This is a genomic window from Pseudomonas sp. RSB 5.4, from assembly GCF_037126175.1.
Classification (GTDB): Bacteria; Pseudomonadota; Gammaproteobacteria; order Pseudomonadales; family Pseudomonadaceae; genus Aquipseudomonas; species Aquipseudomonas fluorescens_H.
Genome location: NZ_CP146986.1, coordinates 173,015 through 403,700, shown reverse-complemented (window position 1 = coordinate 403,700; position 230,686 = coordinate 173,015). Strand labels below are relative to the sequence as shown.

General features: G+C 60.1%; 203 protein-coding genes, 5 tRNA genes, 2 pseudogenes and 1 riboswitch (2 of these 211 cut by a window edge). Of the genes and pseudogenes, 89 read left to right on the top strand and 121 right to left on the bottom strand.

Annotated elements, in window-relative coordinates:
• The 5 genes from V9L13_RS01815 to V9L13_RS01795 form a co-directional block, all read right to left on the bottom strand.
• Window positions 1-400: the 5' portion of a putative zinc-binding metallopeptidase gene (locus tag V9L13_RS01815; RefSeq protein ID WP_338801282.1), read on the bottom strand. It extends 767 nt beyond the left edge of the window; only the first 400 of its 1,167 coding nucleotides appear in the window; its start codon is at window positions 398-400; its stop codon lies off the left edge, out of view.
• Between the two features lie 252 nt (window positions 401-652).
• Window positions 653-3,010, bottom strand: coding sequence for an NAD-dependent DNA ligase LigA (ligA, locus tag V9L13_RS01810; RefSeq protein WP_338801281.1), 2,358 nt, complete (start codon window positions 3,008-3,010; stop codon window positions 653-655).
• Window positions 3,011-3,157: 147 nt separating this feature from the next.
• Window positions 3,158-4,021 carry a cell division protein ZipA gene (zipA, locus tag V9L13_RS01805; protein WP_103484605.1) on the bottom strand — a complete coding sequence of 288 codons (864 nt, stop codon included), beginning with the start codon at window positions 4,019-4,021 and terminating at the stop codon, window positions 3,158-3,160.
• 259 nt (window positions 4,022-4,280) lie between these two features.
• Window positions 4,281-7,769, bottom strand: a complete 3,489-nt coding sequence (gene smc, locus V9L13_RS01800; RefSeq protein WP_338801280.1) for a chromosome segregation protein SMC — start codon at window positions 7,767-7,769, stop codon at window positions 4,281-4,283.
• Window positions 7,770-7,771: 2 nt separating this feature from the next.
• Window positions 7,772-8,431, bottom strand: coding sequence for a GntR family transcriptional regulator (locus V9L13_RS01795; protein ID WP_338801279.1), 660 nt, complete (start codon window positions 8,429-8,431; stop codon window positions 7,772-7,774).
• Window positions 8,432-8,698: 267 nt separating this feature from the next.
• On the opposite strand from V9L13_RS01795, the gene xdhA reads away from it, so the two are divergent.
• From xdhA to guaD, 4 genes are all read left to right on the top strand, one after another.
• Window positions 8,699-10,153, top strand: a complete 1,455-nt coding sequence (xdhA, locus tag V9L13_RS01790; RefSeq protein WP_338801278.1) for a xanthine dehydrogenase small subunit — start codon at window positions 8,699-8,701, stop codon at window positions 10,151-10,153.
• On the top strand, window positions 10,146-12,545 hold the full coding sequence (xdhB, locus tag V9L13_RS01785; RefSeq protein ID WP_103484607.1) for a xanthine dehydrogenase molybdopterin binding subunit: 2,400 nt from the start codon (window positions 10,146-10,148) through the stop codon (window positions 12,543-12,545). Before xdhA ends, xdhB begins: the two co-directional genes overlap by 8 nt.
• 147 nt (window positions 12,546-12,692) lie before the next feature.
• Window positions 12,693-13,550 (top strand): xanthine dehydrogenase accessory protein XdhC, encoded by an 858-nt coding sequence (gene xdhC, locus V9L13_RS01780; RefSeq protein WP_338801277.1) that lies wholly within the window; start codon window positions 12,693-12,695, stop codon window positions 13,548-13,550.
• Between the two features lie 13 nt (window positions 13,551-13,563).
• Complete coding sequence (guaD, locus tag V9L13_RS01775) at window positions 13,564-14,868, top strand: guanine deaminase (RefSeq protein ID WP_338801276.1); 1,305 nt, start codon at window positions 13,564-13,566, stop codon at window positions 14,866-14,868.
• 183 nt (window positions 14,869-15,051) lie between these two features.
• On the opposite strand, the gene V9L13_RS01770 is transcribed toward guaD, so the two are convergent.
• Complete coding sequence (locus V9L13_RS01770; protein ID WP_007961054.1) at window positions 15,052-15,816, bottom strand: GntR family transcriptional regulator; 765 nt, start codon at window positions 15,814-15,816, stop codon at window positions 15,052-15,054.
• Between the two features lie 360 nt (window positions 15,817-16,176).
• On the opposite strand from V9L13_RS01770, the gene V9L13_RS01765 reads away from it, so the two are divergent.
• Window positions 16,177-17,373, top strand: coding sequence for a benzoate/H(+) symporter BenE family transporter (locus tag V9L13_RS01765; RefSeq protein WP_338801275.1), 1,197 nt, complete (start codon window positions 16,177-16,179; stop codon window positions 17,371-17,373).
• A gap of 37 nt (window positions 17,374-17,410) precedes the next feature.
• On the opposite strand, the gene V9L13_RS01760 is transcribed toward V9L13_RS01765, so the two are convergent.
• A complete protein-coding gene (locus V9L13_RS01760) occupies window positions 17,411-17,755 on the bottom strand; it encodes a YggL family protein (RefSeq protein WP_003223308.1) in 345 nt (114 codons plus the stop codon).
• 234 nt (window positions 17,756-17,989) lie between these two features.
• Here V9L13_RS01760 and dacB point away from each other — a divergent pair, with 234 nt between their 5' ends.
• Entirely contained in the window at window positions 17,990-19,450 is a 1,461-nt protein-coding gene (gene dacB / locus V9L13_RS01755) for a D-alanyl-D-alanine carboxypeptidase/D-alanyl-D-alanine-endopeptidase (RefSeq protein ID WP_338801274.1), read from the top strand.
• 125 nt (window positions 19,451-19,575) lie between these two features.
• Here dacB and V9L13_RS01750 read toward each other — a convergent pair whose 3' ends face one another.
• Entirely contained in the window at window positions 19,576-21,963 is a 2,388-nt protein-coding gene (locus tag V9L13_RS01750; RefSeq protein ID WP_338801273.1) for a diguanylate cyclase, read from the bottom strand.
• Between the two features lie 145 nt (window positions 21,964-22,108).
• Entirely contained in the window at window positions 22,109-24,379 is a 2,271-nt protein-coding gene (gene rlmKL, locus V9L13_RS01745) for a bifunctional 23S rRNA (guanine(2069)-N(7))-methyltransferase RlmK/23S rRNA (guanine(2445)-N(2))-methyltransferase RlmL (protein WP_338801272.1), read from the bottom strand.
• Between the two features lie 532 nt (window positions 24,380-24,911).
• Between rlmKL and V9L13_RS01740 the strand changes: the two genes are divergently transcribed.
• Window positions 24,912-25,127 (top strand): ribosome modulation factor, encoded by a 216-nt coding sequence (locus tag V9L13_RS01740; protein ID WP_003223300.1) that lies wholly within the window; start codon window positions 24,912-24,914, stop codon window positions 25,125-25,127.
• A 286-nt stretch (window positions 25,128-25,413) separates the two neighbouring features.
• Here V9L13_RS01740 and V9L13_RS01735 read toward each other — a convergent pair whose 3' ends face one another.
• From V9L13_RS01735 to ppsA, 9 genes are all read right to left on the bottom strand, one after another.
• On the bottom strand, window positions 25,414-26,433 hold the full coding sequence (locus V9L13_RS01735) for a quinone-dependent dihydroorotate dehydrogenase (RefSeq protein WP_262143113.1): 1,020 nt from the start codon (window positions 26,431-26,433) through the stop codon (window positions 25,414-25,416).
• 124 nt (window positions 26,434-26,557) lie between these two features.
• Entirely contained in the window at window positions 26,558-27,535 is a 978-nt protein-coding gene (locus V9L13_RS01730) for an OmpA family protein (protein WP_103484614.1), read from the bottom strand.
• A gap of 107 nt (window positions 27,536-27,642) precedes the next feature.
• Entirely contained in the window at window positions 27,643-28,233 is a 591-nt protein-coding gene (gene sigX, locus V9L13_RS01725) for an RNA polymerase sigma factor SigX (RefSeq protein ID WP_017337463.1), read from the bottom strand.
• Window positions 28,234-28,320: 87 nt separating this feature from the next.
• Window positions 28,321-29,145 (bottom strand): mechanosensitive ion channel domain-containing protein, encoded by an 825-nt coding sequence (locus tag V9L13_RS01720; protein ID WP_003223294.1) that lies wholly within the window; start codon window positions 29,143-29,145, stop codon window positions 28,321-28,323.
• A 2-nt stretch (window positions 29,146-29,147) separates the two neighbouring features.
• The gene (locus tag V9L13_RS01715; RefSeq protein WP_003223293.1) at window positions 29,148-29,396 is read right to left on the bottom strand and encodes a hypothetical protein; all 249 of its coding nucleotides are present in this window, start codon (window positions 29,394-29,396) and stop codon (window positions 29,148-29,150) included.
• A gap of 63 nt (window positions 29,397-29,459) precedes the next feature.
• Window positions 29,460-30,455: a zinc transporter ZntB gene (locus V9L13_RS01710; protein ID WP_003223291.1), complete on the bottom strand. Its 996-nt coding sequence runs from the start codon at window positions 30,453-30,455 to the stop codon at window positions 29,460-29,462.
• Between the two features lie 25 nt (window positions 30,456-30,480).
• Window positions 30,481-30,972 carry a ribonuclease E activity regulator RraA gene (rraA, locus tag V9L13_RS01705; protein ID WP_103484616.1) on the bottom strand — a complete coding sequence of 164 codons (492 nt, stop codon included), beginning with the start codon at window positions 30,970-30,972 and terminating at the stop codon, window positions 30,481-30,483.
• 225 nt (window positions 30,973-31,197) lie between these two features.
• Entirely contained in the window at window positions 31,198-32,187 is a 990-nt protein-coding gene (locus tag V9L13_RS01700; protein WP_338801271.1) for an alpha/beta fold hydrolase, read from the bottom strand.
• A gap of 187 nt (window positions 32,188-32,374) precedes the next feature.
• Window positions 32,375-34,750, bottom strand: a complete 2,376-nt coding sequence (gene ppsA, locus V9L13_RS01695) for a phosphoenolpyruvate synthase (RefSeq protein WP_338801270.1) — start codon at window positions 34,748-34,750, stop codon at window positions 32,375-32,377.
• Between the two features lie 173 nt (window positions 34,751-34,923).
• On the opposite strand from ppsA, the gene V9L13_RS01690 reads away from it, so the two are divergent.
• The gene (locus V9L13_RS01690) at window positions 34,924-35,742 is read left to right on the top strand and encodes a pyruvate, water dikinase regulatory protein (RefSeq protein WP_003223283.1); all 819 of its coding nucleotides are present in this window, start codon (window positions 34,924-34,926) and stop codon (window positions 35,740-35,742) included.
• A 114-nt stretch (window positions 35,743-35,856) separates the two neighbouring features.
• Here V9L13_RS01690 and V9L13_RS01685 read toward each other — a convergent pair whose 3' ends face one another.
• Window positions 35,857-37,266 (bottom strand): PLP-dependent aminotransferase family protein, encoded by a 1,410-nt coding sequence (locus tag V9L13_RS01685; protein ID WP_338801269.1) that lies wholly within the window; start codon window positions 37,264-37,266, stop codon window positions 35,857-35,859.
• A gap of 91 nt (window positions 37,267-37,357) precedes the next feature.
• Between V9L13_RS01685 and V9L13_RS01680 the strand changes: the two genes are divergently transcribed.
• The 4 genes from V9L13_RS01680 to V9L13_RS01665 all read left to right on the top strand — a co-directional run bounded on the left by V9L13_RS01680 (window position 37,358) and on the right by V9L13_RS01665 (window position 42,435).
• Window positions 37,358-38,278 carry an EamA family transporter gene (locus tag V9L13_RS01680; protein WP_338801268.1) on the top strand — a complete coding sequence of 307 codons (921 nt, stop codon included), beginning with the start codon at window positions 37,358-37,360 and terminating at the stop codon, window positions 38,276-38,278.
• Window positions 38,279-38,344: 66 nt separating this feature from the next.
• The gene (locus V9L13_RS01675; protein ID WP_338801267.1) at window positions 38,345-39,073 is read left to right on the top strand and encodes an alanyl-tRNA editing protein; all 729 of its coding nucleotides are present in this window, start codon (window positions 38,345-38,347) and stop codon (window positions 39,071-39,073) included.
• A 279-nt stretch (window positions 39,074-39,352) separates the two neighbouring features.
• The gene (locus V9L13_RS01670; RefSeq protein WP_338801266.1) at window positions 39,353-41,098 is read left to right on the top strand and encodes an ABC transporter permease subunit; all 1,746 of its coding nucleotides are present in this window, start codon (window positions 39,353-39,355) and stop codon (window positions 41,096-41,098) included.
• Window positions 41,099-41,112: 14 nt separating this feature from the next.
• Entirely contained in the window at window positions 41,113-42,435 is a 1,323-nt protein-coding gene (locus V9L13_RS01665; protein ID WP_103521152.1) for a nitrate/sulfonate/bicarbonate ABC transporter ATP-binding protein, read from the top strand.
• Between the two features lie 23 nt (window positions 42,436-42,458).
• Here V9L13_RS01665 and prpD read toward each other — a convergent pair whose 3' ends face one another.
• Window positions 42,459-43,943: a 2-methylcitrate dehydratase gene (gene prpD / locus V9L13_RS01660; RefSeq protein ID WP_338801265.1), complete on the bottom strand. Its 1,485-nt coding sequence runs from the start codon at window positions 43,941-43,943 to the stop codon at window positions 42,459-42,461.
• Between the two features lie 192 nt (window positions 43,944-44,135).
• Between prpD and V9L13_RS01655 the strand changes: the two are divergent.
• Window positions 44,136-44,225: pseudogene (locus V9L13_RS01655) on the top strand (DUF4381 domain-containing protein); the annotation flags it as partial.
• A gap of 17 nt (window positions 44,226-44,242) precedes the next feature.
• On the opposite strand, the gene prpF reads toward V9L13_RS01655, so the two are convergent.
• The 5 genes from prpF to V9L13_RS01630 form a co-directional block, all read right to left on the bottom strand.
• Window positions 44,243-45,433, bottom strand: a complete 1,191-nt coding sequence (prpF, locus tag V9L13_RS01650) for a 2-methylaconitate cis-trans isomerase PrpF (RefSeq protein ID WP_338801264.1) — start codon at window positions 45,431-45,433, stop codon at window positions 44,243-44,245.
• A 53-nt stretch (window positions 45,434-45,486) separates the two neighbouring features.
• Window positions 45,487-48,081, bottom strand: a complete 2,595-nt coding sequence (acnD, locus tag V9L13_RS01645) for a Fe/S-dependent 2-methylisocitrate dehydratase AcnD (protein WP_338801263.1) — start codon at window positions 48,079-48,081, stop codon at window positions 45,487-45,489.
• A gap of 206 nt (window positions 48,082-48,287) precedes the next feature.
• Window positions 48,288-49,415 (bottom strand): 2-methylcitrate synthase, encoded by a 1,128-nt coding sequence (prpC, locus tag V9L13_RS01640; protein ID WP_003223270.1) that lies wholly within the window; start codon window positions 49,413-49,415, stop codon window positions 48,288-48,290.
• 148 nt (window positions 49,416-49,563) lie between these two features.
• Entirely contained in the window at window positions 49,564-50,454 is an 891-nt protein-coding gene (gene prpB, locus V9L13_RS01635) for a methylisocitrate lyase (RefSeq protein ID WP_338801262.1), read from the bottom strand.
• The gene (locus tag V9L13_RS01630) at window positions 50,451-51,173 is read right to left on the bottom strand and encodes a GntR family transcriptional regulator (protein ID WP_174377155.1); all 723 of its coding nucleotides are present in this window, start codon (window positions 51,171-51,173) and stop codon (window positions 50,451-50,453) included. Before V9L13_RS01630 ends, prpB begins: the two co-directional genes overlap by 4 nt.
• A gap of 289 nt (window positions 51,174-51,462) precedes the next feature.
• Between V9L13_RS01630 and V9L13_RS01625 the strand changes: the two genes are divergently transcribed.
• The 4 genes from V9L13_RS01625 (at window position 51,463) to pabB (ending at window position 56,125) form a co-directional block, all read left to right on the top strand.
• Window positions 51,463-51,999, top strand: coding sequence for an ATP-dependent zinc protease (locus V9L13_RS01625; RefSeq protein ID WP_103484623.1), 537 nt, complete (start codon window positions 51,463-51,465; stop codon window positions 51,997-51,999).
• Window positions 52,000-52,004: 5 nt separating this feature from the next.
• Complete coding sequence (locus V9L13_RS01620) at window positions 52,005-53,540, top strand: inactive transglutaminase family protein (RefSeq protein WP_003223266.1); 1,536 nt, start codon at window positions 52,005-52,007, stop codon at window positions 53,538-53,540.
• Complete coding sequence (locus tag V9L13_RS01615; protein WP_338801261.1) at window positions 53,540-54,526, top strand: alpha-L-glutamate ligase-like protein; 987 nt, start codon at window positions 53,540-53,542, stop codon at window positions 54,524-54,526. Before V9L13_RS01620 ends, V9L13_RS01615 begins: the two co-directional genes overlap by 1 nt.
• A 255-nt stretch (window positions 54,527-54,781) precedes the next feature.
• Window positions 54,782-56,125, top strand: coding sequence for an aminodeoxychorismate synthase component I (pabB, locus tag V9L13_RS01610; RefSeq protein ID WP_338801260.1), 1,344 nt, complete (start codon window positions 54,782-54,784; stop codon window positions 56,123-56,125).
• A 108-nt stretch (window positions 56,126-56,233) separates the two neighbouring features.
• Here pabB and thrH read toward each other — a convergent pair whose 3' ends face one another.
• Window positions 56,234-56,851, bottom strand: coding sequence for a bifunctional phosphoserine phosphatase/homoserine phosphotransferase ThrH (gene thrH / locus V9L13_RS01605; RefSeq protein WP_338801259.1), 618 nt, complete (start codon window positions 56,849-56,851; stop codon window positions 56,234-56,236).
• Window positions 56,852-57,014: 163 nt separating this feature from the next.
• Between thrH and V9L13_RS01600 the strand changes: the two genes are divergently transcribed.
• The 3 genes from V9L13_RS01600 (at window position 57,015) to V9L13_RS01590 (ending at window position 60,651) form a co-directional block, all read left to right on the top strand.
• A complete protein-coding gene (locus tag V9L13_RS01600) occupies window positions 57,015-57,749 on the top strand; it encodes a phosphoadenylyl-sulfate reductase (RefSeq protein ID WP_338801258.1) in 735 nt (244 codons plus the stop codon).
• Window positions 57,750-58,330: 581 nt separating this feature from the next.
• Entirely contained in the window at window positions 58,331-59,869 is a 1,539-nt protein-coding gene (locus V9L13_RS01595; protein WP_338801257.1) for an NCS1 family nucleobase:cation symporter-1, read from the top strand.
• A 53-nt stretch (window positions 59,870-59,922) separates the two neighbouring features.
• On the top strand, window positions 59,923-60,651 hold the full coding sequence (locus V9L13_RS01590) for an aspartate/glutamate racemase family protein (protein ID WP_003223258.1): 729 nt from the start codon (window positions 59,923-59,925) through the stop codon (window positions 60,649-60,651).
• Between the two features lie 116 nt (window positions 60,652-60,767).
• Here the strand turns inward: V9L13_RS01590 and V9L13_RS01585 are convergent, their stop codons facing one another.
• Window positions 60,768-61,694 carry a LysR family transcriptional regulator gene (locus tag V9L13_RS01585; protein ID WP_338801255.1) on the bottom strand — a complete coding sequence of 309 codons (927 nt, stop codon included), beginning with the start codon at window positions 61,692-61,694 and terminating at the stop codon, window positions 60,768-60,770.
• A gap of 126 nt (window positions 61,695-61,820) precedes the next feature.
• On the opposite strand from V9L13_RS01585, the gene V9L13_RS01580 reads away from it, so the two are divergent.
• Window positions 61,821-62,567, top strand: a complete 747-nt coding sequence (locus tag V9L13_RS01580) for a 3-oxoacyl-ACP reductase family protein (RefSeq protein ID WP_338801254.1) — start codon at window positions 61,821-61,823, stop codon at window positions 62,565-62,567.
• A 78-nt stretch (window positions 62,568-62,645) separates the two neighbouring features.
• Here the strand turns inward: V9L13_RS01580 and V9L13_RS01575 are convergent, their stop codons facing one another.
• The 9 genes from V9L13_RS01575 to V9L13_RS01535 form a co-directional block, all read right to left on the bottom strand.
• Complete coding sequence (locus tag V9L13_RS01575; protein ID WP_338801253.1) at window positions 62,646-63,341, bottom strand: HAD-IA family hydrolase; 696 nt, start codon at window positions 63,339-63,341, stop codon at window positions 62,646-62,648.
• Between the two features lie 142 nt (window positions 63,342-63,483).
• On the bottom strand, window positions 63,484-63,813 hold the full coding sequence (locus V9L13_RS01570; protein ID WP_338801252.1) for a hypothetical protein: 330 nt from the start codon (window positions 63,811-63,813) through the stop codon (window positions 63,484-63,486).
• Window positions 63,803-63,970: a hypothetical protein gene (locus V9L13_RS01565; protein ID WP_003223252.1), complete on the bottom strand. Its 168-nt coding sequence runs from the start codon at window positions 63,968-63,970 to the stop codon at window positions 63,803-63,805. The genes V9L13_RS01570 and V9L13_RS01565 overlap by 11 nt, the downstream gene beginning before the upstream one ends.
• A gap of 122 nt (window positions 63,971-64,092) precedes the next feature.
• The gene (locus V9L13_RS01560; protein ID WP_103485841.1) at window positions 64,093-64,518 is read right to left on the bottom strand and encodes a YMGG-like glycine zipper-containing protein; all 426 of its coding nucleotides are present in this window, start codon (window positions 64,516-64,518) and stop codon (window positions 64,093-64,095) included.
• 135 nt (window positions 64,519-64,653) lie between these two features.
• Window positions 64,654-65,022 carry a hypothetical protein gene (locus V9L13_RS01555; protein ID WP_045122356.1) on the bottom strand — a complete coding sequence of 123 codons (369 nt, stop codon included), beginning with the start codon at window positions 65,020-65,022 and terminating at the stop codon, window positions 64,654-64,656.
• A gap of 324 nt (window positions 65,023-65,346) precedes the next feature.
• Window positions 65,347-65,535 carry a hypothetical protein gene (locus V9L13_RS01550; protein ID WP_103521257.1) on the bottom strand — a complete coding sequence of 63 codons (189 nt, stop codon included), beginning with the start codon at window positions 65,533-65,535 and terminating at the stop codon, window positions 65,347-65,349.
• Window positions 65,536-65,792: 257 nt separating this feature from the next.
• Window positions 65,793-66,113, bottom strand: a complete 321-nt coding sequence (locus tag V9L13_RS01545) for a YbjQ family protein (protein WP_338801250.1) — start codon at window positions 66,111-66,113, stop codon at window positions 65,793-65,795.
• Window positions 66,114-66,286: 173 nt separating this feature from the next.
• Complete coding sequence (locus V9L13_RS01540) at window positions 66,287-66,970, bottom strand: hypothetical protein (protein ID WP_338801249.1); 684 nt, start codon at window positions 66,968-66,970, stop codon at window positions 66,287-66,289.
• Window positions 66,971-67,256: 286 nt separating this feature from the next.
• Window positions 67,257-67,346: transfer RNA gene (locus V9L13_RS01535), tRNA-Ser, on the bottom strand.
• A 295-nt stretch (window positions 67,347-67,641) separates the two neighbouring features.
• On the opposite strand from V9L13_RS01535, the gene V9L13_RS01530 reads away from it, so the two are divergent.
• From V9L13_RS01530 to V9L13_RS01520, 3 genes are all read left to right on the top strand, one after another.
• Window positions 67,642-68,331 carry a crotonase/enoyl-CoA hydratase family protein gene (locus V9L13_RS01530; protein ID WP_338801248.1) on the top strand — a complete coding sequence of 230 codons (690 nt, stop codon included), beginning with the start codon at window positions 67,642-67,644 and terminating at the stop codon, window positions 68,329-68,331.
• 217 nt (window positions 68,332-68,548) lie between these two features.
• Complete coding sequence (locus tag V9L13_RS01525) at window positions 68,549-69,271, top strand: 1-acylglycerol-3-phosphate O-acyltransferase (RefSeq protein WP_003223239.1); 723 nt, start codon at window positions 68,549-68,551, stop codon at window positions 69,269-69,271.
• 134 nt (window positions 69,272-69,405) lie between these two features.
• Window positions 69,406-70,377: a magnesium and cobalt transport protein CorA gene (locus V9L13_RS01520; protein WP_003223238.1), complete on the top strand. Its 972-nt coding sequence runs from the start codon at window positions 69,406-69,408 to the stop codon at window positions 70,375-70,377.
• Between the two features lie 132 nt (window positions 70,378-70,509).
• Here the strand turns inward: V9L13_RS01520 and V9L13_RS01515 are convergent, their stop codons facing one another.
• The 3 genes from V9L13_RS01515 to V9L13_RS01505 all read right to left on the bottom strand — a co-directional run bounded on the left by V9L13_RS01515 (window position 70,510) and on the right by V9L13_RS01505 (window position 74,708).
• Window positions 70,510-71,238 (bottom strand): amidotransferase, encoded by a 729-nt coding sequence (locus V9L13_RS01515; protein ID WP_103485840.1) that lies wholly within the window; start codon window positions 71,236-71,238, stop codon window positions 70,510-70,512.
• A 95-nt stretch (window positions 71,239-71,333) separates the two neighbouring features.
• The gene (locus V9L13_RS01510; protein ID WP_338801247.1) at window positions 71,334-73,478 is read right to left on the bottom strand and encodes a 3-hydroxyacyl-CoA dehydrogenase NAD-binding domain-containing protein; all 2,145 of its coding nucleotides are present in this window, start codon (window positions 73,476-73,478) and stop codon (window positions 71,334-71,336) included.
• Between the two features lie 24 nt (window positions 73,479-73,502).
• Entirely contained in the window at window positions 73,503-74,708 is a 1,206-nt protein-coding gene (locus V9L13_RS01505) for an acetyl-CoA C-acetyltransferase (RefSeq protein WP_338801246.1), read from the bottom strand.
• A gap of 584 nt (window positions 74,709-75,292) precedes the next feature.
• On the opposite strand from V9L13_RS01505, the gene V9L13_RS01500 reads away from it, so the two are divergent.
• Entirely contained in the window at window positions 75,293-76,114 is an 822-nt protein-coding gene (locus V9L13_RS01500; RefSeq protein ID WP_003223229.1) for a cytochrome c, read from the top strand.
• 118 nt (window positions 76,115-76,232) lie between these two features.
• On the opposite strand, the gene V9L13_RS01495 is transcribed toward V9L13_RS01500, so the two are convergent.
• The 10 genes from V9L13_RS01495 to V9L13_RS01450 form a co-directional block, all read right to left on the bottom strand.
• On the bottom strand, window positions 76,233-77,036 hold the full coding sequence (locus V9L13_RS01495) for a transglutaminase family protein (RefSeq protein WP_045122354.1): 804 nt from the start codon (window positions 77,034-77,036) through the stop codon (window positions 76,233-76,235).
• Entirely contained in the window at window positions 77,033-77,983 is a 951-nt protein-coding gene (locus tag V9L13_RS01490; protein WP_007960702.1) for an alpha-E domain-containing protein, read from the bottom strand. Before V9L13_RS01490 ends, V9L13_RS01495 begins: the two co-directional genes overlap by 4 nt.
• A 12-nt stretch (window positions 77,984-77,995) precedes the next feature.
• On the bottom strand, window positions 77,996-79,405 hold the full coding sequence (locus tag V9L13_RS01485) for a circularly permuted type 2 ATP-grasp protein (protein ID WP_003223227.1): 1,410 nt from the start codon (window positions 79,403-79,405) through the stop codon (window positions 77,996-77,998).
• A 475-nt stretch (window positions 79,406-79,880) separates the two neighbouring features.
• Complete coding sequence (locus V9L13_RS01480) at window positions 79,881-80,228, bottom strand: ribonuclease E inhibitor RraB (RefSeq protein ID WP_003223226.1); 348 nt, start codon at window positions 80,226-80,228, stop codon at window positions 79,881-79,883.
• Between the two features lie 212 nt (window positions 80,229-80,440).
• The gene (locus V9L13_RS01475; protein ID WP_003223224.1) at window positions 80,441-80,674 is read right to left on the bottom strand and encodes a hypothetical protein; all 234 of its coding nucleotides are present in this window, start codon (window positions 80,672-80,674) and stop codon (window positions 80,441-80,443) included.
• A gap of 290 nt (window positions 80,675-80,964) precedes the next feature.
• Complete coding sequence (gene speE / locus V9L13_RS01470; protein WP_041068886.1) at window positions 80,965-81,840, bottom strand: polyamine aminopropyltransferase; 876 nt, start codon at window positions 81,838-81,840, stop codon at window positions 80,965-80,967.
• A gap of 254 nt (window positions 81,841-82,094) precedes the next feature.
• Complete coding sequence (locus tag V9L13_RS01465) at window positions 82,095-82,286, bottom strand: PLDc N-terminal domain-containing protein (protein WP_003223221.1); 192 nt, start codon at window positions 82,284-82,286, stop codon at window positions 82,095-82,097.
• A gap of 71 nt (window positions 82,287-82,357) precedes the next feature.
• Window positions 82,358-82,888, bottom strand: coding sequence for a hypothetical protein (locus tag V9L13_RS01460; protein ID WP_003223219.1), 531 nt, complete (start codon window positions 82,886-82,888; stop codon window positions 82,358-82,360).
• Window positions 82,889-83,084: 196 nt separating this feature from the next.
• Window positions 83,085-83,603 (bottom strand): ankyrin repeat domain-containing protein, encoded by a 519-nt coding sequence (locus V9L13_RS01455; protein ID WP_003223216.1) that lies wholly within the window; start codon window positions 83,601-83,603, stop codon window positions 83,085-83,087.
• Between the two features lie 96 nt (window positions 83,604-83,699).
• The gene (locus V9L13_RS01450) at window positions 83,700-85,538 is read right to left on the bottom strand and encodes a long-chain-acyl-CoA synthetase (RefSeq protein ID WP_338801245.1); all 1,839 of its coding nucleotides are present in this window, start codon (window positions 85,536-85,538) and stop codon (window positions 83,700-83,702) included.
• Window positions 85,539-85,915: 377 nt separating this feature from the next.
• Between V9L13_RS01450 and V9L13_RS01445 the strand changes: the two genes are divergently transcribed.
• Window positions 85,916-86,194 (top strand): DUF3509 domain-containing protein, encoded by a 279-nt coding sequence (locus V9L13_RS01445; protein ID WP_027613327.1) that lies wholly within the window; start codon window positions 85,916-85,918, stop codon window positions 86,192-86,194.
• A gap of 203 nt (window positions 86,195-86,397) precedes the next feature.
• Here the strand turns inward: V9L13_RS01445 and mtnC are convergent, their stop codons facing one another.
• From mtnC to aroC, 5 genes are all read right to left on the bottom strand, one after another.
• Window positions 86,398-87,081 carry an acireductone synthase gene (gene mtnC / locus V9L13_RS01440; RefSeq protein WP_338801244.1) on the bottom strand — a complete coding sequence of 228 codons (684 nt, stop codon included), beginning with the start codon at window positions 87,079-87,081 and terminating at the stop codon, window positions 86,398-86,400.
• A 4-nt stretch (window positions 87,082-87,085) separates the two neighbouring features.
• Window positions 87,086-87,631 (bottom strand): acireductone dioxygenase, encoded by a 546-nt coding sequence (locus V9L13_RS01435; protein WP_027613329.1) that lies wholly within the window; start codon window positions 87,629-87,631, stop codon window positions 87,086-87,088.
• A 92-nt stretch (window positions 87,632-87,723) separates the two neighbouring features.
• Window positions 87,724-88,350, bottom strand: a complete 627-nt coding sequence (locus V9L13_RS01430; RefSeq protein ID WP_095139982.1) for a methylthioribulose 1-phosphate dehydratase — start codon at window positions 88,348-88,350, stop codon at window positions 87,724-87,726.
• Window positions 88,347-89,492, bottom strand: a complete 1,146-nt coding sequence (locus V9L13_RS01425; RefSeq protein ID WP_338801243.1) for an MFS transporter — start codon at window positions 89,490-89,492, stop codon at window positions 88,347-88,349. Before V9L13_RS01425 ends, V9L13_RS01430 begins: the two co-directional genes overlap by 4 nt.
• 31 nt (window positions 89,493-89,523) lie before the next feature.
• Complete coding sequence (gene aroC, locus V9L13_RS01420) at window positions 89,524-90,615, bottom strand: chorismate synthase (RefSeq protein ID WP_003223202.1); 1,092 nt, start codon at window positions 90,613-90,615, stop codon at window positions 89,524-89,526.
• 130 nt (window positions 90,616-90,745) lie between these two features.
• Between aroC and V9L13_RS01415 the strand changes: the two genes are divergently transcribed.
• Window positions 90,746-91,699, top strand: a complete 954-nt coding sequence (locus tag V9L13_RS01415) for an alpha/beta fold hydrolase (protein ID WP_338801242.1) — start codon at window positions 90,746-90,748, stop codon at window positions 91,697-91,699.
• Window positions 91,700-91,798: 99 nt separating this feature from the next.
• Window positions 91,799-92,590 (top strand): hypothetical protein, encoded by a 792-nt coding sequence (locus V9L13_RS01410; RefSeq protein ID WP_003223198.1) that lies wholly within the window; start codon window positions 91,799-91,801, stop codon window positions 92,588-92,590.
• Window positions 92,591-92,750: 160 nt separating this feature from the next.
• Here V9L13_RS01410 and prmB read toward each other — a convergent pair whose 3' ends face one another.
• A complete protein-coding gene (prmB, locus tag V9L13_RS01405; protein WP_003223196.1) occupies window positions 92,751-93,659 on the bottom strand; it encodes a 50S ribosomal protein L3 N(5)-glutamine methyltransferase in 909 nt (302 codons plus the stop codon).
• A 238-nt stretch (window positions 93,660-93,897) separates the two neighbouring features.
• Here prmB and V9L13_RS01400 point away from each other — a divergent pair, with 238 nt between their 5' ends.
• From V9L13_RS01400 to V9L13_RS01365, 8 genes are all read left to right on the top strand, one after another.
• A complete protein-coding gene (locus V9L13_RS01400; protein WP_003223193.1) occupies window positions 93,898-94,488 on the top strand; it encodes a cysteine hydrolase family protein in 591 nt (196 codons plus the stop codon).
• A 130-nt stretch (window positions 94,489-94,618) separates the two neighbouring features.
• Window positions 94,619-94,939: a hypothetical protein gene (locus V9L13_RS01395; RefSeq protein WP_007914024.1), complete on the top strand. Its 321-nt coding sequence runs from the start codon at window positions 94,619-94,621 to the stop codon at window positions 94,937-94,939.
• A 74-nt stretch (window positions 94,940-95,013) separates the two neighbouring features.
• A complete protein-coding gene (locus tag V9L13_RS01390) occupies window positions 95,014-95,571 on the top strand; it encodes a Smr/MutS family protein (protein WP_027613336.1) in 558 nt (185 codons plus the stop codon).
• Window positions 95,572-95,648: 77 nt separating this feature from the next.
• A complete protein-coding gene (gene folE / locus V9L13_RS01385; RefSeq protein ID WP_003204506.1) occupies window positions 95,649-96,194 on the top strand; it encodes a GTP cyclohydrolase I FolE in 546 nt (181 codons plus the stop codon).
• Window positions 96,195-96,298: 104 nt separating this feature from the next.
• A complete protein-coding gene (locus V9L13_RS01380) occupies window positions 96,299-96,670 on the top strand; it encodes a glutathione S-transferase N-terminal domain-containing protein (RefSeq protein ID WP_003223187.1) in 372 nt (123 codons plus the stop codon).
• Window positions 96,671-96,951: 281 nt separating this feature from the next.
• Window positions 96,952-100,161: an efflux RND transporter permease subunit gene (locus V9L13_RS01375; protein ID WP_338801241.1), complete on the top strand. Its 3,210-nt coding sequence runs from the start codon at window positions 96,952-96,954 to the stop codon at window positions 100,159-100,161.
• 72 nt (window positions 100,162-100,233) lie between these two features.
• Window positions 100,234-101,352, top strand: coding sequence for an efflux RND transporter periplasmic adaptor subunit (locus tag V9L13_RS01370; RefSeq protein ID WP_338801240.1), 1,119 nt, complete (start codon window positions 100,234-100,236; stop codon window positions 101,350-101,352).
• Window positions 101,345-102,793 carry an efflux transporter outer membrane subunit gene (locus V9L13_RS01365; RefSeq protein WP_338801239.1) on the top strand — a complete coding sequence of 483 codons (1,449 nt, stop codon included), beginning with the start codon at window positions 101,345-101,347 and terminating at the stop codon, window positions 102,791-102,793. The genes V9L13_RS01370 and V9L13_RS01365 overlap by 8 nt, the downstream gene beginning before the upstream one ends.
• A 6-nt stretch (window positions 102,794-102,799) precedes the next feature.
• Here V9L13_RS01365 and V9L13_RS01360 read toward each other — a convergent pair whose 3' ends face one another.
• Window positions 102,800-103,966: a PLP-dependent aminotransferase family protein gene (locus tag V9L13_RS01360; protein ID WP_338801238.1), complete on the bottom strand. Its 1,167-nt coding sequence runs from the start codon at window positions 103,964-103,966 to the stop codon at window positions 102,800-102,802.
• A gap of 82 nt (window positions 103,967-104,048) precedes the next feature.
• Between V9L13_RS01360 and V9L13_RS01355 the strand changes: the two genes are divergently transcribed.
• The 3 genes from V9L13_RS01355 to V9L13_RS01345 all read left to right on the top strand — a co-directional run bounded on the left by V9L13_RS01355 (window position 104,049) and on the right by V9L13_RS01345 (window position 106,880).
• On the top strand, window positions 104,049-104,495 hold the full coding sequence (locus V9L13_RS01355) for a MarR family transcriptional regulator (RefSeq protein WP_338801237.1): 447 nt from the start codon (window positions 104,049-104,051) through the stop codon (window positions 104,493-104,495).
• Between the two features lie 318 nt (window positions 104,496-104,813).
• Window positions 104,814-106,163, top strand: coding sequence for an NCS2 family permease (locus V9L13_RS01350; RefSeq protein WP_201138326.1), 1,350 nt, complete (start codon window positions 104,814-104,816; stop codon window positions 106,161-106,163).
• Window positions 106,164-106,253: 90 nt separating this feature from the next.
• Window positions 106,254-106,880, top strand: a complete 627-nt coding sequence (locus V9L13_RS01345; RefSeq protein WP_003223174.1) for a LysE family translocator — start codon at window positions 106,254-106,256, stop codon at window positions 106,878-106,880.
• Window positions 106,881-107,073: 193 nt separating this feature from the next.
• Here V9L13_RS01345 and uraH read toward each other — a convergent pair whose 3' ends face one another.
• Complete coding sequence (uraH, locus tag V9L13_RS01340) at window positions 107,074-107,427, bottom strand: hydroxyisourate hydrolase (RefSeq protein WP_338801236.1); 354 nt, start codon at window positions 107,425-107,427, stop codon at window positions 107,074-107,076.
• Window positions 107,428-107,848: 421 nt separating this feature from the next.
• Here uraH and puuE point away from each other — a divergent pair, with 421 nt between their 5' ends.
• From puuE to V9L13_RS01295, 9 genes and pseudogenes are all read left to right on the top strand, one after another.
• Window positions 107,849-108,775, top strand: coding sequence for an allantoinase PuuE (gene puuE, locus V9L13_RS01335; protein WP_003223169.1), 927 nt, complete (start codon window positions 107,849-107,851; stop codon window positions 108,773-108,775).
• Window positions 108,772-109,287: a 2-oxo-4-hydroxy-4-carboxy-5-ureidoimidazoline decarboxylase gene (uraD, locus tag V9L13_RS01330; RefSeq protein ID WP_003223167.1), complete on the top strand. Its 516-nt coding sequence runs from the start codon at window positions 108,772-108,774 to the stop codon at window positions 109,285-109,287. The genes puuE and uraD overlap by 4 nt, the downstream gene beginning before the upstream one ends.
• 88 nt (window positions 109,288-109,375) lie before the next feature.
• Window positions 109,376-110,371 (top strand): allantoicase, encoded by a 996-nt coding sequence (gene alc, locus V9L13_RS01325; protein WP_003223166.1) that lies wholly within the window; start codon window positions 109,376-109,378, stop codon window positions 110,369-110,371.
• A 150-nt stretch (window positions 110,372-110,521) separates the two neighbouring features.
• On the top strand, window positions 110,522-111,025 hold the full coding sequence (locus V9L13_RS01320) for an ureidoglycolate lyase (RefSeq protein ID WP_103485993.1): 504 nt from the start codon (window positions 110,522-110,524) through the stop codon (window positions 111,023-111,025).
• 51 nt (window positions 111,026-111,076) lie between these two features.
• Window positions 111,077-112,393, top strand: a complete 1,317-nt coding sequence (locus V9L13_RS01315) for a urate hydroxylase PuuD (RefSeq protein WP_201138329.1) — start codon at window positions 111,077-111,079, stop codon at window positions 112,391-112,393.
• Between the two features lie 320 nt (window positions 112,394-112,713).
• Complete coding sequence (locus V9L13_RS01310) at window positions 112,714-114,066, top strand: nucleobase:cation symporter-2 family protein (protein ID WP_338801235.1); 1,353 nt, start codon at window positions 112,714-112,716, stop codon at window positions 114,064-114,066.
• Window positions 114,051-114,173: pseudogene (locus V9L13_RS01305) on the top strand (metal ABC transporter ATP-binding protein); the annotation flags it as partial. The gene V9L13_RS01310 and the pseudogene V9L13_RS01305, both read left to right, overlap by 16 nt.
• A gap of 52 nt (window positions 114,174-114,225) precedes the next feature.
• Window positions 114,226-115,011, top strand: coding sequence for an outer membrane protein OmpK (locus V9L13_RS01300; protein WP_201138331.1), 786 nt, complete (start codon window positions 114,226-114,228; stop codon window positions 115,009-115,011).
• A 373-nt stretch (window positions 115,012-115,384) separates the two neighbouring features.
• On the top strand, window positions 115,385-116,170 hold the full coding sequence (locus V9L13_RS01295; protein ID WP_003223156.1) for an outer membrane protein OmpK: 786 nt from the start codon (window positions 115,385-115,387) through the stop codon (window positions 116,168-116,170).
• A 123-nt stretch (window positions 116,171-116,293) separates the two neighbouring features.
• Here V9L13_RS01295 and V9L13_RS01290 read toward each other — a convergent pair whose 3' ends face one another.
• Window positions 116,294-117,466 (bottom strand): patatin-like phospholipase family protein, encoded by a 1,173-nt coding sequence (locus V9L13_RS01290; protein ID WP_338801234.1) that lies wholly within the window; start codon window positions 117,464-117,466, stop codon window positions 116,294-116,296.
• Window positions 117,467-117,501: 35 nt separating this feature from the next.
• Window positions 117,502-118,437 carry a lipid A biosynthesis lauroyl acyltransferase gene (locus tag V9L13_RS01285; protein ID WP_338801233.1) on the bottom strand — a complete coding sequence of 312 codons (936 nt, stop codon included), beginning with the start codon at window positions 118,435-118,437 and terminating at the stop codon, window positions 117,502-117,504.
• A 117-nt stretch (window positions 118,438-118,554) separates the two neighbouring features.
• Between V9L13_RS01285 and minC the strand changes: the two genes are divergently transcribed.
• The 8 genes from minC to V9L13_RS01245 all read left to right on the top strand — a co-directional run bounded on the left by minC (window position 118,555) and on the right by V9L13_RS01245 (window position 126,504).
• Window positions 118,555-119,292, top strand: a complete 738-nt coding sequence (gene minC, locus V9L13_RS01280; protein WP_045122352.1) for a septum site-determining protein MinC — start codon at window positions 118,555-118,557, stop codon at window positions 119,290-119,292.
• Between the two features lie 199 nt (window positions 119,293-119,491).
• Window positions 119,492-120,304: a septum site-determining protein MinD gene (gene minD / locus V9L13_RS01275; RefSeq protein ID WP_201239369.1), complete on the top strand. Its 813-nt coding sequence runs from the start codon at window positions 119,492-119,494 to the stop codon at window positions 120,302-120,304.
• A complete protein-coding gene (gene minE, locus V9L13_RS01270; protein ID WP_003223146.1) occupies window positions 120,304-120,558 on the top strand; it encodes a cell division topological specificity factor MinE in 255 nt (84 codons plus the stop codon). The genes minD and minE overlap by 1 nt, the downstream gene beginning before the upstream one ends.
• Before the next feature lie 91 nt (window positions 120,559-120,649).
• The gene (locus V9L13_RS01265; protein ID WP_003223144.1) at window positions 120,650-121,285 is read left to right on the top strand and encodes an RluA family pseudouridine synthase; all 636 of its coding nucleotides are present in this window, start codon (window positions 120,650-120,652) and stop codon (window positions 121,283-121,285) included.
• A gap of 49 nt (window positions 121,286-121,334) precedes the next feature.
• On the top strand, window positions 121,335-122,432 hold the full coding sequence (locus V9L13_RS01260) for a hypothetical protein (protein WP_338801232.1): 1,098 nt from the start codon (window positions 121,335-121,337) through the stop codon (window positions 122,430-122,432).
• Window positions 122,433-122,605: 173 nt separating this feature from the next.
• Complete coding sequence (locus V9L13_RS01255; RefSeq protein ID WP_338801231.1) at window positions 122,606-123,895, top strand: M18 family aminopeptidase; 1,290 nt, start codon at window positions 122,606-122,608, stop codon at window positions 123,893-123,895.
• Window positions 123,896-124,093: 198 nt separating this feature from the next.
• Complete coding sequence (locus V9L13_RS01250; RefSeq protein ID WP_016773747.1) at window positions 124,094-124,270, top strand: hypothetical protein; 177 nt, start codon at window positions 124,094-124,096, stop codon at window positions 124,268-124,270.
• A gap of 77 nt (window positions 124,271-124,347) precedes the next feature.
• On the top strand, window positions 124,348-126,504 hold the full coding sequence (locus V9L13_RS01245) for a mechanosensitive ion channel family protein (protein ID WP_338801230.1): 2,157 nt from the start codon (window positions 124,348-124,350) through the stop codon (window positions 126,502-126,504).
• A 47-nt stretch (window positions 126,505-126,551) separates the two neighbouring features.
• Here V9L13_RS01245 and V9L13_RS01240 read toward each other — a convergent pair whose 3' ends face one another.
• Window positions 126,552-126,782 (bottom strand): bacteriocin immunity protein, encoded by a 231-nt coding sequence (locus tag V9L13_RS01240; protein WP_338801229.1) that lies wholly within the window; start codon window positions 126,780-126,782, stop codon window positions 126,552-126,554.
• A 19-nt stretch (window positions 126,783-126,801) separates the two neighbouring features.
• Window positions 126,802-128,655 (bottom strand): S-type pyocin domain-containing protein, encoded by a 1,854-nt coding sequence (locus tag V9L13_RS01235; RefSeq protein ID WP_338801228.1) that lies wholly within the window; start codon window positions 128,653-128,655, stop codon window positions 126,802-126,804.
• Window positions 128,656-128,980: 325 nt separating this feature from the next.
• On the opposite strand from V9L13_RS01235, the gene V9L13_RS01230 reads away from it, so the two are divergent.
• Window positions 128,981-130,315, top strand: coding sequence for an amidohydrolase (locus tag V9L13_RS01230; protein ID WP_338801227.1), 1,335 nt, complete (start codon window positions 128,981-128,983; stop codon window positions 130,313-130,315).
• Window positions 130,316-130,935: 620 nt separating this feature from the next.
• On the opposite strand, the gene V9L13_RS01225 is transcribed toward V9L13_RS01230, so the two are convergent.
• The gene (locus tag V9L13_RS01225; protein ID WP_338801226.1) at window positions 130,936-131,649 is read right to left on the bottom strand and encodes a UTRA domain-containing protein; all 714 of its coding nucleotides are present in this window, start codon (window positions 131,647-131,649) and stop codon (window positions 130,936-130,938) included.
• A gap of 352 nt (window positions 131,650-132,001) precedes the next feature.
• Between V9L13_RS01225 and V9L13_RS01220 the strand changes: the two genes are divergently transcribed.
• The 6 genes from V9L13_RS01220 to V9L13_RS01195 all read left to right on the top strand — a co-directional run bounded on the left by V9L13_RS01220 (window position 132,002) and on the right by V9L13_RS01195 (window position 137,361).
• Entirely contained in the window at window positions 132,002-133,069 is a 1,068-nt protein-coding gene (locus tag V9L13_RS01220) for an ABC transporter substrate-binding protein (protein WP_003223128.1), read from the top strand.
• A 182-nt stretch (window positions 133,070-133,251) separates the two neighbouring features.
• Window positions 133,252-134,058: an alkaline phosphatase family protein gene (locus V9L13_RS01215; RefSeq protein ID WP_338801225.1), complete on the top strand. Its 807-nt coding sequence runs from the start codon at window positions 133,252-133,254 to the stop codon at window positions 134,056-134,058.
• A gap of 5 nt (window positions 134,059-134,063) precedes the next feature.
• On the top strand, window positions 134,064-134,900 hold the full coding sequence (locus V9L13_RS01210; protein WP_163005303.1) for an ABC transporter permease subunit: 837 nt from the start codon (window positions 134,064-134,066) through the stop codon (window positions 134,898-134,900).
• On the top strand, window positions 134,887-135,687 hold the full coding sequence (locus V9L13_RS01205) for an ABC transporter permease (protein ID WP_003223125.1): 801 nt from the start codon (window positions 134,887-134,889) through the stop codon (window positions 135,685-135,687). The genes V9L13_RS01210 and V9L13_RS01205 overlap by 14 nt, the downstream gene beginning before the upstream one ends.
• The gene (locus tag V9L13_RS01200; RefSeq protein WP_338801224.1) at window positions 135,684-136,673 is read left to right on the top strand and encodes an ABC transporter ATP-binding protein; all 990 of its coding nucleotides are present in this window, start codon (window positions 135,684-135,686) and stop codon (window positions 136,671-136,673) included. Before V9L13_RS01205 ends, V9L13_RS01200 begins: the two co-directional genes overlap by 4 nt.
• A gap of 34 nt (window positions 136,674-136,707) precedes the next feature.
• The gene (locus V9L13_RS01195; protein ID WP_338801223.1) at window positions 136,708-137,361 is read left to right on the top strand and encodes an HAD family hydrolase; all 654 of its coding nucleotides are present in this window, start codon (window positions 136,708-136,710) and stop codon (window positions 137,359-137,361) included.
• A gap of 119 nt (window positions 137,362-137,480) precedes the next feature.
• Here the strand turns inward: V9L13_RS01195 and V9L13_RS01190 are convergent, their stop codons facing one another.
• Complete coding sequence (locus tag V9L13_RS01190) at window positions 137,481-138,443, bottom strand: zinc-binding dehydrogenase (RefSeq protein ID WP_201138339.1); 963 nt, start codon at window positions 138,441-138,443, stop codon at window positions 137,481-137,483.
• Window positions 138,444-138,581: 138 nt separating this feature from the next.
• Between V9L13_RS01190 and V9L13_RS01185 the strand changes: the two genes are divergently transcribed.
• Together V9L13_RS01185 and V9L13_RS01180 are read left to right on the top strand one after the other, a co-directional pair.
• On the top strand, window positions 138,582-140,666 hold the full coding sequence (locus V9L13_RS01185; protein ID WP_226500389.1) for a carboxy terminal-processing peptidase: 2,085 nt from the start codon (window positions 138,582-138,584) through the stop codon (window positions 140,664-140,666).
• Window positions 140,667-140,799: 133 nt separating this feature from the next.
• On the top strand, window positions 140,800-142,590 hold the full coding sequence (locus tag V9L13_RS01180) for a bifunctional diguanylate cyclase/phosphodiesterase (protein WP_338801221.1): 1,791 nt from the start codon (window positions 140,800-140,802) through the stop codon (window positions 142,588-142,590).
• A 46-nt stretch (window positions 142,591-142,636) separates the two neighbouring features.
• Here the strand turns inward: V9L13_RS01180 and V9L13_RS01175 are convergent, their stop codons facing one another.
• The 7 genes from V9L13_RS01175 to V9L13_RS01145 all read right to left on the bottom strand — a co-directional run bounded on the left by V9L13_RS01175 (window position 142,637) and on the right by V9L13_RS01145 (window position 150,777).
• Window positions 142,637-143,053: a hypothetical protein gene (locus tag V9L13_RS01175; RefSeq protein WP_003223115.1), complete on the bottom strand. Its 417-nt coding sequence runs from the start codon at window positions 143,051-143,053 to the stop codon at window positions 142,637-142,639.
• Window positions 143,054-143,062: 9 nt separating this feature from the next.
• A complete protein-coding gene (locus V9L13_RS01170; RefSeq protein WP_338801220.1) occupies window positions 143,063-147,832 on the bottom strand; it encodes an RHS repeat-associated core domain-containing protein in 4,770 nt (1,589 codons plus the stop codon).
• 248 nt (window positions 147,833-148,080) lie between these two features.
• Window positions 148,081-148,479 (bottom strand): sel1 repeat family protein, encoded by a 399-nt coding sequence (locus V9L13_RS01165; RefSeq protein ID WP_103483772.1) that lies wholly within the window; start codon window positions 148,477-148,479, stop codon window positions 148,081-148,083.
• On the bottom strand, window positions 148,480-148,851 hold the full coding sequence (locus V9L13_RS01160; RefSeq protein ID WP_003223109.1) for a hypothetical protein: 372 nt from the start codon (window positions 148,849-148,851) through the stop codon (window positions 148,480-148,482).
• Window positions 148,848-149,189 (bottom strand): helix-turn-helix transcriptional regulator, encoded by a 342-nt coding sequence (locus V9L13_RS01155; protein WP_338801216.1) that lies wholly within the window; start codon window positions 149,187-149,189, stop codon window positions 148,848-148,850. Before V9L13_RS01155 ends, V9L13_RS01160 begins: the two co-directional genes overlap by 4 nt.
• 112 nt (window positions 149,190-149,301) lie before the next feature.
• Window positions 149,302-149,757, bottom strand: a complete 456-nt coding sequence (locus V9L13_RS01150; protein ID WP_003223105.1) for a YkvA family protein — start codon at window positions 149,755-149,757, stop codon at window positions 149,302-149,304.
• Between the two features lie 300 nt (window positions 149,758-150,057).
• Window positions 150,058-150,777: an FKBP-type peptidyl-prolyl cis-trans isomerase gene (locus V9L13_RS01145; RefSeq protein WP_003223103.1), complete on the bottom strand. Its 720-nt coding sequence runs from the start codon at window positions 150,775-150,777 to the stop codon at window positions 150,058-150,060.
• Window positions 150,778-151,047: 270 nt separating this feature from the next.
• Between V9L13_RS01145 and V9L13_RS01140 the strand changes: the two genes are divergently transcribed.
• The gene (locus V9L13_RS01140; RefSeq protein ID WP_338801215.1) at window positions 151,048-152,856 is read left to right on the top strand and encodes a di-heme-cytochrome C peroxidase; all 1,809 of its coding nucleotides are present in this window, start codon (window positions 151,048-151,050) and stop codon (window positions 152,854-152,856) included.
• A gap of 26 nt (window positions 152,857-152,882) precedes the next feature.
• On the top strand, window positions 152,883-154,019 hold the full coding sequence (locus tag V9L13_RS01135; protein ID WP_338802816.1) for a catalase family protein: 1,137 nt from the start codon (window positions 152,883-152,885) through the stop codon (window positions 154,017-154,019).
• 138 nt (window positions 154,020-154,157) lie between these two features.
• Here V9L13_RS01135 and V9L13_RS01130 read toward each other — a convergent pair.
• The 4 genes from V9L13_RS01130 to V9L13_RS01115 form a co-directional block, all read right to left on the bottom strand.
• Window positions 154,158-154,234, bottom strand: a tRNA-Asp gene (locus tag V9L13_RS01130).
• Window positions 154,235-154,253: 19 nt separating this feature from the next.
• Window positions 154,254-154,329 (bottom strand) — tRNA-Val (locus tag V9L13_RS01125).
• Window positions 154,330-154,527: 198 nt separating this feature from the next.
• Window positions 154,528-154,604, bottom strand: a tRNA-Asp gene (locus V9L13_RS01120).
• A gap of 19 nt (window positions 154,605-154,623) precedes the next feature.
• Window positions 154,624-154,699: transfer RNA gene (locus V9L13_RS01115), tRNA-Val, on the bottom strand.
• A 159-nt stretch (window positions 154,700-154,858) separates the two neighbouring features.
• Here V9L13_RS01115 and rdgC point away from each other — a divergent pair.
• From rdgC to sugE, 3 genes are all read left to right on the top strand, one after another.
• A complete protein-coding gene (gene rdgC / locus V9L13_RS01110) occupies window positions 154,859-155,779 on the top strand; it encodes a recombination-associated protein RdgC (protein ID WP_338801214.1) in 921 nt (306 codons plus the stop codon).
• 146 nt (window positions 155,780-155,925) lie between these two features.
• The gene (locus tag V9L13_RS01105; protein ID WP_103486107.1) at window positions 155,926-156,891 is read left to right on the top strand and encodes a bile acid:sodium symporter family protein; all 966 of its coding nucleotides are present in this window, start codon (window positions 155,926-155,928) and stop codon (window positions 156,889-156,891) included.
• Window positions 156,892-157,010: 119 nt separating this feature from the next.
• Complete coding sequence (gene sugE / locus V9L13_RS01100; RefSeq protein WP_003223093.1) at window positions 157,011-157,325, top strand: quaternary ammonium compound efflux SMR transporter SugE; 315 nt, start codon at window positions 157,011-157,013, stop codon at window positions 157,323-157,325.
• A 123-nt stretch (window positions 157,326-157,448) separates the two neighbouring features.
• Here sugE and V9L13_RS01095 read toward each other — a convergent pair whose 3' ends face one another.
• From V9L13_RS01095 to V9L13_RS01080, 4 genes are all read right to left on the bottom strand, one after another.
• Window positions 157,449-159,323, bottom strand: coding sequence for an MFS transporter (locus tag V9L13_RS01095; protein WP_338801213.1), 1,875 nt, complete (start codon window positions 159,321-159,323; stop codon window positions 157,449-157,451).
• Between the two features lie 97 nt (window positions 159,324-159,420).
• Window positions 159,421-160,572 carry a TDT family transporter gene (locus V9L13_RS01090; protein ID WP_338801212.1) on the bottom strand — a complete coding sequence of 384 codons (1,152 nt, stop codon included), beginning with the start codon at window positions 160,570-160,572 and terminating at the stop codon, window positions 159,421-159,423.
• Window positions 160,573-160,677: 105 nt separating this feature from the next.
• Window positions 160,678-160,989 carry a cupin domain-containing protein gene (locus tag V9L13_RS01085; protein ID WP_338801211.1) on the bottom strand — a complete coding sequence of 104 codons (312 nt, stop codon included), beginning with the start codon at window positions 160,987-160,989 and terminating at the stop codon, window positions 160,678-160,680.
• Window positions 160,990-161,041: 52 nt separating this feature from the next.
• The gene (locus V9L13_RS01080; protein WP_338801210.1) at window positions 161,042-162,229 is read right to left on the bottom strand and encodes an MFS transporter; all 1,188 of its coding nucleotides are present in this window, start codon (window positions 162,227-162,229) and stop codon (window positions 161,042-161,044) included.
• Between the two features lie 91 nt (window positions 162,230-162,320).
• Here V9L13_RS01080 and V9L13_RS01075 point away from each other — a divergent pair, with 91 nt between their 5' ends.
• Window positions 162,321-162,863, top strand: coding sequence for a TetR/AcrR family transcriptional regulator (locus tag V9L13_RS01075; protein WP_003223085.1), 543 nt, complete (start codon window positions 162,321-162,323; stop codon window positions 162,861-162,863).
• A 222-nt stretch (window positions 162,864-163,085) separates the two neighbouring features.
• Entirely contained in the window at window positions 163,086-166,556 is a 3,471-nt protein-coding gene (locus tag V9L13_RS01070; RefSeq protein ID WP_338801209.1) for a NahK/ErcS family hybrid sensor histidine kinase/response regulator, read from the top strand.
• Between the two features lie 142 nt (window positions 166,557-166,698).
• On the opposite strand, the gene rmuC is transcribed toward V9L13_RS01070, so the two are convergent.
• Both rmuC and V9L13_RS01060 read right to left on the bottom strand, forming a co-directional pair.
• Complete coding sequence (gene rmuC / locus V9L13_RS01065; protein WP_338802815.1) at window positions 166,699-168,063, bottom strand: DNA recombination protein RmuC; 1,365 nt, start codon at window positions 168,061-168,063, stop codon at window positions 166,699-166,701.
• 169 nt (window positions 168,064-168,232) lie between these two features.
• The gene (locus tag V9L13_RS01060; protein ID WP_080593230.1) at window positions 168,233-168,556 is read right to left on the bottom strand and encodes a hypothetical protein; all 324 of its coding nucleotides are present in this window, start codon (window positions 168,554-168,556) and stop codon (window positions 168,233-168,235) included.
• A 1,020-nt stretch (window positions 168,557-169,576) separates the two neighbouring features.
• On the opposite strand from V9L13_RS01060, the gene V9L13_RS01055 reads away from it, so the two are divergent.
• The 3 genes from V9L13_RS01055 (at window position 169,577) to V9L13_RS01045 (ending at window position 171,976) form a co-directional block, all read left to right on the top strand.
• Entirely contained in the window at window positions 169,577-169,801 is a 225-nt protein-coding gene (locus V9L13_RS01055) for a hypothetical protein (protein WP_003223079.1), read from the top strand.
• A gap of 274 nt (window positions 169,802-170,075) precedes the next feature.
• Window positions 170,076-170,558, top strand: a complete 483-nt coding sequence (locus V9L13_RS01050; RefSeq protein ID WP_338801208.1) for a hypothetical protein — start codon at window positions 170,076-170,078, stop codon at window positions 170,556-170,558.
• A gap of 146 nt (window positions 170,559-170,704) precedes the next feature.
• Window positions 170,705-171,976: an outer membrane protein transport protein gene (locus V9L13_RS01045; protein WP_338801207.1), complete on the top strand. Its 1,272-nt coding sequence runs from the start codon at window positions 170,705-170,707 to the stop codon at window positions 171,974-171,976.
• A gap of 202 nt (window positions 171,977-172,178) precedes the next feature.
• Here the strand turns inward: V9L13_RS01045 and V9L13_RS01040 are convergent, their stop codons facing one another.
• The 14 genes from V9L13_RS01040 to cobO form a co-directional block, all read right to left on the bottom strand.
• On the bottom strand, window positions 172,179-172,736 hold the full coding sequence (locus V9L13_RS01040; protein ID WP_338801206.1) for a glutathione peroxidase: 558 nt from the start codon (window positions 172,734-172,736) through the stop codon (window positions 172,179-172,181).
• Window positions 172,737-172,789: 53 nt separating this feature from the next.
• Window positions 172,790-172,915: a hypothetical protein gene (locus V9L13_RS01035; RefSeq protein WP_256616859.1), complete on the bottom strand. Its 126-nt coding sequence runs from the start codon at window positions 172,913-172,915 to the stop codon at window positions 172,790-172,792.
• Window positions 172,912-174,120, bottom strand: a complete 1,209-nt coding sequence (locus V9L13_RS01030; RefSeq protein ID WP_166495517.1) for an MFS transporter — start codon at window positions 174,118-174,120, stop codon at window positions 172,912-172,914. The genes V9L13_RS01035 and V9L13_RS01030 overlap by 4 nt, the downstream gene beginning before the upstream one ends.
• A gap of 53 nt (window positions 174,121-174,173) precedes the next feature.
• Window positions 174,174-174,578, bottom strand: a complete 405-nt coding sequence (locus V9L13_RS01025; RefSeq protein ID WP_007950413.1) for a MarR family transcriptional regulator — start codon at window positions 174,576-174,578, stop codon at window positions 174,174-174,176.
• A 174-nt stretch (window positions 174,579-174,752) separates the two neighbouring features.
• Entirely contained in the window at window positions 174,753-175,484 is a 732-nt protein-coding gene (locus V9L13_RS01020) for an adenosylcobinamide-GDP ribazoletransferase (RefSeq protein ID WP_338801205.1), read from the bottom strand.
• Window position 175,485: 1 nt separating this feature from the next.
• Window positions 175,486-176,061: an alpha-ribazole phosphatase family protein gene (gene cobC, locus V9L13_RS01015; protein ID WP_338801204.1), complete on the bottom strand. Its 576-nt coding sequence runs from the start codon at window positions 176,059-176,061 to the stop codon at window positions 175,486-175,488.
• Entirely contained in the window at window positions 176,058-177,113 is a 1,056-nt protein-coding gene (gene cobT / locus V9L13_RS01010; RefSeq protein WP_338801203.1) for a nicotinate-nucleotide--dimethylbenzimidazole phosphoribosyltransferase, read from the bottom strand. Before cobT ends, cobC begins: the two co-directional genes overlap by 4 nt.
• The gene (gene cobU / locus V9L13_RS01005; protein ID WP_338801202.1) at window positions 177,110-177,631 is read right to left on the bottom strand and encodes a bifunctional adenosylcobinamide kinase/adenosylcobinamide-phosphate guanylyltransferase; all 522 of its coding nucleotides are present in this window, start codon (window positions 177,629-177,631) and stop codon (window positions 177,110-177,112) included. The genes cobT and cobU overlap by 4 nt, the downstream gene beginning before the upstream one ends.
• A 228-nt stretch (window positions 177,632-177,859) precedes the next feature.
• On the bottom strand, window positions 177,860-179,311 hold the full coding sequence (locus V9L13_RS01000; RefSeq protein ID WP_338801201.1) for a cobyric acid synthase: 1,452 nt from the start codon (window positions 179,309-179,311) through the stop codon (window positions 177,860-177,862).
• Window positions 179,308-180,300, bottom strand: coding sequence for a threonine-phosphate decarboxylase CobD (gene cobD, locus V9L13_RS00995; RefSeq protein WP_338801200.1), 993 nt, complete (start codon window positions 180,298-180,300; stop codon window positions 179,308-179,310). Before cobD ends, V9L13_RS01000 begins: the two co-directional genes overlap by 4 nt.
• Complete coding sequence (gene cbiB / locus V9L13_RS00990) at window positions 180,293-181,201, bottom strand: adenosylcobinamide-phosphate synthase CbiB (RefSeq protein ID WP_338801199.1); 909 nt, start codon at window positions 181,199-181,201, stop codon at window positions 180,293-180,295. The genes cobD and cbiB overlap by 8 nt, the downstream gene beginning before the upstream one ends.
• Window positions 181,198-181,848 carry a 5,6-dimethylbenzimidazole synthase gene (gene bluB, locus V9L13_RS00985; protein ID WP_103521553.1) on the bottom strand — a complete coding sequence of 217 codons (651 nt, stop codon included), beginning with the start codon at window positions 181,846-181,848 and terminating at the stop codon, window positions 181,198-181,200. The genes cbiB and bluB overlap by 4 nt, the downstream gene beginning before the upstream one ends.
• 47 nt (window positions 181,849-181,895) lie before the next feature.
• The gene (locus V9L13_RS00980; protein ID WP_338801198.1) at window positions 181,896-183,245 is read right to left on the bottom strand and encodes a cobyrinate a,c-diamide synthase; all 1,350 of its coding nucleotides are present in this window, start codon (window positions 183,243-183,245) and stop codon (window positions 181,896-181,898) included.
• Window positions 183,242-183,853, bottom strand: coding sequence for a cob(I)yrinic acid a,c-diamide adenosyltransferase (gene cobO, locus V9L13_RS00975; RefSeq protein ID WP_003223053.1), 612 nt, complete (start codon window positions 183,851-183,853; stop codon window positions 183,242-183,244). The genes V9L13_RS00980 and cobO overlap by 4 nt, the downstream gene beginning before the upstream one ends.
• 80 nt (window positions 183,854-183,933) lie before the next feature.
• Window positions 183,934-184,164, bottom strand: a riboswitch (cobalamin riboswitch).
• 164 nt (window positions 184,165-184,328) lie between these two features.
• Between cobO and V9L13_RS00970 the strand changes: the two genes are divergently transcribed.
• Together V9L13_RS00970 and V9L13_RS00965 are read left to right on the top strand one after the other, a co-directional pair.
• On the top strand, window positions 184,329-184,913 hold the full coding sequence (locus V9L13_RS00970) for a hypothetical protein (RefSeq protein WP_103485439.1): 585 nt from the start codon (window positions 184,329-184,331) through the stop codon (window positions 184,911-184,913).
• A 66-nt stretch (window positions 184,914-184,979) separates the two neighbouring features.
• Window positions 184,980-186,293: a sorbosone dehydrogenase family protein gene (locus tag V9L13_RS00965; protein WP_103521556.1), complete on the top strand. Its 1,314-nt coding sequence runs from the start codon at window positions 184,980-184,982 to the stop codon at window positions 186,291-186,293.
• A 129-nt stretch (window positions 186,294-186,422) separates the two neighbouring features.
• Here V9L13_RS00965 and V9L13_RS00960 read toward each other — a convergent pair whose 3' ends face one another.
• The 5 genes from V9L13_RS00960 to V9L13_RS00940 all read right to left on the bottom strand — a co-directional run bounded on the left by V9L13_RS00960 (window position 186,423) and on the right by V9L13_RS00940 (window position 191,110).
• Window positions 186,423-186,959, bottom strand: a complete 537-nt coding sequence (locus tag V9L13_RS00960) for a C40 family peptidase (protein WP_338801197.1) — start codon at window positions 186,957-186,959, stop codon at window positions 186,423-186,425.
• Between the two features lie 220 nt (window positions 186,960-187,179).
• Window positions 187,180-187,797 carry an NlpC/P60 family protein gene (locus V9L13_RS00955; protein WP_003223044.1) on the bottom strand — a complete coding sequence of 206 codons (618 nt, stop codon included), beginning with the start codon at window positions 187,795-187,797 and terminating at the stop codon, window positions 187,180-187,182.
• Between the two features lie 225 nt (window positions 187,798-188,022).
• Window positions 188,023-188,727, bottom strand: a complete 705-nt coding sequence (gene hda, locus V9L13_RS00950) for a DnaA regulatory inactivator Hda (protein WP_003223042.1) — start codon at window positions 188,725-188,727, stop codon at window positions 188,023-188,025.
• Between the two features lie 219 nt (window positions 188,728-188,946).
• Window positions 188,947-190,020, bottom strand: a complete 1,074-nt coding sequence (locus V9L13_RS00945) for an AI-2E family transporter (protein WP_003223041.1) — start codon at window positions 190,018-190,020, stop codon at window positions 188,947-188,949.
• Between the two features lie 31 nt (window positions 190,021-190,051).
• On the bottom strand, window positions 190,052-191,110 hold the full coding sequence (locus V9L13_RS00940) for a DUF2066 domain-containing protein (RefSeq protein ID WP_338801196.1): 1,059 nt from the start codon (window positions 191,108-191,110) through the stop codon (window positions 190,052-190,054).
• Between the two features lie 374 nt (window positions 191,111-191,484).
• Here V9L13_RS00940 and purM point away from each other — a divergent pair, with 374 nt between their 5' ends.
• Genes purM through V9L13_RS00925 form a run of 3 tightly spaced genes read left to right on the top strand, consistent with a single transcriptional unit; the run spans window position 191,485 to window position 193,912 of the window.
• Window positions 191,485-192,543 carry a phosphoribosylformylglycinamidine cyclo-ligase gene (gene purM, locus V9L13_RS00935; protein ID WP_338801195.1) on the top strand — a complete coding sequence of 353 codons (1,059 nt, stop codon included), beginning with the start codon at window positions 191,485-191,487 and terminating at the stop codon, window positions 192,541-192,543.
• Window positions 192,543-193,190 (top strand): phosphoribosylglycinamide formyltransferase, encoded by a 648-nt coding sequence (gene purN / locus V9L13_RS00930; protein WP_338801194.1) that lies wholly within the window; start codon window positions 192,543-192,545, stop codon window positions 193,188-193,190. The genes purM and purN overlap by 1 nt, the downstream gene beginning before the upstream one ends.
• A gap of 8 nt (window positions 193,191-193,198) precedes the next feature.
• On the top strand, window positions 193,199-193,912 hold the full coding sequence (locus V9L13_RS00925) for a DUF3108 domain-containing protein (RefSeq protein ID WP_045122349.1): 714 nt from the start codon (window positions 193,199-193,201) through the stop codon (window positions 193,910-193,912).
• A 194-nt stretch (window positions 193,913-194,106) separates the two neighbouring features.
• Here V9L13_RS00925 and V9L13_RS00920 read toward each other — a convergent pair whose 3' ends face one another.
• A complete protein-coding gene (locus tag V9L13_RS00920; protein ID WP_338801193.1) occupies window positions 194,107-195,732 on the bottom strand; it encodes a methyl-accepting chemotaxis protein in 1,626 nt (541 codons plus the stop codon).
• A 138-nt stretch (window positions 195,733-195,870) separates the two neighbouring features.
• Window positions 195,871-196,893, bottom strand: a complete 1,023-nt coding sequence (locus tag V9L13_RS00915) for an amidohydrolase family protein (protein WP_338801192.1) — start codon at window positions 196,891-196,893, stop codon at window positions 195,871-195,873.
• Between the two features lie 152 nt (window positions 196,894-197,045).
• On the opposite strand from V9L13_RS00915, the gene V9L13_RS00910 reads away from it, so the two are divergent.
• Window positions 197,046-197,462, top strand: coding sequence for an OsmC family protein (locus tag V9L13_RS00910; protein WP_003223035.1), 417 nt, complete (start codon window positions 197,046-197,048; stop codon window positions 197,460-197,462).
• A gap of 61 nt (window positions 197,463-197,523) precedes the next feature.
• Window positions 197,524-198,387 (top strand): pirin family protein, encoded by an 864-nt coding sequence (locus V9L13_RS00905; RefSeq protein WP_201138362.1) that lies wholly within the window; start codon window positions 197,524-197,526, stop codon window positions 198,385-198,387.
• Between the two features lie 142 nt (window positions 198,388-198,529).
• Here V9L13_RS00905 and V9L13_RS00900 read toward each other — a convergent pair whose 3' ends face one another.
• From V9L13_RS00900 to V9L13_RS00885, 4 genes are all read right to left on the bottom strand, one after another.
• Window positions 198,530-199,258, bottom strand: a complete 729-nt coding sequence (locus tag V9L13_RS00900) for a dienelactone hydrolase family protein (protein WP_338801190.1) — start codon at window positions 199,256-199,258, stop codon at window positions 198,530-198,532.
• A 67-nt stretch (window positions 199,259-199,325) separates the two neighbouring features.
• The gene (htpG, locus tag V9L13_RS00895) at window positions 199,326-201,230 is read right to left on the bottom strand and encodes a molecular chaperone HtpG (protein ID WP_338801189.1); all 1,905 of its coding nucleotides are present in this window, start codon (window positions 201,228-201,230) and stop codon (window positions 199,326-199,328) included.
• Between the two features lie 81 nt (window positions 201,231-201,311).
• On the bottom strand, window positions 201,312-201,764 hold the full coding sequence (locus V9L13_RS00890; protein ID WP_338801188.1) for a PaaI family thioesterase: 453 nt from the start codon (window positions 201,762-201,764) through the stop codon (window positions 201,312-201,314).
• The gene (locus V9L13_RS00885; protein WP_103521563.1) at window positions 201,761-202,237 is read right to left on the bottom strand and encodes a PaaI family thioesterase; all 477 of its coding nucleotides are present in this window, start codon (window positions 202,235-202,237) and stop codon (window positions 201,761-201,763) included. The genes V9L13_RS00890 and V9L13_RS00885 overlap by 4 nt, the downstream gene beginning before the upstream one ends.
• A gap of 158 nt (window positions 202,238-202,395) precedes the next feature.
• On the opposite strand from V9L13_RS00885, the gene V9L13_RS00880 reads away from it, so the two are divergent.
• Entirely contained in the window at window positions 202,396-202,632 is a 237-nt protein-coding gene (locus tag V9L13_RS00880; RefSeq protein ID WP_003223025.1) for a hypothetical protein, read from the top strand.
• Between the two features lie 75 nt (window positions 202,633-202,707).
• On the opposite strand, the gene V9L13_RS00875 is transcribed toward V9L13_RS00880, so the two are convergent.
• Together V9L13_RS00875 and V9L13_RS00870 are read right to left on the bottom strand one after the other, a co-directional pair.
• Window positions 202,708-203,109, bottom strand: a complete 402-nt coding sequence (locus V9L13_RS00875; protein WP_338801186.1) for an MAPEG family protein — start codon at window positions 203,107-203,109, stop codon at window positions 202,708-202,710.
• The gene (locus V9L13_RS00870; RefSeq protein ID WP_003223022.1) at window positions 203,109-203,846 is read right to left on the bottom strand and encodes a DUF599 family protein; all 738 of its coding nucleotides are present in this window, start codon (window positions 203,844-203,846) and stop codon (window positions 203,109-203,111) included. The genes V9L13_RS00875 and V9L13_RS00870 overlap by 1 nt, the downstream gene beginning before the upstream one ends.
• 282 nt (window positions 203,847-204,128) lie before the next feature.
• Between V9L13_RS00870 and V9L13_RS00865 the strand changes: the two genes are divergently transcribed.
• Window positions 204,129-205,334, top strand: coding sequence for an ISL3 family transposase (locus V9L13_RS00865; RefSeq protein ID WP_338801184.1), 1,206 nt, complete (start codon window positions 204,129-204,131; stop codon window positions 205,332-205,334).
• Window positions 205,335-205,419: 85 nt separating this feature from the next.
• On the opposite strand, the gene brnQ is transcribed toward V9L13_RS00865, so the two are convergent.
• The 10 genes from brnQ to sdhC all read right to left on the bottom strand — a co-directional run bounded on the left by brnQ (window position 205,420) and on the right by sdhC (window position 218,554).
• Window positions 205,420-206,733: a branched-chain amino acid transport system II carrier protein gene (gene brnQ / locus V9L13_RS00860; protein ID WP_338801183.1), complete on the bottom strand. Its 1,314-nt coding sequence runs from the start codon at window positions 206,731-206,733 to the stop codon at window positions 205,420-205,422.
• Between the two features lie 455 nt (window positions 206,734-207,188).
• Window positions 207,189-208,070, bottom strand: coding sequence for a succinate--CoA ligase subunit alpha (gene sucD, locus V9L13_RS00855; RefSeq protein WP_003223019.1), 882 nt, complete (start codon window positions 208,068-208,070; stop codon window positions 207,189-207,191).
• Window positions 208,070-209,236, bottom strand: coding sequence for an ADP-forming succinate--CoA ligase subunit beta (gene sucC / locus V9L13_RS00850; RefSeq protein ID WP_003223015.1), 1,167 nt, complete (start codon window positions 209,234-209,236; stop codon window positions 208,070-208,072). Before sucC ends, sucD begins: the two co-directional genes overlap by 1 nt.
• Window positions 209,237-209,434: 198 nt before the next feature.
• On the bottom strand, window positions 209,435-210,871 hold the full coding sequence (gene lpdA / locus V9L13_RS00845; RefSeq protein ID WP_003223013.1) for a dihydrolipoyl dehydrogenase: 1,437 nt from the start codon (window positions 210,869-210,871) through the stop codon (window positions 209,435-209,437).
• Between the two features lie 97 nt (window positions 210,872-210,968).
• Window positions 210,969-212,192 carry a 2-oxoglutarate dehydrogenase complex dihydrolipoyllysine-residue succinyltransferase gene (odhB, locus tag V9L13_RS00840; RefSeq protein ID WP_003223011.1) on the bottom strand — a complete coding sequence of 408 codons (1,224 nt, stop codon included), beginning with the start codon at window positions 212,190-212,192 and terminating at the stop codon, window positions 210,969-210,971.
• Between the two features lie 42 nt (window positions 212,193-212,234).
• Window positions 212,235-215,066: a 2-oxoglutarate dehydrogenase E1 component gene (locus V9L13_RS00835; RefSeq protein ID WP_003223009.1), complete on the bottom strand. Its 2,832-nt coding sequence runs from the start codon at window positions 215,064-215,066 to the stop codon at window positions 212,235-212,237.
• 259 nt (window positions 215,067-215,325) lie between these two features.
• Window positions 215,326-216,030: a succinate dehydrogenase iron-sulfur subunit gene (locus V9L13_RS00830; protein WP_338801182.1), complete on the bottom strand. Its 705-nt coding sequence runs from the start codon at window positions 216,028-216,030 to the stop codon at window positions 215,326-215,328.
• A gap of 11 nt (window positions 216,031-216,041) precedes the next feature.
• Window positions 216,042-217,814: a succinate dehydrogenase flavoprotein subunit gene (gene sdhA / locus V9L13_RS00825; RefSeq protein WP_003223001.1), complete on the bottom strand. Its 1,773-nt coding sequence runs from the start codon at window positions 217,812-217,814 to the stop codon at window positions 216,042-216,044.
• A gap of 3 nt (window positions 217,815-217,817) precedes the next feature.
• Window positions 217,818-218,186 (bottom strand): succinate dehydrogenase, hydrophobic membrane anchor protein, encoded by a 369-nt coding sequence (gene sdhD, locus V9L13_RS00820; RefSeq protein ID WP_003222999.1) that lies wholly within the window; start codon window positions 218,184-218,186, stop codon window positions 217,818-217,820.
• Window positions 218,180-218,554, bottom strand: coding sequence for a succinate dehydrogenase, cytochrome b556 subunit (gene sdhC, locus V9L13_RS00815; RefSeq protein WP_016773673.1), 375 nt, complete (start codon window positions 218,552-218,554; stop codon window positions 218,180-218,182). Before sdhC ends, sdhD begins: the two co-directional genes overlap by 7 nt.
• A gap of 363 nt (window positions 218,555-218,917) precedes the next feature.
• On the opposite strand from sdhC, the gene gltA reads away from it, so the two are divergent.
• On the top strand, window positions 218,918-220,207 hold the full coding sequence (gene gltA, locus V9L13_RS00810) for a citrate synthase (protein WP_003222994.1): 1,290 nt from the start codon (window positions 218,918-218,920) through the stop codon (window positions 220,205-220,207).
• A 1,007-nt stretch (window positions 220,208-221,214) separates the two neighbouring features.
• Here gltA and V9L13_RS00805 read toward each other — a convergent pair.
• The 3 genes from V9L13_RS00805 to V9L13_RS00795 all read right to left on the bottom strand — a co-directional run bounded on the left by V9L13_RS00805 (window position 221,215) and on the right by V9L13_RS00795 (window position 224,344).
• The gene (locus tag V9L13_RS00805; protein ID WP_103486067.1) at window positions 221,215-222,873 is read right to left on the bottom strand and encodes a cation acetate symporter; all 1,659 of its coding nucleotides are present in this window, start codon (window positions 222,871-222,873) and stop codon (window positions 221,215-221,217) included.
• Window positions 222,870-223,181 (bottom strand): DUF485 domain-containing protein, encoded by a 312-nt coding sequence (locus V9L13_RS00800; RefSeq protein ID WP_003222991.1) that lies wholly within the window; start codon window positions 223,179-223,181, stop codon window positions 222,870-222,872. The genes V9L13_RS00805 and V9L13_RS00800 overlap by 4 nt, the downstream gene beginning before the upstream one ends.
• Before the next feature lie 311 nt (window positions 223,182-223,492).
• Window positions 223,493-224,344: a glycine betaine ABC transporter substrate-binding protein gene (locus V9L13_RS00795; RefSeq protein ID WP_003222989.1), complete on the bottom strand. Its 852-nt coding sequence runs from the start codon at window positions 224,342-224,344 to the stop codon at window positions 223,493-223,495.
• Between the two features lie 287 nt (window positions 224,345-224,631).
• Here V9L13_RS00795 and V9L13_RS00790 point away from each other — a divergent pair, with 287 nt between their 5' ends.
• Complete coding sequence (locus V9L13_RS00790) at window positions 224,632-226,227, top strand: beta (1-6) glucans synthase (protein WP_338801180.1); 1,596 nt, start codon at window positions 224,632-224,634, stop codon at window positions 226,225-226,227.
• 115 nt (window positions 226,228-226,342) lie between these two features.
• Here V9L13_RS00790 and V9L13_RS00785 read toward each other — a convergent pair whose 3' ends face one another.
• Window positions 226,343-226,711, bottom strand: a complete 369-nt coding sequence (locus tag V9L13_RS00785; protein WP_338801179.1) for a hypothetical protein — start codon at window positions 226,709-226,711, stop codon at window positions 226,343-226,345.
• 223 nt (window positions 226,712-226,934) lie between these two features.
• Here V9L13_RS00785 and V9L13_RS00780 point away from each other — a divergent pair, with 223 nt between their 5' ends.
• The 3 genes from V9L13_RS00780 to V9L13_RS00770 form a co-directional block, all read left to right on the top strand.
• The gene (locus V9L13_RS00780; protein WP_003222983.1) at window positions 226,935-228,233 is read left to right on the top strand and encodes a hypothetical protein; all 1,299 of its coding nucleotides are present in this window, start codon (window positions 226,935-226,937) and stop codon (window positions 228,231-228,233) included.
• Window positions 228,226-229,014: a VacJ family lipoprotein gene (locus tag V9L13_RS00775; RefSeq protein ID WP_003222981.1), complete on the top strand. Its 789-nt coding sequence runs from the start codon at window positions 228,226-228,228 to the stop codon at window positions 229,012-229,014. The genes V9L13_RS00780 and V9L13_RS00775 overlap by 8 nt, the downstream gene beginning before the upstream one ends.
• A 595-nt stretch (window positions 229,015-229,609) precedes the next feature.
• Window positions 229,610-230,686: the 5' portion of an MFS transporter gene (locus V9L13_RS00770; protein ID WP_338801176.1), read on the top strand. 189 nt of this gene lie beyond the right edge of the window; the window shows 1,077 of its 1,266 coding nt (coding positions 1-1,077); it begins with the start codon at window positions 229,610-229,612; the stop codon falls past the right edge of the window.

Below are 230,686 nucleotides of genomic sequence, written 5' to 3'. Positions count from 1 at the left end.
TGGCGATTTCGACCTTGCGCCAGCGTTCGGGGTTTTCCGGCACCGAGAGATCGGGGATGGTGCGATTGAGGCTGCAGGCGATGCACAGGCTGTCGCGGCCGTTATCCGGCAGCAGCCAGTTGCACGCGGCGGGCGTGTCGAGGTTGGCGCAGCGGCGGAACAGTCCGGCGCCGGGATCGGCATCGAGTGTCCAGCGACCGTCCTGCGGCCCCGGTTGCAGCGAGGTCAGGCGACTTTCTTCAGGCTGATAGCCCAGCATGGCGCTGCACGCCAGGCACTGACTGTTGCGAAAGAACAGCGACTGGCCGCAGCGGCACGGCCAGATTTTGCTGTTGCGTGAAGACTCGCCCATGAACGGCGCGACGATGCGAGAACTGAGCTGCTCGAAAAAGCGGTACATGGCGATCTCTCCCTGGGGCTTGCCAAGACTAGATCATCCTGAAGACAACAATGTTCCCGAATACAGCGCAGCTACTGAGTGACACTGCCGATGTGGCGAGGGAGCTTGCTCCCGCCGGGGTTGCGAAGCAGCCCCGAAACCACGCGACCTCATTTATCCTGAAACACCGAGGATGGTGGTTTTGCGACGACTTCGTCGCCGAGCGGGAGCAAGCTCCCTCGCCACAAAAACAAACTGCCGACCGAAAAGGTATCAGGCAGAAATACCGTGAGTTTTGAGGAACGCGATAAACGCCTCTTCATCCATCACCTTCACGCCCAGCTCATTGGCCTTGGTCAGCTTCGAGCCAGCCCCCGGCCCCGCCACCACGCAGTGGGTCTTGGCCGATACCGAGCCGGCAACCTTGGCGCCGAGGCTTTCCAGGTGTTCTTTGGCCACATCGCGGCTCATCAACTCGACCTTGCCAGTCAGCACCCAGGTCTCGCCGGACAGTGGCAGGCCTTCGACGACTTTCTTCTCGCTCAGCCAGTGCATACCGAAATCACGCAGCTGTTTTTCGGCAGACTCGGCGATTTGCCGGTGCTCAGGCACAGCAAAAAACTCGCGAACAGAATTGGCCTGCTTCTCCGGCAACGCCTGGCGCATGTCCAGCCAGTCGGCATCCATCACCGCTTGCAGCGAACCGAATTTGTCCGCCAGTTTCTGCGCACCGCCCGGCCCAACCGAAGGGATGTGCAGTTTGTCGAGCAAGCCGCCGAGCGTGGTGCTGGCGGCAAATTCGGCGCCGAGTTCACCCTGATCCTGAATCTGCAGGCCATGCCCCAACAACTCGGTGATCACCTGCTGGTTGTGCTCATCCTCAAAGAAGCTGTGAATCTCGTGCGCCACTTCCAGGCCGATGTCCGGCAGGTAGGTCAACACTTGCGGCAACGCCTGCTGCACGCGCTCCAGCGACCCCAGCGAGCGCGCCAGAACCTTGGCCGTCTCCTCGCCGACATCGGGAATGCCGAGGGCGTAAATGAATCGCGCCAGACCCGGTTGTTTACTGTCTTCGATGGCTGCCAGCAGCTTGTTGCTGGAGACTTCGGCGAAGCCTTCCAGATCGACAATGTCGTCGAACTTCAACGCATACAGATCGGCCGGCGAACTGACCAGACCTTCGTCGACCAGTTGCTCGACGCTCTTGTCGCCGAGGCCTTCGATGTCCATCGCCCGGCGCGAGACGAAGTGAATGATCGCCTGCTTCAGTTGCGCGCCACAGGCCAGACGGCCGACGCAGCGGTACACCGCACCTTCGCTGATGGTTTCCTTGCCTTTGCTGCGCTTGACCAGTTGCGTGCGCTCGACATGGGAGCCGCAGACCGGGCAGTTCTCCGGAATCGCTACAGGACGCGCATTCTCGGGGCGGCGTTCGGTGACCACTTGCACCACCTGCGGGATCACGTCACCGGCGCGGCGGATGATCACCGTGTCGCCGATCATCAGGCCCAGGCGCGCCACTTCGTCCATGTTGTGCAGGGTGGCGTTGGCCACGGTGACACCCGCGACCTTGACCGGTTTCAGCCGTGCCACCGGCGTGACGGCGCCGGTACGGCCGACCTGGAATTCCACGTCGAGCAGTTCGGTGAGTTCTTCCATGGCCGGGAATTTGTGCGCGATCGCCCAACGCGGTTCGCGGGCACGGAAGCCCAGCTCACGCTGATCGGCGATGCTGTTGACCTTGAACACCACACCGTCGATTTCGTAGGCCAGCGAGTTACGCCGTTCGCCGATGTCGCGGTAGTAATCCAGGCACTCGTCGATGCCTTTGGCCAGTTTCAGCTCGTGGCTGATCGGCATGCCCCACTTCTGCAATTGCTTGAGGTTGCCGATGTGAGTGTCGGAAATATCGTGGGAGACCTGACCGATGCCGTAGCAACAGAACTCCAGCGGGCGGTTGGCGGTGATCTTCGAATCCAGCTGACGCAGGCTGCCGGCAGCGGCGTTGCGCGGGTTGGCGAAGGTCTTGCCGCCGACTTCCAGTTGCGAGGCGTTGAGGCGCTCGAAACCGGCCTTGGACATGAACACTTCACCGCGCACTTCCAGGGTCGCCGGCCAGCCCTCGCCATGCAGCTTCAACGGGATGTTGCGCACGGTGCGCACGTTGACGCTGATGTCTTCACCGGTGGTGCCATCGCCCCGGGTGGCGCCACGCACCAGTACACCGTCCTGATACAGCAGGCTGACCGCCAGGCCATCGAGTTTCGGCTCGCAACTGTATTCCACCGCGGCGCCGCCACCGAACAGATCACCGGCCGGCAGATCCAGACCTTCGGTCACCCGGCGGTCGAACTCGCGCATGTCGGTTTCTTCGAAGGCGTTGCCGAGGCTGAGCATCGGCACTTCGTGACGCACCTGGGTGAACGCGGTCAGTGCCACACTGCCGACGCGCTGGGTCGGCGAGTCGCTGGTGATCAGTTCCGGATTGGCCGCTTCCAGTGCCTTGAGCTCGTGAAACAACCGGTCGTACTCGGCATCCGGAATGCTCGGCTCGTCGAGGACGTGGTAACGGTAGTTGTGCTGATCAAGTTCAGCGCGCAGCTCTAGGATGCGGTTTTTGGCGGCGGTCATGGGTGTTCTCTCATAAAGCAAAAGAGCAGCCGAGGCTGCTCCAGTTTTATCATTCAAAGATCGCAGCCTCGTTGCACTCGACAGCTCCTACAGGGATCGCGTTCCTCTGTAGAAGCTGCCGAAGGCTGTGATCTTTTGATCTTGGCCTTAGCGCTTCTGGGTCAGGGCGCGGCGTTCGAATTCGACGATGCGCTGACGGTAGTGCTCGATGGTCTGCGCGGTCAGTACGCTGCGCTGGTCATCTTTCAGCTCGCCGTTCAGTTCCTGGGACAGCTTGCGCGCTGCCGCGACCATCACGTCGAAAGCCTGCTTCGGATGACGCGGGCCTGGCAGGCCGAGGAAGAAGCTCACCGCCGGGGTGCTGAAATGGTCGATGTCGTCCAGATCGAAGATGCCCGGCTTGACCGCATTGGCCATGGAGAACAGCACTTCACCGTTGCCGGCCATGCTTTCGTGGCGGTGGAAAATATCCATCTCGCCAAAACGCAGACCGCTTTCGAGAATGTTCTGCAGCAGGGCCGGGCCTTTGAAGCCGGCGGCGTCGCGGCAGATCACGCTGATCACCAGCACTTCTTCGGCTTGCGGCTGATCCTTGTCGACCACCGCTGGCGACGGCTTGATGTCTTCGACGAAGTCATCATCACGGCTGCTGAAGCTCGGGCCGCCGTCCAGGTCCAGGTCGAGGTTCAGGTCGCCCTGGGCCGGACCGTTGCTGCCGCGCTTGCCACGTTTCGAACCGGATTCGCGAGGCTCGCGAGCTTCGCGGGCCGGCATGCTCACCGACGGCAGATCGTGTTCGTCCAGTTGCGGTTCTTTATGCGTATCCAGCACGCGGGCCGGGCCCAACAGCTCAGCGCTGGTGTCCTCGTCCGGCAGGTTGGACAGACTTCGGTCAAGACGGAATTTCAGTTTTCCCTTGCCGCCGCGCATACGGCGCCAGCCATCGAAAAGAATACCGGCTATCACAATGATGCCGATGACGATCAGCCACTCGCGCAGACCGATTTCCATGTAATCCCGTGCCTCTATAAAAAATGCTGAAAAATAAGGGGTTTACATTTTGCAAACCGCTTTAAAACGTGGCGCCAACTCTATGTTCTGACAGGCGTTTTGCCCACGTATACGAAAAATTGACATTAAACTAGCACGACCAAAGACAACTTTACACCGTCTGTCACATTGGCTTGCGCGAATATGTCGATTGGCCAGCAAGTCGAAGTCGGTAAAAAAGTCCTACAGAACATCAATACCCTTCCGACACCACGCTGACTCAGGCGTCCACCATCGCCATCGCCTCCTCGACATCCACTGCAACCAGTCGCGAACAACCCGGCTCGTGCATCGTCACGCCCATCAGTTGATCGGCCATTTCCATGGCGATCTTGTTGTGGGTGATATAGATGAACTGCACGGTCTGCGACATCTCTTTAACCAATCGTGCGTAGCGTCCAACGTTAGCGTCATCCAGTGGCGCGTCAACTTCATCGAGCATGCAGAACGGCGCCGGATTCAATTTGAAGATCGCAAAAACCAGTGCCAGCGCGGTCAGGGCTTTTTCCCCGCCGGAGAGCAAATGGATGGTGCTGTTCTTCTTCCCTGGCGGCTGCGCCATGATCGTTACCCCTGTATCGAGTAGATCTTCGCCCGTCAGTTCCAAATACGCGCGCCCGCCACCGAAAACTTTCGGGAAAAGTGCCTGTAAACCGCCATTGATCTGATCAAAGGTATCTTTGAAGCGATTACGGGTTTCCTTGTCGATCTTGCGGATGACGTTTTCCAGGGTCTCCAGTGCTTCCACCAGATCGGCGTCCTGCGCATCCAGATAACGTTTACGTTCGGACTGTTGCGTGTATTCGTCGATGGCCGCAAGGTTGATCGCGCCCAGGCGTTGAATCCGCGCATTGATCCGTTCGAGTTCTTCTTCGGCGGCGCGTTCACTGGCCTCGGGCGTCAACGTCGCGAGCACGCCATTGAGATCGTAGCCGTCTTCGAGCAATTGATCCTGCAGCGCCTTGCGCCGCACGGTCAGCGCTTGCCATTCCATGCGTTGCTGTTCGAGCTGGCCACGGATCATTTGCGATTGCTGCTCGGCCTGGGTCCGGCGCTTTTCCGCTTCGCGCAGTTCGCGGTCGGCGTCTTCCAGCGCGATCTGCGCGGTCTTCAGCTCTTCGTCGACGGTCATACGTTTGTCGAGCAGCTCTTCGAGTTTCAGGCGCAGCTCTTCCAGCGGTGCCTCGCCCTCCTCCAGATTCAGGCTCAACTGCTCACGCTTTTCGGTCAGGCGCTCGGCCTGCATTTCCAGACGTTCCAACGCCTGGCGCGTGGAATCATGCTGCGCGCGCAACGAACCGAGGCGCACCGCCAGTTGGTGGGCGTGATCCTTGTGTTGCCGGGCTTCCTGACGCACGCGGTCGAGGCGTTCGCGCAGGCTGTCGCGTTGAGCCAGCAGCAACTCGCGCTGCTCGGTGTCCAGCGCCATGGCGTCGAGCGCTTTCTGCAATTGCATGCGCGCTTCGCCGACTTGTTCGTGTTCCAGCTCGCGCTGCTCGCCGAGTTCGATCAGCTCTTCGTCAAGCCGCGTGCGGCGCAGCATCAGTTGTTCGGCCTTGGCTTTACCGGCGGACAACTGGGCTTTCAATTCACCTTGGGAACGCGCTTCGTCCTGCAGCAAACGACGCAAATGCTCACGGCCGTTTTCCTGCTGCCGCTGTTGCGCACGCAGGGTCTGCAAACGGGCTTCCATGGCTTCGACCGTGGCTTCGCGCTCTTCGCGCTCGGCCTGCAGCGTCTCGATTTCCTGACCACGGGCGAGCATGCCGCTTTCGGCTTCACTGGCGCGACGCACGCGCAGAAAGTGTCGACCGACCCAGTAACCGTCGCGACTGATCAGACTTTGCCCGGCACTCAACTGGCCGCGCAGGGCCAACGCCTGTTCGAGGCTGTCGACCGGTTTGACCTGGCCGAGCCACGGCGACAGATCGATCTGCGCCTCGACCTTGTCCAGCAAACTGCCCGCCACGCGCACACCATCGCTGGCGGGACTGAGCAGACGCAGATCACCTTGGGTGAACGCGGACAGATCGAAGCCGTTGAAATCATCCACCAGCACCGCTTGCAAGTCGGCGCCGAGCACGGTTTCCACCGCCAGCTCCCAACCCGCCTCGACCTTCAGCCCTTCGGCCAGACGCGGGCGCTCGGCGAGATTCTGTTCGCGCAGCCATTCGGCAGTGCCTGTGCCCGGATCGAGCGCGGCTTGCTGCAAGGCTTCCAGCGAGGCCAGTCGCCCGTTGAGGCGCTGCAAATCGCCCTGCGCCTGTTGCTGCGCGGTCAGTGCCTGCTGCAGTTCCTGACGCAGCTGTTCAAGCTTTTCGACCTGCGCTTCTTCGCTGGTCTGCAAATCTTCAAGGGTCGCTTCGGATTCAGCGAGTTGCTCATTGAGCGCCATGATCGCCGCGTCTTCCGGGTCGGCGGAAAGCAAATCGCGCTCTTCAGCCAGACGCTTTTGCCGATCGGCCAGACGCTCCATGCTGGTTTCCAGCTGCTGGATCCGCGACTGCTGCACCTCAGCCTGACGCCGTGGTTCGGCGGCGGTCAGGTTGAAGGTGTCCCACTGCTCTTGCCAGCCGTGCATGGTCAGCTCGGCTTCTTCCAGCGCAGCAGCAGCTTCTTCGGCGGCGGCGCTGGTGACTTCCTGCTCGGGAGTGAGCATGTCCAGCTCTTCGCCAAGGGTCAGCAGCAGCGTGCGGTCGTGACCCAGGTGCGATTCGGTTTCCAGACGCGCGCGCTCGGCTTCTTTCAAATCGTCCTGCAACTGGCGCAAGCGCTGCTGGCCGTGCTGGATGCTCTGCTCGACCCGGGCGATGTCGCCGCCGACCGAATAGAAGCGCCCCTGCACCAGATTGAAGCGCTCGGACAGTTCATGGTGCCCGTCGCGCAGGCGCTCGATGGCGGCATCGGCATTGCGCTGCTCGGCGACCAGCGCTTCAAAACTGACTTCCTGCGTGCCGATGATCGATTCGCGCTGACCGACCTGATCGTTCAGATCCTGCCAGCGCAGGGCCGACAGTTGCGCCTTGAGCTGACGCTCCTCGGCTTTGTATTCCTGATACTTCCTGGCGGATTCGGCCTGACGGTGCAAGCGTTCGAGCTGGCGTTCGAGTTCTTCGCGCAGGTCGGTCAGACGCGCAAGGTTTTCATGGGTGCGGCGGATGCGGTTTTCAGTCTCGCGTCGGCGCTCCTTGTACTTGGAGATGCCCGCCGCTTCTTCGATGAAGTTGCGCAAGTCTTCAGGCTTGGACTCGATCAGCTTGGAGATCATCCCCTGCTCGATGATCGAGTAGCTGCGCGGGCCCAGACCGGTGCCAAGGAAGATATCGGTAATGTCGCGACGACGGCATTTGGTGCCGTTGAGGTAATAAGTCGTCTGGCTGTCGCGGGTCACCTTACGACGGATGGAAATCTCCGCGTAAGCCGCGTATTCGCCCAACAGCGTGCCGGCGGAGTTGTCGAACACCAGCTCGATGCTCGCCTGGCTCACCGGTTTGCGACTGGTCGAGCCGTTGAAGATGACGTCGGTCATCGACTCGCCACGCAGGTTTTTCGCCGAACTTTCGCCCATCACCCAGCGTACGGCGTCGATGATGTTCGACTTGCCGCAACCGTTCGGCCCGACGACCGCCGCCATGTTACTGGGGAAGTTCACCGTGGTCGGGTCGACGAAGGACTTGAACCCCGCCAGTTTGATGCACTTTAGCCGCACGCTCAGGCTACCGTCAGGGCGGAAACCACCAGATCGCAGCTGCGCTGGGCGTAAGCCGTCAGCACGATGCGGATCAGCGGCAAATCACGGGCGAGCACAGCGGCCAGCAGGCGTTCGAACAGTTCGAGGAACTCGCTCATTTCGGCCTTGCGCTGTTCGAGGGCGAGGAAGTACGCACGGCTCATGGCCGGCTGCAGGTTCTCGACGGTCTCTTGCAGGTATGGGTTATTGGCAAACGGGTACGCGGCGCGCATCACGGCGAAGCTGTCGTCGACGAAGGTGCGGATGTCCTGACGCTCGTAGCTGGCGCCCAGGCGCTGCTGGATCTGCACGAACGGCGCCATGTCGGCCTGGGTCTGCCAGCCATTGGCAACCGCATTGCCGAGCAGGATGTACAGCTCGCTCATCAGCGTGCACAGGCTCTGCACCTTGTGCGCGGTGAGTTCGGTGACATGGGCGCCACGTCGCGGCAGGATCGCGATCAGGTGACGGCGTTCGAGGATCAGCAGGGCTTCGCGGACCGATCCGCGGCTGACATTGAGGGCCAGCGTGACCTTCTGTTCCTGAATGCGCTCTCCCGGCTTCATTTCGCCACGAATGATGCGTTCGGCGAGGTGGTGAGCGATTTGCTCGGCGAGGCTGTCCGGCGCCTTGAACGTCATGGTTGTCCTTCAAACTCTTCGATCTGCACAAGCGGCGCAGTGTAGCGCAAATGCAGGTGCATGGCGGAGTGCCCGCACGGCGCTTTTTGGCACGATTCAAGCAAAAAAGCAGTGGATCCGCTCAGGGTCAATACTCAATAGAGTGCGGGTTAATCGACAAAACCGCTTTTCCTGACCTTTAAGTCAGAAAACCATTGACCGAAAAGTCAGACCTGCTAAATTCGGTTGAAGTCGGTTAACAACAATAATGAGTCTGCGAGGCCTTCCGTGATCCAGTTTTTACTTAACCAGGAACTCCGTAGCGAGCACGCCCTGGACCCGAATCTGACCGTGCTCAATTACCTGCGCGAACACGTGGGCAAATCCGGCACCAAAGAAGGCTGCGCCAGCGGCGACTGTGGCGCCTGCACCGTGGTGGTCGGCGAGTTGCAAACGGATGACGCCGGCCGCGAATACATTCGCTATCGCAGCCTCAACTCGTGCCTGACCTTTGTTTCGTCGCTGCACGGCAAACAACTGATCAGCGTCGAAGACCTCAAACACCAGGGCGAATTGCACAGCGTGCAGAAAGCCATGGTCGAGTGCCACGGCTCGCAGTGCGGCTTCTGCACTCCCGGCTTCGTCATGTCGCTGTTTGCCCTGCAAAAGAACAGCGATGCACCGGATCAGGCCAAGGCGCACGAAGCGCTGGCCGGCAACCTCTGCCGCTGCACCGGCTACCGGCCGATCCTCGCCGCCGCCGAGCAATCCTGCTGTGGCAAGCAGCCGGACCAGTTCGATGCCCGCGAAGCCGAGACCATCGCCCGTCTCAAAGCCATCGCCCCGACCGATATCGGCGAACTCAACAGTGGCGACAAGCGTTGCCTGGTGCCGCTGACCGTCGCCGATTTGGCCGACCTCTACGACGCTTACCCACAAGCCCGGCTGCTGGCCGGCGGCACCGATCTGGCACTGGAAGTCACTCAGTTCCACCGCACCCTTCCGGTGATGATCTACGTCGGCAACGTCGCCGAAATGAAGCGCATCGAAACCTTCGAAGACCGTATCGAAATCGGCGCTGCCACCGCCCTCTCCGACTGCTACGAAGCACTCAATGCCGAGTATCCGGACTTCGGCGAACTGCTGCACCGTTTCGCCTCACTGCAGATCCGCAACCAGGGCACCCTCGGTGGCAACATCGGCAACGCCTCGCCGATCGGTGACTCGCCACCGCTACTGATCGCCCTCGGCGCGCAGGTGGTGCTATGTAAAGGCGAGACCCGGCGCACACTGAACCTGGAAGATTACTTCATCGACTACAAGGTCACTGCCCGTCAGGAAAGCGAATTCATCGAAGAAATCATCGTCCCGCGTGCCACCGCCGAACAGCGCTTCCGCGCCTACAAAGTCTCCAAGCGTCTGGACGATGACATCTCCGCCGTCTGCGCCGCGTTCAACCTGCGTGTGGAAAACGGCGTGATCACCGACGCGCGCATGGCATTCGGCGGCATGGCCGCGATCCCGAAACGCGCCGCCCATTGCGAAGCCGTGCTGCTCGGTCAGCCGTTCAACAACGCCGTGATCGAACGCGCCTGCGCCGCATTGGCCGAAGACTTCACGCCGCTCTCGGACTTCCGCGCCAGCAAGGAATACCGCCTGCTCAGCGCACAGAACCTGCTGCGCAAATACTTCATCGAACTGCAAACACCGCACATCGAGACTCGGGTGACCGCTTATGTCTAACCATCACGCCGTAGAGAAGACCCAAGCCGAATTGGCGGAACTGTTTGCCAAGGACCTGACCACCGGTGTCGGCCGCAGCGTCAAGCACGACAGCGCCGCCAAGCATGTGTCCGGTGAAGCGCAGTACATCGATGATCGCCTGGAATTTCCCAATCAGCTGCACGTGTACGCACGGCTGTCGGACCGCGCCCACGCGAAAATCATCAGCATCGACACCAAGCCCTGCTACGCCTTCGAAGGCGTACGCATTGCGATCACCCACGAAGACGTGCCGGGCCTGAAAGACATCGGCCCGCTGCTGCCGGGCGATCCGCTGCTGGCGATTGATGACGTGCAATTCGTCGGTCAGCCAGTGCTGGCCGTGGCCGCGAAAGACCTGGAAACCGCGCGCAAAGCGGCGATGGCGGCGATCATCGAGTACGAGGATCTCGAACCGGTGCTGGACGTGGTCGAAGCCTTGCGCAAACGCCACTTCGTGCTCGACAGCCACACCCATCAGCGTGGCGATTCGGCTTCGGCATTGGCCACCGCCGAACACCGTATTCAAGGCACGCTGCACATCGGCGGTCAGGAACACTTTTATCTGGAGACGCAGATCTCCTCGGTGATGCCCACCGAAGACGGCGGCATGATCGTCTACTGCTCGACGCAGAACCCCACCGAAGTGCAGAAACTGGTGGCCGAAGTGCTCGACGTGTCGATGAACAAGATCGTCGTCGACATGCGCCGCATGGGCGGTGGTTTCGGCGGCAAGGAAACCCAGGCCGCCAGCCCGGCGTGCCTGTGCGCGGTGGTCGCGCACCTCACCGGTCAGCCGACCAAGATGCGTCTGCCACGGGTCGAAGACATGCTGATGACCGGCAAGCGCCACCCGTTCTATGTCGAGTACGACGTCGGCTTCGACAGCAGCGGGCGCCTGCACGGCATCGCCATGGATCTGGCCGGCAACTGCGGCTGTTCGCCAGACCTGTCGGCGTCGATCGTTGACCGGGCGATGTTCCACTCGGACAACTCGTACTACCTCGGTGACGCGACCATCAACGGTCACCGCTGCAAGACCAACACCGCGTCGAACACCGCTTACCGTGGTTTCGGCGGCCCGCAGGGCATGGTTGCGATCGAAGAAGTGATGGATGCGATTGCCCGTCACCTCAACCTCGATCCGCTGGCGGTGCGCAAGGCCAACTACTACGGCAAGACCGAGCGCAACGTCACCCACTACTACCAGACCGTCGAGCACAACATGCTCGAAGAGATGACCGCCGAACTGGAAGAAAGCAGCCAGTACGCCGAGCGCCGCGAAGCGATCCGCCGCTATAACGCCAACAGCCCGATCCTGAAAAAGGGCCTGGCGCTGACCCCGGTGAAATTCGGTATTTCCTTCACCGCCAGCTTCCTCAACCAGGCCGGCGCGCTGATCCACGTCTACACCGATGGCAGCATCCACCTGAACCACGGCGGCACGGAAATGGGCCAGGGCCTGAACACCAAGGTCGCGCAGGTGGTGGCCGAAGTGTTCCAGGTGGAAATGGATCGGGTGCAGATCACCGCGACCAACACCGACAAAGTGCCGAATACCTCGCCGACTGCGGCTTCCAGCGGTGCCGACCTCAACGGCAAGGCTGCGCAGAACGCCGCCGAGATCATCAAGCAGCGTCTGGTGGAGTTCGCTGCGCGGCACTACAAGGTCAGCGAAGAAGATGTGGAATTCCACAACGGCCATGTCCGCGTGCGTGACCACATCATGACCTTCGAAGCGTTGATTCAGCTGGCGTATTTCAATCAGGTCTCGCTGTCGAGCACCGGCTTCTACAAGACCCCGAAAATCTACTACGACCGCAGCCAGGCCCGTGGTCGGCCGTTCTACTACTTCGCCTTCGGCGCGGCGTGCTGCGAAGTGATCGTCGACACCCTGACCGGCGAGTACAAGATGCTCCGTACCGACATCCTCCACGACGTCGGCGCCTCGCTGAACCCGGCGATCGACATCGGTCAGGTCGAGGGCGGTTTCGTCCAGGGCATGGGCTGGCTGACCATGGAAGAACTGGTCTGGAACAATAAGGGCAAGCTGATGACCAACGGCCCGGCCAGCTACAAGATCCCGGCCGTGGCCGACATGCCGCTGGACCTGCGGGTGAAGCTGGTCGAGAACCGCAAGAACCCGGAAGACACAGTGTTCCATTCCAAGGCTGTGGGTGAGCCGCCGTTCATGCTCGGCATTGCCGCGTGGTGTGCGATCAAGGATGCGGTGGCGAGCCTCGGTGACTACCGGCATCAGCCGAAGATTGACGCGCCGGCGACTCCGGAGCGGGTGTTGTGGGGCTGTGAGCAGATGCGTCAGCTCAAGACTGTGAAAGCGGTCGAAGCTGAAACCGAGCTGGCTCCGCTCTAGGACCGAGGTGCGGCCTTCGCGAGCAAGCTCGCTCCCACAGTAGATCTTCAGTGGGCACAGATTTTGTGGAAGACAGAGATCAAAAATGTGGGAGCGAGCTTGCTCGCGAATAGGCCCGAACAGACAACGATGTTGTAGGGGTGAACTATGTACAACTGGATCGACGCCCTCGCCGACCTGCAGAACCAGGGCGAACCCTGCGTTCTGGTGACGATCATCGAAGAACTCGGCTCGACCCCGCGCAACGCCGGTTCGAAAATGGTCGTCAGCGCCAGACAGACCTTCGACACCATCGGTGGCGGGCATCTGGAATACAAAGCCATGCAGATCGCCCGCGAGATGCTCGCCAGCGGCAAGCAGGACACCCATCTGGAGCGTTTCAGCCTTGGCGCCAGCCTCGGCCAGTGCTGCGGCGGCGCCACCGTGTTGCTGTTCGAACCGATGGGCCAGGTGCAAGCGCAAATCGCCGTGTTCGGCGCCGGGCATGTCGGCCGGGCGTTGGTGCCGTTGCTCGCCAGCCTGCCGTGCCGGGTACGCTGGATCGACTCGCGGGAAGAGGAATTCCCCGAACAGATCCCCCACGGCGTGCGTAAAATCGTCGCCGAAGAGCCTGTGGATGAAATCGATGACCTGCCCGTCGGCAGCTACTGCATCGTCATGACCCACGACCATCAGCTGGACCTGGAACTCACTGCCGCGATTCTCAAGCGCAACGACTTCGCCTACTTCGGCCTGATCGGTTCGAAGACCAAACGGGCCAAGTTCGAACATCGCCTGCGTGATCGCGGTTTCGACAGCAGCGTCGTGCAACGCATGCGCTGCCCGATGGGCATCGGCGAAGTCAAAGGCAAACTGCCTGTGGAAATCGCCATCTCCATCGCCGGCGAAATCATCGCCACCTATAACGCCAATTTCGGCCAGCACACCGCCAGCGCCGAACCGATTGCCAAACTGCTGCCCGTTTCCCGGCGCAGTCAGGCCGCCAAACTCAAAGCCTCAAACTGATTAGAGAACCCTCATGCCTCTGACTCGCAAAGCCTACCGCGCCGCCATCCTGCACAGCATCGCCGACCCCGCCGAAGTCGGGATCGAAGCCTCCTACGAATATTTCGAGGACGGCCTGCTGGTGGTCGATGGCGGCAAGATCAGCGCCCTCGGCCATGCCAGCGAACTGTTGCCGACCCTGCCGGCGGACATCGAGATCACCCACTATCAGGACGCGCTGATCACCCCGGGCTTCATCGACACCCACATCCACCTGCCGCAAACCGGCATGGTCGGCGCCTACGGCGAGCAACTGCTGGACTGGCTCAACACCTACACCTTCCCCTGCGAAAGCCAGTTCGGTAACAAAGCCCACGCCGATGAAGTCGCGGACATTTTCATCAAAGAACTGCTGCGCAACGGCACCACCACCGCACTAGTGTTCGGCAGCGTGCACCCGCAGTCGGTGAATTCGTTCTTCGAGGCCGCCGAGAAACTTGATCTGCGGATGATCGCCGGCAAGGTGATGATGGACCGCAACGCCCCGGACTACCTGACCGACACCGCCGAATCGAGCTACGTCGAGAGCAAGGCGCTGATCGAACGCTGGCACGGCAAGGGTCGCCTGCACTACGCGGTCACCCCGCGCTTTGCGCCGACCAGCACCCCGGAGCAACTGACCCTCGCCGGCCAGTTGCTGACCGAATACCCGGATCTGTACATGCAGACCCACATCAGCGAAAACCTCAAGGAAATCGAGTGGGTCAAGGAACTGTTCCCGGAGCGCAAGGGCTATCTGGACGTTTACGATCACTACCAACTGCTCGGCGAACGCTCGGTGTTCGCTCACGGCGTACACCTGTGCGACGACGAATGTGCGCGACTGGCGGAAACCGGCTCGGCGATCTCGTTCTGCCCGACCTCGAACTTCTTCCTCGGCAGCGGCCTGTTCAACCTGCCGATGGCCGAGAAGCACAAGCTAAACGTCGGCCTCGGCACTGACGTCGGCGGCGGCACCAGTTTCTCGCTGCTGCAAACGCTGAACGAAGCCTACAAAGTCATGCAGCTGCAGGGTGCGCGGCTGAGTCCGTTCAAGTCGCTGTACCTGGCGACCCTGGGCGGTGCGCGGGCACTGCGCCTGGAAGACAAGATCGGCAACCTGCAGCCGGGTTCTGATGCGGACTTCCTGGTGCTGGATTACAACGCCACCCCACTGCTCAGCTATCGCCTGAAACAGGCCAACAACATTGCCGAGACGTTGTTCGTGCTGATGACGCTGGGCGATGACCGCACGGTGCAGCAGACTTATGCGGCAGGGGCTTTGGTGCATCAGCGCTGAGTTTTCCCGAGGCATAAAAAATCCCCCGGTGGTATTAGCCCCGGGGGATTTTTGTTGCCTGTCAGACCGTATTCGCGAGCAAGCCCGCCCCCACAGGGGATCTCAGTCGATGCCAAATTTTATATTCACTGAAGATCCAATGTGGGAGCGGGCTTGCTCGCGAAGGCCGCGACTCGGTATCAGTCAGAGTTTCGCCGCAGGACGCCCAGGCTTCTTGGTCTGCAACAAATGCGAGAACACCGCATGCAAATCATCCGACGCACTTTCCTCATCGAGGTTGAGCTTGCTGTCGATGTGGTCCATGTGATGCATCATCAGGTCCACCGCCAGCTCACCGTTGCGCGCTTCGATGGCGTCGATCAACTGGGTGTGCTCGTCGTAGGAGCAATGCGAGCGGTTGCCGCTTTCGTACTGGGCAATGATCAGCGAGGTCTGCGAGACCAGGCTGCGCTGGAAGCTGATCAGTGGCGCGTTTTTCGCCGCTTCGGCCAGTTTCAGGTGGAATTCGCCCGACAGACGAATACCGGCGCCGCGATCGCCACGGGAAAAACTGTCGCGTTCGTCGTTGACCATCTGGCGCAATTCGGCGATCTGCTCGGCAGTGGCGTGCTGCACGGCCAGTTCGGTAATCGCGCGCTCCACCAGACGGCGGGCCATGAACACCTGACGCGCTTCTTCAACGCTCGGGCTGGCGACGACCGCGCCACGGTTCGGCCGCAACAGCACCACGCCTTCATGGGCCAGACGCGACAGCGCGCGGCGAATGATGGTGCGGCTGACCCCGAAGATTTCCCCCAGCGCTTCTTCGCTCAATTTTGTGCCGGGCGCCAGACGCTGTTCGAGGATGGCCTCGAAGATATGCGCGTAGACAATATCGTCCTGGGTTCCGCTGCGGCCGGCTTTGCCTGCTCGCGGTTGTTTCTTGAGGGGTTGCAACTGTTCGTTCATGGGCACTCGAGTCGGGAGAACTGCGGCGAATAGACCGTGACTGTAATACGGCACAGTAGGTCGCTGGCAAGTATCGCGTAAAAAACAGCGCGATTGTACACAATGGATGGTGGCAACACGACTGTATGGCTGTTTGTGTCCACGGCTGTATTGCAACGATCCGTTACGATTGAGTTTAGGCTTGATCGCAGAATCCGCTGCCAGAACAAAAATCCCCCTGTAGGAGCGGGGCTTGCTCGCGAAGGCGGCGTGTCAGGCGACATCTGCCTTGAATGACCCACCGCTTTCGCGAGCAAGCCCGCTCCCACTGGGTTCAGCGTTGCTACGGACATCTCCATCTGTATAAGGAACACCGCCGTCATGAACGACGCCACCTACACCCGCCTGCGCCCCCTCGCCGACACTTCGCCCTCGGCGATCGTCGCCGGTTTCATCGCGATGATGACCGGCTACACCAGTTCGCTGGTGCTGATGTTCCAGGCCGGGCAAGCGGCGGGTTTGAGCAGCGCGCAGATCTCTTCGTGGATCTGGGCGATCTCGATCGGCATGGCGTTGTGCTCGATTGGCCTGTCGTTGCGCTATCGCACACCGATCACCATTGCCTGGTCGACACCGGGTGCAGCCTTGTTGATCACCAGCCTGGGCGGCGTCACCTATGGCGAGGCCATCGGCGCCTACATCACCTGCGCGGTGCTGGTGACGATTTGCGGCCTGACCGGCAGCTTCGAACGCCTGGTGAAAAAGATCCCGGCGTCGCTGGCAGCGGCGCTGCTGGCGGGGATTCTGTTCAAGATCGGCAGCGAAATCTTCGTCGCCGCGCAGCACCGTACCGGGTTGGTGTTGGGGATGTTCTTCACCTATTTGGTGGTCAAACGCCTGTCGCCGCGTTACGCGGTACTGGCTGCGCTGCTGATCGGCACTGCGCTGTCAGGTTTCATGGGCCTGCTGGATTTCAGCGGTTTCCATCTGGAAGTGGCGACGCCGGTGTGGACCACTCCGCACTTCTCGCTGGCCGCGACCATCAGCATCGGCATTCCGTTGTTCGTGGTGGCGATGACCTCGCAGAACATGCCCGGCATCGCCGTGCTGCGCGCCGACGGCTACAACGTGCCGGCCTCGCCGCTGATCACCACCACCGGCATCGCCTCGCTGCTGCTGGCGCCATTCGGTTCCCACGGCATCAACCTTGCGGCAATCAGCGCGGCGATCTGCACCGGTCCGCACGCCCATGAAGATCGCAACAAGCGCTACACTGCCGCCGTCTGGTGCGGGATTTTTTACGGGATCGCCGGGGTGTTCGGCGCTACATTGGCGGCGCTGTTTGCCGCGCTGCCGAAAGAACTGGTGCTGTCGATTGCCGCGCTGGCACTGTTCGGCTCGATCATCAATGGCCTGAGCATCGCCATGACCGAGGTCAAGGAACGCGAGGCGGCGCTGATCACCTTCATGGTCACGGCATCGGGACTGACGCTGTTTTCCATCGGCTCGGCGTTCTGGGGGATTGTCGCGGGGGTACTGACCTTGCTGATCCTCAACTGGCGCAAAACCCAGGCATAAAAAAACGGCGACCCAAGGGTCGCCGTTTTTTTCAGTATCACTTGGCCGCGTTGATCGGCTTTTCCGGATACCAGACGTCCAGCAGCGGGCTGACGGTCATGCCGGTCAGTTCGCTACGGTTTTTCAGCCAGGCTTCAACGGCAGCGCGCTGCTCTTCGTTGACCGAGCCACGCTTCTGCAGGCAAACCAGACCGAAGTCATCGCCGCCAACATAACCCAGACCGTTGGCTTCCATGGCTTCTTTGATGAATGCTTCGAGGAAAGCGTCAATGGCTTCTTCGGACAAGTCTTCTTTGAAGTCCAGGTTCAGTTCGAAACCCAGCTCTTGGAATTCATCAACGCACAGTTTTTTGCGCAGACGCTGGGAACGGTTAGTCGCCATTGGAACAATCCTCTTAAGTAATAACGGCCGGCACTTTACCAGTTTAAGCGGTCAATTGCCCGACTCTCTGGGTACGGTGGCCGACCGCCTGTAAAAAAATAACGAAATGGCCGCCTCGGGCAAGGCACAAGCTGTTACACCTTGGGGCATAATGCCGACACTTTCATGACCACTGAGGGCTTTTTCATTCATGCCTTCGTTATTTTCCCCCTCTTCTGCAGGGTTCTATTTCATATGATCAAATCGTTGCGTCCTCTCTTTCTCGCCGGCCTTCTTCTGCCCCTGGCCCTGCCGGTTGCCGCTGCCACCATCAACACCGCCCTCACCCCCAACGTCGAAAAAGCCCTCAAGGCCAGCAAACTGCAGCCAACCGCGCTGTCGCTGGTGATGATTCCGCTCGACGGCCCGGGCAATCCGACCGTGTACAACGCCGACGTCTCGGTCAACCCGGCCTCGACCATGAAACTGGTGACCACCTACGCCTCGCTGGAAATGCTCGGCCCCAACCATCAGTGGAAAACCGAGTTCTACACCGACGGCGACCTGAGCGGCGGCGTCCTCAATGGCAACCTGTACCTCAAGGGTGGCGGCGATCCGAAGCTGAACATGGAAAAACTCTGGCTGCTGATGCGCGACCTGCGCGCCAACGGCGTGACCCAGGTCACCGGTGATCTGATCCTCGACCGCAGCTTCTTCATCCAGCCGCAACTGCCCGAATTCAACGACGACGGCAACGACGAGAACAAACCTTTCCTGGTCAAACCGGACTCGCTGCTGGTCAACCTCAAGGCCCTGCGCTTCGTTGCACGTAATGACAGTGGCCGGGTGCTGATCTCGGTGGAACCGCCGATTGCCAGCGTGCGCATCGAAAACACGGTCAAGGCGCTCAACTCCAAGCAGTGCACCGGTGGCGTGCGCTACAACCCGGTGACCCAGGCGGACGGCAGCGTCACTGTTACCGTCGCCGGTCAATTGGGGGAGGGTTGCAGCTCGCAGACCTATCTGTCGCTGCTCGACCACGCGACCTACACCGCCGGTGCCGTGCGCGCGATCTGGAAAGAATTGGGTGGCAGCATCCAGGGCAAGGATCGCCTCGCCGCGACCCCGAGCAGCGCCAAGCTGCTGGCCCGCGCGTACTCGCCGGATCTGGCGGAAATCATCCGCGACATCAACAAATACAGTAACAACACCATGGCTCAGCAGCTGTTCCTGAGCCTCGGTCAGAAGTACCGCAACGAAGCCGACGGTGATGACGCCAAGGCTGCGCAACGCGTGGTTCGCCAGTGGCTGGCGAAGAAAGGCATCACCGCGCCGCACCTGGTGATGGAGAACGGCTCCGGGCTGTCGCGCGCCGAACGCGTCAGCGCCCGCGAGATGGCCAACATGCTGCAAGCCGCCTGGCATAGCCCGTACGCCGCCGAGTACATCAGCTCGCTGCCGATTGCCGGCATGGACGGCACCATGCGCAAACGCCTGAAGACCACCGCGATGCGCGGCGAAGCCCACGTCAAGACCGGTACCCTGAACACCGTACGGGCAATTGCCGGCTTCAGCCGCGACGTCAACGGCAACACCTGGGCGGTGGTGGCGATCCTCAACGACAAGGCCCCGTTCGGCGCGTCGTCGGTGCTGGATCAGGTGCTGCTGGATCTGTACAAGCAGCCGCGCCTGCCGCAGACGGCTTCGGCGCTGTAAAAACACAGCCGCTCTAATGTGGGAGCGGGCTTGCTCGCGAAGGCGTCAGATCAGTCAGTATTTTTGCTGGCTGACACACCGCTTTCGCGAGCAAGCCCGCTCCCACAGGTAGATCGTGCCAAGGCTCAGCTCATCTGCTCCACCCGATCGCGCCCGCCCTGCTTCGCCGCATACACCCCCGAATCCGCCCGCAGCAGCAGCGCATCCGCGCCCTCCCCCGGGCGCCAGCTGGCGATGCCGAAACTGGCCGTCACCACCCCGACCACATCCACCGGCGCACTGCGCAGGCCTTGCCATAGCTCCATGGCGAGGATGTACGCGTGCTCGCCGTCGATGTCCGGGCACAACACCATGAACTCTTCACCACCCAGGCGGCAGAACACATCGGTTCGGCGCAAGCGATGAGCGATGCGTTCGCACACCGCCTGCAGCACCCGGTCGCCCACGGCATGGCCGTACTGGTCGTTGATGCGCTTGAAGTGGTCGATGTCGAGCATGATCACCGACAGCTCGCCGCCGCCACGTTCGACCCGGGCCATCTCAGTGGTCAGGCGTTCCTGGAAGTAGCGACGGTTGTGAATGCCGGTCAGTGAGTCGGTGACCGACAGCGCCCGCAGCTCCTCTTCGACCCGCTTCAGATCGGAAATGTCGGAGATGTAGCCGTGCCACAGCACGCCGCCGCCCGGCAGTTCTTCCGGCGTCGCCTCGCCGCGCACCCAGCGCAGGCCGCGCTCGGGCAACTGCACGCGGTACTCCTCGCGCCACGGGCTGAGATTGTCCGCCGAGGCGCGGATCGAGGTGCGCACGCGGGTGATGTCTTGCGGATGGATACGGGTGAAAATCGCCTCGGCATTGAGCAGCAGCACGTCCGGCTCCAGCTCGTAGATCTCGCGGATGCCGTCGCTGGCGTAGATCACGCTGAAGCGTCCGTCGAATTCCATCTTGAATTGATAGATGCCGCCGGGCACGTGGGCGCTGAGTTTTTTCAGCAGTACATCGCGCGCCGCCAGTGCTTCGTGGACACGCTTGCGCTCGGTGATGTCGATGCAGATCGCCAGATGACCGACCCACAGTCCTTGCTCATCGAGCACCGGGGTGGCAAGCATGTTCACCGGCAGATGGCTGCCGTCGCTGCGTACCAGCGTCCACTCGCGCGCCTCATGGCCGCCGACCTCGCCGCCCTCGACCAGCATCGCGTGGCAGGTCGGAATGCTCTTGCCGTAACGCGCACTCAACTCCGCCGAACGCGCGGCCAGCTCTCGCGGCAGATGCAGGTTTTCCAGCGTCATATGGCCGACCACGTCAGCGCTGCTGTAGCCGAGCATCTGTTCGGCGCCAGGGTTGAAGGTGTTGATCACCCCGCGCAGGTCGGTGGCAATGATCGCCACCTGCGTCGCGGCATTCAGCACGCCGCGCAACTGACCGTGGGTGCCGCGCAATTCCTGCTCGCGGGCGTGCAGTTCCTGTGTGCGCAGTTCGACCATGCGCAACGCGCGTTGACGCTGGCTCACCAACACATAGAGCAATGCGCTGAGCAACACACTCAGCAGCGCGCCCAGCACCACCAGACTGCTGATTGACGAATGGTTGGCCTGCAGAAAGGCTTCGCTGGGCTGTATGTCCACCTGATAGTCATGGTCGGCCATGCGCAACAACTGCGTGGCCGACAGATCACTGGCCCCCGCCTTGTTGGCCGACTCATACAGCACTTCATGCTGGTCGTCGGTGGACAGGTCAAGAATGCGTACGCTGAGGAAATCCTGGTTGTCTTCGGGCAACCCGTCGGCCAGCAACTGCTGCATGCTGATCACCGCCATTACATAGCCTTCCGGCGGACTTTTCGGTGCCCCTTCGCGAGTGACCGGCGCCACCAGCAATACGCCCCGGGCATACGCCGGATCAACGCCCACCAGATGCAACGGCTGGGACACCACCATGTGCCCGGTACGGTCGGCGCGCTCCAGTGTCGCCCGGCGCAGGGGTTGCGCCAGCAGGTCGTAACCCAGTGGCGTAGGCAAGTGGCTCTGACTCTGGGTGTAGATCACCGGCACATATTCGGGGCGATCACCGGCTGTCTGGAGCTGGTCGTCAGCGGTCAGTTCACGAAAGGTAAAGGTGCTGAAACCTTCGTTGCGCACCGCTTGCTCAACCGCCGGGCGCTGGGCACGGCTGACCCGCGGCGCATAGGAATAGGCCTGGGTGCGTAATAAAAGAGGTTTGGCATAGCCATCGAATTCGCTGCGTGAGACCGAATCGGAGTTGGCGAAGAAGCGGCGCAGGCCGTCGAGGCGCTGCTCCTGATCCTGGAAACGTTCTTCGATGCGGCTGTAACGCTCATTGGCCAGCAGCTGAAAGCGTTGATGCAGTTGATGATGAAACTGAGTGAGGGTGGCCCAGGCGAGCAGCCCCGTGAGAATCCCGCCGGCGAGCAATACCAGCAGCGCGACCAGCCAGGCCGAGACTTCTTCGCTGATAAAACCCAGTATCTTTGGGCGCACGGGGTGCAACGACATAGGGGCAACTCACGACGCCACTGTTCAGGGAAAAACCCATTGGCCATGAGTTGAGTTATAGCTATTAGCCATTAATTTGGCTAGCTCTGATCGGATCCAAGAGCCTTTTAAAATCAAGGCTCTGTGGATCCAACCAGGTCAAGTGTCAACGAGCCGTGATTTTCCAGGCGCGGTGAATCTTGGTGTTGCGGGCAAAATCCGGATCGATGGTCTGCGCGCTGATTTCCTCGACCGCGTAACGCTCGGCCAGGTTCTCCTCCAACTGGAACTTGCGGAAGTTGTTCGAGAAGTACAGCACGCCACCCGGAGCCAGGCGCGCCATAGCCAGATCGATCAACTGCACCTGATCACGCTGCACGTCGAAGATGCCTTCCATGCGCTTGGAGTTGGAGAAGGTCGGCGGATCGATGAAGATCAGGTCGTACTCTTCACGGCAGCTTTCCAGCCACGCCATCACGTCGCCCTGCTCCAGACGGTTCTTGTCGGAGAACCCGTTCAGCGACAGGTTACGTCGCGCCCAGTCCAGATAAGTCTTCGACAGGTCGACGCTGGTGGTGCTGCGCGCTCCGCCCTTGGCCGCGTGCACACTGGCGGTCGCGGTGTAGCAGAACAGATTGAGGAAGCGCTTGCCGGCAGCCTCTTTCTGAATGCGCATGCGCATCGGCCGGTGGTCGAGGAACAGACCGGTGTCGAGGTAGTCGGTGAGGTTCACCAGCAGCTTGACGCCGCCTTCGCTGACCTCGTTGAACTTGCCCTGCGCCGCCTGACGCTCGTACTGCTTGGTACCGCTCTGACGCTCACGGCGCTTGACCACCACGCGGCTCTTGTCGACGTTCAGCGCCTGCGGGATCGCCGCCAACGCGTCAAACATGCGCGCCGAGGCTTTTTCCGGATCAATCGACTTCGGCGCCGCGTATTCCTGCACGTGCACCCAGTCGTGATACAGGTCGATGGCCATGGCGTATTCCGGCATGTCGGCATCGTAGACGCGGTAGCAGTCGATGCCTTCGCGCTTGACCCACTTGCTCAGCGCCTTGAGGTTCTTTTGCAGGCGGTTGGCAAACATCTGCCCGCCTTCGCTCAGGCGCGGCTGCTCGATCACTGGCGCCGGGGCGGGCGTCGGTTTGATCGGGTTGCCGTTCTTGTTGAACTTGCGCTCTTGCGGCTCGTTCGGGGTCTGATCGTAAGCCGCTTGCTCACGCTCGGCCTGACGCTGTTCCGGGGTCCGCCGCTCGCCGGTGACGAACTGATCCGGCAGCACCTTGATCAGCAGCAGCTTGCACGGCAGCGCGCCATTCCAGAACGAATACTGCTTGTGGCTGCGAATGCCCATGCGCTTGCCCAGATCCGGCGCGCCAGTGAACACCGCCGCTTCCCAGTTCAGGCAGGCCTGACGCAGACGCTCGCCAAGGTTCTGGTAGAGGTAAAGCAGGCTGGCTTCGTCGCCCAGACGCTCGCCGTACGGCGGGTTGCAGATCACCAGACCTTTCTGGTTCTGGTCCGGACGCGGCTCGAAGGTCGCGACTTCGCCCTGATAGATCTTGATCCACTCGCTCAGACCGGCGCGCTCGACGTTGTTGCGGCCCGGTTGAATCAGGCGCGGGTCGGCTTCGTAACCACGAATCCACAGCGGTGGCTTGGCCAGACCGGCAGCGGCGCGCTCAACCGCTTCTTCATGGAGTTTTTTCCACAGCGCCGGGACATGGCCCAGCCATGCGGTGAAGCCCCACTGCTCACGGCGCAGGTTCGGCGCCATGTCGGCGGCGATCATCCCGGCTTCGACGAGGAACGTACCGACACCACACATCGGGTCAGCCAGCGCGCCACCTTCGGCCGCAATGCGCGGCCAGCCGGAACGGATAAGGATCGCTGCCGCGAGGTTTTCCTTCAGCGGCGCCGCGCCCTGCTGCAGGCGGTAACCGCGCTGGTGCAGGCTGTGGCCGGACAGGTCGAGGGACAGGATCGCTTCGCCGCGATCCAGGCGCAGGTGAATGCGCAGATCCGGGTTGAGCTTGTCGATGCTAGGGCGGTCGCCCTGCGGGGTACGCAGTTTGTCGACGATGGCGTCTTTGACTTTCAACGCGCCGAAGTGGGTGTTGTCGATACCCGAACCGTGACCGCTGAATTCAACGGCCAGGGTGCCGTCGGAGAGCATGTGATCCTGCCACTCGACGTCAAGCACGCCGTGGTACAGGTCTTCCGCGTCTTTCATCGGGAAGCGCTTGAGCACCAGCAGCACCCGGTTGGCCAGACGCGACCACAGGCACAGGCGATAAGCGGTTTCCATGGTCGCCATGCCACGCACGGCGGAGGTGTGCTCGCGGGCTTCTTCAAGGCCAAGCCCGACGGCTTCCTCGATGAGCAGGCCTTCAAGGCCTTTGGGGCAAGTGAGGAAGAGTTCGAAACGATCGGACATGGTATTTCCAGAGCCTTTGGCTAGTGAATCGGCAACGCATTGCCGATCCGGTTTTCAATCAGGCGCTTTTCTAAAAGAGCGCCCGCGTGGCACGAAGGTGTGCCGTTCCATCCCCGCTGCTCGGGTTAAAAGAGCTTAGATGCCGGGACAGAGAAAATAGTTGATGAAACAAAAAGTCTTAAAGCGACCCTTCGTCGCTTAGTAACCGAGCGTAAACGTGGGTCATTCTCACTAAAGGATTAACCCCCTCATCCAGCGCGGGGCCGATCATACCGGGGTTTGGTGAAAAATCGTTCATGAAACCACTCGTTACTTATGGCTGTAGCACTATTTTCGTTACGTCCTTATGACAAAACGATCATTCCCTCAATGTGACTCATTGGTTAGAACTGGACACAGGTTGACGTCGCAACGGCGTCAACACCTTGGCTCGCCACGCCGGCAGCGAGCCGCCCAACGGCAGAGTTTTTTCTGCCAGACCTCGGTTGAGGTCAACGCGACAAAAACAGTCAACAAGTGAGGGAAACACCCTATGAGAAGACTTAAGCGTGATCCGTTGGAAAGAGCATTTTTGCGCGGATATCAATATGGCGTTGGTGGCAAATCCCGCGAGCTTTGCCCATTTACTCTACCGTCGGTACGCCAAGCCTGGATCAACGGCTGGCGAGAAGGACGCGGCGACAACTGGGACGGTATGACCGGCACTGCGGGGATCCACAGACTCAACGAACTTCACGCCGTCGGCTAACACAGGGCACTTATTGCAATACGACAATCTGAATTTATAGCGACTTACCATGCACGTCCTTCCCGGACGGCGGGCTGCGGCCCAGGGGCTCCTTCGAGGAGCCCTTTTTTATGCCTGCCCCGGACGATACAGCTCCCTGTGGCGAGGGGATTCATCCCCGATGGGCTGCGAAGCGGCCCCGAATCCATCCACCCCAGTGTGCCAGGCGAACGGCGGAAGCAAATTTTACGACTGCTGCGCAGCCGATCGGGGATAAATCCCCTCGCCACAGAGCCCTCAGCAATCCTCAGCGCAGGGCGGCGATGGCGTCGACCGATTCGCGAATCAGCGCCGGGCCCTTATAGATGAAGCCCGAGTAAATCTGCACCAGACTCGCACCCGCGGTGATCTTCTCCGCCGCATGCTTGCCTTCAGTGATCCCGCCCGCCGCGATGATCGGCAAACGACCACCCAGCTCAGCCGCCAACACCTTCACGGTATGCGTGCTCTTGTCGCGCACCGGAGCGCCGGACAGACCGCCCGCCTCGTCACCATGCTCCATGCCTTCGACGCCAACGCGGCTCAGGGTGGTGTTGGTGGCGATCACCGCGTCCATCCCGGTTTCGATCAGTGCCTGGGCAACCTGCGCGGTTTCTTCGTCGGTCATGTCCGGGGCAATCTTGATCGCCAGCGGTACGTGCTTGCCGTGGCGCAGGGCCAGTTCGGCGCGGCGCGTGGCCAGATCCGCCAGCAACTGCTTGAGCGAATCACCGAACTGCAGGCTGCGCAGGCCCGGGGTGTTCGGCGAGCTGACGTTGACCGTGACATAGCTGGCGTGGGCATACACCTTGTCCAGGCAGATCAGGTAGTCATCCACTGCACGCTCGACCGGGGTATCGAAGTTCTTGCCGATGTTGATCCCCAGCACGCCCGTGTATTTGGCCGCGGCGACCCGCGCCAGCAGGTTATCCACACCCTGGTTGTTGAAGCCCATGCGGTTGATGATCGCCTCGGCTTCCGGCAGGCGGAAGATCCGTGGTTTCGGATTGCCCGGCTGCGGACGCGGGGTCACGGTGCCGATTTCGACGAAACCGAAACCCAGCTGCGAGAAGCCGTCGATGGCCGCGCCGTTCTTGTCCAGACCGGCCGCCAGCCCCACCGGGTTCGGGAAGTCCAGGCCCATGACCGTCACCGGCACATTCGCCGGCTTCTTGCACAGCAAGCCGTTGAGGCCCAAACGCCCACCCGCGCCGATCAGATCAAGCGACAGATCGTGGGAGGTTTCCGGAGAAAGTTTGAACAACAGCTGACGGGCCAGGGTGTACATGGGCGGCGATGACTCGGGCGGCGAAAAGAGGTGGCGATTATAGCCGGGCTTATGGCTTCAACACCAAATCGCAGACAAAGAAAAGCCCGGCCTAGGCCGGGCTTTTCTCAAAGCGGCGAGCTAATTACTTAGCTTGAGCTTCAACCTGCGCTTCTACGCGACGGTTTACAGCGCGGCCAGCTTCAGTGCTGTTGTCAGCAACTGGGCGGGTTTTGCCGTAGCCAACCGAGTTAACGCGGGACGATTCAACACCGTACTGCTGAGTCAGAACTTTCTTAACAGCGTCTGCACGACGCTGAGACAGTTTCTGGTTGTAAGCGTCAGGACCGACGGAGTCAGTGTGACCTTCAACAGTGGTGTGAGTCGCTGGGTACTGCTTCATGAAGTCAGCCAGGTTCTTGATGTCAGCGTAGCTGTTAGGCTTGACGACCGACTTGTCGAAGTCGAACTTGACGTCCAGCTCAACACGAACAACTTCAGCAACTGGAGCTTCAACTGGAGCTTCTGCAACTGGCTCTGGAGCTGGAACTGGAGCCGGAGCTGGCTTGCCGCCACCACCGAAGTTCACACCCAGGCCAACAACTGGAGCGTAGTTCCAGCGACCGTTGTCCAGTTTGTAGTCAGCGTCTACACCAGCACGGGCGTAGAAGTTTTCAGCGAAGTAGTACTTAACGCCAGCGCCAGCAGTCAGGTAGGTCGACTGGTCACGACCAGTGTGACCGTCGTCTGCAACGTTGGTCAGGCTGCCGTGCTTAACACCACCGGAAACGTAAGGACGCAGAGCGTCGCCAGCGTTGTTGAAGTGGTACTGAGCGTTCAGACCGAAGTTGTCACCGTGCAGTTTCTGGCTGCCGGTACCGTCGTTCGAACGGGTGTGGTTGTTCTTGTCGTAGGTCAGGTTCAACGACACGTCGTCGGTCAAGAAGTAACCGATAGAGGCGCCTGGGTTGAAGCCGTCTTCGACGTGATCAACACTGTCGTTGTACTGCTTCTTGTAGAACAGTTCGCCTTCAACTGCGCCTTGGCCTTGTGCCAATGCGCCGAACGAAGTAGCGGCAATCAAAGAACCAATGGCCAAGCCCAAGGTGTTTTTCAGTTTCATCCGTTAAATCCCCATCTGGTGATTGTGAAGCAGTCCCGCAAACCGGGGGACAACTCGGCGGCAAGTCTATCAGAACTTGCCTACACGTAAGAGATATTTGCGCTGAACTAAGTTTCAGCAATGCCTGCAAATTTCTCACGTAATTTGTCTAGAGCACGTTTGTACCGCATTTTTGTCGCACTCAAACCCATGTGCATGATGTCTGCGATTTCCTGAAATTCAAGCTCTGCGACAAATCGCAGCACCAGAATTTCACGGTCAATCGGGTTCACATACACCAGCCAGCGATCGAGTCCGCCCTTCTCCTCGGGTTTCGGCGCCTTTTCTTCCGACGCTTCTTCCAGGGGGTCCAGACTCAAGGCGTCCATCAAGCGACGCTTTCGCCGTTCTTTCCGATACTGCGTGATGCATTCGTTGTAAGTGATGCTGTACAGCCAGGTTTTGAACTTCGATTTCCCCTCGAAATTCTTCAGGCCGTACAGCACCTTCAGCATCACTTCCTGACAGACATCGTCTGCGTCGCGATCGTTCCCAAGATATCTCGCACAAACGTTAAATAATGTTCGCTGGTAACGCCGCATCAGCTCTTCATAGGCGCGCGTTACGTGAAACAGCTCGGTATGCGAGCGCGCGACCAACTCCTCATCAGAGAGCTCACGGGGGTCATAGCGCGTGGATAGCGATTGGGCTTTATTCAAAACAAGTCGTGCCGACAGTCAGGTCAATGTCCGCCGCTACCCTCTCAGGGCATTTTGCGGCGGCATACATTAGCAGGGTTTGCCGGGTTAGCGGCTACTCACATGCTGTTCCAGCAAGATCCGATTGGAGAGTGAGACTAGCTCACCGTCATCGGTCAGCAATGTGGTTTTAACCGTGCCGATCTCTTCGATCTGACCTTCGACCTCGCCAACACGCACTTGTTGCCCAACCTGATACAACTCACGCACATAGATTCCCGCAAGAATCTGACCGGCAATTTCCCGGCTTCCCAATCCCATCGCCAGCGCAACCGCCAGACCAACGGTAATCAATACAATGACAATCACATGGTTCAGCAGGTCGGTCTTGACTTCAAGCTGACTGATCGCGACCGAGATGCTGATGATGATCACCAGCCCCTGGGCAATTCGGCCCAAACCTGAAGCGTAGTCCAGCCCTACGCCTTCTGCCGCACCGCGCACCAGCCCATTGGCCAGTTGCGCAAGCAATACGCCCACCAGCAACACCAGCGCGGCGCCGAAAACTTTCGGCAAATACAACGCCAGCATGTCCAGCGTAGCTGAAACTCGCTCAAGTCCAAGGGACTCTGCCGCGGAAACCAGAAAAATCAGCAAAACGAACCAGTAGACGATCTTGCCGATCAAGGTCGAGATCGGCACCTGAAGCCCGGCACGCGACATCAACTTGGTCAGTCCGGTGCCGCCCATCAGGCGATCAAGGCCCAATTTGGCGAGCAATTTGGAGAGCAAGGTATCGAGCAGCTTGGCCACCACGAAACCCAACAGCAGCACCACCAGTGCGCCGAACAGGTTCGGAATGAAATTAGCGACTTTGGTCCACAACGCAGTCATTGCAGTGACGAGGCTCTGAGTCCAGAGATCAAGTTCCATATTCAATCAGCCTTATCAGCAGTGCGAGCGGTAGTTTTACGAAGACGGGAAACCGGCGAAACGTGGGCCGATCCATTATTCAGGGCGATCATCAGCGCGGGCAGCCAGCGGCCCAGCAGGCTGAACAGATCACCGGCGCCAACCTGGCGGTTGGCGGTTTTGAGCACGCGACCCAGGCACGCATCGTCGTCACGGCTGGACGGCGAGGCGTTGAGCATGTCGCGCAAAGACTGTTCAAACGGATCGTGCATACGCACCTCTCGTGATGTCTGTGAAAGACGCGGGCAAATTTGGTCGGGTCACATATTGCATATTCATACCCAGCGCAAACGGCGGAATAACCACCATTGACCAAAGGCCATCGCCAACACCGTCAGACAGGCGATCAGGAAGCCGTAAGGGCTGCTCGAGAACGGAATTCCGCCCACGTTTATGCCCAACAGACCGGTGAGAAAACTCATCGGCAAAAAAATGCAGGTGATGATACCGAAGCGATACATCGTGCGATTCATGCGCACGTTCAAACGCCGGTCTTCAGCCTCCAGCACAAGCCCCATGCGCTCTCGGGTCAATTCGAGCTCCTCGAGATAGCGGGTCAGGCTGTTGTTCAATTCGTTCCAGTAGTCGGCGTCATCGTCGACAAACCACGGCAGTTTTATCCGCGTCAGCTGTCCGAAAATATCCCGCTGCGGCGCGAGGAAACGCTTCAGTCCGGCAGCCCGGCGGCGGATGTGCAAAATCGAGCCATGCTCAGGGGTATACCGTTCGTCGGCATCCAGCCGCTCTTCCTCTTCATCGACCAATTCCGACAGGCACGTGACCAGATCCTGCACCTTGTGGGTGAGAAATTGCGCCAGATACAGGATCAGTTCGGAGGACGTTTTCGGACCTTTGCCCTCGCTCAACAGCGCCAACAACTCATCGGTGGCGCGCAGCGGGCGCAGACGCAGGGAGATGACCCGTTGCGCCGAGGCGAAAATCCGCACCGAAACCATGTCTTCCGGCTCGGCACCTGGATTCAGGTTGACCCCGCGCAGAAACAGCAGCAGTTCGGCATCGGGCAATGGCAACAGGCGCGGCCGAGTGTTCTCTTCCAGCAGCAGGTCGCAGGCGAATTCATTCAGGCCGCTGGATTTGCGCAGCCAGGTCTGGGTTTGCGGATGACTGCGATCCCAATGCAGCCACAGACTCTCATGGGCCTGTAGCTGCAGATCGTCGAGCTCGGTCCTGGCTATCGAACGCGCACCGCCTTTACCGTCCAGCACCAGGGCATGCACCAGCCCCCACTGCGCGTTTTCTTCCTCGAACATCCGCATCCCTTTGTTCTGCCGCTGTTTATTCAGGCATCTTCAGCGGGCTCGGCGAGATGATCACGCCGTTGTTGTCCGCATAAATGTAGTGGCCCGGGTGGAACGTCACGCCGGCGAAAGTCACCGGTACGTTAAGGTCGCCGATACCGCGTTTTTCGGTCTTCATTGGATGGCTGGCCAGCGCCTGGACACCGAGATCGGTCTGGGCGATGACGTCGACGTCACGAATGCAACCGTAGATCACCAGCCCTTCCCAACCGTTTTTCGCGGCTTTCTCGGCGATCATGTCGCCCAACAGCGCGCGACGCAGCGAACCGCCGCCATCGACCACCAGCACCTTGCCGTCACCCTTGAGTTCGGCTTGCTCTTTGACCAGCGAGTTATCTTCGAAACATTTGATGGTCACGATTTCGCCGCCGAAAGAATCACGGCCGCCGAAATTGCTGAACATCGGTTCCAGCACCTGCACCAGCTCCGGATAGGCGTCGCACAGGTCAGGCGTGAGGTAATGGTTCATCGAGAAACTCCTGTTAAAGGAAGACGATCTAGGATGCCGCATTCTTTTGAGACGAGCTCCGGCAGTCGCTGTTTACCCTGATTCATGCAATGTTCGCTGAATGAACCTGAACATACGCTGAAACGTAATAGCTAAACAGCCACCCTTTATGACCAGAACCGCACAATGCGTCATATCTTAGCCGCAAGCCGACCTGAGCGAAATGCCCTTTTCAGAGCCTTGGCCTCAACCCGCGGCCGCCAGATCCGGCTTGTCGCCGAGCAATGGTGTCTGCTGGTCCTGCAGCCAGCGCGCCACCAGCGGCCAGACTTCGGCCTGTGCAGCCTTGCTCACCAGCATCTCGACGTGACCGAAATTGTCACTGAAGCCCTGCTCACGCCCCAGATTGACGAATTTCTTGTGCTCGGAGCCGATCTGCTCGAACAGCTTGCGACAGGCCCACGCCGGATCCTGATGATCGCCCGCCGCCGTCACGGCCAGCACCGGCACCTGCACCTCGGCCAGGCCGGCCCACCAATCCTTGTCCTTGTCGCCAAAACGCCCAAACAAGCCGTACCAGCGCATGCTTTCCAGCGCCAGACCGATCGGCTCGTCCTCCGGGCCGCGCTTGAGGCGTGAGCCGGACAATTGCGCGAAACGCTTGAGAATGAAGCGCCCGCTCCACTCCACCGGTGGAATCTTCAGCGGCCAGTACGTGCGACTGACCTGCGTGCCGAAAAACGCCGCGGAAGCCACGGCTGGCTCGCCAAGGTATTCGCCACCCAGCGCCGCCGCCAGGGTAATGCCGCCCAGCGAATGGCCGATCCAGTGTGGCACCTGCCCGCTCTGCTCGCGCACGAACGCGGCAATCGCCGGCAGATCGTACCGGGCGTAGTCAGCCACGCGGTTGCGGCGGTAGTCCTGGTTGCGCTGCGACAGGCCATGGCCGCGCATCTCCGGAATCCATACATCAAAACCCAGACGCGTCAGGTACGCGCCCAGCCCCAGTCCTTTGGGGGAAAACCAGAAGCGCCGATTGGAAAAACTGCCGTGCAGCATAATCACCGGCACGCCGCGCGGTGTCGTGTCATCGGCCATGCCCAGACGGGTCACGGCGATTTCCACGGACCAGTCGGGACTGTTGCCGGGTTTCAATCGATACACATCTTCGCTCAGATCACCGCGACGTTCGGCGCTGATCAGGGCGACAGGAAACAGGTTGCTGCTGCTTTGCATAATGCTCTTGCACAAAAAAGGGCGGCATCTACATGAGCCCGCCCTACTTGAATCTCAAAGCCCCCGACCTTTGTGGGAGCGGGCTTGCTCGCGAAAGCGGTGTATCAGCCAACATTTGTGGCGGATCTTATTCCGTCTTCGCGAGCAAGCCCGCTCCCACAGGGGAGGATGGCCGTTCACATATGGATCAAGCCTGCGCCTGACCTTCCGCGAGGAAGAACCAGGTTTCCAGTACGGAATCCGGGTTCAGCGACACGCTTTCGATGCCCTGCTCCATCAGCCACTTGGCCAGATCCGGGTGGTCCGAAGGGCCCTGGCCGCAGATGCCGATGTACTTGCCGGCCTTGTTGCACGCGGCAATCGCGTTGGCCAACAGCTTCTTGACCGCCGGATTACGCTCGTCGAACAGGTGCGCGATGATCCCGGAGTCACGGTCCAGGCCCAGGGTCAGCTGGGTCAGGTCGTTGGAACCGATCGAGAAACCGTCGAAGAATTCGAGGAATTCTTCAGCGAGAATCGCGTTGGATGGCAGTTCGCACATCATGATCACGCGTAGGCCGTTGTCGCCACGGGCCAGGCCGTTTTCGGCGAGCAGATCGACCACCTGGCTGGCTTCGCCGAGGGTACGGACGAACGGCACCATGATTTCGACGTTGGTCAGGCCCATCTCGTTGCGTACGCGTTTCAGCGCGCGGCACTCGAGTTCGAAGCAGTCGCGGAACGATTCGCTGATGTAACGCGAAGCGCCACGGAAGCCGAGCATCGGGTTTTCTTCTTCCGGCTCGTAGAGCTTGCCGCCGATCAGGTTGGCGTATTCGTTGGACTTGAAGTCCGACAGACGCACGATGACCTTCTTTGGCCAGAACGCGGCAGCGAGGGTGCTGATGCCCTCAACCAATTTTTCGACGTAGAAGCCAACCGGATCGTCGTAACCGGCGATGCGCTTGTCGACGCTGTCCTTGATTTCCTGCGGCAGGCCGTCGTAGTTCAGCAGTGCTTTCGGGTGCACGCCGATCATGCGGTTGATGATGAATTCCAGACGGGCCAGGCCGACACCGGCGTTCGGCAGTTGCGCGAAGTCGAAGGCGCGGTCCGGGTTGCCGACGTTCATCATGATCTTGAACGGCAGCTCTGGCATGGCGTCCACGGAGTTCTTCTTGACGTCGAAGCCCAGCTCGCCTTCGAAGATGTAACCGGTGTCACCCTCAGCGCAGGACACGGTCACGCCTTGGCCATCCTTCAGCAGTTGGGTGGCGTTGCCGCAACCCACAACCGCCGGAATCCCCAGCTCACGGGCGATGATCGCCGCGTGACAGGTACGCCCGCCACGGTTGGTGACGATGGCGCTGGCGCGCTTCATCACCGGTTCCCAGTCTGGGTCGGTCATGTCGGAGACCAATACATCGCCGGCCTGGACTTTGTCCATTTCCGAGACGTCCTTGATGATCCGCACCTTACCGGCGCCGATGCGCTGGCCGATGGCACGACCTTCCACCAGCACGGTGCCGGTTTCTTTCAGCAGGTAACGTTCCATGACGTTGGCCTGGGTGCGGCTCTTCACGGTTTCCGGACGGGCCTGCACGATGTACAGCTTGCCGTCGTCACCGTCCTTGGCCCACTCGATGTCCATCGGGCAGCCGTAGTGCTTCTCGATGATCATCGCCTGCTTGGCCAGCTCGCTGACTTCAGCGTCGGTCAGGCAGAAACGCGCACGCTCAGCCTTGTCGACATCGACGGTCTTCACCGAACGACCGGCCTTGGCCTCGTCGCCGTAGATCATCTTGATCGCCTTGCTGCCGAGGTTGCGACGCAGGATCGCCGGACGACCGGCTTCCAGCGTGCCCTTGTGCACATAAAATTCGTCAGGGTTCACCGCGCCTTGAACAACGGTTTCGCCCAGGCCGTAGGCGCCGGTGATGAACACCACGTCACGGAAACCGGATTCGGTATCGAGGGTGAACATCACGCCGGCCGTACCGGTTTCCGAACGCACCATGCGCTGCACGCCGGCCGACAGGGCGACCAGTTTGTGGTCGAAGCCCTGGTGCACGCGGTAGGAAATCGCCCGGTCGTTGAACAGCGAAGCGAACACCTCTTTGGCGGCGCGGATAACGTTTTCCACGCCACGGATGTTCAGGAAGGTTTCCTGCTGACCGGCGAACGAGGCGTCCGGCAAGTCTTCGGCGGTGGCGGAAGAACGCACGGCCACGGCCACATCAGGGTTACCGGCCGACAACGCGGCGAACGCGGTGCGGATCTCGGCATTGAGTTTTTCAGGGAATTCGGCGTCCATGATCCATTGACGGATCTGCGCACCGGTCTTGGCCAGTGCATTGACGTCATCGACGTCCAGGGCGTCGAGAGCCTTGTGGATCTGATCGTTGAGGCCGCTCAGTTCGAGAAAGTCGCGATAGGCCTGCGCGGTGGTGGCAAAGCCGCCGGGGACCGACACACCGGCACCCGCCAGGTTGCTGATCATCTCGCCCAGGGATGCGTTCTTGCCCCCCACATGCTCAACATCGTGTTTGCCGAGCTTATCGAGGGAAACTACGTACTCTACCAAGGTGATCTCTCCACTAACTGTGTTGGAAAAGCTCAGAAACCGGCAGCTCGGGGGAGCGTTGGCCGGCTGTATGGCCTGGACCTGGAAAATAAGTGAGAATGCGGGCCATTGGCGGCCGGCAATCGCGCCTATCATATCCAAGATTGATGACTAGCTTAAGGCCCAAGGTGCAAATGAAACGATCTGCTTTCTTTATCTCCGATGGCACCGGCATCACTGCCGAAACCCTGGGTCAAAGCCTTCTGGCGCAGTTCGAAAACATTACCTTCAGCAAAGTCACGCGGCCGTATATCGACAACGCGGACAAAGCGCGGGCCATGGTACAACAAATCAACAAAGCCGCTGAAACCGACGGCATGCGCCCGATCATCTTCGACACCATCGTCAATCAGGACATCCGTGAGATTCTCGCAACCTCCAATGGTTTCATGATCGACATTTTCTCGACCTTCCTCGCCCCGCTCGAACAGGAACTGACCGAGCATTCTTCCTACACCGTCGGCAAGTCCCACTCGATCGGGCATAACTCCAATTACATGGAGCGCATCGAGGCGGTGAACTTCGCCCTCGACAACGACGACGGCGCGCGCACCCACTATTACGACAAGGCCGACCTGATACTAGTGGGCGTGTCGCGTTGTGGTAAGACGCCGACGTGTCTGTACATGGCGATGCAATTCGGCATTCGCGCGGCCAACTACCCGCTGACCGAAGACGACATGGAGCGCCTGACCCTGCCAACCGCCCTGCGCGCCCATCAGCACAAGCTGTTCGGCCTGACCATCGACCCGGATCGCCTCACCGCGATCCGCAACGAGCGCAAGCCCAACAGCCGTTATTCGAGCTACGCCCAGTGCGAATTCGAAGTGCGTGAAGTGGAAAACCTGTTCCGCCGCGAGAACATCCCGCACATCAACTCCACGCATTTTTCGGTGGAAGAGATTTCGGCGAAGATTCTGGTGGAGAAAGGCGTGGAGCGGCGGTTCAAATAGATTTGTGGTGTCTGTTCTGACGCCTTCGCGAGCAAGCTCGCGCCCACAGGTTGATCGAGTTCCTCCAGTTGGAATGCGATCGCATGTGGGAGCGAGCTTGCTCGCGAAGAACGATTACACGGTTTCCGTTAATGCCCGCGCCAGAGCCTCGAACCCGGACAGCAGCAACCGGTCCTCCCCCACCGCATTGCACACACTCGCTCGAATGAACTGTGGCACCGCCGCATGCCCGACCGCGAATGCTTCGGCGGTGGCCACCAGATAGTTGTTCTCCTTGAGCTCCGCCGCAATCTGCGACGCACGCCACAGCTCCGGCACCTCGATCCAGAAGTGCGGACTATGCGCATCCGCTTTGTAATTGAGCCCCGCCAACACCGGCGCGACCAGCGCCTTGCGTCGGCCGATTTCGCTGATCTGCTCATCCAGCAAACGCTCGGCCATGCCGTTGTCGATCCAGCGGCTCGCCAACTCCATCGCCAGCGGATTGGCCATCCAGCAGGTGCCGCGAATGGCCGCACTCAGGCGCCCGATCAGCGCTTGCGGTGCATGCAGATAACCGACCCGCAGACCGGCTGAAACCGCCTTGCTCAGACTGCCGATCAACACCGCACGCTCGGCGGCGAAATGGCTCAGCGGCAACGGTCGCTGGCGGGCCAGCACCGCATGTGCGTCGTCTTCGAAAATCAGCAGATTGTGTTGGCGACAGATGTCGGCAATCGCCTCGCGCCGTGGCACCGACATGACTGCCGCCGTCGGGTTCTGAATCGTCGGCGTGCAGTACAGCGCCGAGACACGGTGCTGCCGGCAGATGTCGTCCAGCGCTGCCGGCAGCAGCCCTTCGTCATCCATTGCGACACCGATGAGTTTGATCCCCAACTGGCGCGCGACGCTGATCAGGCCTGGATAGGTCAGATGCTCGGTAACCAGCGTATCGCCGGCCTTGAGCAGGCCCATCAAGGCGCACAGCAAGCCATGCTGGCCGCCATTGACGCACAACACCTGATCGGCGTGCGGCTGAAACGCGCCATGACTCAACCAGCGCGCCCCCGCCTGCCGATGCTGCAGCAAACCGCTTTCGACGGTGTAACCGGTCAACTGCTGCAAGCCGCGCGGATCACTGGCGAGGCTGTGCAGGGTCTGGCTCATGAACGCCGCTTCCTGCCCGGGGATCGGCTGATTGCGGCTCATGTCAAAACAGGCGCGCGGCTCATCGCTGACATTGCGAAAGCCCCTGTCCTGCGGCCGCTCCATCCCGCGCTCACGCACATAAGTGCCATCGCCGACGCGGGCCACCACCAGACCGACCCGCTCCAGTTCGCCATAGGCGCGACTGATGGTGCCGATGGTCACGCCCAGGCTATCGGCCAACAGCCGGTGCGGCGGCAATTTCGCTCCCGCCGCAATCACGCCTTCGGCGATAGCCTGCTGCACCGCATCTGCCAGGCGCTTGTACTTCACGCCGACCCCGTTGGCGAGGCCGTCGCGGAGGATTGACACCATGGCAATACTTACTTTGACAGTCATTGTCGCCCCGAATAGCGTGCTGAAAACAGGTTCAATCAGGGATAGCCCTTTTCAACAACCGGGTCAATTCCTTTGCTGCGGAGCACCAAGCATGTCGACTGCCATCAGCGCACCGCTGAACATCAGCAAACCCTGGCTCGCCGGATTGCTCACCAGCACCTTGTTTCTGATCGTCTGCCTGAGCTGGGGCACTACGTGGCTGGGGATCAAGATTGCCGTGGAAAGCGTGCCGCCACTGACCGCCGCCGGTCTGCGCTTTCTGATCGCCTTTCCGCTGTTCCTGAGCTTCGCCGTGTTGCGCAAGGAGCCGCTGCTGTTCCCACGGCAGAGCCGCTGGTTTTTCGTGTTCGTCACGCTGTCGTACTTCAGCGTGCCGTACTACCTGCTCAACTACGGCGAGATGCACGTTTCGTCCGGTCTGACAGCACTGCTGTTCAGTTGCATGCCGGTATTTATCCTGATTTTTTCCGCGCTGTTTCTGCGCGAGAAAATCCTCCCCACACAGATGCTCGGTATCGCCATCGGTTTCGCCAGTCTGTTCATGATCATTCGCAGCCAAGGCCTGCATCTGGATCAGGCGGAATGGCTCGGCGTGCTGGCGATTCTGTGCGCAGCGATCCTGCATGCGCTGTGTTACGTGGTGACCAAAAAGCACGGCAGCGCGATCAGCGTGATCACCTACAACACCCTGCCGATCGGCATCGCCGGGCTGATGTTATTTATTGTCGGCTTGAACGTGGAAGCACCGGTATTCAAGGACGTGACCGCGCGCTCATGGGGCGCTCTGCTGTACCTCGGACTGGTGGCGTCAGTGGGCGGCTTTATCGTCTATTTCATCCTGCTCAAACGCCTGAGCCCGGTGCTGCTGTCGTTCGTGTTCATCATCTTCCCGGTATTCGCCCTGCTCATCGGCGCCTGGTACGAAGGCACGCCGATCTCGCGGGACCTGATGCTGTACTCGGCAATCCTGCTCGCCGGTTTCGCGATCACCAAGCTACCGCTCAAACGCTGAAAGCCCACGACCCGACGTGAGCACAAGGGCTCACACACCACTCAACTTTGAACATCGGAGGTTCAAATGTCGGTACACACCATGGAAACCCTCAGCCTGTTTAACAGCGAACCCTACCGGCGCGCCTTTGGTGCCCGAGTCATCGCAGTGGTCGATCAGGCCGTCGTGCTGGAACACACCCTTTTCTACCCAACCGGTGGCGGGCAACCGGGTGACACCGGGCATTTCAGTCTGGTGGATGGCACGCGGATCGACGTCACCGGAACGGTGCGCGATCCCCTGCTGCCGTCGATCATCTGGCATCAGGTGCAGGAGTGCCCGCCGCAGCTGTGTACCGGCGCATTGGTCAACGCCAGCCTCGATTGGGAGCGGCGCTATCAGCACATGAAGATGCATACCTGCCTGCATCTGCTCGGTGCGCTGATCAATGCGCCAGTCACCGGGTGCAGCATCAGCGCCGACAAGGGCCGACTGGATTTCGATCTGCCGGAAATGACCCTCGACAAGGACAGCATCACCCGCGACCTCAACGCGCTGATCGAACAGGCCTGCACGGTCAATACCCTGTCGATGCCGGCCGCCGAGTACCCCGCCTTGCTGGAGAGGACCGGCAGCAAGACGGTCAAGCCGCCCGTCATTCAGGGTGACTTGCGCATGGTCGAGATCAGCGGCGTCGACATCCAGCCCTGTGGCGGCACCCATGTGCACAACACCCGGGAAATCGGCCGGGTGTATTGCGAAAAAATCGAGAAGAAAAGCCGCAACAATCGCCGGGTAATCCTGCGTTTCGCGTAGACGGACGGGCATTTACCGGATGAAAATTTCTTCACTTAAAACAGACACTGTCTTTACGTCTTTGTAACATCTGGAAATATACAATCCGCGCAAGCAGCGCATCCGGTTCCCAAACCGGATGCGCCAGCCCTCCTGGCCTGATGAATTCAGCGGGCCCGCAACATTCACCTCCCACTTGAACCTGAAGAACGAGCATCCGCTCATTCTCGGTGGGTCGTGCAGACAGAAGCTACGCTCAGACTGCCGCGCCCCCTTTGGACACCGCTGGAATCACTGCGTATGAAGAAAGTGTTCCGTCACTACATCCCGGCCACGACCCGGCGCTTGCTGCCCAATCGCTGGGACCTGATCGCCATGCCGCTGGTGATCGGCTTCTTGCTGTTTTTCTCGATCACCGCCCGGGAAACCTGGGCACCGATCGCCACCTTGCAGAGCGAGGTGATCTCTCTCGACCCGAGCAACCTGCCGGAATACGCCATGCGCACCACCCTGCGCATGCTCGCGGCGATGGTCGCGGCGCTGGTGTTCACCCTGCTTTACGGCACCCTGGCCGCGAAAAGCCGGCGCGCCGAAAAACTGCTGGTGCCGGTGCTGGACATCCTGCAATCGGTCCCAGTGCTGGGCTACATCTCCTTCACCGTGACCTTTTTTCTGCTGTTGTTTCCCGGCCGGGCACTCGGGGCGGAATTCGCCGCGATCTTTGCGATTTTCACCAGTCAGGCGTGGAACATGACGTTCAGCTTCTACCAGTCGCTGCGCATGCTGCCGCGGGATCTGGTGGAGGTGTCGACCAACCTGCAACTGTCCGGCTGGCAGAGTTTCTGGAAACTCGACGTGCCTTTCGCCATGCCAGGGCTGGTGTGGAACATGATGATGAGCATGTCCGGCGGCTGGTTCTTCGTGGTGGCATCGGAAGCAATCACGGTGGGAGACCAGACCATCACCCTGCCGGGTATCGGCTCGTATCTGGCCATGGCCATCGCGCAGAAAGACCTGCACGCGGTGGGTTACGTGATCCTGACGATGATCGTGGTGATCCTGATCTACGACCAGTTCCTGTTCCGCCCGCTGGTGGCCTGGGCCGACAAGTTCCGCATGGAAAACACCGCCTCGCAGACCGCCGCGCCCGAATCCTGGGTACTGAACCTGATCCAGCGCACCCGCTTGATCCAGCGCCTGCTGCGCCCGTTCAGCCGCGCCATCAGCCGGCTGGGCAACATGCGCTTGAACCTGCCGCGCGCGGCGCGCCACACCCTCAGCGCGGACAACCCGAGCAGATCGAAAATGATCGACTGGATCTGGGGCACATTGATCGCGCTGCTGACGGCTTATGCGCTTTATCACATCGTCCTGTATGTCGGCACAGAAGTGACGCTCGCCGAGGTCGGCCATGTATTGCTGCTGGGGTTCTTTACCTTGCTGCGAGTGGCCGGTCTGATTCTCATTGCTTCGCTGATCTGGGTGCCGCTGGGAGTGATGATCGGCCTGCGTCCGGCGCTGGCAGAAAAGATCCAGCCGCTGGCGCAGTTCCTCGCGGCGTTTCCGGCGAACCTGCTGTTCCCGGTATTCGTCATCGTGATCCTGCGCTACCAGTTGAACCCGGACATCTGGCTCAGCCCGCTGATCGTGCTCGGCACGCAGTGGTACATCCTGTTCAACGTGATCGCCGGGGCCAGCGCCTTCCCCAATGACTACAAGGAGGCCGCCGCCAACTTCCGCATTCGCGGCTGGTTGTGGTGGCGCAAGGTCATGCTGCCGGGCATTTTCCCGTACTACGTGACCGGCGCCATTACCGCCTCGGGCGGTGCGTGGAACGCCAGCATCGTCTCCGAATTCGTCTCCTGGGGGCAGGACAAAGTCGTTGCCCACGGTCTCGGGGCCTATATCGCCCAGACCACCGCCGCCGGAGACTTTCCGAAAATCACCCTCGGCGTGGTGGTCATGGCGATCTTTGTCGTGGCCTTCAATCGTCTGGTCTGGCGACCGATGTACGCCGTGGCCGAAAACAAACTGCGCCTGAACTGATGGGACTCGCTGCGATGAATACCTATACCGAACAAACCGCCGCCAGCCCCGAAATCTACTCGCTCAGCGATGTGAACCGGGTGTTTGGCAAGGGCAAGGAAGAACTGCAAGTGCTCAGCGGGGTCGATCTGACCCTGCGCGAAGGCGAGATCGTCGGCATGCTCGGCCGCTCCGGCTCCGGCAAATCCACCTTGCTGCGGATCATTGCCGGCCTGATCGAACCGTCATCGGGCGATGTCCTGTACAACGGCCAGCCGCTGCACGGCCCGGCCGAAGGTGTGGCGATGGTGTTCCAGACCTTTGCCCTGTTCCCGTGGCTGACGGTGCTGGAAAACGTCGAGGCCGGCCTGCAAGCCTTGCAGGTCGAACGCAAGGCTGCGCGTAAACGGGCGCTGGCGGCGATCGACCTGATCGGCCTCGACGGTTTCGAAAACGCCTACCCGCGCGAGTTGTCCGGCGGCATGCGCCAGCGCGTGGGCTTCGCGCGCGCGCTGGTGGTCAACCCGACCCTGTTGCTGATGGACGAACCCTTTTCGGCACTCGACGTACTGACCGCCGAAACCCTGCGCACGGATCTGCTGGACCTGTGGAGCGGCAAGCAACTGCCGATCAAATCGATCCTGATCGTCACCCACAACATCGAAGAAGCGGTGCTGATGTGCGACCGCATTCTGGTGTTGTCGTCCAACCCGGGGCGGGTGGTGGCGGAAATCAAAGTGCCGTTCGCCCATCCACGCAACCGCCTGGATCCGGCTTTCCGGCAGATGGTCGACGACATTTACGCGCAGATGACTGACCGGCGCAGCGCCGATGCCAGCGCCGGCAAACCCGAGCTGAAAATGAGCAGTCCGCTGCCTGAGGTCTCGACCAACCTGATGGCCGGTCTGATCGAAACCATCGCCGCCGAACCCTACAACGGCCACGCCGGCCTGCCCACCGTGGCTGAACGGCGTCTGCTGGAAGTCGATGACCTGTTCCCCGTGGCCGAGATGATCGAGCACCTCGGTTTCGCTGAACTCAAAGGCGCCGACATCACCCTGACCGACGCCGGCAAACTGTTCGCCGACTACGGCACCCAAGAACGCAAAACCCTGTTCGCCGAACACCTGATTCGCCACGTGCCGCTGGCCGCGCGCATCCGTCAGGTACTACTGGAGCGCAATGGTCACCGCGCGCCACGGGTGCGTTTCGAGCAGGAACTGCAGGACTCGCTGACCGAAGCGTTCGTCGAGAGAACCCTGGAAGTGGTGATCGCCTGGGGTCGTTACGCGGAGATTTTCTCCTACGACGACCACACCGAAACCTTCAGCCTGGAGGATGTCGAGGGCAGCCTGTAGCCCGCGACACCTCTGGCGTTGGCCTAGATCACGAACAGGTCGACGAAGCGATTGACCGGCGTGGCTTCGAGCGCTTGCTGATCCTTGCACAGGGTGAAGATCTCGTTGCTGCGCTGGCCGGTGAAACGCGTCGCCAGATTGGCCTTGAACTTGTCCTCCAGCAACGGGATGCCATCGGCGCGGCGGCGACGGTGGCCGATCGGGTATTCCACCACCACGTTCTCGGTGCTCGATCCGTCCTTGAAAAACACCTGCACCGCGTTGGCAATCGAGCGCTTGTCGGCCTCCAGATACTCGCGGGTGAAACGCGGGTCTTCGACGATGACCATCTTCTCGCGCAACACATCGATGATCGGGTGCGCAGCGTGGAAATCGTCCTCGTATTGTTCGGCCACCAGATTGCCGAATGCCAGCGGCACGGCGGTCATGTACTGGAGGCAGTGGTCGCGGTCGGCGGCGTTGGCCAACGGTCCGACCTTGGAAATGATGCGAATCGCCGACTCATGGGTGGTGATGACGATGCGGTCGATTTCATGCAAGCGGTTGCGCACCAACGGATGCAAGGTCACCGCTGCTTCGCAGGCCGTTTGCGCGTGGAACTCGGCGGGGAAGCTGATCTTGAACAGCACGTTTTCCATCACGTAACTGCCGTAGGGCCGCGAGAAATTGAAGGCGCGTTTGCCTTCGGGCTTGAGCGCCAGATCATTGTTGGTATGGCTGAACGATACGTCATAGAAGCCCCACTGCCTGGCCGTCAACACCCCGGGAATACCCATCTCGCCACGCAGGGCGATGTCGGCCAGACGCACGCCACGACTGGTCGCATCCCCCGCCGCCCATGACTTGCGCGACCCGGCGTTCGGCGCATGGCGATAGGTGCGCAGCGCCTGACCGTCGGCAAACGCATGGGACAACGCCGACAGCAGCTGCTCGCGATTGGCGCCCATCAGTTTGGCGGTGACGGCGGTCGAAGCGACTTTCACCAGCAGCACGTGGTCGAGGCCGACGCGGTTGAAGGAATTTTCCAGCGCGATCACGCCTTGAATTTCGTGGGCCATGATCATCGCTTCAAGTACATCGCGAATCGTCAGCGGCTTCTCACCATTGGCAACGCGCTTCTGCGACAGGTGATCGGCCACCGCGAGAATCCCGCCGAGGTTGTCCGACGGATGCCCCCACTCGGCGGCGAGCCAGGTGTCGTTGTAGTCGAGCCAGCGCACGATGCAGCCGATGTCCCACGCGGCTTTCACCGGGTCGAGACGATAGGAAGTGCCCGGCACCCGCGCCCCGAACGGCACCACGGTGCCTTCGACGAGTGGGCCAAGGTGTTTGGTGCACTCGGGGAACCGCAACGCCAGCAGGCCACAACCGAGGGTGTCCATCAGGCAGTTGCGGGCAGTGTCGAGGGCTTCGGCAGATTCGATGTTGAAGGTGAGGACGTAATCGGCGATGTCCTGCAGGACACGGTCGTAGTCTGGGCGGTTGTTCAGGTCGACGTTGGCGCTCATGTTCGATTCACTCTTGCAGTGGTTCGTTGATGGGACCTCGGTTCAAGCTGGCAATTTTTTATTATTGAAATGCAATCCCTGTAGGAGCTGCCGCAGGCTGCGATCTTTTGATCTTGATCTTGAAAAGCAAAATCAAAAGATCGCAGCCTGCGGCAGCTCCTACAGGGAGATGTCAGGTTGCAATGATCCACTGTGGGAGCGGGCTTGCTCGCGAAGGCGTCTTGTCAGTCGACATCTCTGTTGCCTGATACGCCGCTTTCGCGAGCAAGCCCGCTCCCACAGTTCTGTTCGGTGTTGGGTCAGAAGGCGTCGCCGGGGATGCGTACGTAGCCTTCCATGAGGACGCGTGCACTGCGGCTCATGATGGCTTTTTTCACCACCCACTCACCGTTTTCCAGGCTGGCCTCGGCGCCTACGCGCAGCGTCCCGGACGGATGGCCGAAGCGCACCGCGTTGCGTTCGACACCGCCCGCCGCGAGATTCACCAGAGTCCCGGAGATCGCTGCCGCCGTGCCGATTGCCACCGCCGCCGTGCCCATCATCGCGTGGTGCAATTTGCCCATCGACAATGCGCGCACCAGCAGATCCACATCACCGGCGGCAATCGCCTTGCCGCTGGACGCCACGTAATCCGCAGGCCTGGCGACGAACGCGACTTTCGGCGTGTGCTGTCGCTTGGCCGCTTCGTCCAGATTCGAAATAAGCCCCATGCGCAATGCACCGTAGGCGCGGATGGTTTCGAACATCTGCAGCGCTTTCGGATCGCCGTTGATCGCGCTCTGAAGCTCGGTGCCGGTGTAGCCGATGTCTGCGGCGTTGACGAAAATCGTCGGAATCCCGGCGTTGATCATGGTCGCCTTGAACGTGCCGACACCCGGCACTTCCAGCTCGTCGATCAGGTTACCGGTGGGGAACATCGAACCGCCGCCGCCCTCTTCTTCCGCTGCCGGATCCATGAACTCCAGTTGCACTTCGGCGGCCGGAAAGGTCACGCCGTCGAGCTCGAAATCACCGGTTTCCTGCACTTCGCCGTTGCTGATCGGCACGTGGGCGATGATGGTCTTGCCGATGTTGGCCTGCCATACGCGCACCACCGCCACACCGTTGTGCGGAATGCGGCCGGCATCCACCAGACCGTTGCTGATGGCGAACGAACCGACCGCCGCCGAGAGGTTGCCGCAATTGCCGCTCCAGTCCACGAACGGCTTGTCGATGGAGACCTGACCGAACAGGTAATCGACGTCGTGATCGGCCCTGCTGCTTTTCGACAGGATCACGGTTTTGCTGGTGCTCGAAGTGGCACCGCCCATGCCGTCGATCTGTTTGTCGTAGGGGTCGGGGCTGCCGATTACCCGCAGCAGCAAGGCATCGCGGGCCGGACCGGGAATCTGCGCGGCTTCGGGCAGATCCTTGAGGCTGAAGAACACGCCTTTGCTGGTGCCGCCGCGCATGTAGGTGGCGGGGATTTTGATTTGTGGTGCGTGAGCCATGATGCTCCTTACCGAAGGCATGGGCGTGAAACCCCATGCCTACATCAGTTGATTTAAACGGCAACCGCCGACTCTTCGAGGAAGTCCTGGGCGAAGCGCTGCAACACGCCGCCGGCCTCGTAGATCGACACTTCTTCAGCGGTATCCAGGCGGCAGGTCACCGGCACTTCAACGCGCTCGCCGTTCTTGCGGTGGATCACCAGCGTCAGGTCGGCGCGCGGGGTGCGGGCGCCGATCACGTCGTAGGTTTCGCTGCCGTCGATGGCCAGCGTGTGACGGTCGGTGCCCGGTTTGAACTCCAGCGGCAACACGCCCATGCCCACCAGATTGGTGCGGTGGATACGCTCGAAACCTTCGGCGACGATCGCTTCGACACCCGCCAGCCGCACGCCCTTCGCCGCCCAGTCGCGGGACGAACCCTGACCGTAATCGGCGCCGGCAATGATGATCAGCGGCTGCTTGCGTTCCATGTAGGTTTCGATGGCTTCCCACATGCGCATCACCTTGCCTTCCGGCTCGACCCGCGCCAGCGAACCCTGTTTGACCTTGCCGTTTTCCTGGACCATTTCGTTGAACAGTTTCGGGTTGGCGAAGGTGGCGCGCTGCGCGGTCAAGTGGTCGCCACGGTGCGTGGCATACGAGTTGAAGTCTTCTTCCGGCAGACCCATTTTCGCCAGATATTCACCGGCGGCGCTGTGGAGCATGATCGCGTTCGAGGGCGACAGGTGATCGGTGGTGATGTTGTCCGGGAGCACCGCCAGCGGGCGCATGCCCTTGAGCGGCCGCGCGCCGGCCAGCGCACCTTCCCAGTACGGCGGACGGCGGATGTAGGTACTCATCTCGCGCCAGTCGTACAGCGGCGTGACTTTCGGGCCAGTGTCTTCGTGGACGGCGAACATCGGGATGTAGACCTGACGGAACTGCTCCGGCTTCACCGACGACTTCACCACCGCATCGATTTCTTCATCGCTCGGCCAGATGTCCTTCAGGCGGATTTCCTTGCCGTCGACCACGCCCAGCACATCCTTTTCGATGTCGAAACGAATGGTCCCGGCAATGGCGTAAGCGACCACCAGCGGCGGCGACGCGAGGAATGCCTGCTTGGCGTAGGGGTGGATGCGGCCGTCGAAGTTGCGGTTGCCGGAAAGCACGGCAGTCGCATACAGATCGCGGTCGATGATCTCTTGCTGAATCACCGGATCGAGGGCGCCGGACATGCCGTTGCAGGTGGTGCAGGCAAACGCGACGACACCGAAACCAAGTTGCTCCAGCTCGGTGGTCAGCCCCGCTTCATCGAGGTACAGCGCCACGGTTTTCGAACCCGGTGCCAGCGAGGATTTGACCCACGGCTTGCGGGTCAGGCCGAGCTTGTTGGCGTTGCGCGCCAGCAGGCCGGCGGCGATCACGTTGCGCGGGTTGCTGGTGTTGGTGCAACTGGTGATGGCAGCGATGATCACCGCGCCGTCGGGCATTTGCCCCGGCACGTCATCCCACTGCCCGGAGATGCCTTTGGCCGCCAGATCCGCCACCGCCACACGAGCGTGCGGGTTGCTCGGGCCGGCCATGTTGCGCACCACCGACGACAGATCGAAACTCAGGCCACGCTCGTATTGCGCGCCTTTCAGGCTGTCAGCCCACAGGCCGTTGAGTCTGGCGTACTGCTCGACGAGCTGCACTTGCTGGTCTTCGCGACCGGTGAGTTTCAGGTAGTCGATGGTCTGCTGGTCGATGTAGAACATCGCTGCGGTGGCACCGTATTCCGGGGCCATGTTGGAGATGGTCGCGCGGTCACCGAGGGTTAGCGCCGAGGCGCCTTCGCCGAAGAACTCCAGCCAGGCGCCGACGACTTTCTGTTTGCGCAGATATTCGGTCAGCGCCAGTACCATGTCGGTGGCGGTGATGCCCGGTTGCAGCTTGCCGGTCAGTTCGACGCCGACGCTTTCCGGCAGGCGCATCCACGAGGCGCGGCCGAGCATCACGCTCTCGGCTTCGAGGCCGCCAACGCCGATGGCGATCACGCCCAACGCATCGACGTGCGGGGTGTGGCTGTCGGTGCCGACGCAGGTGTCGGGGAATGCCACGCCGTCGCGTACCTGAATCACCGGAGACATCTTCTCCAGGTTGATCTGGTGCATGATGCCGTTGCCTGGCGGGATCACGTCGACGTTCTTGAAGGCTTTTTTGGTCCAGTTGATGAAGTGGAAACGGTCTTCGTTACGGCGGTCTTCGATGGCGCGGTTCTTCTCAAAGGCCTGCTTGTCGAAACCGCCCGCTTCTACCGCCAGCGAGTGGTCGACGATCAGTTGCGTCGGCACCACCGGGTTGACCTGCGCCGGGTCACCGCCCTGCAGGGCGATTGCGTCGCGCAGGCCGGCGAGATCGACCAGCGCGGTCTGGCCGAGAATGTCGTGGCACACCACGCGCGCCGGGAACCACGGGAAGTCGAGGTCGCGCTTGCGCTCGATCAGCTGTTTCAGCGAATCGGTGAGCGTGGCCGGGTCGCAGCGACGCACAAGGTTTTCCGCCAGCACGCGTGAGGTGTACGGCAGGGTGTCGTAGCTGCCGGGCTGAATCGCCTCGACCGCCGCACGGACGTCGAAATAATCCAGGGAACTGCCGGGCAGGTTTTTGCGGAATTCTGTGTTCATCGGGTCAGGACTCGGGTCACGGTAGTTTCAAAGGGTGGGGCCGACACCGGCACTGAAGTGGACTCGGTCAACTGTGGGAGGGGGCTTGCTCCCGAAGGCGGAGTGTCATTCAACGGATTTGTCGACTGATACACCGCATTCGCGAGCAAGCCCGCTCCCACATTGGTTCCCGGTTTATCCAGTTACCCGGGTGGCAGGTCCACCATTCAGCGACGTTCGATTGGCACGAACTTGCGCTGCTCAACGCCGATGTACTCGGCGCTTGGACGGATGATGCGGTTGTTGGCGCGCTGTTCAAACACGTGCGCGGCCCAGCCGGTCAGGCGCGAGCAGACGAAGATCGGCGTGAACAGCTTGGTCGGGATGCCCATGAAGTGGTACGCCGAGGCATGGTAGAAGTCGGCATTCGGGAATAGTTTTTTCTGCTCCCACATGGTCTTGTCGATGGCTTCGGAAACCGGAAACAGCACCTTGTCACCGACTTCGTCAGCGAGCTTTTTCGACCAGCCCTTGATCACCTCGTTGCGCGGATCGCTGTCCTTATAGATCGCGTGGCCGAAGCCCATGATCTTGTCCTTGCGCTCGAGCATGCCGAGGGTGCCTTTGATCGCCTCTTCCGGCGAAGAGAAGCGCTCGATCATTTCCATCGCCGCTTCGTTGGCGCCGCCATGCAGCGGGCCACGCAGCGAGCCGATCGCTGCGGTGACGCAGGAATACAGATCCGACAGGGTCGATGCACAAACCCGTGCGGTGAAGGTCGAGGCGTTGAATTCGTGCTCGGCGTAAAGAATCAGCGACACGTTCATCACTTTGACGTGCAGTTCGCTCGGCTTCTTGTCGTGCAGCAGGTGCAGGAAGTGGCCGCCAATCGTAGGTTCGTCGCTGACGCAGTTGATGCGCTTGCCGTCGTGGCTGAAGCGATACCAGTAGCACATGATCGCCGGAAATGCGGCCAGCAGACGGTCAGTCTTGTCGCGCTGTTCGGAGAAGTCTTTCTCCGGCTCGAGGTTGCCGAGGAACGAGCAACCGGTGCGCATCACGTCCATCGGATGGGCGTCGGCGGGGATGCGTTCCAGGACTTCTTTCAGTGCTTGCGGCAGGTCGCGCAGCTTGCTCAGCTTTTGCTGGTAGGCGTCGAGTTGTGCCTGGGTCGGCAGCTCGCCGTACAGCAGCAGGTAAGCCACTTCTTCGAACTGCGCGTCTGCTGCCAGTTCACGCACGTCGTAGCCGCGATAGGTCAGCCCGGCACCGGCCTGGCCCACGGTGGACAGTGCGGTTTGCCCGGCAACCTGGCCCCGGAGCCCGGCGCCACTGAGTACTTTTGCTTCGGCCATTGCTGTCTCCAATCTTGAATTTGTTAGGGAATCTGCAATTACGGTGTTGTTGGCAAAAGATCGCAGCCTCGTTGCACTCGACAGCTCCTACAGGGGAATGCGGTTCATGTAGGAGCTGCCGAAGGCTGCGATCTTTTGATCTTCGCCTTTATTTTCTAGCGGCAAACAACGCATCGAGCTTCTGCTCGAAGGTGTGGTAGTCGATGCGATCGTAAAGCTCCATGCGCGTCTGCATGGTGTCGATGACATTCTGCTGGGTGCCGTCGCGACGGATCGCGGTGTAGACGTTTTCCGCGGCCTTGTTCATCGCGCGGAACGCCGACAGCGGGTACAGCACCAGCGACACGTCGGCGCCGGCCAGTTGCTCGGTGGTGTACAGCGGCGTCGAGCCGAACTCGGTGATGTTGGCGAGGATCGGCGCCTTCACCCGGTTGGCGAACAGCTTGTACATCTCAAGTTCAGTGATGGCTTCCGGGAAGATCATGTCGGCGCCGGCCTCGATGCACGCGGCGGCGCGATCCAGTGCCGATTCCAGACCTTCAACCGCCAGCGCGTCAGTCCGCGCCATGATCACGAAGCTGTCATCGGTGCGGGCATCGACCGCGGCTTTGATGCGGTCGACCATTTCCTGCTGGGTGACGATTTCCTTGTTCGGACGGTGGCCGCAGCGCTTGGCGCCGACCTGGTCTTCGATGTGAATCGCCGCGGCGCCGAACTTGATCATCGACTTCACAGTGCGCGCCACGTTGAATGCCGAGGCGCCGAAACCGGTGTCGACGTCCACCAGCAGCGGCAAGTCGCAGACGTCGGTGATGCGCCGCACGTCGGTCAGCACGTCATCCAGGCCGGTGATGCCCAGGTCCGGCACGCCGAGCGAGCCTGCGGCCACCCCGCCACCGGACAGGTAGATCGCCTTGAACCCGGCGCGCTTGGCCAGCAGCGCGTGGTTGGCGTTGATCGCGCCGACCACCTGCAATGGATGCTCGCTGGCGACCGCATCGCGGAAACGCTGGCCTGGAGTGTTCTGCTTGGAACTCATGACTCACCTCGTTCAGTGGCTGTCTTATTGTCGGCGCCGTCCTGGTAATGACGGGCGATGTTGCGTTTCGAGGCGCCGATGTGACGGCGCATCAACAATTCCGCGAGTTCGCCGTCACGGTCGGCGATGGCATCGAGAATCCGGTGGTGTTCGGCGAAGGCCTGACGCGGCCGGTTCGGCGTGGTGGAAAACTGGATGCGGTACATGCGCACCAGTTGGTACAGCTCGCCGCAGAGCATCTGGGTCAAGGTGCGATTGCCGCTGCCCTGGATGATTCGGTAGTGAAAGTCGAAATCGCCTTCCTGCTGGTAGTAGCCGACACCGGCCTGGAACGCGGCGTCGCGCTCGTGGGTTTCCAGCACCCGGCGCAATTCGTCGATGTCTTCGACGCTCATGCGCTCGGCCGCCAGCCGACAGGCCATGCCTTCAAGGGATTCGCGAATTTCGTAGAGCTCAAGCAATTCGGCGTGACTGAGCGACACCACCCGCGCGCCGACATGCGGTACGCGCACCAGCAGACGCTGGCCTTCGAGTCGGTGGATGGCTTCGCGTAGCGGTCCGCGACTGATGCCGTAGGTGCGCGCCAGCTCGGGCTCGGAGATCTTGCTGCCCGGGGCGATCTCGCCTTTGACGATGGCCGCCTGGATGCGCCGGAAGACGTTTTCCGAGAGCGTCTCGGAATCGTCGCCGCTGATGACCGGGGGATCGAGTTGATCCAGCATATTGTCGACACCTTTAAATCCAATGCGGCAAAAACTAGCCAATTCGCCCACATCAGTCAAAGGATAAATACGCATTGTCGACAATCGTCTAATAAACCTCCTTGACTACCCCAAGGGTTATAGACCGGTGCGGGCGCTGGCGCCATAAAACCACCGTGCTAGAATGCCGCCCGCATTTGCTGGCCTTTTGTACGGCTTGTCATAAAAAGCTGATAGGCACACGAAGGAGCTTGCGCAGTTTTGCCAGGAACCTGAACCGAAAACGGAACGCTGCGCACCAGGATTTATGAGACTCAAGCCCTTCCCCACATTTTTTGCGCTGTTTTGCCTGCCCGGCCTCGCCACGGCGGGGGAAAAAACCGTGTACGGCCTCAACGAATATGCAGCGCTTGATGGCATCAATCTGGAAGTCGCGGCCAAACTCGACACCGGCGCCAAGACCGCCTCGCTGAGTGCCCGCGACATCAAACGCTTCAAACGTAACGGCGAGTCCTGGGTGCGCTTCTACCTGGCGATCGACGCTGCGCATTCGCACCCGATCGAGCGGCCGCTGGCCCGGGTCAGCAAGATCAAGCGCCGCGCCGGCGACTACGACCCGGAAGAAGGCAAGCAATACACGGCCCGCCCGGTGATCGAACTGGATATCTGCATGGGCACGGCGCTGCGCAGCATCGAAGTGAACCTGACCGACCGTAGTGCGTTCCAATACCCGCTTTTGATCGGCTCCGAAGCGCTGAAACGCTTCGATGCGCTGGTCGACCCCAGTCTTAAATACGCTGCCGGCAAACCCGCCTGCACCATCGCCGCTCATACCGCCGAGTAATTTCCATGCGTTCTCTAACCTTCCACCTGAAAATCCTGATCACCATTCTGGTGCTCCTGGGCGTTTCGGTTACGGCCTATCAGATTTTCGTGCTCGGCATTCCGGTGACCGAAGACGCCACCGACGACCTGTGGAACATCGACGCCAAAGTCGAGTTCGTCGCCAGTACCAAGGACCCGGTGAAGGTGCAGATGTTCGTGCCACCGCTGAGCCGCGATTACGTCAGCCTCAACGAAAGCTTTATCTCCAATAATTACGGCGTGGCGGTCAACCGCGTCGACGGCAACCGCAAGGTCACCTGGTCGGCGCGCCGGGCCAAGGGCAACCAGACCCTTTATTACCGTCTGGTGCTGACCAAGCGCTACACCGCAGAAAAATCCAAGATCAAAGGCCCGACCTTCCGCGACAGCATCGCCATCGAAGGCCCGGAAAAAATCGCCGCCGAAGCCTTGCTCGCGCCGATTCGCCAACACTCGGCCGACGTCGAAACCTTCATTGGCGAGGCGATCAAACGCGTCAACAACGCCAACGATGACAACGTCAAACTGCTGCTGGCCGGCGACCCGTCGACCGCGCATAAAGCGAAAATCGTCGAGCTGCTGCTGTCCATCGCTCATGTGCCGGTGGAAAAAGTCCACACCATCCGCCTCGTCGCCGATCAACCGCAAACCCCGGAACTGTGGCTGCGCAGCTTCAACGGCAACGACTGGCTGTACTTCAACCCGGAAACCGGCGAGCAAGGCCTGCCGACCGACCGCCTGCTGTGGTGGACCGGTGATGAAAACCTGATCACCATCGAGGGCGCGAAGAAAGCCAACGTGACCTTCAGCCTGAACAACAGCGAGATGAACGCGATTCGTCTGGCCAAGCTGACCGACGAAAACACCGACGCCAACTTCCTCGAATACTCGCTGTATGGCCTGCCGCTGCAGACCCAGCAGACTTTCATGATCATGGTGATGATCCCGATCGGCGTGCTGGTGATCCTGATCCTGCGTAACCTGATCGGCCTGCAGACCCTCGGCACGTTCACCCCGGTGCTGATCGCCCTGGCCTTCCGCGAAACGCAATTGGGCTTCGGCATCCTGCTGTTTACCGTGATCACCGCGCTGGGCCTGTCATTACGCTCGTACCTGGAACACCTGAAGCTGCAAATGCTGCCGCGTCTGTCGGTGGTGTTGACCTTCGTGGTGGTGCTGATCGCAGCGATCAGTCTGTTCAGCCACAAGCTCGGTCTGGAGCGCGGTCTGTCGGTGGCGCTGTTCCCGATGGTGATTCTGACCATGACCATCGAACGCCTGTCGATCACCTGGGAAGAACGCGGCGCCAGCCATGCCATGAAAGTGGCGATTGGCACCCTGTTCGCCGCCTCGCTGGCGCACCTGATCATGACCGTGCCGGAGCTGGTGTACTTCGTGTTCACTTTCCCGGCGATCCTGCTGATTCTGGTGGGTTTCATGCTGGCGATGGGTCGCTATCGCGGTTATCGCCTGACCGAACTCGTGCGTTTCAAGGCTTTCCTGAAGAAGGCTGACGCCTGATGTTCGGTTTCTGGAAGACCTGGAAGGCGCTGGAAGCCCGAGGCATCATGGGCATCAATCGGCGTAACGCCGACTACGTGCTCAAGTACAACAAGCGCAGTCTGTACCCGATCGTCGATGACAAGATCATCACCAAGGAGCGCGCCATCGCTGCCGGCATTCACGTGCCGGAGCTGTACGGTGTGATCTCCACGGAAAAGGAAATCGACAAGCTCGACGCGATCATCGGCAGCCACAACGACTTCGTGATCAAGCCGGCCCAGGGCGCCGGCGGTGACGGCATCATCGTCATCGCCGACCGCTTCGAGGGCCGCTATCGCACGGTCTCGGGCAAGATCCTCGCCCACGAAGAACTTGAGCACCACATCTCGAGCATCCTCACCGGCCTGTATTCGCTGGGCGGTCACCGCGACCGCGCACTGATCGAATACCGGGTGACCCCGGACCAGATCTTCAAGAGCATCAGCTACGAAGGCGTGCCGGACATCCGCATCATCGTGCTGATGGGCTACCCGGTGATGGCCATGCTGCGCCTGCCGACCCGCCAGTCCGGCGGCAAGGCCAACCTGCACCAGGGCGCCATCGGTGTCGGTGTCGATCTGGCCACCGGCCTGACCCTGCGCGGTACCTGGCTGAACAACATCATCAACAAACATCCCGACACCACCAACGCGGTGGACGGCGTGCAACTGCCCTACTGGGACGGTTTCATGAAACTCGCCGCCGGCTGTTATGAGCTGTGCGGGCTGGGTTACATCGGCGTGGACATGGTACTGGACCAGGAAAAAGGCCCGCTGATTCTCGAGCTGAATGCACGACCGGGGCTGAATATCCAGATTGCCAACGATTGCGGGCTGACCCAGCGTACGCACGCGGTCGAGGCGCATCTGGAGGCGCTGAAGGCGCAAGGGGTGACCGAGTCGGTTGAAGAGCGAGTGGCGTTTACTCAGGAAATGTTTGGGCATATTCCGGCGGTCGAGGGCTGAAGCTGAAAAGCTGAAGAGCCCCTCACCCTAGCCCTCTCCCGGAGGGAGAGGGGACTGACCGTGTTGGATGCTCGAAGTACATCGACCTGCAAGTTCGAGTCGAACTCAGAACTTGAAAAGCATGAAGATCCGCCCCCTTTCCCCCTCGCCCCCTTGGGGGAGAGGGCTGGGGTGAGGGGGTAGCTTTTGATTTTGATCTGGCAGCCGAGAGGACTACAATCCCCACCCCGCCTCGATGGCCGATCTGCCCCGCCCATGTTGACCTGTTCCGTACACCCGCTGCCCTACCGCGCCAACCCCGCCGACTACTTCGCGGCTATCCGCCATGCGCCCGGCGCCGTGCTGCTCGACAGCGGCCGGCCGAGCGCCGACCGTGGCCGTTATGACCTGCTCAGCGCTTGGCCGCTGGAACAACTGGCGGTGTTGCCCGACGAAAGCGGCAGCCTGTTCCTGCAACGCCTGCGGGATAATCTGAGCCGTCTGGGCGAAGCGCAATTGCCTGCGGAATATCAACTGCCGTTCGCCGGCGGCCTGATCGGCTATCTGAGCTACGACTTCGGTCGGCATCTGGAACACCTGCCGAGCCAGGCTCGGGATGATCTGCAATTGCCCGACGCGCGGTTCGGTCTGTACGACTGGGCGCTGATCAGCGATCACCAGACCGCCACCAGCCAACTGGTGTTTCACCCGTCACTGGCCGCCAGCGAACGGCAACGGCTGATCGCGCTGTTCAGCCAGCCGACCTCAGCGACGCTGACGCCGTTCAAGCTGAACACGCCGATGACCGCCGACCTGTCGGCCGATGACTATCGCCAGGCGCTGGAACGCATTCATCACTACATTCAGGCCGGCGACTGCTATCAGGTCAACTTCGCCCAGCGTTTCCGTGCGCCGTGTCAAGGCGACCCGTGGCTGGCCTATTGCGCGTTGCGCGAGGCCTGCCCGACGCCGTTTTCCGGCTTCCAGAGCCTGCCAGACGGCGACGCGGTGTTGAGTTTGTCGCCGGAGCGTTTCGTCAAAGTCAGCCAACGACAAGTGGAAACCCGCCCGATCAAGGGCACCCGCCCGCGTGGCCTGACGCCCGCCGAAGACGCGGCCAACGCCGCCGAACTGCTGGCCAGCCCCAAGGATCGCGCGGAAAACCTGATGATCGTCGATCTGCTGCGCAACGACCTCGGCCGCACCTGCCGCATCGGCTCGGTGCGGGTGCCGGAGCTGTTCAGTCTGGAAAGCTATCCGAATGTGCATCACTTGGTCAGCAGCGTGACCGGTGAACTGGCCGAGGATCGCGACGCACTGGACCTGATCGCCGGCAGCTTCCCCGGTGGCTCGATCACTGGCGCACCGAAGATTCGCGCGATGCAGATCATCGATGAACTGGAACCGACCCGGCGCGGGTTGTATTGCGGCTCGTTACTTTATCTGGACGTGCGCGGCGAGATGGACAGCTCCATCGCGATTCGCAGTCTGTTGGTCAAGGATGGGCAGGTGTGCTGCTGGGGTGGCGGAGGGATTGTCGCCGATTCGGACTGGCAGGCGGAGTATCAGGAGTCGATTACCAAGGTCAAAGTTCTGCTCGACACCCTGCAAAACCTCTGAATGACACAACCCCCGTAGGAGCTGCCGCAGGCTGCGATCTTTTGATCTTGATCTAAAAAAACAGGATCAAAAGATCGCAGCCTTCGGCAGCTCCTACAGTGATGGGGTTTACAGGGACAGGTTGCGGTTCGAGGCCTTGAGGAACTCCTGCTTTAACTCGGTAAAGGTGTGTACGGCGGGAAACTGCGGGAACTCGCGAATCACGTTGTCCGGCGCATGGAACAGAATCCCCGCATCCGCCTCGCCCAGCATGCTCGTATCGTTATACGAATCGCCCGCCGCAATCACTCGGTAATACAGGCTCTTGAACGCCAGCACCGACTGACGCTTGGGATCTTTCTGACGCAATTGATAGCTGGTGACCCGGCCGCTGTCATCAGTGATCAGGCGATGGCAAAGCAAGGTCGGGAAGCCCAGCTGACGCATCAGCGGCTGGGAAAATTCGTAGAAAGTGTCCGAGAGAATCACCACCTGGAAGCGCTCGCGCAGCCAGTCAACGAATTCCACCGCGCCGTCCAGCGGCTTGAGGGTGGCGATCACTTCCTGAATGTCCGAGAGCTTCAGGCCATGCTCGTCGAGGATGCGCAGACGCTGCTTCATCAACACGTCGTAATCGGGAATGTCCCGGGTGGTGGCCTTGAGGGATTCGATTCCGGTTTTTTCGGCAAAGGCGATCCAGATTTCCGGTACCAGTACCCCTTCAAGATCCAGGCAAGCAATTTCCACAAGACACTCCCGTTTGTAGTGATTATTGAGTCGAGCGAGCCCGAACTCTAGCGACTCCCCCGCGACCACGCAACGCAGCAGGCACACTCTACCCCGCCGCTTTTTGTTAACATCGCCGCCATATAGAGCGCCCAGCGCCACCGACCTGTAGGAAGCCGCCCTGATGAGCCCAACGTTCGATGTCGTGGAACTCGCCACGACCTATGCCAACAAATCCGCCCAGGACATCCTGAAACTCGCCTTCGCCGAGTTCGGTGACGAGTTGTGGATATCTTTCAGTGGCGCCGAGGATGTGGTGCTGGTGGACATGGCCTGGAAGCTGAACAAGAACGTCAAGGTGTTCAGCCTCGACACCGGCCGCCTGCACCCGGAGACCTACCGTTTCATCGATCAGGTGCGTGAGCACTACAAGATCGATATCGAACTGGTGTCGCCGGACTACACAAAGCTGGAACCGTTCGTGAAGGAAAAAGGCCTGTTCAGTTTCTATAAAGATGGCCATGGCGAATGCTGCGGCATCCGCAAGATCGAACCGCTGCGGCGCAAACTGTCCGGCGTCAAAGCCTGGGCCACCGGCCAGCGCCGCGACCAGAGCCCGGGCACCCGCAGCGCGGTGGCGGTGATGGAAATCGACACCGCGTTCTCCACTGCCGAGCGCACCCTGTACAAGTTCAACCCGCTGGCACAGATGACCAGCGGAGAGATTTGGGGCTACATCCGCATGCTTGAGCTCCCGTACAACAGCCTGCATGAACGCGGCTTCATCAGCATCGGTTGCGAACCGTGCACTCGTCCGGTCCTGCCAAACCAGCATGAGCGCGAAGGCCGCTGGTGGTGGGAAGAGGCGACGCAGAAAGAATGCGGGCTGCATGCGGGGAATATCATCAGCAAGGCGTAAATCTCCGCCCCAATGATGCCCCCCTGTGGGAGCGGGCTTGCTCGCGAAAGCGGTCTGTCAGCCACCGGATTTGTTGACTGGTAAAACGCCTTCGCGAGCAAGCCCGCTCCCACATTTGCTTTGTGGTGCCATGAAAAAATGTGTACACACGAATGTCACCATCGGTGCCATTTATGTGTGCACTTTTTGTTTTCGCGCCCTGAAAAGTTACATCCCTGCTGAACGCCCCTCTGCTTTACCTCCTCCGCAAAATCCCCCGTAAAAAATAAATAGCTGTTCAATTGGTCAATTTATAACCGCTTACTTTCAAGCACTTAGCATTCATCGATAACTTTTCGAAATGAGCACGGCGCTCCATAGACCGCTAACTGGCACAGATCTGGCTTTAGTGCATACATGTTTTGTATACAAAACTGCAAAACATCAATCCACACTTTCGATCCGCAAGCCTGAAGCGCCCTATCCCGTACAGGCTGCAGATGCCCCGTAACCAGTGATGTCTGCTGGCCGCGACGAAGATTTGTCGAGCCTGAGCGCTCATGCACAGTCATCGCGGCCCCGCCCATCAGGAGCCTGCCGGAATGCGTACAAGTCTCTCCAACAACATCGCGCTGAATCTGCCCGCCTCTGCCCTCGACCAGCCATTGCCCCACGATGGTCTGACTGAACCGTTACAACTGAGCCCCCGTCTGCACAACCGCGATCTGGCTCCGACCAAGGCCGAAGGTCGGCGCTGGGGCAAGTACAGCATTTTTGCCCTGTGGACCAACGATGTGCACAACATCGCCAACTACTCGTTCGCCATCGGTCTGTACGCGCTGGGCCTGGGGGGCTGGCAGATTCTGCTGTCGCTGGGGATCGGCGCGGCGCTGGTGTACTTCTTCATGAACCTGTCCGGCTACATGGGGCAGAAAACCGGGGTGCCGTTTCCGGTGATCAGCCGGATCAGTTTCGGCATCCACGGCGCGCAGATTCCGGCATTGATCCGTGCGGTGATCGCCATCGCCTGGTTCGGGATTCAGACGTATCTGGCGTCGGTGGTGTTTCGTGTGCTGCTGACGGCGATTCACCCCGGTTTCGCCGATTACGACCACAACTCGATCCTCGGCCTGTCGTCGCTGGGCTGGGTGTGTTTCGTGGCGATCTGGTTCGTGCAGCTGGCGATTCTCGCCTACGGCATGGAAATGGTTCGCCGTTACGAGGCTTTTGCCGGCCCGGTGATTCTGCTGACCGTCGCCGCCCTCGCCGCGTGGATGTACACCCAGGCCAACGCCACGATTGCCTGGTCGATCCGCGAACCGCTGAGCGGTGGCGAGATGTGGCGCAACATCTTTGCCGGCGGCGCCTTGTGGCTGGCGATCTACGGCACGCTGATCCTCAATTTCTGCGACTTCGCCCGCTCCTCGCCGTGCCGCAAGACCATCAAGATCGGCAACTTCTGGGGCCTGCCGGTGAACATTCTGGTGTTCGCCACCATCACCGTCCTGCTCTGCGGTGCGCAATTTCAGATCAATGGGCGAATCATCGAAAGCCCGACCGAAATCATCGCTTCGATCCCCAGCACGTTTTTCCTGGTACTGGGTTGCCTGGCGTTCCTGATCGTCACCGTGGCGGTGAACATCATGGCCAACTTCGTCGCCCCGGCGTTCGTCCTCAGCAACCTGGCGCCGAAGTACCTGACCTTCCGCCGCGCCGGGCTGATCAGCGCGACCATCGCCGTGCTGATCCTGCCGTGGAACCTCTATAACAGCCCGCTGGTGATCGTGTATTTCCTCTCCGGCCTCGGCGCCCTGCTCGGCCCGTTGTACGGAGTGATCATGGTCGACTACTGGTTGATCCGCAAAGGCCGGATCAACGTCCCGCAGTTGTACAGCGAAGATCCCAACGGCGCTTATTACTACAGCCGTGGAGTGAATTTCCGTGCCGTGGCGGCGTTCATTCCGGCAGCGTTGATCGCCATCGTCCTGGCGCTGGTGCCGGGCTTCCACAGCATCTCGCCGTTCTCCTGGCTGGTGGGCGCCGGCATTGCCGCGATGCTCTACCTGATCATCGCCAAACGCCAACCGCACTACGCCGACGTCAACGGCGAATCGATCGCCGTCGACAACGTCAGCCATTAACTTCCTTGCGGCCCGGATTTGGGCCGCTGAACTGCCCGCAATAAGGACTTCCCATGCGTATTCTTGTGGTCAACGTCAACACCACCGAATCCATCACCCAGGCCATCGCCCGCTCGGCGCAAGCGGTCGCTGCCCCGGGTACGGAAATCGTCGGCCTGACGCCGTTCTTCGGCGCCGATTCGGTGGAAGGCAATTTCGAAAGTTACCTGGCGGCTATCGCCGTGATGGATCGGGTGATGTCCTACGATCAGCCGTTCGACGCGGTGATTCAGGCCGGTTACGGCGAGCACGGCCGCGAAGGTTTGCAGGAGCTACTCAACGTGCCGGTGGTGGACATCACCGACGCCGCCGCCAGCACCGCGATGTTTCTCGGCCACGCCTATTCGGTGGTGACCACACTGGATCGCACCGTGCCGCTGATCGAGGATCGGCTGAAGTTGTCGGGCCTGTGGGATCGCTGCGCGTCGGTGCGAGCCAGTGGCCTGGCGGTGCTGGAGCTGGAACATGAACCGCAGCGCGCACTGGAAGCCATCGTGCAGCAGGCGGAACTGGCGGTGACCCAGGACAAGGCTGAAGTGATTTGTCTGGGCTGCGGCGGCATGGCCGGGCTGGATGAACAGATTCGTCGCCGCACCGGGGTGCCGGTGGTGGATGGCGTGACGGCAGCGGTGACCATTGCTGAATCGCTGGTGCGGCTGAGGTTGTCGACGTCCAAGGTACGGACTTACGCGACACCACGGCCGAAGCAGATTATTGGCTGGGCGGAGCGGTTTGCCCGGTAGACCGCGTTATCGTTCTTCGCGAGCAGGCTCGCTCCCACATTGGATCTGTGGCGTTCACAAATCCAATGTGGGAGCGGGCTTGCTCGCGAATGGGTCAACTCGGTGCCACGTCTTGCTCAGAAAGCACTGAACCGCCGCGCCAACCCCTGCTGCGCAAACTGCTCAATCACAAAATCGACAAACGCCCGAGTCTTGCCCGGCAACAATTTATGCTCGGCGTAATAGATCGAAATGTTGCCGTCATCGATGTACCAGTCCGGCAGCACGCGCTGCAAGGTGCCCGCCTCAAGATAACCCACAGCAAACGGCATGCTCACCAGTGCGATCCCCAACCCCTGTGCTGCCGTGGCGCAGGCGGCTTCTGAGTCGCTCATGGTCATGCGCGTCTTGAGGGTCAAGGGCTGACAGAGCTGACTGCCGCCACTGATCAACTGCCAGGAGCGTACTCGACCGGTTTGCGGCGAACGAATCAGGATGCCATCGTGATGTTGCAGGTCATCCGGCTCAGCGATCGCCTCGTGCTGTTGCAGATAGTCCGCGGACGCCACCAACACGCGATGCGCGGGTGTCAATTTGCGTGCGACGACGCCTTGAGGCAACTCAAATCCCCCGCCAATCGCTGCATCGAAACCCTGCCCAATCAAATCGACCTGACGGTTATCAAAATGCCAGTCCGGGTTGATCGCCGGAAACCGACGTAAAAACTCTTGCAACAACGGCACGATGTACAAACGCCCGAATACCGTGCCCATGCTAACTTTCAACGTGCCTGCCGGCAGTCCTTCCACACTCGAAAGATTGGCCACCGCATTCTGGATCGTCGTCAGACTGCCACTGACCTGATTCAAAAACAGCTGACCGGCCTCAGTCAGCGTAAGGCTGCGTGTACTACGCTGGAACAGCCGTACACCGAGCCGTCCCTCGAGCTTCGCCACACTCTTGCCAACGGCGGCCGGGGTCAGGCTCAAGCGCCGGGCGGCTTCGGCAAAGCTGCCGACTTCGGCGCTGCGCACGAAGCATTCGATACTGCTGAAAGTTTCCATGATCGCCACTATAAACTTCTGGTTTACACAGACTATAGCAATCATGGTCTACACGGTTGTCGATGCGAGGCCGATACTCGGCTCCAACAACAAGGCACCCCGCCTTGAATTCTCTGGAGATCGAACATGACCACTCAACACCTCAGCGGCAAAGTCGCTCTGATTCAAGGCGGTTCCCGCGGTATCGGCGCCGCCATCGTCAAACGCCTGGCCGCTGAAGGCGCCGCCGTCGCTTTCACCTACGTCAGCTCCACCGCCAAGGCCGAAGAGTTGCAGAACAGCATCACCGCCACCGGCGGCAAAGCTTTGGCAATCAAGGCCGACAGCGCCGATGAAGCCGCTATCCGCAACGCCGTCAGCACCACCGTCGAAGCCTTTGGCCGCTTGGATATTCTGGTGAACAACGCCGGCGTCCTGGCCATCGCACCGCTGGAAGATTTCAAACTGGAAGACTTCGACCAGACCTTGGCGATCAACGTCCGCAGCGTGTTCATCGCGTCTCAGGAAGCCGCCAAACACATGGGCGAAGGCTCGCGCATCGTCAACATCGGCAGCACCAACGCCGACCGCATGCCCTTCGGCGGTGGCGGTGTGTATGCAATGAGCAAATCGGCCCTGGTCGGCCTGACCAAAGGCCTGGCCCGCGACCTCGGCCCGCGCGGCATCACCATCAACAACGTGCAACCCGGCCCGGTCGACACTGACATGAACCCGGCCCATGGCGAATTCGCCGAGAGCCTGATCCCGCTGATGGCGGTGGGCCGTTACGGCACCGCCGATGAAATCGCCGGTTTCGTCGCTTATCTGGTAGGCCCGGAAGCCGGTTACATCACCGGTGCCAGCCTGACCATCGACGGTGGTTTTGGCGCCTGATTGCGCTGAATCCCGGGTACAAAAAACGCCGCGCCTCTTTGCAGAGGGCGGCGTTTTTCATGCGTGCTTATTGGCTGATCAAGCCCAATCCAGCGCCGGCAAACCGCAGGCACTCGGAGTGAACGCCTTGAGCGTGCGCAGAATCCCGTCGGCATGCGCGTATTTTTCATCGGCCATGGCTGCATCCGGAATCGCAATGGCGGTCATCCCCGCGGCTTTCGCTGCGGTAACGCCGAACGGCGAATCCTCGAACACCAGACAATCTTCAGGTGCGACACCCAGACGGCGGGCAGCGGTGAGGAAGATGTCCGGCGCCGGTTTCGCCGCGCCGACTTCCGGGTCGTCCGCCGTGACGATGAAATCGAACAGGGCAAACCAGTCGCGGTGCGAGGTGGTTTTCTGGCCGAACGACTGCCGCGACGAACTGGTGCCCACGGCAATTGGAATGTTGTGCGCCTTGAGGTGGCGAATCAGCTCCTCCGCGCCCGGCATCGCCTGGGCCTTGGGGAAGCGCTCACGCATCAGTGGCTCGCGGATTACCAGAAACTCTTCGGCGCTGATCGGCAGATCCAGCGCCTGCACCACGTAGTTCGCCAGATCATTGGCCCCGCGACCGATGATGTTCTGTTTGATGCTCCAGTCGAAAGTCCGCCCGTAACGCTCGGCGATGAGCGAGGTGACCTCGGTGTAGATGCCTTCGGTGTCCAGCAGCAGACCGTCCATGTCGAAAATCACGGCCTTGATCGGGCCAAACGCCTTCATCGGTGCATTCATCATCGGATCCGTTATCAAAAACATCCCGGGCGGCGCAGCCGGTGCCGCGGCGCGGATCTGATTAATGGGTTCAGCAGCATAGCGAGGCCAGTGGACATTGAGCAACGGGCAATGTTTAGCCCGTGGAATGACTCTCTGATATTTAGCGAAACGCCCTACAGCTAACGCCTGCTTTCCCGACTTCTTTCCATTTTGATCCCCCGCAAAGTCCGCGCACCTCTTTCACGCGGAATTTTAAGACTTTGGCGGAGCAAGCAAATCGAACGCTGCGGTGAAATAACGGATGAAATTCAATATGAACTGTACGGCGTAGGGTGCGCCATTCACTTCCCATCAGAATCAGTAGGACTGTTTTATCGACCTTGACCTCGCGAGCAAACCGATCCGAATCAAAGGGCCTGAAGTACAGGCCCCGGATATTGAAATTCAGTGCGCTGCTGCGCTCGACTATCAAGACAAACTTATTGCTCATCCTCATCCTCTTCATACTCCATATCCGCCTCATCCGCATCATTCAGCGGCACCGTCGCATCATCCATCAGCGACCCCGGATCCTCGTTCCCAGGATCATTGATAAACGGCAGACCGCTCGGGCCTTTTTCTTCCTTGCCTTCTGTTTCGGGAGTCATGGCAAACCTCTGCAGCTCGTGGGTTGTATAACGTTCGAAAAGTCCTACAGCCAATCGTTCCAGAGTCCGGCCGCCAGACACGAAAAACCCGGCGCGAGGCCGGGTTTGTTTTCGGTATTCAATCAATGGTGGCGGTTTTTATGTTTGTACTTGTTGTGCTTGTGGCCACCGCCGGAATGCCCCTTCCCGCCGTCGCCACCCAGATTGTTACCCACCGCACCGCCGGCCGCGCCGCCCAATCCGGCACCAATGGCGGAGCCGGTGGAGCCGCCCAAGCTGTTGCCGACCACTGAGCCGCCGGCTGCGCCGAGGCCACCGCCGATGGCGGCTTCAGTGCGATTGTGTTTATTCGCTCCGACCGCGCCACCTGCCGCGCCGCCTACACCTGCGCCGACCGCCGCACCGGTGCTGCCGCCGAGCTGGCCACCGACCACATTCCCGAGCACACCGCCCAGTCCGCCACCGACGGCGGCGCTGCCATCGCCGGCGGCCATCGCGCCTTGAGCGACCAGTAATCCGAAAAACAGTGCAGACAATGACAAACGCATTTGAACCTCACAGTTCCCGAATCGGGACGGTATGCCCACAGGGGCTCGTGTCAAATTTGAGCGGTTTTCCGCGAAAACGTTCAGCCATGAAAAAGCCCGGCATCGAGCCGGGCTTTTTCTGACAAGCGCTCGATATCAGTGGCGCTTGTGACCTTTGGACAGGTTGGTGCCCACCGCACCACCTGCAGCGCCACCAAGGCCTGCGCCAATGGTCGCGCCATTTCTGCCGCCCAGGCTGTTGCCGATCACCGAACCACCGGCCGCGCCAACACCACCGCCGATAGCTGCTTTGGTCCGGCTGCCCTTGCCAGCGGCCATGGCACTGCCGGCCGCGCCTGCAACACCGGCACCAATCGCTGCGCCCGTGCTGCCGCCCATTTTCTGGCCGACCACATTACCCAGCGCGCCACCCAGTCCGCCGCCGAGTGCAGCAGTGCCTTCACCGGCGACCGCACCTTGAGCAACCAGAAGCCCCAGAACCAGAGCAGGCAATGTTAGACGCATGAAAAAACCTCAAAAATAGGGAGATCAAAAGGGGCCGAGATTGAATGCTGCCGACGCGCTGAAGTCCAGATAATTCAGCTGCCGCCGCGCACTTGGCGCCGATTGGACAGCGATTTCGCAAAAGGTTTTATCGCAGGCAAAAAAAAGCCCGCTGGGGAGACGGGCTGGAGACTTGCTTTCTAACGGATGGCTTCACCCTACGTCTGTGGAGGTGAAAAGTTTGTGAAAAAACTAAGAATTTGCCCCATCGCTTGTAGGATATTTCCCTACATAAACCTCGGGCATAAAAAACCCCGTTCATAGACGGGGTCGTTCTGTCATCTATCACTTTCTCGATCGTGCCGAGACCTTCGGAAGAAACTTGGCTTTCGGCCCCTTGGGCGCGGTGGACTTGATCTTGCCGGTCTGAACCGGATCCTCGCCAAAGCCCGCCTGATACTCCGTCTGGCCGCAGCGGACGCAGTTGTTGAATGAAAATTCGGCACCATCGTCTTCGATATACGGATCAGTCATAGCCTCTCCCCTTCGTAATAGATCGATACCGGCAAAGCCTTTTGCCTGAAAAAATATCGACCTCCAAGACTTTTGAGACTAGCTGGTCATTACTGGACTTGTGATTCAGATCGACTGATGCCCGACGAATGGCCTACATCGATTAAACTCGCCAGCGACCTCAGACACTCGTGGCTTACATCAACAAACCACGTGGCTGATCGACAGAAAAAAACCCATTCATCAACTGAATGGGCTCGCGGACTACGGCAACTGCATCAACGCAACTTGACCGCAGTGCCCGTCGCGAACACGACAACCATACCGCCCTTGCCCGCTGGCATACTGATCTCGAAATCCAGCCCAACCACCGCATCCGCTTGCAACGCCTGCGCCCGCTCCTTGATCTCGTAAATCGCCTGAACCCGCGCCTCTTTCAATGCACGCTCGAGCGTCTGAGAGCGCCCGCCAAAAAAGTCGCGCATGCCGGCAAACATGTCACGGATCACATTGACACCTTGCACCGACTCCGCGCTGACAATGTCCAGGTACGCGGTGATCTGTCGGCCTTCGATGGAATGTGTGGTGGAAATAATCATGGAAGCCGTCCTTTTAACTCGCAGAAAATCTGGCGATTTTAACTTCCACCATTCAAAAATGGTTCCGCTACGGGGCAGTTTCCAGATCTGCAACAACACTCGCCTTTTTGCAAAGCTCGCCAAGGTCTGCGCGAAATCTCGCCGAGCAGCGATCAGGCAGCTTTCTACACAGCTTATGGCGAGTGGAAGGACCTGTCCGACGAGGGTAGCGCGCCTTTGATGGCAACGATCGGGAGACGTAGTTCGGGTTGTGTAATGTCGTAGATCTGCAGTTCACATCCGTCCCCACGATCCACGAAGACAAACTCTGCCAGATAAACTTTCTGCTTCTCGGGAATAAAGGTACTGGTGACAGGCCCGCAGGTGTAATACGACGAGACCGTCGGATTGGCGGTCAGCTTTTTCTCATACTTGTTCTTCGACTGGTTGAATACATAGTCTTCGTTGTAAAGCGTCAGATAGCCTGGCGCCGGAGTTTGACTTTTGACCGTCGATGAACCGCTCACGAGTAGCGTCTGACCGGGATCGGCCTGCATTTCAAGCTGGGGGAACTGCTTGGAGACCGCGCTGCCGAGACGACTGAACCATGCGCCGACTTTATTGCGAAACGGTTTGACTACTGTCCCCAGATGATCGGGACGTTGATCCGGATCATTACCTCTGACCACTTCAAAATCCACCGGATTGACCGTATCACCCGCTGCCTGCATGACAACTTTGGCATGCTGATCATCGACGGTGACCTTCTTCTGCTCCAGCATGATGCCATCTGTCCAGAGTGTCGGCGCAGAGCTGCGAGAGTCAGAACCGCAGCCGCACAACATCAAAAATAGAACCATCGTGACAACTGTCTTCACTGCACTTCCCTGCGTTGGACTGCCAAAAAGCGTTCAGGCAAGCAGCTCATCCTGAAGGCGATAACAAAAAGCCACTATCGCGCAAATTCACAAACAAAGGAAACCGGTGAAGCGCGAATATTTCTCGCTTTATTGGAAACGCCAGAACCTTTTTGACGGAGACCGCTTTTTACACAGAAATGAAGCGCCCGCCCCCTATTGTTCCCATAGGGCTGATTTACAGACGCCAAAAACCACAAACCCCCGACTTTCTCTAGGAAAATCAGGGGTTTGTGTTTACTGAATGTGGCGGTGAAGGAGAGATTCGAACTCTCGATACAGTTTCCTGTATACACACTTTCCAGGCGTGCTCCTTAAGCCACTCGGACACTTCACCGTATCTCTTCAAACATGTTCTGTCTGTCGAGGCGCGCTAATGTAGTCGAAAGCTTTTCTGATGGCAAACTTTTTTTCAGAATTTTCATGCGGTTAAGACAAAAAGGCGTTTCGCCCCGCCCGGGGCGATGGCAAAACGGCCAATCTCTGGTGACGGCCACCCTTCTATATAGAAGCAGAACGGTGTGCTACGCCGGGCGCGGCCGGAAACGGTGACCGGCGAGTCAGTCACAGCGCTTTACCTGGCCTACGGCGGTGGGTAACGTCTGCCCATCTTTCTTACAAGGAATAGCGTCATGAGTGAGTTGATTGCCTACCACCTCGAAGACGGTATCGCGACCCTGACCTTGAACAACGGCAAGGTCAATGCCATTTCCCCGGACGTGATTGCGGCGTTCAACGCGGCGCTGGATCAGGCGGTGGCTGATCGTGCCATTGTGATCATTACCGGTCAGCCGGGGATTCTGTCCGGTGGCTATGACCTGAAGGTGATGACCGCCGGCCCGAAAGAAGCCGTGGCACTGGTCACCGCCGGTTCGACCCTGGCCCGCCGTCTGCTCTCTCACCCGTTCCCGGTGATTGTTGCCTGCCCGGGCCATGCCGTGGCCAAAGGCGCGTTTTTGCTGTTGTCTGCCGATTACCGCATTGGCGTTGATGGCCCGTTCAGCATCGGCCTGAACGAAGTGCAGATCGGCATGACCATGCACCACGCCGGCATCGAGCTGGCGCGTGATCGCCTGCGTCGTTCGGCGTTCCACCGCTCGGTGATCAACGGCGAGATGTTTGATCCCAAGAGCGCAGTGGATGCCGGCTTCCTCGACAAGGTGGTATCTGCCGAAGAGCTGCAAGGCGCTGCGCTGGCGGCGGCGCGTCAGTTGAAGAAAATCAACATGACCGCGCACAAGAACACCAAGCTCAAAGTGCGCAAGGCGTTGCTTGAAGCCCTCGACAACGCGATCATCCAGGATCAGGAGCACCTGGGCTGAGCCCACGCTTCCCGAGCCGAAGAAAAGCCCGACCGTCGTGTCGGGCTTTTTCTTGCCTGTTCGGTTGATCATCCGCCGACAGCTCTAGGACGCGTCTGACGATCAACTCGGAAACATGCGCTTAAACATCGCCTATCTCCGGACTCTATAGCAGCAATTGCCGAAAACAGTGCACATCCGTACACTGCGCCACCTTTTGTCCAGGCAGGCCCTGAAAATGCTGTTTTTGTTGCGTATGTTGTTGATGGGCTTGCACTTTGTCCTGGCCGGAGTGCTGGGAGTGATCCTCGGGCTGTGTCGGCCCTTCAACCCGGACAACAGCCGTCTCTGCGCCCGCCTCTACGCGCTTCCAGCCATGTGCATTCTGCGCTTGCGGGTAAAAGCCGACGTCGGCCCGCTGATGAACAAGCCCGACAGCTGCGTGATCGTTGCCAACCATCAGTCCAACTACGACCTGTTCGTGTTCGGCAACGTGGTACCGCGCCGGACCGTGTGCATCGGCAAGAAAAGCCTGAAATGGGTGCCGCTGTTCGGGCAATTGTTCTGGCTCGCGGGCAACGTGTTGATCGATCGTGGGAACGCGCACAAGGCGCGCAAGTCGATGCTTACCACGACCCACACCCTGCAACACGAGGACACCTCGATCTGGGTATTCCCGGAAGGCACGCGCAACCTTGGTGAAGAACTGCTGCCGTTCAAAAAAGGCGCGTTCCAGATGGCAATCGCCGCCGGAGTGCCGATCGTGCCGGTGTGCGTCAGCAGCTACATCAAGCACATGCGCCTGAACAGCTGGCGCAGCGGGAAAATCCTCATACGCTCGCTGCCGGCGATTCCTACAGCAGGACTGACCATGGATGACATGCCCATGCTTATGAGCCAGTGCCGCGAACAGATGCGCGAATGCATCGCCGCAATGGATCAGCAGCTGCAAGCTGCATGAAAAACAAACCCGCCTCGTGCGGGTTTTCTTTTGCCGGGTGAACTGTACAGATTTCGCTGACTCTCAAGCAGCACACGGCTAAGCTGACGCCGTTGAATTCCCCGCCATCTGCCAAGAAGAAGTGAATCACTACCATGGGTCGAGTTGTTGCTGCTGCGGTTTACAGCGAGGGTAAGAAAGTCTCCAACATTGCTCTCGATGAGGGAGCCGCGTGGGCCGCCAAGCCCGGCCATTTCGTCTGGATTGGCCTTGAGGAGCCGGACGCTCAGGAGTTGGCCAACCTGCAACGCCAGTTCAACCTGCACGAACTGGCAATCGAAGATGCGTTGGAAAAACACAGCCGGCCGAAACTGGAAACCTTTGGCGATGCGCTGTTCATCGTCACCTATTCGCCGATCCGTGAGAACGGCGTGCTGCAGTTCATCGAGACCCACATCTTCGCCGGCAAGGGTTACATCATCACCGCCCGCAACGGTCACTCGGCGTCCTACGCCCATGTCCGCCAACGCTGTGAGGCGCGTCCGTTGCTGCTGGAGCATGGGGAAGATTTCGTACTGTATGCGCTGCTTGATTTCGTGATCGAGAACTACCAGCCGGTGGGCGAAGCGATCCACGCCGAGATCGATGAGCTCGAGCGCAACGTGCTCTGTAGCGCGTTGAATGAGCGTGACATTCAGAAACTCCATGGCTTGCGCCGCGATGTCGTGCGTCTGCGCCGGTATGCGGCACCAATGGTCGAAATCGGTGAAGAACTGCAGAAGCTGAGCTTCCCGTTTATCGACAAGAACATGCGCCCGTACTTCCGCGATGTGCAGATACACGTCACGCGGCAGATGGAAGACTTGACCACATTGGCCGACATCGCCAGCCAGACCATCGAAATCGGGGTGCTGCTGGAAGCATCACGACAGAGCGTCGTACAGCGCAAGTTTGCCGCGTGGGCGGCGATTCTGGCGTTCCCGACGGCGGTGGCGGGGATTTACGGGATGAACTTCCAGAACATGCCGGAGCTGAGCTGGCACTACGGCTATTTCGCCGTGCTGGGGTTTATCACGGTGGGGTGTGTGAGTTTGTGGGCTAGTTTCAAGAAGTCGGGATGGTTGTAGTCCTGTGGCGAGGGAGCTTGCTCCCGCTGGGGTGCGAAGCGCGCCCATACAGACATCAAGTTGCCGTAAATTACGGCTGCTGCGCATCCGAGCGGGAGCAAGCTCCCTCGCCACATAGATAAATGTCAGGTCTTAAAGCGCTTCCGCCTCTGGCTTGTGCGCCACAAACCGCATCATCCACTCCGCTACCGTGGTGCCATGGTGCTCCTGCTCCAGGCTGGCCACACCTTTCGAGTAGATCTGCGAACCCAGCGCGTCCTGACGCAGGTCCAGCAGCGCTCGCGAATAGTCGTGAATGAATTCCGGGTGGCCCTGGAAGCACAGCACCTGATCGTTGATGTGGTACGCAGCAAACGGACAGAAATCGCTGGAGGCGATCACCGTGGCGTTTTCCGGCAGCGCCGTCACTTGATCCTGGTGACTGATCAGCAGCGTCAGCTCTTCACGCACCGGACTCATCCACGGCGCCTTGGCCGCCAGTTTGTAGTTGTGGGTGCCGACGCCCCAGCCCTGAGTGGCACGCTCGCTCTTGCCGCCCAGCAGCAGCGCCAGCAATTGATGGCCGAAACACACGCCGAGCAGCTTGTCGCCTCGCTCGTAACGGCTCAGCAAGTATTGCTTGAGGGTCTGGATCCACGGGTCGGTGCCGAACGAATCGGCCTTGCTGCCGGTAACCAGGTACGCATCGAAAGTCTGATCGTCGCTGGGGTATTCGCCCTGCATCACGTTGTATACGGTGAACTCGGCAGCAATCGGTTGCTGCGAGAACAGGCGCTGAAACATCTGCCCGTAACCCTGATATTGATCGACCAGTTCCGGACGCAGGATGTCGGTTTCCAGAATGCAGATGCGTAGCGACATAAAAAATACCTGACACGTGATGGGAATAATGAACACCCCAGAGCCTGCCTTGAAACACCCCGACAAGGCAAGCCCCGCAGCGTTCACCCGATCACTTAAAACAGCTCGCCTTTCGCGGCTTTTTCCAGCAACAGCGCCGGTGGCGCAAAGCGCTCGCCGTACTGCTCAGCCAAGTACTGCGCGCGTGCGACGAAGTCCTGCACCCCGTACTGATTGATGAACTGCAACGCGCCGCCGGTCCACGGCGCAAACCCGATGCCGAAGATCGAGCCGACGTTGGCATCCGCCGTGGAAGTCAGCACGCCCTCCTCCACACAGCGCACGGTTTCCAGGGCCTGCACGAACAGCAGCCGGTCACGCACATCCTTGGGTGAAATCTGCCCGTCGGCCTTCTCGAAGCGCGTTTTCAACTCCGGCCACAGATGCTTCTGATCACCCGCCGGGTAATCGTAGAATCCAGCGCCGGCGGCTTTGCCCGGACGCTTGTATTCGTTGAGCAGCAAGTCAATCACGGCGAAGGCCGGGTGTTCCATCAGCGGTTTCCCTTCCGTTTGCAGGTCTTTGGCCGTTTGTTGACGGATATGGCTCATCAGGCTGAGGGAAACTTCGTCGGAGATCGCCAGAGGCCCGACCGGCATCCCGGCCTTGCGCGCTTCGGTCTCGATCATCGGCGCGCTCACGCCCTCGCCGAGCATGGCGATGCCTTCATTGGTGAAGGTGCCGAACACCCGCGAGGTAAAAAAGCCACGACTGTCGTTGACCACGATCGGGGTTTTCTTGATCTGCAGAACGAAGTCGAAACCCCGAGCCAGGGTTTCAGCGCTGGTCTGCGCGCCTTTGATGATTTCCACCAGCGGCATTTTGTCCACCGGACTGAAGAAATGCAGGCCGATGAACTTGCTCTGATCGGGTACTGCGGTCGCCAGTCCAGTGATCGGCAAGGTTGAAGTGTTGGAGGCAATCACTGCATCAGAACCCACTATTTTTTGCGCTGCCGACGAGACCGTCGCCTTGAGTTCACGATCCTCGAACACCGCCTCGATGATCAGGTCGCAACCCGCCAGATCGGCATCGCTTTCGCTGGTCTGAATCCGCGCCAGCACCGCCTCGCGCTTTTCAGCCGTCATCTGCCCACGGGCGACTTTCTTGTCGAGCAGCGCCGCCGAATGGGCCTTGCCCTTCTCGGCCGCCGCCAGGTTGATGTCCTTGAGCACCACATCGATACCAGCCGAGGCGCTGACGAAAGCGATCCCGGCACCCATCATGCCCGCACCGAGCACGCCGACCTTGCGCGTGACGTAAGGCGCGAATCCTTGAGGACGCGAGCCACCGGCGTTGATCTCATTGAGCTGGAACCAGAAGGTGCCGATCAGGTTTTTCGAGATCTGCCCGGTGGTCAGCTCGGTGAAGTAACGGGTTTCGATCAGGTGTGCGGTGTCGAAATCGACCTGCGCGCCCTCCACCGCCGCGCAGAGGATTTTCTCCGGAGCAGGCAGCGTGCCCTGGGTTTTACTGCGCAGGATCGACGGCGCAATTGCCAGCATCTGTGCGACTTTCGGATTCGACGGTGTGCCGCCAGGAATCTGATAGCCCTTCACGTCCCAACGCTGCACCGCACTCGGATGGCTGACAATCCACGCACGGGCCTTGGCCAGCAATTCATCACGATCCGCCGCCAGCTCATCAATCAAACCGGCCTGCAACGCTTGTTGCGGGCGCACCTTCTTGCCTTCGAGCAGATACGGCAGTGCCTTTTCGATGCCTAGCATGCGCACCATGCGCACCACCCCGCCACCACCCGGCAACAGGCCCAGCGTCACTTCAGGCAGACCGAGTTGCACCGCCGCATCGTCCAGCGCCACCCGGTGATGGCAGGCCAGACAGATTTCCCAGCCACCGCCAAGCGCCGCGCCGTTGATCGCCGCAACCACCGGTTTGCCGAGGGTTTCCAGAGTGCGCAATTGCCCTTTGAGGCTCAGCACCATGTCATAGAAGGCTTTGGCTTCGGATTTGCCGACCTTGATCAGCTCATTGAGGTCGCCGCCGGCAAAGAAGGTTTTCTTCGCCGAGGTGATGATCACCCCGACGATGCTGTCTTTTTCCGCCACCAGCCGCGCAACGCAGGCGCCCATGGCCTCGCGGTACACGGCGTTCATGGTGTTGGCGCTCTGGCCCGGCATGTCGATGGTGAGGACGACAATGCCGTCCTGGCCTTTTTCGTAACGAATGGCTTCGCTCATAACAAGGTTCCTTGAATTCGGGGCTCAGAGGCGTTCGATGATGGTGGCAATGCCCATGCCGCCGCCGACACACAGCGTCGCCAGGCCGTAGCGCAGACGCCGGGCTTCCAGTTCATCGAGCAGGGTGCCGAGGATCGCGCAACCGGTGGCGCCCAGCGGATGGCCCATGGCGATCGAGCCGCCGTTGACGTTGACCTTGTCCGGGTCCACCGCCATGTCCTTGATGAACTTCAACACCACCGAAGCAAACGCCTCGTTGACCTCGAACAGGTCGATGTCCTCCACGCGCAATCCCGCCTTGGCCAAAGCCTTGCGCGTGGCCGGTGCCGGGCCGGTTAGCATGATCGTCGGGTCGGTGCTGGTGACGGCCGTGGCGACGATCCGGGCCCGCGGTTGCAGGCCCAGCGCGCGACCCTTGGCTTCGGAGCCGATCAACATCAGTGCCGCACCGTCGACGATCCCGGAGCTGTTGCCCGGCGTGTGCACGTGGTTGATCCGCTCGACGTGGCTGTAAACCCGCAGTGCAGTGGCATCAAAGCCCATCTGGCCGATCATTTCGAAACTCGGCTTGAGTTTGCCCAGGCCTTCCATCGTCGATTCGGCGCGAATGAATTCGTCGTGGTCGAGCAGGATGATGTCGTTCTGATCCTGCACCGGCACCAGCGACTTGTTGAACGAACCGTCAGCCCGCGCCCGCGCAGCTTTGTGTTGCGAGTGCAACGCGTAGGCATCGACGTCGTGGCGGCTGAAGCCTTCAAGGGTGGCGATCAGGTCGGCGCCGACGCCCTGCGGAGTAAAGTGGCTGTGCAGGTTGGTCTGCGGGTCCAGTGCCCAGGCGCCGCCATCGCTGCCCATCGGCACCCGCGACATCGACTCGACGCCACCGACCACCACCAGATCCTCGAAGCCCGAGCGCACTTTCATCGCGCCGAGGTTGACCGCTTCCAGACCCGAGGCGCAAAAACGGTTGATCTGCACGCCGGCCACGCTGACGTCCCAGTCGGCCACCTGCACCGCTGTCTTGGCGATGTCGGAGCCTTGATCACCGATCGGCGTGACGCAGCCGAGCACGACGTCATCGACCTGACTGGTGTCCAGCGCCGTGCGGCTTTGCAGCGCGGTCAACAACCCGGCGACCAAATTCACCGGTTTGACGCTGTGCAACGCGCCGTCGGCCTTGCCTTTGCCGCGGGGCGTGCGTAACGCATCGAAAATCAAAGCTTGGGTCATGACGTCCTCGAACCTGTGCGGTGAGTGAAATTCGTAGTGTCACTGTTGGCCCGAGCGCTCATGGATTCAATGACCACAGCGCTCAATGACGTTGACGCGCACGCTCAGACGGACGGTCATCCACCCTCAGGTGAACCGGTTCAGGTCAGCGAGTTGTCTAGCAAGCGGGCGGCGAAGAAGCTGGCAATACGCCTCATGCGTTTTTTATCGCAAACGGCAGCTAATACATATGAAATGGATCTAAGCCAAGCGTGACGCGGCCTCTAAGGTAGTACATGTACGTCAGGGTCGTCGGGTTTTGCCGGGGCCGACGTCCTTCAACAGGAAGTGCAGCGTTTGCCGTCATGGATATGCAGGCAAACACCAGGAAATAACAAAAAAGGCGGTCAAGCCATGTTCAAACAACCGAAAGTTCGTCAAGCAGGACTCATTCTTTTCGCCACGACGCTGTTGTTGATTTTGCCCAATCTGACCAAGGTGATTGGCTGACTCAAGCGGCAGGCGCCCGTTATCGCCAATGAAAATGTGACTGGCCCGCTACCCGGGCCAGCCTGGCTGTGCCAACCTTTGTGCACTTCCACGACATGGACGGCGAACATTTGAAAACGCTCATTGCGTTCTGGGCCTTGCTGCTGAGCATGCCCTTGTCTGCGGCGCAGCTCACGCTGGAGCTGGGCGCGAATAGTCGCACCTGGCAGACCGAGGAATTGCTCAAGCATCCGCAGGTGCAAACCCTCACCATCAAGAACGATGTGTCCTACAAGAAGGACATGACTTATCGCGTCGTGCCTGTGGCGGCGCTGCTCACAGGCATCAAACCCGACGATCACTTGCAAGCCGTGGCGCTGGACGGGTTTGCCGCAGAAATGAATGCTGCACCGCTGCTCAACAGCAAAGGGGCGCGGGCGTGGCTGGCGATTGAGGACCCGGCGCAGCCGTGGCCGCCGCTGTCGGAAGGCAAGCACAGCGCCGGGCCGTTCTATCTGGTGTGGACCGACCCGCAGGCCGGCAACATCAGCCCGGAGCAATGGCCGTTCGAAGTCGCGAGCATCAAGCGCATGGCGCCGGTGGCCGAGCGCTTCCCCGCGCTGCTGCCGGATCCCAAGCTGAAAGCGAATGACCCGGTGAATCAGGGTTTTGCCCTGTTTCAGAAAAACTGCCTGGCTTGTCATCGCCTGAACGGCGCGGGGGATGCGCAATTTGGGCCGGACCTGAACATTCCGTATAACCCCACAGAGTATTTCGGCGCCGATTTCCTCAAGCGCTACATTCGCGATCCACAGAGCTTGCGCCAGTGGCCTCAGGCGAAGATGCCAGGGTTTTCGGCAGAGGTGTTGCCGGAGAGGGATTTGCAGTTGTTGATCGGCTATTTGCAACACATGGCTGGGCGCAAGGTTAAGCCCTGACGACATTCCCCTGTAGGAGTGAGCCTGCTCGCGATAGCGGAGTGTCAGTCACTGATCCTTAAACTGACGACCGCTATCGCGAGCAGGCTCGCTCCTACAGGGTTTTGTGTGAAGCAAATTACTGTTGTTGCACGGAGATAACCGGCGTCGGCGAGACGAACACCTTCGCATGCATCTGCTCACTCCCGCCGCCCCGGCGCATGCCGCGTACCGGGCAGGCGTCCAGATAATCCAGGCCCACCGCCAGTTTCAAGTGCCGCTCAGGTCGGGCCAATTGGTTGGTCACATCAAAGCTGTACCAGGCGTCATCCAGCCACGCTTCGGCCCAGGCGTGACTGGCCAGGTGCTCGGCGTCCTCGCTGTACAGATAACCCGACACATAACGCGACGGAATCCCCAGGCTGCGTGCGCACGCCAGAAATGCATGGGTGTGATCCTGGCAAACCCCGGCGCGCCCGGCGAAGGCTTCGGCGGCGCTGGTGTCGACTTCGGTCGAACCCGGCGTGTAGGTCATGTGCTGATTCAAGCCATGCATCAGGTCGATCAGCGCCGTGCGATCACGCCGCTGCTTGCAGGATCTTGCCGCGAACGCCCGTAGCGCCTCGTCCGCCTCGGTCAAACGGGTGAAGCGCAAGAACGGCAGCGCCGACTGGCTCTCATGCTCGGCTTCGCGCAATTCATCGATATCGACCTGCCCCCGGGCGCCGATGATGATCGCTTCGTGCGGCTCGTCCATGGTCAGCACATGCAGAATATTGCCGAACGGATCGAGCTGGGCGCGCACCGGGCGCGGCAAGTCGAGCTGCCAGCTCAACACGTGCTGACGCTCGCTGTCGTGCGGGGTCAGGCGCAGATACTGGATGCTCGCCCGCACCTGATCTTCATAGTGATAGGTGGTCTCGTGGCTAATGGAAAGTCTCATGCAGCCTCCAGGTATGAACTGTGAATCGCGTTGCCCAACTGGCGCACCAGCGGGATGAATTCGGTGAGCCAGGCGTGCAGGCCTTCGGCGAGGATTTCGTTGATGCCGGTGTAACGCAGCCGCGCGTCCATCTCAGCGGCCAGGCGTTGTGCCGGACGGCCGTTGGCGCCCGGCAACTGGGCGAGGATCTGGTCGATTTCCTCGGTGCAGGCACGCAACGAGCGCGGGACATCGGCGCGCAACAGCAACAGCTCGGCGACATGCCGGGCGCCGGGTGCGTCGCGGTAGATCTCGGTGTAGGCCTCGAACGACGACAACGCCCGCAGCAGCGCACTCCATTGATAGTAGGCGTGGGCGGTGCCGTCACTGACGGCCTCGGCCTGATCGCCAGCCATTTCATAGCGCGCATCGAGCAGGCGCAGCGTGTTATCCGCACGCTCGATAAACGTCCCCAGACGAATGAAGCGGAATGCATCGTTGCGCATGATCGTGCCGTAGGACGCACCACGGAACAGGTGCGAACGCTCCTTGATCCACTCGCAGAAGCGGCTCATGCCGTAGCGGCTGAGGCCCTGTTCGGCAATGCCGCGAATCTCCAGCCAAGTGGCATTGATGTTTTCCCACATGTCCGCGGTGATCCGCCCGCGCACCGCATGCGCACTGGCCCGTGCCGCACCGAGGCAGCTGTAGATGCTCGCCGGGTTGGCCGCATCAAGGGCGAAAAAGTGCAGCAGGCGTTCGGCGTGCAGTTCGCCGTGACGCTCCAGGTAATCGTCGAGGGTGCCGGTGATCAACAGCGGCATGGCCAGTTCGTGCAGACCGTCGCCGCGACCGTCCTGCGGCATCAGCGACAGCGAATAGCTGACATCGAGCATCCGTGCGAGATTTTCCGCCCGCTCCAGGTAACGCGACATCCAGTACAGATCCGAGGCAGTTCTACTTAACATGGCAAGCTTCCTTCAATCCTCGACCACCCAGGTGTCCTTGGTTCCGCCACCCTGGGAGGAGTTCACTACCAGGGAGCCTTCGCGCAGGGCAACACGGGTCAAACCACCGGGCACAACCCGGGTTTCGCGGCCCGACAGCACAAATGGACGCAGGTCGATATGGCGCGGCGCAATGCCGTTTTCGACAAAGGTCGGACAGGTCGACAGCGACAGCGTTGGTTGCGCGATATACGCGTGAGGCTTGGCCTTGATCCGCTCGCGGAACGCATCAATTTCCGCCGTCGTCGACGCCGGCCCCACCAGCATCCCGTAACCGCCGGAGCCCTGAGTTTCCTTGACGACCAGATCCGGAAGATTGGCCAGTACGTGGGAAAGTTCAGAGGGGTTGCGGCACTGCCAGGTCGGCACGTTCTTCAGAATCGGTTCTTCGTCGAGGTAGAAACGGATCATCTCGGTGACAAACGGGTACACCGATTTGTCATCCGCAACCCCGGTACCGATGGCATTGGCCAGCACCACGTTGCCCGAGCGATAGGACGACAACAGTCCCGGTACACCGAGCATCGAATCGGGATTGAACGCCAGCGGATCGAGGAACGCGTCGTCGAGACGGCGGTAGATCACGTCCACCGCTTTCGGCCCGTCGGTGGTGCGCATGAAGACCTTGTCGTCACGCACGAACAGATCGGCGCCCTCTACCAGTTCAACGCCCATTTCCCGCGCCAGAAAGGCATGTTCGAAGAACGCACTGTTAAAGCGCCCCGGCGTCAGCACCACCACACTCGGGTCATCGATCGGGCTGGAGCTCTTCAGCGTGTCGAGCAACAGGTTCGGGTAGTGGTCGATGGGCGCAATGCGCTGGGCGGCGAACAGCTCGGGGAACAGGCGCATCATCATCTTGCGGTCTTCGAGCATGTAGCTGACGCCGCTCGGCGTGCGCAGATTGTCTTCGAGCACGTAATAAGTGCCGTCGCCATCACGCACCAGATCGACGCCGGAGATGTGCGAATAGATGTCGCGGTGCAGGTCCAGGCCCTGCATCGCCAACTGATACTGCTCGTTGGCCAGCACCTGTTCGGCGGGGATGATCCCGGCCTTGATGATGCGCTGCTCGTGATAAAGGTCGGCGAGGAACATGTTCAACGCCTTGACCCGCTGGATGCAGCCACGCTCGACGATCCGCCACTCGCTGGCGGGAATGCTGCGCGGAATGGTGTCGAAAGGAATCAGGCGCTCGGTGCCCTGCTCGTCCCCATAGAGCGTGAAGGTGATTCCGGCCCGGTGGAACAGCAGATCGGCCTCACGTCGCCGTTGTGCCAGCAACTCGTCAGGCGTGTCGGCCAGCCAGCGGGCGAACTCCCGGTAATGCGGGCGGACCTGGCCGCCGACATCGTACATTTCATCAAAATAGGTGCGGATCATGCCGTACTCCTTGTCACCCGGACCTACAGGCCTTCGCAAGGCCCGTGCCATCGGCATAAACGCTTTGATTTCAATCGCTTGGATAATCACGCCACAAGCACCGCACCATTCCTGTGCGACAAATGCCCCAAGCTGATTGCCCCCGCCTCATTGCGACGCAGTGCTGTCGCCTATCACCAGCATAGTCAGAGTTGATTTCACTGCGTGGGTCAGGCTGCGGATAATCGCCGCATCCGCTGAAAACTTCCTTGTTGAAGGCTTCAGCCCAACTGATCCGGACTGCCAGCGCAGTCCCCGCAGGCCGTAACCCTGACCGGTTTCCTCTCCTTATCGGTCTTCCCTTTTAGCCACCCTCTCCGGTGGCTTTTTTTTGCCCGGGATTCTTGTTTCAGGGTTTTTCCAGAGCATTCTCAGGGCCGGAAACGACAACGGCCGACCCGAAGGTCAGCCGTTGCTCGACAATAGTTGCGCTGAATCAGTTAAGACGATAGCGATTGCGCACCTCCTGCTTCACGCCCCAGCCCTCGATGATGCCGCCCAGCGGCTCGACCACGGCAGAAAATCCCTGCTCGAAATCGCCAATGTCGTCATACGTTGCGTACATCACTTTGCTCAGTTCCAGCGACCAGGCGCCATCGTCGCGCGCACTGACCTGGGCATTGATGGATTCACCACGGAATTTACCTGCCGCCCTGCGCGCCCGCTCCTCGTCCGGGAAAATGGCGTAGAACTCGATGGGATGGAACCGGGAAAAGTCGAAACCGCCTTCTTTCATGCGGCGCAGTACGTTGCTGCTGATGTCTTCTTGATAGGCTGTGCTCATGAAACGTCCCCCTCGCATAGATGGATAGACTTTCCGTATTCCCGCCCCGGGCCTTACAGGCCGAAGTGCATCGGCAACAGGGTTGCCGGCGGGAAACAAGCATGTAGCTGACAAGACCAGACCTTAGCGATTGTTTCGCTGATCTCGCTTGCAGAGTAGCCCCAAGATAGAGGCGCTGCCAAGGCCTGGTACTTCAAGTGACAGGAAGAATTTCAGATTGGAGTGATGCTGCGGATTTCGATGCTGTTCTGGGCTTTCAGATTTTTCGCACCTGCATCCGGGGTTCGCCCTTCCAGATCGTTCATATCCAGTTCGGCGGCCACCGGCAGGAGCCGTTCCTTGATCAGGCGTGCAGCCTCGTCGTCGCTGGGGCATTCCGCGCGCTCGAACACCTCATCGACAATTTCACCATGATCGTCCACGAAAGTGACTTTCCACTTTTGCATCGGTGCCTCCTCGATCAAACCCGCAAATGGGCTTACTTCTATCTCGACTTTTGGCGAGATTGATCGTTCAAAAGGATTGCAGCAGACGAACATGAAAAAAAATTAACCGATGGGGAAACAGGCTTGTGTGGCGAGGGGATTCATCCCCGATGGGGCGCGAAGCGTCCCTGAATTGAGCGAACGCGTAGTGTCAGTTCCAACGCGTCTGCCGATTTTACGACTGCTGCGCAGCCGGTCGGTGATAAATCCCCTCACCACAGGGGATCTATCACCGATCCGGGAATAGTGCGTCAGTCGTTGCTTGGCTTGTTGATCGCCTGCAGTACGTACTGTGGCAACGCGAACGCGCCGATGTGGATTTCCGGGTTGTAGTAGCGGGTGACGATGCCGCTGCCGATGAAGCGCTGTTGCAGGGTTTCACGGCTCAGCTTGCGGTAGGCCGGATTGGTCGAGCCCCAGGCGAAAGTCATCGAACCGCCGATGTAGGTCGGCACGGCCGCCTGATAGAAGTGCCAGTCCGGGAACAGGCTGCGCAGGCGACCGGCAGTGGTTTTGACTTCATCGATCTGCATGAACGGGGTGCCGTTCTGAGTCACGAGGATCCCGCCTTCGTTCAGGCAGCGGTGGCAGGCCTGGTAGAAGTTTTCCGAGAACAGCACTTCGCCCGGGCCGATCGGGTCGGTGGAGTCGGAAATGATCACGTCGAATTTTTCCGTGGTGGTGGCGACGAAACGCATGCCGTCGTCGATCACCAGGTTCAGCCGTGGGTCGTCGTAGGCGCCCTTGGAGTGGTTCGGCAGGAATTCCTTGCACATGTCGACCACGGTGCCGTCGATCTCGACCATGGTGATGTGCTCGACGCTCGCGTGTTTGGTCACTTCGCGCAGCATGCCACCATCGCCGCCGCCGATGATCAGCACGCGCTTGGCAGTGCCATGGGCGAGGATCGGCACGTGGGTAAGCATTTCGTGATAGATGAATTCATCGGCTTCGGTGGTCTGGATCACGCCGTCCAGCGCCATTACCCGACCCATGCGCGGGTTCTGGAAGATCACCAGGTGCTGGTGTTCGGTGCGCACTTCGTGCAGCAGTTTTTCCATGCGAAAACGCTGGCCGTAGCCTTCGTAGAGGGTTTCCAGGTACTCGCTGGTCTTGGTGACGGTCATGGTCAAGTGCTCCGATGAATGCGCGGGCGTCAATCGTGGAAACGATTGCCCGGGAAAGGCGCGCATTCTACGTTGCTGAAGATGACAGGTCGAACCTTCCTCCGACAGGGCACACTCTGAAGCTAACGCAAGACCAATGTGGGAGCGGGCTTGCTCGCGACAGCGGAGTGTCATTCAACCTGTGTTTCGACTGAACAATCGCCTTCGCGAGCAAGCCCGCTCCCACAGGGGATCAGCGTGTTTTCGGGAAAGCGTCAGATCCGCACATTGCCCCGTGGCCCGGCAATTGCCCAGATGATCAGGCCCAGCACCGGCAGGAGGATGATCAGCAGGACCCAGAGGATTTTCATCCCGGTCTCGGCGCCGCTTTTCAGCACGTTGATGATGGCCCAGATGTCGAGGGCAAGGATGATCAGGCCAATCAGACCGTTGAACGTGGAACCCATGGTGTCGCTCCAGAATAGTGGCATGCACTTTTAGGATAGACGGTCGCGCGCAGGGTTCCCTTTTATTGCGTTCAAACGTGAACGGCGACCTTCAACGCTTCCAGCGACGGCGCGGCAGCGATACCGACTTCGGCGCACAGTTCCAGCACTCGCGGCACGTCGTTGCCGTAGACCAGCACCACTTGCAGCTCGTCGTCGAGCAACTGGCTGAAATTCATCAACGTGTAACCGCCGTTTTCCTTGTTCAGGCTGCTCATCTGCACCTGGATGCGGTTAAGCGCGGTCAGCGCTTCGGTCTTGGCCAGTTGTTTGGGCTTGAGGTTGAAATCCACGCCCGGGCCGAACGAGGCGACGATCTGCGCGAACAGGTCAACGTAGGTGTCTGCCTGGAACAACACGGTTTCCGGCAGACTGCCGACCACGACCCACTCGCCCAGCGGGATCGGGAAGGTGTCGTCGTAGTTGATGTCCGGGTTGGCCGCCAGAAAGGCTTCGGCATCGGCGTAGGCCTGCGCGGCTTCGTCAGCCACATTCAGGATCTCGTCCTCGCCCATGCAGCCGGAGCTGATTTTGCTGATGAGTTCGACGAGTGCGGCTTTCATGGGTGCGGATCCTGTGGAAGGTTGAATTCGAGGGCGCGGAGGATAGCGCATTCCGTGGCGCATCCGACACCTGTGGCGAGGGAGCTTGCTCCCGCTGGGGTGCGAAGCGGCCCGAAAAACAGTGGGCTCAGCATTTTTGCCAGCGCTGCGCACTGGAGCGGGAGCGAGCTCCCTCGCCACAGAGTCTCGACAGTCCTCAGGCCAGCAGTTTTTCCAGCTGCGCCGTGGTATCGACCGCGCCCATGGTGCGGGCTGCATCCAGCGCGGTGATGCCGTTGGCATCCTTGGCCTTCGGATCCGCTCCCTTGCTGATCAGGTAATCGACGATTTCCACGCGATTGAACATCGCCGCCATCATCAGCGCGGTGCGGCCATCGAAGGACGAACCTTCGATCTCGGCGCCCGCTTCCACCAGCGCCTTGACCACGGCCAGATCGCCCTTGAACGCCGCGCCGGCAATCGGGCTCTGGCCGTTACCGTTACGCAGCTCCGGGTCGGCCTTGTGTTTGAGCAGCACCTGCACCGCGTCGACGTGGCCGTAGTAGCTGGCGAGCATCAACAGCGTGTCGCCCTTGCTGTTTTTCAGGTTCACCGGCAAACCGGCGCTGATCAGCCGATCGAGCATCAGCGCATCACCGTCGCGTGCCTTGTTGAAAACCTGCTCGGTGAATTCGGCAGCTTCTTCAGGGGTCATCTGGCGGCTTTGGTCAGACATGGGCAACTCCACTTTCGGTTATTCGCAAAGCCGACAGTTTCCCGAGCGCGACGATGGCTGTCACCCCCTTTTTCTCAAGACGTGCCATAGCCAATATCAATAGCGGTACTTGCCCTGATGAATATCGGCCAACACCTGATCCGTCACCTGCACGTAAGTCTGGGTGCCGGGCAGCCAGGCGTAGATCGGGTCATCGCCCGTCTGGCCGGGGTCGAAGCCTTCGTTTTTCAGTCGGGTCTTCTGGTATTTGAAGGTCCCGGTGGTTTCCATTTTCACCTTCACTCGCAGGAACAGCGGCACCGCATAGGCCGGCATGCGCTGACGGGCGAATGCGAGCAATTCGGCGAAATCCAGGGTCGCGAGGGATTCGGCGGGCGTGATTGCGGCCATCCCGGCGCGACCATTGGTGTTGCGCACTTCCACGCCGTAAGCGACTGCCTCGGAAATGTGTGGATGTTGCAACAAAAGGTTTTCCACCTCGGTGGTTGAAACGTTCTCGCCCTTCCAGCGGTAGGTATCGCCGAGCCGATCGACGAATTGTGCATGGCCAAAACCGATGTTGCGCAGCAGGTCGCCGGTATTGAAGTAGCGGTCACCCTTGCTGAACACGTCGTGCAGCACCACCTTGGCGGTTTTCTGCGGATCGGTGTAGCCATCCAGCGGAGCTTTGTCGTCGATCCGCGCGAGCAGCAAACCCTGCTCGCCTTTGCCGACCTTGCGCATGAAACCGTCGGTGCTGCGCAGCGGCTGCCCGCTGTCGTGGTCGTACGCCACCAGCTCCCAGGCCATCAGCGAGAAACCGATGGTGTTGTCGAAGTTGAGGATATTGCTGAAGCCGATATTGCCGTCGCTCGCCGCGTACAGCTCACAGATGTGCTCGACGGCAAACCGGGTCTTGAACTCGGCCCAGGCACCGGGGCGCAAACCATTGCCGATCATCTTGCGCACCCGGTGACGGCTATCCTCGGCGCTGGCCGGTTGATCGACCAGATAGCGGCACAATTCGCCGACATAGCCGAGGGTGGTCGCGTTATAGCGACGCACATCAGGCCAGAACTGGCTGGCGCTGAACTTGCGGCGGATGGCAAACCCGGAAGCGCCATTGATCGCCGAGCCCCAGCACACACAAAGGCCGGTGGCGTGGTACAGCGGCAAGGTGCAATAGACGATGTCGTCGGGGGTCATGTTCAGGGCGATCATGCCGAAGCTGGCCGAGCTGCGCATCCAGCGACCGTGCTTGAACACGCCGGCCTTGGGCAGGCCGGTAGTGCCGGAGGTGTAGATGTAAAAGCACGGATCGTTGAAGAACACTTCGCCGCTGCTGGCCGGATTGTCACCGGACGCTTCGGCGCTGGCGCTGATCAGGTTGATGTAGCCCTCGGGGGCAATACCGGGCTGGCTGTAAGTGTCACGGTCGGCGATAAACCAGGTGCGTTGCGCCGGGATCGACACTTGCTCGCGGATCGCGGCAAACGCCGGCTGCAGCTCCTCACCAAGGACAACCGCCACCGGCGCCACCAGATTTATGCTGTGGATCAGCGTATCGCGGGTCTGCGAAGTATTGAGCAGTGCACTGACCGCACCGACCTTGGCCAGCGCTAGAATGGTCACCAGCAGTTCCGGGCGGTTTTCGATGAACACCGCCACCACATCACCCTTGCCGATCCCCTGCGCGCTCAGATAGTGGGCGATGCGATTGGCCCACTGGTTGACCTGCGCATAGGTCAGCAAGACGCTGTCCTGCAAGATCGCCAGGCCTTCGGGGTTACGCAGCGTTGCCTGCTCGAAGGTCCAGCCGAGGCCACACGTTTGGGTCGGATCCGTGACGTTGGCGACTTTCATGCCTTTGACCACCCTTGGGATGGCTTTGGCGATCGTCGGCAGTTTGCGGAGCATCATGCCCCAGGTAATCGTGTCGCTCTGCGCGTGACTCATGGCAGCTCCCCGGTCGGCCTGGCTGGCCGTTTTTTATTGTTCGGGCTGTGGGCATGACCTGCGTTGTGGGCAAGGTCGAGTCCGAAAATACGTCAGCGCTTCTCGGCCTGTACACGCGGTTTTTGCAATGTTTTGTATCCGCCCTGTCACATCTGGCGGCGGTGATTGCGCCTTTGCCGTTTGGTTCCGTTTAATCCGTGACGATCCCGCAAAATGCAGGATGCACGATGGCCATTCATGCAGATTGCACGACCCTTGCAGATTTCACGATTTTTAACTTGTTGATTTATAAGGATTTTATTTTTTCAGGGTGCTGGCACAATCACTGCAATCTCCTTTGCATGCTTGCCATTCAAGTGCATACGGAGCTGAAAGACATGAGCCTGATCCAAGAAAAATTTACCTCGCTGTTCTCCAACTTCAACGTCACCACTGCGCCGCGTCCCGATGGCGGGATTTTGCTGACCTTGCGCAGCAGTGAAGGCAAAGTGTTCAAGCGCGCCCTGACATATCAGCAAATGCACAACGCCGACCAACTGTCGTGGGCGATCAGTGCGATTCGTCGTGACCTGGCTGAAGAAGCCAGCGAACTGCCGCAGATTGCGATGCTGCAGAGCCAGCAGCGTTTTGCGCTGCCGACGTATCATTCGCTGTAACTGATTCGAAGCTTTAAACAGCTTTTTTGGATAAAAAAAGGCCGGGCAGTTTTCACTGCGCGGCCTGTTTTTATGGCTGACCCATGTGGGAGCGGGCTTGCTCCGGGCGGCGTTCCGACGAAGGCGGTCTGTCTGACAAATTGACCTTGTCTGACACACCGCCTTCGCGAGCAAGCCCGCTCCCACATTAGAGCTATGTGTGTTTAGAAGGCTTCCGGCTCGATCGCGGTAAAGCTGTCCACCGTCACATGCCCTTCCAGCTCCCCACCCTCGCGCGCCAGACCACAGGTTTGCAAACCTGCCGATTGAGCGGCATCGAGTTCCTGCACGATGTCGGACAGGAACAGAATGTCCTGCGGTTCGACGCCAATCGCCTGTTGAATGTTGGTGTAAGACTGCGCCTCACGCTTGGGCCCCGACGTCGTGTCGAAATACCCGCTGAACAGCGGCGTCAGATCCCCCGCCTCGGAACAACCGAAGATCAGCTTCTGCGCCTGGATCGAGCCCGACGAATACACAAACAGTTGATAACCGGCCTGATGCCATTGCTTGAGCGCTTCAACGGCGTCCGGATAGACGTGGCCTTTCAACTGCCCGGCCTGATAGCCCTGCTCCCAGACCATGCCTTGCAGCGCTTTCAGCGGCGTGGCCTTGCGGTCTTCGGCGATCCAGCTCAGGAGAATTTCCACCACCCGTTCAACATCGGCCTGCGGCTCGTTGCTGTCGCGGCGCACGGCGGCGATCTGTTCGGCGACATCGGCGCGCTCGGCGTTCTGCCGCACGAAGTCCGGCAGATGTTTGGCGGCGTAGGGAAACAGCACGTCGAAGACGAAACTCACCGCGCTGGTGGTGCCTTCGATGTCGGTGAGGATGACTTTGATCGACATCGGCTCAGTCCTCCAGACGCGGGAAGCGCCCGGCGATGTCTTCGCCGGTGAAGTTGGCGACCCAGCCTTCCGGGTTGTTGAACAGGCGAATCGCCACGAAGTGCGGGTGCTCGCCCATGTCGAACCAGTGTTTGGTACCGGCCGGCACCGAGATCAGGTCGTTCTTCTCGCACAACACCGCGTAGACGTAATCGTCGATGTGCAGGGTAAACAGGCCACGACCGGCGACAAAAAAGCGCACTTCGTCTTCACCATGGCGGTGTTCTTCGAGGAACTTGGCGCGCAGTTCGGCTTTTTGCGGGTGGTCGCTGTTGAGGCTGATCACATCGACGGTGATGTAACCGCGCTCGGTCATCAGTTTGTCGATCTGCTCCTGATAGGCGCTGATCACCTCTTCCTGACTGGCGCCGGGCTGGATCTTCGCTGCGGCTTGCCAGCGGTCGAAGCGTACGCCCTGCTCGGCGAGCGTCGAGGCGATGTCTTCGAAATGGGTCAGCACCTTGTTCGGAATCTCGGGGCTGGAAACGTGATAGACGGACAGGCTGCTCATGGGCAATTCCTCGGTATCGGCCTTGCCGTCCGGTTCTTGCAGACCGGTCGGGCAGTGCATTTCATCAGGCGAATGGGCGGCTTCTGGTGAAGTCAGCCTTGGCGGTTCATGACGCTGCGGGTTTTCAACTCGCATTCAAACAGGAATTCAAAGGCCTCGATCTGCCGCAGGGCATCGCTCATCTGCGCGCCCCAGGTGTAGAGGCCGTGGCCGCGAATCAGGTAACCGACGCAATCGGGATGGGCGTCGAGCCAAGGCTGCACCTTGGCGGCGAGGCGCGCAATGTCCTGATCGTTGTCGAAAATCGGCACGCGCACCCGCGACTCGTGGGTGGAGATGCCGCTGAAGGCTTTTTGCAGCTCGTAGTCTTCGAACTCGATGAAGTCTTCCGGCGTCAGGCGCGACAGCACCGTGGCATTCACCGAATGGGTGTGCAGCACCGCGCCGATCTCCGCGCGCCAGCTATACAGCTGAGTATGCAGCAGGGTTTCGGCGGAGGGCTTTTTGCCCGGTTCCAGGCTGTTGCCGGACAAATCCGTGGCGAGCACGTCGTCCAGGCCCAACTGGCCCTTGTGCTTGCCGGACACGGTCAGCAGCGCTTCGCTCGGCGACAGACGCGTCGAGTAATTGCTGCTGGTGGCCGGCGACCAGCCGCGACCATAAAGAAAACGCCCGGCGTCGACGATCTGCTGGGCGAGCTGTTCACGCGTAAGGCTCATGGCCTGTCCTCTTGCATACGTGTGGCAATGATAACGGCAGCAGCGAGCGCCGCGAGACTGGCAATACTAAAGGTCAATGTCGCGCCGAGGGCATTCCAGCTGTAACCGGAATACAACGCACCCAACGCGCCACCGGTGCCGGCCAGCGCCGCGTACAGCGCCTGGCCCTGACCTTGCTGACGCGCACCGAAGCTACGTTGCACGAACGCGATGGCAGCGGCATGAAAGCTGCCGAAGGTCGCCGCGTGCAACACCTGGGCGAACAACAGCACCCAGAGGAATTCGGCGAACGAACCTAGCAGTAACCAGCGCAACGCCGCCAGCAGAAAACTCGCCATCAGCACGCGGCGCAATGAAAACCGCGCGAGAATCCGGCTCATCGCCATGAACATCAGCACTTCGGCGACCACGCCCACGGCCCAGAGCATGCCGATCACGCCACGGCTGTAACCGAGTCGTTCAAGGTGCAAGGTCAGAAAGGTGTAATACGGGCCGTGGCTCATCTGCATCAGCGCGACACAGGCGTAAAACGCCAGCACACCGGGGCTGCGCAGTTGCTTGAGAAAGCCCTCCCCGCTCGGCCGATTGCTTTGCGGCGGTTGCGCGTTCGGCACCCACAGGCTGCTGAGAACGATGCCGGCCATGATCAGCACCAGCGCCGCCGGGTAGATGTCGAGGCTCAGCCATTCGAACAAACGGCCCAGCGCGACCACGGTGATGATGAAACCGATCGAGCCCCACAGGCGAATCTGGCTGTAGCGCGAGGTTTGCCCCTGCAAGTGCGCGAGGGTGATGACTTCGAACTGTGGCAGCACCGCGTGCCAGAAGAACGCGTGCAGGGCCATGACCATCGCCAGCCAGGCGTAGGTTTTGCTCACGAAAATCAACGAGAACGTCAGCAACGTGCACACCGCACCGAAGCGCACGATGGCCAGGCGTTTTCCGGTGTAGTCGCCGAGCCAGCCCCAGATGTTCGGCGCCACGCAGCGCATCAGCATCGGAATCGCCACCAGTTCGCCGATCCGCGCGGGGCTGAAGCCGAGGTGATCGAAGTACAGCGCCAGAAACGGCGCTGTCGAACCAAGCAAGGCGAAATAGAACAGATAGAAACTGGACAGCCGCCAGTACGGGAGCGCCGCCACGGTCAGACCGCGACGGCTTGGCGATCAACCATCAAAGCTGACCCAGTACCGGGGTGCTGACGCGCACGTCGGCGTTTTGCCCACGATGACGCAGCAAGTGGTCCATCAGCACGATGGCCATCATCGCTTCGGCGATCGGCGTGGCACGGATGCCGACACACGGGTCGTGACGGCCCTTGGTGATCACGTCGACCGGATTGCCGTGGATGTCGATCGAACGGCCCGGAGTGGTGATGCTCGACGTTGGCTTGAGCGCCAGATGCGCGACGATCGGCTGACCGGACGAAATGCCGCCGAGGATGCCGCCAGCGTTGTTGCTGAGAAAACCTTCCGGGGTCAGTTCATCGCGATGCTCGGTGCCGCGTTGGGCGACGCAGGCGAAACCGGCGCCGATTTCCACGCCTTTCACTGCGTTGATGCTCATCAGCGCGTGCGCCAGTTCAGCGTCGAGGCGGTCGAAAATCGGCTCGCCGAGACCCGGCATCACGCCTTCGGCGACCACCGTGATCTTGGCGCCGACCGAGTCCTGATCGCGGCGCAACTGGTCCATGTAGGCTTCCAGCTCCGGAACCTTGTCCGGATCCGGGCTGAAGAAGGCGTTCTCTTCCACCGAATCCCAGGTCTTGAACGGGATTTCGATCGGGCCGAGCTGGCTCATGTAGCCACGGATGACGATGCCCTGGGTGGCGAGGAATTTCTTCGCAATCGCCCCGGCCGCCACGCGCATCGCGGTTTCCCGCGCCGAGCTGCGACCGCCGCCGCGGTAATCGCGCTCACCGTATTTGTGGTGGTAGGTGTAGTCGGCGTGTGCCGGGCGGAACAGATCCTTGATCGCCGAGTAGTCCTTGGACTTCTGGTCGGTGTTGCGGATCAGCAGACCAATCGAGCAACCGGTGGTGCGCCCCTCGAACACGCCGGAAAGGATTTCGACTTCGTCGGCTTCCTGACGCTGGGTGGTGTGGCGGCTGGTGCCCGGCTTGCGGCGATCGAGGTCGCGCTGCAGGTCTTCGAGGGAGATCTCCAGGCCCGGCGGACAGCCGTCGACAATGGCGACCAACGCCGGACCATGGCTTTCGCCAGCGGTGGTGACAGTGAACAACTTGCCGTAGGTATTGCCGGACATGCAGGACGCTCCGTGAAATCAAACCCGAATTCGTGATGCGCGCCAGTATACGCAGGCTAACCGACTAGTTCATCCTCGAACCTTAGTGGTGTTGGTGAGTCCAACCCGCACCTTGGCGAATGATGGCGTGATGATGCTGCGAGTTCTGATCTTGAGTCTTACCCTGTTTACCGGTTTTGCCCACGCGACTGTCCTGCAAAGACCGATCTCTCTGGAGACCGGCAGCGGAGAACTTTTCGGCTCGCTGCTGCTGCCAAAATCCGACAACCCGGTGCCGGTTGTCCTGATCCTTGCGGGTTCCGGTCCGACGGATCGTGACGGCAACAACCCCGATGGCGGGCGCAATGACAGCCTCAAGCGGCTGGCCTGGGTGCTGGCCAAACATAATATCGCCAGCGTGCGCTACGACAAGCGCGGGGTGGCCGCAAGCCTGGCGGCCACGCCCGACGAGCGCAATCTGTCGGTGGAAGCCTACGTCAACGATGCGGTGGCCTGGAGCCAGAAGCTGAAAAGCGATCCGCGTTTCGGCCCGTTGATTCTGCTCGGGCACAGCGAAGGCGCACTGATTGCCACCCTCGCCGCCCCCCGCGCCGACGCCGCCGCGCTGATTTCGCTGTCCGGCAGCGCCCGCCCGGTGGATCAGGTGATCCGCGAGCAACTGGCGCGCAGCCTGCCACCGCCGTTGATGCTGCGCAGCAATGAAATTCTCGACAGCCTCAAGGCCGGCCGCACCGACGACAACGTGCCGGCGCCGCTTCAAGCGATTTTCCGTCCGAGTGTGCAGCCTTACCTGATTTCCCTGTTTCGCCAGGATCCGGCCAAGGCCTTCGCGCAACTGAAAATGCCGGCGCTGATCATTCAGGGCACCCACGATATGCAGGTCGGCGTGGGCGATGCGCAGGCACTGAAAGCCGCCAGACCCGAGGCCCAACTGGTGGTGATCGAAGGCATGAACCATGTCATGCGTATCGTTCCCGCCGACGTGAAGCGGCAATTGGCCTCGTACAAGGACCCGAATTTGCCACTGGCAGCGGAGCTGGGCGGCAAACTCATCGAATTTATTGACGGACTTCGCACCCGTTAAGGGCTTTTTGCCCTCCAGTCCTGGAAAAAACGGCCGATAAGCCTTTGTCGCCAGCGTACCGGCTGGCGACAAGCAGGGCTTGGACAGGATCTCGCCGTTATGACTGATACCCCGACTTCACCCGACACCACCGCTGAAAAAGACGCACCGCCAGCGGTCGAGCTGCCATGGGCGGACGTCAGCGTCGAGCACCACAAGATGCTCCGCCTGGCCCCGCTGCAGACCGACCGCAACACCGGTGGCCGGCCGCTGCGCTTTGTCGAATTCGGCTATGCCGAGCGCAACAGCAAAGAACACAGCCTGATGCGCATGGCGATCAAACTGCCCGGCCAACGCGTGCGCAAGGAGCAGAACCAGCTCGACGTGTGGGTCAATCACACCAGCAAACGTGTGCATTTCGGCCCGGACAGCGGCTTGCAGATCGAACCGCTGAACCGTGGCATCGGTCGTTTCATGGCCGCGCAAGGCATCAACTGGGCGAAAAAGCGCTGGCCCGCCTACACCGTCGACGGCATGGACTTGAACAACAAGGACGCGCTGAACGAAGACACCCGCCTGCGTCGCGATCACTTCTTGCGCGTGCATGGTTTTGATGTGGTGTACGCCGATGCCCAGCATCTGAAGGGCAGCGTCAAAGAGGTGCAAGTCGGTGACTTGCTGGGCGACTGGAACAGCGAAAAGCTGCAGATCGTCGAGATTCTTGAAGCGGCGCAGATGCTGCAACAGGCCGAGCAGAACCTGGCCGAGCAGGAAGTGAAGCTGAAGAAGCAGGAAGACAAAGTCAGCAAGTTCAAGCGTGAAGACGCCGGATTGCGCTTCACCATTACCTGTCTGGTGGCGTTTGCGGTGTTTCAGGCGGGGTTGCTGATCTGGATTGCTACGCACCGCTGAAATCAGCGATGACCTGTGGCGAGGGAGCTTGCTCCCGCTCGGCTGCGAAGCAGTCGTAAAACATGCGCATGCGGTATGTCTGGTGCACCGTCATTGCATATTTTGGGTCTGCTTCGCAGACCAGCGGGAGCAAGCTCCCTCGCCACAGAAGTCAGTCAGGTCAAACGCGAGAAGCGAACAGCGCCTGATGCTCGCGGCACTGCTCCGCCGTCAGCATGAACACGCCATGCCCGCCGCGCTCGAATTCGAGCCAGGCGAAGTCGACTTCCGGGTACAGCGCTTCGACGTGCACCTGGCTGTTGCCCACTTCGACAATCAACAAGCCCTTCTCGGTCAGGTGATCCGCCGCTTCGGCGAGCATCCGCCGTACCAGGTTCAGACCGTCATCACCGCAGGCCAGGCCCAGCTCCGGTTCGTGCTGGTATTCATCCGGCATGTCGGCGAAATCTTCCGCGTCAACGTACGGCGGGTTCGACACGATCAGGTCAAAACGCTGCCCCGGCAAACCATCGAAACCATCACCCTGCACGGTATAAACGCGCTCATCGACGCCATGACGCTCGATGTTCTGATTGGCCACTTCCAGCGCTTCGAACGACAGATCCGCCAGCACCACTTCGGCGTTCTGGAATTCGTAGGCGCAGGCGATGCCGATGCAACCGGAACCGGTGCACAGATCGAGAATCCGCGCAGGCTCGTCGCCGATCCACGGTGCAAAGCGGTTTTCGATCAGTTCGCCAATCGGCGAACGCGGGATCAGCACGCGCTCATCGACGATGAACGACATGCCGCAGAACCACGCCTCGCCCAGCAGGTACGCCGTCGGGATGCGCTCTTCAATGCGGCGCTTGAGCAGGCGTTGCAGGTTGACCAGTTCGTCGTCTTCCAGCGCACAATCGAGGTAGCTGTCGGCAATTTCCCACGGCAGGTGCAGGGCACCGAGCACCAGTTGCCGGGCTTCATCCCAGGCGTTGTCGGTGCCATGACCGAAAAACAGATCCTCCCCATGGAAGCGGCTGACGGCCCAACGGATGTGGTCGCGCAGGGTACGAAGTCGGGAAGTGATCACGGGGCAGAACTCCAGAAAAAACGACTGACGATTCTACCAGCCAAAACGCCCGCCGACGACGCAGGAAAATCAGCGGAGCGACAGTAGGACTTTTCTGATTTTTGCATCAGCTATTGAACAGAACGTGTAACTTGACAAGGCTGCAGGCCAGTAACGACGGCGCCTACGATGGTAGCGGTTCACAGAACCGCTCAGCCAGAGGACAATGCCGCAAAAGCCCCACCCCAAGGAGCCCCGAATGTCCGTTCCAAAAACGATGTTTCAACTCAGCGGCCGCGGTTACGCAGCGGCCACCCTGAGCCATGCCACCGTGGTCATCATCGATGCCCAGAAAGAGTACCTCAGTGGCCCGCTGGCCCTGAGCGGCATGGACGCGGCCGTCGCGAACATCAAACAACTGGTCGCCGCGGCCCGTGCAGCCGGTCGGCCGATCGTGCACGTGCGTCATCTCGGCACCGTCGGTGGCCTGTTCGACCCGCAAGGCGAACGTGGCGAGTTCATCCCCGGCCTTGAGCCACAGGGCGATGAAACCATCATCGGCAAACTGCTGCCGAGCGCGTTCCATGGCACCGAACTGCTCGATCGCCTGCAAAACCTCGGTTCGCTGGACCTGATCGTCTGCGGCTTCATGAGCCATTCCAGCGTCAGCACCACCGTGCGCGCGGCGAAGAACCTGGGCTTCCGTTGCACCCTGGTCGAAGACGCCTGCGCCACCCGTGACCTGCCGTTCAAGGGCCGCGTGCTCAGCGCCGCCGTGGTGCAGGAAGCGGAAATGGCGATCATGGCCGACAACTTCGCCACCCTCGCCCTGACTCAAGATCTGATCTGATCTGCTCTGATGAGCGGCTCAGCACGCCGCTCATCCGCAAAAGCCTCGCATTTGCTTCAATTGCCTTAGCCTCAGGAACAACCCGGTCAACTCCCGGTCGAAGGGCCGATACCCATTGAGGAAGGTCGGAATGAAGTTATCCGATGGATTTGACGCACGCCGCTTGCGGCCCAAAGGCCAAAGCAACTGGCGTTTTCGATTCGGCGCAGCGATCGCCGCCATTCTGGCGACGTTCGGTGTGCTGCTGGCGATGGCCGGTGCCGCCAGCCTGCTGGGGCGCCCGCCGGCGCTCGGCGATTTGAATGCCACGCCGATGGGTTCGGCGATCATTCTCGCGGTCGGCTTGTTGTTCCTGTATTTCGGTGTGGCGCTGTGGCGTCGATGCCGGCGTCGCGCCAGGCAATCGCGGGAGCTGAACATGTCCCCGCACCTGATGAAAAAACACGACTGAGGTGATGGCCTGGCTTTTTGCCGGGCCGTTTTGTTTCGACTTGGGTAAACTGGCCGCCCTTCGCGGAGGCTGACATGCAAGACGACGATTTTTCCCTGTTCAAAAGTGCGATTCAAGGCGTCAAGCCGATCAAGCACGACCGCGCCGACACTGGCAAACCCAAGGCTGACCGCGCGCAGATCGCCAAACTGCGCCAGTCCGCCACCGTGCGCACCGACACCACCACCGTGGATGGCCTGTCCGATCAGTTCGTGATCGACGTCGGCCCCGAAGACGAGTTGATGTGGGCCCGCGACGGGGTGCAGGAAAGCCAGATGCGCAAGCTCAAGATCGGCCAGATCCCGTTCGAAGGCAGCCTCGACCTGCACGGCATGAACGTCGAAAAAGCCCGCGAGACCCTCTGGGCCTTTCTCGCCGAAGCGACCAAATTCGAAATCCGTTGCGTCCGCGTCACCCACGGCAAGGCCGTGCGCCTGGACGGCAAGCGGCCGATGATCAAAAGCCACGTCAACACCTGGCTGCGTCAGCATCCGCAAGTGCTCGGTTTCTGCTCGTGCCAGGCGAAACACGGCGGTGCCGGTGCGGTGTACGTGATGCTCAAACGCACCATGATGGAAGGCCGCGACGAATAATCGCGTTACACCGAACTTGCAGGGTTGTGTCCGCCACCGTACCCTTGCCCTTTGCGAAAATCCCCACAGGTAGTTTCATGTCCCTGGAACAGAATTACACCGCGATTCTCGGCCAACTGGGCGAGGACGTCTCCCGCGAGGGCCTGCTCGACACGCCAAAGCGTGCCGCCAAAGCCATGCAGTACCTCTGCCGCGGTTATGAACAGACGCTCGAAGAGGTCACCAACGGTGCCCTGTTCAGCTCCGACAACAGCGAAATGGTGCTGGTCAAGGACATCGAGCTGTACTCGTTGTGCGAACACCACCTGCTGCCGTTCATCGGCAAGGCGCACGTTGCGTATATCCCGAGCGGCAAGGTGCTGGGCCTGTCGAAGGTCGCGCGGATCGTCGACATGTACGCCCGCCGCCTGCAGATTCAGGAAAACCTCAGCCGCCAGATCGCCGATGCGGTGCAGCAAGTCACCGGCGCGCTGGGCGTGGCCGTGGTGATCGAGGCCAAGCACATGTGCATGATGATGCGCGGTGTCGAGAAACAGAATTCGTCGATGATCACTTCGGTGATGCTCGGTGAGTTCCGCGAAAACGCGGCAACCCGCAGCGAATTCCTCAGCCTGATCAAGTAATTCGCGGTACGAAGAAAACCGGCATTCATCGCCGGTTTTTTTTCGCCCGCAAAAAATCGGGTAAGCTGCGCGCCTTTCTCTCTTTACACCGTGAGGCTTTCAACGTGTTCGTCAAAGCGCTTCGTGTCGGCCTCGGCCAACTGATCATCTTCATCGACTTCATTACCCGCCCGGGCAAGAAACAGCGTCCGGCCGAAGTTCAGGCGCAGGTCAACTCGGCCGCCAAAGACCTGACGCTGTACCAGTTCCACGCCTGCCCGTTCTGCGTGAAAACCCGCCGCACCCTGCGTCGTCTGAACGTGCCGGTGGCGCTCAAGGACGCGAAGAACAACGAGCATGACCGCCAGACGCTGCTGGAACAGGGTGGCAAGATCAAGGTGCCGTGCCTGCGCATTGAAGAGAACGGGCAGACGACCTGGATGTATGAGTCCAAGGTGATTATTGATTATCTGGATAAGCGGTTTGCTGCTATCTGAATGATTTTCGGTGTCCTGAGCGACGCCTTCGCGAGCAAGCTCGCTCCCACAGGGGGCGGGTCACGCCTGATTGCTTACCAAGCTAACTAAATATTCATCTACTGTTGGTCGATTTGCCGGCTGCCACAGCCACGGCGGTCTATTCTGCGAGAAGCAGAGCCAGAGGCGCATTCACCTGCCATACGGGCTCACCCACGCTCCCACGGACAGGCAGTCGATCAAGCGCTCACGGCCCGTTCATCGCTCGTATCGCTGTCCGCTCCGTTGCCCGGACAATCGCAATGCATGCACTGGTACGTATCGCGCTGGGAAAACCGTATACCTTTGTGGTGCTGGCGATTCTGATCCTGATCGCCGGTCCGCTGGCGGCGCTGCGTACGCCCACCGACATCTTTCCCGAGATCCGCATTCCGGTGATCGCGGTGATCTGGCAGTTCACCGGTTTGTCGCCCGACCAAATGGCCGGACGGATCACCTCACCGTTCCAGCGCGTATTGACCACCACGGTCAACGACATCCGCCACATCGAGGCGCAGTCGCTTAACGGCTTCGGAATCGTGAAGATTTTCTTCCAGCCCAACGTCAATATCACCAACGCCAACGCGCAAGTGACTTCGGTGTCGCAAGCGATCCTGCGCCAGTTGCCGCCGGCGACCACCCCGCCACTGATCCTCAACTACAGCGCCTCGACGGTGCCGATCATTCAACTGGCATTGTCCGGCAAGAATCTGAGCGAACAACAACTGGGCGATATCGGCCTGAACACCGTGCGATTGATGCTGACCACTGTCGCCGGAGCGGCCATCCCCTATCCGTTCGGCGGCAAGAGCCGGCAGATCCAGATCGACCTCGACTCGGCCGCCATGCAGGCCCGCGGGCTCTCGGGGCAGGATGTAGCCAACGCACTGGCCACGCAGAACCTGATCACCCCGGTGGGCACCGAAAAAATCGGCGACTATGAGTACCCGCTGCTGCTGAACAACGCGCCGACGGACTTCAAGGACCTGCAGGATTTACCGATCAAGACCGCCAACGGCACCACAGTGCTGATTCGCGATGTGGCAACCGTGCGTGACGGCAATCCCCCTCAAACCAACATCGTTCACGTCAACGGCAGCCGCTCGGTGCTGCTGACCATTCTCAAGACCGGGTCGGCCTCGACCCTTGGCGTGATCGACGGTATCCGCAACAAACTCGCCGACTCCAAGGCTGCGCTGCCTGACAACCTGAAAATCGAGTTCATCGAGGATCAGTCAGTGTTCGTCCGCGCGGCGATCAGCAGCGTGGCCAAGGAAGGGATCATCGCGGCAGCCCTGACCAGCCTGATGATTCTGCTGTTCCTTGGCAGCTGGCGCTCGACGGTGATCATTGCCGTGTCGATTCCGCTGTCGATTCTGGCCTCGATCGCGACCCTCGCCGCCCTCGGCGAAACCCTCAATATCATGACCCTCGGTGGCCTCGCCCTGGCAGTGGGGATTCTGGTGGATGAAGCGACCGTCACCATCGAAAACATCAACTGGCACCTGGAACAGGGTAAAGAGGTGAAGACCGCGATCCTCGACGGTGCCGCGCAAATCGTCACCCCGGCCTTCGTTTCGCTGCTGTGCATCTGCATCGTGTTCGTGCCGATGTTCTTCCTTGAAGGCATCGCCCGCTATCTGTTCGTGCCGATGGCCGAAGCGGTGGTGTTCGCCATGATCGCTTCGTTCCTGCTGTCGCGGACGCTGGTGCCGACCATGGCCAACTACCTGCTAAAGCCGCACACCAAGGAGGAACAAGCAGCGCACAATCAGCGTTCGCGCAATCCGCTGGTGCGTTTTCAACGCGGTTTCGAGAAGCGCTTCGAGGCCGTTCGCGATCGCTACCACGCGATGCTGGAAACCGCCCTGCACCACCGGGGAATTTTCGTCGTGTGCTTTTTCGGCTTCGTGCTTTTGTCGTTCACCCTCGTGCCGTTTCTGGGGCGCAACTTTTTTCCGGCGGTCGATGCCGGGCAGATCCTGCTGCATGTACGCGCGCCGGTCGGCACCCGCGTAGAGAAGACCGCCGAGCTGATTTACGACGTCGAGAACGCGATCCGCCGCATCATCCCGCCCGCCGATCTCGGCTCGGTGGTCGACAACATCGGCCTGTCTATCAGCGGCATCAACATCACCTACAACAACACCGGCACCGTGGGTTCGCAGGACAGCGACATCCACATCAAGCTCAATGACGGTCACCGCCCCAGCGCCGACTATATGCGGCAGATTCGCGAGCAACTGCCCAAGCAATTTCCCAATCTGGTGTTTTCCTTTCCACCGGCGGATATCGTCGGGCAGATCCTGAATTTCGGTGCGTCGGCACCCATCGACCTGCAGATCCAGGGCGGCAATCAAGTCGCCAATTTCGCCTACGCCAATACCTTGTTGCGTGAGATCCGGCGGGTCCCGGGAGTGGCCGATGCGCGCCTGCAACAATCCGAGCAACTGCCAACCTTTCAGGTCAACGTCGACCGCACCCGCGCGCAACTGGTGGGCATCACCGAACGCGATGTGACCAACAGTCTGGTGGTCAACCTCGCGGGTTCGAGTCAGGTGGCGCCGACGTACTGGCTCAACACCGCCAACGGCATTTCTTATCCGATCGTGATGCAGACGCCGCAATACAACCTCGACTCGCTGTCAGCGCTGAACAACCTGCCACTGAGTCCGACCGGTGCCGGCAATGCCCAGCAGATTCTCGGCGGTCTGGCGACGCTTGAGCGCACCAACAGCCATTCGGTGTTCAGCCAGTCGGAGTTGCAACCGGTGGTGGAGATTTTCGCGTCGACTCAGGACCGCGACCTTGGCGCGGTGGCGGCGGATATTCAGGACATCATCAACGCCCACGCCAAAGATGTGCCGAAGGGTTCGAAAGTCGCCCTGCAAGGCCAGGTGCAAACCATGAACAGTGCGTTCAACGGCATGCTCTACGGCTTGCTCGGCGCGGTGGTGCTGATCTATCTGGTGATCGTGGTCAACTTCCAGTCGTGGCTCGATCCGTTCGTGATTCTCATGGCCTTGCCGGCGGCACTGGCGGGGATTGTCTGGATGCTGTTTCTCACCCACACGCCATTGTCGGTGCCGGCGTTGACCGGGGCGATCATGTGCATCGGGGTGGCAACCGCCAACGCGATTCTGGTGGTCAGTTTCTGCCGCGAGCGCCTCGATGCCCATGGTGACTCGGTCAGTTCGGCACTGGAGGCCGGGTTCACCCGTTTTCGCCCGGTGCTGATGACCGCGCTGGCGATGATCATCGGCATGACCCCGATGGCCCTGAGCCTGGGAGAAGGTGGCGAGCAAAACGCGCCACTGGGTCGGGCGGTGATCGGCGGGCTGTCCTTTGCCACGGTGGCGACGTTGTTCCTGGTGCCGATCATTTTCAGCATTGTCCACGCCCGAGACGCCCGCGAGCCGGCCCCGGCCCCGGCCGCTGACGCGCCACTGCCTCCTGCCCCGGAGGGCGCCTGACATGACCGACGAGCACATTGCCCCGCCCCCCCTGCGCCCCAGCGGCGCAAGCACAGTCTGTGGCGCATCGCATTGACCGGGCTGGTGCTGGTGTTGATCGTCATCGCGTGCATCATCTGGCGCGTCAGCGAATCGCGCACGCTCAAGGACTGGACCGACAAACAGGCCGTGGCCAACGTGGTGCTGATCTCACCGAGCATCGCCCCGCAAGGTCCGGTGCTGAATCTGCCGGGACGGCTGGAGGCGTACTCCCGCGCCTCGATTTTCGCCCGCGTCAGCGGGTATTTGAAGTCATGGAAATTCGACATCGGCGCGCCGGTCAAGGCCGGGCAATTGCTCGCCGAAATCGATGCCCCGGAGCTCGATCAACAACTGCTGCAAGCCCGCGCCGACCTCGCCACCGCCCAGGCCAACGAGTCGCTGGCGGCGACTACGGCGAAGCGCTGGCAGGCGATGCTGGCCTCCGATTCGGTGTCGCGCCAGGACGTTGATCAACGCAACGGCGACCTCAGCGCCAAGCAGGCGCAGGTACTGGCGGCAAAAGCCAACGTCGACCGATTGGTGGCAACCAAAGGCTTTCAGCGTCTGGTAGCGCCGTTCGATGGCGTGGTGACCGCGCGCGAAACCGATGTCGGCGCACTGATCAACGCTGGCAGCGGCAGCAACGGTCCCGAGCTGTTTGTGGTGTCCGATGTCAGCCGCTTGCGGGTTTATGTGCAGGTACCACAGAATTTTTCGCCACTGGTCCGTGCGGGGACCAGCGCCAATCTGACCGTGCCGGAATATCAGAAGGAGCAGTTTCCGGCCAAGGTCATCGCCACCGCCGACTCGGTGAATGCCACCTCCGGCACGACACTGGTTCAGTTGCTGGTGGATAACCCCGGCGGACGCCTGATCCCGGGCGGCTTCACCAATGTCGAGTTCAAGTTGCCGGTGCAGGTCAACGCCTTGCGGCTGCCGGCCAGTGCGCTGCGCTACGACGAACACGGCTTGCGCGTGGCGACGCTGGATGCAAATGACAAGGTGCGCTTCAAGACCATCACCATTGCCCGCGAGTTGGGAGATTCAGTGGAGATCGGCTCCGGCCTGCTGGCCAGTGACCGAGTGATCGATACCCCGCCGGACGGCCTCGCCGACGATGACAGCGTGCAGATCGTGCAGCCCGACAAGGGAGGCAAAAACAATGGCTGAGCGCTCGGCGTTGTGCACCGCCGCGTGGGTGTTGGGCGCGGCGCTGGAGCTCAATGCCTGTTCGCTGGCACCCACCTACCACGTGCCGCCGACGCCGGTTGCCGCGCCGTTTCACACGGTCGCACCGTGGACCACGGCGCAGCCTTCCGACCAGTTGAACCGCGATGGTTGGTGGCGGATGTACAACGACCCGCAGCTCGACGCGCTGCAACAGCAATTGCTGCACAACAATCCCGACCTGAGCGCCGCGCTGGCGCATTACGCCCAGGCGCAGGCGTTCGTCAAACAGGTCGAGGCCGGGCTGTTTCCGAGCATCACCGGCAATGCCCAGCCGCAGCGCATTCGCCAGTCGGACAACAAGCCGCTGCGCAATGGCGGCCCGGATGAGTACAACTCGGTGACGCTCGGGGCCGAGATCGATTACGAGGTGGATTTGTGGGGCCGGGTGCGCGACACGGTCACCGCCGGCAAGGACGAAGCGCAGGCGCAGAAGGCTGACCTGGCCTCGGCGCGCCTGAGCCTGCAGACGCAACTGGCCGACACCTACATCCGCCTGCGCGGACTGGATCAGCAAACCCGCCTGCTGAAGGAAACCGGTGCGGCGTTCGAGAAAGCCCTGAACCTGACGCAGGGCCTGCATGACGGCGGCATCGTCTCCGGACTGGACGTGGCCCGTGCCCGCACGCAATTGTCATCGACCAAATCGCAGCTGACGCAAAACCAGGCGCAACGGGCCTTGCTGGAACATGCGATCGCCGCGTTGGTCGGCGCATCGGCCTCGGACTTCAGCATCGCCGAGAGCACTCATCCGGTGACCCTGCCGGTAGTGCCGGTCGGGTTGCCGTCAACCTTGTTGCAGCGCCGCCCCGACATCGCCGCCGCCGAGCGCCGCACCGCTGAAGCCAACGCGAAAATCGGCGTGGCCAAGGCCGCGTTCTATCCCAGCCTGACCCTGAGCGCGCAGGCCGGTTTTCAAAGTGCCGAGTACGCCAAACTGCTTTCCGCACCCAATCTTTTCTGGGTCATCGGCCCTTCGCTGTTGGGCACTATTTTCGATGGCGGCGCACATCAGGCTGAACTGGATGCAGCACGGGCCGCCACCGACGAAGCCGGCGCGCACTATCGCAGCGTGGTACTGGCGGCGTTCGCCCAAGTGGAAGACAACCTGTCGCTGGTGTCCGGCCTGGGCTCGGCACTGAAGGATCAGCGCGACGCGGCGGACGCGGCGCAGCAGTCGGAGAACCTTGCGCTGGACCAGTATCGTCAAGGGGCGGTGGGTTATCTGGATGTGGTGTCGGCGCAGACCACCGCCCTGCAGGCGCAGAGCAGTGTGCTGGATTTGCAGACTCGCCAGCTCAGCGCCAATGTCGGCTTGATCAAGGCGCTGGGTGGCGGCTGGTCGAACGAAGAGTTGGCGAGCATCGCCGCGCAGAAAGAGTGATCGCTCTTACGCCGCTAACGCTGCCTGGGCTTGGCGCACCACCGCCGCCAGTCGCTTGAGCCCTTCATTGAGACGCGCCGGATCGATGTGGCTGAAGTTCAGGCGCAGATGCCCGTGATGGTTGTCCGGATCCGCAAAGAACGGCTCACCGGGCATGAACGCCACGTCGTTGGCCAGCGCGGCGTTGAGCAGCGTTCGCGTATCCAGCGGTTGCCTTAGCGTCAGCCAGAAAAACAGCCCGCCCTGCGGCATGTTCCAGTGCGCCAGATCAGAGAAATGCGTTTCCAGCGCAGACTGGAACGCATCCCGGCGCTGTCGGTAAAAGCCGCGCAACTCGCTCAGGTGCTGCTGATATTTTCCACTGCCGATCCACTGAAGCGCCTGCCACTGGCCGATGCGGTTGGTGTGCAGATCCGCCGATTGCTTGAGCTTGAGCAAATGCGGGAACAGGTCCGGACTGGCGATCAGGTAGCCGACGCGCAGGCCCGGCAGCAGGGTTTTCGATACGGTGCCGGTGTAGATCCAGCTGGCTTTCTGCAGGCGCCCAGCAATCGGTTTGGCGCTGCCGCCGTCGAACGTCAGTTCGCGGTACGGCTCGTCTTCGATCAGGGTCACGCCGAATTCATCCAGCAACGCGGCGACGGCAGCGCGCTTGGCTTCGCTGTAGCGCACGGCGGAGGGGTTCTGGAACGTCGGGATCAGGTAGATGAACGCCGGGCGATGTTGCTCAAGTCGACTGCGCAGTTGAGCGAGATTGGGGCCATCGGATTCTTGCGGCACGGTCAGGCATTCGGCGCCGAACAGCTGGAAGATCTGTAGCGCGGCCAGGTAGGTCGGCGCCTCCAGAAGAATTTCGGTGCCCTTGTCGATGTACAACTTGGCCGCCAGATCGAGGGTCTGCTGGGAACCGCTGACCACCAGCACCTGACTCGCCTCGCACGCCAGGCCCAGCGCCCTCGCCTCCGCTGCCAGTGCTTCACGCAGCGCCGGCTCGCCCTCGCTCATGCCGTACTGACCAAGCGCCAGCGGCATCTCGGCCCATTCGACTTTCGGCAGCATGGCTTCGGCGGGCAGGCCACCGGCGAACGACATCACCTCCGGGCGCTGGGCGGCGGCGAGGATTTCACGGATCAGAGAACTTTTAAGGCGCGAGACACGTTCGGAAAAAGCCATGGGAGTCACCGGTAGCGAGGCTGTAGGAATTTGAGTCAAACTGCTTGACCGAAACTACGACAGCTTGAGCGAGTACGTCAACATGCTTGACCTTAAAAGCCCCGCCAGCCAGCAACAGGCGATGGAAGCGTTTTTCTTCGGCTATCAGGCGTTCACCGCCAAGGCCGATGAAATGCTCGAGCGCCGCGGTCTGTCCCGGGTGCATCAGCGGATTGTATTTTTCATCGCGCGTTATCCGAATTTGAGTGTGAAGGAGTTGCTGGGATTGCTCGGCGTAAGCAAACAGGCGCTGAACATGCCGTTGCGCCAACTGCAGGAAATGCACCTGGTGGACAGCGTGGCGGCGGCGGCGGACAAGCGTAGGCGTCTGCTGGAATTGACCGTGGAAGGTGCAAAGTTCGAGCAGGCGTTGCGCCGTGAACAAGTGAAGTTGCTCGAGCGGGTGTTTGCCGAGGCTGGGGAGGCGGCGGTGAATGGCTGGCTGGCGGTGAATATGGCGCTTGGGAACACTCAGTCACCTCTCGATTGACTGGGCTGGCCTCTTCGGGAGCAAGCCCCCTCCCACAGGGTTCTGCTGGTTACCCATGATTCGGGTCCACTGGAGATCCACTGTGGGAGGGGGCTTGCTCCCGAAGGGGCCAGAACAAACGATATATCCCTATCGCCTGACCTTTCGTAAACAAAACCAAAAACAATATTTGCTTTATTTGTACACAAAAGCATAATCCACTGCGTGCGAGTTCCTGACCGCATGGTCAACAAATTCGCGTATGCCTCAAAGGGCTGCTGCCACCCCTCATGGGTCCGGCCCTGGAAATAACAATAAAACTCTTGAGGAGTACTCGCTGTGGAAAGCCGCAAATCCGAAGCATCGACGCTGGAACTCTCGCCGCCTTTACGCACAGGCGTGCTGGAGCGCATCTTCAAACTCAGCTTGCATGGCACCACGGTGAAGACCGAGCTGATTGCCGGTCTGACAACCTTCATCACCATGGCCTACATCATCTTCGTCAACCCGAACATCATGGCCGATGCCGGGATCGATCACGGTGCAGCCTTCGTCGCCACCTGCATCGCCGCCGCGCTCGGCTGCCTGCTGATGGGTCTGTACGCCAACTGGCCGGTGGGCCTTGCGCCGGGCATGGGCCTCAACGCCTTCTTCACCTACACCGTGGTCGGCACCATGGGCTACAACTGGGAGACCGCGCTTGGTGCGGTGTTCGTTTCCGGCGTACTGTTCATGATCCTGACCTTCTCGCGGATTCGCGAATGGCTGCTCAACAGCATCCCGGTCAGCCTGCGCTTTGCGATGGGCGCCGGTGTCGGTCTGTTCCTCGGGCTGATCGGCCTGAAGACCGCCGGCATCGTCGTCGACAGCCCGGCCACCCTGATCAAGCTCGGCTCCCTGCGCGAGCCCGGCCCGCTGCTCGCCGCGATCTGCTTCCTGATGATCGCGATCCTCAGCTACCACAAAGTCTTTGGCGCGATCCTCATCAGCATCATCACCGTGACCCTGGCCGGTTGGGGCCTGGGTATCGTGCACTACTCGGGCATCATGTCGACCCCGCCGAGCCTGGCGCCTACGTTCATGGCCATGAACATCGCTGGAGTGTTCAACGTCAGCATGATCAGCGTGGTCCTGGCCTTCCTCTTCGTACACATGTTCGACACCGCCGGCACCCTGATGGGTGTCGCCCAGCGCGCCAATCTGGTCAACGCTGACGGGCGTATCGAAAACCTTTCCCGAGCGATGAAAGCCGACAGCGCCTCCAGCGTCTTCGGCGCGGTGGTCGGCGTTCCGCCCGTCACCAGCTATGTGGAAAGTGCCGCTGGCGTAGCGGCTGGTGGTCGGACTGGTCTTACCGCAGTCACCGTGGGTGTGCTATTTATAGCCGCGATGTTTTTCGCGCCACTGGCCGGCATGATTCCGGCTTACGCCACCGCCGGTGCGCTGATTTACGTAGCGATGCTGATGATGGGCGGCATGGCGCACATCGAATGGGATGAGGCCACTGACGCCATCCCGGCGATTGTCACCGCGATCATGATGCCGCTGACCTTCTCGGTCGCCGATGGCATTGCGCTGGGCTTCATCACCTACGTGGCGCTGAAGGCCGGCACCGGCAAGCACAAGGAAATTTCCGTCAGCCTGTGGGTGCTCTGCGCGATCTTCATCGCCAAGTTCATCTTCTTGTAAGCGTCACGCGGTTCAAGCGTCAAAACAGCCTCACCCTCGCGGGTGGGGCTTTTGCACATTCTTGAGTACAACAAAAAAAGGAGGAAAGTGATGAGTCTGGAAACCTGGTTGCTGTTCAGCGGCGCTGCATTGGTGGTGATCCTGATTCCGGGGCCGCTGTCGTTGTTGATGATCAGCAACAGTCTGAACTACGGCTTGCGCCGCTCTTACCCGGCATTTCTCGGCGGCGTGATCGCCTCGATCTGCCTGCTCAGTGCCTCGGCGCTGGGGCTCGGCGCCCTGCTGCTGGCGTCGGAACAACTGTTCAGCGCCTTGAAGATCGTCGGCGCGCTATACCTGTTCTATCTCGCCTGGCAGAGCTGGCAGCAATCGCGTCAGCCAGCGGTCGGTGCCGAAGTGCCACAAGCCGCACCAGTGCCACGCTTTCGCACACTGTTCGGGCGCGCCTTTGTCCTGGGCGCGAGCAATCCGAAAGACATTCTGTTCTTCGCCGCGTTTCTGCCGCAGTTCCTCAGCGCACAACAGCCGTTCCTGCCGCAGTTGCTGATCATGATTGCGACGTGGGTGGTGCTGGATCTGTGCTGCAAACTGGCTTACGGGCTGGGGGCGCATGGTGCGGCGCGGTATCTGCGTAGCGGCAAGGGACAGAGCTGGTTCAATCGGGTGAGTGCCGGGTTGTTCAGTGGTGCCGGGGCTGCTTCTCTGTTGAGCCGCTAACAACCAAAGCTTCGCGAGCAAGCCCGCTCCCACATTTGGAATGCATTCCCTTGTGGGAGCGGGCTTGCTCGCGAAGGCGTCAGAACAGGGGACACTTTCCTCCAGGCGAAAAAAAAGCCCGCAGTGTGAGCGGGCGAAAGACCAAAGAAGCTATATGCGCAGTCGCTTCCCGGTGGGGGCAGCTGCTTGGGGGTCAGCTGCCCCGATAGGTGGAATAGCTGTAAGGCGAGATCAGCAGTGGTACGTGGTAATGATCCTGCTCGGCGGAGATGCCGAAACGCAGCACCACCACGTCGAGGAACGCCGGCTCCGGCAGTTGCACGCCACGGGCGCGGTAGTAATCGCCGGCGAGGAACTGCACCTGATAGACCCCGGTGCGGTAGTCATCGCCTTGCAGCAGCGGCGCATCGACCCGGCCATCGCTGTTGGTTATCGCACTGGCGACCAATTCCAGGTGCGAACCTTCAACGCGGTACAGCTCGACCTTGATCGAGCTGCCCGGGCAACCGTGTGCAGCGTCCAAAACGTGTGTTGTCAAACGTCCCATTGATTCTGCGCGCCTGGCCGCAAAGAGCAGTCAGACTTCGCGCCTCCCGAAGTCAGGTAAAAAGGAGACCGCACCGATTCGGAGCACGAAAAGTTGCGGCGAGCGACTGATTAAGACACTTTTCAAAAAAATTGTACACAATAAAAACGACATTTTTCGCATCACCCCCGCCATTCGGGCGTTTACCGCGGATCTGCGCCTAAAGCGCCTGGCTATTGAACCTCACAGCCATTAGCTGACTGATCAGGCAGGTTTCTTGCAGGTTTACGCCATTAGCAGCAAAAGATGACAGTCGGTGAAAAATGCGAAAATTCAGGCTTACAAATTGAGAATAAAGTTGTATACAATCAGCCCATCGCTGTGACGCCAGCCTGTGCATGCCGTTACACAAACCTGTCAACGAACAAGAAGGAAGACTGCAGTGAGCGCTGACTACCCACGCGACCTGATCGGTTACGGCAGTAACCCTCCTCACCCACACTGGCCGGGCAACGCGCGCATCGCCCTGTCGTTCGTGCTCAATTACGAAGAAGGCGGCGAACGCAACATCCTGCACGGCGACAAAGAATCTGAAGCCTTCCTCTCGGAAATGGTCGCTGCCCAGCCGCTGCAAGGCGCGCGCAACATGAGCATGGAATCGCTTTACGAGTATGGCAGCCGCGCCGGCGTCTGGCGGATCCTGAAACTGTTCAAGGAATTCGACATTCCACTGACCATCTTCGCCGTGGCCATGGCCGCCCAGCGCCACCCGGACGTGATCCGCGCGATGGTCGAAGCCGGTCACGAGATCTGCAGCCACGGCTACCGCTGGATCGACTACCAGTACATGGATGAAGCGCAGGAGCGCGAGCACATGCTCGAAGCGATCCGCATCCTCACCGAACTCACTGGCGAGCGCCCACTGGGCTGGTACACCGGCCGCACTGGCCCGAACACCCGTCGTCTGGTGATGGAAGAAGGTGGTTTCCTCTACGACTGCGACACCTACGACGACGACCTGCCCTACTGGGAACCGAACAACCCGACCGGCAAGCCGCACCTGGTGATCCCGTACACCCTCGACACCAACGACATGCGCTTCACGCAAGTTCAGGGTTTCAACAAGGGCGACGACTTCTTCGAATACCTCAAAGACGCATTCGACGTGCTCTACGCCGAGGGCGCCGAAGCGCCGAAGATGCTTTCGATCGGTCTGCACTGCCGCCTGATCGGCCGTCCGGCGCGTCTGGCCTCGCTCAAGCGCTTCATCGAATACGCTAAAAGTCATGAACAGGTGTGGTTCAGCCGTCGCGTCGACATCGCACGCCACTGGCACGCAACCCACCCGTACCAAGGGGCCGCCAAATGAGCCGCTTTCAAACCCTGCAACCGTCGACCCTGAGCCGCGACGCCTTCGTCAAAGCCTTCGCCGACATCTACGAACATTCGCCATGGGTGGCCGAGAAGGCCTACGACCTGGGCGCGGATGCTTCGATCGACGAGATCGAAACCCTGCACCAGCGCATGAGCGACATCCTGTTGAGCGCCGATCACACCAGTCAACTGGCACTGATCAACGCTCACCCGGACCTGGCCGGCAAAGCTGCCGTCCAGGGCCAACTGACCGAAGCCAGCACCAATGAACAGGCGGGCGCCGGTATTCACCAATGCACGGCCGAAGAGTTCCAGCGCTTCACCGAGCTGAACGACGCCTACAAAGCCAAGTTCAAGTTTCCCTTCATCATGGCGGTAAAAGGCAGCAACCGGCATCAGATCCTCGCGGCGTTCGAAACGCGCATTCACAACTCGGTCGACACCGAATTCAAATGCGCGCTGGCGGAGATCAACAAGATCGCCCTGTTCCGTTTACTGACTCTCTAGCGAAGCCTGGCCCGAGTGCATCAAACGCGGAGAGCACCCAGGGCCTTGCAAGCATCCCCAGCCAACTTATTAAAGGCAGACAAGAAGAATGAAAGCTTACGCCGTACCTTTCGAGAAGTTCGTCAACCTGGCCGATGCCCGTCTGGGCACCAAAATCATCTCGGTCACCGATGACTGGTTCGCAGACGCCAATCGTCTGTTTCAGCCGACCCCGGCCGTGTGGAAGGAGGGTGTGTTCGACGACAACGGCAAGTGGATGGACGGCTGGGAATCGCGTCGCAAGCGCTTTGAAGGCTACGACAGCGCGGTGATCCGTCTGGGCGTACCGGGCTCGATCAAAGGCGTGGACATCGACACCTCATTCTTCACCGGCAACTTCCCGCCATCGGCCTCGCTGGAAGCGTGCTTCCTGGCCTCGGGCGAGCCGGACGAAAACACCCAGTGGACTGAAGTGCTGTCGGCCGTCGAGCTGCAAGGCAACAGCCACCACTACCACGAAATCAGCAACGACCAAGCGTTCAGCCACCTGCGCTTCAACATCTACCCGGACGGCGGTGTCGCCCGTCTGCGCGTGTACGGCATTCCGTTCCGCGACTGGTCCGCTGTTGGCGATAACGAGCAAGTCGACCTGGCCGCAGCCCTTAACGGTGGCCGCGCCCTCGCCTGCTCCGACGAACACTTCGGCCGCATGAGCAACATCCTCAACCCGGGCCGTGGCATCAACATGGGCGACGGCTGGGAAACCGCACGTCGTCGTACCCCGGGCAATGACTGGGTGATCGTCGCGCTGGGCCACCCGGGCGAGATCGAAAAAATCATCGTCGACACCCTGCACTTCAAGGGCAACTACCCGGACACCTGCTCGATCCAGGGCGCGTTCGTCAAGGGCGGCACCGACAGCCAGATCGAAACCCAGTCGCTGTTCTGGCGTGAACTGCTGCCGAGCCAGAAGCTGGAAATGCACGCCGAACACACCTTCGTCGAGCAGATCAAGGCACTGGGCCCGATCACCCACATCCGTCTGAACGTGTTCCCGGACGGTGGTGTGAGCCGCCTGCGCGTTTTGGGCAAGGTCGCGAAGTAATGCTGAGTCTGTAGGAGCTGCCGCAGGCTGCGATCTTTTGATCTTGATCTTAAAAGCCAAATCAAAAGATCGCAGGCTTCGCCAGCTCCTACAGGGATCGCGCAAGACGCACTGACAAGTTGAACAACACAGAATTCGGAAAAGAACAGCATGCGCACACTAACGATTGAACCGCTGACCAAAGAAGCCTTCGCCCCCTTCGGTGACGTGATCGAAACCGACGGCAGCAACCACTTCATGATCAACAACGGTTCGACCATGCGCTTCCACAAACTGGCGACGGTCGAAACCGCTACGCCTGAGGACAACGCGATCATCAGCATCTTCCGCGCCGACGCGCAGGACATGCCGCTGACCGTGAGCATGCTGGAACGCCATCCGCTGGGCAGCCAGGCTTTCATTCCGCTGCTCGGCAACCCCTTTCTGATCGTGGTCGCGCCACTTGGCGATGAACCTGTATCAGGCTTGGTCCGCGCCTTCGTCACCAACGGCAGGCAGGGCATCAATTACCATCGCGGCGTCTGGCACCACCCGGTGCTGACGATCGAAAAGCGGGATGACTTCCTGGTGGTTGATCGCAGTGGCACAGGCAATAACTGCGATGAGCATTTTTTCAAAGAGGATGAGCGTTTGATCCTCGCCCCCCACCAATAAGAGAAGGTCTGATCACCCGACAACAAGGGTGACAGGCGAGAGGTAAAGACTGTGGAAGCACATCTGTTGGAATGGCTGAACCTGAGCGTGCGCTGGGTTCACATGATCACTGGCGTGGCCTGGATCGGCGCGTCGTTCTACTTCGTCTGGCTGGAGAACAACCTCAACCGCGTCAACCCGAAAACCGGCCTGGCCGGTGATCTGTGGGCAATCCACGGCGGCGGTATCTATCACCTGGAAAAATACAAACTGGCCCCACCGTCAATGCCGGAGAACCTGCACTGGTTCAAATGGGAAGCCTACTTCACCTGGATGTCGGGGATCGCGCTGCTGTGCGTGGTGTTCTACTCCAACCCCGTGCTCTACCTCGTGGCACCCGGCAGCGGCCTGACCGGCCCTGAAGGCGTGGCCATCGGCATCGGTTCGCTGATCGCCGGCTGGTTCGTCTACGACTTCCTCTGCGATTCGCCACTGGGCAAAAAACCCGCCCTGCTCGGCTTCATCCTGTTCGTGCTGATCATCGGCGCGGCGTATGGCTTCAGCAAAGTGTTCAGCGGTCGTGGTGCGTACCTGCACGTCGGCGCGATCATCGGCACCATCATGGTCGGTAACGTGTTCCGCATCATCATGCCGGCGCAACGTGCACTGGTCGCGGCGATCGCCGAGAACCGCACACCGGACCCGGCGCTGCCAGCCAAGGGCCTGCTGCGTTCGCGTCACAACAACTACTTCACCCTGCCGGTGCTGTTCATCATGATCAGCAACCACTTCCCGAGCACTTACGGCAGCCAGTACAACTGGTTGATCCTGGCCGGGATTGCGGTGTTGGCGGTGTTGGTGCGTCACTACTTCAACACCCGTCACGACAGCCACAAGTTTGCCTGGACCCTGCCGGTGGCAGCGGTGGGCATGATCACCCTGGCGTACGTCACCGGCCCTGCGCCGATGCCGACCGCACCGGACGTGGCCAAGGCACCCGCGAAAATCGAGTACCAGCCACTGCCGGAAACGGCACTGGGCGGTGGCGCGAAACCGGCTGAAGCGGCGGCACCTGCAGCGCCAGCAGCAGCCCCTGCTGCGGCACCGGCGCAAGCGTCCAACGCCGGTCCGGCCTTCGACAAGGTGCACAACGTGATCCAGGAACGCTGCGCGGTCTGCCATTCGGCCAAACCGACCAGCCCGTTGTTCAGCGCAGCACCTGCCGGTGTGATGTTCGACACCCCCGAGCAGATCCGCCAGAACGCGGCGCGGATCCAGGCGCAAGCCATCACCACGCAGATCATGCCACTGGGCAACATCACTCAGATGACCCAGCAGGAACGTGACCTGATCGGTGCATGGATCGCGCAGGGAGCCCAGACCAACTGAGCCAGACAAAAGCCTGTGTAAAAGCAGGCTTTTGGGGTGAAGGGATTTACCTGTGCTTGAGGATCTACCTGTGGTGAGGGGATTTACTTGTGGCGAGGGGATTCATCCCCGATGGGCTACGAAGTAGCCCCAAAAACCCGCAATCGTTATACATCAGGCAGATGGCATTTACAGGCTTTGCGACGGCTGCGCCGCCGATCGGGGATAAATCCCCTCGCCACAAAATGCCTCCAGCCAAGCATATGAATGATGCAAAAGGACAGCTGTGAGCCACCCGGCAGCTGTTCAATCACAAGAATAAAAAAGATCCGAGGTGTTGCATGTCCGAGCTGTCCAAAGCGCGCATCCCCGACGCACCCGCCATTCAGCGTTTGCCCCTTTTGCAACTGATCCTGGTCGGTTTGCAACATGTTCTGCTGATGTACGGCGGTGCCATCGCGGTGCCGTTGATCATCGGACAGGCCGCTGGCCTGAGTCGTGAAGAAATCGCCTTCCTGATCAACGCCGACCTGCTGGTCGCCGGTATCGCCACCATCGTCCAGTCGCTGGGTATCGGCCCGATGGGCATCCGCATGCCGGTGATGATGGGCGCCAGTTTCGCCGCCGTCGGCAGCATGGTCGCCATGGCCGGCATGCCCGGTATCGGTCTGCAAGGGATCTTCGGTGCAACCATCGCCGCCGGGTTCTTCGGCATGCTCATCGCGCCGTTCATGTCCAAGGTCGTGCGTTTCTTCCCGCCGCTGGTGACCGGCACGGTCATCACCTCGATCGGTCTGTCGCTGTTCCCCGTGGCTGTGAACTGGGCCGGTGGCGGCGCCGCCGCTGCGCAATTCGGCTCGCCGATTTACCTGGCCATCGCCGCCCTGGTGCTGGCAACCATTCTGTTGATCCACCGCTTCATGCGCGGGTTCTGGGTCAATATTTCCGTGCTGATCGGCATGTGTTTCGGCTACGTACTTTGCGGCGCGCTCGGCATGGTCGACCTGAGCGGCATGGCCAGCGCGCCATGGCTTCAGTTCGTCACCCCGCTGCACTTCGGCATGCCGAAATTCGAACTCGCGCCGATCCTGTCGATGTGCCTGGTGGTGGTGATCATCTTCGTCGAGTCCACCGGCATGTTCTTGGCGCTGGGCAAGATCACCGGCCAGGAAGTCTGCCCGCGCATGCTGCGTCGCGGCTTGATGTGTGACGCGGCTGCATCGTTCTTTGCCGGGTTCTTCAACACCTTCACCCACTCCTCGTTCGCGCAGAACATCGGCCTGGTGCAGATGACCGGCGTGCGCTGCCGCTCGGTGACCATCGTCGCCGGTGGTCTGCTGATCGTGCTGAGCCTGCTGCCGAAAGCGGCGTTCCTGGTGGCGTCGATTCCACCGGCGGTGCTTGGCGGTGCAGCGATTGCGATGTTCGGCATGGTGGCGGCTACCGGGATCAAGATCCTTCAGGAAGCCGACATCGGTGACCGTCGCAACCAGTTGCTGGTGGCGGTGAGCATCGGCATGGGCCTGATACCGGTGGTGCGTCCGGAGTTCTTCGCGCACCTGCCGATGTGGATGAGCCCGATTACCCACAGCGGCATCGCCATGGCCACGCTCAGCGCGCTGACCCTGAACCTGCTGTTCAACATCCTCGGCGGCGCCGAACGCGCAGCGATCAACGACTGCCATGCGCATTAACAGCATTACCGATTACCCCTGTGGGAGCGAGCTTGCTCGCGAAGAGGCCATGTCAGTCAACATCACTGTTGAATGACACACCGCTTTCGCGAGCAAGCTCGCTCCCACATGGACTATGCAACACCCTGCCTCAACAATAAAAACAAGAGGGAGCAACAGATGATTCGCACGCAAACCAACGTTCTGTTGAGTGGCGGCCTGCTGGCCGCGAGTCAGGCCATGGCCGGCGATTTACTGCTGTGGCAGACCAACAGCTTGAGCTACCTGTACGGCAAGAACTTCGCGATCAACCCGTCGATCCAGCAGACGGTGACGTTCGAGCACGCTGACAAGTGGAAGTACGGCGACAACTTCCTGTTCGTCGACAAGATCTTCTACAACGGCCAGGACGACCGCAACAAAGGCCCGCACACCTACTACGGCGAATTCACTCCGCGCTTCTCGTTCGGCAAGATCTTCGACCAGAAGCTCGAGTTCGGCCCGATCAAGGACGTGCTGCTGGCGATGACCTACGAGTACGGCGAAGGCGACAGCGAGGCCTACCTGATCGGCCCCGGCTTCGACCTCAAGGTGCCCGGCTTCAACTACGTGACCCTGAACATCTTCCGCCGCCACACCGAAGGCCCGCGCCCCGGAGACGGTGTGTGGCAGGTCACCCCGGGCTGGTCGTACAGCGTTCCCGTAGGCAATTCCGATCTGCTGATCGACGGCTATCTGGACTGGGTCGTCGACAACGACCAGAACTCGCGCGGCACCTACCACGCCAACCTGCACATCAATCCGCAGATCAAATACGACCTGGGCAAAGCCCTGGGCTGGAGCCACAAGCAGCTGTACGTCGGCACCGAATATAGCTACTGGAAGAACAAATACGGAGTCGAAAGCAGTCACAACCTCGACACCAACCAAAACACCGCCAGCCTGCTGGTGAAGGTGCACTTCTGAGATGGCCCGCAACCGTGCCCCATACCTGTCGTCGGTGCTCTGTTGCGGGGCACTTGAGAGCTGGCCGAGGAGTCAGTATTCTCCGCGGCCTCTTGAATTCGGTCTAAAAAAAAGCCCGGATTTAATTCCTGACCGAAGAGCCAACTTATCCCGGCCCCGGTCAGTACCGAGGCATCCCGAAAACACGCTCAATCGACTGTTTTTCAGCAGCCGAACGGGCGTTTTTTTGCTTTCTGAAAGCCTTGGCCCAGCTCTTGCTATCACCAGCGAAGCTGACCGATCGGATGACTTTTGCAGCAACGAAAAAAGGCGCCACACCAGAGCGCCGATCTTAAAAAAATAAACGTGGAACACCTACTTTGGGAGCAACCGAATGAAACGTATGTGCACCAGCCTGATGCTCGCGGGATCGATGTTGGCCGGGGGTCAGGCCATGGCCGATGGCCTGCTGCAATGGCAGAACAACAGCCTGACCTACCTCTACGGCAAAGACTTCAAGGTCAACCCGGCGATCCAGCAGACCGTCACTTTCGAGCACGCCGACGCCTGGAAGTACGGGGATAACTTCCTGTTCGTCGACAAGATCTTCTACAACGGCAAGGACGACGCCAACGTCGGCCCGAACACCACTTATGGTGAGTTCCAGCCACGCATCTCGCTGGGCAAGGTGCTGGACCAGAAGATCGAATTCGGCCCGATCAAGGACGTGCTGCTGGCGATGACTTACGAGTTCGGTGAAGGCGACGTCGAGTCGTACCTGATCGGTCCTGGCTTCGATCTGGCGATCCCGGGTTTCGACTATTTCCAGTTGAACTTCTACCAGCGCCACACCGACAGCTCGCGTCCGGGTGACAACGTCTGGCAGATCACTCCGGTCTGGTCCTACACCATTCCGGTCGGCAGCTCGAACGTGCTGATCGACGGCTACATGGACTGGGTGGTCGACAACGACGTCAACAACAAGGGCGAGTATCACGCCAACCTGCACTTCAACCCGCAGGTCAAATACGACCTGGGCAAGGCCCTGCATTTTGGCGAGAAGCAGCTGTACGTCGGTGTTGAGTACGACTACTGGAAAGACAAATACGGGATCGAAGACTCCCGTGGCTTTACCACCAATCAGAACGTGACCAGCTTCCTGGTGAAGTTCCACTTCTGATCCTGGTATCAGTGGCGTCTGCAAGGACGCCTTCGCGAGCAAGCCCGCTCCCACACTGGTTTTGTGACCGACACAGAACCCATGTGGGAGCGGGCTTGCTCGCGAATGGCCGCACCGCAAATCTCAGGCCGGCACCACCGCTTCGCTGATCCCCAGAAATCGGCACAACTCTGCACGCTTGGCCAACGCATCGCGCCGTCCCAGGTCGATCAGCTCGCTGCAATACCCCGCCTCGAACAGCAGATAGCTCAACACCCCTGCCCCACTGGTCTTGGTCGCACCCGGGCCGCGCAGGAACAGGCGCAACGCCGCCGGCAACTCCTGGCGATGCCGCGCCGCGATTTCATCGATCGGCTGACTCGGCGCAATCACCAGCACCTCCACCGGCGCCACGCCCAACTCACGAGTCGGTACGCCCTCGGGCATCAGGTGACTGAACTGGTTCAGACGCTGCAGCAACTCGATGTCGCTCTCCAGGCTGTCGATGAACGTGCTGTTGAGCAGGTGCCCGCCGATCTGCGCCAGGGTGGGCTGCTGACCGGTGTAGGAGCGCTCCAGCGGTTGCTGAGGATCGAAACCGCGCGGGTTGCCGCTGACGCCCACCACCAGCACCCGGCTCGCGCCCAGGTGCAGCGCCGGACTGATCGGTGCCGATTGCCGCACTGCGCCGTCACCGAAATATTCCTCACCGATTTTTACCGGGGCAAACAGCAACGGGATCGCCGAACTGGCCAGCAAGTGCTCCACCGACAGCTGCGTCGGCACACCGATACGGCGATGCCGCAACCATGCATCGATCTTGCCGCCGCCCTGATAGAACGTGACCGCTTGCCCCGACTCATAACCGAACGCGGTCACCGCCACCGCATGCAACTGCTCGCAGGCAATGGATTCGGCAATGCCGGACATGTGCAGTTTTTCGTTGAGTAAATCGCGTAAGGGCGAGCTGTTGAGCAGCGCCACCGGCAGGTGCCGACCCATGCCCAGCAAGCTGTGGCTGACGAAGCGGCTGGCCTGGCGGATCACCCCCGGCCAGTCGCTGCGCAGCACCCGGTGGCTGCGAAAGCCCTGCCAGAACAGCGTCAGGCGTTCGATGGCCGCGCGAAAATCGGTGGCGCCACTGGCCAGGCTGACCGCATTGATCGCCCCGGCCGAGGTGCCGACGATCACCGGAAACGGATTGTCCGCACCCAATGGCAGCAATTCGGCTATCGCCGCCAGCACCCCCACCTGATACGCCGCCCGAGCCCCGCCGCCGGAAAGAATCAAACCTGTGACCGGTTCAGCTGGGCTCATCGCAACGCTCCATGGTGCTTGAAAGGGTAAGTGAATCAGCCGCGCCGTTTGGGGTAAAGCTTCGGCTCACCCGGTGGACGGCTCTTGAACCGGCGATGCGCCCACAAGTATTGCTCAGGGCAGGCGCGCAATGCACTTTCCACCCATTGGTTGATGCGGATGCAGTCGGCCTCCTCGGTTTCGCCCGGGAAGTCCTCCAGCGGCGGATGGATCACCAGTTTGTAACCGCTGCCGTCGGCCAGACGTTGCTGAGTGAACGGCACCACCAGCGCCTTGCCCAGCCGGGCGAACTTGGTGGTGGCGGTCACCGTTGCAGCCTGAATGCCGAACAACGGCACGAAGATGCTTTGCTTGGCGCCGTAGTCCTGATCCGGTGCGTACCAGATCGCCCGGCCCGAACGCAGCAGCTTGAGCATGCCGCGCACATCGTCACGCTCCACCGCCAGCGAATCGAGGTTGTGCCGCTCGCGGCCACGACGCTGGACGAAGTCGAATAACGGGTTCTTGTGCTCGCGGTACATGCCGTCGATGGTGTGTTGCTGACCGAGCAGCGCCGCACCGATTTCCAGGGTGGTGAAGTGCGCGGCCATGAGGATCACGCCTTTGCCTTCACGCTGGGCCTGTTGCAGATGCTCCAGCCCTTCGACGTGGGCCAGCTTCGCCAGACGCTCGCGCGACCACCACCAGCTCATCGCCATTTCAAAAAACGCAATGCCGGTGGAGGCGAAGTTTTCCTTGAGCAGGCGTTTGCGCTCGGCGGCGGATTTTTCCGGGAAGCACAGTTCAAGATTGCGCTTGGCGATGCGCCGCCGGTCGCCGGCCACGCGATACATCAATGCGCCCAGAATACGACCGATCGTCAGTAAAACCGCATACGGCAACTGCACGACCAGCCACAACAGCCCCAGACCGCACCAGAGCGGCCAGAAGCGGGGAGAAAGAAAGGCTCTTCGAAAACGCGGGCGATCCATTAAAGCTTCCGTAAATTCAGTGGCCGCGCATTCTACATTGTTCGACCCGGCTTGCGGCTCGCGGGCGTTCTCGTTATAAGTCTCGGCACTTTTAGTGACAAGCCGTTGTATGCCGATATGAGCCAAAACGAATCGCCAGATCAAGATCCTGTGTTCCAGTTGAAGGGCAGCATGCTGGCCATTACGGTGCTGGAGTTGTCCCGTAACGACCTCGACAGCCTCGATCGGCAACTGGCCGCCAAAGTCGCCCAGGCCCCGAACTTCTTCAGCAATGCCCCGCTGGTCCTGGCGCTGGACAAACTGCCGCCGGGCGAAGGCGCGGTCGATCTGCCCGGTCTGATGCGCGTGTGCCGCCAGCATGGCCTGCGTACCCTGGCGATCCGCGCCAGTCGTATCGAAGACATCGCCGCCGCCATCGCCATCGACATCCCGGTGCTGCCGCCGTCCGGCGCCCGGGAACGACCGCTGGAAGCCCCGGAACCGGAAGTCAAAAAGAAGCCGGAAAAGCCGCCGGAGCCGACCGTCAAACCGACCCGTGTGATCACCACGCCAGTACGTGGTGGCCAACAGATATACGCCCAGGGTGGCGATTTGGTCGTGGTTTCCTCGGTCAGTCCGGGGGCGGAACTTCTTGCCGATGGCAACATCCATGTATACGGCCCGATGCGCGGTCGTGCACTGGCTGGTGTCAAGGGCGACACCAAGGCGCGGATTTTCTGTCAGCAATTGAGCGCTGAACTGATCTCCATCGCCGGGCATTACAAGGTTTCCGAAGATTTGCGCCGCGATCCACTGTGGGGCTCCGGTGTACAGGTCAGCCTGTCGGCCGACGTGTTGAACATCATTCGGCTTTAACGGATACTGCCGCATTTTCCAAGCATCTCTAAAACGTAGCGAAAACGGCTCAAACGAAGTAGGAAAAAGGATCAAGGAGCGTTTGCCCCCGGCAAGTGCGACTTGCGCCGAACTCCAGCCAAGGCTGTCCGACTGCAGTAGTTTTCAAGAGATGTTTTTCAGGGGCTAAAAAGTCCTTCTTCCTTAGGGGTGAAACACCTTGGCCAAGATTCTCGTGGTTACATCCGGCAAGGGTGGTGTGGGTAAGACCACCACCAGCGCCGCTATCGGTACCGGCCTCGCTCTGCGCGGCCACAAAACAGTGATCGTCGACTTCGACGTGGGCTTGCGTAACCTCGACCTGATCATGGGTTGCGAGCGTCGCGTGGTGTACGACTTCGTCAACGTGGTCAACGGCGAAGCCAACCTGCAGCAGGCCCTGATCAAAGACAAGCGCCTGGAAAACCTCTACGTGCTGGCCGCCAGCCAGACCCGCGACAAAGACGCGCTGACCGTCGAAGGCGTGGAAAAAGTCCTGATGCAGTTGAAGGAAGACTTCGACTTCGTGGTCTGCGACTCCCCGGCGGGCATCGAGAAAGGTGCGCACCTGGCCATGTACTTCGCCGACGAAGCGATCATCGTGACCAACCCGGAAGTGTCCTCGGTACGTGACTCCGACCGCATGCTGGGCCTGTTGGCCAGCAAATCGCGTCGCGCCGAAAACGGCGAAGAGCCGATCAAGGAACACCTCCTGCTGACCCGTTACAATCCGCAGCGCGTCAGCGATGGCGAGATGCTGGGCGTCGAAGACGTGAAGGAAATTCTGGCCGTGACCCTGCTGGGCGTCATCCCTGAGTCGCAAGCGGTCCTGAAAGCTTCCAACTCGGGCGTCCCGGTGATTCTCGACGACCAGAGCGATGCCGGTCAGGCGTACAGCGATGCCGTTGATCGTCTGCTGGGCAAAGAAAAAGAACATCGTTTCCTCGATGTTACGAAGAAGGGATTCTTCGAGCGCCTGTTTGGAGGTAGGTAATGAACCTTTTTGACTTCTTTCGTGCCAACAAAAAGCCAAGTACCGCCTCGGTAGCGAAAGAGCGTCTACAGATCATCGTGGCGCATGAGCGCGGCCAGCGCAGCACGCCGGATTACTTGCCAGCCTTGCAGAAGGAACTGGTCGATGTGATCCGCAAGTACGTCAACATCGGTAACGACGACGTACATGTTGCACTGGAAAGCCAGGGCAGTTGCTCGATTCTGGAACTCAACATCACCCTGCCAGATCGCTGAGTCGATCCGGCAGGAACGGCGGCGGCTCAGGGCCATTCCCCTTGCGGAATGGCCCTGAGTCGCCGTTGGCATTTGTTACGAGGCTGTTTTAATGCCGCTGTCCAACATCCGCATCATTCATCAGGACGCCGCCGTACTGGTGGTCGACAAACCAACCTTACTGCTCTCGGTGCCCGGTCGCGCCGACGACAACAAGGATTGCCTGATCACTCGCTTGCAGGAAAACGGCTACCCGGAAGCGCGCATCGTCCATCGCCTGGACTGGGAAACCTCCGGCATCATCCTGCTGGCCCGAGACCCCGATACCCATCGCGAACTGTCACGCCAGTTTCACGATCGTGAAACCGAAAAGGCCTACACCGCCCTCGCCTGGGGTCAGCCGGAACTGGACAGCGGCAGCATCGATCTGCCGCTGCGCTACGACCCGCCGACCAAACCGCGACACGTGGTCGACCACGAATTCGGCAAACACGCACTGACCTTCTGGCGCGTGCTGGAACGTTGTGGCGATTGGTGCCGCGTGGAACTGACGCCGATTACCGGTCGCTCGCACCAGTTGCGCGTACACATGCTGTCCATCGGTCACCCGCTGCTGGGCGACGGCCTCTACGCCCACGAACAGGCCCTGGCGGCGTGGCCTCGCCTGTGTCTGCACGCGAGCATGCTGAGCTTCACCCACCCGCAAACCGGCGAGCGTCTGCGTTTCGAATGCCCCGCACCGTTTTAAGTACTGCCTGAGCGGCAATACTGTAGTTAAGACAAGGATTTAGTTTCGGATGAGTTGTATTGATTCCATGGCGACCCCCCCCAAGAAAGTTCGCCATCAACTGCTTTACCTGGTTTACGGCAATCAGGATGTATACCGGCGCGAAGCCAAGCTCAGCATCCTGACCGCGCTGTCCCAAGCCAAAAACGGCGACCGCCCGGCCATCAGGATTCTCACCGATCGCCCCGAGGACTACGCCGGCTGGCCGGTCGACACGGTGTTGCTGGACGAAGCGACCCAGACCCGCTGGCAAGGCACTCATGGCTATCACCACCGACGCAAGGCCTGCGCCATCGCCGCCGGTATGCAGTGGGCGGAAAAGACCCTGTTCGTCGACACCGACACCCTGTTCACCCGTCACCCGAGCCAACTGTTCAAATTCATCGAGCCGAACCGCTCGGTGATGGATCGCTTCGAGTACAACTGGAAAGATGTGCACCAGCGCAGCGACTATCAGAAACTCGGACGCGATCTGCGCATGCACGGTGTGACGCCGGATAACGGTTTCAAGCTCTACAACAGCGGTTTGTGCGGCGTGACCGACAGTGATTCTGCTCTGTTCGAGGAATCGATCCGCCTGATCGATGAATGGACAATCGGCGGCTTCGAAATTCACACCATCGAACAGATCGCCCTGTCGTATGCCATGCGCAAGCGTCAGGTGGTGGAGGCGCGCAAACACGTCTACCACTACTTCGCGGAAAAGCGTTTCTTCCATGCGATGCAGACGTACTTCTTCTCCCAGCACGGCGAGCAGTTCAGTCAGCGCCTGGTGGATCTGTGCAGCGATGTGCCACGGGTCAAACCGTTCCCCTCGGCCTGGCGCCGATTGAAAATCAAATGGAAGCTGCGCCACCAGAAAGGTGCCCTGCGCAAGGTCGGTCGTGATCTGCTGTACGGCAGCGCCGCGCCGGAAGATCCGTACTACAGCGCTTGCCGACACGAATGGTGGGAATGCGCCTCGCGGGAAATTCTGCGTTGGGACGAGAGCCAGCAGAAAAAGCTGCTGAGCCAGAACCGCTGGCCACAACAGCTGCCGCGTCCGGATAAACCGGAAGATGAAAAAGTCATCATGAACTATTTGAAAAAACGCGTAGCCGCCCGCTGATCCACATCACTCCCTGTGAGAGCGGGCTTGCTCGCGAAAGCGGTGTGTCATCCAAAAAATCTGCATCTGACCCACCGCTTTCGCGAGCAAGCCCGCTCCCACCCCGATCCTGTCCGGATTCAATTCCCTGGCCGATGCGTTAAACTCCCGCCCATTGCTGTCTGGAGCTTCTTATGCGCGAAGAGTTGAACCAAGGCCTGATCGACTTCCTCAAGGCCTCCCCTACCCCGTTCCACGCCACCGCCAGCCTCGTTCAGCGTCTGGAGGCCGCCGGTTACGTGCGCCTCGACGAGCGCGAGCAATGGACCACCGAGGCCAACGGCCGCTACTACGTCACCCGCAACGACTCCTCGATTGTCGCGATCAAAATGGGCCGCAACTCGCCGCTGCACGACGGCATCCGTCTGGTCGGCGCCCACACCGACAGCCCTTGCCTGCGGGTCAAGCCACAACCGGAACTGCAACGTCAGGGTTTCTGGCAACTGGGCGTTGAAGTCTACGGCGGCGCGCTACTGGCCCCGTGGTTCGACCGCGACCTGTCGCTGGCCGGCCGCGTCACCTTCCGTCGCGACGGCAAGGTCGAAAGCCAGCTGATCGACTTCAAGGCACCGATCGCGATCATTCCCAACCTGGCGATTCACCTCAACCGTGAAGCCAATCAGGGTTGGGCAATCAACGCGCAGACCGAGCTGCCACCGATTCTCGCGCAGTTCGCCGGTGATGAGCGCGTCGACTTCCGCGCCGTACTGACCGATCAACTGGCCCGCGAACATGGCCTGAACGCCGACGTGGTGCTGGATTACGAACTGAGCTTCTACGACACCCAAAGCGCTGCGATCATCGGCCTGCACGGCGACTTCATCGCCGGTGCGCGCCTCGACAACCTGCTGTCGTGCTACGCCGGCCTGCAAGCCCTGCTCACCGCCAACACCGAAGAAACCTGCGTGCTGGTGTGCAACGACCACGAAGAAGTCGGCTCCTGCTCGGCCTGCGGTGCCGACGGCCCGATGCTTGAACAGACCCTGCGCCGTCTGCTGCCCGAAGGTGACGAGTTCGTCCGCACCATCCAGAAATCGCTGCTGGTCTCGGCCGACAATGCCCACGGCGTGCACCCGAACTACGCCGAGAAGCACGACGCCAACCACGGCCCGAAACTCAACGCCGGCCCGGTGATCAAGGTCAACAGCAACCAGCGCTACGCCACCAACAGCGAAACCGCCGGGTTCTTCCGCCACCTGTGCATGGCCGAAGAAGTACCGGTGCAGAGCTTCGTGGTGCGCAGTGACATGGGCTGCGGCTCGACCATCGGCCCGATCACCGCCAGCCACCTGGGCGTGCGCACCGTGGATATCGGCCTGCCGACCTTCGCCATGCACTCGATCCGCGAACTGTGCGGCAGCCACGATCTGGCGCACCTGGTCAAGGTGCTGAGCGCGTTCTACGCCAGTCGCGAATTGCCGTAAAAGCTGAAAAGCTTCGCGAGCAAGCCCGCTCCCACATTGGAATGCATTTCAACCTGTGGGAGCGGGCTTGTTGCTCGCGAAAGCGCTCGTGCAGACAACAAAGATTCATCGTAGGACTGACTCAATTCTGATACACATCACTCCTCGCAGCAGAAAGCGACCTAGACTTACATCATTCATTTCGACAAGGCAGTCTCCATGATCTCGATGTCTTCGTTCCACGCCATGCTCATTCCGATCCTGTCCGGGATGATCCTGCTGGCGATCGGCTTCAACTTCCGCGACAAGAACGCCGGCGTCTTTGCCATGTGGATCGGCATGCTGATGATCCTGGCGACCGTGGTCTACAAGATCCTCGCCAAACTCAACGAATAAATCCGCGCCCGGCTCGCATTGATTCTGGCCGCCTCGTACACTCGCTCAATTCGCCCCTTTGCGAGGTTGACCGCCTAGTGTTCGCTCGTCTGTTTGCTCTGCCCTGCCTGTTCCTTGTCTGCCTGATGACGCTGCTGCCGCTGGCCCCTGCCCATGCGGCCGGTTTGCCGGGCCTGCTCAACACCACCAAGACGCAGCCCGAGGCGCAAGAGCCGCTAGGGCAGTCGCTGGATGAAGTCATCAAGTCGCTGGAAAACGACAAGCAACGCGCCCAGTTGCTGACCGATCTGAAAAAGCTGCGCGACGTCACCAAGAAAGCCCAGGCCTCACCGGAAGAAGGTGTGCTGGGCCTGATCGGCGGCACCCTGGCCAGTTTCGAACAGCAGTTCTCCGGTGCCGACAGCCCGCTCACCCGCTGGTCCAATGAATTCGATCTGGCCAAGGACGAACTCGACAACCTGATGTTGCCCGCCAGCGAGTGGCTGCCGATCATCTTCGGCTTCGCGGTGATCCTGATGGTCTGGAGCCTGCTCGCTGCTGCGCTGATCTGGCTCGGGCACCGGGTGCGCATGCGCTTTGGCCTGACCGAAGAACTGCCGCAACACCCCAAGGCCCTCGACATGCTGCGCTTCGCCCTACGCAAGCTCGGGCCGTGGCTGATCGCATTGGTCATCACCGTATACATGAGCTACGCGCTGCCCTCGTCATTGGGCAAGAGCCTGGCGATGGTGCTGGCTTATGCGCTGGTGGTCGGTACCTGTTTCTCGGCGATTTGCGTGATCGCCTTTTCGCTGCTCGACGGCCCGCACCGGCACCGGGCGCTGTACATCCTGCGGCATCAGGCTTTCCGCCCACTGTGGCTGATCGGCAGCTTCGCCGCGTTCGGTGAGGCGCTGAACGACCCGCGCCTGGTCGAGAGCCTCGGCGTGCACCTGGCACACACCACCGCGACCATCACCAACGTGCTCGCGGCGCTGTTCACCGGGCTGTTCATCCTGCGTTTCCGCCGGCCGATCGCGCACCTGATCCGCAACCAGCCCCTGTCCCGCCGCCTGACCCGCCGCGCCCTCAGCGACACCATCGATATCCTCGGCACCTTCTGGTACGTGCCGGCGCTGGTGCTGGTCGGGATCTCGCTGTTCGCCACTTTCGTCTCCGCCGGCGACACCAGCACCGCCCTGCGTCAGTCGCTGATCTGCACAGTGCTGCTGGTGATGTGCATGGTGATCAACGGCCTCGTGCGCCGTCATTCACTCAAACCGCAACGCGGGCCGAAGCGTCATGCGCTGTATTCGGAGCGCCTGAAAAGCTTCTTCTATACCCTCGCCCACCTGCTGGTGTGGCTGACCTTCATCGAACTCGGCCTGCGCGTGTGGGGCAAGTCGCTGATCGGCTTTGCCGAGGGCGAAGGGCATGACGTCAGCGTCAAACTGTTCAGCCTGATCGGCACACTGATTTTCTCCTGGCTGATCTGGATCCTCGCCGACACCGCCGTGCATCACGCCCTGACCCGCTCGCGCAAAGGCCTGGCCAATGCGCGCGCACAAACGATGATGCCGCTGATCCGCAACGTGCTGTTCGTGGCGATTTTCATCATTGCGCTGATCGTCGCCCTGGCGAACATGGGCATGAACGTCACGCCACTGCTGGCCGGTGCCGGTGTGATCGGTCTGGCCATCGGTTTCGGCGCGCAGTCGCTGGTGGCGGACCTGATCACCGGCCTGTTCATCATCATCGAAGACTCGCTGGCCATCGACGATTACGTCGACGTCGGCGGCCACCTCGGCACCGTCGAAGGCCTGACCATCCGCACCGTGCGCCTGCGCGATATCGACGGCATCGTCCACACCATTCCGTTCAGCGAAATCAAAAGCATCAAGAACTACTCCCGGGAATTCGGCTACGCGATCTTCCGCGTGGCGGTGCCGTACAACATGGAAATCGACGACGCGATCAAACTGATGCGCGAAGTCGGCCAGAAAATGCGCACTGACCCGCTGCAGCGGCGCAATATCTGGTCGCCGCTGGAGATCCAGGGCGTGGAAAGCTTCGAGTCCGGCAGCGCGATTCTGCGCGCGCGGTTCAAGACTGCGCCGATCAAACAATGGGAAGTTTCCCGAGCGTTCAACCTGTCGCTCAAGCGCCATCTGGATGAGGCAGGACTGGATCTGGCGACGCCGCGGATGAGTGTGCAGGTGATTACGCCGGGCGCGGAGCACAAGAAGGAAAACTGAACCTGAGCGTGCCCCTATTGGCTGGTAGTGCCAATAGGGGGGAGTTTCTATTGATCTTTGAAACCAGGTTTACCGTTAGCTGAGCGCCACTTCTTCACCTCGACTACAACTTTCTCAGGCCCATCCTTACCTTCTTCCGGGTAGTAGATCAAATCTGAGCCAGAAGGATGCTCAACCAGCCGCTTAAACTCAAGAATGGCAGAAATTTGCTGTTTTTCTGTACGAAACCCTGATTTATAGATTTTTCTGACAAACTCAAGAAAACTTTCTTCACTCATTTCCTGTATCGATTTCACATCAAAGCCCTTTATGAATTTCAATATGCGCCTTAGGGGTGACAATACTTATATTGTCAGAATTATATAAATCCCCACCCTCTGCCAACCCCAACTTATGATGCAGTTCGTACTTCACTCTTGCTCCCACAGAATCACTCTCCCTTACTACCGGAGCTTTCCCTTTTTTCATTTCGCTTAAACTCGCCGCATTAAACAACCCAGCTAACCTTTCCTCGTGGAAAACAGCCTTCCACAATCTCTCTCTAAAAGCCCTGAAGCTTTTGAACTGCCTCCCTCTCAGTTTCTCAGCGATCTCAGATGGAATCGCCGCCCCCTCACCTTGCGCAGCCGCCTCCAGCCATCGACCCACAACCGGCTCGCCATAGCCGCTGGCCACTCCCGCGTCATTCCGACGATCCCGGAACATGACGTACTGCGGTGGCAGCCCCGACTCCGGCGGGAAGACGAGAATGAAGTCGTCGAAGTGAATGTTGCCCGGGACGGGATAGCTATCGATCCGCCCTTCAATCGGGACGAGATTGCCGCCGAAGTATCGTGGTGGAGCTGACTCCTCGGCGGGCAACTGCGTTGAACTGTCGGTCGGCGCAACTATTGGCGTCCAGACCACGGTTGTTGGCGGAAGATCAGTAAGCGTGGTGTCGTAAGTGTTATCCGCGGGGTTATAGCCCGCTGCAATCACCCGCACACCGGAAGGGAGTCTTTTGCCGCCTACCGGAACAACCAGCAGTTCCGCCCGATTGCCTGTCAATGGCCGGGGACTTAAACGTACTGGTAAATCCAGCAATGCCCTTTCGCTTGCCAGCCTGTGCAGATCCGGCAGAGGCCCGGGTAGCAGGTCCGATAACGGATGGCTAAGCAAGAAGCGCTCGGGCAACTCACCATTGCCCAGTGTCGGTGAGTAGATGAACGCACCCACACCCACCATCAGGCCCGGCGCCGCTCCTGCAGCCAGTCCAGCCAACTCCCCAACCGCCGAACGAATGGCGGCAGCTAATCCCGCCATCAGGTTGTCAGCAATGGCCACCGCGCCACGGGATGTCGCAAAGACCAACTGGGCGTTGGCGACATTGCCCTGAAGGCGCAGGGGTATGCCATGACCCAGACTTGGTCGCTGGTCTTCAAGCGAGCGATTGGCCTGTTCGACTTCTTCCAGTCGGCGCTTTTCCTCTGCGAGCCTGTGTGCTTCAGCTTCCGCCCCAAGCGCTGCCCGTTCCTCGGCGAGCTTCTGCTCCCGGGCTTGCGCCGCCAAACGGGCTTGCTCTTCTGCCACTCGCTTGATTTCATCGGCGGCGGCAATACGCGCTAATTCTTCCGCCATCCGGCGCGCTTGATCCTGTGCTGCACGGACCTGTTCCTGAGCAATCTGCTGGGCGTGTTCCGCCGCCAACCGCGCCTGCTCCTGGGCAATTCGCGCAGTCTCTTGCGCTTGTACGACGGTAATGACCTCCCTGACCCTTGCGGATTGAGTGTTTAACAAGCCAATGCCTTCAACCAGCAACTTGGCGTTAAACAATGCACTGTAGGCTTGCCGCACAGTGGCGCCGGAGCCTCGCCGGTTTACCTGTGGCAGGCGGCCGCTGTTATAAAACCTTTCAACTTGTGCATGACCGAATCGCTGAATGGCGACATCCTGTGTCGACAACAGAGCCGTGTATTTGCGGACAATCAGTGAATCTCTAAAGCGCATCTCTCGCGCTAAGGCCTCTAGCGGAGGGAGTGGAACTGAATCACCTCCATTTCTGACATTCGCAAGTTCAACTTCAAGTACTTCAGCAAGGCTTTCGGAAAAAGACTTGTAAGCACTTTCCATATCCAGAATTTCATCAAGCGGGGCGAAATCAACATTTCGCATTACGCAGCATTTATATATCCTCCCTGGATTATTCGCGCCGTCGTTTCCTGGCAAACGAAATCGACAACTTGTCGACCACATCGCCTGGACTGCGGAGAAATTTATTGAAATAAATGCTGCGGTGTGCGGTATATAGTTATTGTTTTTTATTTTTCTGTCACGCCAGACCAAGCCGATAAGGCAGTAGGAAAATTCCCGCCCCAATTAATGAACATGCACACTTTCGAAAACTTCGCGCGCGATACTCCGTTGCCCCTAAACTTACCCACCGGTTTTTTTGTCACAGGCAGGGAAGCCAGAAAAACAATAACCATGGAGAAATCCGATGCAGCTGACACGCATTGCCCAAGCCCTTCTGCTCAGCCTGGTTGCCGGCCACGCCGGTGCTGCCACGCTAGACAGCACCCGCGAACAGATCGCCGCACAAGCAAAGGCACTTGAACCGGAACTGCTGGAAACCCGCCGCGACATCCACGCGCACCCGGAACTGGGCAACACCGAGAAACGCACTGCGGAACTGGTCGCCAGACAACTGAAGGCCATGGGCCTGGAAGTCAAAACCAACGTCGCCCGCACCGGCGTGGTCGCGATCCTCAAGGGCGCCCTGCCCGGCCCGACCGTCGCCCTGCGCGCTGACATGGACGCGCTGCCGGTCAAGGAAGTGGCCGACCTGCCCTTCGCCTCGAAAGCCAAAGGCACTTATCTGGACAAAGAAGTCGACGTGATGCACGCCTGCGGCCACGACGCCCACACCGCGATCCTGCTGAGCACGGCGAAAATTCTCACAGGCATGCGCGACACCCTGCCCGGCACCGTGGTGTTCTACTTCCAGCCCGCCGAAGAAGGCCCGAGCGACTTCATCCCCGACGGCAAAAACACCTGGGGCGCGAAAATGATGGTCGAGGAAGGCGTGATGAAATCGCCCAAACCCGACGCCGTGTTCGGCCTGCACGTCTGGGCCGGCGTCCCCGCCGGCCAGATCGCCTACCGCCCCGGCCCGACCCTGGCCAGCTCCGACGACCTGCGCATCAAAATCCTCGGCAAACAAACCCACGCCGGCCGCCCGTGGGACGGCATCGACCCGATCACCGTCGGCGCACAAACCATCGTCGGCCTGCAAACCGTGGTCAGCCGGCGCACCGACATCTCGTCCTATCCATCGGTGGTCAGCATCGGCACCATCAATGGCGGCACCCGCTACAACATCATTCCTGAGTCTGTCGACATGAGCGGCACCATCCGCTCCTACGACTACGGCATCCGCCAGAAACTGCACAGCGACGTTCGCCAGACCATCGAAAAAATCGCCGAAAGCGGCGGCGCGAAAGCCGACGTCACCATCATCGAAAAATACGACCCCACGATTAACAACCCGGCACTGACGGAGAAAATGCTGCCGACGTTGAAGTGGGCGGCCAAGAATGACGTGGTCAATGCACCGCTGGTGGGCGGCGCGGAAGACTTCTCGTTCTTTGCCAAGGAAGTGCCGGGGCTGTTTGTGTTTCTCGGGGTGACGCCACGGGATCAGGACATGAACAAAGCTGCGCCGAATCACAATCCGGGATTCTTTGTGGATGAGTCGGCGCTGGTGGTTGGGGTGAGGACGATGGCGTCACTGGCGACGGATTATTTGTATGGGAATGCTGAGGCTGCCAGATAGAGATGGGGTGATTGTGCGGGCGACTTCGCGAGCAAGCCCGCTCCCACAGGTGGATTGGGTTCATTCAGCGAGGGATTGGTCGGCTGTCAGGACGCCATCGCGAGCGGGCTCACTCCTACAGTTGGATGGGGGGCGGTCAGTTGGGGATTGGTCGGCTGTCAGGCCGCCATCGCGAGCAGGCTCGCTCCCACAGTGAGATTGGGCGCGGTCAGTCGGGGATTGGTCGGCTGTCAGGACGCCTTTGCGAGCAGGCTCGCTCCTACAGAAAAGCAAAAGCCGACCACATGCTTTTCACCACTCAACAGGATGAGCGCAAGCTCGGCTGCAGCTCTTGATCTTGCCGTGCCGGCCCCATCGGCAGGCTGAGTGGAGGGGTTTATCCGGGGGTGGGAGCGCAGCGACGTTTGGCGCAGCCAAACACATCGAGAGGAGGTGCAGCGAAGCAAACCGGAGGCGATGCCCCCGGATGAATCCCGCAACGAAGGTACCCGAGCCACAGCGAGGGCCGTACGCCGGGGCCAAGCCTTTTGGTTACTTTTCGGCGTCTGGAAAAGTGACTCGCCGTAAGGGCGAAACCCTAAGCAGCCGTTACCGCAGCAACGGATATTCACCCAAAACGATCAAATCACATCAACCCCAACGTGAATCGCATCATGCCGCCAAAACTCCAGATCACAATCAATCAACCGCTCATGCTGATCATAATTGACCCGAGCAATCCGTAACCCCGGACTCCCCACAGAAACACGCAAAGCCGCCGCCGCATCCACCGACAACGACGTCGGCACAATCTCGAACCGCACCCGCCCATAGTGCAAATCGTAATGCCGCGCATACAACTCGGTCATCGACTGATTCAAATCAAACCCCAGAATCCCCGGAAAATACTGCGGGTTAAGATAATGCTCCACATACAACACCAGCCGCCCATCAATCCGGCGCGACCGACAAATCTGAATCACGCTCGACAAAGCAGGTAACTGCAACAACGCACACACCGCCACCGACGCCGGCTGCAAGCGCGCCGAAATCACCTCGGTCGACGGCACCCGCCCCTGCGCACTGACCATCGCGTGAAAATGACTGCGCTGCATCAGGTTGTACGCCAGACGTGGTGGCGAAACGAACCAGCCACGGCGCTCCTCGCGATAAATCTGCCCCTGCGCCTCCAGCTGCAACAACGCCTCACGCACCGTAATGCGCGTGGTGCCGAACAACTCACTGAGCTTGCGCTCGGCCGGCAACTTGCTCCCGGGCGCGAGCAGGCCGTGATCAAGTTGCTCCTGCAACACCTGACCAATCGCTGTCACCGCTTTTGTTGCCTCATCGCGCATCAACGTTACCTATCTGGACTAGACCAGCACTGTTTCGGGGCAAAAACCGTACGGCCTGCAAGCCGTTTCCATGTGTTGCAAGCCTAGGCAGTGCAGATGACCGAGAGATGACAAACCTGCCCGACGGTCGCCCTCATGACTTGCAATACATCGGCCAAGTCCCTTGTCCGCCGGGGCTTTGACCTTGGTCTACGCTTAGCGGGCAAGCGCCGAAACCGGGCAAATAAAAGGCCTGCCGGGCGACCGCCGACATCAAAGTGTCATCCAGCCCCCTTAAATTGGCTCAGGTATTGCTGACCTAGACCAACACAAACCGCAATCGCAGCGTTGAACACGACCAAGGAGCTTCGGAATGAAACAGCTTTTCCTGGCAACACTGTTAGGCTCGACCATTGCAATGTGCACCTCCGCCATGGCGGCAGGTACCGACCTGAAAACCCTCGAAGCCGCTGCGAAAGCGGAAGGTGCCGTCAACAGCGTCGGCATGCCCGATGACTGGGCCAACTGGAAAGGCACCTGGGAAGATCTGGCCAAGACCTATGGCCTGAAACACATCGACACCGACATGAGCTCGGCCCAGGAAATCGCCAAGTTCGCCGCCGAGAAAGACAATGCCACCGCCGACATCGGCGACGTCGGTGCCGCCTTCGGCCCGATCGCGGTCAAGCAAGGCGTGGTGCAACCGTACAAGCCAAGCACTTGGGATCAAGTCCCGGACTGGGCCAAGGACAAGGACGGCAACTGGGCACTGGCCTACACCGGCACCATCGCCTTCATCGTCAACAAAAAGCTGCTGCACGGCTCCGAAGTGCCAACCAAATGGGCTGACCTCAAGGGCGGCAAATACAAGGTTTCCATTGGTGACGTAAGCACCGCTGCGCAAGCCGCCAACGGCGTACTGGCCGCTGCCCTGGCCAATGGTGGCGACGAGAAGAACATCCAGCCGGCCCTGCTGCTGTTTGCAGACATCGCCAAGCAAGGTCGCCTGTCGATGGCCAACCCAACCATCGCCACCATGGAAAAAGGCGAGATCGAAGTCGGCGTGGTCTGGGACTTCAACGGCCTGAGCTACAAGGCCAAGATGGCCAACCCGGATGACTACGTGGTGCTGATCCCGTCCGACGGTTCGGTGATTTCCGGCTACACCACCATCATCAACAAATACGCGAAAAACCCGAACGCCGCCAAGCTGACCCGCGAATACATCTTCAGCGACGCCGGCCAGACCAACCTGGCGCGCGGCAACGCCCGTCCGATCCGTGCCGATCACCTGCAACTGCCGGAAGACGTGAAAGCCAAGCTGCTGCCGAACGAGCAGTACAAGAAGGTCACGCCGATCAAGGACGCCGACGCCTGGGAAAAGACCTCCAAGGCCTTGCCGCAGAAGTGGAACGAAGAAGTCATCGTAGAGATGAAGTAATCCTGTAAATCCCCACTGCTGGATCCATTGGAGATCCAAATGTGGGAGCGTGCTTGCTCGCGAAGGCGGTGAGTCATTCAACGATGATGTTGACTGACACGACGCTTTCGCGAGCAAGCCCGCTCCCACAGGGGGATCGAATTGATTTCGAGCTATTTGAATTTCGCGGAGTTTTTGCCCCTATGAAGCACAACGTCATCCTTGTCGTGCTCGACGGTCTCAACTACGAGGTCGCGCGTCACGCCATGGGGCATCTGCAGGCTTACGTTGGCGCAGGACGCGCTGCGCTCTATCAGTTGGAGTGCGAGTTGCCGGCCCTGTCCCGACCGCTTTACGAATGCATCCTCACCGGTGTGCCGCCGATCGACAGCGGCATCGTCCACAACAACGTTGCTCGGCTGTCCAATCAGCGCAGCATCTATCACTACGCCCGCGACGCAGGTCTGAAAACCGCTGCGGCGGCCTATCACTGGGTCAGCGAGCTGTACAACCGCTCGCCGTTCGTGGCGGCCCGCGACCGTCATACCGACAATCTGTCGCTGCCGATCCAGCACGGGCACTTCTACTGGAGTGACCACTACCCGGATTCGCACCTGTTCGCCGACGCGGAAAACCTGCGCCTGCGTCATGCGCCGAATTTCCTGCTGATCCACCCGATGAACATCGACGACGCCGGCCACAAGCACGGCCTCGATTCCGCGCAATACCGCAACAGCGCGCGCGCGGCGGACATCATCCTCGCCGACTACCTGCAAGTCTGGCTCGACGCTGGCTATCAGGTGCTGGTGACCGCGGATCACGGCATGAACAACGATCGCTCGCACAACGGCTTGCTACCGGAAGAGCGCCAGGTACCGCTGTTCGTCCTCGGTGACGCCTTCAGCCTCAATGCTGATGCCGCGCCGAAGCAGACCGACATCTGCGGCACGGTCTGCGAATTGCTCGGCGTGCCCCATGACAAACCTGTGTGCCGGGAGCTGCTCAAGTGAATGTCATGACTCGCGGAAAATGGCTCGCGGCCCTGTGTCTGGTGCCGTTCGCGCTGTTCTTTATCGTGTTCGAAATCGCCCCGCTGGTCTGGGTGATGATCAACAGCCTGCAATCGGAAGAGTTCGGCTGGGGCTTCGCCAACTTCAGCAAGATCTTCAGCTCGAAGTTCTATTTGCAGGCGATCCAGTACAGCCTCGAGATCAGTTTCTGGTCGAGCGTGTTCGGCATCATCATCGCCGTGCTCGGTGCGTATTCATTGCGCCGGGTCGACTCAAAACTGCGCAACTTCGTGAATGCCTTCGCCAACATGACCAGCAACTTCGCCGGTGTGCCGCTGGCTTTCGCGTTCATCATCCTGCTCGGTTTCAACGGCAGCATCACCATCATGCTCAAGCAGGCCGGGATCATTCAGGACTTCAACCTGTACTCGAAAACCGGTCTGATCATCCTCTACACCTACTTCCAGATTCCCCTCGGCGTGCTGCTGCTCTACCCGGCCTTCGACGCCTTGCGTGAAGACTGGCGCGAATCCGCCGCGTTGCTTGGGGCCAACGGCTGGCAATTCTGGCGGCACATCGGTCTGCCGGTGCTGACCCCGGCGCTGCTCGGTACTTTCGTGATCCTGCTGGCCAACGCCCTCGGCGCCTACGCCACGGTGTACGCCTTGACCACCGGCAACTTCAACGTACTGCCGATCCGCATCGCGGCGATGGTTTCCGGGGACATTTCCCTCGACCCGAATCTCGCCAGTGCCCTGGCCGTGGTGCTGGTGGCGTTGATGACTATCGTCACCGTCGTGCATCAACTGCTGCTGAAGAGGAGCTACCATGTCTCGCGCTGAATCCGGCCCGGCCGGCGTCTACCACCGCGTCGTGGTGTATCTGCTGTTCGCGATCCTGCTGCTGCCGTTGGTGGGTACGCTGATCTACTCGATCGCCAGCAGTTGGTCGGCGACCATCCTGCCCAGCGGCTTCACCTTCAAGTGGTACATCCAGTTGTGGAGCGATCCGCGCTTCCTGCATGCCTTCGGCCAGTCGCTGCTGGTGTGCGTCGGTGCGCTGGTGCTGTCGGTGGTGCTCATCCTGCCCCTGCTGTTCGTGGTGCATTACCACTTCCCGAAACTCGATGCGCTGATGAACATCCTGATCCTGTTGCCCTTCGCGGTGCCACCAGTGGTGTCGTCGGTCGGGCTGTTGCAACTCTATGGTTCCGGGCCGCTGGCGATGGTCGGTACGCCGTGGATCCTGATCGGTTGCTACTTCACCGTGGCGCTGCCGTTCATGTACCGGGCGATCACCAACAATCTGCAGGCGATCAACCTGCGCGACCTGATGGACGCCGCGCAACTGCTCGGCGCCAGCACCTTTCAGGCGGCGTTCCTGGTGGTGCTGCCGAACCTGCGCAAGGGCCTGATGGTCGCGTTGCTGCTGTCGTTCTCGTTCCTGTTCGGTGAGTTCGTGTTCGCCAACATCCTCGTCGGCACACGCTACGAAACCCTGCAGGTGTATCTGAACAACATGCGCAACAGCAGCGGCCACTTCACCAGTGCACTGGTGATCTCGTACTTCTTTTTCGTGCTGGTCCTGACCTGGATCGCCAACATCTTGAACAAGGACAAAAGCGAATGAGCTATGTCAGCGTCCAACACCTGCAGAAAAACTACGCCGGCACGACCGTGTTCAGCGACATCAACTGCGAAATCAACAAGGGCGAATTCGTCACCCTGCTCGGCCCATCGGGTTGCGGCAAGTCCACGCTGCTGCGCTGCATTGCCGGCCTGACGCCGGTGGATGGCGGCAAGATCCTGCTCGATGGCGTCGATATTGTGCCGCTGAGTCCGCAAAAACGCGGGATCGGCATGGTGTTCCAGAGCTACGCGCTGTTCCCCAACATGACCGTCGAACAGAACGTCGCCTTCGGCCTGCGCATGCAAAAGGTCAATGCCGACGACAGCCACAAACGTGTCGCCGAGGTGTTGAAACTGGTCGAGCTCAACGACTTCGCCAATCGTTATCCGCATCAGCTTTCCGGCGGTCAGTGCCAGCGCGTTGCCCTCGCCCGCTCGCTGGTCACTCGCCCACGCCTGTTGCTGCTGGATGAACCGTTGTCGGCGCTGGATGCACGAATTCGCAAACACCTGCGCGAGCAGATCCGGCAGATCCAGCGCGAACTCGGCCTGACGACGATTTTCGTCACCCACGACCAGGAAGAAGCGCTGACCATGTCCGACCGGATTTTCCTGATGAACCAAGGGAAGATCGTGCAGAGCGGCGATGCCGAAACCCTCTACACCGCGCCGGTGGATCTGTTCGCTGCGGGCTTCATCGGCAACTACAACCTGCTCGACGCCGACAGTGCCTCGAAGCTGTTGCAACGGCCGATCAACCACCGTATCGCAATTCGCCCGGAAGCCATCGAGCTGAGCCTCAATGGCGAGCTCGATGCGCAGATCCGCAGCCACAGCCTGCTCGGCAACGTGATCCGCTACCGCGTCGAAGCGCGCGGCGTGGAACTGGTGGTGGACGTGCTCAACCGCTCGGCGGCGGATCTGCATCCCGACGGTCAGCGTCTGGCGCTTTCCATCGATCCGACGGCCCTGTGTGAGGTAGCCTGATGACTTTGCTGACGTTGAAGAGAGAACTGCACTGATGGCCCTGGCAATTTTTGATCTGGACGAAACCCTCATCCACGGCGACTGCGCCACCCTCTGGAGCGAACAGATGGGGCGCCTGGGCTGGGTCGATCGCGAGTCGTTCATGCGCAAGAACAACGAGCTGATGGACGCCTACAGCCATGGCAAATTGCGTATGGAAGAGTTCATGGCGTTCAGCCTCGAACCGCTGATCGGCCGCACCCCGGAAGAAGTCGACCACCTGGTCGGCCCGTGGGTCGAAGATTTCATCGAACCGATCATCTTCAGCGACGCGACCAAAACCATCGCCGCCCACCGCAAGGCCGGCGACCGGATTCTGGTGATCTCGGCCTCGGGTACACACCTGGTCAAACCGATCGCCGAGCGCCTGGGTATCGACGAGATTCTGGGCATCGAACTTGAAGTCGCGCACGGCGTTTACAGCGGCCAGACCGTCGGCACGCTGACCTACCGCGAAGGCAAGATCACCCGCCTGCTGGAATGGCTGGATGCCGAGGAAGAGAATCTGGAAGGCGCGAGTTTCTACTCCGACTCACGCAACGATTTGCCGTTGCTGCTGAAAGTGGATTTCCCGCATGTGGTGAATCCCGATCCGGTGCTGCTGGAGCATGCCGAGCAGGCGGGCTGGCCGATCCATCTCTGGAAGTAAACATAGATCCAACTGTGGGAGCGGGCTTGCTCGCGAAGGCGGAGTGTCAGTCGATAAATTCGTGTCTGATTCACCGCTTTCGCGAGCAAGCCCGCTCCCACACAGGTTTTTCAGAGTCCTCAGCTCAGGCTGTCGTCAATCACCAGCACCACTTTCCCCGAAACCGTATTGCTCGCCAGCTCGGCAAACGCCGCTTCGGCATCCTTCACCGGGAAAGTCTTCGCCAGTTGCGGACGCAACCGCCCTTCGGCAAACAACGGCCACACATGCTGGCTCAGGTCACTCAACAGGTCGGCCTTGAACTGATCATCGCGACTGCGCAGCGTCGAACCGAGCAACTGCACACGCTTGGCCAGCACCTGTGCCAGATCCAGCTTGGCCTCTCGTCCGCCCATCAAACCGATCAGCACCCAGCGCCCGTCCAGCGCCGTCAACTTGAGATTCAGCGCCGCATAATTGCCGCCGACCGGATCAAGAATCACGTCAAACGGCCCGAGGTCGCGCAGGCTCTCCAGATCATCGGTGCGCACCACCCCACCCTGGGCCCCCAGCGCCTCGCAGTAGGCCAATCGCTCGGCAGACCCGACGCTGACCCAGCATGGATTGCCGAATGCCTTGCACAGCTGAATGGCGGCTGAACCAATTCCACTTGCGCCGGCATGCAGGAGAACTTTTTCACCGGGTTTCAGCGCTGCGAGCTGAAATACGTTCAGCCAGACCGTTGCATAAACCTCGGGTAATGCCGCGGCCTCGATCAATGAAACGCCCTCGGGCACCGGCAGCACATGCCGTCCGTCGACGACTACCTCTTCAGCCATCCCGCCACCGGCCAGCAAGGCGCAGACCCGGTCGCCGACTTGCCAGGACGAGCCGGCGCCGACCTCGCTGATCACCCCGGAGCACTCCAGACCGAGCACCTGACTGGCGCCAGGCGGCGGTGGATAAAGCCCGGCTTTCTGTAATAAATCGGCGCGATTGAGGCCGGCAGCCGCCACGCGGATGCGCACTTGTCCTACATCACATGCCGGACTCGGCTCTTCAACCCATGCCACTTGCCCTTCAACGCCTTGCAATGCCTTCACAGTGCCTCCATAGTGAGTCTGGACTGAGCCCGAAGCTGTAGCGCCGGGCTTTTTGCATTATGCGACCGGCTCTCGTAGAACCGGCGACTTCAAAGACGGCCTAATATGCGTTATCAATTGTCCCCGCGTCGAATCAGCATGAAGCATTTGCTCCCCAGCACCGCCCTCGCTCTTTTCATCGGTATCGGTTTGTTGCCGATGTCGGGCAACACATTCGCAGCCAACAGCTGGGACAACTTGCAGCCTGATCGCGACGAAGTCATCGCCAGTCTCAATGTCGTCGAGTTGCTCAAGCGTCACCACTACAGCAAGCCGCCGCTCGACGATGCGCGCTCGGTGATCATCTACGACAGCTACATCAAGCTGCTGGACCCGTCGCGCAGCTACTTCCTGGCCAGCGACATCGCCGAATTCGACAAGTGGAAGACCCAGTTCGACGACTTCCTCAAAAGCGGCGACCTCAACGCCGGGTTTACCATCTACAAACGCTATCTGGACCGCGTCAAGGCGCGTCTGGACTTCGCCATTGCGGAGCTGAACAAGGGCGTCGACAAGATGGATTTCACCACCAAGGAGACCTTGCTGATCGATCGCAAGGACGCCCCTTGGCTCAAATCCACGGCTGAACTGGACGACCTGTGGCGCAAACGCGTCAAGGACGAAGTGCTGCGGCAGAAGATCGCCGGCAAGGATTCCAAGCAGATTCAGGACACCCTGACCAAGCGCTACAAGAACCAATTGGCGCGCCTCGATCAGACACGCGCGGAAGACATCTTCCAGGCGTACATCAACACCTTCGCCATGTCCTACGATCCGCACACCAACTATCTGTCGCCGGATAGCGCGGAGAACTTCGACATCAACATGAGCCTGTCCCTCGAGGGCATCGGCGCCGTGTTGCAGAGCGACAACGATCAGGTGAAAGTCGTGCGTCTGGTGCCGGCAGGCCCGGCCGACAAGACCAAGCAGGTTGCACCGGCGGACAAGATCATCGGCGTTGCCCAGGGCAACAAAGAGATGGTCGACGTGGTGGGCTGGCGCCTGGACGAAGTGGTCAAGCTGATCCGCGGCCCGAAAGGCACCGTGGTGCGTCTGGAAGTGATTCCGGCCAGCAATGCGCCGAACGACCAGACCAGCAAGATCGTGCCGATCACTCGCGAATCGGTGAAGCTTGAAGATCAGGCGGTGAAGAAATCGATCCTCAGCCTGAAACAGGATGGCAAGGACTACAAGCTCGGCATCATCGAGATCCCGGCCTTCTACCTCGACTTCAAGGCGTTCCGTGCCGGTGATCCGGACTACAAGAGCACCACCCGTGACGTCAAGAAGCTGCTGACCGAACTGCAGAAAGAGAAAGTCGACGGCGTGGTCATCGACCTGCGCAACAACGGCGGCGGTTCCTTGCAGGAAGCTACCGAGCTGACCAGCCTGTTCATCGACAAGGGCCCGACCGTACTCGTGCGTAATGCCGATGGCCGCGTCGATGTGCTTGAAGATGAAAACCCGGGCGCGTTCTACAAAGGCCCGATGGCGCTGTTGGTCAATCGCCTGTCCGCCTCGGCTTCGGAGATCTTTGCCGGCGCCATGCAGGACTACCATCGAGCACTGATCATCGGTGGCCAGACCTTCGGCAAAGGCACCGTGCAGACCATTCAGCCGCTGAACCACGGCGAACTGAAACTGACCCTGGCCAAGTTCTACCGGGTTTCCGGGCAGAGCACCCAGCATCAGGGCGTGCTGCCAGACATCGATTATCCGTCGATCATCGACACCAAGGAAATCGGCGAAAGCGCCCTGCCGGAAGCCATGCCGTGGGACACCATCAAGGCAGCGATCAAGCCTGCGGTCGATCCGTTCAAGCCGTACCTGGCGCAGCTCAAGTCCGAGCATGACGCACGTAGCGCCAAAGATGCCGAGTTCGTGTTCATTCGCGACAAGCTGGCCCTGGCGCAGAAGCTGATGGAAGAAAAAACCGTCAGCCTCAACGAAGCCGAGCGCCGTGCCCAGCACGCGGACATTGATGCCAAGCAACTGGCGATGGAAAACATCCGTCGCAAAGCCAAAGGCGAAGAACCGCTGAAAGAGCTGAAGAAAGAAGACGACGACGCCCTCGCGGCAGCCGAGCCGGACAAGGTCAAACCAGAGGACGACGCCTACCTGGCCGAAACCGGGCGCGTGCTGCTGGATTACCTGAAACTGAGTAATCAGGTGGCCAAGAAGTAAGATGATGGCAATTTAGTGTTGGCGCTCCTCGGAGCGTCATCAAACAGTCATCATTCTGTCGTGAAATAAAGGACTGGGAGCGTCTCTTCAAGCAAGAGCGCTCCCGGTCCTTTTTTTATCGCCAGAGATAGCCATGACCACGACCGAACAGCTGAGTGCCTTGAGCTCGATCCTGACTCAAAGCGGTTTGCACAGTCTGTTCCAGCCGATCATTTGTCTTTCCGAACGTCGTATTCTCGGTTACGAAGCCCTCACCCGTGGCCCGTCCAATAGCCCTTTGCACTCGCCTATCGCGCTGTTCGCCGTGGCCCGTCAGGCCGGTCGTTTGAGCGAACTGGAAATTGCCTGCCGCCAGTCTGCCTGCCGTCGTTTCAACGAGCAGCAATTGCCGGGCAAGTTGTTCCTCAACGTTTCACCGGAATCCCTGCTTGAAGCCGCGCACCAACCGGGGCGGACCCTGCAACTGCTGCAGGACTTCGGTATTCCACCAAGCCAGGTGGTGATCGAACTCACCGAACAGACGCCAATCGACGATTTCCAGTTGCTGCAAACCGCGCTGCATCACTATCGGGCGATGGGCTTTTCGATTGCACTGGATGACTTGGGTGCCGGCTATTCGAGCTTGCGTCTATGGTCGGAGCTGCGTCCGGACTATGTGAAAATCGACCGTCACTTCATCGACGGCATCCATCAGGACGCGTTGAAACGCGAGTTCGTCGGCTCGATCCTGCAAATCGCCAAGGCGTCACGGGCACAGGTGATTGCCGAGGGGATCGAGTTGCCAGAGGAACTGGCGGTGCTGACCGAGATGGGCGTCGATCTGGTGCAGGGTTACCTGCTCGCTCGCCCTCAGGAGCATCCACCCCGCGATGCCCGGGCCCTGATGCCAAAACACGACAGCAGCGCCGTAGCGCTGAACGACGAGGGCAGCGACCTCAGCGCCCTGCTCAATGACCAACCGGCGGTGCATCGCGACACACCGACTGCCACCGTATTGGAAGCCTTCCGCCGCCAGGCCAATCTGAACTCACTGGCGGTGCTCGATGAACAGGGCCAGCCGTGCGGCATCGTCCATCGCCATTCGCTGTCCGACGCCTTGCTCAAGCCGTTTGCCACCGACCTGTTCGCCCGCAAGCCGATCAGCCGCCTGATGAACGACGACTTCCTCGCCGTGGAGATGAGCCAGTCGCTGCAACAGGTCAGCCGCCTGATCACCAGCCGCGCCCGGCAACGCATCGAAGAAGATTTCATCATCACCCTCAACGGCGGTTATCTCGGCCTCGGTCGGGTGATCGACGTCCTCAAACTGATCACCGAACTGAAAATCCAACAGGCGCGATACGCCAATCCGCTGACCCTGCTGCCCGGCAACGTGCCTATCCAGCAATGCCTGACCCGCCTGCTGCAACAGGGCCGCGAATCGATCATCTGCTACGTCGACATCGACAGCTTCAAACCCTTCAACGACATCTACGGCTACGGCCGTGGCGACGAAGTCCTGCTGTGCCTGGCACAATGCCTCAACGAACGCGTCGACCCGTCCCGCGACTTCGTCGGCCACATCGGCGGCGACGACTTCCTGCTGGTGCTCGGCCCGGAAGACTGGCGCAAACGCCTCAACCAGTTGCTCGACGACTTCCAAAGCCAATGCCGGCGCTTCTATCGCCCGGAACACCTAGAAGCCGGCTGCTTCATCGCGCCGAACCGGCAGGGGATTCGGCAGGAGTTTCCGTTGCTCTCGTTATCGATCGGCGTAGTCCACTTGCACCCCACGGCTTGCGCAGAACTGGATGCGAGTCAACTGGCGGAAATGGCTTCACAGGCGAAACATCATGCGAAGAATGTTCCGGGGTATAGCGTGCATGTGATTGATAGTCTTGCTGCTGCCGACCTTCAACTGCCGCAACTGATTGGCCAACGCTGATTCCCCAGCAGACACAATTCCCTGTGGGAGCGGGCTTACCCTCGATCTACCAAGACGACTGATTCTCCGCACGTGCTTTTTTTAGTTCTTCATGCCACTGCTCAACTGCCAATCTATATATATCTTCAAAAAAGCCACGCGGATCGTCTACCATCGTTTCATCCCACGCAACACATGTATTCGAGTCATAGTCATCTTCAAATAATTTTGAAAAATCAAAACATGGCGAACTCAAAGCTTCTTCAAGAACTTTAACCATCAAAAATTTATGTCTATATGTATATCCAAAAAAACTATCTAAAATAAACCTCCTTATAACGACCTCTCTATCGAGTGCGTCATTGGGGTCGTAAATAGATAGGGCCACCCCCAATGTTTCCTCCCGATCATAGGTTCCTATCCCACCAAGCCAATAAGAAAGCTGGGGAGTAAACGGAAGATTCACTCCCGGCGACATCAACATAAAACACTCCTAATCCGGGAAAGCTGTGTAAGGGCTATTAATATTTTGTCTGCGAAACCGCACTTCAGAATAATTCAACTCATCTACATATCGTGGATTTTGTTGATCTCTTCTATTGGGCTTATATCCTCTGCCACCATTCGGCATCTCTTTCCTCACCACCGGGTCCCCTTGTGATGTAAATCCTGTAGGAGCAGGGGGAGTTCGGTTCATTCTGGAAACAGCGTCGTTGATAGCATGGAGCTGTAGCCGCCAACTCTTGAACTGAGAGCTCGAATTTACCCTCTCCCGTGCTCCACTTATTGTGGGATGACTGCCATCAATGGATCTTTGCTTGAGCGCGTGATCCGGAATTTCCGGATTATGTTTAGCGACAGTATGCATTTGGTATAAAGACTCGTATTCATTCACTCGCCTCTTCGCATTCGCCTCTGCCAACTCATCAATCTTCGCCCGCTGTTCCTGCGCTGTCATTCGCGGCAGCTGTGGCTCGCCTTCATCAACAGCCGAACCGCCCACCCCATCCGGCACCGCACAACCCGGCCTATTCGGCGGCGGACAGTTCGAGCTCAACCCCAACGGATCCACCCACCCCGTCGGATTCGGCACGTACCGGTACTGATTAAACCCACCAGCCAGCTTGATGGGATCCGGCGTCAGATACCGCCCCAACCGCGGGTCGTAATACCGATGCCGGTTGTAATGCAGCCCACTTTCCGCGTCGAAATACTGCCCCTGAAACCGCAGCGGCTGGTCGAGATAGTCCTCGCCGGCGAGGGTGATGGCGGCGACTTTGCCGTAGGCGTCGTACTGCGCGGACCAGACGATTTCGCCGCTGTAGTCGGTGAGTTCCTGCGGGGTGCCGAGGTGGTCGAGTTGGTAGTAGAACGGGCAGGCGCGTTTCGGGCCTTTGCCGTCGAGCAGCGCCAGCGGCCGGAAGGTGCCGGGTTCGTAGACGTAGCTGCGGTGGTGGGTTTTGCTGCTCTCGGCGACGAGGTGGTCGCCTTGCCAGAAGAACTCAGTGCTCTGCCCATCGACGGTCTTGCGGATGCGTCGGCCGAAGGCGTCGTATTGATAGGTCGCGGTTTGGCCGTCGGGGCGGGTCAGGCTGATCAGGCGGTGCTGGCAGTCGTAGCGGTACTCGGTAACGAGTTGCTGGTCGCGGCCACGACGCTCGCGGATCAGGTTGCCAAAGGCGTCGTAGTCGTAGTGTCGGTCGCCTTGCATCAGCAGGCGGTTGCCCTTGATCCGGGTGGGACCGGGGCGGTCCTGCATCAGCAGGTTGCCAGCGGGGTCGTGGGCGAAGGACTCGGGCAGTTCGTCACGCGAGTGACGCACGCGGATCAAACGGTCGAGGGCATCGTAGGCGTAGGTGCGCTGGCCGTGACGGCTGTCGGCAATGTGCTCCAGATTGCCGTTGGCACTGTAGGCATAGTCGCGGCGATACAGCGAGTCGTGCTGATGGCCTACAGCGTGGGCCAGCAAACGACCCTGATCGTCGTAGGCATAGTCGCTGAGCAGCAGGCCTTGCTGGCGTTGTTGTTCGCGACCGCACTGGTAGACATGGCTGGTCAGCCGTGCGCCATTGAGGTCGATGGCGGTCAGCGCACCGCCCTTGGCGTAGTGATAATCGAGCTTGCTGTTGTCCGGCAGACGCTGGCGCTTGAGCTGGCCGCAGGCGTCATAGGCATACCGCAAAGTGCCCCAGCCCTGATGCTCGGTGATCAGCCGGTCTTGCAGATCGTATGCGAAGGCCAGTGGATGTTTCTGGCCGTCATCGACACCGGTCAACCGCCCCAGGCGATCGTAGCGGTAAGCCACCTGAACCCCGTCGGGCAGGGTTTTCAGCAGCAGACGCCCGGCCGCATCACGCTGGTAAGCGGTGACCAGCATTGAGCCGTCATCGCCGAACTCGGTCTTTTCCAGCAGGTGCCCGTTGCGATCGTAGGCGTAAGCGGTGCGCCGGCCGTCGAAGCCGGTTTCCTGTCGGATCAATCCGCTCGGCGTGTAGTCCAGTCGGTACTTTTCCCCGGACTCGTTCTCGATTTCCGTTAGCAGCAGTTGCGCATGGTCGTAGCAGTATTGCACCCGCGTGCCGTCGGGATTGATCTTGCGCGAGACCAGGTGCAGGTCGTCGTCATACTCGTAGCGGGTGATGCGCCCGAGTTCGTCGCGCTCGGCGGTGATTTGGCCGTAAGCGCCGTAGCTGTAGGCGCGGGTGGCACCTGTAGGAGAGGTCGTCTGAACCCGTCGACCAACGGTGTCCCACTGCTGACGGGTGATCGCACCGTGTTCGTCGCAAGAGGTCGTCCGCCGTCCCAGCGCATCGTAGGAAAAACGCCGCACACCGCCAGCGGGCAGGGTTTCTTCGATCAGTTGGCCGAGGTCGTTCCAGACAAAAATGTGCCGACTGGTGTCCGGATAGCGGATCGACAGCAACTGCCCGCGAACGTTGTAGTAGTAATGGGTGACCTGGCCGTCGGGATCGACTGCTTCGGTGACATCCCCTTCAGCGTTGCGCCGGAATGTCCACACCGCCTCACCGCGAGAACGACTGTGCAGGAAACCGTTGCGGTACTCGTAGGACGTTGGCTCGTCTTCCGGCGGAAGCAGCGCGATCAGCCGTCCGACGTCGTCGTAGCGGTATTCGGTGACCGCACCGAGCGGATCCTGCTCGGCGATCAAGCGGCCCGCAGCGTCATAAGCCTTGAGGTGCTCACCGCCATCGGCCTCGACCTTGCGCACCAGCCGTGCGCTGTCATCGTGGACGTAAACCTCTTCGGTGCCATCGACGTAATGCACCGCGACACGGCCGTCGTCGTCCCAGACATACCGCGTGTCCATCTGCGAGAACGACGCCCAGTGCCGCACGCAGCGCGCCGCTTTGCCGGCACGCTCCCACTCCCAGAAGAAACTCGCGCCGCCGGTCAGTTGCCGCTGCAGGATGACGTGCTGATCGTCGTAGTCGTAGCGCTCGCTGTCACCGACGGCGTTGGTCGCGGCCAACAAACGCTGGCGGGCGTCGTAGCAATAACTGACCAACGTTTGCTCGTTGCGCCAGCCATCGCCCCCAAGCACCTGGTAATCCACCGCCACCAGATGCGCCCGGTCGTAGCGCAACAGCAGCGAGCGACCTGCGCCGTTATCCAGGCGCTGCACACGGTCGGAATAATCGCGCTGTACGGTCAGACGATTGCCATACGCATCACTGACCGCCGTCAGCCGCCCAGCCCGAAAGTGATAAAACCGCGCCGTATCCCCCGCCAGCGCGAGGATCAGTTCCTCCGGCTCATTCCCGAGAAAAATCGCCGCCCGCGACAAGCTGTTGTGAATCTGCGGCCGTTCAACGCTGGGCAACGGAAACCGCGTGCGGCGGTTCTCGTGATCGACCCAGACCACCACATCGCCATCAAACTCCAGCCGATGCGCCAGCGAATGACTCCAGCCAAACCCCAGCCCGACATCGATCTCCACCGCGCTGGTGCGGTACAACCGGGTGAACTCGAACGGCAGCAAGCCATCGAGCGTGCCGTCGCTCAGGGTCAGGAGTTCTTCGCCGGTGACCATCGACACCGGACAGCCGTTGGTGCAGGTCAGCGGCGCGCAATCGGCGCTGTCGCCGTTGGGGTTTTTTGCTTGATCGGGAGCGTTATCGTGGTGCTCGTTTTTCTTCAGGGCGGCATTGCGCTTCGCATCCCAGCGCAATTGCATGCGCCCCTTTTTCACGCCGGCGGCAATACCCCGCGCGGCAACGGTTTTGTACTGGTCGACGTAATGGATGAACGTGTTGACGATGCCGAAAATCGCCTTGACCAGGCGCTTTACAACCGAGAGCAACTGGGCCGCGCGATCCGCCAGGCGCAGGGTCAGATAAGCGATCCCTGCGCCAGCCCCGACGAATGTCAACACAACGCCGATCAACACATCGATCAGCACCTGCACGATCATCATCGACGCCGTTTCTGCGGTTTTGCCGGCGATCTGACTGGGCGGCAGCATCTCGAACCAGAGGCTCGCCGCACGCAACAGCAAACACAGCGCCGCTTCATCACTGACCAGCAACTGCAGTTTCTGCATGACATCCGGAGCTGATTCTGCGAGCCGGATCAGATCAGCCGCGCCGCTTCCCAGCCGCTCGGCAAATGCGCCTGGATCCTTGAGAATGTCCGACAGCATCCCGATGCTGTCCCACACCCCCTCGATCGCCGCCCAACTCCCGGCGAGCATGCCGTTGCCTGCCGCTGTCGCCACCGACTGCGACCACTGCGGCTTGAACCCCTGCCACTCGCTGCGCAGCCAGCCATCCAACTCACTGGTCAAGCCGTCGTAGGACTTGAACAGCGCCTTGATCTGCTCCGGGGTAACGTCGCTGTGCACCTGCACGCGATAGAACTTGCCTGGCGTACCGGTGAAGGTGCCCCGGCCTTGCGCATCCAGTGCCACGGGCGAGGTTTTTCCATCATCCACCGCCACCACATCCACCACGATGTCGCCCAGCGGAATGTCGTACACCGACTCGAACTTGCTCTCGATCGCCAGCACTCCGCTCTTCGGGCACTGCACGACGCTGGTGGAAAACTCACTGTCGCCAGTGCTGACGGCAGTGACGCGATCGCCGAAGCGAATGATCCGCTCCATGCCCATCAGCGACGGCAGGTCGGCCGCGTGGCTGACCTGGTCGGCCGCGCGACTCAACCAATGCTCAAGTTGTTGGCGATAGAGGTCGAGGGTGTCGGGGATGCTGTCGAGTTCCTGCTCGATGCGGCTGACGGCGTCCATCAGCGCACACGACGAGGCAGGGTGGAATGAAAAACCGGATCAAACATGAGCGTTCCCTCGCGCAGAAATTAGGCGCGGGGACTTTGCGGGGGATCAGCCAGGAAAGAAGTCAGGCGAGTAGGCGTTTGCTGTAGGACTAATCTGTAAAAAACCAGTTACTACAAAACGTATAGCTATAAACGTAAAACGTGGCGTGAGGTTTCCCTCACGCCACGTTTATCAGGCCGACACAAATGGATTTACTGGGTTTAATCGCGAGCGCTCAACTCTTTGAGTTTGAGTTCGGCCAACGGGTGGCCGGCCTTGGCGGCCAAGGTCCACCAGCGCGCAGCCTCTGCTGGATCCGGCCCCTTGCTCGGGGTGCCTGCAAGGCAGATCACGCCAACCTGATAGGCCGCTTTGCCATCGCCGGCGAGTGCCGCCAGACGCAATAGCCGCACACCCTCTTCACGGGCACCCAGGCCAACACCGCGAAACGTCAGAATGTGCCCATAAAAGCTTTGCGCGCCAACATCGCCAAGATTGGCCATGCGCGCAAACTGCCCTTCGAGCCAGCGCCAGCCTCTGGGCTGGCGGACGAACCACGACCAGTGAAACAGCCTACGGGCCAACCAATAACTGGCCGACGCCTTGAGTCGTAAGAACACTCAGGCCTCCGCCGATTCCGGGTACTCGTATTCGAAAACCCTGACCACTTCCGACGCATGCCAGGAAGCAGCCGCGACGCCATCGGATGGCCCGGAAAAGCGTCCCAGGCGCTCGACACATTCAAAAAAACCGGTACGTGGCAAACGGCTGGCACCCTGGCTGATCACCAGCGAGCTGCGCAATGGCTGCTCGGCCTTGGCGTCCAGTGCGGCCAGATGCTCAAGTGCCGCGGTCAGCGTCTGCATCGCCGGCGTCGGCAGTTGCAAACGTTCGAGCAAGGCTCGATAGGTCAACAGATGGCGCTGCCTGCGCGCCTGATCCAGCTCCCCGAGCAATCCGTCCCAATGTTGACGACTGATGCGTACGCTCACGATTCATCCCTCCAACCCGGCACCGTCAATTCCCAGGCCAGGCTGCGACGAATCGCGGCGTCAGGTTGACGCTCGCCGCTTTCGATCATGGCCAGATAAGACGGGCTGATGCCTACCGTGCGGGCCAGCGCCTCGATGGCGATGCCCTTCCCTTCGCGCAAACTGCGTAGTTGATCCAGACCTGGAAGAATCGGGTCCGGCGTTGCGGCGGCCGGCGCTGGCGCCTGCTGCTGCGTTGTTTCGTTGATGCCTGCTGCTTTCAGTAGAGCCTGATACTGAACCCATGGCAGAACCGCATATTCGGGTTCGCCATCGCGTGCAATTATCTGAATATCCATGACTACCCCGTAGGACAACAACACTTAGCGAGTCGGCACTTTTCCCTAGAAGTGTAATCCTAACAGCGGCCAAGGTCGCGGGGGGTATCTATCTGTATCCGGGCGAAGTGAATCAGGGCTTTTTCGGGCCCTGCAGCTGAAGTTGCTCGGGGGTATCAGGCAGGCGCTCGACCACCGCGAGCTTTTCCGGCTGCTGCCGGCTGCGCCAGAGCCGGAAAGCATTGAGCTCATCGTCGAGGGTTTTCATCACCCAAGCCAGAACCGCGATGTCATCGAGCATGCCGAACACCGGGATGAAATCCGGGATCGCATCCACCGGACTGAGGAAGTACATCAGCCCCGCTACCACCGAAACCATGGCTTTCGGGCTGATGGCCCGATACTCGCCACGCCAGTAGGCCAGGCACAGTGCCTGGAGCAGACGCAGATCATCCTTGAGTTTGCCAAGGCGATTGCCTTGCGCGGCACCTTTGCTCGCCACCGCGAACAACAGAGTCGGCAGACGTCCACGCGCCAGCAATCGACCGGCGAGGGGCAGAAATCGGGCGAAATTCCACGGCGCTTTCATCTATTTCTCCCGTTGAAATGTTATCCACACAAATTGTGGATAACCTTGTGAACAGAGCTGCATTTCAGCGCTGAAAGCCCCGTTTTATAAGGGCCGCGCTCAGATCGGGCGTTTTTTACTCACATAAAAAACCCCAATATTTCATTGACTTGGCAGCTCAGGGCGTCTAGCGCTGGCGGCCTCAATCTCTAGGACTGCTGCGAGCCGCATCCGTTCGCTCTGTTTACCGCCAGCTTCGTCCAGATGCAACAACGCCCCGCATAGGCGAGGCGTTGTTGGCGAAGCCGTTAACGATGCCTGTTACTTGGCAGCAGCGGCGTCTTCTTTGGCTGGATCCTTGATGGCCAGCAGTTCCAGGTCAAAGACCAGGACCGAGTTGGCCGGGATCGCCGGGCTTGGCGATTGCGCGCCGTAAGCCAGATCGCTAGGGATGTACAGCTTGTACTTCTCACCAACGTGCATCAGTTGCAGACCTTCAACCCAACCCGGGATCACGCCGCTGACCGGCAGATCGATCGGGCTGCCACGCTCAACGGAGCTGTCGAACACGGTGCCGTTGGTCAGCTTGCCGGTGTAGTGAACGGTCACTACGTCGGTAGGCTTAGGCTGTGGGCCGTCGGCTTTCTTGATCACTTCGTACTGCAGACCGGATGCAGTAGTGGTCACGCCGGCCTTCTTGCCGTTTTCTTCGAGGAATTTCTTGCCGGCAGCTGCCGACTCTTCGCTCATCTTGGCCATACGCTCTTCAGCACGCTTCTGCAGCGCGGCAAAGGCTTCGACCAGTTCTTCGTCTTTCAGCTTCTGTTCTTTCTTGCCGACGGCATCTTCGATGCCCTGGGCTACCGCTTTGGAGTCCAGATCATCCATGCCTTCCTGAGCAAGGCTCTTGCCCATGTTCAGGCCGATACCGTAGGAAGCTTTTTGCGCCGGGGTTTTCAGCTCTACGCTGGTCTGCGAATCACAACCCGCGAGGACCAGGCTAACCAGGGCTACCGCCGCCGCCAACCGATGCTGTTTCATGCTATTTCCTTGTTCATGCGCCGAAAGGGCAATCGAGTAAAGCCGCGAGCTTATCAGGCCGCCACGACCAATGGCTACCGGCATGAGAGCAGGAAACGTCCGATAAGTTCAGGGATTAAAACGCATTCGGGAAAAGGGACGATGAAGCTTCTGTCATCTTGGCCCGACAGAGACTGGTGAGACTTCCTACGACAGTTGGCGTAATGGCCACTTGCCGCACCCGCAACAGCTGAGGCATAACAGCGCAACAACTCGACAAGGATGTTTATCTTGCGCCTCTTCTACCGTGTGCTGACCCTGATCATCGTGCTGCTGGGCTTGGGCCTGGCCGTGATTTTGTACTACGTCGCCAACCCGAAATTACCGTTCTACTCCCCAGTCCAAAAGGTGCATTACCTGAACCAGTGGAGTGAAGAAGAACGCCAGACCTACTACTTCACCCCGCAGGGCACACAGGTCAAAGGCCTGCGTTATGAATGGTTCGAGGCGCTGGAGTTACCCTTCTCGCAGCAGCGTTTCGCGTCCCCGGAATACCTCGCACGCTTCGGCTTTCTGGTTGATCCGCAACAGAAAGCCACACCGAACAACCCTGGCAATCTGCCGGTCGGTTTCGCCCGCCATCGAAATCCCGGCAGTAGCGAGCAATATCTCGATATCACCTGCGCCGCTTGCCACACCGGCGAATTACGCTTCAAGGACCAGGCCGTGCGGATTGACGGCGGTTCGGCGCAGCATGTCTTGCCTTCCAGCGTTCCGACATTGCGCGGCGGCAGTTTCGGACAGGCATTGGTCGCCAGTCTGACCTCGACTTACTACAACCCATGGAAATTCGAGCGTTTCGCCCGCAATGTGCTGGGCAATGACTATGAAGCGCGCCACGAGCAACTGCGCAAGGACTTCAAGGCGTCTCTGAACACGTTCCTGAAAGTCGCCTGGAACGACACTCACCGAGGCCTCTACCCCACCGAAGAAGGCCCGGGACGCACCGATGCGTTCGGCCGCATCGCCAACGCCACCTTCGGCGACGCGATCTCCCCCACCAACTACCGGGAGGCTAACGCCCCGGTGGACTACCCGCAACTGTGGGACATGTGGACGTTCGACTGGGTGCAATGGAACGGCTCGGCACAGCAACCGATGGCGCGCAATATCGGGGAGGCACTGGGTGTCGGCGCCACGTTGAATTTCTTCGACAGCAATGGCCAGCCACTGCAGGGCGATGCCCGTTACGCCTCCAGTGTCCGCGTGCGTGATCTGCACAAAATCGAAGAAACCCTGCAACACCTGCAACCACCCGCCTGGCCGGAAGATGTCTTGGGTGTGGTGGACAAACCACTGGCCGCCAAGGGCCGCGCGCTGTTTGCCGAGAACTGCGCCGGTTGCCACGTGCCAAGCAAGACTCAGGAGGGCGAACGCTGGGTGCAGCATTTGCACATGCTGCCGGTGGAGGTGATCGGCACCGATCCGAATGCAGCGACCAACATTGCCAACCACCGTTTCGACCTGACGCCGCTGCAATGGGATCTGAAGGAGCTTGAGCAGATGGATGTGAAGCTGCATCCAACGCCCAAAGAGCCATTGGATCTGAGCCAGCTATCGGTGGCCAAGGGCCTGGCTTACGTCACCGCATTCGTCGAAAACCGCGCTTATCGCGAGGCCGGTGTTACCCCTCAGGAAAAGCCACAACTTGATGGCTTCGGTCTGCCGATCGGTGTGCGCGAAAAAGTCGCTTACAAGGCCAGACCATTGGCCGGGGTTTGGGCCACCGCGCCATTTCTGCACAACGGTTCGGTACCGAGTCTTTATCAACTGCTGTCGCCCCAGGATGAACGCGCCACCACCTTCTATAAAGGCACTCTCGAGTACGACCCGCGCCACTTGGGGTATCGCACCGAGGCCTTAACCAACGGCTTTCTGTTCGACACCCGGATTAGCGGCAACCACAACAGCGGTCATGAATTCCGCGCCGGCGAGCGTGGCAATGGCGTGATCGGTCGACTGCTGCAACCGCAGGAACGCTGGGCATTGCTGGAGTACCTGAAAGTACTGGGCGGACCGCTGGAGGCTCAATTGCCATGATGATCAATTCGTACAAAAGACCGTCCATGCTCGCCCGCCTCTGGTTGTGGCTGGGACGCCTGCTTGGCAAAACCCTGCTGGCATTGCTGATTAGCGGCCTGCTGGGCTGGGCCATCGCGAGCGCATGGTTCGCCTGGCAACACCGCGGCCCGGTGTCGGCGCAAGAACAGATTCCCGCCGGTGAAACGGCGATGACCCAGGACGTGATCCAGACGGCGGTGCGCATCGTCGATCAACACCGCGAAGGCACTCGCTACCTGCGCGACGCGCATGCCAAGGCCCACGGTTGCGTGAAGGCCGAAGTGACGGTGCTGCCGGAACTGGCGCCAGCGTTGCGCCAAGGCGTATTCAGCGAGCCGGATAAAACCTGGCAAGCGATGATTCGCCTGTCCAATGGCAACGCCTATCCACAGTTCGACAGCATCCGCGACGCCCGGGGCATGGCGATCAAACTGCTCGATGTTCCCGGGAAACAGCTGCTAGGCGACCGTCAGGAGCGCCACGAACAAGACTTTGTGATGTTCAGCCATGCGAATTTCTTTGTCAGCGATGTCGCCGAGTATCGTCAGAATGTAGCGGCTCAGGCTGATGGCAAAAAGATCATGGCGTTTTTCCCCGGCTGGGATCCGCGAACCTGGCAGATCCGCCACTTGTTCATCGCCCTGGCAACGCTGTCGCCGCCACCGGACAGCCCGACAGGGACGACTTACTTTTCGGTATCCCCCTACAAATTCGGTGAGGCCAATGCGAAGTTTCGGGTAGCACCGGATCCTGATAATTGCCCGGCGTATGTCCTGCCCCCGCAAAACCATGACCTGCCGAACTTCCTGCGCAGTGCCTTGAATCAGCAATTGTCGACGGATCGGGTGCCGGCGTGTTTCGTGCTGCAGATTCAGCGCCAGGATGCGAACAGGTACATGCCGATCGAGGACACCAGCATCGAATGGCGCGAGCAGGATTCACCGTTTGAAAGCGTGGCGCGGATTACCCTGCCTGCGCAGGACTTCGACACGCCGGCCTTGAATCTAGAATGCGATAACCTGTCGTTCAACCCATGGTTTGGTATTGAGGCGCATCGGCCGATTGGCGGGATCAACCGCTTGCGCAAAGCGGTGTATGAGGCAGTGAGTGACTATCGGCATAGCCGCAATGCCGAACAGTAAAACGTACCTGTGGTGAGGGGATTTATCCCCTTACCACAGCGGCAATGCAGAAATTATCAAATCGCAGACAGCAAAAAGCCCGCACTAGGCGGGCTTTCTGTGGTGACCTGGCGTTCAGTGGGTCCAGGTGACCGAATATGGCGCAGCGGACGGGACTCGAACCCGCGACCCCCGGCGTGACAGGCCGGTATTCTAACCGACTGAACTACCGCTGCGCGAAACGCTTGAAACGAATGGTGGGTGATGACGGGATCGAACCGCCGACATTCTGCTTGTAAGGCAGACGCTCTCCCAGCTGAGCTAATCACCCTTCGCTTCGTTACGGGGCGCATTATGCCACAAGTTTTCGTAAAGTGTTGATTTAATTGAAGTTTTTTTCAAAAAAATCCGAAAACCGGTGAAACGACACAACCCGATGGAACAAGGTACAAACGTGAGACAGAAAAAAACCCGCTTCAGCGGGTTTTTCCGTGGTGACCTGGCGTTCAGTGGTCCAGGTTACCGAATATGGCGCAGCGGACGGGACTCGAACCCGCGACCCCCGGCGTGACAGGCCGGTATTCTAACCGACTGAACTACCGCTGCGCTAAACACTTGAAACGAATGGTGGGTGATGACGGGATCGAACCGCCGACATTCTGCTTGTAAGGCAGACGCTCTCCCAGCTGAGCTAATCACCCTTCGCTTCGGTGTGGCGCGCATTCTACGGAGCGACCCAACCTCTGGCAAGCACTTTTTTAATTAATTTTCTCAGGCCTTCCAAAGGCTTAGAGAAGGGTTGGCCTATGACCCGGCGAAGACAATAATGCCCCCCTTTGTATAAAGGAGAGACTCACCCCATGTGGTTCAAAAACCTGCTTATCTATCGCCTGACCCAAGACCTGCCTGTCGATGCCGAGGCGCTGGAAACTGCACTGGCCACCAAACTGGCGCGTCCATGTGCAAGCCAGGAGTTGACCACCTACGGTTTCGTCGCGCCATTCGGCAAAGGCGAAGATGCGCCACTGGTACACGTCAGCGGTGACTTCCTGCTGATCGCTGCGCGTAAAGAAGAACGCATTCTCCCGGGCAGCGTCGTGCGCGACGCGGTCAAGGAAAAGGTCGAAGAGATCGAAGCCGAGCAGATGCGCAAGGTCTATAAGAAGGAACGCGATCAGATCAAGGATGAAATCATCCAGGCGTTCCTGCCGCGCGCCTTTATCCGTCGCTCGTCGACCTTCGCCGCCATCGCGCCGAAACAGGGCCTGATCCTGGTCAACTCGGCCAGCCCGAAACGCGCCGAAGACCTGCTCTCCACAATGCGTGAAGTGCTCGGTACCCTGCCCGTCCGTCCGCTGACCGTGAAAACCGCGCCGACCGCCGTGATGACCGAGTGGGTCACCACCCAGCAAGCGGCCCCGGACTTCTTCGTTCTGGACGAGTGCGAGCTGCGCGACACCCACGAAGACGGCGGCATCGTGCGTTGCAAGCGTCAGGACCTGACCAGCGAAGAAATCCAGTTGCACCTGAGCACCGGTAAGGTCGTGACTCAGTTGTCGCTGGCCTGGCAGGACAAGTTGTCGCTCATGCTCGATGACAAGATGACCGTCAAACGCCTGAAGTTCGAAGACCTGCTGCAAGATCAGGCGGAACAGGACGGTGGCGACGAGGCCCTGGGCCAACTGGACGCCAGCTTCACCCTGATGATGCTGACCTTCGGCGACTTCCTGCCGGCGCTGGTGGAAGCGTTGGGCGGTGAAGAGACGCCTCAGGGGATCTAAAACCCTTGTGAAACCCCAATGTGGGAGCGGGCTTGCTCGCGAAAGCGGTGTGTCATTCAACATTGACTTGGCTGACCCGCCGCTTTCGCGAGCAAGCCCGCTCCCACAATTGGCTTTGTGGTGTAACTAATAATAAGGAACAGGCCATGCGCGCACTGGCTGCACTGAGTCGCTTTGTCGGCAATACCTTCGCTTACTGGGTTCTGATTTTCGCGGTGATCGCGTTCCTGCAACCGGCGTGGTTCCTCGGCCTCAAAGGCGCAATCGTGCCGCTGCTGGGACTGGTGATGTTCGGCATGGGCCTGACCCTCAAACTCGATGACTTCGCCGCCGTCGCCCGCCATCCGTGGCGCGTGGCTTTGGGCGTGGTCGCACATTTCGTGATCATGCCCGGTGTGGCGTGGTTGCTCTGCCAGATCTTCCATCTGCCACCGGAAATCGCCGTCGGGGTGATTCTGGTCGGCTGCTGCCCAAGTGGCACGTCTTCGAACGTGATGACCTGGCTGGCCCGGGGCGACCTGGCGCTGTCGGTGGCGATTGCCGCTGTTACCACCCTCCTCGCCCCGCTGCTGACCCCGGCGCTGATCTGGCTGCTGGCTTCGGCGTGGTTGCCGGTGTCGTTCATGGAATTGTTCTGGTCGATCCTGCAAGTGGTGCTGCTGCCGATCGTGCTCGGCGTGGTCGCGCAACGTTTGCTCGGCGATAGAGTGCGGCACGCGGTGGACGTGTTGCCTCTGGTGTCGGTGGTCAGCATCGTCATCATCGTCACCGCCGTGGTGGCCGCCAGTCAGGCGAAGATTGCCGAATCCGGGCTGCTGATCATGGCGGTGGTGATGCTGCATAACAGCTTCGGATACTTGCTGGGTTACTTCACCGGACGCCTGTTCAAGTTGCCACTGGCGCAGCGCAAGTCGCTGGCGCTGGAAGTCGGCATGCAGAATTCGGGGTTGGGCGCGGCATTGGCCAGTGCGCACTTCTCGCCGCTGGCGGCGGTGCCGAGCGCGTTGTTCAGCGTCTGGCACAATATTTCCGGGGCGCTGCTCTCGACGTACTTCCGGCGCATGAGCGAGAAAGAAGACCGTGAGGCGCTGGCGCAGCAGCCGACCGACTGACCGGGAAGCTTGATCCCCGGATTAATGCTCGGCAGACTATTGCGCTACGCGGGGACGACCCTGCGGCTCGATCGAGTTATCAATCTGGGGACGGCCCCGTCAATCGATGGAGGTCTCTCATGTCCTGGATCATTCTGTTTTTCGCCGGCCTGTTCGAAGTCGGCTGGGCCGTCGGCCTGAAATACACCGACGGTTTCACCCGCCCGCTCCCCACCGTACTGACCGTCGCAGCGATGGCAATCAGCCTCGGCCTGTTGGGCCTGGCAATGAAGGAATTGCCGTTGGGTACGGCTTATGCGATCTGGACCGGCGTCGGTGCCGTGGGCACGGTGATTGCCGGGATCATTCTGTTTGGCGAGTCGATGGCATTGATTCGGCTGGCCAGTGTGGCGTTGATCATTACCGGGTTGATTGGGCTCAAGGTCAGCGCTTAGGCCACTGGCCCCTTCGCTGGCAAGCCAGCTCCCACAGGGATCTGCGGTGAACACAAATCTTGTGTAAATCCAGAAAACCTGTGGGAGCTGGCTTGCTCGCGAAGGAGCCCTTGAAGTCAGCGACTATCTCACTGCCCCGCGCAACGCCCCGACCAAACCCTGCAATTTCGCCGGCTGCGCCGCCTCCACCGCTACCGCCGAACCCGCCACCAACGTCACCCGCGACCACAACCGCCTGAAGAAGCCCTTGTTCGGATCGCGACTGAAGAAACTCCCCCACAATCCCTGCAGCGCCAGCGGAATTACCGGCACCGGGGTTTCTTCGAGAATCCGCGTCAGCCCGCTCTTGAACTCGTTGATCTCGCCATCGGTGGTCAGCTTGCCTTCCGGGAAGATGCACACCAGCTCACCGTCCTTCAGATACTGGGCAATCCGGGTGAAGGCTTTTTCGTAGATCTGGATGTCTTCGTTGCGTCCGGCAATCGGAATCGTCCCCGCCGTGCGGAAGATAAAGTTCAGCACCGGCAGGTTGTAGATCTTGTAGTACATGACAAAGCGAATCGGCCGACGCACCGCGCCGCCAATCAGCAGCGCATCGACGAACGATACGTGGTTGCACACCAGCAATGCCGCGCCCTCGTCCGGGATCGCCTCGAGGTTGCGGTGCTCGACGCGGTACATGGAATGGCTGAGCAGCCAGATCATGAAACGCATGCTGAACTCGGGGACGATCTTGAAGATGTAGGCGTTGACGCCGATGTTCAGCAGCGACACCACCAAAAACAGCTGCGGAATCGACAGTTTGACCACGCTCAGCAACACGATCGAAACGATCGCCGAGACCACCATAAACAGGGCGTTGAGAATGTTGTTGGCCGCGATCACCCGCGCCCGCTCGTTCTCGGCGGTGCGCGACTGGATCAGCGCGTACAGCGGCACGATATAGAAGCCGCCAAAAATACCGAGGCCGAGAATGTCGACCAGCACCGCCCAGGTATGGGCAAAGCCCAGCACTTGGGTCCAGCTATGGCCGGTGACGCTCTCCGGGATTCCGCCGGAATGCCACCACAGCAGCAGGCCAAACACGGTCAGACCGAACGAACCGAACGGCACCAGTCCGATCTCGACCTTGCGCCCGGAAAGCTTTTCGCAAAGCATCGAACCCAGCGCAATCCCCACCGAGAACACGGTGAGAATCAGCGTGACCACGGTTTCGTCGCCGTGCATCCACTCCTTGGCGTAGGCCGGAATCTGCGTCAGATAAATCGCCCCGACAAACCAGAACCACGAGTTGCCGACAATCGAGCGCGACACCGCGGGCGTCTGGCCCAGACCGAGTTTCAGCGTGGCCCAGGACTGGCTGAAGATGTTCCAGTTCAGGCGCATTTCCGGCGAAGCCGCCGCAGCGCGAGGAATGCTGCGACTGGCGAGATACCCGAGCACCGCAATCCCGACAATCGCGGTCGACACCAGTGGCGCGTAATGCGTCGAAGACATGATGACGCCAGCGCCGATGGTCCCGGCAAGGATCGCCAGGAACGTGCCCATCTCCACCAGTCCGTTGCCGCCGACCAGTTCATCCTCGCGCAACGCCTGCGGCAAAATCGAATACTTCACCGGCCCGAACAGCGCCGAATGCGTGCCCATGGCAAACAGCGCCACCAGCATCAGCGACAGGTGATCGAAGAGAAAACCGATCGATCCTACGGCCATGATCGCGATTTCCGCGAGTTTGATCAGACGGATCAGCGCGTCCTTGGCGAATTTTTCCCCGAACTGCCCGGCCAGCGCCGAGAACAGAAAGAACGGCAGGATAAACAGCAGCGCACACAGGTTGACCCAGATCGAGCGGTCACCTTCGATGGTCAGCCGATACAAAATGGCGAGGATCAGCGACTGCTTGAACACGTTGTCGTTGAACGCGCCCAGCGACTGCGTGATGAAAAACGGCAGGAAGCGCCGGGTGCGAAGCAGGTTGAACTGTGAGGGGTGACTCATCTTCCGTGTTTCCCTGAGGTCGGTAGAGAATGGCCTGGATCTGCTTATTGGAATCTCGATCGGCGATCCAGGCCACACATTACCTAAACTTTTCAGGTTATTTCTTCAACCCTGCAATACAAGGTGAGACAAACAGCTCACCGCGCCACGCGCCTTGCACGGTGCGTTTACCGACGATCAGCCACATCACTGCCAGCAGGCTCACCAGCACACAGCCCACCACGCTGAAAAAACCGAGGTTTAGCGTGCTGGCGAGCTTGAGGGTCGCCAGCGAATACACGCCCAGCGGGAAGGTGAAACCCCACCAGCCGAGGTTGAACGGGATGCCGTCGCGCAGGTAACGCGCGGTGATCAGCAGCGCCATCAACATCCACCACAAGCCGAACCCCCACAGGGTGATCCCGGCGACCAGCCCCAGGCCCGCAGCGATTTCACCGATGCCCGGCAGACCATTGGCGGCGAAGATCACCGGTGCATCAGCGCCCAGCAGCAACATGCCCAACGCGCCGGTGCCGATCGGACCGAGGGCCAGCCAGCTCGAGGCGGCCATGTTTTCGTGGGGCAGTTTGTGCAGCGCCATGCGCAGCAACAGGATGGTCAGAATGCTGAACGCCACGGGTAGGGAAAATGCCCAGAGCACGTAGCTTGTCGTCAGCACCACCAGTTGCGCGTGGGCATCGGCCAGATGCGGCGCGAGCAAACCGCCGCTGGCCGCCGCCACTTCCGCCGCCACCACCGGCAACAGCCAGACCGCCGTCATCTGGTCGATGCTGTGTTCCTGGCGGGTAAACATCATGTAGGGGATCAACACGCCACAGGCCAGCGACATCGCCACGTCGAGCCACCACAGCACTTCGGCAAGATGAATCACGCCTTCGCCCCAGCGTGGCAGACCGAACAACAGAAAGCCGTTGATAATCGTCGCCAGGCCCATGGGGATGGTGCCGAAGAACATCGAAACGGTGGAATGGCCGAAGATCCGCCGCGCCTCATCGAAAAATAAAATCCAGCGCGCGGCATAGGCGAAGGTAAACAGGGTGAACAACAGAATGTTGAACAGCCACAAACCTTCGGCCACCGCGTGCAACCCGGGGATCGCCACCGGCAGTTGCGCCAGCGCCAAGGCCAGCACACCGGTGCCCATGGTCGCGGCGAACCAGTTCGGGGTGAATTGACGGATCACTTCACCCGGATGCTGAAGCTGACTGAACGGCTTGATGCCGGGTTTGGCTATGTTGGGGCAAGTCATCATGAACTCCTGTCCTCAGGTGAGGTTGAGTCCATGGTAGAACCGAATCGAATATCTATATAACGGGTAATTTCTCTATCTGTTATCTACTTTACAGATAAGCGCCTAGACACTGCCTTCGCTCTCAATCACCAGAATCCGCGCCGCGCCCTGCGGATGCGCCACGTGCTCGGTGCCGACCGAAGCGTAGAAGATATCGCCAACCTCAAGCAGCACCTGTTTTTCTTCACCCTGTTCGCGATAGCGCATCTGCACCTGACCATCGAGCACCACGAACACTTCCTCACCCTCGTTGACGTGCCATTTGTAGGGCTGATCGGTCCAGTGCAGACGCGTGGTGATGCCGTTCATGTTGGCGATGTCCAGCGCACCCCAGGCACGCTCGGCGGTGAACGACTTGCTGCGGATAATCTTCATCGGTCGATCCATGCAAAGAAGGGCTGCCCAAGGCTAACTGAAACCGCCACACTTATGGAGCGCTGCAAACCTTGGCCGCTTGTGCACGCAAGCTGAGCAGGAGCGCGGCGACGGCCAGCATGATCAATGCGGCGACGTAACCGTCGGTGGTCGCGAGCAAGCCGTAGGTGCGGGTCAAGTGCCCGGCGAGCAGAGCCGGCAAGCAGAACGCCAGATAACTCAGTGCGTAATATGCCGACATCAGCCCCGCTCGTTCATGCGGCAAAGCCAGCGGCACCAGGCTGCGCACCGCCCCAAGAAACCCCGAACCAAAGCCACAACCGGCGACCAGCGTGCCGAGGAAAAACAGCCCCAGACTGGCACTGTGCACGCCGAGCAGAATCAGCAGCACACCGATCGGCAGCAGACTGGCGCCCAGTTGCAGGGCCCGGCTCGCAGGCCGATTGCGCAGGGTGAAAATCATCAACGCGCCCGTCACCGTCAGCGCCGAGACGGTCGCACCGCCGATCAGGTTGGAAGTCGACCCGGTGGCGGTGCGCACCAGCGACGGTGCCAGCGAGGCAAAAAAGCCGCCGAGGGCCCAGGTTGCGGTGTTCAGCGGCAGCACACGCCACAAGGTCGAACGCGCCTGAACCGGCACATGCAGGGTCGGCCGCAGCGAAGCCCAGGCCCCGGCTTGCGGGGTGACGCTTTCCGGCAGACGCCAGACATACACCGCCTGCAACACAAACAGTGCCAGCAGCAGCCAATAGGTCAGTTGCAACGGCGCCGGAGCGAACTCGGCCAGTAAGCCACAGCCCATGCTGCCGACCGCCATACCGAGCAACGGTGCCACACTGTTGATCAATGGCCCCTGCTGGCGGTCGGTGTCGAGCAGCGTCGCGCTCAGAACAGCGGTGGCCATGCCGGTGGCAAAACCTTGCAGCACGCGGGCGCTGATCAGCCAGGCGACGCTGTCGGCGTGGATGAACAGCAGCATCGCCAGTGCGTTGAGCAGCACTGCAGTGAAAATCACCGGTTTGCGCCCCAGATGATCGGACAACGAACCGACCGTCAGCAGCGCCGCCAGCAGGCTTAAGGCATACACGCCGAAAATCAGGGTCAGCACCGCTGCCGAAAAGTGCAGCTGATCCTGATACAGGTGATACAGCGGCGTCGGCGCCGTGGAAGCGGCGAGAAAACTGAGTAAGGTGATCGCCAGAAAAATCAGGCTGCCACGGTTGGAAGTAAGGCTGGTCATGGGCACACTCCGCAAAAGCTAATTTTTTGCTTTTGCGGAGTGTGCTCTCGGCTTTGGCTTAAAGCAAATTCTTTGTGTTAAGGTCTGGCGCATGGCTATTAAAGAAGGTTTACGCCCCGGCGGCCGCAGCGCCCGGGTGCAAGAGTCGATTCATTCGGCAGTCCGCGCGCTTCTGCAAGAACAGGAGCGCAGCACCGTGACCGTCCCGCAAATCGCTGCGCGGGCCGGGGTCACGCCCTCGACGATCTATCGGCGCTGGGGCGATCTGACGGCGTTGCTGGCGGACGTCGCCCTCGCCCGCATGCGCCCCGACAGCGAACCTGCCGTGACCGGTGACCTGCGCGGTGATATCCGCGCCTGGGCCGAGCAGTATCTGGACGAAATGAGTTCGGAGCCGGGGCGCAACATGATGCGCGACGTGCAGGCCAGCGCCACGCCGGGGTATTGCGTGACGATCATTGGCGCGCAGTTGCAGACCATCATCGAGCGTCACCCAGACGAGCCGGCGCCGAGCGTTGATCGGTTGATCAATCTGGTGGTGGCGCCGGTGGTGTTCCGGATTCTGTTTGCGGCGGCGGCGCTGGAGGTGGATGAACTGCATCGGTTGATCGATATGGCGTTGAAACAGGACTGACGCCTTCGCGAGCAGGCTCACTCCTACACTTGGAATGCGTTCCACCTGTAGGAGTGAGCCTGCTCGCGATGGGGCCTGATGAGTCACCATAAAACCACCCGGTTTCAAACCTGCGACACCCCGCCACGCCACGACCTTGGTCGACACTGACTAACCGCCGCACTCATGCGAGACTGTCCGCCCGGGCAGGACTGCCGGGGAGTCTTCTGTCGGGAGTGTTGCATGTCGTTGTCCACCGGGCTGATCGCCGCCGTCGCCCTCGCCTATATGGCCATCATGTTCGCCATCGCCTTCTACGGCGACCGTCGCAGCACGCCGTTGCCGCCGCGGATGCGCGCGTGGGTGTACAGCCTGTCGCTGGCGGTTTATTGCACCAGCTGGACGTTCTTCGGCGCGGTCGGACAGGCGGCCGAACAGCTGTGGTCATTCCTGCCGATCTACCTCGGGCCGATCCTGTTGTTGCTGGGCGCACCGTGGGTTCTGCAGAAAATGGTGATGATCAGCAAACAGGAGAACATCACCTCGATTGCCGACTTCATCGCCGCGCGCTACGGCAAATCGCAATCGCTGGCGGTGGTGGTGGCGTTGATCTGCCTGGTTGGCGTCCTGCCCTATATCGCTTTGCAACTCAAAGGCATCGTGCTCGGTGTGAACCTGCTGATCGGCGCCGGTGCCGACGCCATGGGCACCCGCGCCCAGGACACCGCACTGATCGTGTCGCTGGTGCTGGCGCTGTTCACCATCGTCTTCGGTACGCGCAACCTCGACGCCACCGAGCACCACCGCGGCATGGTGCTGGCGATTGCGTTTGAATCGCTGGTCAAGCTGTTCGCCTTTCTCGCCGTCGGCGCGTTCGTGACCTACGGGCTGTACGACGGTTTTGACGACCTGTTCAATCAGGCGATGCTCGCGCCGCGCCTCGAGGAGTACTGGAAGGAAACGATTAACTGGCCGTCGATGGTGGTGCAAACCGGGGTGGCGATGATGGCGATCATCTGCCTGCCGCGGCAGTTTCACGTCACAGTGGTGGAGAACATCGACCCGCAGGACCTGCGTCTGGCCAAGTGGGTGTTCCCGGCCTATCTGGCGCTGGCCGCGCTGTTCGTGGTGCCGATCGCCCTCGCCGGGCAGATGATGCTGCCGAGTCACGTGCTTCCGGATTCGTTCGTGATCAGCCTGCCGCTGGCTCAGGCCCATCCGGCCCTGGCGTTGCTGGCGTTCATCGGCGGTGCGTCGGCGGCCACCGGCATGGTGATCGTAGCCAGCGTGGCGCTGTCGACCATGGTCTCCAACGACATGCTGTTGCCGTGGCTACTGCGGCGTAATAACGCCGAGCGCCCGTTCGAGGTGTTCCGCCAGTGGATGCTCTCGGTACGCCGGGTGAGCATCGTGTTGATTCTGCTGCTGGCCTACGTCAGCTACCGCTTGCTCGGCTCCACCGCGAGCCTGGCGACCATCGGCCAGATCGCCTTCGCCGCTGTCACCCAACTGGCCCCGGCGATGCTCGGCGCGCTGTACTGGAAACAGGCCAACCGCCGTGGGGTGTTCGCCGGTCTCGCGGCGGGCACGTTCCTCTGGTTTTACACATTGATCCTGCCGATTGCCGCCCACAGCCTCGGCTGGTCGCTGAGCACTTTTCCCGGTCTGGCGTGGCTGCACAGCAACCCGCTGAACCTGCCGATCACCCCGCTGACGCAAGGCGTGGTGCTGTCGCTGGCGGGCAACTTCACGTTGTTCGCCTGGGTCTCGGTGCTGTCGCGCACGCGGGTTTCGGAGCACTGGCAGGCCGGGCGCTTTATCGGTCAGGAAATCAGCGCGCGGCCGAGTGCGCGTTCGATGCTGGCGGTGCAGATCGATGATTTGCTGCAACTGGCGGCGCGCTTTGTCGGCGAAGAACGTGCGCGGCAGAGCTTCATTCGTTTTGCCTACCGCCAGGGCAAAGGCTTCAATCCGAACCAGAACGCCGATGGCGAATGGATCGCCCACACCGAACGCTTGCTGGCCGGCGTGCTCGGTGCTTCTTCGACGCGCGCCGTAGTAAAAGCCGCCATCGAAGGTCGGGAAATGCAGCTGGAGGACGTCGTCCGTATCGCTGACGAAGCCTCGGAAGTCCTGCAGTTCAACCGCGCGCTGCTGCAAGGCGCGATCGAGAACATCACCCAAGGCATCAGCGTGGTCGACCAGTCGCTGAAACTGGTGGCCTGGAACCGCCGCTATCTGGAGCTGTTCAACTACCCGGACGGCTTGATCAGCGTCGGCCGGCCGATTGCCGACATCATTCGCTACAACGCCGAACGTGGCTTGTGCGGCCCCGGCGAGGCGGAAGTCCACGTCGCCCGACGCCTGCACTGGATGCGTCAGGGCCGCGCGCACACTTCCGAACGTTTGTTCCCCAACGGCCGGGTGATCGAGCTGATCGGCAACCCGATGCCTGGTGGCGGTTTCGTCATGAGTTTCACTGACATTACCGCGTTCCGCGAAGCCGAGCAGGCGCTGACCGAGGCCAACGAAGGCCTGGAACAACGGGTCAGCGAGCGCACGCAGGAGCTGTCGCAACTCAACGTCGCACTGACCGAAGCCAAGGGCCATGCCGAGGCGGCGAACCAGTCGAAAACCCGCTTCCTCGCCGCTGTCAGCCATGACCTGATGCAGCCGTTGAACGCCGCTCGCTTGTTCTCTGCCGCCCTCTCCCATCAGGACGACGGCTTGAGCAGCGAGGCGCAGAAACTGGTGCAACACCTCGACAGTTCGCTGCGTTCGGCAGAAGACCTGATCAGCGACCTGCTGGATATTTCCCGCCTGGAGAATGGCAAGATCAACCCCGATCCCAAGCCGTTCGCGCTCAATGAGTTGTTCGATACGCTCGGCGCCGAATTCAAGGCGCTGGCGCAGGAACAAGGCCTGAAGTTCCGTGTGCGCGGCAGCCACTTGCGCATCGACAGCGACATCAAGCTGCTGCGACGGATTCTGCAGAACTTCCTCACCAACGCCTTCCGCTATGCCAAGGGCCCGGTGCTGCTGGGCGTGCGTCGGCGTGATGGCGAGCTGTGTCTGGAAGTGTGGGATCGCGGGCCGGGAATTCCGGAAGACAAACAACAAGTGATTTTCGAGGAATTCAAACGCCTCGACAGCCATCAGACCCGCGCCGAAAAAGGCCTGGGTCTGGGCCTGGCGATTGCCGACGGTTTGTGTCGCGTGCTCGGCCACACCCTGCGCGTACGTTCGTGGCCGGGGCGCGGTAGTGTGTTCAGTGTCAGTGTGCCGCTGGCCCGGGCGCAATCGCTGCCACAGAAAACTGCGGTGGAGTTGAACGGCAAGCTGCTCAGCGGCGCGCAGGTGCTGTGCATCGACAATGAAGACAGCATTCTGATTGGCATGAACAGCCTGCTGACCCGTTGGGGCTGTCAGGTGTGGACGGCGCGCAATCGCGAGGAATGCGCGGCGTTGCTGAACGAGGGTGTGCGACCGCAACTGGCACTGGTCGACTATCACCTCGATCACGGCGATACCGGGACCGAGCTGATGGCGTGGCTACGCACCACGTTGGGCGAACCGGTACCGGGCGTGGTGATCAGCGCCGATGGCCGACCGGAGACGGTGGCGCAGGTGCATGCGGCGGGGCTGGATTATCTGGCGAAACCGGTGAAACCGGCGGCGTTGCGAGCGTTGTTAAGTCGGTATGTGCCGCTGTAACAATCCCCCCTGTGGCGAGGGAGCTTGCTCCCGCTCGACTGCGCAGCAGTCGCGAAACGGTGAATCAGGCCAATCGGGGATTCACACTCAAGGGGTGCTTCGCCCCCCAGCGGGAGCAAGCTCCCTCGCCACAGAATCGAGTTTATTCCGGGAGTTCGACCAGCCCATCGACATCGGTCATCGCCCGCTCCAGCAGATCCGCCGGCAGGCTCTTGCTGGCCCGCGCACCGAGCAATTTGAGCTGCTCACTGCGGCTGACCAGGTTGCCGCGCCCTTCCGTGAGTTTGTTGCGCGCCGAGCTGTAAGCCTTGTCCAGCTGTTGCAGGCGATTGCCGACTTCGTCCAGATCCTGAATGAACAGCACGAATTTGTCGTACAGCCAACCGGCTCGCTCGGCGATTTCCCGCGCGTTCTGGCTCTGCCGCTCCTGCTTCCACAGGCTGTCGATAACCCGTAACGTCGCCAGCAACGTGGTCGGGCTGACGATCACAATGTTGCGGTCGAACGCCTCCTGGAATAGCGTCGGCTCAGCTTGCAAAGCGGCGGAAAATGCCGCTTCGATCGGCACGAACAGCAAGACGAAATCGAGGCTGTGCAGACCTTCAAGACGTTTGTAGTCCTTACCTGCGAGGCCTTTGACATGGCTGCGCAGTGACAGCACGTGCTGCTTGATCGCGATCTGGCCGAGGGTGTCGTCTTCAGCGGCAACGTACTGCTGATACGCCGTGAGGCTGACCTTGGAGTCGACCACCACCTGCTTGTCGCCCGGCAGGTAAATGATCACGTCCGGCTGGAAGCGCTCGCCATCCGGCCCCTTGAGGTTGACCTGGGTCTGGTACTCGCGGCCCTTCTCCAGACCCGCGTGTTCGAGCACTCGCTCAAGAATCAGCTCACCCCAGTTGCCCTGGGTCTTCTGGCCTTTGAGGGCGCGGGTCAGGTTGGTCGCTTCGTCACTCAGGCGCAGGTTCAATTGCTGCAGACGCTCCAGCTCCTTGGCCAGCGAGAAGCGCTCGCGAGCCTCGGCCTGATAGCTCTCTTCCACGCGTTTTTCGAAGGACTGGATGCGCTCTTTCAGCGGATCGAGCAACTGGCCGAGGCGCTGCTGACTGGTCTCGGCAAAGCGCTGTTCACGCTCATCGAAGATCTTCCCGGCGAGTTCGGCGAACTGCGCGCGCAGCTCATCGCGCGAGCCTTGCAGGTCGTTGAGGCGTTGCTGATGGCTTTCCTGCTGCTCGCGCAATTCGGCGTTGAGCGACGCGGCCTGCGCGTCGAGGCGACGCAATTCGGCTTCTTTGTTGGCGCGCTCGATGTTCCAGGCGTGCGAAGCGTCACGGGCGTCATCACGTTCGATCTGCAGCAGCTCGACTTCGCGGCGCAGAGCCGCCAGCTCCGCCTGCTTGGCGGCATTGGCCTGGCCGAGGTCGACGATTTCATCGCGGCTGGCCTCCAACTGCGCGTTGAGCCCGTCCTGTGCCAGTTGTGCCATGGTCAGGCGCTCTTCGGCCAAGGCAACCTCGGCCTGCGCGCTGCTCGCCCGGCGCTGCAGTTGCCAGGCCAGCGCCAGCAGCGGCAATCCCGCGCCCGCCAGCCCCAGCAACACGCTGGTCAAGTCCATAGCCACTCCTGCCGATTCGATAAAGCCTGAAGGTTAACCAAGGCGCGGGACGTTGGACAGCTCAGTCTTCGAGCAGACCGAGTTCCTGTTGTGCACGACGGTCACCGGCGCGGGCTGCCTGACGCAACAGATCCTGACCGATGCGCCGATCCCGGGCATTGCCGCACTCGCGGCACATCAACTGACCGAGACGACTTTGCGCCGCAACCACGCCTTCGCGTGCCGGTTGCTTGAGCAGACGCCCCGCCAGATGCTTGGCATTGCGGCTATCGCCCAGACGCGGGCTGTCGAGCAGCCATTCGGCCACACGCACGGAAAATCGCTTGGGAGAGGTAACACGAGGGTGTTCGGAGGTAACAGAGCCTGATACTGAGCGAAACTTCATAAAACACTGTGGGACAGATCGGAGGGCGCGCCACTCTACTCTCTTTTTCGTACAGGTAAAGTCAAAAAAAACCCGGCACGCCCGTGCTAGAGCAAGCGCTAGGGACAATCCACAGAAGCTGTGGATAACTCAGTGGACAACCGCTCCCGAACTCGCGCAAAGCCTTGTGGAATGGGGCCCGCAGTCAAACTGACGATTTTTTCACCAACAAAAAAAGACGATATTTTTCATTGACTTAAACTTTTGATGCAGGCAGCTACCGGGGTCAGGATTGATATGACAGTGAGGTTACGGTCTGCGCAACTAATGTGCACAAGTACCTGTTACCCGGTTATATCGATGCGCTTTTTCGGGTCGTTTTGCTTCTCGGGCTGGGGATAAGCGGGTTGGTGATGGGGATGGCTGCACGCTTTTGTGGCGACCGGCGGTTGATCAGGGTGATCCCTTCGCGAGCAGGCTCGCTCCCACACTGGATGGTGTTTCCCATGTGGGAGCGAGCCTGCTCGCGAAGAAGCGGGACACCACCTCAATGCTTGGCGACTCACGAAATCTTTTTTACGACGGGGTTTGCATTGCCCAGGACGTTCCGTTACTATCCGCGGCGTTAGTACCAAGCTGAAAGTCAATTCCGGTCGAACACATCCCCACGGTCAACCTTCTTCCAAGAAGCCCTTCGCCGAAAAAAGCGGGAACGACCCCTCGATGGTTTCCAGGTAAATCTTGCGCCGACACTGCCTTTGAATGAATGCAAAGGGTGTTGCGAAGACCACTTACTCTGACCGAACCAGCCTGCAAATTGATCAGGATCTTCACCCCGGGCCCAGAACCTTTGCCCTTGATGTGTTGCCTGTCCTCCTAAGTACCTACCTGCCAGCCCAAGCGCGCCAACTTAATAGCGCTTCAAACTGGCTGCTTTGTTCCAGTCGGGTTCTTTGTTCGACCAACGGTGGTCGACATTACTGGAACGTTTTAACGTTGCACGGTTCTTATCCGTGTCATTTGTAGGAACACCTAATAACTATGTCTACTCAAATCCATACTCAGGATGCCATTCGCACCCTAACCAACGCTTTTGCCCCAATGAACTGCCTGATCATGGCCGCTCGCAAAGGCTGCTTCAGCTTCACCGTGGTCAATGAACACGGGATCGCTCGCCACAGCGAGCGTCTGTACCCCGATCAATACTCCAGCGCCGAACCGCTGCAGGCCGTGATCGATCGTACACGTCAGGCCCTGATTGCCTGAGAGCCGAAAAGGCTGCAAAAGCAAAAGCCCCGCACAAAATGCGGGGCTTTTTATTGCCCGATGTTTCGCTTTTAGCCCTCCGCGCCTAAGCACCATCGGATATAACGCTTTTGGCTCGCGGGTGGAAATATTTTAAAAACAGGCCTTTACGTCGCGAATATGACACTACACTTCAACTCAAGCGGCTTGATCCGCTTTCGGCGAGCCTGATTCGATCCACCGCTGCCAAGGCCCCTTCAGGTATCGCCGCCCAATTACAAGAATCGAGGGCATTATGGGTATCGCTGCCAGCGAACTGTGCCGCTATGTGATCCGTCCCACACTGATCTATCTGGGACGCCACTGCGCAACCGCCGAATCCCTGCTACTGGGGATCGCCGCCAGCCAATCCGCCCTCGGCTCCGCCCTGCATGACCGCCGTGGCCACGGCCTCTACCGGATTGCCGAGCATCGCCATCAGGCTCTCTGGGACCTTTACCTGGCACTCGATCCGGAACGCGCAAGCCTGGTTCGCGGCCTCGCCAGCCAACATGCTTTTTTGAGCGGCCCGCACCTCGAACTGACCGTCAACCTGCGTTACGCCACCGCCATTGCCTGGCTGCTGGTCGAAGAACAAAACACTCAGCTCCCCGACGCCGATGACCTGCTGGGCATGGCGCGAATCTGGCGCCAGACCTTCCAGCCCCAAGGCCGCCTGCGCGACTTTACTTACGCCTGGCACACCTGTGTTTCACCTGTGAATCAGGTCGCATGTTGACCCTGCAGTTTCCAAAGATCGGCCAACAGGTCAGGATTCTGGTCGGATTGTCCTACAAAACCGCTCTAACTCAGGCTATACGGACTATAGCGCTGGGACGAAAATGTTGGTAATTTTCGCCCCGGTGATCACCAGGAGTTCTAATAATGAAAAAAGTCATGCTCAAAACCACCCTTAGCCTCGCCGTTACCATGGCATCCACCCAGATCTTCGCAGCTGGCTTTGCCATCAACGAACACAGCATCAGCGGCATGGGCACTGGTTATGCCGGGCGATCTTCTTCTGCCGACGACGCAAGCACTGTTTACGGTAACCCTGCCGGCATGTCGCGCCTCACAAGCGAACAAGTCACTGGCGGCGTTGCATTCCTCGATGCCAAAACCGATATCAAAGACGCCAGCTCCAGCCCGAACGGCGGCAGCAACAAAGGCGACATGGTGCCCTTCACCTCCGTACCTATGGGCTTCTACGTCAAACCGATCGACGAGCATTGGGCATTCGGCCTCGGCGTGTACGTGCCGTTCGGCCTGATTACCGACTACGAAAAAGGCTTTGCCGGCCGTTACTTCGGCAGCAAGTCCGAAGTCCAGGTCATCACCTTCCAGCCGACTGTCAGCTACAAGTTCAACGACGTGGTTTCCATTGGTTTTGGTCCGACCATCAACCGCATCGACGGCACGCTGGAATCCAACCTGTCGATTACCCAGGCTGCGCCGGACGGCAAGGTCAAGATCAAGGGTGACGACACTGCGCTGGGCTACAACATCGGCGTACTGGTTCAGGCCACTGACACCACCCGTCTGGGTCTGACGTACCACTCGAAAGTCGACTACAAGCTCGAAGGCAACACCAAGGTCAACTACGGCGTGCTGGGCGCTATCGGTCTGGGTGCCGAGCAGAAGTACGACGCTTCGCTGAAGATCACCACGCCTGAATCTGTGGACTTCTCGGTTACTCAAGCGATCAACGACCGCTGGAACGTCTACGCCGGTTCCACCTGGACGCGCTGGAGCCAGCTGAAAAAGATCACCGTTGAAAACTCGGGCGTGCAGCCGCTGCTGGCCGGTCAGTTCGGCGAGATCACCGAAGAGCAGAACTGGCATGACTCCTGGGCATACGCCGTGGGTACTTCGTACCAGCTGAACAAGGAATGGGTACTGCGTACCGGTCTGACGTTTGACCAGTCGCCGACCAACAACGTCGACCGTTCGCCACGTATCCCTACTGGCGACCGGACCATTTTCAGCATCGGTGCCGGCTGGAGCCCAACCGAAGCGCTGACCATCGACGTGGCCTACTCGTACTTGAAGGAAGAAGCGATCAAAGTCCACAACGAAAACGATCGTGGCCAGACCTACGACGCCAAGTATGAAAACTCGGCAAACGGTTTCGGTGTCGGCGCGACCTATCGCTTCTGATGCTGTATGGCGAGGCTAACCCCTCGCCCATTGAAAAGCCCCGCTCTCTTTGCAGAAAGCGGGGCTTTTTTGCGCCTGTTCAAACACCACAGATCAAATGTGGGAGCGGGCTTGCTCGCGAATGGGGTCTGACATCCAGCACAAGTGCTGAATGATCCGCAGCCTGCGCGAACAAGCCCGCTCCCACAAAAAGCGTGTGTTATCAGTTGAGCGGTTTTGAGGCGATGGCCTTTTCAACTGCCGCAATAAACTCCGGATCATCGGGTTTGGTCAGGCTGGAGAAATTCGCGATCACCTTGCCCTGACGATCAATCACGTACTTGTAGAAATTCCACTTCGGCGCGCTGCTCTGCTCGGCCAGCACCTTGAACAGATGAGTAGCGTCGTCGCCACGGACTTTCTGCGGTTCGGTCATGGTGAAGGTCACGCCGTAATTGGCGTAGCAGACCTTGGCGGTTTCGGCGCTGTCCTTGGACTCCTGCTTGAAGTCGTTGGACGGTACGCCGAGCATTTCCAGGCCTTGCGCCTTGTAGTGCTGATTGAGCGCTTCGAGGCCCTCGAACTGTGGGGCGAAGCCACAGAAACTGGCGGTATTGACCACCACCAGCGGCTTGCCGGCGTAGCGCTGGCACAGGTCGACGGATTCCTTGGCGCGCAACTTGGGCAACGAGCCTTGCAGCGCCTCCGGACAGTCAGCCGCCTGGGCCAGTCCGGTCAACACCATCAACAACGCGGGTAAAGCACACCAGCGCATGAACATGTCGGGCATCCTTGATGCGGTTATCAGACATCGACGTTACTCGCCCTCCAAGCCTACAAGCAAGCGCCCATGCCCAACTGCATCAATGCCAGGCCGCCCTGATGCCAGCCCCACCACACCAGCGCCAGCAACAGCGCGCCGAGTGCGATGAAGGCGATTCGCGGCCAGGAACGCTTCATACGGCGCCGACAGCCGGTTGCAGACGCGCCACCGGACGCTCGCGCACCGGCCAGTTCAGCGCGGCGGCCAGCAGGCTCAAGAGAATCGCCACTTGCCAGATCAAGTCATAACTCCCGGTACGGTCATACACCACCCCACCCAGCCAGCCGCCGAGGAACGAGCCGAGCTGATGGAACAGGAACACGATACCGCCGAGCATGGACAGGTTACGCACGCCAAACAAGGTCGCGACCGTACCGTTGGTCAAAGGCACCGTCGACAGCCACAGGAAGCCCATGGCCATGCCGAACAGGTACGCCGAGGTCGTCGTCACCGGCAGCCAGAGGAACAGCACGATCACCACCGCCCGCAACAGGTACAACGCCGTCAGCAGACGCGGCTTGGACATGCGCCCGCCGAGCCATCCAGCGGTGTAAGTGCCAAAGATATTGAACAGTCCGATCAGCGCCAGCACCGTAGTGCCAACCGTGGCGGGCAGATGCTGATCAACCAGATAGGCCGGCAAATGCACGCCAATGAATACCACCTGAAAACCGCAGACGAAAAAGCCGAACGCCAACAACCAGAAACCCGAGTGCGAGCAGGCCTCACGTAACGCTTCGGACAGGGTTTGCTCGTGGCCCAGCACCGGCAACGGCTTGTCCTTGAGCATGCTCACCAGCGGCACGATCAGCGCCACCAGCAGGCCAAGCACCAGCAGCGCCGCCGACCAGCCGAGCCAGCCGATCAAACCCAGCGTGCCCGGCAACATCGCAAACTGGCCGAACGAACCGGCAGCACTGGCGATGCCCATGCCCATGCTGCGTTTTTCCGGCGGCACGGCACGCCCAACCACACCGAGAATCACCGAGAACGAGGTGCCAGACAGGCCGATACCGATCAACAGACCGGCACTCAGCGACAGGGTCAGCGCCGAATCGGACAAACCCATGCACACCAGACCCACGGCATACAGCACGCCGCCGACCAACACCACTTTCGCCGCACCGAAACGGTCAGCCAGCGCGCCCGTGAACGGCTGCGCCAGGCCCCAGATCAGGTTCTGCAGGGCGATGGCGAAGGCGAACACTTCGCGCCCCCAGCCGAACTGCGCACTCATCGGCGACAGGAACAGACCGAAGCCGTGCCGCACGCCCAACGACAACGCCAGAATCAGCGCACTTCCCAGCAACACCCAACCGCACGTACGCCACATCGATGTCATTGTTATTCTCCGTTCGCGGGTATATACCCGCTTAAAACCGGAAAAACCGGCCTTCAGGCCAGTTCGTCCAACAGTCGCAGCAAGGTTTCACGCTTCTCGGCGCCCAGCCGATCGATCAATCGCTGTTGCGCCGCTTCCCAGGCCGGCAGGGCCGCCGCAAGGCGCTGTGCACCGGTTTCGGTGAGCCGGACGATGCGATTACGCATGTCCTCGCCCTCGGCCAGCGCCACCAACCCTTCACCTTCGAGCACCCGCAGATTGCGCCCCAGGGTGCTGCGATCCAGGCCCATGGCTTCGGCCAGTTCCGAGATGCTCGGTTGATCCAGACGCTGCAGGTTGCACAGCAAAGAATACTGGGCAACGTTGATCCCGAAGCCGTCGAGAGCGCCGTCGTAATGCCTGCTGACGCCACGAGCGGCGCGACGCAGGTTGGTGCACAAACACTGAGAAGGAAGCATGATGCGTGTATATACCCGCGACTGTGTTAAATCAAGTTACACATGAGTTTATCAATAAGCTTTGTGCCGTCTGACACACCGCCTTCGCGAGCAAGCCCGCTCCCACAGGGGAATGCATTGCAAATGTGGGAGCGGGCTTGCTCGCGAAGAGGCCGGTACTGTCATAGAAATATCTCAGACCAACACCACTCCAACCAACACCGCCATTTCCAGCAATTCCAGCAACGCCCCCGCCGTATCGCCCGTAGTCCCGCCCAACCGCCGCATCATCACCTGCCGCAGCCAGACAAACCCAACGAACGCGACAACCAGCGCAACAATCGCTGTCACCCCGGCAATCAGCAAGCAGGCCAGCGCACTCGCCACTAGCACCCACCAACCGGCCCGGCGCGGCACATGATCAGCCAACGCCTGCCCCAACCCACCCGCCCGCACATATGGCGTGGTCAGAAACAGCCCCAGCAACGCCGCACGTCCCAGCAACGGCACGATGAGCAACATCAGCGCATGCCCTTGCTCGATCAGCGCCAGCAACGCGCAGAACTTCAGCAGCAATACCAACACCAGCGTCACCACGGCAATCGGCCCGCTGCGCGGATCTTTCATGATCGTCAGCGTGCGCTCGCGATCACCGAAGCCACCGAGCCAGGCATCGGCGCTGTCAGCCAGACCATCGAGGTGCAGCGCCCCGCTGAGCAGCACCCACACCGTCAGCAACAGCGCCGCATGCAGCAGCAACGGCGCGCCGCTCAATGCCAGGTTCAACACCCAGAGGATCACCCCGAACAGCAGCCCCACCAGCGGATAAAACAGCAGCGAACGCCCGAGCTGTTCCGGCTGCGGCATCCCTGGCAGACGAATCGGCAAGCTGCTGAGAAATTGCAGAGCGATCCACAGTGGCAGCATCTCAGTGACCTTCCTTCAGCACGCCATCGGCTTCGACGCTGAGCGCGAACAGCGCAGCATGCGCGACTTCGACATTGAGCAACTGCTCTCGCGGCAAACCACGCGCCTGCGCCAGCAGCAGGCGCATCACGCCGCCATGACTGATCAACAACACGCGCTCGCCGGTATAGGCCTGATGCAAACGCGCCACCGCGCCGAGCACGCGAGCCGCAAAATCACTGACAGGTTCGCCCTGCGGCGGCGTGAAGGCATATGGATCGGCCCAGAACAGCCCCAGCGCCTCGGCATCAGTCTCCATCAACGCCGCTGCGCTCTGCCCTTCCCAGGCACCGAAATGCAATTCCTGCAGATCCTTGTCCAAATGAACCGGCAGATTCAATTGCTCGCCCAGCTCGGCAGCAAACCGCGCACACCGCTGCAGCGGCGAACTGACCAGCCGGTCCCACGGCCCACCCGCCACCACGGCGGCACGCATCTGTGCCCAGCCTTTTTCAGTCAGCGCATCATCGAGGCTGCCGCGCAAACCGCCGCCCAGTTCAGTCTCACCGTGGCGCAGCAGGTCCAGACGCAACGTCATGCCGGACGATCCGCCACCGCGGCTTCGGCGAACGTCGCCATTTGCCCGTGCAGGTCGCAGGCCAGACGCAACAGCGGCACAGCCAACGCCGCCCCACTGCCCTCGCCCAGACGCAAGCCAAGCTCCAGCAGCGGTTCAGCGTTGAGGGTTTCCAGCACGTGGCGATGGCCCGGCTCGGCGCCACGGTGGCCGAACAGCAGCCACTCGCGGCAGGCCGGATTCAGCCGCACCGCCACCAGCGCAGCGACCGTGCAGATAAAGCCGTCGACCAGCACCGCGACGCCTTCCTGCGCACAGGCCAGATACGCGCCGACCAGTGCGGCGATTTCAAAACCGCCGAGGTTGAACAGGGTTTGCAGCGCATCGCCACGTTGCGCCGAGTGCAGCGCCAGTGCGCGCTCGATCACTTGCGCTTTATGGCTGACGCCCTCGGCATTCAACCCGGTGCCGGGACCGGTCAAGTGCACCACCGGACAATCGAGCAAGGCACAGGCCAGCGCACTGGCGGCGGTGGTGTTGCCGATGCCCATTTCGCCGCCAATGAACAACTGTGCGCCAGCAGCTTTGGCCCGCAGCACGCTGTCACGACCGGCCTGCAACGCGAGTTCGCCCTGTGCCTGGGTCATCGCCGCGCCTTTGGCGAAATTCGCTGTGCCCGGGCCGATATTCAGATGCAGTACGCCCGGCAGATTCAACGACGGTGTCACCGTGCCCAGATCGACCACTTCCAGACGCGCATCGAGCTGCCGCGCCAACACGCTGATTGCCGCACCGCCGCTGACGAAGTTGAGCAACATCTGCCCGGTGACTTCCTGCGGGAACGCCGAAACACCTTCCGCGACCACGCCATGATCGCCGGCAAAAATTGCGATCCACACCTGTTCAATCGTCGGTTTGATCTGCCCCTGCAATCCGGCCAGTTGCACCGCCACGGTTTCGAGGCGACCGAGGGAGCCGGCCGGTTTGGTCAGTTGCTGTTGGCGCGCCGCCGCCTGTTCAACGATCTCCGCATTCACGGATTGGCACGGGTTCAACCACCACGCTTGGGTCATAACGCAGGTCCTTTCAGGGTCAGGGGCAGGCCGGCGACGGTCAGGACGACTCGCTGACAACGCTCGGCCAGAGCTTGATGCAGCCAACCGGCTTCATCGACGTAGCGGCGAGTCAATTCGCCCAGCGGCACGACACCCATTCCGGTCTCGTTGCTGACAAAAATGATTTCTCCCGGCAATGACGCCAGGCAGTCCAGCAGGGCTTCGCGCTCGGCAGCGAGACGCGCGGCGTCATCGAGCATCAGCAGATTGGTCAGCCACAGCGTCAGGCAATCCACCAGCAGGCAACGCTCGGCGCTGGCGTTTTCACGCAGGACACGGGCCAGTTGCAGCGGCTCTTCGATCAGCGTCCACTCCACAGGACGCCGCGCGCGGTGATGGGCGACGCGTTCATTCATCTCGCCGTCCAGCGGCTGGCTGGTGGCGATGTAAGTGACCGCCAGGTGGCTGGCGCTGGCGAGTTTTTCCGCCAGGCGACTTTTGCCGGAGCGGGCGCCGCCGAGGATCAGTTGGAGCATGGGGACATCCTGAAAATTATGTGTTGAGGCAATCGCCCTCTTCGCGGGCAAGCCCGCTCCCACAGTGACCGCAGTGGCTGAAACACCTCACTCCCCTGTGGAGGATGGAGGTGTCCTGTCATTTATGTATTGAGGCAACCGGCCCCTTCGCGAGCAGGCTCGCTCCCACTTGGGAATGCGTTCCAAAGTGGGAGCGAGCCTGCTCGCGAAGAGGCCGTAACAGCCAGCCTAAATCCCGCAGAGCTGACGCAGCAGCCCGGTATCCAGATGCTGCTCCACCAGATCCGCCAGCCGCTCGATATCGCGCTCGCGCAAGCCGTGGTAATCCACCTCCTGCACATCGCTCAACCCGGCCCAGCGCAGCAACGCGGCACTGGCTTGCGGTGATTCGAACAAGCCATGCAGATAAGTGCCGAACACCTGCCCATCCAGACTCTGCGCGCCGTCGCAACGACCGTCATCCAGATGCACGGCCGGACTCTCGAGCGCCGGCCCCACCGTCACGCCCGCATGGATTTCATAGCCACTGACCTCGGCGTTTTCCAGCGCCAGATGCCCGCGCACATTGCGCAATTGCTTCTCGGCTTCCAGCGTGGTTTCGAACGCCAGCAAACCCAGTCCGACACTGGATCCCGGCGCGCCTTCCAGGCCCAGCGGATCGTGTACTTGCTCGCCAAGCATTTGCAGACCGCCACAAATCCCCAGCAACTTGCCGCCATAACGCAGGTGCCGATTGATTGCCGCATCCCAGCCATTGGCGCGCAGATACGCGAGGTCGCTGCGCACGCTTTTCGAGCCGGGCAGGATGATCAAGTCGGCAGCCGGAATCGCCTGCCCCGGGCCGATGAATTGCAGATCGACCTGCGGATGCAAACGCAGCGGATCAAAGTCAGTGTGATTGCTGATGCGCGGCAGCACCGGCACCACCACTTTCAGCACTTGCTCGGCCTTGTCGGTCTGGCGCTGGTCGATGCCGTCCTCGGCTTCCAGGTGCAGATCCATCACGTACGGCAGCACGCCGACCACCGGTTTGCCGGTGCGCTGTTCCAGCCAGTCGAGGCCCGGTTGCAGCAAGGCGATGTCACCGCGAAAACGGTTGATGATGAAGCCCTTGACCCGCGCCTGTTCGCTCGGCGACAGCAGTTCAAGCGTGCCGACCAGATGAGCGAAAACGCCGCCGCGATTGATGTCGGCGATCAGCAGCACCGGGCAATCCACCGCTTCGGCAAAGCCCATGTTGGCGATGTCACCGGCACGCAGATTGATCTCGGCCGGCGAGCCAGCGCCTTCGACCATCACCAGCGGATACGCTGCGCTGAGTCGCTGGTGCGACGCGAGCACAGCTTGCATGGCGATGGCTTTGTAGTCGTGATACGCCACCGCGTTCATGCTGGTGACCGCGCGGCCATGGATGATCACCTGCGCGCCGGTGTCGCTGTTGGGCTTGAGCAGCACCGGGTTCATGTCGGTGTGCGGTTCGAGGTGCGCCGCTTGCGCCTGCACCGCCTGCGCTCGACCGATCTCGCCGCCGTCGGCGGTCACTGCACTGTTGAGCGCCATGTTTTGCGGCTTGAACGGCACCACCGCCACACCCTGACGGGTGGCCCAGCGGCACAGCGCCGTCACCAGCGTGCTTTTACCGGCGTCGGACGTGGTGCCTTGCACCATCAGGGTGGTCATTTCGATTCCTTGGCAAAGGCTTGCAGCGCCTGTTCGAGACGCGCTTCTTCAGCGGCGTTGGCCGGCAGGCCGAAACGCAGGCTGCTGTTGTGGGTGAAGATGCGCAGGAGGATGCCGCGTCGGGCCATGAATTCGTGCAGCGCAGGCGCGTGCTCGGTGATCAGCCACTGAAACAACGCGCAACCGCCGTGGGGTTTGAAGCCGTAGCGCTCCAGCAGCAGCGCCAGACGTTCACTGGCTTCATCGCTGCGAATACGTTGCCGGGTGTGCGCTTCGGTGTCTTGCAGACAGGCCTGACCGAGCACCCGTGTCGGCCCGCTGACCGCCCAAGGTCCGACCTGTTCGGCGAGCAATCTGAGCAATTTGCGCTCGGCCAGCACAAAGCCCAGACGCACTCCGGCCAGACCGAAAAACTTGCCGAACGAGCGCAGCACAATCAAACCGATCTGGTGGGTATGCGGCGCCAGACTCAGCTGCGGCGTGTTGTCCATGAACGCTTCATCGACCACCAGCCAGCCGCCACGCTGAGCCAGCCGCGCGTGCCAATCGAGCAGCCGCGCCGGGGTCAGGCTCAGGCCTGTGGGGTTGTTCGGATTGACCACCACCAGCACGTCGAGGCTGTCGAGAAAGAATTCGACTTCCTGCTCCAGCACTTCGCGCACGATGTAACCGCTGCGGCGCCAGGCTTCGGCGTGCTCGGCATAACACGGCGACAACACGCCGACCTTGCCGGCGCGGCGCAAGCGCGGCAGCAACTGGATCGCCATTTGCGAACCGGCCACCGGCAGCACCTGCGAGGCGCCGTAGTAATCGCACGCGGCCTGCTCCAGCCCGTCATCGGTTTCCGGCAAGCGTGCCCAGGCGCGCAACGGAATCTCCGGCACCGCAAATGGCCACGGCGCGAGGCCACTGGACAGGTCGAGCCAGTCAGCCTCGGCAATCCCGTAATCGAGTGCAGCCTTGCGCAGCCGGCCACCGTGCTCAAGCATAGAATTCAGCCCCCACGCAGAGAATCAGCAGCCATAACCATACCCCGCGCTGGACCAATTGCCAGCCGCGATCAATCGAATCGGCATCGGCTGGCGGACCTTCACCCAGTTGTGGACGCTCATGCAGTTCGCCGTGATAGATCGCTGGCCCGCCCAGTTCGACACCCAATGCACCGGCGCCAGCCGCCATCACCGGACCGGCGTTAGGGCTGTCCCATTGCGGCCCCTGATTGCGCCAGCATTGCCAGGCAAGTCGGGTGTTGCCCAGCAGCGCGTAGGTCAGCGCCACCAGCCGTGCCGGAATGTAATTGAGCACGTCGTCGATTTTTGCCGCGCACCAGCCGAAGCGCTCGAAGCGTTCGTTGCGATAGCCCCACATCGCGTCGAGGGTATTGCTCAGGCGATAGAGCACCACCCCCGGCGCGCCGGCCACGACAAACCAGAACAGCGCGGCGAACACCGCGTCACTGCCGTTTTCCAGCACCGATTCAGTCGCGGCGCGAGCGACGGCGGTGCTGTCCAGTTCGCTGGTCTGGCGACTGACCAGATAGCCGACGCGTTTGCGCGCCTCTTGCAGATCATCAGCGCGCAAGGCCGCGGCTACCGGCGCGACATGCTCACCGAGGCTGCGCATGCCAAGGGCGCAATACAGCGCCAGAATCTCGACGATCCAGCCCACGTACGGTGCCCAGGAAAACGCGGTGGCGAGCAAGGTCAGCGGCAACACGGCGATCACCCACGCAGTGACCCCGTGACTGCGCCAGCCACGCCCGCCCGCATTGAAACGGCGCTCGATGCGCCCGGCAAAATTGCCGAACGCCACCAGCGGATGCCAGCGTTTCGGTTCACCCAGCAGCGCATCCAGCGCGACCGCGGCGACACTCAACAACGCCACACTCATTGACTCACTCCCCAATAATTTTCGTACAGCAACTCATTGAGCGGGCGCGCCTGCGCCCACCCTTCGAGTACCAGCATCGGCGCCGGATAGAATTCCTTGACCGGGCCCAGGCACAACACTGCCAGCGGCTTGGCCCCGGCCGGCAACTGCAGCAGATCGGCCAGTGCCTGCGGTTCGAACAGTGAAACCCAGCCCATGCCCAGTCCTTCGGCGCGGGACGCCAGCCACAAATTCTGGATCGCGCAGGACAGCGAAGCCATGTCCATTTCCGGCAGCGTACGACGACCGAAAATGTGTTTTTCGCGATCATCCATCAACGCTGCGACCAGCACTTCGGCGCAGTCGTTGATGCCTTCGACCTTGAGTTTCATGAACTCATCGCTGCGCTCGCCGAGGGCTTCGGCGGTGCGGATGCGTTCTTCTTCGACGAGATGCTGAATCTGCCCGCGCAAGGCGCGATCGCTGATGCGGATGAAGCGCCACGGCTGCATCAGGCCGACGCTGGGCGCCTGATGCGCGGCTTCGAGCAGGCGGCGCAACAGCTCTGGCTCGACCGTGCCGCCAGTGAAGTGGCGCATGTCGCGGCGTTCGGCGATGGCTTTATAGATCGCTGTGCGCTCGGCCTCGGAATATGCGTTGTCGGTCATGGCCTCTTCGCGAGCAAGCTCGCTCCCACATTGGACGGGGTGCTTGCTCAAGAAACGCGATCCCCTGTGGGAGCGAGCTTGCTCGCGAAGGCGACCTTGAGGTCTGGCGCAAATAATGCGGCAATCGCAGTCGGATTCGACGGAAAGTAGAAATGCACGTACGACGCAGTCATCCGCCCCTCCCGATAAACCGCCTCCGCCCCGCGCCCGCCATTCGGACTCAGGCCTCGGGCAATCGGCGTCAGCTCGGTACTGGTCAGGGAATGGTGATAGGTGTGACCGCGCAACGAACCTTCCGGCAAATCCACCGCTTGCAGTGCCAGTGCCGCCAGACGTTTTTGCATCACCGCCTCACCGCGCAGCAGCCCGACCAGTTCGGCACGGGTGCCGTCAACGTCGGTCAACGCGTCGAGCAGATAGAGCATGCCGCCGCATTCGGCGAGCAACGGCTTGCCGGCGGCGTGGTGCGCACGGATCGCGTCGAGCATCGAGGTGTTTTGCGCCAGCGCGACATGGTGCAATTCCGGGTAACCACCGGGCAGATACAGACTGTCGGCCTCGGGCAGTTGGGTATCGCGGATCGGCGAGAAGAAGCTCAACTCGGCGCCCATCGCCCGCAGCAGATCGAGACTGGCGCCATAGGTGAAGGCAAAAGCCTCATCGCGAGCGACAGCAATGCGCACGCCGTCGAGCAGCGGTTCAGCAGGGATCACTTCGGGCGCGGCGAATGCCACGGCCGGTGGCAGCGCTACCTCGCAACTGCTGGCCAAGGCTTCGGCGGCGGCGTCGAGACGCAGATCCAGATCATTCAGTTCACTGGCCTGCACCAGACCGAGATGGCGGCTCGGCAACTCGATCCCGGTTTCCCGGGACAATGCGCCGTACCAGCGCAAACCTTCGGTGAGGCTGCCTTCGAGCAATTGCGCATGACGCAAAGTGCCGACACGGTTGGCCAGCACGCCAGCGAACGGCAGATCCGGCTGATAACGCGCCAGCCCCAGCGCCAACGCGCCAAAGGTCTGGGCCATGGCGGTACCGTCGATCACGCCGAGTACCGGCACGCCGAAATGCCGCGCCAGATCGGCGCTGGACGGCGTGCCGTCGAACAGGCCCATCACGCCTTCGATCAGGATCAGATCGGCTTCGGCGGCGGCTTCCCACAACAGGCGGCGGCTTTCTTGCTCGCCGACCATCCACATGTCCAGTTGATACACCGGCGCACCGCTGGCGCGCTCGAGAATCATCGGGTCGAGAAAGTCCGGGCCGCACTTGAACACGCGCACCTTGCGCCCCTGGTTGCGATGCAAGCGAGCGAGCGCGGCAGTGACGGTGGTCTTGCCCTGACCGGAGGCCGGCGCGGCGATGAGTACCGCCGGGCAGTGACGTGGTTGATTCAAAGTTCGACGCCTTTCTGCGCTTTGATGCCGGCCTGGAAGGCGTGTTTGAGCATGCCCATTTCGGTGACGGTATCGCCCATCTCGATCATTTCCGGCTTGGCCGCGCGACCGGTGACGATCACGTGTTGCATCGGCGGACGCGCCTGCAAGTCACTGAGCACCTGATCCAGATCGAGGTAGCCGTGCTTGAGCGCGATATTCAGCTCGTCCAGCACCACCAGGCCAATCGACGGATCGCGCAGCAACTCGCGGGATACGGCCCACGCGGCTTCGGCGGCGGCGATGTCACGTTGGCGGTCCTGGGTTTCCCAAGTGAAGCCCTCGCCCATCACGTGAAAGCGCACTTGCTCGGGGAAGCGGCGGAAGAACAGTTCTTCGCCCGTGCTGTTGCGACCTTTGATGAACTGCACCACGCCGCACTGCATGCCGTGGCCCATGGCGCGGGCGAGCATGCCGAACGCCGAGCTGCTTTTACCTTTGCCATTGCCGGTCAACACCAGCACCAGGCCGCATTCGTCAGGCGAATTGGCGATGCGTTCGTCGATCACGGCTTTTTTGCGCTGCATACGCGCCAGATGGCGTTCGTCGCGCTCGGGGGAATCGGTCATGGGGGAGCTCTCCGTTGAGGCTGGATAACGGCGGGCAGGCACAAGAATAGACGGCAAAAAGCCTGGCATCGCCCACCGTGATGCCGCTGGATGGATCAGGCCGGTCTCCGGGCTCATGAGCGGCGAATCGCCTGACTGCGCGCCTTCCCGCGTCGTCGACACAGTGGCTCAATGCACAGTTTTCACTCATTTACCGTTGCGGGGGCAGCGCCGGGATCGTGATCGTTCTTCGCCTGAAGACAACCCTCACCGGCTTCCCTGTTTCACTCTGTCGACACAGGTCACAGAGCACCTGAAACAAGCCGCGAAGGTTAGAGGGTTGGGGGTGGAGCGTCAATTAAAGAGGGGGCCCTCGGGCGAATAACTGCCGCCGATCAATTATCTGACGCCAATCTTGTGCCACACTGAGACAAGTGATATCAAAGAGCCATGCTTTTGGTTGAAAAAGCACATCACAACAATAAGGATGATGACGATGCAAGGCATGATCATCAGCAACCCGCGCCTGGAATTCCTGCGCCCGATGCTTGAACGCTGGTTTGACTGTATCGACCGCTACAACGCTGTACGCGGCGACAACGACACCCCTTACTGGCATGACGAGAAAGCCAATCTCGGACTGCTCTCCGCGGCGGCATGGATGGCCGAGCTGGTAACCCTTTGCGATACCGCCACCCGCAAACAGAACGAGGACGGCGAACGCAACGCCCGCGCCGACCTGTTCATCGCCGGGGCCGAAGACCGCGCCTACCTTCAGGCGACCCAGCGCTGGCCGCGAGTCAACAACCTCAACCTGACCCAGGCTCTGCTGGAGATCACCAGCGACGCCAAACGCATCAGTTTTGCCAGCGACCTCAAGCTCGGCTGCCTGTTCGTCGCCCCGCAGAAGGCCCAGCACAGCGCCAGCCCCGAAGAGTTGCAGGACATGGTTGACGACCTGCAAAAGGAACACTGCTGCGCAGTAGCCTGGTATTTCCCCTATGCCTACCGCAAATTGCGCAGCGAAGCGGGCAACTATCACCCGGGCATCGCCGTGCTGTTCAAAGAGGCCCGCGGTTGAGCGGTTGAACCATCGGGTGCGCGCGCTCCTCTATGATTAGGCATGCATTCATAGGGAAGATCAGTAATGCGCAAAACCCAACTCGCTCTCGTCATCGCCCTCGCCGGAGGGCTCGCCGCCTGTGGTGAATCCTCCAGCCTGCAAGTTTCCGACGGCACCGGCCCGTCACCGAAACTGCCTGAACCGAACAAAACCCTGATCCCGACGGTGAACATCGCCCCGGCGATCGGCTGGCCCGCCGGCGGCAAACCGACCGCTGCAGCCGGCACGCAAGTGGCAGCGTTTGCCGAAGGCCTCGACCATCCGCGCTGGCTCTATGTCCTGCCCAACGGCGACGTGCTGGTGGCGGAAACCAACGCCCCACCGAAACCCGATGACAGCACCGGCATTCGTGGCTGGGTGATGAAGAAAGTCATGGGCAAGGCCGGTGCTGGCGTGCCGAGCCCGAACCGCATCACCCTGCTGCGCGACGCCGACCACGATGGCGTGGCCGAAACGCGCACGGTGTTTCTACAAAACCTCAATTCGCCGTTTGGCATGACCCTGGTCGGCAATGACCTGTACGTCGCTGACACCGATCGCCTGCTGCGCTTCCACTACGAACCCGGCGCGACCGAGATCAAGACGCAGCCGATCAAGGTCACCGACCTGCCGGGCGGCACCCTGAACCACCACTGGACCAAGAACGTCATCGCCAGCAAGGACGGCAGCAAGCTTTACGTCACCGTCGGTTCGAACAGCAACGTCGGCGAGAATGGTCTGGATAAAGAAGAAGGTCGCGCAGCGATCTGGGAAGTCGATCGTGCCACCGGCAACCACCGGATTTTCGCCTCGGGCATCCGCAACCCCAACGGTCTTGCCTGGGAACCCACCACGGGTGCGCTGTGGACAGCGGTGAATGAGCGTGACGAAATCGGCAGCGACCTGGTGCCGGACTACATCACCTCGGTCAAGGACGGCGGTTTTTACGGCTGGCCATTCAGCTATTACGGTCAACACGTGGATGTGCGAGTAAAACCGCAGAATCCGGATCTGGTGGCCAAAGCCATCGCCCCGGACTACGCCGTTGGCCCGCACACCGCCTCGCTGGGCCTGACGTTCGCCGATGGCAACAGCCTGCCGGCGCAATTCAAGGAGGGCGCCTTCATCGGCCAGCACGGCTCGTGGAACCGCAAACCGCACAGTGGCTACAAAGTGATTTTCGTACCGTTCGCCGCCGGCAAACCGAACGGACAACCGATCGATGTGCTGACCGGGTTCCTCGACAAGGATGAGAACGCCTTGGGCCGCCCGGTGGGCGTGGTGATCGACCAGCAAGGTGGTTTGCTGGTGGCGGATGATGTGGGGAACAAGGTGTGGCGGGTGTCGTCCGCTAAATAAATCAGGGCCCGACACATAACAAATGTGGGAGCGGGCTTGCTCGCGAAAGCACCAGGTCATTCAACATCATGGGTGAATGACACACCGCATTCGCGAGCAAGCCCGCTCCCACATTTAGATTTTCAACGTTTACGGGTTATGCGCCAGGTGCTCCGGCTGCAACACCCGCTTGGCACTCAGATACGCCTTCTGCCAGTACGCCTTCGACAGGCTGTCCAGCTTCACCGTGCCGCCCGTCGCCGGCGCATGCACGAAACGCCCTTCCCCGACGTAGATCCCCGCATGACTGACCTGCGAGCCGCCGTTGGTGGCGAAGAAGATCAGGTCGCCGGCCTGCAACCCCTCTTTGCCGACATTCGGCGCCTGCATCACGATCATCTCGCGGGTGGAGCGCGGCAACGAGATACCGGCGGCATCGCGGTAGACGAAACCGATCAGGCCACTGCAATCAAACCCGGAGTCTGGTGTGTTGCCGCCCCAGCGATAAGGCGTGCCGACCAGGCCCAGCGCGCGAAACAGCACGTCTTCAGCAGCAGGCGAAAAAGCTTGGGAAGGCCCGAACACCACCGGGGCGCGTACGACGGGCGCAGGCGGCGGAGTGCGGCTGGCACAGGCGCTGAGCAGCGCTGCGAAGAAGATCACTGTGAGGCGGGCCGACATCGTCATAAGCAGAACATCCCGATCTGGCTGCGGCTTTCTCTGCCGAACGGACAGAAACAAAACCGCCTGCGGAGCACGCAGGCGGTTTGCCATCAATATAGATACAGGATTCTAGCGGCTACGCGGCAAACTTCAAGTAAGACTTTAACTTCACCTTGTAAAGTCTAGGTCTACTCCCTGGCCGGGCACCGTTTTTGTCGCCACGGACGTGGCGACAACGGAGGAATTACTTGCGAGCGGTGACCACGGTCGGTGCCATCGCTAGGGCGCGTTTGGCTTCGATGAAGGTCTTGCTCCAGTAGCTGTCACCCAGGCTGTCGATGCGAACACCGCCGCTGCGACGACTGCTGGAGTGGATGAACTGGTTGTCACCCAGGTAGATCCCGGCGTGACTCACACGACCGCGACGACCATTGGTGGCGAAGAACAGCAGATCGCCCGGCTCAAGGTTGCTGCGCGAGACCAGAGGGGCGTCCACGTTGATCATCTCGCGTGTGGAGCGCGGCAGATTCATGCCGGCTTCTTCGCGGAACAGGTAACCGATGAAACCGCTGCAATCGAAACCGGCTTCAGAGGTACCGCCGAAACGGTAACGGGTACCGATCAGGGACATGCCGCGTTCGAGGATGCTGTCGGCCAGAACCGGAAGCTCGTATGGCTTCTTGCCGTTGAAATCGGCGAGTTCTTTTTCGGTGGCCAGCTCTTCCTGATAAATAACGGAAGACTGAGCCGTGGCGGAATTTTTTACCTGTTGAGGCTGCTCTTGAACTGGAGAATGAGCAGCGCAACCGAACAACAGGGTGACGAGTGCGAGAGGCACGAGGGGTGCGAAGCGATTTAGCATGGGCACGACCGTGGCTGAAGTTGTAAAGAAGCCGAGACTATGCCCGCTATCGGCCTCATTTGCAAATTCAATCGATCTTTTTGTGACTTCCCGGTTTCTCGTTTACATCTAAGCGCTTAAGCCCATTTCAATCGATACGCGGTCTGCACACGGTGTGGAAAAGCGGATTTTCTGGCGCCTGAAATATGCCGAAACGTGCTCCAGCCCGCGTATTTCAAGGGCTGGCTACCAGCCGAGGGTTTCTTTCAGGAACGGAATCGTCAGCTTGCGTTGCGCCTGCAACGAGGCCTGATCCAGCTGTTCGAGCAGGTCGAACAATGCACTCATGCTGCGGGTGCCGCGGGTCAGAATAAAGTGTCCGACTTCATCGGTCAGGTGCAGACCGCGACGCGAAGCGCGCAATTGCAGGGCACGCAATTTGTCTTCATCGGAAAGCGGGCGCATCTGGAAGATCAGCGCCAGGGTCAGGCGCGATTTCAGGTCGGCCAGTTTCACCGGCAACTCGCGTGGCGAGGTTGAAGCAGCAATCAGCAAGCGCCGACCGCTGTCACGCAGACGGTTGAACAGATGAAACATCGCCTCTTCCCAGTCTGCCTTGCCGGCAATCACCTGCAAGTCATCCAGGCAGACCAGTTCGTACTGCTCAAGGTTGTCGAGGATTTCGATACCACGATCCATCAGCTCGGCCAGTGGCAGATAAACCGCTGGCTCACCCATCTGCTCGAAACGCAGGCAAGCCGCCTGCAACAGGTGCGTACGCCCTACCCCATGCTTGCCCCACAGGTAGATCAGGCTTTCGGTCCAGCCGGCGTCGGCTTCGCATAGGCGCTCGACATAGCCGAGTGCAGCGGCATTGGCGCCTGGGTAGTAGTTGATGAAGGTGGCGTCGTCACGCAGACGCACACCTAGGGGCAGCTGAATCGGTTTCATGCTGACTGAACAGTTCTCAAGGAACCGTTAGTGGCCTCTGTGTAAAGTTTGCGAAGTTTATACCCGTGAAGCGGAGCGCACAATGCGACAGACCCCAAGCAAAATCAAAGGTTTGCGTTAATGCGCTGGTTTTATGACAGTTTCTCTGACGCACTGCCGTGCGAACCCTGCGCAAAACGCAGGCCAACCCGGCTCAATGCCGGGCCGCCCGCGATCGGATTACAACTCGGGCTCATCTGTCCCGCTGTAGATATCCGAGTCCTTGTACAAATCGTGCACGTGACGCACCAGCACCATGATCACCGCCGCCACCGGCAGTGCCAGCAGGACGCCGGTAAAGCCGAACAGCTCGCCACCGGCCAGGATCGCAAAGATCACCGCCACCGGATGCAGGCCGATCCGGTCGCCCACCAGCAGCGGCGTCAGGACCATGCCTTCCAGGGCTTGGCCGACCATGAACACCGCGACGATCCCGATCATCGGATACAGATCGCCACCGAACTGGAACAGCCCGGCAATCAGCGCCGCGCCAATGCCGATCACAAAGCCCATGTACGGCACGATGGCCGCCAGGCCTGCAATCAGGCCGATCAACAGCCCAAGCTCCAGACCAACAATCATCAGGCCCGCGGCGTAGATCACGCCCAGCGCCAGCATCACCAGCAACTGTCCGCGCACAAACGCGCCGAGCACCTCGTGGCATTCACCCGCCAGCGAGACGATGGTTTCTTCACGATCACGCGGCAGCAGGCTGCGGATCTTGGCCATCATCACATCCCAGTCGCGCAGCAGGTAGAAACTCACCACCGGAATCAGCACAAGATTCGCCAACCAGCCGATCAGCGCCAGACTCGAGGCCGTCGCCTGACTCAACACCACACCGACGATGTCGGTCGTCTGGCCCATGTGCTCGCTGATCGCTGCCTTGACCTTGTCGAACTTCCAGAAGCCGTCCGACAACCCCAGCTTCGACTGCGCCCACGGCAGGGCAGTGTGCTGCAGCCAGTCGAGCATCTGCGGTGCCAGTTCGTACAAGCGCACCAACTGCTTGGCGAGCATCGGCACCAGCACCAAGAGCAACGTCGTGACGATCAGAGTGAACAACGCAAACACCGCGATCACGCCCCAGGTGCGTGACATGCCGAGACGTTCCAGGCGATCCACCAGCGGATCGAACAGATACGCCAGCAGCAGCGCCACCAGGAACGGTGTGAGGATCGGATGCAGCAACCAGACAAACGCGCAAAGCAGGACTACCCCACCGAGCCAGAACCAACGCCGCGAATCGGCCATGTATCACTCCTGCTTCTATATAAGGAAAGACTTACCAGCGAAACCGCAACGAAGGCGCTACCGGTGCAGGCGCCTGAGCCGCAACAGGCGCCGCACCTGCGACGGCTGGCTGCGGCGCTGCCACTGGCGTCGGTGCTTCGGCCGGCAACTCCTGCAACTTCGCCAGCGACAATTGCGAACGCAACTGATCGGCACTGCCGTTGACCCGATACACGATGCGATCACCCTCGACACTTTGCAGACGCACACCGAACGGTTCGAGTAACCGCAGCAGCGTGGCGTAATGCTCAAGATTCATGCCCTGCACTTCCAGCGTCTGTTGACCCGAAGCGCCAGGCTTGGCGACAAATCGCGGCGCCAGACGCTCGGCCACCGCCAGCATCACCGCATCAGCCACCGCGGCCTGATCGGCGCCCTGCACATTACCGGCCTCTTTCTGATCGCCCAGCCATAGATGCCAGCTGGCTTGCCACTGCCCGCCCTGTTCGTGCGCATGCACCGCCAGCAAGGCATCCGCACCGTAACGCTCCGAGGCCCCGCGCAAAGGCGCAGGATCGGTGCCATCGAGCACCGGCGCCGTGGCGACCAATTGCTCACTCAGATCCGCCAGCGGCAAACGCAGCGGCAAGCCACGATGCTGAGCCGCAGAACGCAGGGGTGCAGCCGCAGCCTGACCATCGCCGACCAGACTCGAGCCTTCAGTCGAATCGTTCAGCCACCAGCTCAGAATCGACGGCCGACTCGCCCCCCACAACGAAAGCCCGGCCCGACGCAGCGCCTGCTCGGTGGTGGCCGGATCGAAATCGACTTTCAGCACCTCCGGCGGCCCGGCATCGAAACCGAACTGGCTGATGATCTGCTGCGGGTCCTTGCGAATCGCCGCCAGCCCCGGATTCTGCGGGGCTTTGGGGTCACCGGTCAGACGCAACACCAGCGTATCGAGCGCCGCCTGCGTGGCGCGATCACGCTCTTCCGGGGCCTGACTGCTCACCGGCTGGCGTACTTGATAAAGACCTTTGAGGTTTTCGGCATGACTCGCCAGGCTGACGACCGACAAACAACCCACAACCAACAATTTACAAAAACGCATGGAAAATTCCCGTCGACAGGAGCGGCTGGAACAGGCCGCGTGAACCGGTTAAGCAAGGCTGTGACAATCTGCCATCGCAAAACATTCACACGGCAGCGGTAAGTTTTTGCACAGTGATAACGATAGACGGTTAATCGGCACACCTTATACAGGCAGCCGCCCGGCACAATTGCAAAAAATTTCAGTCGATTATGCCCCTGCCCGTCGGCGCGAGGATGGCCGCTGCCCCTCAAGCCTGATAAAATCGCGCGCCTTCGCAGACCGGCAACAGCCGGGCACCCCGAAATTCGCGTAAGGCCATCGCCCTCTCGATTTCGATGTTCCCGCTGAACTCGGTCGTTACCCCTGAATCCCCTCCCCTAAAGGCCTGGATCATGAGCAAGCAACCCTCCCTGAGCTACAAGGACGCCGGTGTAGACATCGACGCCGGTGAAGCATTGGTCGAACGCATCAAGAGCGTCGCCAAGCGCACTGCGCGCCCGGAAGTCATGGGCGGCCTGGGCGGTTTCGGCGCCCTCTGCGAGATCCCGGCCGGTTACAAACAGCCGGTGCTGGTTTCCGGTACTGATGGCGTCGGCACCAAGCTGCGCCTGGCGCTGAACCTGAACAAGCACGACAGCATCGGCCAGGACCTGGTCGCCATGTGCGTCAACGATCTGGTGGTGTGCGGCGCAGAACCGCTGTTCTTCCTCGACTACTACGCCACCGGCAAGCTGAACGTCGACGTAGCTGCCACCGTGGTCACCGGTATCGGTGCAGGCTGCGAACTGGCTGGCTGCTCCCTGGTCGGCGGCGAAACCGCTGAAATGCCTGGCATGTACGAAGGCGAAGACTACGATCTGGCCGGCTTCTGCGTCGGCGTCGTGGAAAAAGCCGAAATCATCGACGGCTCGAAAGTCGCCACCGGTGATGCGCTGATCGCCCTGCCATCGTCCGGCCCGCACTCCAACGGCTACTCGCTGATCCGCAAGATCATCGAAGTGTCCGGCGCCGACATCGAAAACATCCAGCTCGACGGCAAACCGCTGACCGACCTGCTGATGGCTCCGACCCGCATCTATGTGAAGCCGCTGCTCAAGCTGATCAAAGACACCGGCGCGGTCAAAGCCATGGCCCACATCACTGGCGGCGGCCTGCTGGACAACATCCCTCGCGTTCTGCCAAAAGGCGCTCAGGCCGTGGTTGACGTGGCCAGCTGGACTCGCCCGGCGGTCTTCGACTGGCTGCAAGAGAAAGGCAACGTCGACGAGACCGAAATGCACCGCGTGCTGAACTGCGGCGTGGGCATGGTGATCTGCGTGGCTCAGGAGCACGTTGAAGTGGCCCTGAACACCCTGCGTGACGCCGGCGAACAGCCTTGGGTCATCGGCCAGATCGCTGCCGCTGCCGAAGGCGCTGCACAGGTCGAGCTGAAAAACCTCAAGGCTCACTAATGCCTACCTGTGATGTCGTGGTGCTGTTGTCCGGCACCGGCAGTAACTTGCAGGCTCTGATCGACAGCACGCGGACCGGCGACAGCCCGGTTCGCATCGCTGCGGTGATTTCCAACCGCGCCGACGCCTACGGCCTGCAACGCGCCAGTGACGCGGGTATCGCCACCCGCTCGCTGGATCACAAGGCTTTCGAAGGTCGCGAGGCCTTCGATGCTGCCCTGATCGAACTGATCGGCGAATTCAAACCGAAACTCGTGGTACTGGCCGGCTTCATGCGCATTCTCAGCGCTGATTTCGTGCGTCACTACCAGGGTCGCCTGCTCAATATCCACCCGTCGCTGCTGCCCAAATACAAAGGGTTACACACTCATCAGCGCGCGCTGGAGGCCGGCGATGCCGAGCACGGCTGCTCCGTGCACTTCGTCACCGAGGAACTCGATGGTGGACCACTGGTCGTACAGGCAGTAATACCGGTAGAGTTGCACGACACGCCGCAGACACTTGCGCAGCGAGTGCATGTCCAGGAACACCTGATCTACCCGATGGCCGTACGCTGGTTTGCCGAAGGCCGGCTGGCACTTGGTGAACAAGGTGCTTTACTGGATGGCCAGTTACTCGCGGCCAGCGGCCACTTGATTCGACACTAGGAGATTTTATGCGTCGCGCCCTGCTCTTCGCTTGCGCTCTGTTCGCCCTGCCCTTTGCGCAGGCGGCAGACCTTCAACCGTTCTCCGCCAGCTACACCGCCGACTGGAAACAGTTGCCCATGAGCGGCACCGCCGAACGCAGCCTGACCAAGGAAGCCAACGGCGTCTGGAAACTCAGCTTCAAGGCGTCGATGATGATCGCCAGCCTGACCGAAGAAAGCACCCTGACTCTGGACAAGGACACCCTGCTGCCACAGTCCTACCACTTCGAACGTGGTGGTCTGGGCAAAACCAAGAAAATGGATCTGGACTTCGACTGGAACGCCAAGATGGTCACCGGCACCGATCGCGGCGATCCGGTCAAGGTTGCACTGAACCGTGGCATGGTCGACAAATCCACCTACCAGCTGGCACTGCAGCACGACCTGGCCGCCGGCAAAAAGACCATGAGCTATCAAGTGGTCGATGGCAGCGATGTCGATACCTATGACTTCCGTGTACTGGGTGCCGAGAAAGTCGACACCAAGGCCGGCCAGATCGATGCGATCAAAGTCGAGCGCGTGCGCGACCCGACACAAAGCAAGCGCATCACTGTCCTGTGGTTCGCCAAGGACTGGGATTACCTGCTGGTCCGCCTGCAACAGGTCGAAACCGACGGCAAGGAGTACAACATCATGCTCCAGGACGGTACGGTCAACGGCAAGCCTGTCAAAGGCAGCTGATCCGCCGCTACAACGAAAAGCCCCGCCAATGCGGGGCTTTTTTGTGCCTGCGATTCCCCGAACGACACACAACTACTGTGGGAGCGGGCTTGCTCGCGAAAGCGGTCTGCCAGCTAACGAAGATGTATCTGATACAACGCCTTCGCGAGCAAGCCCGCTCCCACAGGGGGTGAGTGCAATCATCAAGGGTCAGCTCAGACCGAAAACTTGGCCACCATATTGTTCAAATCCACTGCCAGCCGCGACAGCTCCTGGCTCGCCGCACTGGTTTGATTCGCCCCCGCCGACGTCTGCATCGCCAGATCGCGGATGTTCATCAGATTGCGATCCACCTCCCGCGCCACCGCCGCCTGCTCCTCCGAGGCACTGGCGATCACCAGGTTGCGTTCGTTGATCAAGGTGAACGCTGAGGCGATCTCCTCCAACGCCACACCTGCAGCCTTGGCCAGCTCAAGGGTCGAATGCGCACGGATGTTGCTCTGCTGCATGGAGCTCACCGCCGAATCGGTGCCCTGCTGAATGCCACCGATCATTTGCTCGATTTCCTGAGTCGATTGCTGAGTGCGATGCGCCAGCGCCCGCACTTCATCAGCGACCACTGCGAACCCGCGACCAGCATCACCGGCCCGTGCCGCCTCGATCGCCGCGTTCAACGCCAGCAGATTGGTCTGCTCGGCAATCGAGCGGATCACATCGAGCACCTTGCTGATGCCGTGAACCTTCTGCGCCAGATCCTCGACCTGCGCTGCGTTGGATGTGACATCCTCGGCCAGCGATTCGATTGAAGTCACGGTCTGCCGGACCTGCTCGCGCCCATGCTGGGCAATGCGGTCAGACTCGTGTGACGCTTCGGAGGTTGCCACGGCGTTGCTCGCCACCTCTTCCACGGCGGCAGTCATCTGATTGACCGCCGTGGCGGCCTGCTCGATCTCCAGGCTTTGCTGGTGCAGCCCGCGCGTAGCGTCCTCGGTGACGCAGCTCAGCTCTTCCGACGCCGAAGCCAGTTGGCTGGACGACTCGGAAATCTGCCGGATGGTGTCGCGCAGGTTGTGCTGCATGCTTTTCAGCGCCTGCAGCAGTCGCGCCGGCTCGTCCTTCCCGGAAATACTGATATCGCCGGTCAGATCGCCGCCGGCCACCACTTCGGCCACGCCCAGCGACTGCGCCAGAGGCAGGACGATACTGCGGGTCAACAGCAACGCCAGACCGATGGTGATCAGCGCCGTAATACCGATCATCACCCCGACCCACACCCGCGAATTGATAAACACCAGCCGCGCGGCTTCGGTAGCGAGGTTAGCGTTGTGCTTGTTCAGCTCGACCAGCTCCTTCAGGGTCACCGCCATGTCGTCAGCCAAAGGGCTCATCTGACCGTTGAGGATCGTTGCGGCCTCCTCGACACGATTCTGTGCAGACAACTGCATGACCTGCGCCTGCAGCTCCAGATATTTGTGCTCGGCGACCTTGAAGCGATCGAACAGCGTTCGCTCCTCGGGCAATACGATCAGCACGTCATAGCGCTGCTGCGCTTCGCTCAAAACGCCGCGCAGCTCATTGATCTTGGTAACGTTCTGCTCCAGCGCCTGCGGATCGCGATTGAGCAGCAGGCGCATGGTCAGCGCGCGCAGGCGCAGCATGTCCTGACTCATCTCGCCGACCGCCATCACGCTCGGCAGCCAGTTGTTGTCGACCTCATCAGACTGGGCGCGCATGTTCGACATTTGCAGCAGGGCGAACGCCCCCAAGGCAAATACCATCAGCGCCAGTACACCAAAACCCAGGCCGGCACGCGGCGCGATATTGAGACTACGGATGCTCATTACTTTGGTTCCTTCCAAAAGCGCTGCATCAACCCTGCAGCTGGTTGCTTTAGAAGGTATCGGCCCGGCGAAAATTTGCGTAAGACCAAAAGGTGATATCAAAAGGCCTTGATACTTCGAACCCTCGGCATTAACGATTCAGCGCGGTTTCCCGGACTTTGCCGCTGTTCGCGGCAATATCGCCAGGAAATTATCCCGGGCGACCTTACGCGCAATTTCTTCAGGCAAGGCATCAAGGAACGGCGTGAAGCTGCGCATTTCCTGACCGAGCTTGTTGAATCGGCCGACAACATCCGAACCGACCATGAAGCGCTCAGGGTATTTTTCCACCAATGCCAGCCATTCCGCTCGCGGCTTGCCCTGCTCGTCCAGCAAATAAGGGCTGAGCATGCTCCACGACAGATCAATGAACAGGTTCGGGTAGGCCTCAAGCATCCGGCTCACGGTGGGCAGGAGGAATTTCAGCTGCGTCTGGTGCCGATGGATCTCGGCGCTGGTACCGGCGTGAGCCCAGATGAAACGCGTGTGCGGGTGATTACGCAGCGGCTCCTCGATTTCCTTCAGGTACAGCGGATTTCTCTCACGCTTGGAGGTGATATTGGAATGCAGCATCACTGGCAGATCATTTTCCGCTGCCAGGTGATAAATCCGCTTCATCGCTTCGTTATTGGCCCGAGGTGTGTCGCCGGCGGTCAGCGCCGTCAGGTCATCATGGCGGGTGAACACCTCGCCGATGCCCTGCCACAGCCCCGGATACAGGTCGAGCATGCGCTGGATGTGCGCGGCGGAATTCTTGTCGTTGGGGTTGAAGCCCGACAGGAACGGATGAAAGTGCTGACGCTGCTCCGGAGTCAGCTTTTGCACCGCATCGGCAACGATCACATCGGTGGCGCTGTACCAGTAGGCATCGGCATCATCGCCGGCGTAATAGCGCGGACGCTTGGGTTCGTCCTCGTGCCACTTCTTCGCCACGGGAATACCGGAAATCATCACATGGTCGATGGAATTGTCCTGCATGGCCGTGAGCAATTTCGCCATGCCGGCGGTTTCCTGGAAGAAATCCACGTAGTGCAGGTGCGCATCGCTGTAGGTGTAATCGCGGGCGCTGGCGGGGCCGGCAAAGGCCAGCAGGCAGGCAAGACTCAAACGAAACAAGGACACAAGTAATCTCCGGCAGGTAGGCATAGCCTAGACCTTGAGCCGATGACAAGGGTTCATCCTGCAGGAAAGTGGAACGCGCCTCCGTAGGAATGCTCTATAACTGCAAGGTCTTTTTTGATCGCACGACTTTTCCTACTGCCAGTGAGGTTGCCATGACTGTTACCGTCAATACCGTCTCCGCCGAAGGTTTTCGTCACACCGTAAAAATCGATGACCACGAATTGTTTGCCGACGTACCGAAGTCTGCCGGCGGCGAAGGCTCGGCACCCGAGCCACACGACTACTTCGACGCCGCACTCGGTGCCTGCAAGGCCCTGACCCTGAAGATGTACGCGAAGAAGAAAGACATCCCGCTGACCGGCGTGGGGGTAGAGGTCAAACGCGACAACAGCGAAGAGCAGAAAGGCAAATACGTCCTACACGTGACGCTTACCCTCAAGGGTGTCCTCACCGATGCCCAGCGTGAAGAACTGCTGCGCGTGGCCGATCGCTGCCCGATCCACAAACTGATGACCACCACCGACGTCAGCATCGAAACCCACGCCCCACAGGGCTTCGACAGTCAGTAATCTCCCTCATGCCAGCGGCGGGTTATGCTTCTGGCATCACCCGCTCAGCCTGGAATGCACCATGGATACGCAACCACTGATCATCCGCCCGCGCGCCGAAGACGTCGAAGGCCAGCCGATCCTGCGCCCGCTGCCGTCAGCCAAATGTCGCAGCGTCGGGCCTTTCGTGTTTTTCGACCACATGCTCGAGACGGTTTATCCGACGGGCAAAGGCATGAACATCCGACAGCATCCGCACATTGGTCTGTCGACCCTGACCTACCTGTTCGAAGGGCAGATCCAGCACAAGGACAGCCTTGGCTCCGATCAGGTGGTCAGCGCCGGCGATGTCAGCTGGATGACCGCCGGCAGTGCGATTGCCCACGTCGAGCGCACACCCGAGCCGTTGTGGGAGCAAAGCTTCACCATGCACGGCTTGCAGATCTGGCTGGCCTCGCCCAAGGATCACGAGCAAGGCCCGGGACATTACAGCCATCACCCGGCGGCAACCCTGCCGGTCAGCGATAACCTTGGCGTGCAGATTCGGATGATCGCCGGGTCAGGCTTTTGCCTGGAATCGCCGGTGCCGGTGCTTTCTCCTACGCTGTACGCGGAAGTGAAGATGCAGACCGCGACCACATTGCTGATTCCGACCGAGCATGCGGAACGCGCGATTTATGTGTTGAGTGGGGAGGCACAGTTGAATGGCGAGGTGATTGAGCCACATGCACTGGTGGTATTGCCCGCCGGGGAAGAGCTGAGCCTGTCTGCCGAGAGCGATGTGCACGCGGTGGTGTTCGGCGGCGCACCGCTGGACGGGCCACGGCGAATCAACTGGAATTTTGTTGCGAGCGATCCGGCGACGATTGATGAGGCGCGGCGCAAATGGGCGGCCGGGGATTGGCCGACGGTGCCGGGGGAAGTTGAGCGAATCGAACTGCCCTGAGTGTTGTGTCGCGGGTTAGTAAGCCTTCGCGAGCAAGCCCGCTCCCACAGGGGACTTGTGGTGTACTCAGAACTTATACACACCACAATCCCAATGTGGGAGCGGGCTTGCTCGCGAAGAGGCCAGTAAAAGCGCCGAAAAATCAGCCCTTGAACACTTCTTCCAGCAAATCATGCATCGACTTGAACGCACGCTTGGCGGTCTTCGCGTCGTACATCATCTTGCCTGGCACATTGGCATGCGGATCGGTAAACGAGTGCACCGCACCGCCGTAGCTGAGCAACTGCCAATCGACCTTCGCCGCGTTCATCTCATCTTCAAACGCCGGCAATTGCTCTTTCGGCACCAACGGGTCGGAGGCACCGTGCAACACCAGCACCGAGCCCTTGATGTTCTGCGCATCGGCCGGGTTCGGCGAGTCGAGCGTGCCGTGGAACGATACGGCGGCCTTCACTGGCGCACCGGTGCGCGCCAAATCCAGCGCACAGCAACCACCAAAGCAGAAACCGAACACCGCCAACTTCGACGTATCGACTGCCGCTTCACCCTGCTTCTGCAACTGCTCGAACGCGGCCTGCATGCGCTTGCGCAGCAGCGCACGGTCGTTTTTCAGAGGCATCATCGCCGCGCCGGCCTGATCGCCATTCTGCGGACGTACCGCCTGGCCGTACACGTCTGCAATCAAAACCACGTAGCCCTTGGCCGCGACCGACTTGGCGATCTCCTCGGCACCGGCGCTGACGCCCATCCAGTTCGGCGCCATCAACAGGCCCGGGCGCGCGCCCTGGTGCTCGGCGTCGAACGCCAGACGACCTTCATAAGGTTGGCCATCCAGCTGATAGACCACGGAACGTACAGTGACTTGGCTCATTTCTGACTCCTGAATGTTAAACACCAGAATGAAAAAACCCGCCGAAGCGGGTTTTTCTGCAACGTGATTAAACCGACAGTTCAACCAGCAGCTTGTTCAGACGGCGCACATAAGCGGCCGGGTCTTTCAAGCTGTCGCCGGCAGCCAGGGCTGCCTGATCGAAGAGGATGTGCGACAGGTCGCCAAAACGCTCTTCGTTCTGCTCGCCGTCGAGTTTCTCGATCAGCGGGTGGCTCGGGTTGAATTCGAAGATCGGCTTCGAGTCCGGTACTTTCTGCCCGCTGGCTTCGAGAATCTGGCGCATTTGCAGGCCCAGGTCCTGTTCGCCGATCGCCAGAATGGCTGGCGAATCGGTCAGACGGTGAGAGACGCGAACCTCGGCAACGGAATCACCCAGCGCGGTTTTCAGGCGCTCGACCAGACCTTCCTTGGATTTGGCGACTTCTTCTGCGGCTTTCTTGTCCTCTTCCGAGTCCAGGTTGCCCAGATCGAGGTCACCGCGTGCCACGTCGACAAAAGTCTTGCCGTCGAACTCGCTGAGGTAGCTCATCAGCCACTCGTCGATACGGTCGGTCAGCAGCAGCACTTCGATGCCTTTCTTGCGGAAGACTTCCAGGTGCGGGCTGTTCTTGACCTGCGCGTAGGTTTCGCCGGTGAGGTAATAGATCTTGTCCTGACCTTCCTTGGCTCGCGCCAGGTAGTCGGCCAGACCGACGATCTGCTCGCCGTCGTCGCCTTGGGTCGATGCGAAACGCAGCAGACCGGCAATTTTTTCCTTGTTGGCGAAATCTTCTGCCGGGCCTTCTTTCATGACCTGACCGAAGTTTTTCCAGAAGCCCTTGTATTGCTCAGGCTCGTTCTTCGCCAGTTTTTCCAGCATGTCCAGCACGCGCTTGGTCAGCGCCGACTTCATCGAGTCGATGATCGGGTCTTTCTGCAGGATTTCCCGCGACACGTTCAGCGACAGATCGTTGGAATCGACCACGCCTTTGATGAAGCGCAGGTACAGCGGCAGGAACGACTCGGCCTGATCCATCACGAACACGCGCTGCACGTAGAGCTTCAGGCCTTTCGGCGCTTCACGCTGGTACAGATCGAACGGCGCGCGGGCCGGCACGTACAGCAGCGAGCTGTACTCGAGCTTGCCTTCGACCTTGTTGTGGCTCCAGGCCAGCGGGTTTTCGAAGTCGTGAGCGATGTGCTTGTAGAACTCCTGGTATTCCTCGTCCTTCACTTCAGTGCGCGGACGGGTCCACAGGGCGCTGGCGCGGTTGACGGTTTCCCATTCAACGGCTGGCTTCTCTTCACCTTCGGTGGCAGTGACTTCTTTCGGCAGCTCGATCGGCAGCGCGATGTGGTCGGAGTATTTCTTGATGATGTTGCGCAGGCGCCAGCCATCGGCGAACTCGTCTTCAGCGGCTTTCAGGTGCAGGACGATGCGGGTGCCGCGCTCTGGCTTGTCGATAGTGGCGACTTCAAACTCGCCCTCGCCTTTCGACGACCAATGCACGCCTTCGCTGGCAGGAATGCCGGCGCGACGGCTGTACACGTCGACTTGGTCAGCCACGATGAAGGCCGAGTAGAAGCCGACACCGAACTGGCCGATCAGGTGCGAATCTTTCTTCTGATCGCCCGAGAGATTCTTCATGAAATCGGCGGTGCCCGACTTGGCGATGGTCCCCAGGTGGGTGATCACATCGTCACGGTTCATGCCGATACCGTTGTCTTCGAGCGTGACGGTCTTGGCGTCCTTGTCGAAGCTCACACGGATTTTCAGTTCAGCGCCACCTTCGAGCAACTCAGGCTTGGCCAGGGCTTCGAAGCGTAGCTTGTCGACAGCGTCAGAGGCGTTCGAGATCAATTCGCGAAGGAAGATTTCCTTGTTGGAATACAGCGAATGGATCATGAGGTGCAGCAGCTGCTTTACCTCGGTCTGGAAGCCCAGGGTTTCCTTTTGAGTTTCCACACTCATGGTCATCAAACTCCAATCAGATGGCATTGGCCGCAACCCAGATGGTCGGCGGCGGGTTGTTCACTGAGTTGGGGGCAGCGTTCAGGATTTCAAGGGCTCATCAATTTTGAAGTGTGCACGGGCGGTGGCAATCGGTTCGCTCTCGGTGCTTTGCCAGGCGGTGATGGCAACGTTGGCCACGCGCCGGCCCTGGCGGCAGACCTGACATTTGGCCCAAGTGTCGCGAAACTGCCCGGCACGCAGGTAATCCAGGGAAAAGTCGATGATCTTCGGCACCCCGGGCGAACCGGTGAAGATCAGCAAATGCAACGCGGCTGCCAGCTCCATGAACCCGGCAATCACCCCGCCATGGATCGCCGGCAATAAAGGGTTACCAATGTTGTCCTTGTTCGCCGGCAGCTTGAACAGCAACTCATCACCGACCCGAGAGCATTCGACGCCGATCAATCCGGCGTAAGGAATGATCCGCAGCAGCGGCGCGTAGTCACCCTGAGCGTGAGCCTGTTGCAGTTGTTGCTTCCAGTCATCGCTCATCGGCTTTCTCCTTTGATCTTGCCACCAAATCCCTGTGTACCCTTCAGACCCTTGCCCATGCGCATGAAGGTACCGACGACGTGAGCGATGGGTTGCTGCGGGTCGTCCTGATAGGCAAAGCCGCGGGCGAAGATTACGTCGGTGGTGACCCGGTAACACTGGGCAAAGCCGTAGACATCCTTGTTCGGTTCGGCGGCGTGCATGTAGTCGATGCGCAGGTCCAGGGTCGGGCAGACTTCGAATTCAGGCAGCACGCACAACGTGGACATGCCGCACGCCGTGTCCATCAGCGAGGTAATGGCGCCGCCGTGGATGACCCCGGTCTGCGGATTGCCGACGATTTGCGCGCTGTACGGCAGCTTTACCGTCAGCCCTTCGCTGCTGGCGCTGTGCACCGTCAAACCGAGCACCTGACAATGACGCAGGGCCGAGAGAAATCGCGTTGCGCGCTCAAAAACGGGGTTTTCAGCCATTTGATAATTACTCTCGTCAGAGCCTTGTGCCAGTAGTAGGAAATAACGCAAAAGTTCCACTGAAAAACAAACTTATATATCTGAAAGAAATGAGGAACTTAACGTTGGAGGCAACGTTCTTAAGGCCAGTAGTTATTTTCCATAAGGAGAAACACCCCATGCGTAAGACTTTAGCTATTGCCTTGATGTTGACCGCTTCCCTCGGTCTCGCTGCCTGCGATAAAAAATCCGAGGACAAAGCTCAAGATGCCAACCAACATGCTGAACAAGCTCAGCAGAAAATGAACGAAGCTCAGGATAAAGTGAACGACGCAGCGAAAGAAAACGCTGAAGCCGCCAAAGATCAGGCTGAATCGAATCAGGCTGCTCAGGAAGAAGCTGCCAAGAAGCAATAATTGCGACTTGATGCAGAAAAAGAAAACCCGCCAAGTGCGGGTTTTCTTTTGCCTGTGATTTTTCGCTAGTGTCGCTTAGAGCAAGACGGTTCTAAAAGTCGGACTAATCATCAGCAACAAAGAACATATCAGGCCGACCAGCCAGACCAGGCTGCGCAGGGAGGGTTTATCAGCCAGGTACAGCCACAAGTAGAGAATCCGTGCGATCACGAAGATGATCGCCAGAGTATCGATCAACCAGCCTTGTGTTTGCGTGGTGTGCGCCATCAGCACACCGACGGCAAACAGGATGAACGCTTCGATGCTGTTCTGGTGCGCCGCCAGTGCCCGCGCGCCATAGCCAGTCAGTTGCGCCTGTTGCTGGCGCGGCAGATGGTTGTTGTAACCGCCCTGCTCTTTCATGGCCTTGCCCACCGGCATACGCGCGATGTAAATCAACAGTGCACTGATAAACACACACCAGAACGGAATACTCATCAAGCGGCCTCTTTATTGGTTTCGGGCAACGGCGCCTCTGTAGGGGTATAGACCATCACGTCGAGAACGTCGGAATGAAACTCGCGGCGGTACAACACCAGCACGACTCCAGCACTCATCAACATGAACAACCATGGGCTGACAAACCAGGCCAGCATGCTCATGCCGAAGTAATAAGAGCGCAGGCCGAAGTTGAACTGGTTGGCCGCCATCGAAATCACCCGCGCCGCCCGCAGTGCGAATGCCTTGCGCTCCTGCTCCGAGACCTGACGCTCACCGATCATCGGCGCTGAACCGACCAGCACCGCCGCAAAGTTGTACTGACGCATGCACCAGCTGAACGTGAAGAACGCATAGACGAACACCAGCGCCAGGCACAGCAACTTGATCTCCGACATGCCCTGCGACGCCTGCTGCACCATCGGGATGTCCGCCAGCAACGACACTGCACGCTCGGACGCACCGAGCACGGTGAGAATACCGGCGAGGATGATCAGGGTGCTGGAGGCGAAGAACGAGGCGTTACGTTCCAGATTGCCGATCACACTGGCGTCGGCGATGCGGTTGTCACGCAGCAGCATGCGGCGCATCCAGTCTTCGCGGTACAGGTGCAACACGCTGGCGAGGCACGCGGTGTCGCGGGCCTTCCACGACGCATAGCGGGTGTAGCCGCCCCAGCAGATGACGAACCAGAGCGCGGCGAGCAGGTGAATCAGGTTGGCTTGGATGAACGACATGCAATTCCCTGTGGAGTATGGATGCTACCTGTGGGAGCGAGCCTGCTCGCGAAAGCGGCGTATCACACAACATTGATGGCGGCTGGCACAACGCTTTCGCGAGCAGGCTCGCTCCCACATTAGGAGTTCGGCAGTGCTTCGACGTTAGCTCGCGAAAAAAGACACTGCCTGACACCCATAAAAAATGGTTCTTCACGGAATCCCGGGAAACACAGAAACAAGAACGCCGATTTGATTGATGATGTTCGTGCGAGCAAACACATCTAACAAACCGGCGTTCTTATGCGCGATATTAATACTTTCCTTCCGTTTTGGGAGGGCTTTTCTGTCGTCAACATCAAGCCTGATGGTGACGCCCTACAGATCGAACTGATTCCCCACGCCACCCGATTTCCTTCCTGTGGCGGCTGCCAGAAACCCTGTTCAACCACACATGAGTATTGTGAGCGAACCGTCCGCGATTTACCGATTCTCGGCCGTGCGGTGCGCCTCAGCGTGTTGCTCAGGCGTGTTGTCTGTCGTGACTGTGGTAAACGTATGGAGGCCGTCAGTTGGCTGGACCGTTATGCCCGCATGACGCGGCGCTTGGCCGAGGCGGTCATTCAGGCCTGCGAACGCCTCCCCACACTGCACGTGGCTCAACTGTTTGGGCTGCATTGGGACACCGTTCGGTTGCTGGAGCGTCGAGCTTTGCAAGCGGCGTTGAGCATTTTGCCAACGGCACAACCGCGACGTCTGGTGATGGACGAATTCGCCCTGTTCAAAGGTCATCGTTACGCCAGCGTGGTGCTGGATGCGGATACACGCCGCGTGCTGTGGATCGGTGAAGGCCGCAGCCGAGCAGCGGTCAGGCCTTTCTTCGAGGAATTGGGGCCAGAGGGTTGCGCTCGCATCGAAGCGGTGGCGATGGACATGAACACCGCTTTTGACCTAGAGGTTCGTCAGCACTGTCCCAACGCGCGAGTGGTCTACGACCTCTTCCATGTGGTGGCCAAATATGGCCGAGAGGTGATTGATCGGGTTCGCGTCGACGAGGCTAACCGGTTGCGTCACGACAAGCCTGCCCGCAAGGTTATCAAGCAGGCGCGATGGCTGTTGCTGCGCAATCCGCAGAACTTGAAAACGCCGGAACAACAGGTCCGCCTGGAGGATCTGCTGGCGGCCAATCAAGCGTTGATGACGGTCTACTTGATGAAGGCTGAACTCAAAACACTCTGGACCCCGAGTACTGCCTGGGGTTGGCGATCGGCCTGGAAGCAATGGCTGCGCCATGCGCATGAAAGCGAAATTCCAGCTCTGATCCAGTTCGCCACACGGCTAAAGGGTTACTGGCGGGGCATCGTGAGCCGGGTTCGCTGGCCGATGCACACCGGTCAGTTGGAAGGAATAAACAATCGAATAAAGGTCATCAAGCGGATGGCGTACGGTTACCGGGATAGCGAATTCTTTTTCATGAAGATCAAGAGCGTCTTTCCCGGTAATCCGTGATGAACCTAAAAAATGCCCCGTATCGATTGATACGGGGCATTTCTGTTTAAGCGCTGAAGACCCGCTTGTGGCGGGTCAGGCAACGTCAGGCAACGACTTCGCTGCGCTTGCCCAGCAGGCGATCGCAAACCACGGCGACCACCAGGGTCATCACGCATGGCACCAGCCACGCCAGGCCCTGCTCGCTCAACGGCAGGTGCGACAGCTGCGACGGCATCCAGTCAGCCAGACCGGCGCCCTTGAGGGCGTCGATGGTGCCAAACAGGAACGACACCAGCATCACCGGGCCGAGGATCCGACCGTGTTCATGCCAGAAGTCCTTGCAGAAGCTCAGGGCCACCAGAACGATGCACGGCGGGTAGATCGCGGTCAGCACCGGGATCGAGAACGCGATCAGCTTGGTCAGGCCCAGGTTCGACACCAGCAGCGAGAACGCGGCCAGAATGATCACCAGGGTCTTGTAGGACAGTGGCAGCACGCGGCTGAAGTATTCAGCGCAGGCACAAGTCAGACCGACCGCCGTCACCAGGCACGCCAGCGAGATCAGCACCGCGAGGAAACCGCTGCCCAGCGAACCGAAGGTGTGCTGCACGTAAGCGTGCAATACCGCCGCGCCATTGGTGGCACCCGCCGCGACTTCATGGCTGCCGGAACCGAGGCGGAACAGGCTGATGTACACCAGCGCCAGGCCGACACCGGCGATGAGGCCGGCAATGATCGCGTAACGGGTGATCAGCGCAGGCGACTCGACGCCACGGGAGCGGATCGCGTTGACGATGACGATACCGAACACCAGCGCGCCGAGGGTATCCATGGTCAGGTAACCATTGATGAAGCCCTGGGAGAACGGTGCCGCGACGTATTCAGGCGTGGCCTGACCGATATCACCGGCCGGCAAGGCGAACGCGGCGATGCCGAGTACCGCCAGGGCGATGATTTTCAGCGGCGCGAGGAAGCGCCCAACGGTATCGAGCAGACGCCCCGGATACAGCGAGATGAAGAACACCAGCAGGAAGTACACCGAGCTGTAGAGGAACAGCGCCAGCGGGCTTTCGCCGGTCAGTGGCGCCAGACCCACTTCGAACGACACGGTCGCAGTGCGCGGGGTGGCGAACAGCGGGCCGACCGCCAGGTAGCACGCCGCGGCAAGCACACCGCCGGCGATCTTGCCAATCGGGCTGCTCAGTGCATCCATCGCACCACCGACCTTGGCCAGAGCGACGACGGTGACCACCGGCAGACCGACTGCCGTGATCAGAAAGCCCAGCGCCGCCATCCAGACGTCAGGTCCGGACTGCAGGCCGACGATAGGCGGGAAAATGATGTTGCCGGCCCCGACGAACAGGGCAAATGTCATAAAGCCCAGTGCCAGGATGTCCTGACCTTTCAAAACTTTCATTAAGGAAATACCACACTACTGAATCGGAATTTAGAGGGGGATTTCCCTGTGGGGTTAGGGAAATGCTGTCAGTCCGTATAAGACTGACCCGTTTAGCGCGTTGCATGCCTTGTGGGCGGCAGACGCAAAAATGGCTGCTAGCCTAACGAATTTGTCTGACAAACGCACTGTTTGAGGGCGAACTATCCGATACACGACGTGTCTGTGTCGCGTTTACGCATTTATTTTTCCTGCGGAGCACTCCGTGGCGAGGGAGCTTGCTCCCGCTCGACTGCGCAGCAGGCGCAAATCCCGAAAACACTCATGAATCCGAAGATTGCATTAGGGCCGCTTCGCAGCCCAGCGGGAGCAAGCTCCCTCGCCACAAGAATCCACTCAAATACCCATATGCCAGAAACAACAAAGGCCACCCGAAGGTGGCCTTTGTCTGGTGAAGCGTCAGTCAAGCCCGAGGCTTACTTGACAGCCCAACCGGTCAGCTCGGCCAGGGCCTTGCCGATGTCTGCCAGCGAACGCACGGTTTTTACGCCTGCGTCCTGCAGCGCAGCGAATTTCTCGTCTGCAGTGCCTTTGCCGCCAGAGATGATTGCGCCAGCATGGCCCATGCGCTTGCCCGGAGGAGCAGTCACACCAGCGATGTAGGAAACAACCGGCTTGGTCACGTGTGCCTTGATGTAGGCAGCCGCTTCTTCTTCAGCCGAACCGCCGATCTCGCCGATCATCACGATCGCTTCGGTCTTCGGGTCTTCCTGGAACAGCTTCAGGATGTCGATGAAGTTCGAACCCGGGATCGGGTCACCACCGATGCCGACGCAAGTCGACTGACCGAAACCGGCGTCAGTGGTCTGCTTCACAGCTTCGTAGGTCAGGGTGCCGGAACGCGAAACGATACCGACCTTGCCTGGCAAGTGAATGTGACCTGGCATGATGCCGATCTTGCATTCCCCTGGGGTGATCACGCCTGGGCAGTTAGGGCCGATCAGGGTAACACCCAGCTCGTCGCACTTAACTTTAGCGTCCAGCATGTCCAGGGTAGGAATGCCTTCGGTGATGCAGACGATCAGCTTGATGCCGCCGAACGCTGCTTCCAGGATCGAGTCCTTGCAGAAAGGAGCCGGAACGTAGATCACGCTGGCGGTAGCGCCAGTGGCAGCAACTGCGTCTTTAACGGTGTTGAACACTGGCAGACCCAGGTGCTCGGTGCCGCCTTTGCCCGGAGTTACGCCGCCAACCATCTTGGTGCCGTATTCGATGGCTTGCTGGGTGTGGAAACTACCTTGCGAACCGGTAATACCCTGGCAGATAACTTTGGTGTCTTTGTTGATCAGGACGCTCATTATTTGCCCTCCGCAGCTTTGACAACTTGTTGAGCAGCGTCGGTCAGGCTGGTAGCAGCGATGATGTTCAAACCGCTTTCTGCCAGTACTTTAGCGCCCAGCTCAGCGTTGTTGCCTTCAAGGCGAACAACAACCGGGATTTTCACGCCGACTTCTTTCACAGCGCCGATGATGCCTTCGGCAATCATGTCGCAGCGAACGATGCCGCCGAAGATGTTGACCAGTACTGCAGCGACGTTGGTGTCGGACAGGATGATCTTGAAGGCTTCGGTCACGCGCTCTTTGGTAGCACCACCACCTACGTCGAGGAAGTTGGCTGGCTTGCCGCCGTGCAGGTTGACGATGTCCATGGTACCCATGGCCAGGCCGGCACCGTTGACCATGCAGCCGATGTTGCCTTCCAGTGCTACGTAGTTCAGTTCGAACTTGGCAGCGTGCGCTTCGCGCGGATCGTCTTGCGACGGATCGTGGAAAGTCTTCAGCTTAGGCTGACGGTACATGGCGTTAGCGTCGATGTTGATCTTGGCGTCCAGGCAGTGCAGATCGCCGTCAGCCTTGATCACCAGCGGGTTCACTTCCAGCAGGGCCAGATCGTGATCCTGGAACAGTTTGGCCAGACCGACGAAGATCTTGGCGAACTGGGCAACTTGCTTGCCTTCCAGACCCAGTTGGAACGCCAGCTCGCGACCCTGGAACGGCTGAGCGCCAACCAGTGGATCGATAGTGGCTTTCAGAATTTTTTCTGGAGTGTCGTGAGCGATTTTCTCGATGTCCACGCCACCTTCGGTGGACGCCATGAACACGATGCGACGGCTCGAACGGTCAACGACAGCGCCCAGGTACAGCTCTTTAGCGATATCAGTGCACGATTCAACCAGGATCTTGGTGACTGGCTGACCATTGGCGTCAGTCTGGTAAGTCACCAGACGCTTGCCCAGCCACTGCTGTGCGAAGGCCTTGGCGTCTTCTTTGTTGCGAACCAGCTTGACGCCGCCCGCTTTACCGCGACCACCGGCGTGGACCTGGGCTTTGACAACCCACTCGCTGCCGCCGATTTTGTCGCAAGCTTCTGCTGCTGCTTCCGGGGTGTCTACTGCGTAACCAGTGGAAACTGGCAGGCCGTATTCAGCGAACAGCTGCTTACCCTGATACTCGTGAAGATTCATGCTTTTTACCGTCTTCGTTAGGTACTGCGCATTCGGCGCTGCGCTCTTGATGAGTGCCGCGCCACCTGTGACTGCTGCTTGCGTAGCCTTTCCGGATACCCGGTGCAGCTACGCAAGACTGCGTCCAGCGGACATTCCGCGGTGAGACTTGCTCGCAAGGCTCACGACGGGCCGTTACCGCCGTGGTTTCTTATTGTCTTAACGCTTCTTGCGGTTGGCGATGTGGATGGCGCCGCCATTCACAGCCAGAGCAGCTTCGTGCAAGGCTTCAGACAGGGTCGGATGGGAGAAAACCATCATGCCCAGGTCTTCAGCGCTGGTGCCGAATTCCATACCGATCGCGCCCTGCTGAACCAGTTCTGCAGCGCTCGGGCCAATCACGTGCACGCCCAATACGCGGTCAGTCTTGGCATCAGCGATGACCTTGACGAAACCACCGGTATCGTTGGCAGCCATGGCACGGCCGGAAGCGGCGAACGGGAAGGTGCCGACGTTAACTTCAACGCCTTCGGCTTTCAAGGCCTGCTCGGTTTTGCCAACCCACGCGATTTCCGGGTGAGTATAAATAACCGAAGGGATCAGGTCATAGTTCATCTGGGCTTTGTGGCCCTTGATGCGCTCGACAACCATGATGCCCTCTTCCGAGGCCTTGTGCGCCAGCATCATGCCGCGAACCACGTCACCGATGGCGTAAACGCCCGGTACGGTGGTGGCGCAGTGATCGTCAACGTGCACGAAACCGCGCTCGTCCAGGGTCACGCCGCTGTCGGCAGCCAGCAGATCAGTGGTCACCGGACGGCGACCAACGGCTACGATCAGCTTGTCAAAAGTGATGGTCTGTTCGCCGTTGGCATCGGTGTAGTTAACAACGACTTCGTCGCCGTTGACTTTGGAACCGGTGACGCGAGCGCCCAGCTTGATGTCCAGACCCTGCTTGGTCAGGGTTTTCAGCGCTTCCTTGGAAACGGCGGTGTCCGCTGCCATCAGGAACGTGTCCAGAGCTTCCAGGACAGTCACTTCTGCACCCAGACGCGACCAGACCGAGCCCAGCTCCAGACCGATCACGCCAGCGCCGATCACGCCCAGACGTTTAGGTACGGATTGGAATTCCAGAGCGCCAGTCGAATCGACGATGACTTTCTGATCGACCGGAGCCGGTGGAATGTCGATCGGACGCGAACCTGGCGCCAGGATGACGTTTTCGGCTTCGATGACTTCAACCGAGCCGTCCGGCTTGGTGACTTCGACTTTCTTGCCAGCCAGCAGCTTGCCGTGGCCCTGAATCGAAGTAACGCCGTTGGCCTTGAACAGGGTGGCAACGCCGCCGGTCAGGTTCTTGACGATGCCAGCCTTGCGGCCAACCATCGCAGCGACGTCCATTTTGACTTCGCCGGTCGAGATACCGTGAACGTTGAAGCTCTCTTTGGCTTCCTTGTACTTCCAGGAGCTGTCGAGCAGCGCCTTGGACGGAATGCAGCCGACGTTCAGGCAAGTACCGCCGAGGGCCTGCTTGCCTTCAGCGTCGGTGTACTTCTCGATGCAGGCAGTGGTGAGACCCAGCTGCGCGGCCTTGATGGCAGCTACATAGCCGCCAGGGCCGGCACCGATCACTACTACGTCAAATTTCTGCGACATTCAAAAAATCCTCTTGAGCGAAAAGCTTCAAGCCGCGCGCTGCGGGCCGCACCGCCGTTTCCGACGGTACGCTACCCACAGCGCATGGCTGCTTCTATCAGATATCCAGCAACAGACGAGCCGGGTCTTCCAGCAGGTTCTTGATGGTCACCAGGAAGGTTACAGCTTCTTTGCCATCGATCAGACGGTGATCGTAGGACAGTGCCAGGTACATCATCGGGCGGATCACGACCTGACCGTTGATGGCCATAGGACGCTGGATGATGTTGTGCATGCCCAGAATCGCTGCCTGCGGCGGGTTGACGATCGGAGTCGACATCATCGAACCGAAGGTACCACCGTTGGTGATGGTGAAGGTACCGCCAGTCATCTCTTCCATCGACAATTTGCCGTCACGGGCTTTCTTGCCGAAAGTGGCGATGCCGCCTTCGATTTCAGCCAGGCTCATCAGCTCGGCGTTACGCAGAACAGGTACGACCAGACCACGGTCGCTGGAAACGGCAACACCGATGTCGGCGTAGCCGTGGTAAACGATGTCCGCGCCGTCGATCGAAGCGTTGACCGCCGGGAAGCGTTTCAGCGCTTCGGTGGCAGCCTTGACGAAGAACGACATGAAGCCCAGGCGTACGCCGTTGTGTGACTTCTCGAACAGGTCCTTGTACTTCGAACGCAGGGCCATGACTTCGGTCATGTCGACTTCGTTGAACGTGGTCAGCATCGCCATGTTCGACTGGGCTTCAACCAGACGCTCGGCAACCTTGGCACGCAGACGGGTCATCGGCACGCGTTTTTCAACGCGATCACCGGCAGCGAATACCGGAGCAGCGGCAGCCGGAGCAGCAGCCTTGGCAGGTGCGGCAGCTGGAGCGGCTTTCTTCGCGGCAACAGCAGCGACCACGTCTTCCTTGGTCACACGACCACCCTTGCCGGTGCCGGCAACGGAAGCGATGTTGATGCCATTCTCTTCAGCCAGCTTGCGCGCAGCAGGAGCAGCAACAGGATCGTCTTCGCCTTCGGCAGCAGCCGGTGCGGCGGCAGCAGCGGCCGGAGCAGCAGCGGCGGCTGGAGCAGCGGCAGCAGCGCCGCCCGCTTCGATGGAGCCCAGAACTTCGTCGGACAGAACGGTGTCGCCTTCGTTCTTGACGATTGCGCCCAGCACGCCGTCGGCGGTAGCCAGCACTTCCAGTACGACTTTGTCGGTTTCGATGTCGACGATCAGGTCGTCACGCTTGACGGCGTCGCCCGGTTTTTTGTGCCAGGTGGCAACGGTGCCATCGGCAACCGATTCCGGGAAAGTGGGGGCTTTGATCTCGATAGCCATTATCTGTGGTTCCTTAAATTCGGTTTCAGGTGCGCGAAGGCGTTAAACGGTAAACGCGTCTTGCAGCAGTTTTTCCTGCTGCTCGGCGTGCATCGATGCGTAACCACATGCTGGGGCAGCAGAAGCCTCACGGCCCGCGTACTCGAGTACGAGAGACTTGTTGAGGTTACCGATGCTGCGACGCAAGTGATGCTGGCTGCAGTACCAGGCACCCTGGTTCATCGGCTCTTCCTGACACCAAACGGCATGCTTGACGTTGGTATAAGGCGCCAGGACTTCTTTCAAGTCGTCCTCAGGGAATGGATACAGCTGCTCGATACGCACGATGGCGATATCGTCACGGCCTTCGGCACGGCGTTTTTCCAGCAGGTCGTAGTAGACCTTGCCGCTACACAGAACAACGCGCTCGACCTTTTTCGGGTCCAGGGCATCGATTTCCGGGATCACGGTCTGGAACGAACCTTCGGCCAGATCTTCCAGGGTCGAGACGGCCAGTTTGTGGCGCAGCAGCGACTTCGGCGTCAGCACTACCAGAGGTTTGCGCAGCGGGCGAATCACCTGACGACGCAGCAAGTGGTAGATCTGGGCCGGAGTGGTCGGCATGCACACCTGAATGTTGTGCTCGGCGCACAGCTGCAGGTAACGCTCAAGACGTGCCGAGCTGTGCTCAGGACCCTGACCTTCGTAGCCGTGCGGCAACAGCATGGTCAGACCGCAGAGACGGCCCCACTTGTGTTCGCCGCTGGTGATGAACTGGTCGATAACAACCTGTGCACCGTTGGCGAAGTCGCCGAACTGGGCTTCCCAGATCACCAGCGCGTTTGGCGTGGTGGTCGAGTAGCCGTATTCGAAGGCCAGTACCGCTTCTTCCGACAGGAACGAGTCGTACAGGTCAAAGCGTGGCTGACCTTCGTACAGGTGTTTCAGCGGAATGTAGGTGCCAGCATCTTTCTGGTTGTGCAGCACAGCGTGACGGTGCGAGAACGTACCGCGGCCGATGTCCTGACCGGTCATGCGGATCGGGTGACCTTCGAACGCCAGGGTCGCGTACGCCATGGTTTCGGCGTAACCCCAGTTGATCGGCAGGCCGCCGGCTTGCATCTTCTGACGGTCTTCGTAGATCTTCGCAACCTGACGCTGAACCACGAAGCCTTCCGGAATTTCCAGCAGCTTGGCGGACAGTTCCTGCAGGGTCTTCAGATCGAAACGCGTGTCGTGACGCGCAGTCCAGGCGTGGCCCAGATACGGACGCCAGTCCACGAACAGCTCTTTGTTCGGCTCTTTGACCAGCGATTTCACGACGTGCAGACCGTTGTCCAGCGCGTTGCGATATTCGTCGACTTTCGCCTGAACACGCTCTGCGTCGAGTACGCCGGCCTGTGTCAGACGATCAGCGTACAGCTCACGGGTGGTGCGCTGCTTGGTGATCTGCTGATACATCAGCGGCTGGGTACCGCTTGGCTCGTCGGCCTCGTTGTGGCCGCGACGACGGTAGCAGACCAGGTCGATCACCACGTCACGCTTGAACTGCATGCGGTAGTCGATGGCCAACTGGGTCACGAACAGCACGGCTTCCGGATCATCGCCATTCACATGGAGGATCGGCGCCTGAATCATCTTCGCAACGTCGGTGGCGTACTCGGTGGAGCGCGAGTCCAGCGGGTTGCTGATGGTGAAACCGACCTGGTTGTTGATCACGATGTGCACGGTACCGCCGGTCTTGAAACCGCGGGTCTGCGACATCTGGAAGGTTTCCATGACCACGCCCTGACCTGCGAATGCAGCGTCACCGTGGATGGAGATCGGCAGAACCTTCTCACCGGTCGGGTCGTTACGACGATCCTGACGGGCGCGAACCGAACCTTCTACCACCGGGGAAACGATTTCCAGGTGGGACGGGTTGAACGCCATGGCCAGGTGAACTTCACCGCCGGCGGTCATCACGTTGGACGAGAAGCCCTGGTGGTATTTAACGTCACCGGAACCCAGCTCGACCTTCTTCTTGCCTTCGAACTCGTCGAACAGCTCGCGCGGGTTCTTGCCGAAGGTGTTGACCAGCACGTTCAGACGGCCACGGTGGGCCATGCCGATGACGACTTCCTTGGTGCCGTAGGAACCGGAACGCTGGATCAGTTCGTCGAGCATCGGAATCAGGCTTTCGCCGCCTTCCAGACCGAAACGCTTGGTGCCCGGGTATTTGGTGCCCAGGTATTTTTCCAGGCCTTCACCGGCAGTGACGCGCTCGAGCAGGTGGCTCTTGATGTCGGCGGAGTACGTCGGACGACCACGCACGCTTTCCAGACGCTGCTGGAACCAGTGGCGCTGCTCGGAATCGGTGATGTGCGTAAATTCAGCGCCGATGGTGCGGCAATATGTCTGCTGCAACGCTTCGTGAATTTCGCGTAGGCTCGCTTCCTCTTTGCCGATGAACAGGTCGCCGGCACGGAAGGTCGTATCAAGATCGGCATTGGTCAAGCCGTAATGATTGATCGACAGGTCTGCAGGTGCAGGACGCTGCCACAGCCCCAGCGGGTCCAGCTGGGCTGCCTGGTGGCCACGCATACGGTAGGCCTGGATCAATCGCAGCACTTCAACTTGCTTCTTCTCGTGCTCACTGCTCACGCTACCGGCGGAAACCGGTTGGGCGCGGCGCTGGTTCTTTGCCAGCAGCACGAAATGATCGCGAATTGTGGAGTGCGAAACATCAGTGGCAGAGCTGCCGTCGGCAGGCAGCTTCTGAAAGTAGGTGCGCCACTCTTCTGGCACAGCGTTAGGGTCGTGCAGGTAGAGCTCATAAAGCTCTTCCACATAGGCAGCGTTTCCACCTGAAAGGTAGGCGCTGTTCCACATGCGCTGCATCACGCTTTCTTGCATGCTTGGTCACCCTCGGTTAGGGGAACACCATCGGCGTCAATACCGAGCAAACTTGCAGAAGTCCGAATGCAGCGACCAAAACAAGCCACTTAGGATCACGCTGATAGTCCGGGTACCAGCCCGGATGCCCCTGCTTGTCTCATTTCTTCAAAATAAGAGCTGCAGCTTGTGGCTACTGCTCTGGTTATAGCCATGACGCGGGTTGAAGCCCGCGCCACAGCCTCTTCGTTACAGCGGTTCTACGGTTACAGCAGCTGAATCACACGCCGCTCGAAAGCAGCATGTTACGGATGTGACCGATGGCCTTAGTCGGGTTCAGGCCTTTCGGACATACGTTGACGCAGTTCATGATGCCCCGGCAGCGGAAAACGCTGAACGGGTCATCAAGCGAAGCCAGACGCTCGGACGTCTTGGTGTCACGGCTGTCTGCCAGGAAGCGGTACGCTTGCAGCAGGGCAGCTGGACCCAGGAACTTGTCCGGGTTCCACCAGAAGGACGGGCACGAGGTCGAGCAGCAGGCGCACAGGATGCACTCGTACAGACCGTCGAGCTTTTCACGCTCTTCAGGGGACTGCAGACGCTCGATGGCCGGAGCCGGCGTGTCGTTCTGCAGGTAAGGCTTAACCTTCTCGTATTGCTTGTAGAAGATGCTCATATCGACAACCAGGTCACGGATAACCGGCAAACCTGGCAGCGGACGAACGATCAACTTGTTGCCTTTTACAACGGCGGACAGCGGCGTGATGCACGCCAGACCGTTCTTGCCGTTGATGTTCATGCCGTCGGAGCCGCAGACGCCTTCACGGCAAGAGCGACGATAGGAGAAACCCTCGTCCTGCTCTTTGATCAGGGCCAGCACGTCCAGCACCATCAGGTCTTTACCACCGGTAGCGACCTGGAATTCCTGCATGAACGGCGCAGCGTCCTGATCAGGGTTGTAGCGATAAACACTGACTTGCAACATGGCGATCACCCTTAATAAGTCCGGACTTTAGGTTCGAAAGTCGGAACAGTCTTCGGCGAGAAGTTAACGGCACGCTTGGCGACGCGTTTCTCACCCGGGAAGTACAGGGTGTGGCACAGCCAGTTTTCGTCGTCACGGTCTTCGAAGTCTTCACGGGCGTGAGCGCCGCGGGACTCTTTACGTACTTCGGCCGCGATGGCGGTAGCCTCAGCCACTTCCAGCAGGTTTTGCAGCTCGAGCGCTTCGATACGTGCAGTGTTGAACGCCTGCGACTTATCGTTGATCTTCACGTTGGCGATACGCTTGCGCAGATCGGCCAGTTGAGCGATACCTTTCTGCATGTATTCGCCGGTACGGAACACACCGAAGTAGTTCTGCATGCAGCTTTGCAGCTCGCGACGCAGGGTGGCCACGTCTTCGCCATCGGTACGGCCGTTCAGCGCGTTCAGACGCGACAGGGCTGCTTCGATGTCGGACTCGGTAGCGTCGTCGTATTCGATGCCGTCGGTCAGCGCCTTCTCCAGGTGCAGGCCGGCAGCGCGGCCGAATACCACCAGGTCGAGCAGCGAGTTGCCACCCAGACGGTTGGCACCGTGCACCGATACGCAAGCCACTTCACCTACCGCGAACAGACCAGGAATGATCTGATCCACGCCTTCGGCGTTCTGGGTGATCGCCTGACCATGAATGTTGGTGGCAACGCCGCCCATCATGTAGTGGCAGGTCGGAACAACCGGAACCGGAGCAACCACCGGGTCAACGTGTGCGAAAGTCTTCGACAGTTCGCAGATGCCTGGCAGACGGCTGTGCAGCACTTCCTCGCCCAGGTGGTCGAGTTTGAGCATCACGTGGTCGCCATTCGGACCGCAACCATTGCCGGCGATGATTTCTTTAACCATCGAGCGGGCAACCACGTCACGACCAGCCAGGTCTTTCGCGTTCGGAGCATAACGCTCCATGAAACGCTCGCCGTGCTTGTTGATCAGGTAACCACCTTCACCACGGCAACCTTCGGTCACCAGTACACCGGCGCCGGCGATGCCGGTCGGGTGGAACTGCCACATTTCGATGTCTTGTACCGGCACGCCAGCACGCAGCGCCATGCCAACGCCGTCACCGGTGTTGATCAGGGCGTTGGTGGTGGAGGCGTAGATACGGCCAGCACCGCCAGTGGCCAGTACGGTAGCCTTGGCACGGATGTACGAAGTTTCGCCGGTTTCGATGCAGATCGCGATCACACCGACAAACTCGCCTTCCTGGTTTTTCACCAGGTCGACCGCGTAGTACTCGTTCAGGAACGTGGTACCGGCTTTCAGGTTGCCCTGATAAAGGGTGTGCAGCAGCGCGTGACCGGTACGGTCGGACGCTGCGCAGGTACGGGCAGCCTGGCCGCCTTTACCGTAGTCCTTGGACTGACCACCGAACGGGCGCTGGTAGATACGGCCTTGTTCGGTACGCGAGAACGGCAGACCCATGTGGTCCAGCTCGAAAACGGCAGCCGGGCCTTCCTGACACATGTATTCGATAGCGTCCTGGTCACCGATGTAGTCGGAACCCTTGACGGTATCGTACATGTGCCAGCGCCAGTCATCGTTCGGGTCAGCGGACGCGATCGCGCAGGTGATGCCGCCCTGGGCGGATACAGTGTGCGAACGGGTCGGGAAAACCTTGGTGATCACCGCAGTCTTGTGACCGCCCTGCGCCAACTGCAGCGCAGCGCGCATGCCGGCACCGCCACCACCAATAATGATGGCGTCGAAAGAAATCGTTGGAATGTTAGCCATGACTCAGATACCCCAGAGAATCTGCACACCCCAGACGAAGTAAGCGAACATCGCAACGCCGCATACTGCCTGGAAAAGGAAACGTATAGCCGTCGCGGACTTGCCGAACGCCATTGGCGTCAGGTAGTCAGTCGCGATGGTCCACATGCCGACCCAGGCGTGAGCGCCGAGAGCAACAAGGGCCAGGAGGCTGAAAATACGCATCCCGTTGTGAGCGAACAGTTCATGCCACTGGGCGTACTCGAGGCCTGGGTGGGCCACGACGTATCCGATCAGAAAGATGAAGTAAGCCGCGAGAACGACCGCCGACACACGTTGCGCCATCCAGTCATAGAGGCCCGAACGCGAGAGGTTCGTGACGTTAGTTACCATATCCAGACTCCTGCCAGAACGATTACCACCACGGAAACGGCGATAACGATTTTCGAGCCCAGCTTGCCGCCTTCCAGCGTCTCACCGATGCCCATGTCCATGATCAAATGGCGCACACCGGCAACCAGGTGATACAGCAGAGCGGACAGGATGCCCCAAATCACTAGCTTGGCTAGCGGACTGGTCAGACACGCTTTCACCTGACCGAAGCCTTCCTCGGAGCTCAGCGACTTGTCCAATGCGTAAAGCATGATGGCAAGGCACACAAAGAGGATGACACCGGAGATACGGTGAAGAATGGACGTGTAAGCAGTGACTGGGAGTTTGATGGTCCTTAGGTCTAGGTTTACAGGTCGTTGGCTTTTCACGGCTTTTTTTTCACACTGAAGAGCCCCTAACAATCAGGGCAAAGTTGTTGGGGAGTGCACTGGTCAGGTAACCACCACCCAGGGATGCGACCCCCAATGAAAGCAAGCCCAAAAGCCCTTGGCGGTCGGTGGCCGAGTATAGACAGTTAGGCTACTAATGACAACGCAATCACCTACCCCCAATAGCTGATTGCACAAGTCGCATAAAAGGCGTAAATGGCAGTCAATTTCGAGGAAAAAGTGCGCTTAAAGCCTTCTGGAGCAAGACTTTAGGCAAATTGACATTCGAATTTATCTCACTATAGTGGTGCGGGCCCTGCGTGGGGGGTCTGTCTGATGGTTCAAGCATAAATAGGAGGCCACATGGCTGACAAAAAAGCGCAGTTGATCATCGAGGGCGCAGCCCCCGTCGAGCTGCCCATTTTAACCGGCACCGTTGGTCCCGATGTAATCGATGTTCGGGGCCTGACGGCCACGGGCCGCTTCACTTTCGACCCGGGTTTCATGTCGACCGCTTCGTGCGAATCGAAGATCACCTATATCGACGGCGACAACGGCATTCTGTTGCACCGCGGCTACCCGATCGAACAGCTGGCTGAAAAGTCGGACTACCTGGAAACCTGCTACCTGCTGCTCAACGGCGAACTGCCGACCGCAGAACAGAAGGCCCAGTTCGTCAGCACCGTGAAAAACCACACCATGGTTCACGAGCAGCTGAAAACCTTCTTCAACGGCTTCCGTCGCGACGCCCACCCGATGGCCGTCATGTGCGGCGTAGTCGGCGCCCTCTCGGCCTTCTACCACGACTCCCTGGACATCAATAACCCGCAGCATCGCGAAATCTCCGCGATCCGTCTGGTTGCCAAGATGCCGACCCTGGCAGCGATGGTTTACAAGTACTCCATGGGCCAACCCATGATGTACCCGCGCAACGACCTGACGTACGCGGAAAACTTCCTGCACATGATGTTCAACACCCCGTGCGAGATCAAACCGATCAGCCCGGTACTCGCCAAGGCCATGGACCGGATCTTCATCCTCCATGCCGACCACGAGCAGAACGCATCGACCTCCACCGTGCGTCTGGCAGGCTCCTCGGGTGCCAACCCGTTCGCCTGTATCGCCGCCGGTATCGCCGCACTGTGGGGCCCTGCCCACGGCGGTGCGAACGAAGCCGTATTGACCATGCTTGACGAGATTGGCGATGTGTCCAACATCGACAAGTTCATCGCCAAGGCCAAGGACAAGAACGATCCGTTCAAGCTGATGGGCTTCGGTCACCGGGTTTACAAGAACCGCGACCCTCGCGCGACTGTGATGAAGCAGACCTGCGACGAAGTGCTGAAAGAACTGGGCATCAACAACGATCCGCAACTCGAACTGGCCATGCGCCTGGAAGAGATCGCGCTGACCGACCCGTACTTCATCGAGCGCTCGCTGTACCCGAACGTCGACTTCTACTCGGGGATCATCCTCAAGGCGATCGGCATTCCAACCAGCATGTTTACCGTGATCTTCGCTCTGGCCCGTACCGTCGGCTGGATCTCGCACTGGAAAGAAATGCTCTCCAGCCCGTACAAGATTGGCCGTCCGCGCCAGTTGTATACTGGCTACGAGTCGCGTGATATCACCAAGCTGGAAGACCGTAAATAAGACCTGTCTTGCGATAACGTCTTGAAGTTGGATCGGGAACGGCCTCTTATATAGAGGCCGTTTTTGTTTGTTTGTTGGGGTTTTGGGGTTTTGGGTGTATATCCGTTGCTGCGGTAACGGCCTCCTATGGTTTCGCTCTTACAGCGAGTCACCTTTTCCAAACGCCGAAAAGGTAACCCAAAAGGCTTTGCCCCGGCGTACGGCACTTCGCTTAGGCTCAGTGTTCCCTCGCTACGGTGTCCATCCGGGGGCATCGCCTCCGGTTTGCTTCGCTGCACCTCCTCTCGATGGATGCGGCTTCGCCGCATGGCGCTACGCGCCTACCCCCTGATGGACACCTTCGCTCGGCCTGCCGAAGGGGCCTGAAGATCAAAAGCCACATCAAAAGCCAAAGCCAAAGCAGATCAAAAGATCACAGCCTTCGGCAGTTCCTACATGGGATTGGGTGTATTCAGTTGGAGATTGGTCGGCTGACAGGCCGCCTTCGCGAGCAAGCCCGCTCCCACAGTTGGGCCGGGTGCATTCAGTTAGAGATCGGTCGGCTCGTAGGCCGCCATCGCCAGCAGGTACAGTTCAGATTGCGTGCTGCCCCCTGCGGCGAAGCCGCCCCACTCAACACAATGAGCGTTAGCTCGAGTAAAGCTTTTGATCTCAGGGCCCGTCGGCAGGCTGAGTGGAGGGGTTTATCCGGGGGTGGGAGCGCAGCGACCGTTTGGCGCAGCCAAACACAGCGAGAGGAGGTGCAGCGAAGCAAACCGTAGGCGCTGCCCCCCGGATGAATCCCGCAGCGAAGGAACCCGAGCCCAGGCGAGGGCCGAACGTCAGGGCACAGACCTTTTGGTTACTTTTGGGGCGTTTGCCAAAAGTGACCCGCCGTAAGGGCGGAACCCTAAGCCGCCGTGACCGCAGCAATGGATATGCACCCAATTCCAGCCCGATAACCGCCCACAAAAAAAATGCCCCGATCTCTCAACCAGGGCATTTCACTCAAAACATCTAATCAGCGATCAGTGCGAAACCGCCCCACTCGCCCCCAACCCCGTCTGCGAACGCACAAACTGCGGGAAGAACAGCGCCCGCTCGTTCTCGGCCGCAGCCGACTTGTCGGTGATCGAGAAGAACCAGATCCCGATGAACGCGATCACCATCGAGAACAGCGCCGGATACTCGTACGGGAAGATCGCCTTCTCGTGATGCAGAATCTGCACCCAGATGGTCGGGCCAAGGATCATCAGCCCCACCGCACTCACCAGCCCCAACCAGCCGCCAATCATCGCGCCGCGGGTGGTCAGCTTCTTCCAGTACATCGAAAGCAACAGCACCGGGAAGTTGCAGCTCGCCGCGATGGAGAACGCCAGGCCGACCATGAACGCAATGTTCTGGCTTTCGAACAGGATGCCCAGACCAATCGCCAGCACACCCAATGCGATGGTGGTGATCTTCGACACGCGAATCTCATCCTTGTCGTTGGCCTTGCCCTTCTTGATCACGCTGGCATACAGGTCGTGCGACACCGCCGAAGCACCGGCCAGGGTCAGACCCGCCACCACCGCCAGAATAGTCGCGAACGCCACCGCCGAGATGAAGCCGAGGAAGATGCTGCCGCCCACTGCGTCAGCCAGGTGCACCGCCGCCATGTTGTTGCCGCCGAGCAGAGCGCCCGCCGCATCCTTGAAGTCAGGATTGGTGCTGACCAGCAGAATCGCGCCGAAGCCGATGATGAAGGTCAGGATGTAGAAGTAGCCAATGAAACCGGTGGCATACAGCACGCTCTTGCGGGCTTCTTTGGCGTCACTCACGGTGAAGAAGCGCATCAGGATGTGCGGCAGACCAGCGGTACCGAACATCAGGGCCAGGCCCAAGGAGAACGCCGAAATCGGATCTTTCACCAGACCGCCCGGGCTCATGATCGCTTCACCTTTCGGGTGAACCTTGATTGCCTCGGAAAACAGTGTGTTGAAGTCGAAGTTGACGTGTTTCATCACCATCAGCGCCATGAACGAGGCACCGGACAGCAACAGCACAGCCTTGATGATCTGCACCCAGGTGGTCGCCAGCATGCCGCCGAACAGCACGTACATGCACATCAGGATACCGACCAGAATTACCGCGACGTAGTAGTCGAGACCGAACAGCAGCTGGATCAGCTTGCCGGCACCGACCATTTGCGCGATCAGGTAGAACGCTACCACCACCAGCGAACCGCAGGCAGACAGGGTACGGATCTGGGTTTGCCCGAGGCGGTAGGACGCCACGTCGGCAAAGGTGTATTTGCCCAGGTTACGCAGACGCTCGGCGATCAGGAACAGAATGATCGGCCAGCCCACCAGAAAGCCGATCGAGTAGATCAGGCCGTCGTAGCCGGAGGTGAACACCAGCGCGGAAATCCCCAGGAAGGACGCCGCCGACATGTAGTCACCGGCAATCGCCAGACCGTTCTGGAAACCAGTGATCTTGCCGCCCGCCGCATAGTAGTCGGCGGCCGACTTGTTGCGCTTGGAGGCCCAGTAGGTGATGCACAGGGTCGCACCGACGAACACCACGAACATGGCGATGGCGGAAACGTTGAGCGGTTGTTTGTGGACTTCGCCGGTCAAGGCGTCAGCGGCCCAGACGGCCGGAGCGAACGCTGCGATGCTCAAAAGAGCCAGTAGACGCCGGATCATTGCTGAGCCTCCTTGAGAATCGCATTGTTCAGGTCGTCAAACTCGCCGTTGGCGCGCCGTACGTAGATCGCGGTCAGGATGAAGGCCGAGACAATCAGGCCGACACCGATCGGAATACCCCAGGTAATCGAAGACCCGGGACTGAGTTTCGCCCCGAGCACTTGCGGCCCGTACGCGATCAGCAGAATGAATGCGGAGTAAAGCCCGAGCATGATTGCCGAGAGAATCCAGGCGAATCGTTCCCTTTTTCTCACCAGCTCCTTGAAGCGCGGGCTGTTTTGAATCGAGAGGTAAATGCTGTCGTTCATTGTTTTTATCCTCGCAGCACAGATTATTGTTGGAACGTATCCACTGTATGCGGCTGCGGAACGGGTTCCAGACGACCTTAGTATTAGAACGACATGACGTTTTCGCCAATTTTCGGACGGTAATTAGCCGAAAGAGTTGGAAAGAGGCGTTGAAAGAGCCGTAAACCCTGCAAGACGGGACTTGTCGCTGGAAACAAATGTGGGAGCGAGCTTGCTCGCGAAGGCGTCGTGTCAGCCAACATTTCTGTCAACTGTTACACCGCTTTCGCGAGCAAGCTCGCTCCCACAGGGGTCAGGCGTTGTTGGTACTTTTATTTGGTCCAGTCAGCCACGCGATCCGGGTGCTTGGCGACCCAATCCTTGGCCGCCGCTTCTGGCTTGGCGCCGTCCTGGATGGCCAGCATGACTTCGCCGATCTCGTCTTTCGACGCCCACTGGAAGTTTTTCAGGAACTTGGCGACTTCAGGCGCTTTGGCATCCAGCTCTTTGCTGCCGATGCTGTTCACGGTTTCAGCCGCGCCGTACACGCCTTTCGGGTCGTCGAGGAAGCGCAGTTTCCACTTGGCGAACATCCAGTGCGGCACCCAACCGGTGACCGCAATCGATTCGTTCTTTTTCTCGGCGCGGGTCAGCTCGGCAATCATGCCGGCGCCGGAACTGGCCTTGAGCGTATATTTGTCCAGGCCGTAATCCTTGATCGCCTGATCGGTTTTGAGCATTACGCCTGAACCGGCGTCGATGCCGACGATGCGGTTCTTGAAGCTGTCATCGGTCTTGAGGTCTTCGATCGATTTCGCTTTGACGTACTCCGGCACGATCAGGCCGATTTTCGCATCCTTGAAGTTCGGGCCGTAATCCACGACCAGATCCTTGTTCTTCGCCCAGTATTCGCCGTGGGTGACCGGCAGCCAGGCCGAAAGCATCGCATCGAGTTTGCCGGTGGCCACGCCCTGCCACATGATCCCGGTGGCGACGGCTTGCAACTTCACGTCGTAGCCGAGTTTCTGCTTGATCACCTCGGCCGCCACATGGGTGGTCGCGACGCTGTCGGACCAGCCGTCAACGTAACCGATGTTCAGGGTCTGTTTTTCAGCGCTGGCGAATGTGGAACTCATCGCAAGCACCAGAGCGGCACCTGCGCCTAAAAGTCGTCGCATCTTCATCGTTTACTTCCCCGAAATGCTGCGCCCAACGGATGCCGGGCATCGTCAACGTATTGTTATGGTGCACAGCGCCCCCATCACGCCTGACCGCAAACTCGCTTGAACGCCAGTGGAGTGCTGACGCTTTCGATCATCGGCCTGACGCCCGCAGCGACCTGCTCTGTCAGCGACCTCAATACACCGAGAAACGACATCAGAAGGCCATTAATCGCCTCCGAATAAATGGCGCCAGACAATCCGCCCGAACTTTGCATGGACAAATCATGCAGGCCACCAACCGCTGAAAAATGCAGGTAACATGCGTCGCTTTGCAGCCACTCGGCCTGACCATGTCCGCGACTTCCCGCTTTCCCTTTCTTCCTTACCTCTTCGCCTGCCTGCTCGGCCTGTTTGCCCTCGGTGGCTTCTGGTACGGCCTCGGCAAACCGGTGATCCTGCCGGACGCCGCGACCCCGACGCACAAGTTGCAATGCGCCTCCTACACGCCGTTCGACAAGGATCAGTCGCCGTTCGACGTACCGTTCAAACTGCGCCCGGAGCGCATGGACGCCGACCTCGCCCTGCTGGCGACGCGTTTTCAATGCATCCGCACCTACTCGATGACCGGCCTCGAAGCGCTGCCGGAACTGGCGCGCAAACACGGTTTGAAGCTGATGATCGGCGCCTGGGTCAACAGCAACCCGGTGGACACCGAAAAAGAGGTCGACCAGTTGATCGCCTCGGCCAACGCCAACGCGGATGTGGTCAGCGCGGTGATCGTCGGCAACGAAGCCTTGCTGCGCAAGGAAGTCACCGGCGCGCAACTGGCCAGACTGATCAACAAGGTCAAAAGCCAGGTCAAGCAACCGGTGACCTACGCCGATGTCTGGGAGTTCTGGCTCAAGCACCCGGAAGTCGCGCCGGCGGTGGACTTCCTGACCATTCACTTGCTGCCGTACTGGGAAGATGATCCGTCGAACATCGACGTCGCCCTGCAACATGTGGCGGATGTGCGTCAGGTGTTCGGCAACAAGTTCGCGCCCAAGGACGTGATGATCGGCGAGACCGGCTGGCCCAGCGAAGGTCGCCAGCGCGAGACCGCCCTGCCGAGCCGGGTCAACGAGGCCAAGTTCATTCGTGGCTTTGTCGCGATGGCCGAGAAGGAAGGCTGGCATTACAACCTGATCGAGGCGTTCGACCAGCCATGGAAGCGTGGCAGCGAAGGTGCGGTGGGCGGCTATTGGGGCCTGTTCGATGCCGATCGCCAGGACAAGGGCGTGCTCGCCGGACCAGTGACCAACGTGCCGTACTGGAAGGAATGGCTGGGGGTTGGCGGGCTGATCTTCCTCGGCACGCTGCTGCTCGGCGGCCGGGTGCGCACCACCCGATCGGCGTTGATCCTGCCGCTGCTCGGTGCGCTGGCCGCCTGCTCGATCGGCGCCTGGGGTGATCTGGCGCGAGTGACCACGCGGTTTGCCAGCGAATGGCTGTGGGTCGGTTTGCTGACGGTATTGAATCTGTTAGTGCTGGCCCATGCTGCGTTGAGCCTGAGCGCCCGCCAAGGCTGGCGTGAACGCGTCTTCAATCGGCTCGAGCGCCGTGCCGGCTGGCTGGTGGCGCTGGCAGGTTTCGCGGCGGCGGTGATGATGCTGGAGATGGTCTTCGACGCACGTTATCGCAGCTTTGCCAGCATGGCGTTCATCTTGCCGGCGCTGGTTTACGTGTGCCGGCCGGTCAGCGTGCCGCGTCGGGAAATCGCCCTGCTGACCTTTATCATCGGCGCCGGCATTGCGCCGCAGTTGTATGAAGAAGGATTGTTGAATCAGCAGGCATGGGGCTGGGCGTTGGTCAGCGGGTTGCTGGTGGCGGCACTTTGGCGCTGCCTGCGGGTTCGCAAGGGCTGATCTCCAGAGGCCAGTCTTGCCCCTTCGCGAGCAAGCCCGCTCCCACATTTAATCGAGTTCCTTCAGTTGGAATGCAATCAAATGTGGGAGCGGGCTTGCTCGCGAAGGCTGACTATCAGGCGCTACGGGATTCCCGGACCAACCGCAACCCGGCAATCACCACCGCAAATACCGCGAAAGTCGTGTTGTACAACGCCAGCGCCGGCAACCCGAACACCAGCGCCAGCACCGCCAGCCACCACCCTGCCCGCCCGGGCAGCACAAAACCCAGCAGCGCCGCACCCAGCGCGGTCCAGCCCAATACCTTGAAGTGGATCATCAGCCCCAGGTTCGAACGTACCGAGCATTCCCAACGGCTCGCTTCATCGACGCAGATGCCAACCCACCGACCGTCCTCCATAAAGCCATAACGCGCGCCATAACTGGCGGCCAGCCACAGCGGCAACAGAACGAGCAACAGCATCACGGGCAAGCGGCGGGACATGAATCTCTCCAATCAACGAAATCGGCGGCCAGCTTAATCGCACTTGTACCGTTGGCAAGTACTAACAACTGTTAACTGGTCATCCGCGCCTTGCAAAGTGTATCGTCCAGCTACTATTACTCCGAATTCTGCCTGTTTGGTGCCGAGGCATGGCACTTTGGCGCAACCCCGGTGGTCATAGCCTGCGAACTTCATTCGGCACCTTCCTTTAAGGGATCCAGTCATGCTCCGTTCCTTGCGCTTCGCCGCGCTTTTCTGCGGCCTTATTCTGAGTGCGTCCGCACTGGCGGTGGATATCGATGCCGCCGGTTATGGCTATCCCCTGACCAACCCGTTCGAGGCGACCATCGCCACGACGCCACCGGACCTGCGCCCGGAATTGCCGTCGGACGACGAGATCAACCAGTCCGACCACAGCATTACCCTGCGCCCGGAACGGGCATTCATTCTCCCGGACAATTTCTGGGCAGTGAAAAAACTCACGTACCGCATCGCCGAACAGGACAAACCGGCGCCGCTGATCTTCCTGATTGCCGGCACCGGCGCGCGCTATGACAGCGCGATCAACGAATACCTGAAGAAGCTCTATTACAAGGCCGGCTACCACGTCGTGCAGTTGTCGTCGCCGACCAGCTTCGACTTCATCAGCGCCGCCTCACGCTTCGCCACCCCGGGCATCACCAAGGAAGACGCCGAAGACATGTACCGGGTGATGCAAGCCGTGCGCGCGCAACATCCGAAATTGCCGGTCACCGAGTACTACCTCAGCGGCTACAGCCTCGGTGCGCTGGATGCAGCGTTCGTCGCGCACCTGGACGAAACCCGGCGCAGCTTCAATTTCAAGAAAGTCCTGCTGCTCAACCCGCCGGTCAACCTCTATACCTCGATCACCAACCTCGACAAGCTGGTGCAGACCGAGGTGAAAGGCATCAACAACAGCACCACCTTCTATGAACTGGTGCTGAACAAGCTGACCCGCTACTTCCAGCAGAAAGGCTACATCGACCTCAACGACGCCCTGCTCTACGACTTCCAGCAGTCAAAACAGCATCTGACCAACGAACAGATGGCGATGCTGATCGGCACCTCGTTCCGTTTCTCGGCGGCCGACATTGCCTTCACTTCCGACCTGATCAACCGTCGCGGCCTGATCACCCCGCCGAAATTCCCGATCACCGAAGGCACCAGCCTCACGCCATTCCTCAAGCGTGCGCTGCAATGCGACTTCGACTGCTACCTGACCGAACAGGTAATCCCGATGTGGCGTGCGCGCACCGACGGCGGCAGCCTGTTGCAACTGATCGACCAGGTCAGCCTGTACGCGCTCAAGGATTACCTGCACGACAGCCCGAAAATCGCCGTCATGCATAACGCCGACGATGTGATCCTCGGCCCCGGCGACCTCGGTTTCCTGCGCAAGACCTTCGGCGATCGCCTGACCGTTTATCCTTACGGCGGCCATTGCGGCAACCTTAACTACCGCGTCAACAGCGACGCCATGCTGGAGTTCTTCCGTGGCTAAATATCTCCTGCTGATTGCAGCGCTCCTCAGTGCAGGCGTGGCCCAGGCCGACAACAGCAAAGCCAACGCGCCAGTGGTGGTCGACAACGACGGCTTCAAGGAACCGCTGTCCAAACTCAAATTCAACCCGGGTCTGGACCAGCGTGAATTCGAACGCTCGACGCTTAACGCGCTCAACGTTTACGACCCGCTGGAGTCGTGGAACCGCCGCGTCTACCACTTCAACTACCGCTTCGACCAATGGGTGTTCCTGCCAGTGGTCGACGGTTATCGCTATGTGACGCCAAGCTTCCTGCGTACCGGGGTGAGCAACTTCTTCAACAACCTCGGCGACGTGCCGAACCTGGTCAACAGCCTGCTGCAGTTCAAGGGCAAGCGCTCGATGGAAACCACGGCGCGGCTGCTGCTCAACACCACCATCGGCGTCGCCGGTCTGTGGGACCCGGCCACCGCCATGGGCCTGCCGCGCCAGAGCGAAGACTTCGGTCAGACCCTGGGCTTCTACGGCGTACCGGGCGGCGCCTACTTCGTGTTGCCGATCCTCGGCCCGTCGAACATCCGCGACACCGCCGGCCTGGCCGTCGACTACACCGCCGAATCGGCGATCAACTACCTGAACGTGTCGAAAGTCAGCGAAAACCACCCGGAAATCTGGGCCCTGCGCGCGGTCGACAAGCGCTACCAGACCAACTTCCGCTACGGCCAGATGAACTCGCCGTTCGAGTACGAGAAAGTCCGTTACGTGTACACCGAGTCGCGCAAGTTGCAGATTGCCGAGTAACCCCTTCCAACCGCTGGCAAGCATCGGCCCCGCCGAGCTTGTCAGCGCGTCTTCACGCCCGACATTCTTTTCATATGCCTGCCCTTCTGCGCCCACCCGGGTAAAGACTGACGCCGCCGTTTCGTCTTTCAGACAGGCCCTGCTCGCTTAACGAACGGGTGAGTCAAAGCCGCGGTCAGATTCGAAGTCGAACATAAAAATTTAAATGTGAATTTTTTATTAACATTCTGTGACAGCTTATGTAGACTCGCCTCAACACTGCAAAGGATGCAATGACGTGTTCAACGATATTCAAGGAATGATATCGGCTCTCCCTTATCCTCCCTTTCGACGCTGGTCTACCCGACATCTGAAACGTGTAGGTCGCAGCGAACTTTACTGTCCAAGACTTAGCGAAACTTGCGCATAGACTGTCGCTCGGCTTTTCAGTAATACATCCATCGACACAATCCGTTATTCCGTCCGGATGGCAGGGTGTGTCGCGCACTTTCATTTAGCTGCGGATGAATTACTACAGCGATCAGCGTCGGCAATGCATTGATTCAACCACTTCAATCTGCACTTTTCGCGGATTTGAAACACGGCCGCCATCAACATGCATACTTCATTAAAAACCGGTATCACCCAATATCTTTCCGAGATGCCACTGTTCATCTGGATATTATTTATCGGCACCTTTGTAACCCGTGCAACTTCAATGATGGTCTGGCCGTTTATCTCGATCGTGCTGTACACCCGGTTTGGTTTCAGTGCGACGTTTATCGGCCTGATCCTGACCCTGTCCATCGCCCTGTCGTCGATAGCGAGTTTTTACAGCGGTTACCTGTCGGACAAAATCGGCCGCTTGAAAATCATCGTGCTGGGCTGCGTCGTGGCGGCAAGTTCTTATCTGCTACTGGGCATCAGCAGCAGCGCTTATGGCTACATTGCCGGGACTCTGCTGGCAAACCTGTCGTGGGCACTGGTCAACAACCCGATCAAAACCATCATCGGCGATGTCATCGAATCTCGACCTCTGGTCGAGCGCGCCATGCATCTACGCTACTTTTTCTTGAACGCCGGTGCGGCGACAGGCCCCTACTTCGGGCTAAAGCTTGGGATCTCCGCCGACTCACTGTCCTTCGTCCTGGTGACCTTGTCCTATGTGCTGCTGCTGGTCGGCGTGGTGATCTTCGGTAAAGGCGTAACCCTCAAGGCGGTCAATACCACCAGTTTCAAAAGCACCATGGGCGTGCTCGCCAGAGACCATCTGTTCCTCGCGCTGGTGATCAATAACATCATCATGATGTTCATCTTTGGCAGCTTTGACTCCAGCCTGCCGCAGCTGATGGCCGCCCTTGCCTTCGAAGGCTACCTGCCCTTTATCGCCTCGTTGATTGTCTTGCATGCCTCGACGATCGTGATACTGCAGTTACCGCTTGCCAGTGCGCTGTCGTCGGTATCGCTGAATACCAAGATCTATCTTGGCTCGGCCCTGTTGATTCTCGGCGAGGCCGGCTTTGCATTGGCTGCACACAACTACGACATCAAGGCATTGTGGTATGGCGCTGTATTGCTCATGAGTATCAGCCAGACCCTGCTCTTTCCATGTATCAACATGTTTGTCGACAGCCTGGCGCCACCTAATCTGCGAGGTGCCTACTTTGGTGCCGCGTCGTTATACAGCATTGGT

What these genes read in the sequence shown, in the direction of transcription:
- ligA (WP_338801281.1), bottom strand. Translation starts at nt 3,010, where the DNA reads ATGACCGCCGCCAAAAACCGCATCCTAGAGCTGCGCGCTGAACTTGAT.
- zipA (WP_103484605.1), bottom strand. Translation starts at nt 4,021, where the DNA reads ATGGAAATCGGTCTGCGCGAGTGGCTGATCGTCATCGGCATCATTGTG.
- V9L13_RS01795 (WP_338801279.1), bottom strand. Translation starts at nt 8,431, where the DNA reads ATGACGTTCAAGGCGCCGGACAGCCTCGCCGAGCAAATCGCTCACCAC.
- xdhB (WP_103484607.1), top strand. Translation starts at nt 10,146, where the DNA reads ATGTCTAACCATCACGCCGTAGAGAAGACCCAAGCCGAATTGGCGGAA.
- xdhC (WP_338801277.1), top strand. Translation starts at nt 12,693, where the DNA reads ATGTACAACTGGATCGACGCCCTCGCCGACCTGCAGAACCAGGGCGAA.
- guaD (WP_338801276.1), top strand. Translation starts at nt 13,564, where the DNA reads ATGCCTCTGACTCGCAAAGCCTACCGCGCCGCCATCCTGCACAGCATC.
- V9L13_RS01770 (WP_007961054.1), bottom strand. Translation starts at nt 15,816, where the DNA reads ATGAACGAACAGTTGCAACCCCTCAAGAAACAACCGCGAGCAGGCAAA.
- V9L13_RS01765 (WP_338801275.1), top strand. Translation starts at nt 16,177, where the DNA reads ATGAACGACGCCACCTACACCCGCCTGCGCCCCCTCGCCGACACTTCG.
- V9L13_RS01760 (WP_003223308.1), bottom strand. Translation starts at nt 17,755, where the DNA reads ATGGCGACTAACCGTTCCCAGCGTCTGCGCAAAAAACTGTGCGTTGAT.
- dacB (WP_338801274.1), top strand. Translation starts at nt 17,990, where the DNA reads ATGATCAAATCGTTGCGTCCTCTCTTTCTCGCCGGCCTTCTTCTGCCC.
- V9L13_RS01750 (WP_338801273.1), bottom strand. Translation starts at nt 21,963, where the DNA reads ATGTCGTTGCACCCCGTGCGCCCAAAGATACTGGGTTTTATCAGCGAA.
- rlmKL (WP_338801272.1), bottom strand. Translation starts at nt 24,379, where the DNA reads ATGTCCGATCGTTTCGAACTCTTCCTCACTTGCCCCAAAGGCCTTGAA.
- V9L13_RS01740 (WP_003223300.1), top strand. Translation starts at nt 24,912, where the DNA reads ATGAGAAGACTTAAGCGTGATCCGTTGGAAAGAGCATTTTTGCGCGGA.
- V9L13_RS01735 (WP_262143113.1), bottom strand. Translation starts at nt 26,433, where the DNA reads ATGTACACCCTGGCCCGTCAGCTGTTGTTCAAACTTTCTCCGGAAACC.
- V9L13_RS01730 (WP_103484614.1), bottom strand. Translation starts at nt 27,535, where the DNA reads ATGAAACTGAAAAACACCTTGGGCTTGGCCATTGGTTCTTTGATTGCC.
- V9L13_RS01720 (WP_003223294.1), bottom strand. Translation starts at nt 29,145, where the DNA reads ATGGAACTTGATCTCTGGACTCAGAGCCTCGTCACTGCAATGACTGCG.
- V9L13_RS01715 (WP_003223293.1), bottom strand. Translation starts at nt 29,396, where the DNA reads ATGCACGATCCGTTTGAACAGTCTTTGCGCGACATGCTCAACGCCTCG.
- V9L13_RS01710 (WP_003223291.1), bottom strand. Translation starts at nt 30,455, where the DNA reads ATGTTCGAGGAAGAAAACGCGCAGTGGGGGCTGGTGCATGCCCTGGTG.
- rraA (WP_103484616.1), bottom strand. Translation starts at nt 30,972, where the DNA reads ATGAACCATTACCTCACGCCTGACCTGTGCGACGCCTATCCGGAGCTG.
- V9L13_RS01700 (WP_338801271.1), bottom strand. Translation starts at nt 32,187, where the DNA reads ATGCAAAGCAGCAGCAACCTGTTTCCTGTCGCCCTGATCAGCGCCGAA.
- V9L13_RS01690 (WP_003223283.1), top strand. Translation starts at nt 34,924, where the DNA reads ATGAAACGATCTGCTTTCTTTATCTCCGATGGCACCGGCATCACTGCC.
- V9L13_RS01685 (WP_338801269.1), bottom strand. Translation starts at nt 37,266, where the DNA reads ATGACTGTCAAAGTAAGTATTGCCATGGTGTCAATCCTCCGCGACGGC.
- V9L13_RS01680 (WP_338801268.1), top strand. Translation starts at nt 37,358, where the DNA reads ATGTCGACTGCCATCAGCGCACCGCTGAACATCAGCAAACCCTGGCTC.
- V9L13_RS01675 (WP_338801267.1), top strand. Translation starts at nt 38,345, where the DNA reads ATGTCGGTACACACCATGGAAACCCTCAGCCTGTTTAACAGCGAACCC.
- V9L13_RS01670 (WP_338801266.1), top strand. Translation starts at nt 39,353, where the DNA reads ATGAAGAAAGTGTTCCGTCACTACATCCCGGCCACGACCCGGCGCTTG.
- V9L13_RS01665 (WP_103521152.1), top strand. Translation starts at nt 41,113, where the DNA reads ATGAATACCTATACCGAACAAACCGCCGCCAGCCCCGAAATCTACTCG.
- prpD (WP_338801265.1), bottom strand. Translation starts at nt 43,943, where the DNA reads ATGAGCGCCAACGTCGACCTGAACAACCGCCCAGACTACGACCGTGTC.
- prpF (WP_338801264.1), bottom strand. Translation starts at nt 45,433, where the DNA reads ATGGCTCACGCACCACAAATCAAAATCCCCGCCACCTACATGCGCGGC.
- acnD (WP_338801263.1), bottom strand. Translation starts at nt 48,081, where the DNA reads ATGAACACAGAATTCCGCAAAAACCTGCCCGGCAGTTCCCTGGATTAT.
- prpC (WP_003223270.1), bottom strand. Translation starts at nt 49,415, where the DNA reads ATGGCCGAAGCAAAAGTACTCAGTGGCGCCGGGCTCCGGGGCCAGGTT.
- prpB (WP_338801262.1), bottom strand. Translation starts at nt 50,454, where the DNA reads ATGAGTTCCAAGCAGAACACTCCAGGCCAGCGTTTCCGCGATGCGGTC.
- V9L13_RS01625 (WP_103484623.1), top strand. Translation starts at nt 51,463, where the DNA reads ATGAGACTCAAGCCCTTCCCCACATTTTTTGCGCTGTTTTGCCTGCCC.
- V9L13_RS01620 (WP_003223266.1), top strand. Translation starts at nt 52,005, where the DNA reads ATGCGTTCTCTAACCTTCCACCTGAAAATCCTGATCACCATTCTGGTG.
- V9L13_RS01615 (WP_338801261.1), top strand. Translation starts at nt 53,540, where the DNA reads ATGTTCGGTTTCTGGAAGACCTGGAAGGCGCTGGAAGCCCGAGGCATC.
- pabB (WP_338801260.1), top strand. Translation starts at nt 54,782, where the DNA reads ATGTTGACCTGTTCCGTACACCCGCTGCCCTACCGCGCCAACCCCGCC.
- V9L13_RS01600 (WP_338801258.1), top strand. Translation starts at nt 57,015, where the DNA reads ATGAGCCCAACGTTCGATGTCGTGGAACTCGCCACGACCTATGCCAAC.
- V9L13_RS01595 (WP_338801257.1), top strand. Translation starts at nt 58,331, where the DNA reads ATGCGTACAAGTCTCTCCAACAACATCGCGCTGAATCTGCCCGCCTCT.
- V9L13_RS01590 (WP_003223258.1), top strand. Translation starts at nt 59,923, where the DNA reads ATGCGTATTCTTGTGGTCAACGTCAACACCACCGAATCCATCACCCAG.
- V9L13_RS01585 (WP_338801255.1), bottom strand. Translation starts at nt 61,694, where the DNA reads ATGGAAACTTTCAGCAGTATCGAATGCTTCGTGCGCAGCGCCGAAGTC.
- V9L13_RS01580 (WP_338801254.1), top strand. Translation starts at nt 61,821, where the DNA reads ATGACCACTCAACACCTCAGCGGCAAAGTCGCTCTGATTCAAGGCGGT.
- V9L13_RS01575 (WP_338801253.1), bottom strand. Translation starts at nt 63,341, where the DNA reads ATGAATGCACCGATGAAGGCGTTTGGCCCGATCAAGGCCGTGATTTTC.
- V9L13_RS01570 (WP_338801252.1), bottom strand. Translation starts at nt 63,813, where the DNA reads ATGAGCAATAAGTTTGTCTTGATAGTCGAGCGCAGCAGCGCACTGAAT.
- V9L13_RS01565 (WP_003223252.1), bottom strand. Translation starts at nt 63,970, where the DNA reads ATGACTCCCGAAACAGAAGGCAAGGAAGAAAAAGGCCCGAGCGGTCTG.
- V9L13_RS01560 (WP_103485841.1), bottom strand. Translation starts at nt 64,518, where the DNA reads ATGCGTTTGTCATTGTCTGCACTGTTTTTCGGATTACTGGTCGCTCAA.
- V9L13_RS01555 (WP_045122356.1), bottom strand. Translation starts at nt 65,022, where the DNA reads ATGCGTCTAACATTGCCTGCTCTGGTTCTGGGGCTTCTGGTTGCTCAA.
- V9L13_RS01550 (WP_103521257.1), bottom strand. Translation starts at nt 65,535, where the DNA reads ATGACTGATCCGTATATCGAAGACGATGGTGCCGAATTTTCATTCAAC.
- V9L13_RS01545 (WP_338801250.1), bottom strand. Translation starts at nt 66,113, where the DNA reads ATGATTATTTCCACCACACATTCCATCGAAGGCCGACAGATCACCGCG.
- V9L13_RS01530 (WP_338801248.1), top strand. Translation starts at nt 67,642, where the DNA reads ATGAGTGAGTTGATTGCCTACCACCTCGAAGACGGTATCGCGACCCTG.
- V9L13_RS01525 (WP_003223239.1), top strand. Translation starts at nt 68,549, where the DNA reads ATGCTGTTTTTGTTGCGTATGTTGTTGATGGGCTTGCACTTTGTCCTG.
- V9L13_RS01520 (WP_003223238.1), top strand. Translation starts at nt 69,406, where the DNA reads ATGGGTCGAGTTGTTGCTGCTGCGGTTTACAGCGAGGGTAAGAAAGTC.
- V9L13_RS01515 (WP_103485840.1), bottom strand. Translation starts at nt 71,238, where the DNA reads ATGTCGCTACGCATCTGCATTCTGGAAACCGACATCCTGCGTCCGGAA.
- V9L13_RS01510 (WP_338801247.1), bottom strand. Translation starts at nt 73,478, where the DNA reads ATGAGCGAAGCCATTCGTTACGAAAAAGGCCAGGACGGCATTGTCGTC.
- V9L13_RS01505 (WP_338801246.1), bottom strand. Translation starts at nt 74,708, where the DNA reads ATGACCCAAGCTTTGATTTTCGATGCGTTACGCACGCCCCGCGGCAAA.
- V9L13_RS01500 (WP_003223229.1), top strand. Translation starts at nt 75,293, where the DNA reads ATGGACGGCGAACATTTGAAAACGCTCATTGCGTTCTGGGCCTTGCTG.
- V9L13_RS01495 (WP_045122354.1), bottom strand. Translation starts at nt 77,036, where the DNA reads ATGAGACTTTCCATTAGCCACGAGACCACCTATCACTATGAAGATCAG.
- V9L13_RS01490 (WP_007960702.1), bottom strand. Translation starts at nt 77,983, where the DNA reads ATGTTAAGTAGAACTGCCTCGGATCTGTACTGGATGTCGCGTTACCTG.
- V9L13_RS01485 (WP_003223227.1), bottom strand. Translation starts at nt 79,405, where the DNA reads ATGATCCGCACCTATTTTGATGAAATGTACGATGTCGGCGGCCAGGTC.
- V9L13_RS01480 (WP_003223226.1), bottom strand. Translation starts at nt 80,228, where the DNA reads ATGAGCACAGCCTATCAAGAAGACATCAGCAGCAACGTACTGCGCCGC.
- V9L13_RS01475 (WP_003223224.1), bottom strand. Translation starts at nt 80,674, where the DNA reads ATGCAAAAGTGGAAAGTCACTTTCGTGGACGATCATGGTGAAATTGTC.
- speE (WP_041068886.1), bottom strand. Translation starts at nt 81,840, where the DNA reads ATGACCGTCACCAAGACCAGCGAGTACCTGGAAACCCTCTACGAAGGC.
- V9L13_RS01465 (WP_003223221.1), bottom strand. Translation starts at nt 82,286, where the DNA reads ATGGGTTCCACGTTCAACGGTCTGATTGGCCTGATCATCCTTGCCCTC.
- V9L13_RS01460 (WP_003223219.1), bottom strand. Translation starts at nt 82,888, where the DNA reads ATGAAAGCCGCACTCGTCGAACTCATCAGCAAAATCAGCTCCGGCTGC.
- V9L13_RS01455 (WP_003223216.1), bottom strand. Translation starts at nt 83,603, where the DNA reads ATGTCTGACCAAAGCCGCCAGATGACCCCTGAAGAAGCTGCCGAATTC.
- V9L13_RS01450 (WP_338801245.1), bottom strand. Translation starts at nt 85,538, where the DNA reads ATGAGTCACGCGCAGAGCGACACGATTACCTGGGGCATGATGCTCCGC.
- V9L13_RS01445 (WP_027613327.1), top strand. Translation starts at nt 85,916, where the DNA reads ATGAGCCTGATCCAAGAAAAATTTACCTCGCTGTTCTCCAACTTCAAC.
- mtnC (WP_338801244.1), bottom strand. Translation starts at nt 87,081, where the DNA reads ATGTCGATCAAAGTCATCCTCACCGACATCGAAGGCACCACCAGCGCG.
- V9L13_RS01435 (WP_027613329.1), bottom strand. Translation starts at nt 87,631, where the DNA reads ATGAGCAGCCTGTCCGTCTATCACGTTTCCAGCCCCGAGATTCCGAAC.
- V9L13_RS01430 (WP_095139982.1), bottom strand. Translation starts at nt 88,350, where the DNA reads ATGAGCCTTACGCGTGAACAGCTCGCCCAGCAGATCGTCGACGCCGGG.
- aroC (WP_003223202.1), bottom strand. Translation starts at nt 90,615, where the DNA reads ATGTCCGGCAATACCTACGGCAAGTTGTTCACTGTCACCACCGCTGGC.
- V9L13_RS01415 (WP_338801242.1), top strand. Translation starts at nt 90,746, where the DNA reads ATGATGCTGCGAGTTCTGATCTTGAGTCTTACCCTGTTTACCGGTTTT.
- V9L13_RS01410 (WP_003223198.1), top strand. Translation starts at nt 91,799, where the DNA reads ATGACTGATACCCCGACTTCACCCGACACCACCGCTGAAAAAGACGCA.
- V9L13_RS01400 (WP_003223193.1), top strand. Translation starts at nt 93,898, where the DNA reads ATGTCCGTTCCAAAAACGATGTTTCAACTCAGCGGCCGCGGTTACGCA.
- V9L13_RS01395 (WP_007914024.1), top strand. Translation starts at nt 94,619, where the DNA reads ATGAAGTTATCCGATGGATTTGACGCACGCCGCTTGCGGCCCAAAGGC.
- V9L13_RS01390 (WP_027613336.1), top strand. Translation starts at nt 95,014, where the DNA reads ATGCAAGACGACGATTTTTCCCTGTTCAAAAGTGCGATTCAAGGCGTC.
- folE (WP_003204506.1), top strand. Translation starts at nt 95,649, where the DNA reads ATGTCCCTGGAACAGAATTACACCGCGATTCTCGGCCAACTGGGCGAG.
- V9L13_RS01375 (WP_338801241.1), top strand. Translation starts at nt 96,952, where the DNA reads ATGCATGCACTGGTACGTATCGCGCTGGGAAAACCGTATACCTTTGTG.
- V9L13_RS01365 (WP_338801239.1), top strand. Translation starts at nt 101,345, where the DNA reads ATGGCTGAGCGCTCGGCGTTGTGCACCGCCGCGTGGGTGTTGGGCGCG.
- V9L13_RS01360 (WP_338801238.1), bottom strand. Translation starts at nt 103,966, where the DNA reads ATGGCTTTTTCCGAACGTGTCTCGCGCCTTAAAAGTTCTCTGATCCGT.
- V9L13_RS01355 (WP_338801237.1), top strand. Translation starts at nt 104,049, where the DNA reads ATGCTTGACCTTAAAAGCCCCGCCAGCCAGCAACAGGCGATGGAAGCG.
- V9L13_RS01345 (WP_003223174.1), top strand. Translation starts at nt 106,254, where the DNA reads ATGAGTCTGGAAACCTGGTTGCTGTTCAGCGGCGCTGCATTGGTGGTG.
- uraH (WP_338801236.1), bottom strand. Translation starts at nt 107,427, where the DNA reads ATGGGACGTTTGACAACACACGTTTTGGACGCTGCACACGGTTGCCCG.
- uraD (WP_003223167.1), top strand. Translation starts at nt 108,772, where the DNA reads ATGAGCCGCTTTCAAACCCTGCAACCGTCGACCCTGAGCCGCGACGCC.
- alc (WP_003223166.1), top strand. Translation starts at nt 109,376, where the DNA reads ATGAAAGCTTACGCCGTACCTTTCGAGAAGTTCGTCAACCTGGCCGAT.
- V9L13_RS01320 (WP_103485993.1), top strand. Translation starts at nt 110,522, where the DNA reads ATGCGCACACTAACGATTGAACCGCTGACCAAAGAAGCCTTCGCCCCC.
- V9L13_RS01310 (WP_338801235.1), top strand. Translation starts at nt 112,714, where the DNA reads ATGTCCGAGCTGTCCAAAGCGCGCATCCCCGACGCACCCGCCATTCAG.
- V9L13_RS01300 (WP_201138331.1), top strand. Translation starts at nt 114,226, where the DNA reads ATGATTCGCACGCAAACCAACGTTCTGTTGAGTGGCGGCCTGCTGGCC.
- V9L13_RS01295 (WP_003223156.1), top strand. Translation starts at nt 115,385, where the DNA reads ATGAAACGTATGTGCACCAGCCTGATGCTCGCGGGATCGATGTTGGCC.
- V9L13_RS01290 (WP_338801234.1), bottom strand. Translation starts at nt 117,466, where the DNA reads ATGAGCCCAGCTGAACCGGTCACAGGTTTGATTCTTTCCGGCGGCGGG.
- V9L13_RS01285 (WP_338801233.1), bottom strand. Translation starts at nt 118,437, where the DNA reads ATGGATCGCCCGCGTTTTCGAAGAGCCTTTCTTTCTCCCCGCTTCTGG.
- minC (WP_045122352.1), top strand. Translation starts at nt 118,555, where the DNA reads ATGAGCCAAAACGAATCGCCAGATCAAGATCCTGTGTTCCAGTTGAAG.
- minE (WP_003223146.1), top strand. Translation starts at nt 120,304, where the DNA reads ATGAACCTTTTTGACTTCTTTCGTGCCAACAAAAAGCCAAGTACCGCC.
- V9L13_RS01265 (WP_003223144.1), top strand. Translation starts at nt 120,650, where the DNA reads ATGCCGCTGTCCAACATCCGCATCATTCATCAGGACGCCGCCGTACTG.
- V9L13_RS01260 (WP_338801232.1), top strand. Translation starts at nt 121,335, where the DNA reads ATGAGTTGTATTGATTCCATGGCGACCCCCCCCAAGAAAGTTCGCCAT.
- V9L13_RS01255 (WP_338801231.1), top strand. Translation starts at nt 122,606, where the DNA reads ATGCGCGAAGAGTTGAACCAAGGCCTGATCGACTTCCTCAAGGCCTCC.
- V9L13_RS01250 (WP_016773747.1), top strand. Translation starts at nt 124,094, where the DNA reads ATGATCTCGATGTCTTCGTTCCACGCCATGCTCATTCCGATCCTGTCC.
- V9L13_RS01240 (WP_338801229.1), bottom strand. Translation starts at nt 126,782, where the DNA reads ATGAGTGAAGAAAGTTTTCTTGAGTTTGTCAGAAAAATCTATAAATCA.
- V9L13_RS01235 (WP_338801228.1), bottom strand. Translation starts at nt 128,655, where the DNA reads ATGCGAAATGTTGATTTCGCCCCGCTTGATGAAATTCTGGATATGGAA.
- V9L13_RS01230 (WP_338801227.1), top strand. Translation starts at nt 128,981, where the DNA reads ATGCAGCTGACACGCATTGCCCAAGCCCTTCTGCTCAGCCTGGTTGCC.
- V9L13_RS01225 (WP_338801226.1), bottom strand. Translation starts at nt 131,649, where the DNA reads ATGCGCGATGAGGCAACAAAAGCGGTGACAGCGATTGGTCAGGTGTTG.
- V9L13_RS01220 (WP_003223128.1), top strand. Translation starts at nt 132,002, where the DNA reads ATGAAACAGCTTTTCCTGGCAACACTGTTAGGCTCGACCATTGCAATG.
- V9L13_RS01215 (WP_338801225.1), top strand. Translation starts at nt 133,252, where the DNA reads ATGAAGCACAACGTCATCCTTGTCGTGCTCGACGGTCTCAACTACGAG.
- V9L13_RS01210 (WP_163005303.1), top strand. Translation starts at nt 134,064, where the DNA reads ATGACTCGCGGAAAATGGCTCGCGGCCCTGTGTCTGGTGCCGTTCGCG.
- V9L13_RS01205 (WP_003223125.1), top strand. Translation starts at nt 134,887, where the DNA reads ATGTCTCGCGCTGAATCCGGCCCGGCCGGCGTCTACCACCGCGTCGTG.
- V9L13_RS01200 (WP_338801224.1), top strand. Translation starts at nt 135,684, where the DNA reads ATGAGCTATGTCAGCGTCCAACACCTGCAGAAAAACTACGCCGGCACG.
- V9L13_RS01195 (WP_338801223.1), top strand. Translation starts at nt 136,708, where the DNA reads ATGGCCCTGGCAATTTTTGATCTGGACGAAACCCTCATCCACGGCGAC.
- V9L13_RS01185 (WP_226500389.1), top strand. Translation starts at nt 138,582, where the DNA reads ATGAAGCATTTGCTCCCCAGCACCGCCCTCGCTCTTTTCATCGGTATC.
- V9L13_RS01180 (WP_338801221.1), top strand. Translation starts at nt 140,800, where the DNA reads ATGACCACGACCGAACAGCTGAGTGCCTTGAGCTCGATCCTGACTCAA.
- V9L13_RS01175 (WP_003223115.1), bottom strand. Translation starts at nt 143,053, where the DNA reads ATGTTGATGTCGCCGGGAGTGAATCTTCCGTTTACTCCCCAGCTTTCT.
- V9L13_RS01170 (WP_338801220.1), bottom strand. Translation starts at nt 147,832, where the DNA reads ATGGACGCCGTCAGCCGCATCGAGCAGGAACTCGACAGCATCCCCGAC.
- V9L13_RS01155 (WP_338801216.1), bottom strand. Translation starts at nt 149,189, where the DNA reads ATGGATATTCAGATAATTGCACGCGATGGCGAACCCGAATATGCGGTT.
- V9L13_RS01150 (WP_003223105.1), bottom strand. Translation starts at nt 149,757, where the DNA reads ATGAAAGCGCCGTGGAATTTCGCCCGATTTCTGCCCCTCGCCGGTCGA.
- V9L13_RS01145 (WP_003223103.1), bottom strand. Translation starts at nt 150,777, where the DNA reads ATGAAACAGCATCGGTTGGCGGCGGCGGTAGCCCTGGTTAGCCTGGTC.
- V9L13_RS01135 (WP_338802816.1), top strand. Translation starts at nt 152,883, where the DNA reads ATGCTCGCCCGCCTCTGGTTGTGGCTGGGACGCCTGCTTGGCAAAACC.
- rdgC (WP_338801214.1), top strand. Translation starts at nt 154,859, where the DNA reads ATGTGGTTCAAAAACCTGCTTATCTATCGCCTGACCCAAGACCTGCCT.
- V9L13_RS01105 (WP_103486107.1), top strand. Translation starts at nt 155,926, where the DNA reads ATGCGCGCACTGGCTGCACTGAGTCGCTTTGTCGGCAATACCTTCGCT.
- sugE (WP_003223093.1), top strand. Translation starts at nt 157,011, where the DNA reads ATGTCCTGGATCATTCTGTTTTTCGCCGGCCTGTTCGAAGTCGGCTGG.
- V9L13_RS01095 (WP_338801213.1), bottom strand. Translation starts at nt 159,323, where the DNA reads ATGAGTCACCCCTCACAGTTCAACCTGCTTCGCACCCGGCGCTTCCTG.
- V9L13_RS01090 (WP_338801212.1), bottom strand. Translation starts at nt 160,572, where the DNA reads ATGACTTGCCCCAACATAGCCAAACCCGGCATCAAGCCGTTCAGTCAG.
- V9L13_RS01085 (WP_338801211.1), bottom strand. Translation starts at nt 160,989, where the DNA reads ATGAAGATTATCCGCAGCAAGTCGTTCACCGCCGAGCGTGCCTGGGGT.
- V9L13_RS01080 (WP_338801210.1), bottom strand. Translation starts at nt 162,229, where the DNA reads ATGACCAGCCTTACTTCCAACCGTGGCAGCCTGATTTTTCTGGCGATC.
- V9L13_RS01075 (WP_003223085.1), top strand. Translation starts at nt 162,321, where the DNA reads ATGGCTATTAAAGAAGGTTTACGCCCCGGCGGCCGCAGCGCCCGGGTG.
- V9L13_RS01070 (WP_338801209.1), top strand. Translation starts at nt 163,086, where the DNA reads ATGTCGTTGTCCACCGGGCTGATCGCCGCCGTCGCCCTCGCCTATATG.
- V9L13_RS01060 (WP_080593230.1), bottom strand. Translation starts at nt 168,556, where the DNA reads ATGAAGTTTCGCTCAGTATCAGGCTCTGTTACCTCCGAACACCCTCGT.
- V9L13_RS01055 (WP_003223079.1), top strand. Translation starts at nt 169,577, where the DNA reads ATGTCTACTCAAATCCATACTCAGGATGCCATTCGCACCCTAACCAAC.
- V9L13_RS01050 (WP_338801208.1), top strand. Translation starts at nt 170,076, where the DNA reads ATGGGTATCGCTGCCAGCGAACTGTGCCGCTATGTGATCCGTCCCACA.
- V9L13_RS01045 (WP_338801207.1), top strand. Translation starts at nt 170,705, where the DNA reads ATGAAAAAAGTCATGCTCAAAACCACCCTTAGCCTCGCCGTTACCATG.
- V9L13_RS01040 (WP_338801206.1), bottom strand. Translation starts at nt 172,736, where the DNA reads ATGTTCATGCGCTGGTGTGCTTTACCCGCGTTGTTGATGGTGTTGACC.
- V9L13_RS01035 (WP_256616859.1), bottom strand. Translation starts at nt 172,915, where the DNA reads ATGAAGCGTTCCTGGCCGCGAATCGCCTTCATCGCACTCGGCGCGCTG.
- V9L13_RS01030 (WP_166495517.1), bottom strand. Translation starts at nt 174,120, where the DNA reads ATGACATCGATGTGGCGTACGTGCGGTTGGGTGTTGCTGGGAAGTGCG.
- V9L13_RS01025 (WP_007950413.1), bottom strand. Translation starts at nt 174,578, where the DNA reads ATGCTTCCTTCTCAGTGTTTGTGCACCAACCTGCGTCGCGCCGCTCGT.
- V9L13_RS01020 (WP_338801205.1), bottom strand. Translation starts at nt 175,484, where the DNA reads ATGCTGCCACTGTGGATCGCTCTGCAATTTCTCAGCAGCTTGCCGATT.
- cobC (WP_338801204.1), bottom strand. Translation starts at nt 176,061, where the DNA reads ATGACGTTGCGTCTGGACCTGCTGCGCCACGGTGAGACTGAACTGGGC.
- cobT (WP_338801203.1), bottom strand. Translation starts at nt 177,113, where the DNA reads ATGACCCAAGCGTGGTGGTTGAACCCGTGCCAATCCGTGAATGCGGAG.
- cobU (WP_338801202.1), bottom strand. Translation starts at nt 177,631, where the DNA reads ATGCTCCAACTGATCCTCGGCGGCGCCCGCTCCGGCAAAAGTCGCCTG.
- V9L13_RS01000 (WP_338801201.1), bottom strand. Translation starts at nt 179,311, where the DNA reads ATGACCACCCTGATGGTGCAAGGCACCACGTCCGACGCCGGTAAAAGC.
- cobD (WP_338801200.1), bottom strand. Translation starts at nt 180,300, where the DNA reads ATGCTTGAGCACGGTGGCCGGCTGCGCAAGGCTGCACTCGATTACGGG.
- cbiB (WP_338801199.1), bottom strand. Translation starts at nt 181,201, where the DNA reads ATGAGTGTGGCGTTGTTGAGTGTCGCCGCGGTCGCGCTGGATGCGCTG.
- bluB (WP_103521553.1), bottom strand. Translation starts at nt 181,848, where the DNA reads ATGACCGACAACGCATATTCCGAGGCCGAGCGCACAGCGATCTATAAA.
- cobO (WP_003223053.1), bottom strand. Translation starts at nt 183,853, where the DNA reads ATGACCGATTCCCCCGAGCGCGACGAACGCCATCTGGCGCGTATGCAG.
- V9L13_RS00970 (WP_103485439.1), top strand. Translation starts at nt 184,329, where the DNA reads ATGCAAGGCATGATCATCAGCAACCCGCGCCTGGAATTCCTGCGCCCG.
- V9L13_RS00965 (WP_103521556.1), top strand. Translation starts at nt 184,980, where the DNA reads ATGCGCAAAACCCAACTCGCTCTCGTCATCGCCCTCGCCGGAGGGCTC.
- V9L13_RS00960 (WP_338801197.1), bottom strand. Translation starts at nt 186,959, where the DNA reads ATGACGATGTCGGCCCGCCTCACAGTGATCTTCTTCGCAGCGCTGCTC.
- V9L13_RS00955 (WP_003223044.1), bottom strand. Translation starts at nt 187,797, where the DNA reads ATGCTAAATCGCTTCGCACCCCTCGTGCCTCTCGCACTCGTCACCCTG.
- hda (WP_003223042.1), bottom strand. Translation starts at nt 188,727, where the DNA reads ATGAAACCGATTCAGCTGCCCCTAGGTGTGCGTCTGCGTGACGACGCC.
- V9L13_RS00945 (WP_003223041.1), bottom strand. Translation starts at nt 190,020, where the DNA reads ATGGCCGATTCGCGGCGTTGGTTCTGGCTCGGTGGGGTAGTCCTGCTT.
- V9L13_RS00940 (WP_338801196.1), bottom strand. Translation starts at nt 191,110, where the DNA reads ATGCGTTTTTGTAAATTGTTGGTTGTGGGTTGTTTGTCGGTCGTCAGC.
- purM (WP_338801195.1), top strand. Translation starts at nt 191,485, where the DNA reads ATGAGCAAGCAACCCTCCCTGAGCTACAAGGACGCCGGTGTAGACATC.
- purN (WP_338801194.1), top strand. Translation starts at nt 192,543, where the DNA reads ATGCCTACCTGTGATGTCGTGGTGCTGTTGTCCGGCACCGGCAGTAAC.
- V9L13_RS00925 (WP_045122349.1), top strand. Translation starts at nt 193,199, where the DNA reads ATGCGTCGCGCCCTGCTCTTCGCTTGCGCTCTGTTCGCCCTGCCCTTT.
- V9L13_RS00920 (WP_338801193.1), bottom strand. Translation starts at nt 195,732, where the DNA reads ATGAGCATCCGTAGTCTCAATATCGCGCCGCGTGCCGGCCTGGGTTTT.
- V9L13_RS00910 (WP_003223035.1), top strand. Translation starts at nt 197,046, where the DNA reads ATGACTGTTACCGTCAATACCGTCTCCGCCGAAGGTTTTCGTCACACC.
- V9L13_RS00905 (WP_201138362.1), top strand. Translation starts at nt 197,524, where the DNA reads ATGGATACGCAACCACTGATCATCCGCCCGCGCGCCGAAGACGTCGAA.
- V9L13_RS00900 (WP_338801190.1), bottom strand. Translation starts at nt 199,258, where the DNA reads ATGAGCCAAGTCACTGTACGTTCCGTGGTCTATCAGCTGGATGGCCAA.
- htpG (WP_338801189.1), bottom strand. Translation starts at nt 201,230, where the DNA reads ATGAGTGTGGAAACTCAAAAGGAAACCCTGGGCTTCCAGACCGAGGTA.
- V9L13_RS00890 (WP_338801188.1), bottom strand. Translation starts at nt 201,764, where the DNA reads ATGAGCGATGACTGGAAGCAACAACTGCAACAGGCTCACGCTCAGGGT.
- V9L13_RS00885 (WP_103521563.1), bottom strand. Translation starts at nt 202,237, where the DNA reads ATGGCTGAAAACCCCGTTTTTGAGCGCGCAACGCGATTTCTCTCGGCC.
- V9L13_RS00880 (WP_003223025.1), top strand. Translation starts at nt 202,396, where the DNA reads ATGCGTAAGACTTTAGCTATTGCCTTGATGTTGACCGCTTCCCTCGGT.
- V9L13_RS00875 (WP_338801186.1), bottom strand. Translation starts at nt 203,109, where the DNA reads ATGAGTATTCCGTTCTGGTGTGTGTTTATCAGTGCACTGTTGATTTAC.
- V9L13_RS00870 (WP_003223022.1), bottom strand. Translation starts at nt 203,846, where the DNA reads ATGTCGTTCATCCAAGCCAACCTGATTCACCTGCTCGCCGCGCTCTGG.
- V9L13_RS00865 (WP_338801184.1), top strand. Translation starts at nt 204,129, where the DNA reads ATGCGCGATATTAATACTTTCCTTCCGTTTTGGGAGGGCTTTTCTGTC.
- brnQ (WP_338801183.1), bottom strand. Translation starts at nt 206,733, where the DNA reads ATGAAAGTTTTGAAAGGTCAGGACATCCTGGCACTGGGCTTTATGACA.
- sucD (WP_003223019.1), bottom strand. Translation starts at nt 208,070, where the DNA reads ATGAGCGTCCTGATCAACAAAGACACCAAAGTTATCTGCCAGGGTATT.
- sucC (WP_003223015.1), bottom strand. Translation starts at nt 209,236, where the DNA reads ATGAATCTTCACGAGTATCAGGGTAAGCAGCTGTTCGCTGAATACGGC.
- lpdA (WP_003223013.1), bottom strand. Translation starts at nt 210,871, where the DNA reads ATGTCGCAGAAATTTGACGTAGTAGTGATCGGTGCCGGCCCTGGCGGC.
- odhB (WP_003223011.1), bottom strand. Translation starts at nt 212,192, where the DNA reads ATGGCTATCGAGATCAAAGCCCCCACTTTCCCGGAATCGGTTGCCGAT.
- V9L13_RS00835 (WP_003223009.1), bottom strand. Translation starts at nt 215,066, where the DNA reads ATGCAAGAAAGCGTGATGCAGCGCATGTGGAACAGCGCCTACCTTTCA.
- V9L13_RS00830 (WP_338801182.1), bottom strand. Translation starts at nt 216,030, where the DNA reads ATGTTGCAAGTCAGTGTTTATCGCTACAACCCTGATCAGGACGCTGCG.
- sdhA (WP_003223001.1), bottom strand. Translation starts at nt 217,814, where the DNA reads ATGGCTAACATTCCAACGATTTCTTTCGACGCCATCATTATTGGTGGT.
- sdhD (WP_003222999.1), bottom strand. Translation starts at nt 218,186, where the DNA reads ATGGTAACTAACGTCACGAACCTCTCGCGTTCGGGCCTCTATGACTGG.
- gltA (WP_003222994.1), top strand. Translation starts at nt 218,918, where the DNA reads ATGGCTGACAAAAAAGCGCAGTTGATCATCGAGGGCGCAGCCCCCGTC.
- V9L13_RS00805 (WP_103486067.1), bottom strand. Translation starts at nt 222,873, where the DNA reads ATGATCCGGCGTCTACTGGCTCTTTTGAGCATCGCAGCGTTCGCTCCG.
- V9L13_RS00800 (WP_003222991.1), bottom strand. Translation starts at nt 223,181, where the DNA reads ATGAACGACAGCATTTACCTCTCGATTCAAAACAGCCCGCGCTTCAAG.
- V9L13_RS00795 (WP_003222989.1), bottom strand. Translation starts at nt 224,344, where the DNA reads ATGAAGATGCGACGACTTTTAGGCGCAGGTGCCGCTCTGGTGCTTGCG.
- V9L13_RS00790 (WP_338801180.1), top strand. Translation starts at nt 224,632, where the DNA reads ATGCAGGTAACATGCGTCGCTTTGCAGCCACTCGGCCTGACCATGTCC.
- V9L13_RS00785 (WP_338801179.1), bottom strand. Translation starts at nt 226,711, where the DNA reads ATGTCCCGCCGCTTGCCCGTGATGCTGTTGCTCGTTCTGTTGCCGCTG.
- V9L13_RS00780 (WP_003222983.1), top strand. Translation starts at nt 226,935, where the DNA reads ATGCTCCGTTCCTTGCGCTTCGCCGCGCTTTTCTGCGGCCTTATTCTG.